This window comes from Micromonospora violae, from assembly GCF_004217135.1.
Classification (GTDB): domain Bacteria; phylum Actinomycetota; class Actinomycetes; order Mycobacteriales; family Micromonosporaceae; genus Micromonospora; species Micromonospora violae.
The window spans coordinates 1,604,609-1,829,745 of the sequence record NZ_SHKK01000001.1 but is presented as its reverse complement, the minus strand read 5'-3'; the positions used below and the strand labels follow the sequence as shown (position 1 = coordinate 1,829,745).

The 225,137-nt window shown below is 72.0% G+C and carries 223 protein-coding genes, 1 pseudogene and 1 riboswitch (2 of these 225 running past the window's edge); of the genes and pseudogenes, 89 read left to right on the top strand and 135 right to left on the bottom strand.

Translation table 11 applies throughout. The features are described from left to right. Positions 1-1,345, top strand: partial view of a DEAD/DEAH box helicase gene (locus EV382_RS08215; protein WP_130400983.1) — the 3' portion only. It extends 389 nt beyond the left edge of the window; 1,345 of the gene's 1,734 nt are visible here — the last part of the coding sequence; the start codon falls outside the window, past its left edge; it ends in the stop codon at positions 1,343-1,345. Between the two features lie 66 nt (positions 1,346-1,411). Here EV382_RS08215 and EV382_RS08210 read toward each other — a convergent pair whose 3' ends face one another. The 4 genes from EV382_RS08210 to EV382_RS08195 all read right to left on the bottom strand — a co-directional run bounded on the left by EV382_RS08210 (position 1,412) and on the right by EV382_RS08195 (position 6,100). Further along, a complete protein-coding gene (locus tag EV382_RS08210) occupies positions 1,412-1,810 on the bottom strand; it encodes a DoxX family protein (RefSeq protein WP_341870185.1) in 399 nt (132 codons plus the stop codon). Positions 1,811-1,952: 142 nt separating this feature from the next. Continuing rightward, on the bottom strand, positions 1,953-4,283 hold the full coding sequence (gene lon / locus EV382_RS08205) for an endopeptidase La (protein ID WP_130400981.1): 2,331 nt from the start codon (positions 4,281-4,283) through the stop codon (positions 1,953-1,955). 136 nt (positions 4,284-4,419) lie between these two features. Continuing rightward, complete coding sequence (locus EV382_RS08200) at positions 4,420-5,289, bottom strand: manganese catalase (RefSeq protein ID WP_130400980.1); 870 nt, start codon at positions 5,287-5,289, stop codon at positions 4,420-4,422. Positions 5,290-5,371: 82 nt separating this feature from the next. Further along, a complete protein-coding gene (locus EV382_RS08195) occupies positions 5,372-6,100 on the bottom strand; it encodes a sensor histidine kinase (RefSeq protein ID WP_130400979.1) in 729 nt (242 codons plus the stop codon). A 98-nt stretch (positions 6,101-6,198) separates the two neighbouring features. Between EV382_RS08195 and EV382_RS08190 the strand changes: the two genes are divergently transcribed. Together EV382_RS08190 and EV382_RS08185 are read left to right on the top strand one after the other, a co-directional pair. Continuing rightward, entirely contained in the window at positions 6,199-6,804 is a 606-nt protein-coding gene (locus EV382_RS08190) for a response regulator (RefSeq protein ID WP_244236592.1), read from the top strand. 144 nt (positions 6,805-6,948) lie between these two features. Beyond that, complete coding sequence (locus EV382_RS08185) at positions 6,949-7,296, top strand: histone-like nucleoid-structuring protein Lsr2 (protein WP_088989485.1); 348 nt, start codon at positions 6,949-6,951, stop codon at positions 7,294-7,296. Between the two features lie 118 nt (positions 7,297-7,414). Here EV382_RS08185 and EV382_RS08180 read toward each other — a convergent pair whose 3' ends face one another. Both EV382_RS08180 and EV382_RS08175 read right to left on the bottom strand, forming a co-directional pair. Next, a complete protein-coding gene (locus EV382_RS08180; RefSeq protein ID WP_130400977.1) occupies positions 7,415-8,689 on the bottom strand; it encodes a hypothetical protein in 1,275 nt (424 codons plus the stop codon). Between the two features lie 294 nt (positions 8,690-8,983). Beyond that, on the bottom strand, positions 8,984-9,859 hold the full coding sequence (locus EV382_RS08175; protein ID WP_130400976.1) for a hypothetical protein: 876 nt from the start codon (positions 9,857-9,859) through the stop codon (positions 8,984-8,986). A 164-nt stretch (positions 9,860-10,023) separates the two neighbouring features. Here EV382_RS08175 and EV382_RS08170 point away from each other — a divergent pair, with 164 nt between their 5' ends. Genes EV382_RS08170 through EV382_RS08155 form a run of 4 tightly spaced genes read left to right on the top strand, consistent with a single transcriptional unit; the run spans position 10,024 to position 11,744 of the window. Next, positions 10,024-10,215 carry a hypothetical protein gene (locus tag EV382_RS08170; protein ID WP_130400975.1) on the top strand — a complete coding sequence of 64 codons (192 nt, stop codon included), beginning with the start codon at positions 10,024-10,026 and terminating at the stop codon, positions 10,213-10,215. Further along, positions 10,212-10,664 carry an Asp23/Gls24 family envelope stress response protein gene (locus tag EV382_RS08165; protein WP_130400974.1) on the top strand — a complete coding sequence of 151 codons (453 nt, stop codon included), beginning with the start codon at positions 10,212-10,214 and terminating at the stop codon, positions 10,662-10,664. Before EV382_RS08170 ends, EV382_RS08165 begins: the two co-directional genes overlap by 4 nt. A 1-nt stretch (position 10,665) precedes the next feature. Continuing rightward, positions 10,666-11,187, top strand: a complete 522-nt coding sequence (locus EV382_RS08160; RefSeq protein WP_130400973.1) for a DUF6286 domain-containing protein — start codon at positions 10,666-10,668, stop codon at positions 11,185-11,187. Next, on the top strand, positions 11,184-11,744 hold the full coding sequence (locus EV382_RS08155) for a hypothetical protein (protein ID WP_130400972.1): 561 nt from the start codon (positions 11,184-11,186) through the stop codon (positions 11,742-11,744). Before EV382_RS08160 ends, EV382_RS08155 begins: the two co-directional genes overlap by 4 nt. A gap of 40 nt (positions 11,745-11,784) precedes the next feature. Here the strand turns inward: EV382_RS08155 and EV382_RS08150 are convergent, their stop codons facing one another. Further along, positions 11,785-12,735 carry a TerC/Alx family metal homeostasis membrane protein gene (locus EV382_RS08150; RefSeq protein ID WP_130400971.1) on the bottom strand — a complete coding sequence of 317 codons (951 nt, stop codon included), beginning with the start codon at positions 12,733-12,735 and terminating at the stop codon, positions 11,785-11,787. Between the two features lie 273 nt (positions 12,736-13,008). On the opposite strand from EV382_RS08150, the gene EV382_RS08145 reads away from it, so the two are divergent. Both EV382_RS08145 and EV382_RS08140 read left to right on the top strand, forming a co-directional pair. Then, complete coding sequence (locus EV382_RS08145) at positions 13,009-13,560, top strand: hypothetical protein (RefSeq protein WP_425271876.1); 552 nt, start codon at positions 13,009-13,011, stop codon at positions 13,558-13,560. A gap of 210 nt (positions 13,561-13,770) precedes the next feature. Then, positions 13,771-14,163: an FKBP-type peptidyl-prolyl cis-trans isomerase gene (locus EV382_RS08140; protein ID WP_130400969.1), complete on the top strand. Its 393-nt coding sequence runs from the start codon at positions 13,771-13,773 to the stop codon at positions 14,161-14,163. A 78-nt stretch (positions 14,164-14,241) separates the two neighbouring features. Here the strand turns inward: EV382_RS08140 and EV382_RS08135 are convergent, their stop codons facing one another. Beyond that, entirely contained in the window at positions 14,242-14,625 is a 384-nt protein-coding gene (locus tag EV382_RS08135; RefSeq protein ID WP_130400968.1) for an STAS domain-containing protein, read from the bottom strand. Between the two features lie 181 nt (positions 14,626-14,806). Here EV382_RS08135 and EV382_RS08130 point away from each other — a divergent pair, with 181 nt between their 5' ends. Beyond that, complete coding sequence (locus tag EV382_RS08130; RefSeq protein ID WP_130400967.1) at positions 14,807-15,823, top strand: SMP-30/gluconolactonase/LRE family protein; 1,017 nt, start codon at positions 14,807-14,809, stop codon at positions 15,821-15,823. 93 nt (positions 15,824-15,916) lie between these two features. On the opposite strand, the gene EV382_RS08125 is transcribed toward EV382_RS08130, so the two are convergent. Further along, a complete protein-coding gene (locus EV382_RS08125) occupies positions 15,917-17,185 on the bottom strand; it encodes a L,D-transpeptidase (RefSeq protein WP_130400966.1) in 1,269 nt (422 codons plus the stop codon). A gap of 976 nt (positions 17,186-18,161) precedes the next feature. Here EV382_RS08125 and EV382_RS08120 point away from each other — a divergent pair. Further along, positions 18,162-19,127, top strand: a complete 966-nt coding sequence (locus EV382_RS08120) for a sugar phosphate isomerase/epimerase family protein (RefSeq protein ID WP_130400965.1) — start codon at positions 18,162-18,164, stop codon at positions 19,125-19,127. A gap of 23 nt (positions 19,128-19,150) precedes the next feature. Beyond that, entirely contained in the window at positions 19,151-21,250 is a 2,100-nt protein-coding gene (locus EV382_RS08115; RefSeq protein ID WP_130400964.1) for a PQQ-dependent sugar dehydrogenase, read from the top strand. Positions 21,251-21,333: 83 nt separating this feature from the next. Here the strand turns inward: EV382_RS08115 and EV382_RS08110 are convergent, their stop codons facing one another. From EV382_RS08110 to pdhA, 4 genes are all read right to left on the bottom strand, one after another. Further along, positions 21,334-23,025 (bottom strand): right-handed parallel beta-helix repeat-containing protein, encoded by a 1,692-nt coding sequence (locus EV382_RS08110; RefSeq protein ID WP_208758338.1) that lies wholly within the window; start codon positions 23,023-23,025, stop codon positions 21,334-21,336. Between the two features lie 155 nt (positions 23,026-23,180). Next, positions 23,181-24,560, bottom strand: a complete 1,380-nt coding sequence (locus tag EV382_RS08105) for a dihydrolipoamide acetyltransferase family protein (RefSeq protein ID WP_130408585.1) — start codon at positions 24,558-24,560, stop codon at positions 23,181-23,183. Then, the gene (locus tag EV382_RS08100; protein ID WP_208758578.1) at positions 24,545-25,549 is read right to left on the bottom strand and encodes an alpha-ketoacid dehydrogenase subunit beta; all 1,005 of its coding nucleotides are present in this window, start codon (positions 25,547-25,549) and stop codon (positions 24,545-24,547) included. Before EV382_RS08100 ends, EV382_RS08105 begins: the two co-directional genes overlap by 16 nt. Next, on the bottom strand, positions 25,546-26,745 hold the full coding sequence (gene pdhA / locus EV382_RS08095; RefSeq protein ID WP_425271979.1) for a pyruvate dehydrogenase (acetyl-transferring) E1 component subunit alpha: 1,200 nt from the start codon (positions 26,743-26,745) through the stop codon (positions 25,546-25,548). Before pdhA ends, EV382_RS08100 begins: the two co-directional genes overlap by 4 nt. Positions 26,746-26,818: 73 nt before the next feature. Here pdhA and EV382_RS08090 point away from each other — a divergent pair, with 73 nt between their 5' ends. Continuing rightward, complete coding sequence (locus tag EV382_RS08090) at positions 26,819-27,325, top strand: Lrp/AsnC family transcriptional regulator (protein ID WP_425271875.1); 507 nt, start codon at positions 26,819-26,821, stop codon at positions 27,323-27,325. 10 nt (positions 27,326-27,335) lie between these two features. On the opposite strand, the gene EV382_RS08085 is transcribed toward EV382_RS08090, so the two are convergent. After that, a complete protein-coding gene (locus EV382_RS08085; protein WP_208758577.1) occupies positions 27,336-28,358 on the bottom strand; it encodes a DNA polymerase domain-containing protein in 1,023 nt (340 codons plus the stop codon). 57 nt (positions 28,359-28,415) lie between these two features. Here EV382_RS08085 and EV382_RS08080 point away from each other — a divergent pair, with 57 nt between their 5' ends. From EV382_RS08080 to EV382_RS08070, 3 genes are all read left to right on the top strand, one after another. Further along, complete coding sequence (locus EV382_RS08080) at positions 28,416-29,147, top strand: histidine phosphatase family protein (protein WP_130400960.1); 732 nt, start codon at positions 28,416-28,418, stop codon at positions 29,145-29,147. Beyond that, positions 29,131-30,000 (top strand): NAD(P)H-hydrate dehydratase, encoded by an 870-nt coding sequence (locus EV382_RS08075; RefSeq protein ID WP_130400959.1) that lies wholly within the window; start codon positions 29,131-29,133, stop codon positions 29,998-30,000. The genes EV382_RS08080 and EV382_RS08075 overlap by 17 nt, the downstream gene beginning before the upstream one ends. Before the next feature lie 124 nt (positions 30,001-30,124). Next, positions 30,125-30,214: riboswitch (ZMP/ZTP riboswitch) on the top strand. 19 nt (positions 30,215-30,233) lie between these two features. Then, on the top strand, positions 30,234-31,670 hold the full coding sequence (locus tag EV382_RS08070) for a glycine hydroxymethyltransferase (RefSeq protein WP_130400958.1): 1,437 nt from the start codon (positions 30,234-30,236) through the stop codon (positions 31,668-31,670). A 163-nt stretch (positions 31,671-31,833) separates the two neighbouring features. On the opposite strand, the gene EV382_RS08065 is transcribed toward EV382_RS08070, so the two are convergent. From EV382_RS08065 to EV382_RS08040, 6 genes are all read right to left on the bottom strand, one after another. Beyond that, on the bottom strand, positions 31,834-32,094 hold the full coding sequence (locus EV382_RS08065) for a hypothetical protein (protein WP_130408581.1): 261 nt from the start codon (positions 32,092-32,094) through the stop codon (positions 31,834-31,836). A gap of 67 nt (positions 32,095-32,161) precedes the next feature. Next, positions 32,162-33,490 carry an aminotransferase-like domain-containing protein gene (locus EV382_RS08060; protein ID WP_130400957.1) on the bottom strand — a complete coding sequence of 443 codons (1,329 nt, stop codon included), beginning with the start codon at positions 33,488-33,490 and terminating at the stop codon, positions 32,162-32,164. Continuing rightward, positions 33,487-34,596, bottom strand: coding sequence for an alpha-hydroxy acid oxidase (locus tag EV382_RS08055; protein ID WP_130400956.1), 1,110 nt, complete (start codon positions 34,594-34,596; stop codon positions 33,487-33,489). The genes EV382_RS08060 and EV382_RS08055 overlap by 4 nt, the downstream gene beginning before the upstream one ends. Further along, the gene (locus EV382_RS08050; RefSeq protein ID WP_130400955.1) at positions 34,589-35,575 is read right to left on the bottom strand and encodes an alpha/beta hydrolase; all 987 of its coding nucleotides are present in this window, start codon (positions 35,573-35,575) and stop codon (positions 34,589-34,591) included. Before EV382_RS08050 ends, EV382_RS08055 begins: the two co-directional genes overlap by 8 nt. Positions 35,576-35,582: 7 nt before the next feature. Continuing rightward, positions 35,583-36,794, bottom strand: coding sequence for a cytochrome P450 (locus tag EV382_RS08045; protein WP_130400954.1), 1,212 nt, complete (start codon positions 36,792-36,794; stop codon positions 35,583-35,585). 67 nt (positions 36,795-36,861) lie between these two features. Then, positions 36,862-38,145 carry an SGNH/GDSL hydrolase family protein gene (locus EV382_RS08040; RefSeq protein WP_165435914.1) on the bottom strand — a complete coding sequence of 428 codons (1,284 nt, stop codon included), beginning with the start codon at positions 38,143-38,145 and terminating at the stop codon, positions 36,862-36,864. Positions 38,146-38,457: 312 nt separating this feature from the next. Here EV382_RS08040 and EV382_RS08035 point away from each other — a divergent pair, with 312 nt between their 5' ends. The 4 genes from EV382_RS08035 (at position 38,458) to EV382_RS08020 (ending at position 42,465) form a co-directional block, all read left to right on the top strand. Continuing rightward, positions 38,458-40,017: an AMP-binding protein gene (locus EV382_RS08035; protein WP_130400952.1), complete on the top strand. Its 1,560-nt coding sequence runs from the start codon at positions 38,458-38,460 to the stop codon at positions 40,015-40,017. Next, positions 40,014-41,237: an MFS transporter gene (locus EV382_RS08030; protein WP_130400951.1), complete on the top strand. Its 1,224-nt coding sequence runs from the start codon at positions 40,014-40,016 to the stop codon at positions 41,235-41,237. The genes EV382_RS08035 and EV382_RS08030 overlap by 4 nt, the downstream gene beginning before the upstream one ends. A gap of 17 nt (positions 41,238-41,254) precedes the next feature. Next, on the top strand, positions 41,255-41,653 hold the full coding sequence (locus tag EV382_RS08025) for an MmcQ/YjbR family DNA-binding protein (RefSeq protein ID WP_130400950.1): 399 nt from the start codon (positions 41,255-41,257) through the stop codon (positions 41,651-41,653). Between the two features lie 89 nt (positions 41,654-41,742). Further along, a complete protein-coding gene (locus tag EV382_RS08020; protein WP_130400949.1) occupies positions 41,743-42,465 on the top strand; it encodes an SGNH/GDSL hydrolase family protein in 723 nt (240 codons plus the stop codon). A gap of 44 nt (positions 42,466-42,509) precedes the next feature. Here EV382_RS08020 and EV382_RS08015 read toward each other — a convergent pair whose 3' ends face one another. The 12 genes from EV382_RS08015 to EV382_RS07960 form a co-directional block, all read right to left on the bottom strand. Beyond that, positions 42,510-43,868 carry a hypothetical protein gene (locus EV382_RS08015; protein WP_165435747.1) on the bottom strand — a complete coding sequence of 453 codons (1,359 nt, stop codon included), beginning with the start codon at positions 43,866-43,868 and terminating at the stop codon, positions 42,510-42,512. Beyond that, positions 43,865-44,833 (bottom strand): alpha-ketoacid dehydrogenase subunit beta, encoded by a 969-nt coding sequence (locus tag EV382_RS08010; protein ID WP_130400948.1) that lies wholly within the window; start codon positions 44,831-44,833, stop codon positions 43,865-43,867. The genes EV382_RS08015 and EV382_RS08010 overlap by 4 nt, the downstream gene beginning before the upstream one ends. Before the next feature lie 28 nt (positions 44,834-44,861). After that, the gene (locus tag EV382_RS08005; protein WP_130400947.1) at positions 44,862-45,833 is read right to left on the bottom strand and encodes a thiamine pyrophosphate-dependent dehydrogenase E1 component subunit alpha; all 972 of its coding nucleotides are present in this window, start codon (positions 45,831-45,833) and stop codon (positions 44,862-44,864) included. After that, positions 45,830-46,621 carry a DUF3050 domain-containing protein gene (locus tag EV382_RS08000; RefSeq protein ID WP_130400946.1) on the bottom strand — a complete coding sequence of 264 codons (792 nt, stop codon included), beginning with the start codon at positions 46,619-46,621 and terminating at the stop codon, positions 45,830-45,832. Before EV382_RS08000 ends, EV382_RS08005 begins: the two co-directional genes overlap by 4 nt. Position 46,622: 1 nt before the next feature. Further along, the gene (locus tag EV382_RS07995) at positions 46,623-47,552 is read right to left on the bottom strand and encodes a phytanoyl-CoA dioxygenase family protein (protein WP_130400945.1); all 930 of its coding nucleotides are present in this window, start codon (positions 47,550-47,552) and stop codon (positions 46,623-46,625) included. Beyond that, complete coding sequence (gene hppD, locus EV382_RS07990; RefSeq protein WP_130400944.1) at positions 47,549-48,634, bottom strand: 4-hydroxyphenylpyruvate dioxygenase; 1,086 nt, start codon at positions 48,632-48,634, stop codon at positions 47,549-47,551. The genes EV382_RS07995 and hppD overlap by 4 nt, the downstream gene beginning before the upstream one ends. 74 nt (positions 48,635-48,708) lie before the next feature. Continuing rightward, entirely contained in the window at positions 48,709-49,947 is a 1,239-nt protein-coding gene (locus tag EV382_RS07985; protein ID WP_130400943.1) for a beta-ketoacyl-[acyl-carrier-protein] synthase family protein, read from the bottom strand. Then, entirely contained in the window at positions 49,944-51,560 is a 1,617-nt protein-coding gene (locus tag EV382_RS07980) for a class I adenylate-forming enzyme family protein (RefSeq protein WP_130400942.1), read from the bottom strand. The genes EV382_RS07985 and EV382_RS07980 overlap by 4 nt, the downstream gene beginning before the upstream one ends. Next, the gene (locus EV382_RS07975) at positions 51,557-51,994 is read right to left on the bottom strand and encodes a beta-ketoacyl synthase chain length factor (RefSeq protein ID WP_244236591.1); all 438 of its coding nucleotides are present in this window, start codon (positions 51,992-51,994) and stop codon (positions 51,557-51,559) included. Before EV382_RS07975 ends, EV382_RS07980 begins: the two co-directional genes overlap by 4 nt. 137 nt (positions 51,995-52,131) lie before the next feature. Then, positions 52,132-53,241 carry a beta-ketoacyl-[acyl-carrier-protein] synthase family protein gene (locus EV382_RS07970; RefSeq protein ID WP_130400940.1) on the bottom strand — a complete coding sequence of 370 codons (1,110 nt, stop codon included), beginning with the start codon at positions 53,239-53,241 and terminating at the stop codon, positions 52,132-52,134. After that, a complete protein-coding gene (locus tag EV382_RS07965) occupies positions 53,234-53,479 on the bottom strand; it encodes an acyl carrier protein (protein WP_130400939.1) in 246 nt (81 codons plus the stop codon). The genes EV382_RS07970 and EV382_RS07965 overlap by 8 nt, the downstream gene beginning before the upstream one ends. Continuing rightward, complete coding sequence (locus EV382_RS07960; RefSeq protein ID WP_130400938.1) at positions 53,479-53,745, bottom strand: acyl carrier protein; 267 nt, start codon at positions 53,743-53,745, stop codon at positions 53,479-53,481. The genes EV382_RS07965 and EV382_RS07960 overlap by 1 nt, the downstream gene beginning before the upstream one ends. 15 nt (positions 53,746-53,760) lie before the next feature. On the opposite strand from EV382_RS07960, the gene EV382_RS07955 reads away from it, so the two are divergent. Continuing rightward, a complete protein-coding gene (locus tag EV382_RS07955; RefSeq protein WP_244236590.1) occupies positions 53,761-54,441 on the top strand; it encodes a 4'-phosphopantetheinyl transferase family protein in 681 nt (226 codons plus the stop codon). On the opposite strand, the gene EV382_RS07950 is transcribed toward EV382_RS07955, so the two are convergent. From EV382_RS07950 to EV382_RS07905, 10 genes are all read right to left on the bottom strand, one after another. Further along, positions 54,369-55,736 (bottom strand): class I adenylate-forming enzyme family protein, encoded by a 1,368-nt coding sequence (locus EV382_RS07950; protein WP_130400937.1) that lies wholly within the window; start codon positions 55,734-55,736, stop codon positions 54,369-54,371. The genes EV382_RS07955 and EV382_RS07950 overlap by 73 nt on opposite strands. Positions 55,737-56,444: 708 nt before the next feature. After that, a complete protein-coding gene (locus tag EV382_RS07945) occupies positions 56,445-56,762 on the bottom strand; it encodes an antibiotic biosynthesis monooxygenase family protein (RefSeq protein ID WP_130400936.1) in 318 nt (105 codons plus the stop codon). Continuing rightward, positions 56,759-58,006, bottom strand: a complete 1,248-nt coding sequence (locus EV382_RS07940; protein WP_130400935.1) for a beta-ketoacyl synthase N-terminal-like domain-containing protein — start codon at positions 58,004-58,006, stop codon at positions 56,759-56,761. The genes EV382_RS07945 and EV382_RS07940 overlap by 4 nt, the downstream gene beginning before the upstream one ends. Next, a complete protein-coding gene (locus EV382_RS07935; protein ID WP_130400934.1) occupies positions 58,003-59,277 on the bottom strand; it encodes a beta-ketoacyl-[acyl-carrier-protein] synthase family protein in 1,275 nt (424 codons plus the stop codon). The genes EV382_RS07940 and EV382_RS07935 overlap by 4 nt, the downstream gene beginning before the upstream one ends. Positions 59,278-59,332: 55 nt before the next feature. Then, positions 59,333-59,737, bottom strand: a complete 405-nt coding sequence (locus tag EV382_RS07930) for a cupin domain-containing protein (RefSeq protein ID WP_130400933.1) — start codon at positions 59,735-59,737, stop codon at positions 59,333-59,335. Next, positions 59,730-60,485: an SRPBCC family protein gene (locus EV382_RS07925; RefSeq protein WP_130400932.1), complete on the bottom strand. Its 756-nt coding sequence runs from the start codon at positions 60,483-60,485 to the stop codon at positions 59,730-59,732. Before EV382_RS07925 ends, EV382_RS07930 begins: the two co-directional genes overlap by 8 nt. Next, positions 60,482-61,912 (bottom strand): acetyl-CoA carboxylase biotin carboxylase subunit, encoded by a 1,431-nt coding sequence (locus EV382_RS07920; protein ID WP_130400931.1) that lies wholly within the window; start codon positions 61,910-61,912, stop codon positions 60,482-60,484. Before EV382_RS07920 ends, EV382_RS07925 begins: the two co-directional genes overlap by 4 nt. A gap of 19 nt (positions 61,913-61,931) precedes the next feature. Further along, entirely contained in the window at positions 61,932-62,510 is a 579-nt protein-coding gene (locus EV382_RS07915; RefSeq protein WP_130400930.1) for an acetyl-CoA carboxylase biotin carboxyl carrier protein, read from the bottom strand. After that, positions 62,507-64,291, bottom strand: coding sequence for an acetyl-CoA carboxylase carboxyltransferase subunit alpha (locus EV382_RS07910; protein WP_130400929.1), 1,785 nt, complete (start codon positions 64,289-64,291; stop codon positions 62,507-62,509). The genes EV382_RS07915 and EV382_RS07910 overlap by 4 nt, the downstream gene beginning before the upstream one ends. Beyond that, on the bottom strand, positions 64,288-64,626 hold the full coding sequence (locus EV382_RS07905; RefSeq protein WP_130400928.1) for a TcmI family type II polyketide cyclase: 339 nt from the start codon (positions 64,624-64,626) through the stop codon (positions 64,288-64,290). Before EV382_RS07905 ends, EV382_RS07910 begins: the two co-directional genes overlap by 4 nt. 424 nt (positions 64,627-65,050) lie before the next feature. On the opposite strand from EV382_RS07905, the gene EV382_RS07900 reads away from it, so the two are divergent. The 4 genes and pseudogenes from EV382_RS07900 to EV382_RS33950 all read left to right on the top strand — a co-directional run bounded on the left by EV382_RS07900 (position 65,051) and on the right by EV382_RS33950 (position 69,135). Then, a complete protein-coding gene (locus tag EV382_RS07900; protein WP_130400927.1) occupies positions 65,051-65,848 on the top strand; it encodes an AfsR/SARP family transcriptional regulator in 798 nt (265 codons plus the stop codon). 130 nt (positions 65,849-65,978) lie between these two features. Continuing rightward, positions 65,979-66,305: pseudogene (locus tag EV382_RS07895) on the top strand (TcmI family type II polyketide cyclase); the annotation flags it as partial. Positions 66,306-66,420: 115 nt separating this feature from the next. After that, complete coding sequence (locus tag EV382_RS07890) at positions 66,421-67,770, top strand: FAD-dependent oxidoreductase (RefSeq protein ID WP_130400926.1); 1,350 nt, start codon at positions 66,421-66,423, stop codon at positions 67,768-67,770. 309 nt (positions 67,771-68,079) lie between these two features. After that, on the top strand, positions 68,080-69,135 hold the full coding sequence (locus tag EV382_RS33950; protein ID WP_244236589.1) for a hypothetical protein: 1,056 nt from the start codon (positions 68,080-68,082) through the stop codon (positions 69,133-69,135). Between the two features lie 210 nt (positions 69,136-69,345). Here EV382_RS33950 and EV382_RS07880 read toward each other — a convergent pair whose 3' ends face one another. After that, positions 69,346-70,062: an isocitrate lyase/PEP mutase family protein gene (locus EV382_RS07880; protein ID WP_130400924.1), complete on the bottom strand. Its 717-nt coding sequence runs from the start codon at positions 70,060-70,062 to the stop codon at positions 69,346-69,348. Between the two features lie 83 nt (positions 70,063-70,145). After that, entirely contained in the window at positions 70,146-70,448 is a 303-nt protein-coding gene (locus tag EV382_RS07875) for a GNAT family N-acetyltransferase (RefSeq protein ID WP_208758337.1), read from the bottom strand. Between the two features lie 162 nt (positions 70,449-70,610). On the opposite strand from EV382_RS07875, the gene EV382_RS07870 reads away from it, so the two are divergent. From EV382_RS07870 to EV382_RS07860, 3 genes are all read left to right on the top strand, one after another. Then, complete coding sequence (locus EV382_RS07870; RefSeq protein WP_130400922.1) at positions 70,611-71,306, top strand: DUF1223 domain-containing protein; 696 nt, start codon at positions 70,611-70,613, stop codon at positions 71,304-71,306. Positions 71,307-71,346: 40 nt separating this feature from the next. Further along, the gene (locus EV382_RS07865) at positions 71,347-71,721 is read left to right on the top strand and encodes an MmcQ/YjbR family DNA-binding protein (protein WP_130400921.1); all 375 of its coding nucleotides are present in this window, start codon (positions 71,347-71,349) and stop codon (positions 71,719-71,721) included. Positions 71,722-71,877: 156 nt separating this feature from the next. Next, a complete protein-coding gene (locus EV382_RS07860) occupies positions 71,878-74,754 on the top strand; it encodes a glycosyl hydrolase (RefSeq protein WP_130400920.1) in 2,877 nt (958 codons plus the stop codon). Between the two features lie 92 nt (positions 74,755-74,846). Here EV382_RS07860 and EV382_RS07855 read toward each other — a convergent pair whose 3' ends face one another. Together EV382_RS07855 and EV382_RS07850 are read right to left on the bottom strand one after the other, a co-directional pair. Further along, complete coding sequence (locus EV382_RS07855; RefSeq protein ID WP_208758336.1) at positions 74,847-76,217, bottom strand: glycoside hydrolase family 10 protein; 1,371 nt, start codon at positions 76,215-76,217, stop codon at positions 74,847-74,849. Between the two features lie 342 nt (positions 76,218-76,559). Beyond that, a complete protein-coding gene (locus EV382_RS07850) occupies positions 76,560-78,404 on the bottom strand; it encodes a family 43 glycosylhydrolase (protein ID WP_425271874.1) in 1,845 nt (614 codons plus the stop codon). A gap of 631 nt (positions 78,405-79,035) precedes the next feature. Here EV382_RS07850 and EV382_RS07845 point away from each other — a divergent pair. From EV382_RS07845 to EV382_RS07835, 3 genes are all read left to right on the top strand, one after another. Continuing rightward, positions 79,036-81,369, top strand: coding sequence for a beta-L-arabinofuranosidase domain-containing protein (locus EV382_RS07845; RefSeq protein WP_130400919.1), 2,334 nt, complete (start codon positions 79,036-79,038; stop codon positions 81,367-81,369). A gap of 161 nt (positions 81,370-81,530) precedes the next feature. Continuing rightward, positions 81,531-82,469 (top strand): NHL repeat-containing protein, encoded by a 939-nt coding sequence (locus tag EV382_RS07840; protein WP_130400918.1) that lies wholly within the window; start codon positions 81,531-81,533, stop codon positions 82,467-82,469. A 133-nt stretch (positions 82,470-82,602) separates the two neighbouring features. Continuing rightward, the gene (locus EV382_RS07835) at positions 82,603-83,472 is read left to right on the top strand and encodes an endonuclease/exonuclease/phosphatase family protein (RefSeq protein WP_244236588.1); all 870 of its coding nucleotides are present in this window, start codon (positions 82,603-82,605) and stop codon (positions 83,470-83,472) included. A gap of 41 nt (positions 83,473-83,513) precedes the next feature. On the opposite strand, the gene EV382_RS07830 is transcribed toward EV382_RS07835, so the two are convergent. Next, entirely contained in the window at positions 83,514-84,398 is an 885-nt protein-coding gene (locus EV382_RS07830; RefSeq protein WP_130400917.1) for an MHYT domain-containing protein, read from the bottom strand. A gap of 166 nt (positions 84,399-84,564) precedes the next feature. Then, positions 84,565-87,402 (bottom strand): DEAD/DEAH box helicase, encoded by a 2,838-nt coding sequence (locus EV382_RS07825; protein ID WP_130400916.1) that lies wholly within the window; start codon positions 87,400-87,402, stop codon positions 84,565-84,567. An 86-nt stretch (positions 87,403-87,488) separates the two neighbouring features. On the opposite strand from EV382_RS07825, the gene EV382_RS07820 reads away from it, so the two are divergent. Next, on the top strand, positions 87,489-88,247 hold the full coding sequence (locus tag EV382_RS07820; protein ID WP_130400915.1) for an HAD family hydrolase: 759 nt from the start codon (positions 87,489-87,491) through the stop codon (positions 88,245-88,247). A 12-nt stretch (positions 88,248-88,259) separates the two neighbouring features. Here the strand turns inward: EV382_RS07820 and EV382_RS07815 are convergent, their stop codons facing one another. Continuing rightward, positions 88,260-88,658 carry a PIN domain-containing protein gene (locus EV382_RS07815; protein WP_130400914.1) on the bottom strand — a complete coding sequence of 133 codons (399 nt, stop codon included), beginning with the start codon at positions 88,656-88,658 and terminating at the stop codon, positions 88,260-88,262. After that, positions 88,655-88,963 (bottom strand): hypothetical protein, encoded by a 309-nt coding sequence (locus EV382_RS07810; RefSeq protein ID WP_130400913.1) that lies wholly within the window; start codon positions 88,961-88,963, stop codon positions 88,655-88,657. Before EV382_RS07810 ends, EV382_RS07815 begins: the two co-directional genes overlap by 4 nt. 101 nt (positions 88,964-89,064) lie before the next feature. Here EV382_RS07810 and EV382_RS07805 point away from each other — a divergent pair, with 101 nt between their 5' ends. Beyond that, positions 89,065-89,982 (top strand): EamA family transporter, encoded by a 918-nt coding sequence (locus tag EV382_RS07805; RefSeq protein WP_130400912.1) that lies wholly within the window; start codon positions 89,065-89,067, stop codon positions 89,980-89,982. Here the strand turns inward: EV382_RS07805 and EV382_RS07800 are convergent. The 6 genes from EV382_RS07800 to EV382_RS07775 form a co-directional block, all read right to left on the bottom strand. Then, positions 89,945-90,868 carry a diacylglycerol kinase gene (locus EV382_RS07800; RefSeq protein ID WP_130408569.1) on the bottom strand — a complete coding sequence of 308 codons (924 nt, stop codon included), beginning with the start codon at positions 90,866-90,868 and terminating at the stop codon, positions 89,945-89,947. The genes EV382_RS07805 and EV382_RS07800 overlap by 38 nt on opposite strands. 136 nt (positions 90,869-91,004) lie before the next feature. Further along, on the bottom strand, positions 91,005-91,958 hold the full coding sequence (gene tatC, locus EV382_RS07795; RefSeq protein WP_130400911.1) for a twin-arginine translocase subunit TatC: 954 nt from the start codon (positions 91,956-91,958) through the stop codon (positions 91,005-91,007). Positions 91,959-91,976: 18 nt separating this feature from the next. Further along, the gene (tatA, locus tag EV382_RS07790) at positions 91,977-92,291 is read right to left on the bottom strand and encodes a Sec-independent protein translocase subunit TatA (protein ID WP_124855346.1); all 315 of its coding nucleotides are present in this window, start codon (positions 92,289-92,291) and stop codon (positions 91,977-91,979) included. A gap of 159 nt (positions 92,292-92,450) precedes the next feature. Next, the gene (locus EV382_RS07785) at positions 92,451-92,696 is read right to left on the bottom strand and encodes a hypothetical protein (protein ID WP_130400910.1); all 246 of its coding nucleotides are present in this window, start codon (positions 92,694-92,696) and stop codon (positions 92,451-92,453) included. Between the two features lie 10 nt (positions 92,697-92,706). Then, positions 92,707-93,777, bottom strand: coding sequence for a helix-turn-helix transcriptional regulator (locus EV382_RS07780; RefSeq protein ID WP_130400909.1), 1,071 nt, complete (start codon positions 93,775-93,777; stop codon positions 92,707-92,709). After that, positions 93,774-94,772: a helix-turn-helix transcriptional regulator gene (locus EV382_RS07775; RefSeq protein ID WP_130400908.1), complete on the bottom strand. Its 999-nt coding sequence runs from the start codon at positions 94,770-94,772 to the stop codon at positions 93,774-93,776. The genes EV382_RS07780 and EV382_RS07775 overlap by 4 nt, the downstream gene beginning before the upstream one ends. A gap of 117 nt (positions 94,773-94,889) precedes the next feature. Here EV382_RS07775 and EV382_RS07770 point away from each other — a divergent pair, with 117 nt between their 5' ends. Together EV382_RS07770 and EV382_RS07765 are read left to right on the top strand one after the other, a co-directional pair. Beyond that, positions 94,890-95,897, top strand: a complete 1,008-nt coding sequence (locus tag EV382_RS07770; RefSeq protein WP_130400907.1) for a cation diffusion facilitator family transporter — start codon at positions 94,890-94,892, stop codon at positions 95,895-95,897. Positions 95,898-96,020: 123 nt separating this feature from the next. Continuing rightward, entirely contained in the window at positions 96,021-97,106 is a 1,086-nt protein-coding gene (locus EV382_RS07765; RefSeq protein WP_130400906.1) for a DUF3866 family protein, read from the top strand. A 317-nt stretch (positions 97,107-97,423) separates the two neighbouring features. Here the strand turns inward: EV382_RS07765 and EV382_RS07755 are convergent, their stop codons facing one another. The 4 genes from EV382_RS07755 to rfbA all read right to left on the bottom strand — a co-directional run bounded on the left by EV382_RS07755 (position 97,424) and on the right by rfbA (position 100,663). After that, on the bottom strand, positions 97,424-97,645 hold the full coding sequence (locus EV382_RS07755) for a hypothetical protein (protein WP_130400905.1): 222 nt from the start codon (positions 97,643-97,645) through the stop codon (positions 97,424-97,426). An 80-nt stretch (positions 97,646-97,725) separates the two neighbouring features. Next, the gene (gene pafA / locus EV382_RS07750; protein ID WP_030332925.1) at positions 97,726-99,084 is read right to left on the bottom strand and encodes a Pup--protein ligase; all 1,359 of its coding nucleotides are present in this window, start codon (positions 99,082-99,084) and stop codon (positions 97,726-97,728) included. A gap of 68 nt (positions 99,085-99,152) precedes the next feature. Further along, on the bottom strand, positions 99,153-99,776 hold the full coding sequence (gene rfbC / locus EV382_RS07745; protein WP_130400904.1) for a dTDP-4-dehydrorhamnose 3,5-epimerase: 624 nt from the start codon (positions 99,774-99,776) through the stop codon (positions 99,153-99,155). Further along, on the bottom strand, positions 99,773-100,663 hold the full coding sequence (gene rfbA / locus EV382_RS07740) for a glucose-1-phosphate thymidylyltransferase RfbA (protein WP_130400903.1): 891 nt from the start codon (positions 100,661-100,663) through the stop codon (positions 99,773-99,775). The genes rfbC and rfbA overlap by 4 nt, the downstream gene beginning before the upstream one ends. Positions 100,664-100,748: 85 nt before the next feature. Between rfbA and rfbB the strand changes: the two genes are divergently transcribed. Genes rfbB through EV382_RS07710 form a run of 6 tightly spaced genes read left to right on the top strand, consistent with a single transcriptional unit; the run spans position 100,749 to position 106,031 of the window. Next, complete coding sequence (gene rfbB, locus EV382_RS07735) at positions 100,749-101,750, top strand: dTDP-glucose 4,6-dehydratase (RefSeq protein ID WP_130400902.1); 1,002 nt, start codon at positions 100,749-100,751, stop codon at positions 101,748-101,750. Further along, entirely contained in the window at positions 101,747-102,634 is an 888-nt protein-coding gene (gene rfbD / locus EV382_RS07730; protein WP_130400901.1) for a dTDP-4-dehydrorhamnose reductase, read from the top strand. Before rfbB ends, rfbD begins: the two co-directional genes overlap by 4 nt. Continuing rightward, positions 102,631-103,002: a DUF2304 domain-containing protein gene (locus tag EV382_RS07725; protein ID WP_130400900.1), complete on the top strand. Its 372-nt coding sequence runs from the start codon at positions 102,631-102,633 to the stop codon at positions 103,000-103,002. Before rfbD ends, EV382_RS07725 begins: the two co-directional genes overlap by 4 nt. Continuing rightward, entirely contained in the window at positions 102,995-103,696 is a 702-nt protein-coding gene (locus EV382_RS07720; protein ID WP_130400899.1) for a glycosyltransferase family 2 protein, read from the top strand. The genes EV382_RS07725 and EV382_RS07720 overlap by 8 nt, the downstream gene beginning before the upstream one ends. Beyond that, positions 103,693-105,006 carry a lipopolysaccharide biosynthesis protein gene (locus EV382_RS07715; protein ID WP_244236587.1) on the top strand — a complete coding sequence of 438 codons (1,314 nt, stop codon included), beginning with the start codon at positions 103,693-103,695 and terminating at the stop codon, positions 105,004-105,006. Before EV382_RS07720 ends, EV382_RS07715 begins: the two co-directional genes overlap by 4 nt. Then, positions 105,003-106,031, top strand: coding sequence for a glycosyltransferase family 2 protein (locus EV382_RS07710; protein WP_130400898.1), 1,029 nt, complete (start codon positions 105,003-105,005; stop codon positions 106,029-106,031). The genes EV382_RS07715 and EV382_RS07710 overlap by 4 nt, the downstream gene beginning before the upstream one ends. Positions 106,032-106,116: 85 nt before the next feature. On the opposite strand, the gene prcA is transcribed toward EV382_RS07710, so the two are convergent. The 6 genes from prcA to arc all read right to left on the bottom strand — a co-directional run bounded on the left by prcA (position 106,117) and on the right by arc (position 112,282). Beyond that, positions 106,117-106,938 carry a proteasome subunit alpha gene (gene prcA, locus EV382_RS07705; protein WP_130400897.1) on the bottom strand — a complete coding sequence of 274 codons (822 nt, stop codon included), beginning with the start codon at positions 106,936-106,938 and terminating at the stop codon, positions 106,117-106,119. A gap of 63 nt (positions 106,939-107,001) precedes the next feature. Continuing rightward, entirely contained in the window at positions 107,002-107,841 is an 840-nt protein-coding gene (prcB, locus tag EV382_RS07700) for a proteasome subunit beta (protein WP_208758335.1), read from the bottom strand. Then, a complete protein-coding gene (locus tag EV382_RS07695) occupies positions 107,760-108,446 on the bottom strand; it encodes an endonuclease VII domain-containing protein (RefSeq protein WP_130400895.1) in 687 nt (228 codons plus the stop codon). The genes prcB and EV382_RS07695 overlap by 82 nt, the downstream gene beginning before the upstream one ends. A gap of 20 nt (positions 108,447-108,466) precedes the next feature. Next, positions 108,467-108,682, bottom strand: coding sequence for a ubiquitin-like protein Pup (locus EV382_RS07690; RefSeq protein ID WP_030332902.1), 216 nt, complete (start codon positions 108,680-108,682; stop codon positions 108,467-108,469). 105 nt (positions 108,683-108,787) lie between these two features. Next, complete coding sequence (dop, locus tag EV382_RS07685; protein ID WP_130400894.1) at positions 108,788-110,305, bottom strand: depupylase/deamidase Dop; 1,518 nt, start codon at positions 110,303-110,305, stop codon at positions 108,788-108,790. Between the two features lie 192 nt (positions 110,306-110,497). After that, on the bottom strand, positions 110,498-112,282 hold the full coding sequence (arc, locus tag EV382_RS07680; RefSeq protein ID WP_030491080.1) for a proteasome ATPase: 1,785 nt from the start codon (positions 112,280-112,282) through the stop codon (positions 110,498-110,500). 178 nt (positions 112,283-112,460) lie between these two features. Here arc and EV382_RS07675 point away from each other — a divergent pair, with 178 nt between their 5' ends. Then, positions 112,461-112,754, top strand: coding sequence for a ferredoxin (locus EV382_RS07675; protein ID WP_030332886.1), 294 nt, complete (start codon positions 112,461-112,463; stop codon positions 112,752-112,754). Between the two features lie 49 nt (positions 112,755-112,803). Here the strand turns inward: EV382_RS07675 and EV382_RS07670 are convergent, their stop codons facing one another. From EV382_RS07670 to EV382_RS07660, 3 genes are read right to left on the bottom strand one after another with little or no spacing between them, the layout of a single operon-like run. After that, positions 112,804-113,376: a hypothetical protein gene (locus tag EV382_RS07670; protein WP_030491082.1), complete on the bottom strand. Its 573-nt coding sequence runs from the start codon at positions 113,374-113,376 to the stop codon at positions 112,804-112,806. A gap of 46 nt (positions 113,377-113,422) precedes the next feature. Beyond that, the gene (locus EV382_RS07665; protein ID WP_425271873.1) at positions 113,423-114,424 is read right to left on the bottom strand and encodes a tRNA (adenine-N1)-methyltransferase; all 1,002 of its coding nucleotides are present in this window, start codon (positions 114,422-114,424) and stop codon (positions 113,423-113,425) included. Beyond that, complete coding sequence (locus EV382_RS07660) at positions 114,421-115,512, bottom strand: site-2 protease family protein (protein ID WP_425271978.1); 1,092 nt, start codon at positions 115,510-115,512, stop codon at positions 114,421-114,423. Before EV382_RS07660 ends, EV382_RS07665 begins: the two co-directional genes overlap by 4 nt. 140 nt (positions 115,513-115,652) lie before the next feature. Here EV382_RS07660 and EV382_RS07655 point away from each other — a divergent pair, with 140 nt between their 5' ends. The 4 genes from EV382_RS07655 to EV382_RS07640 all read left to right on the top strand — a co-directional run bounded on the left by EV382_RS07655 (position 115,653) and on the right by EV382_RS07640 (position 121,014). Then, positions 115,653-116,567: a RecB family exonuclease gene (locus EV382_RS07655; protein WP_130400892.1), complete on the top strand. Its 915-nt coding sequence runs from the start codon at positions 115,653-115,655 to the stop codon at positions 116,565-116,567. A gap of 80 nt (positions 116,568-116,647) precedes the next feature. Next, the gene (locus EV382_RS07650) at positions 116,648-117,334 is read left to right on the top strand and encodes a response regulator (RefSeq protein WP_130400891.1); all 687 of its coding nucleotides are present in this window, start codon (positions 116,648-116,650) and stop codon (positions 117,332-117,334) included. A gap of 357 nt (positions 117,335-117,691) precedes the next feature. After that, positions 117,692-118,459, top strand: coding sequence for an ABC transporter ATP-binding protein (locus tag EV382_RS07645; RefSeq protein WP_130400890.1), 768 nt, complete (start codon positions 117,692-117,694; stop codon positions 118,457-118,459). Beyond that, entirely contained in the window at positions 118,459-121,014 is a 2,556-nt protein-coding gene (locus EV382_RS07640) for an ABC transporter permease (protein WP_130400889.1), read from the top strand. Before EV382_RS07645 ends, EV382_RS07640 begins: the two co-directional genes overlap by 1 nt. 57 nt (positions 121,015-121,071) lie before the next feature. Here the strand turns inward: EV382_RS07640 and EV382_RS07635 are convergent, their stop codons facing one another. After that, positions 121,072-121,722, bottom strand: a complete 651-nt coding sequence (locus tag EV382_RS07635) for an HAD family hydrolase (RefSeq protein ID WP_130408565.1) — start codon at positions 121,720-121,722, stop codon at positions 121,072-121,074. 121 nt (positions 121,723-121,843) lie between these two features. Next, positions 121,844-122,635, bottom strand: a complete 792-nt coding sequence (locus tag EV382_RS07630; RefSeq protein WP_130400888.1) for a neutral zinc metallopeptidase — start codon at positions 122,633-122,635, stop codon at positions 121,844-121,846. A 205-nt stretch (positions 122,636-122,840) separates the two neighbouring features. On the opposite strand from EV382_RS07630, the gene EV382_RS07625 reads away from it, so the two are divergent. Beyond that, on the top strand, positions 122,841-123,233 hold the full coding sequence (locus tag EV382_RS07625; RefSeq protein WP_244236912.1) for a YciI family protein: 393 nt from the start codon (positions 122,841-122,843) through the stop codon (positions 123,231-123,233). A 4-nt stretch (positions 123,234-123,237) separates the two neighbouring features. Next, positions 123,238-124,494 (top strand): RNA polymerase sigma factor, encoded by a 1,257-nt coding sequence (locus EV382_RS07620; protein ID WP_130400886.1) that lies wholly within the window; start codon positions 123,238-123,240, stop codon positions 124,492-124,494. A 73-nt stretch (positions 124,495-124,567) separates the two neighbouring features. Here EV382_RS07620 and EV382_RS07615 read toward each other — a convergent pair whose 3' ends face one another. Continuing rightward, entirely contained in the window at positions 124,568-125,668 is a 1,101-nt protein-coding gene (locus EV382_RS07615) for a calcium:cation antiporter (protein WP_130400885.1), read from the bottom strand. A 98-nt stretch (positions 125,669-125,766) separates the two neighbouring features. On the opposite strand from EV382_RS07615, the gene EV382_RS07610 reads away from it, so the two are divergent. Both EV382_RS07610 and EV382_RS07605 read left to right on the top strand, forming a co-directional pair. Then, a complete protein-coding gene (locus EV382_RS07610) occupies positions 125,767-126,129 on the top strand; it encodes a metalloregulator ArsR/SmtB family transcription factor (protein WP_244236585.1) in 363 nt (120 codons plus the stop codon). Beyond that, positions 126,126-126,632, top strand: coding sequence for an SRPBCC family protein (locus EV382_RS07605; protein WP_130400883.1), 507 nt, complete (start codon positions 126,126-126,128; stop codon positions 126,630-126,632). Before EV382_RS07610 ends, EV382_RS07605 begins: the two co-directional genes overlap by 4 nt. On the opposite strand, the gene mug is transcribed toward EV382_RS07605, so the two are convergent. Further along, on the bottom strand, positions 126,629-127,192 hold the full coding sequence (gene mug / locus EV382_RS07600; RefSeq protein WP_130400882.1) for a G/U mismatch-specific DNA glycosylase: 564 nt from the start codon (positions 127,190-127,192) through the stop codon (positions 126,629-126,631). The genes EV382_RS07605 and mug overlap by 4 nt on opposite strands. A 186-nt stretch (positions 127,193-127,378) precedes the next feature. Here mug and EV382_RS32660 point away from each other — a divergent pair, with 186 nt between their 5' ends. The 4 genes from EV382_RS32660 (at position 127,379) to EV382_RS07580 (ending at position 133,634) form a co-directional block, all read left to right on the top strand. Next, positions 127,379-128,188: a CPBP family intramembrane glutamic endopeptidase gene (locus EV382_RS32660; protein WP_165435746.1), complete on the top strand. Its 810-nt coding sequence runs from the start codon at positions 127,379-127,381 to the stop codon at positions 128,186-128,188. Between the two features lie 94 nt (positions 128,189-128,282). Further along, complete coding sequence (locus EV382_RS07590) at positions 128,283-128,996, top strand: alpha/beta fold hydrolase (protein ID WP_130400881.1); 714 nt, start codon at positions 128,283-128,285, stop codon at positions 128,994-128,996. A gap of 530 nt (positions 128,997-129,526) precedes the next feature. Continuing rightward, the gene (locus tag EV382_RS07585; protein WP_130400880.1) at positions 129,527-130,714 is read left to right on the top strand and encodes a ThuA domain-containing protein; all 1,188 of its coding nucleotides are present in this window, start codon (positions 129,527-129,529) and stop codon (positions 130,712-130,714) included. Positions 130,715-130,802: 88 nt separating this feature from the next. Next, complete coding sequence (locus EV382_RS07580) at positions 130,803-133,634, top strand: PQQ-dependent sugar dehydrogenase (protein ID WP_130400879.1); 2,832 nt, start codon at positions 130,803-130,805, stop codon at positions 133,632-133,634. A 48-nt stretch (positions 133,635-133,682) separates the two neighbouring features. On the opposite strand, the gene EV382_RS07575 is transcribed toward EV382_RS07580, so the two are convergent. Beyond that, complete coding sequence (locus EV382_RS07575) at positions 133,683-134,462, bottom strand: helix-turn-helix domain-containing protein (protein ID WP_244236584.1); 780 nt, start codon at positions 134,460-134,462, stop codon at positions 133,683-133,685. Between the two features lie 68 nt (positions 134,463-134,530). Between EV382_RS07575 and EV382_RS07570 the strand changes: the two genes are divergently transcribed. Beyond that, positions 134,531-134,917 (top strand): nuclear transport factor 2 family protein, encoded by a 387-nt coding sequence (locus EV382_RS07570; RefSeq protein ID WP_130400878.1) that lies wholly within the window; start codon positions 134,531-134,533, stop codon positions 134,915-134,917. Here the strand turns inward: EV382_RS07570 and EV382_RS07565 are convergent. Both EV382_RS07565 and EV382_RS07560 read right to left on the bottom strand, forming a co-directional pair. Beyond that, positions 134,914-135,858, bottom strand: a complete 945-nt coding sequence (locus EV382_RS07565) for an acyltransferase domain-containing protein (RefSeq protein WP_130400877.1) — start codon at positions 135,856-135,858, stop codon at positions 134,914-134,916. The genes EV382_RS07570 and EV382_RS07565 overlap by 4 nt on opposite strands. A gap of 29 nt (positions 135,859-135,887) precedes the next feature. Beyond that, positions 135,888-136,472 carry a hypothetical protein gene (locus tag EV382_RS07560; RefSeq protein ID WP_244236583.1) on the bottom strand — a complete coding sequence of 195 codons (585 nt, stop codon included), beginning with the start codon at positions 136,470-136,472 and terminating at the stop codon, positions 135,888-135,890. 156 nt (positions 136,473-136,628) lie between these two features. Between EV382_RS07560 and EV382_RS07555 the strand changes: the two genes are divergently transcribed. Next, positions 136,629-137,546, top strand: a complete 918-nt coding sequence (locus tag EV382_RS07555) for an NAD-dependent epimerase/dehydratase family protein (protein ID WP_130400875.1) — start codon at positions 136,629-136,631, stop codon at positions 137,544-137,546. 19 nt (positions 137,547-137,565) lie between these two features. On the opposite strand, the gene EV382_RS33765 is transcribed toward EV382_RS07555, so the two are convergent. Then, the gene (locus EV382_RS33765) at positions 137,566-137,937 is read right to left on the bottom strand and encodes a LysR family transcriptional regulator (protein ID WP_130400874.1); all 372 of its coding nucleotides are present in this window, start codon (positions 137,935-137,937) and stop codon (positions 137,566-137,568) included. 168 nt (positions 137,938-138,105) lie between these two features. On the opposite strand from EV382_RS33765, the gene EV382_RS07545 reads away from it, so the two are divergent. Then, positions 138,106-138,426 (top strand): SDR family NAD(P)-dependent oxidoreductase, encoded by a 321-nt coding sequence (locus EV382_RS07545; RefSeq protein ID WP_130400873.1) that lies wholly within the window; start codon positions 138,106-138,108, stop codon positions 138,424-138,426. Between the two features lie 43 nt (positions 138,427-138,469). On the opposite strand, the gene EV382_RS07540 is transcribed toward EV382_RS07545, so the two are convergent. After that, positions 138,470-138,910, bottom strand: a complete 441-nt coding sequence (locus EV382_RS07540) for a VOC family protein (protein ID WP_130400872.1) — start codon at positions 138,908-138,910, stop codon at positions 138,470-138,472. A 15-nt stretch (positions 138,911-138,925) separates the two neighbouring features. Then, positions 138,926-139,711 (bottom strand): hypothetical protein, encoded by a 786-nt coding sequence (locus EV382_RS07535; RefSeq protein ID WP_130400871.1) that lies wholly within the window; start codon positions 139,709-139,711, stop codon positions 138,926-138,928. A gap of 56 nt (positions 139,712-139,767) precedes the next feature. On the opposite strand from EV382_RS07535, the gene EV382_RS07530 reads away from it, so the two are divergent. Beyond that, complete coding sequence (locus EV382_RS07530; protein WP_130400870.1) at positions 139,768-140,559, top strand: MBL fold metallo-hydrolase; 792 nt, start codon at positions 139,768-139,770, stop codon at positions 140,557-140,559. Between the two features lie 218 nt (positions 140,560-140,777). On the opposite strand, the gene EV382_RS07525 is transcribed toward EV382_RS07530, so the two are convergent. The 6 genes from EV382_RS07525 to EV382_RS07510 form a co-directional block, all read right to left on the bottom strand. Beyond that, positions 140,778-141,305: a PspC domain-containing protein gene (locus EV382_RS07525; RefSeq protein ID WP_130400869.1), complete on the bottom strand. Its 528-nt coding sequence runs from the start codon at positions 141,303-141,305 to the stop codon at positions 140,778-140,780. Between the two features lie 3 nt (positions 141,306-141,308). Then, positions 141,309-141,632, bottom strand: a complete 324-nt coding sequence (locus EV382_RS07520; RefSeq protein WP_130400868.1) for a PadR family transcriptional regulator — start codon at positions 141,630-141,632, stop codon at positions 141,309-141,311. Positions 141,633-141,763: 131 nt separating this feature from the next. Then, positions 141,764-141,937: a hypothetical protein gene (locus EV382_RS32655; protein WP_165435744.1), complete on the bottom strand. Its 174-nt coding sequence runs from the start codon at positions 141,935-141,937 to the stop codon at positions 141,764-141,766. A gap of 378 nt (positions 141,938-142,315) precedes the next feature. Continuing rightward, entirely contained in the window at positions 142,316-142,456 is a 141-nt protein-coding gene (locus EV382_RS32650) for a hypothetical protein (RefSeq protein WP_165435743.1), read from the bottom strand. A 134-nt stretch (positions 142,457-142,590) separates the two neighbouring features. Further along, entirely contained in the window at positions 142,591-143,787 is a 1,197-nt protein-coding gene (locus EV382_RS07515; protein ID WP_130400867.1) for a helix-turn-helix domain-containing protein, read from the bottom strand. Between the two features lie 452 nt (positions 143,788-144,239). Next, positions 144,240-144,566, bottom strand: a complete 327-nt coding sequence (locus EV382_RS07510) for a zinc finger domain-containing protein (RefSeq protein WP_130400866.1) — start codon at positions 144,564-144,566, stop codon at positions 144,240-144,242. A 340-nt stretch (positions 144,567-144,906) separates the two neighbouring features. Between EV382_RS07510 and EV382_RS07505 the strand changes: the two genes are divergently transcribed. Both EV382_RS07505 and EV382_RS07500 read left to right on the top strand, forming a co-directional pair. Next, a complete protein-coding gene (locus EV382_RS07505; protein ID WP_130400865.1) occupies positions 144,907-145,323 on the top strand; it encodes a DUF6896 domain-containing protein in 417 nt (138 codons plus the stop codon). 115 nt (positions 145,324-145,438) lie between these two features. Next, positions 145,439-146,287: a hypothetical protein gene (locus EV382_RS07500; protein ID WP_130400864.1), complete on the top strand. Its 849-nt coding sequence runs from the start codon at positions 145,439-145,441 to the stop codon at positions 146,285-146,287. Between the two features lie 511 nt (positions 146,288-146,798). Here the strand turns inward: EV382_RS07500 and metH are convergent. Continuing rightward, the gene (gene metH, locus EV382_RS07495) at positions 146,799-150,299 is read right to left on the bottom strand and encodes a methionine synthase (RefSeq protein WP_425271977.1); all 3,501 of its coding nucleotides are present in this window, start codon (positions 150,297-150,299) and stop codon (positions 146,799-146,801) included. A gap of 276 nt (positions 150,300-150,575) precedes the next feature. Here metH and EV382_RS07490 point away from each other — a divergent pair, with 276 nt between their 5' ends. Both EV382_RS07490 and EV382_RS07485 read left to right on the top strand, forming a co-directional pair. Next, the gene (locus EV382_RS07490) at positions 150,576-151,445 is read left to right on the top strand and encodes a PAC2 family protein (RefSeq protein ID WP_030332815.1); all 870 of its coding nucleotides are present in this window, start codon (positions 150,576-150,578) and stop codon (positions 151,443-151,445) included. A 124-nt stretch (positions 151,446-151,569) separates the two neighbouring features. Beyond that, positions 151,570-152,361, top strand: coding sequence for a GntR family transcriptional regulator (locus EV382_RS07485; RefSeq protein WP_130408559.1), 792 nt, complete (start codon positions 151,570-151,572; stop codon positions 152,359-152,361). A gap of 370 nt (positions 152,362-152,731) precedes the next feature. Here the strand turns inward: EV382_RS07485 and mshC are convergent, their stop codons facing one another. The 6 genes from mshC to EV382_RS07455 form a co-directional block, all read right to left on the bottom strand. Then, positions 152,732-153,970, bottom strand: a complete 1,239-nt coding sequence (gene mshC / locus EV382_RS07480) for a cysteine--1-D-myo-inosityl 2-amino-2-deoxy-alpha-D-glucopyranoside ligase (RefSeq protein ID WP_130400863.1) — start codon at positions 153,968-153,970, stop codon at positions 152,732-152,734. 66 nt (positions 153,971-154,036) lie between these two features. Then, complete coding sequence (locus EV382_RS07475; RefSeq protein ID WP_130400862.1) at positions 154,037-154,855, bottom strand: SCO1664 family protein; 819 nt, start codon at positions 154,853-154,855, stop codon at positions 154,037-154,039. Next, positions 154,852-155,433, bottom strand: a complete 582-nt coding sequence (locus tag EV382_RS07470) for a DUF3090 domain-containing protein (protein ID WP_130400861.1) — start codon at positions 155,431-155,433, stop codon at positions 154,852-154,854. The genes EV382_RS07475 and EV382_RS07470 overlap by 4 nt, the downstream gene beginning before the upstream one ends. A 153-nt stretch (positions 155,434-155,586) precedes the next feature. Next, positions 155,587-156,300 (bottom strand): MSMEG_4193 family putative phosphomutase, encoded by a 714-nt coding sequence (locus EV382_RS07465; RefSeq protein ID WP_130400860.1) that lies wholly within the window; start codon positions 156,298-156,300, stop codon positions 155,587-155,589. Between the two features lie 92 nt (positions 156,301-156,392). After that, positions 156,393-157,229, bottom strand: a complete 837-nt coding sequence (locus tag EV382_RS07460; protein ID WP_130400859.1) for an undecaprenyl-diphosphate phosphatase — start codon at positions 157,227-157,229, stop codon at positions 156,393-156,395. Next, positions 157,226-158,278, bottom strand: a complete 1,053-nt coding sequence (locus EV382_RS07455) for an LLM class F420-dependent oxidoreductase (protein WP_130400858.1) — start codon at positions 158,276-158,278, stop codon at positions 157,226-157,228. Before EV382_RS07455 ends, EV382_RS07460 begins: the two co-directional genes overlap by 4 nt. A gap of 186 nt (positions 158,279-158,464) precedes the next feature. Here EV382_RS07455 and EV382_RS07450 point away from each other — a divergent pair, with 186 nt between their 5' ends. Then, a complete protein-coding gene (locus EV382_RS07450; RefSeq protein WP_130400857.1) occupies positions 158,465-159,436 on the top strand; it encodes an aldo/keto reductase in 972 nt (323 codons plus the stop codon). 66 nt (positions 159,437-159,502) lie between these two features. On the opposite strand, the gene EV382_RS07445 is transcribed toward EV382_RS07450, so the two are convergent. From EV382_RS07445 to EV382_RS07435, 3 genes are read right to left on the bottom strand one after another with little or no spacing between them, the layout of a single operon-like run. Then, positions 159,503-160,411, bottom strand: a complete 909-nt coding sequence (locus EV382_RS07445) for a hypothetical protein (protein WP_130400856.1) — start codon at positions 160,409-160,411, stop codon at positions 159,503-159,505. A gap of 10 nt (positions 160,412-160,421) precedes the next feature. Continuing rightward, positions 160,422-161,483, bottom strand: coding sequence for a WXG100 family type VII secretion target (locus EV382_RS07440; RefSeq protein ID WP_130400855.1), 1,062 nt, complete (start codon positions 161,481-161,483; stop codon positions 160,422-160,424). Then, positions 161,480-161,812 carry a hypothetical protein gene (locus EV382_RS07435; protein ID WP_130400854.1) on the bottom strand — a complete coding sequence of 111 codons (333 nt, stop codon included), beginning with the start codon at positions 161,810-161,812 and terminating at the stop codon, positions 161,480-161,482. The genes EV382_RS07440 and EV382_RS07435 overlap by 4 nt, the downstream gene beginning before the upstream one ends. A 91-nt stretch (positions 161,813-161,903) precedes the next feature. Here EV382_RS07435 and EV382_RS07430 point away from each other — a divergent pair, with 91 nt between their 5' ends. From EV382_RS07430 to EV382_RS07415, 3 genes are all read left to right on the top strand, one after another. Next, a complete protein-coding gene (locus EV382_RS07430) occupies positions 161,904-162,323 on the top strand; it encodes a YbaB/EbfC family nucleoid-associated protein (protein WP_165435742.1) in 420 nt (139 codons plus the stop codon). Beyond that, entirely contained in the window at positions 162,320-163,240 is a 921-nt protein-coding gene (locus EV382_RS33760; protein WP_165435741.1) for an SseB family protein, read from the top strand. The genes EV382_RS07430 and EV382_RS33760 overlap by 4 nt, the downstream gene beginning before the upstream one ends. A 468-nt stretch (positions 163,241-163,708) precedes the next feature. Beyond that, positions 163,709-163,900 (top strand): DUF5703 family protein, encoded by a 192-nt coding sequence (locus EV382_RS07415; protein WP_130400850.1) that lies wholly within the window; start codon positions 163,709-163,711, stop codon positions 163,898-163,900. A gap of 218 nt (positions 163,901-164,118) precedes the next feature. Here EV382_RS07415 and EV382_RS07410 read toward each other — a convergent pair whose 3' ends face one another. Together EV382_RS07410 and EV382_RS07405 are read right to left on the bottom strand one after the other, a co-directional pair. After that, a complete protein-coding gene (locus EV382_RS07410; RefSeq protein ID WP_130400849.1) occupies positions 164,119-164,781 on the bottom strand; it encodes a hypothetical protein in 663 nt (220 codons plus the stop codon). A gap of 57 nt (positions 164,782-164,838) precedes the next feature. Then, positions 164,839-166,167: a M20/M25/M40 family metallo-hydrolase gene (locus EV382_RS07405; protein WP_130400848.1), complete on the bottom strand. Its 1,329-nt coding sequence runs from the start codon at positions 166,165-166,167 to the stop codon at positions 164,839-164,841. A 148-nt stretch (positions 166,168-166,315) separates the two neighbouring features. On the opposite strand from EV382_RS07405, the gene EV382_RS07400 reads away from it, so the two are divergent. From EV382_RS07400 to EV382_RS07390, 3 genes are all read left to right on the top strand, one after another. Further along, the gene (locus EV382_RS07400) at positions 166,316-166,921 is read left to right on the top strand and encodes a hemerythrin domain-containing protein (protein ID WP_130400847.1); all 606 of its coding nucleotides are present in this window, start codon (positions 166,316-166,318) and stop codon (positions 166,919-166,921) included. Positions 166,922-167,004: 83 nt separating this feature from the next. After that, positions 167,005-167,985: a LysR family transcriptional regulator gene (locus tag EV382_RS07395; RefSeq protein ID WP_130400846.1), complete on the top strand. Its 981-nt coding sequence runs from the start codon at positions 167,005-167,007 to the stop codon at positions 167,983-167,985. A 60-nt stretch (positions 167,986-168,045) separates the two neighbouring features. Beyond that, positions 168,046-168,291, top strand: a complete 246-nt coding sequence (locus EV382_RS07390; RefSeq protein WP_130400845.1) for a hypothetical protein — start codon at positions 168,046-168,048, stop codon at positions 168,289-168,291. Positions 168,292-168,347: 56 nt separating this feature from the next. On the opposite strand, the gene EV382_RS07385 is transcribed toward EV382_RS07390, so the two are convergent. From EV382_RS07385 to EV382_RS07375, 3 genes are read right to left on the bottom strand one after another with little or no spacing between them, the layout of a single operon-like run. Then, entirely contained in the window at positions 168,348-168,698 is a 351-nt protein-coding gene (locus tag EV382_RS07385; RefSeq protein ID WP_130400844.1) for a DUF3140 domain-containing protein, read from the bottom strand. Then, complete coding sequence (locus EV382_RS07380; RefSeq protein ID WP_130400843.1) at positions 168,698-168,910, bottom strand: hypothetical protein; 213 nt, start codon at positions 168,908-168,910, stop codon at positions 168,698-168,700. Before EV382_RS07380 ends, EV382_RS07385 begins: the two co-directional genes overlap by 1 nt. Next, the gene (locus EV382_RS07375) at positions 168,907-171,465 is read right to left on the bottom strand and encodes an ATP-dependent Clp protease ATP-binding subunit (RefSeq protein WP_130400842.1); all 2,559 of its coding nucleotides are present in this window, start codon (positions 171,463-171,465) and stop codon (positions 168,907-168,909) included. Before EV382_RS07375 ends, EV382_RS07380 begins: the two co-directional genes overlap by 4 nt. A 140-nt stretch (positions 171,466-171,605) precedes the next feature. Here EV382_RS07375 and EV382_RS07370 point away from each other — a divergent pair, with 140 nt between their 5' ends. The 5 genes from EV382_RS07370 to EV382_RS07350 all read left to right on the top strand — a co-directional run bounded on the left by EV382_RS07370 (position 171,606) and on the right by EV382_RS07350 (position 176,713). Further along, positions 171,606-171,998 (top strand): PIN domain-containing protein, encoded by a 393-nt coding sequence (locus EV382_RS07370; protein WP_130400841.1) that lies wholly within the window; start codon positions 171,606-171,608, stop codon positions 171,996-171,998. A 152-nt stretch (positions 171,999-172,150) separates the two neighbouring features. Then, positions 172,151-172,411 carry a hypothetical protein gene (locus EV382_RS07365; RefSeq protein WP_130400840.1) on the top strand — a complete coding sequence of 87 codons (261 nt, stop codon included), beginning with the start codon at positions 172,151-172,153 and terminating at the stop codon, positions 172,409-172,411. Between the two features lie 6 nt (positions 172,412-172,417). Continuing rightward, positions 172,418-173,380, top strand: coding sequence for a hypothetical protein (locus tag EV382_RS07360; RefSeq protein ID WP_130400839.1), 963 nt, complete (start codon positions 172,418-172,420; stop codon positions 173,378-173,380). Continuing rightward, complete coding sequence (locus EV382_RS07355; protein WP_130400838.1) at positions 173,373-176,054, top strand: FtsK/SpoIIIE domain-containing protein; 2,682 nt, start codon at positions 173,373-173,375, stop codon at positions 176,052-176,054. The genes EV382_RS07360 and EV382_RS07355 overlap by 8 nt, the downstream gene beginning before the upstream one ends. Further along, positions 176,051-176,713 carry a hypothetical protein gene (locus tag EV382_RS07350; RefSeq protein ID WP_130400837.1) on the top strand — a complete coding sequence of 221 codons (663 nt, stop codon included), beginning with the start codon at positions 176,051-176,053 and terminating at the stop codon, positions 176,711-176,713. Before EV382_RS07355 ends, EV382_RS07350 begins: the two co-directional genes overlap by 4 nt. 301 nt (positions 176,714-177,014) lie before the next feature. On the opposite strand, the gene EV382_RS07345 is transcribed toward EV382_RS07350, so the two are convergent. The 12 genes from EV382_RS07345 to EV382_RS07290 form a co-directional block, all read right to left on the bottom strand. Further along, the gene (locus tag EV382_RS07345) at positions 177,015-178,289 is read right to left on the bottom strand and encodes a cupin domain-containing protein (RefSeq protein ID WP_130400836.1); all 1,275 of its coding nucleotides are present in this window, start codon (positions 178,287-178,289) and stop codon (positions 177,015-177,017) included. A 9-nt stretch (positions 178,290-178,298) separates the two neighbouring features. Continuing rightward, complete coding sequence (locus EV382_RS07340) at positions 178,299-178,604, bottom strand: hypothetical protein (RefSeq protein WP_030490939.1); 306 nt, start codon at positions 178,602-178,604, stop codon at positions 178,299-178,301. A 234-nt stretch (positions 178,605-178,838) separates the two neighbouring features. Continuing rightward, positions 178,839-179,267 carry a DUF2267 domain-containing protein gene (locus EV382_RS07335; RefSeq protein WP_130400835.1) on the bottom strand — a complete coding sequence of 143 codons (429 nt, stop codon included), beginning with the start codon at positions 179,265-179,267 and terminating at the stop codon, positions 178,839-178,841. After that, entirely contained in the window at positions 179,260-179,445 is a 186-nt protein-coding gene (locus tag EV382_RS07330; protein WP_130400834.1) for a hypothetical protein, read from the bottom strand. The genes EV382_RS07335 and EV382_RS07330 overlap by 8 nt, the downstream gene beginning before the upstream one ends. Before the next feature lie 111 nt (positions 179,446-179,556). Beyond that, positions 179,557-180,426, bottom strand: a complete 870-nt coding sequence (locus EV382_RS07325; protein WP_130400833.1) for a DUF72 domain-containing protein — start codon at positions 180,424-180,426, stop codon at positions 179,557-179,559. Between the two features lie 48 nt (positions 180,427-180,474). Then, the gene (locus tag EV382_RS07320; RefSeq protein WP_130400832.1) at positions 180,475-180,873 is read right to left on the bottom strand and encodes a TraR/DksA family transcriptional regulator; all 399 of its coding nucleotides are present in this window, start codon (positions 180,871-180,873) and stop codon (positions 180,475-180,477) included. Between the two features lie 165 nt (positions 180,874-181,038). Further along, positions 181,039-181,701, bottom strand: a complete 663-nt coding sequence (locus tag EV382_RS07315; protein ID WP_130400831.1) for a nucleoside/nucleotide kinase family protein — start codon at positions 181,699-181,701, stop codon at positions 181,039-181,041. A gap of 41 nt (positions 181,702-181,742) precedes the next feature. Continuing rightward, a complete protein-coding gene (locus EV382_RS07310; RefSeq protein WP_130400830.1) occupies positions 181,743-182,348 on the bottom strand; it encodes a winged helix-turn-helix domain-containing protein in 606 nt (201 codons plus the stop codon). A gap of 248 nt (positions 182,349-182,596) precedes the next feature. Continuing rightward, positions 182,597-183,172 (bottom strand): winged helix-turn-helix domain-containing protein, encoded by a 576-nt coding sequence (locus EV382_RS07305; protein ID WP_130400829.1) that lies wholly within the window; start codon positions 183,170-183,172, stop codon positions 182,597-182,599. 50 nt (positions 183,173-183,222) lie between these two features. After that, positions 183,223-183,711 (bottom strand): rhodanese-like domain-containing protein, encoded by a 489-nt coding sequence (locus EV382_RS07300; protein WP_130400828.1) that lies wholly within the window; start codon positions 183,709-183,711, stop codon positions 183,223-183,225. A 39-nt stretch (positions 183,712-183,750) separates the two neighbouring features. Beyond that, positions 183,751-184,206 (bottom strand): cysteine dioxygenase, encoded by a 456-nt coding sequence (locus EV382_RS07295; RefSeq protein ID WP_130400827.1) that lies wholly within the window; start codon positions 184,204-184,206, stop codon positions 183,751-183,753. A gap of 111 nt (positions 184,207-184,317) precedes the next feature. Next, positions 184,318-184,695, bottom strand: a complete 378-nt coding sequence (locus tag EV382_RS07290; RefSeq protein ID WP_130400826.1) for a signal peptidase I — start codon at positions 184,693-184,695, stop codon at positions 184,318-184,320. 139 nt (positions 184,696-184,834) lie between these two features. Between EV382_RS07290 and EV382_RS07285 the strand changes: the two genes are divergently transcribed. After that, the gene (locus EV382_RS07285) at positions 184,835-185,182 is read left to right on the top strand and encodes an ankyrin repeat domain-containing protein (RefSeq protein ID WP_425271976.1); all 348 of its coding nucleotides are present in this window, start codon (positions 184,835-184,837) and stop codon (positions 185,180-185,182) included. A 31-nt stretch (positions 185,183-185,213) separates the two neighbouring features. Then, positions 185,214-186,164, top strand: coding sequence for a DUF3500 domain-containing protein (locus EV382_RS07280; protein ID WP_208758333.1), 951 nt, complete (start codon positions 185,214-185,216; stop codon positions 186,162-186,164). 160 nt (positions 186,165-186,324) lie between these two features. Here the strand turns inward: EV382_RS07280 and EV382_RS07275 are convergent, their stop codons facing one another. From EV382_RS07275 to EV382_RS07240, 8 genes are all read right to left on the bottom strand, one after another. Further along, positions 186,325-187,083: a class I SAM-dependent methyltransferase gene (locus tag EV382_RS07275; protein ID WP_130400824.1), complete on the bottom strand. Its 759-nt coding sequence runs from the start codon at positions 187,081-187,083 to the stop codon at positions 186,325-186,327. Between the two features lie 183 nt (positions 187,084-187,266). Then, complete coding sequence (locus EV382_RS07270) at positions 187,267-187,461, bottom strand: helix-hairpin-helix domain-containing protein (protein ID WP_130400823.1); 195 nt, start codon at positions 187,459-187,461, stop codon at positions 187,267-187,269. A 224-nt stretch (positions 187,462-187,685) separates the two neighbouring features. Continuing rightward, positions 187,686-188,171 carry a DUF2231 domain-containing protein gene (locus tag EV382_RS07265; protein ID WP_130400822.1) on the bottom strand — a complete coding sequence of 162 codons (486 nt, stop codon included), beginning with the start codon at positions 188,169-188,171 and terminating at the stop codon, positions 187,686-187,688. Between the two features lie 262 nt (positions 188,172-188,433). Then, on the bottom strand, positions 188,434-189,174 hold the full coding sequence (locus EV382_RS07260; RefSeq protein WP_130400821.1) for a GAF and ANTAR domain-containing protein: 741 nt from the start codon (positions 189,172-189,174) through the stop codon (positions 188,434-188,436). A gap of 178 nt (positions 189,175-189,352) precedes the next feature. Further along, complete coding sequence (gene secA2, locus EV382_RS07255) at positions 189,353-191,644, bottom strand: accessory Sec system translocase SecA2 (RefSeq protein WP_130400820.1); 2,292 nt, start codon at positions 191,642-191,644, stop codon at positions 189,353-189,355. 75 nt (positions 191,645-191,719) lie between these two features. After that, positions 191,720-193,528: an ABC transporter ATP-binding protein gene (locus EV382_RS07250; protein WP_130400819.1), complete on the bottom strand. Its 1,809-nt coding sequence runs from the start codon at positions 193,526-193,528 to the stop codon at positions 191,720-191,722. A 41-nt stretch (positions 193,529-193,569) separates the two neighbouring features. After that, positions 193,570-194,658 carry a zinc-dependent alcohol dehydrogenase gene (locus EV382_RS07245; RefSeq protein WP_130400818.1) on the bottom strand — a complete coding sequence of 363 codons (1,089 nt, stop codon included), beginning with the start codon at positions 194,656-194,658 and terminating at the stop codon, positions 193,570-193,572. Beyond that, the gene (locus EV382_RS07240; RefSeq protein ID WP_130400817.1) at positions 194,651-195,661 is read right to left on the bottom strand and encodes a Gfo/Idh/MocA family protein; all 1,011 of its coding nucleotides are present in this window, start codon (positions 195,659-195,661) and stop codon (positions 194,651-194,653) included. Before EV382_RS07240 ends, EV382_RS07245 begins: the two co-directional genes overlap by 8 nt. Before the next feature lie 227 nt (positions 195,662-195,888). Between EV382_RS07240 and EV382_RS07235 the strand changes: the two genes are divergently transcribed. From EV382_RS07235 to ctaD, 5 genes are all read left to right on the top strand, one after another. After that, positions 195,889-196,872 carry a glucosyl-3-phosphoglycerate synthase gene (locus EV382_RS07235; protein WP_244236911.1) on the top strand — a complete coding sequence of 328 codons (984 nt, stop codon included), beginning with the start codon at positions 195,889-195,891 and terminating at the stop codon, positions 196,870-196,872. A 76-nt stretch (positions 196,873-196,948) separates the two neighbouring features. After that, complete coding sequence (locus tag EV382_RS07230; RefSeq protein WP_130400815.1) at positions 196,949-198,106, top strand: glycosyltransferase; 1,158 nt, start codon at positions 196,949-196,951, stop codon at positions 198,104-198,106. Between the two features lie 72 nt (positions 198,107-198,178). Further along, on the top strand, positions 198,179-198,637 hold the full coding sequence (locus EV382_RS07225; RefSeq protein ID WP_130400814.1) for a DUF4383 domain-containing protein: 459 nt from the start codon (positions 198,179-198,181) through the stop codon (positions 198,635-198,637). A gap of 109 nt (positions 198,638-198,746) precedes the next feature. Continuing rightward, positions 198,747-199,475, top strand: a complete 729-nt coding sequence (locus tag EV382_RS07220; RefSeq protein ID WP_130400813.1) for an ATP-binding protein — start codon at positions 198,747-198,749, stop codon at positions 199,473-199,475. 124 nt (positions 199,476-199,599) lie between these two features. Further along, complete coding sequence (gene ctaD / locus EV382_RS07215) at positions 199,600-201,591, top strand: aa3-type cytochrome oxidase subunit I (RefSeq protein WP_130400812.1); 1,992 nt, start codon at positions 199,600-199,602, stop codon at positions 201,589-201,591. 120 nt (positions 201,592-201,711) lie between these two features. On the opposite strand, the gene EV382_RS07210 is transcribed toward ctaD, so the two are convergent. Both EV382_RS07210 and EV382_RS07205 read right to left on the bottom strand, forming a co-directional pair. Further along, the gene (locus EV382_RS07210; RefSeq protein ID WP_130400811.1) at positions 201,712-202,857 is read right to left on the bottom strand and encodes a SigB/SigF/SigG family RNA polymerase sigma factor; all 1,146 of its coding nucleotides are present in this window, start codon (positions 202,855-202,857) and stop codon (positions 201,712-201,714) included. A gap of 222 nt (positions 202,858-203,079) precedes the next feature. Beyond that, on the bottom strand, positions 203,080-204,522 hold the full coding sequence (locus EV382_RS07205; protein ID WP_244236582.1) for a hypothetical protein: 1,443 nt from the start codon (positions 204,520-204,522) through the stop codon (positions 203,080-203,082). A 145-nt stretch (positions 204,523-204,667) separates the two neighbouring features. On the opposite strand from EV382_RS07205, the gene EV382_RS07200 reads away from it, so the two are divergent. Beyond that, positions 204,668-204,898, top strand: a complete 231-nt coding sequence (locus EV382_RS07200) for a CDGSH iron-sulfur domain-containing protein (protein ID WP_130400809.1) — start codon at positions 204,668-204,670, stop codon at positions 204,896-204,898. Between the two features lie 445 nt (positions 204,899-205,343). Here EV382_RS07200 and EV382_RS07195 read toward each other — a convergent pair whose 3' ends face one another. Genes EV382_RS07195 through EV382_RS07185 form a run of 3 tightly spaced genes read right to left on the bottom strand, consistent with a single transcriptional unit; the run spans position 205,344 to position 209,362 of the window. Then, positions 205,344-206,441 (bottom strand): iron-containing redox enzyme family protein, encoded by a 1,098-nt coding sequence (locus EV382_RS07195; protein WP_130400808.1) that lies wholly within the window; start codon positions 206,439-206,441, stop codon positions 205,344-205,346. Between the two features lie 49 nt (positions 206,442-206,490). Continuing rightward, positions 206,491-208,245 carry a thiamine pyrophosphate-binding protein gene (locus EV382_RS07190; protein WP_130400807.1) on the bottom strand — a complete coding sequence of 585 codons (1,755 nt, stop codon included), beginning with the start codon at positions 208,243-208,245 and terminating at the stop codon, positions 206,491-206,493. Continuing rightward, a complete protein-coding gene (locus EV382_RS07185) occupies positions 208,238-209,362 on the bottom strand; it encodes a baeRF2 domain-containing protein (RefSeq protein ID WP_130400806.1) in 1,125 nt (374 codons plus the stop codon). The genes EV382_RS07190 and EV382_RS07185 overlap by 8 nt, the downstream gene beginning before the upstream one ends. 142 nt (positions 209,363-209,504) lie before the next feature. Between EV382_RS07185 and EV382_RS07180 the strand changes: the two genes are divergently transcribed. Beyond that, positions 209,505-210,053 carry a hypothetical protein gene (locus EV382_RS07180; RefSeq protein ID WP_208758571.1) on the top strand — a complete coding sequence of 183 codons (549 nt, stop codon included), beginning with the start codon at positions 209,505-209,507 and terminating at the stop codon, positions 210,051-210,053. Positions 210,054-210,105: 52 nt separating this feature from the next. Here the strand turns inward: EV382_RS07180 and EV382_RS07175 are convergent, their stop codons facing one another. Next, a complete protein-coding gene (locus tag EV382_RS07175; RefSeq protein ID WP_130408553.1) occupies positions 210,106-210,444 on the bottom strand; it encodes a DUF3817 domain-containing protein in 339 nt (112 codons plus the stop codon). Positions 210,445-210,597: 153 nt separating this feature from the next. Between EV382_RS07175 and EV382_RS07170 the strand changes: the two genes are divergently transcribed. Beyond that, on the top strand, positions 210,598-212,076 hold the full coding sequence (locus tag EV382_RS07170) for a glutamate-cysteine ligase family protein (protein WP_130400805.1): 1,479 nt from the start codon (positions 210,598-210,600) through the stop codon (positions 212,074-212,076). 30 nt (positions 212,077-212,106) lie between these two features. Here EV382_RS07170 and EV382_RS07165 read toward each other — a convergent pair whose 3' ends face one another. Beyond that, complete coding sequence (locus EV382_RS07165) at positions 212,107-212,493, bottom strand: DUF2267 domain-containing protein (RefSeq protein ID WP_051708528.1); 387 nt, start codon at positions 212,491-212,493, stop codon at positions 212,107-212,109. Positions 212,494-212,887: 394 nt separating this feature from the next. Here EV382_RS07165 and EV382_RS07160 point away from each other — a divergent pair, with 394 nt between their 5' ends. Continuing rightward, the gene (locus EV382_RS07160) at positions 212,888-213,907 is read left to right on the top strand and encodes a S66 peptidase family protein (RefSeq protein ID WP_244236581.1); all 1,020 of its coding nucleotides are present in this window, start codon (positions 212,888-212,890) and stop codon (positions 213,905-213,907) included. On the opposite strand, the gene EV382_RS07155 is transcribed toward EV382_RS07160, so the two are convergent. The 3 genes from EV382_RS07155 to EV382_RS07145 form a co-directional block, all read right to left on the bottom strand. After that, complete coding sequence (locus tag EV382_RS07155; protein ID WP_130400804.1) at positions 213,904-214,479, bottom strand: GNAT family N-acetyltransferase; 576 nt, start codon at positions 214,477-214,479, stop codon at positions 213,904-213,906. The genes EV382_RS07160 and EV382_RS07155 overlap by 4 nt on opposite strands. 275 nt (positions 214,480-214,754) lie before the next feature. Then, positions 214,755-215,927, bottom strand: a complete 1,173-nt coding sequence (locus EV382_RS07150) for a zinc-dependent alcohol dehydrogenase (RefSeq protein WP_130400803.1) — start codon at positions 215,925-215,927, stop codon at positions 214,755-214,757. 29 nt (positions 215,928-215,956) lie between these two features. Beyond that, positions 215,957-216,907: an SRPBCC family protein gene (locus tag EV382_RS07145; RefSeq protein WP_130400802.1), complete on the bottom strand. Its 951-nt coding sequence runs from the start codon at positions 216,905-216,907 to the stop codon at positions 215,957-215,959. A 242-nt stretch (positions 216,908-217,149) separates the two neighbouring features. On the opposite strand from EV382_RS07145, the gene EV382_RS07140 reads away from it, so the two are divergent. The 3 genes from EV382_RS07140 to EV382_RS07130 all read left to right on the top strand — a co-directional run bounded on the left by EV382_RS07140 (position 217,150) and on the right by EV382_RS07130 (position 220,667). Next, positions 217,150-218,166 carry a carboxypeptidase-like regulatory domain-containing protein gene (locus tag EV382_RS07140; RefSeq protein WP_130400801.1) on the top strand — a complete coding sequence of 339 codons (1,017 nt, stop codon included), beginning with the start codon at positions 217,150-217,152 and terminating at the stop codon, positions 218,164-218,166. An 83-nt stretch (positions 218,167-218,249) separates the two neighbouring features. Continuing rightward, positions 218,250-218,612 (top strand): SCP2 sterol-binding domain-containing protein, encoded by a 363-nt coding sequence (locus tag EV382_RS07135; RefSeq protein ID WP_130400800.1) that lies wholly within the window; start codon positions 218,250-218,252, stop codon positions 218,610-218,612. 3 nt (positions 218,613-218,615) lie between these two features. Further along, complete coding sequence (locus EV382_RS07130) at positions 218,616-220,667, top strand: amylo-alpha-1,6-glucosidase (RefSeq protein WP_425271871.1); 2,052 nt, start codon at positions 218,616-218,618, stop codon at positions 220,665-220,667. Positions 220,668-220,670: 3 nt separating this feature from the next. Here EV382_RS07130 and EV382_RS07125 read toward each other — a convergent pair whose 3' ends face one another. Beyond that, positions 220,671-221,612 (bottom strand): helix-turn-helix domain-containing protein, encoded by a 942-nt coding sequence (locus EV382_RS07125; protein WP_130400799.1) that lies wholly within the window; start codon positions 221,610-221,612, stop codon positions 220,671-220,673. A gap of 94 nt (positions 221,613-221,706) precedes the next feature. On the opposite strand from EV382_RS07125, the gene EV382_RS07120 reads away from it, so the two are divergent. Beyond that, a complete protein-coding gene (locus tag EV382_RS07120) occupies positions 221,707-222,720 on the top strand; it encodes a saccharopine dehydrogenase family protein (protein WP_130400798.1) in 1,014 nt (337 codons plus the stop codon). Between the two features lie 48 nt (positions 222,721-222,768). Here EV382_RS07120 and EV382_RS07115 read toward each other — a convergent pair whose 3' ends face one another. The 4 genes from EV382_RS07115 to EV382_RS07100 form a co-directional block, all read right to left on the bottom strand. Further along, positions 222,769-223,275 carry a hypothetical protein gene (locus EV382_RS07115; RefSeq protein ID WP_130400797.1) on the bottom strand — a complete coding sequence of 169 codons (507 nt, stop codon included), beginning with the start codon at positions 223,273-223,275 and terminating at the stop codon, positions 222,769-222,771. Between the two features lie 69 nt (positions 223,276-223,344). Continuing rightward, positions 223,345-223,992, bottom strand: coding sequence for a hypothetical protein (locus tag EV382_RS07110; RefSeq protein ID WP_130400796.1), 648 nt, complete (start codon positions 223,990-223,992; stop codon positions 223,345-223,347). A 134-nt stretch (positions 223,993-224,126) separates the two neighbouring features. Then, the gene (locus EV382_RS07105; RefSeq protein ID WP_244236580.1) at positions 224,127-224,726 is read right to left on the bottom strand and encodes a TMEM175 family protein; all 600 of its coding nucleotides are present in this window, start codon (positions 224,724-224,726) and stop codon (positions 224,127-224,129) included. A 66-nt stretch (positions 224,727-224,792) separates the two neighbouring features. Continuing rightward, positions 224,793-225,137 carry the 3' end of an MBL fold metallo-hydrolase gene (locus tag EV382_RS07100; protein ID WP_130400795.1) on the bottom strand. It continues 426 nt past the right edge of the window, so the window shows 345 of its 771 coding nt (coding positions 427-771); its start codon lies beyond the right edge, outside the window; its stop codon occupies positions 224,793-224,795.

The window sequence follows — 225,137 nt, the reverse complement described above, 5'->3', positions numbered from 1 at the left end:
GCAGCCGATCGGGCGGCAGCTGCGGGCACTGGACAACGGTGTCGACGTGGTGGTGGCCACCCCGGGGCGGGCCCTCGACCACATCGCCCGGGGCACCCTGCGCCTCGGTGGTCTGGCCACGGTGGTGCTCGACGAGGCCGACGAGATGCTCGACATGGGTTTCGCCGAGGACATCGAGGCGATCCTGGAGCACGCTCCGGCGCAGCGTCAGACGGTGCTCTTCTCGGCCACCATGCCGTCGCGCATCGACGGGATGGCCCGCCAGCACCTGCGGGAGCCGGTGCGGATCGAGATCGGCCGCGAGCAGCCGGTCGCGGGTGAGGCGCCCCGGGTGCGGCAGAGCGCGTACATCGTGACCCGGGCGCACAAGCCGGCCGCGCTGGGTCGGGTGTTGGACGTGGAGTCCCCGACCGCCGCGATCGTGTTCTGCCGCAGCCGCGAAGAGGTCGACCGGTTGACCGAGACGATGAACGGTCGCGGTTACCGCTCCGAGGCGCTGCACGGTGGCATGAGCCAGGAACAGCGCGACCGGGTCATGGGCCGGCTGCGGGCGGGCACGGCCGATCTGCTGGTGGCCACCGACGTGGCAGCCCGTGGGCTGGACGTCGAGCAGCTGACCCACGTCGTCAACTACGACGTGCCGTCGGCCCCCGAGTCGTACGTGCACCGCATCGGTCGGGTGGGTCGGGCCGGCCGCGAGGGGGTGGCGATCACCCTCGCCGAGCCGCGCGAGCACCGGATGCTCAAGACCATCGAGCGGGTGACCGGCCAGCGGATCACCATCGACAAGATCCCGACCGTCGCCGACATGCGGACCCGGCGGCTGGAGCTGACCCAGGCGGCCCTGCGGGAGAGCCTGCTGGAGGACGACCTCGACCCGTTCCGGGTGATCGTGGAGACGTTGACCGACGAGTTCGACCTGATGGAGGTCGCCCTCGCCGCCGTGAAGCTGGCCCACGAGGTGACGTCGCCGGGCTCCGACGACGAGGAGGAGATCCCGCAGGTTCCGGTGCGCGGGCCACGCGAGGGTCGACCGGACACCGGTGGCCGGGGCGGCGATCGCCGGGGCGGGGGCCGGCCACGCTCCGGCGGTGGCAACACCGTCCAGGTCTTCGTCGGCCTGGGTCGCCGCGCCGGGGTGCGCCCGCAGGATCTGGTCGGCGCGATCACCGGGGAGACCGGCATCCGTGGCCGGGACATCGGCTCGATCGAGATCGCCGACCGGTTCTCGCTGGTGGAGGTGCCGCAGGGGGTGGCCAACGAGGTCATCGCCGGGTTGCGCGCCAGCACGATCAAGGGCCGCAAGGCCACCGTGCGCCGCGACCGCGGGGGCGACGAGCGCTGAGCACGGCCGTCGGCGACCGCCGGAGTACGACGGTCGCCGACGACGCCACTCAGGTACGAGCGCGAATCAGAGGGCGTACGGCCCGAAGCGACCCCACGCCACCAGTGCGGCGAGGACGAGCAGCACCGCGCACGTCACGATGCCCTGGATCTCCACCTTGCGTCGCTCCGCCAGGGTCTCCGTCCGCACGCCGTGCAGGTGCACCACGATGCCGCCGATCATGATGATGATCAGCCCGAGCGCGGCCAGCGGGGTGAGCACGGTGGCGATGCCGGTGAGGGCGGGCAGGAAGAGCCCGATGCCGGCCAGCAGTTCGAGGGCGCCGATGGCCTTGACCTGAAGGGGCGTGGCCGCGTTCGTCCAGCCCATCGTCTCGTGCAGTTTCTCCTTGGGCTGGGTCAGCTTGACCACGCCAATGCCGCCGAAGATGGCGGCGAGCAGGATCTGAACGATCCACAGCACCATGTTCACAGGGGTTCCTCCGGGGGTACCGCCGCACGGCGGAGAGGTAGTTCAGTTTTCAAACACCACAGTACGGTCCGCCAGCGGCGAGCACGGCGACAGGCCCCCGTCGTCCGAAGACGGCGGGGGCCTGTCGGGTCGTCCGTCAGACCGCGAAGAGCGCCGGACCGTCCAGCGTCTTCACGTCGGCCGGGCGCAGCGCCAGGGCGAGCACGTCGGCGACGTCGGCCAGGGTGTGCACGGTCAACGCCTCACGCACCTCGGTCGGCAGGTCGTCCAGGTCGGGCTCGTTGCGGGCCGGGATGATCACCTCGGTGAGGCCGGCCCGGTGCGCGGCGAGCAGCTTCTGCTTCACCCCGCCGATCGGCAGCACCCGACCGGAGAGCGTCACCTCACCGGTCATCCCGAACTCGGGGCGGACCGGGCGACCGGTGACCAGCGACGCCAGGGCCGTGACCATGGTGATGCCCGCGCTCGGGCCGTCCTTGGGCACCGCGCCCGCCGGGAAGTGGACGTGGATCCGGCGTCCCGCGAGGGCATTCGGGTCGATACCGAAGCGCCGCCCGTTGGAGCGCAGGTAGGAGAGCGCGATGTGCGCCGACTCCTTCATCACGTCACCGAGCTGGCCGGTCAGGGTCAGCCCCGGCTCGCCCTCCATGCTGGTCGCCTCGATGAAGAGCACGTCCCCACCGGCGCCGGTGACGGCCAGGCCGGTGGCCACGCCGGGCACGGCGGTCCGCTCGGCCGACTCCGGGGTGAACTTCGGCCGGCCCAGGTAACCGCTGAGGTTGTCGGTGCCGACGCGGACCGGAGTCGGGTCCGTCGCCAGCGTCACCGCCACCTTGCGCAGGATCTTGGCCAGGGCGCGTTCGAGCTGCCGGACGCCGGCCTCCCGGGTGTACTCCCCCGCGATCAGCGCGAGCGCCTCGTCGGCGACGCTGACCTCGTCGGCGGTCAGCCCGGCCCGCTCCCGCTGCCGGGGCAGCAGGTGGTCCCGGGCGATGGCGACCTTCTCGTCCTCGGTGTACCCGTCCAGCATGACCAGTTCCATCCGGTCCAGCAGCGGGCCGGGGATGGACTCCACCACGTTGGCGGTGGCCAGGAAGAGCACGTCGGACAGGTCGAGGTCGACCTCCAGGTAGTGGTCCCGGAAGGTGTGGTTCTGGGCCGGGTCGAGCACCTCCAGCAGGGCGGCGGCCGGGTCGCCGGCGTACCCGGCGGCCAGCTTGTCCACCTCGTCGAGGAGCACGACCGGGTTCATCGAACCGGCCTCGCGCAGCGCGCGGACGATACGACCGGGCAGCGCCCCGACGTAGGTGCGCCGGTGCCCGCGGATCTCCGCCTCGTCGCGGACACCGCCGAGCGAGACCCGAACGAAGTTGCGTCCGAGCGCCCGCGCCACGGACTCGCCGAGGCTGGTCTTGCCCACCCCGGGGGGACCGGCGAGGGCGAGCACCGCGCCGGAGCCGCGACCGCCGACCACGCCGAGGTTGCGCTCGGCCCGCCGGTTGCGCACCGCCAGGTACTCCAGGATGCGGTCCTTCACATCGGCCAGGCCGGCGTGGTCGGCGTCGAGCACCGCCCGGGCCGCGGCCAGGTCGGTGTTGTCCTCGGTACGGCTGCCCCACGGCATCTCGAGAACGGTGTCCAGCCAGGTACGGATCCAGCCCGCCTCCGGGGAGGCGTCGCTGGCCCGCTCCAGCTTGCCGACCTCGCGCAGGGCCGCCTCGCGGACCTTCTCCGGCAGCTCGGCGGACTCGACGCGGGACCGGTAGTCGGCGGAGCCGTCCGGCTCGTCCTCGCCCAGCTCCTTGCGGATCGCGGCCAGCTGCTGACGCAGCAGGAACTCGCGCTGGGACTTCTCCAGCCCTTCGCGGACGTCACTGTTGATCTGCTCGGTGACCTCCTGCTCGGCCAGGTAGTCCTTCACCCAGCCGACCAGCAGCTCCAGCCGGGCGGTGACGTCCGGCGCGGCGAGCAGCTCGTTCTTCTGCTCCAGCGTCAGCCAGGGCGCGTAGCCGGCCGAGTCGGCCAGCTCGGAGAGGTCGGTCATCCGCTCCACCGCGTCGATGACCTGCCAGGCGCCCCGCTGCTGGAGCACGGAGGTCACCAGGGCGCGGTACTCGCGGGCGAGTTCCCGGGCCTTGCCGGCGTAGGCGGGTTCGTCGAGTTCGGACGCCTCGACCCAGAGGGCGGCGCCGGGGCCGGGCACGCCGGAGCCGATCCGGGCCCGGGACAGGCCACGGATGACGGCGGCGGGCTCACCCTCGGGCAGCCGGCCGACCTTCTCGATGGTGGCGACCACGCCCACCGGGCCGTACTCGCCGTCGATGCGCGGCACGGCCAGCAGCTTGCGGTCGCCGGTCGCGCGCGCCGCGTCGATAGCGGCCTGGGTGGTGGGGTCGAGGGTCACCGGGATGACCATGCCGGGCAGCAGTACGGCGTCGGTCAGGGGAAGTACCGGAAGAGTTGCCATCGAACACCTCGCGTTGAGTTGAGCGTGTCTCACTCAAGTAACAAAGCGTTCCCCTTGTTCCGATCTGTGACCCAGACCACTCCTGCGGCCGGTCCGTCGGGTCGCCCGGGACCGGCGGGCGACCCGACGAGGCACCTCAGGTGAGCTTGCTCTTCACCGTGTTCACCACCGAACCGGCCACCCCCGGGTTGGTGCCGTACAGGCGGGGATCACCCGGAGGCAGCACCGGCTCCGGCGCGTTCGCCCGTGGGGTGTCGTCGTACCGGAACTCGCCCTTGCCGTCCGGCGCGGGCCCGGACGCCCAGCGACCCTCGGCCGCGTCGGTGCCCGAGGAGAAGCCCAGATAGGTGTAGCTGTACTCCGCGGTGAACTCCTCCGAGTCCGGGAACGCCTCCGGCACCGGCATCTCCTCCAACCCGTCCTCCTTGAGCTGCTCGATCGCCGCCAGCCACATGTTCTGGTGCATGGTGTCGCGGGCCAGCAGGAAGCGCAGCATCTGCTTGACGCCCGGGTCGTCGGTCATGTGGAACAACCGGGCGACCTGGAGCCGACCCTGCGCCTCCGCGGTGACGTTGAGCTGGAAATCGGCCAACAGGTTGCCGCTGGCGGTGACGAACGCGCCGCTCCAGGGCACCCCGTTGGAGTCGGCGGGCAGGGCGCCACCACCACCGTGGATGAAGTGCGCCGGGTTCTCGCCGGCGTAGGTCGCGGCACCGCCGGGGTCCTCCGCGATCCCCTCGGTCAGCGACAGCGGCGCGTTGTCCAACAGCCGGGTGATCATCGTGACGATCATCTCGACGTGACCCATCTCCTCCGTGCCGACGTCGAGCAGCAGGTCCTTGTACTTGCCGGGCAGCCGGCAGTTCCACCCCTGGAAGAGGTACTGGTTGGCGACGGTCATCTCGCCCCACTTGCCGCCCAGCACCTCCTGCAACCGGCGGGCGAACGCCGCGTCCGGGCCGTCCGGCTTGGCCTCGAACTGCAGATCCTTGACGTGGCTGAACATCCAACCTCCTCGATACCGCAAACAGATAGCGAGGCGTTCCCGCCCCGGTGACCCGAGCGGGCCAACCGACGTCCCGGCGGGGTCAGCCCAGCGGGCGAGCCATCGGCAGCAGCACCTCCAGCGCCACTCCGCGCGGCCGCAGCCGGTGCGCCCGCAACGCTCCCCCGTCCGTCGCGACGAGCTGCCGCGCGATCCACAGGCCCAGGCCGGACATCCCGACGGCCGGCGCCGGACGCCGCAGCGCGACCAGCAGCGCATCGTCGACCCGGCCCTCGTCGGTGACCAGAATGCTCAGGCCCGGGCCGCGCAGGCTGGCATACAGCCCGACCTGGCCGTCCGGCGGCCCGTGCCGCAACGCGTTCTCCACCAGGTTGACCAGCACCTGTCGACTGCGTCCGGCCGGCACCGGACAGGAGGCCGCCCGCCGGGTGACCCGCGCCCGCCGACGGTCGGCCGGCACCAGCGCGGCGGCCTCCCGCAGGATGCCCGCCAGGGGCACGGCCGGCTCCGGCTGCGGGGGCAGCGTCAACACGCCGGTGCCGGCGGTCGCGTCGCGCAGCAGGCTCTGCAGGTGGGCGGCCTGGTCGCGGGCCAGCTCGCTGATCGCCCGCCGGTCGTCAGCGGTCAACTCACGACGCTCGTCAGCCAGCAGGCGGGTCAGTGCGCCCAGGGTGCTGACCGGCGTCCGGAACTCGTGACACAACACCCGCAGCAGCAGCTCCGAATCGGCCGCCGCCGGCCGCCCCTGCGGTGTCGACTCACGGTGGCGCAACCCTCGCAGCAGGTCCCGCAGACCGTGGCGTACGCGCATCCACCCGACTCCTCTCGTTCGGTGCGAACCCGCATGATCGGTACCCGCTGGGGAACGGCGCAGACATGCCGGGAGCCTCCACCTTGCGACTCGTTGTCGTGGACGATCACCCCCTCTTCGTCCGCGGCCTGGAGTTGCTGCTCCCGATCACCACCAGCGGTCGCGCCGAGGTGGTCGCCTCGACCGGCGACGCCGCCGCCGCGGCGGCGCTGGTCAGCACCTGCCGCCCCGACCTGGCCCTGGTCGACCTGCACATGCCGCCACCCGGCGGCATCCGGGCGGTGGCCGCCATCCGACGGACCACCCCACGGGTACGGGTGGTCGCGATGTCCGGTTCCGCCGAGCCCGGGCCGGCGGTCGAGGCGCTGCGGGCCGGCGCCGAGGGCTTTCTGCCCAAGACCAGCGAGCCGGAGGAGTTGCTGCCCCCGCTGCTGGCCATCCTCGACGGCTGGGCGGTGCTGCCGGCCGAACTGCTGCGCACCATGCTGCGGCCCACGCGGGCCACACCCGACCTGGACGGCGAGGAACGGCGGCTGTTGCGGGCCATCGCCACCGGCCGCAGCACCGTCGACATCGCCGAAGAACTGCACGTCTCCGAACGTACGGTGAAACGCATGACCGCCGCGTTGCTGCGCACGTTGCGGGTCTCCAACCGGGCCGAGGCGGCCGCCGTCGCCGGTCACAGCGGCATCCTCGACGAATGACACCTCGCCTCCGAACCGATTCCTGGTTTTGCTCGGTAACGGAATCGCGACGCGCCGAATGAATGGGAGGCATATTGTTGCGGATTACCGGGGTGATAGGTCAGACTTTGGACACATCCCGCCGCACACAGGGAGTAATCGGCAATGGCGAGAAAAGTAATCACGGTCCTGACCGACGACCTCGACGGTGGGAAGGCCGACCGGACGGTCGAGTTCAGTCTCGACGGCGTGGCCTACACGATCGATGTCTCCGACGAGAATGCCGGCGTCCTGCGCAAGGCGCTGGATCCGTACATCAATGCGGGTCGGCGGATCGGGCGCGGCCCGGTGGAGAGCGCGCGTTCGGTCCGGCGGCCGGGGCGACCCGCTGGCGCGGGAATGGATCGGGAGCAGAACCGGGCCATCCGGGAATGGGCCGTCAAGAACGGCTACAAGATTTCCGAGCGGGGCCGGATCCCGGTTGAGGTCGTCGAGGCGTACAAGAGCCGCTGACCGGGCTCGACGACGGGGCCCCGCCGGAAACGGCCGGGGCCCCGTCGTTTGTCCGGGCACCCGAAGCGACGCGGCGGCCGGCCACCCGAGGGTGGCCGGCCGCCGCGGCCACGTCAGCTCAGTTGACGTCGATGCGCACCGAGTCGAAGGCGGGGGTCTGGTTCGCCCGCTCCATCATCGGCAGGCGGTGCGAGCCGTCACCGGCCCAGACCGAGCACTGGGCGGTACCCGACTGCGGCAGGCCCGGAACCTGGATCGTCACCTCGTCCGGCTGGGCGCCACCACCGCCGTCCTCGGTCGCGACGAAGAACGCGGGCACCTCCTGCGGCTCCGGCGGAGCGGTCAGGCTGTTCAGCATCCGGCAGGCCGTATGGAAGTGGCCACGGACCAGGCCCTGGTCGTTGAGCAGCGAGCTCTCCACGTAGTAGCCACCCTGACCGGCGGCCAGGAAGCGGTCCCGGACCAGGTTGCGGGTGCTGACCCGCAGGGTGAAGGGCTGGTTCTGGCCGACCTGCTCGGGGAACTGGGTGATCAGCAGCGACGGGTTGTTGGCCGCCGCACCGACCTCACCGAACTCGGTGCTCACGCAGCGGTTGCCGGTCTGGAAACCGTCGTGCGGCTGGAGCCGGCTCTCGTCGCAGTCGTTGGCGAGCACGCCGAGGCCGGCGCCGGGCTCGGTGCCACCGCCGTTGTTACCGCCACCGTTGTTGCCACCGCCGTTGTTGCCGCCGCCGTTGTTGCCGCCACCGGGGCTGCTGGTGGGAGTGCTGCCGCCGCCGTTGTTGCCGGTCGGCCGCACCTGGCACTGGGCGAGCTGCGCGAGGCCCTGCGGCCGGGGTCCCACCCGGTCGATGGCGGTGGTGATCCGGTCCAGCACGGCGCGGCGCTTGCCGGCCAGCGGCTGGAGGATCGCGTTGCGGATGAACGCCTCACCCTTGTTGCCCTCGGCGGCCAGCCGGCGGTCCGCCTCGGCGATCTGGGTCTGCAACTGGGCGAGGTTGCGGTCCACCTCGGCCCGCGCCCGGTCCGGCACCTGCGGCAGCTTGGCCGCCACATCCGGACAGGCGATGGCCGTGCCGGTGCCGACCGTGCCGTCCTTGCCGTCCTCGCACTCGGGGACCGACTGCTGTCCGTCACCCCAGTGATTGCGCACCCACCGACCGTTCTGCCAGGTCCGGCTGGTCGAGCCGCCACTGGGCGCGGTCGCGCCCGGGCTCGGCTCCACGCACTGCCCAGCGGCCGGGCGTGGCTTATTTGTCCGCCGGTCCTGGGCCGACGAAATCTGAGTCACGGCGACAACTCCGCCGAAGACCGCGAGCGTGCCGACAACTGCCAGCAGACGCTTGCTCCGCGCGTTGCCGGAAGGCCGGCGCGCCCGAGTGGACCTGCGCATCGAATTGCTCTCCTTCTCGATCCGGTAGTGGATTTCTGCCCTCGGCGGACCGACGGATGTGTGTGGCACGCCGCGGCAGCGACCCACCGTGACCTACCCGGTAATGCGTCGATGGCCGACGATGCCCTTTCCGCACCGTCTCCCGCGCCCGGTGGACGCGGATGGGGAGATCCTGTTCATTCGCGCAGGAGTACGGGGCCACGGCCGGGAAGGTTCAACAGACGCACAGGAAATTGCCGCGACCCGACCCGGAGGCGGCGCGGAGCAGAGATCAGCAGGTGAAACGGACGACGATCAGTCGGCGCAGAGGTGGTCGAAGGCGAACCCGCCGACCAGTTCGTGGCGGCGCTGACTCAGCGCGGCGATCTGCGCGGTCCACTCGGCGCGCGGCAGCAGGTCCGCGATCGCGTTGTCCCGCAGTCGTTCCCCGACGGCGACGGTGGCGAGATCCTCGGCCAGCCGCGCCGCGTCAACGCCGCAGGAGAAGCGGTGTTCGGTGACCGAGACCCGCTCGATGAGGCACGAGTTGGGGCGTACCTGCACCCAACTCCAGCCCTGGGCGGGCCCGTCCACCCAGCGGACGTGCAGCCCTCGCACGATCGGGTCGGCCACCTGCCCGGCCACGTACGCCTCGACCGCCGCCGCCCGGGTCAGCGCGCCGAGGTCGTTGACCGGCCCGGTACGCCCGTCCGGCAGCCGGCCCAGGATGTCCCGGAAGCCCACCGGGGCCGGTTCGGTCCCGGTGACGGTGGCCTCGCCGGCCGTGTAGGTGCGCGCGTCGATGAGGTACTCGACCAGGCGGCGGCCGTGCTCGGCGGCGCGCAACGTCGGTGAACCGATCCGCAGCACGGGGAGGTCGACGGCGGCGCTGACCGCGTCCGTGAGTCGCTCCAGGCGCTGCTCGGCCGAGCCGGCGGAGGGCTCCGGGCCAATCTTCACGGCGACGATCGGGCGGCCGGTGTCGACGGCGTAGACCACGAAGTCGAAGCTGACTCGGCTCGCCGAGGTCCACTGGCTGCCGGTGACACCGGGTGGACGGCCCTGGACCAGGTCGCTGAGCCGGCGCGCCGTGAGGACCCGGTGCCCGGCGCGGCTGAGCAGCGCGTCGCGCCCCGCCTCGGCGGGCATCGCCCGCAGCCAGCCGCGGTCGTCGCTCCCGATGCTCGTCATCTGCCTGATCCATCCGCCGGTCGGTCGAGCCGGGCCGAGTCTAGGTGGTCGATCATGGGCCACCGACTTCTGATGTGACCGGGATCACAGTAGCGCCGACGTTCCAGGGATGGCCGCCGGGTGTATCCAGCGACCGCCAGCACCGGACCGGCCCGGAGGTGACCATGTCGCGACAGCAGTTCGGCTTCCTCGCCGGGTTCCTCGCCGTGGCGCTCTGGGCGCTCGGCGGCGTCGGCGTGGCGGCCCTGGCCGTCCTCGCCGGCCTGCTCGGGTGGCTGGTCGTGCGGGTACTCGACGGTGACCTCGCGGTGACCGGTCTCGGCGACCGCCGCGCCAATGCTCGGCGACGCCGATGACCACCCGCCCAACCCCGGGGACGGCCCCCGGCACCGGACTCGCCGCCGCGACGACCGTTCCGGCACGTCGCCCGGACGACGCGGCGGACGTCGCGCGGATCGCGGTGCGGACGGCCAGCCTCGTGCCGGGCGTGTCCGTCGTCCGCCCGGCGGCGGTCCGCCTGGACGACCGGTCCGTCGGTCTCGACCTGCACCTGATCACCTGGTACGGACACAGCGTGCCGACGATCGCCGAGGCGGTCCGGACCGTGGTCGCCGACCAGGTGGCCGCCCAGACCGGGCTCACCGTGACGGTGCTGACCGTGACCGTCGACGACCTGCTCGTCCCCGGTGTCGACGGGCCCGGAGGCGGCGCTGTCGACGGGCCCGGAGCCGGCGCTGTCGACGGGTCCGAAGGCGGCGCTGTCGACGGGTCCGGAACCGGCGTCCTCGCGGCGGAGGACGGCTGAGATGCGCACCGCCAACCGGGTCGCCTCGGTGCTGTTGGCCAGCGCCCTGCTGGTCGGCGGTCTGGCGGTGGCCGTCCAGGCGCTGCTGCTCAGCCTGGACCGCCCCACACCGGTCGACATCACCGGCTGGGTCAACGCGCTCAGCGGCATCCGGTGGCACGACCCCACGGTCCGGACCGTGGCCGGCGGGGCCCTGCTGGTGGGCCTGGCCATCCTCGTCGCCCAGTTGCGCCGCTGGGCGCCGGTCCGCCTGCGCACCGACGAACGCGACGGGTGGTACCTGCACCGCCGCGGTGTGGAGCGGCGGCTCGCGAACGCTGTGGGCGCGGTGCCGGGCGTCCGCCGCGCCCGCGTGCGGGTCCGACGGCGCGGCGACCAGTGGCGTCCCCGGGTCCGCGCGACCGGCGACCCGGCAGCCCGGGCGGAGATTGAGTTCGCCGTGCACCAGGAGTTGCACCGCCTCACCGCACCCCGTCCCACCCGGGTCGACGTCCGGCTGCTGCCTCGACGGCGGCCGGCGTGACCAACGCCGGGCACCGACTGTTGTGGACCATCATCGCGCTGCTGATGGTGGCGGGCGCGGCGGCGGCGCTGGCTGCCAGCCTCGGCGCGCTGCCCGGCGTCGACCCGACGGCGGCGCTGCTCAGCGCCGACCTGGTCAGCCGATGGCGGATGGCCGCGCCGTGGAGCACCCTGGCCGCGGCGGTCGCCGGGCTGCTGGTCGCCCTGGCCGGGCAGCGCCTGCTGGCCCGGGAACTCGGCGGTCCCGGCGGTGCGCTGCGCGGCACCCTGAGCCAGCCCGGACGCCGGTCGGGCCGGACCCGGCTGGCCGCCGACGTGCTGGCCGACGCGCTGGTCCGTGACCTGACCGACAACCCCGGGGTACGCCGGGCCCGGGTGGTGCTCACCGGCACGCCACCGCACCCCGACCTGTGGATCCGGGTGGACCTCACCGCCGACGCACCGGCCGCTGGCGTACGCGAGCACGTACGCGCCGCGGTCCGCCGATTCGCGGCCACGGCCGACTGCCAACCGGCGCACCTCGACGTGACCGCCCGCGTCGAGCCCGGTCCCTCCTGACCCGCCCGAGGTTCTGGTGCTTCCGACGAGCCGTACCGGTTCACCGCCGACGGCGGGCGGCCACCGTGCTGGCGCCGATGGAGACCGCCAGGGTCAGCAGCACCACGGCCAGGGTCAACCAGACCGGAAGCTTGCCCACCGGTGTCTCGGCGAGAATCAGCTTCAGCCCGGCGAAGGCCAGCAGCAGCGCGAGCCCGTACCGCAGGTAGCCGAAGTGTCGCAGCAGCCCGGCGAGGCAGAAGTAGAGGCTGCGCAGCCCCAGCACGGCGAACGCGGTGGCCGTCCAGACCAGGAAGGTGTTGGTGGTGATGGCGAGGATCGCCGCCACCGAGTCGATGGCGAAGACCACGTCGGTGGCCTCGATGGCGACGAGCGCCACCAGCAGCAACGTCGCCACGCGCCGGCCGGCCACGCGGGCGGTGAACCGATCCCCGTGGTAGCGGGCGTCGGTGGGCACCAGCCGCCGGAAGAGCCGGACCACGACGTTGCGGTCCGGGTCGACGTCCGGCTTTCCGCGTACGGCCAGCCGCCAGCCGGTCCAGATCAGGAACGCGCCCAGCACGAACCCGGCCCAGGTGAGCCGGTCCAGCAACTCGGCACCGGCGAAGATGAACAGCAGCCGGAAGACGAGCGCCCCCACCACACCCCAGAACAGCACCTTGTGCTGGTAGCCCGACGGCACCTGGAAGTAGCCGAAGAGCAGCGCGAAGACGAACACGTTGTCCACCGAGAGCGCCTTCTCCAGCAGGTAACCGGAGTAGTACGCGATGGCCGGATCACCGCCGATGCCCCACCAGACGACCAACCCGAACAGCAGACCCGCGCCGATCCAGACGGCGCTCCACAGCAGCGCCTCACGGAGCTCGATGACGTGGTTGTCCCGGTGCAGGAGCACATCCACGGCGAGCATCACCGCGATCACCGCGCCGACCGCAGCCCAGGCCCAGAGTGGGACCGCGACCGTCGCCTCCGCCACCGACGCCCTCCGCATCGCCCCCGTGCCGTGCCCGTCACCAGGCCGGCCGGCCCTTCCCGAGCCTAGGTGACCGCCCGAGCAGGCAACGGACGGTCCGACGAAGTCGGGTCGCCCGCTGCCTGCGGTACGACTCGGACACCCGACCGGGCGCGGACCGTCGGCAGGGCCGCCGGGCCGGAGGGGGTCGAACGTCCCGGGCCGTTGCGGTCTGTCGGCCCTGCCGTGGAGAACGCCGCGGGCGTCCACTGGAGATGCCACCGGGAAGCGCGGTGCGAAGCTAGAAGGGACGTGGAGACCATGACCGCGACGATCGAGCGGGCCACCGCCGGGAACACCGCTCCGAAGGCCACCCACGACCGGGCCGTCCGGTACCTCCTGGCCGGCACCCGGCTGGCGCTCGGCTGGATCTTCCTCTGGGCCTTCCTCGACAAGATGTTCGGCTTCGGTCTGGCCACCGAGTCGAAGAACGCCTGGATCAACGGGGGCAGCCCCACCAAGGGGTTCCTGACCTTCGGTGTGACCGGGCCGTTCACGGACGTCTACACCGCGATCGCCGGTGCCGCCTGGGCGGACTGGCTCTTCATGGTCGGTCTGGCCGGCATCGGTGTCGCTCTGCTGCTCGGCATCGGCATGCGGGTCGCCGCCGTGGCCGGTGGGCTGCTGCTGGTGCTGATGTGGACCGCCGTACTGCCTCCGGAGAACAACCCCTTCATGGACGACCACCTGATCTACGCCGCGGTGCTGGCGGTCCTGGCCCTGGTCAACGCCGGCGACACCGCGGGCCTCGGCCGGGTGTGGGCGGCCCTGCCGATCGTCCGGCGGATGCCCTGGCTCCGCTGAACCAGCGCACACCCCGAGGCGGGCGTCACCGGTGCCGGTGACGCCCGCCGAGTCGTCGACCCGGCTCGGCAGCGCCACGGGGACCCTTGGGTGCCCGATCGGGTGACGGGTCGCGGAGCAGCTGGCGGGTCCGCCGCACATCGGTGAGGTGTGATCCGGCAGGATCGACGGTGACCGGACACATCACCCAGAACGGCAGGAGATCCCCGCATGAACCAGGCAGCAGGCGCCCGATCGGGTAAGCCCGAGGTTGGTCCGATCGAGGGTGCGCCGCCGGCCGACCTCGTGATCGAGGACATCACCGTGGGCGACGGCCCGCAGGCCGAGCCGGGCCAGCTGGTCAGCGTGCACTACGTCGGCGTGTCGCACTCCACCGGCGGCGAGTTCGACTCGTCCTGGAACCGGGGCGAGGCGTTCGAGTTTCCGCTCGGCGGCGGTCAGGTCATCGCCGGGTGGGACCAGGGCGTCGCCGGCATGCGGGTCGGCGGTCGCCGCCGGCTGACCATCCCGCCGCACCTGGGGTACGGCGACCGGGGCGCCGCCGGCGTCATCAAGCCGGGCGAGACCCTGATCTTCGTCGTCGACCTGCTCGGCGTGCGCTGACCGATGGTCGGGGTCGTCGGCCACCGCCGGCGGCCCCGCACCCGGCCACGACCCGGCGGGGCGCCCCCTCGGCCGAGCTCAGGCGGCCAACTGCAGATCGGTCGCGGCCACCGGCCGACGTGCGGCGTCGATTGCCGAGGGCCGCTCCAGAATCGGCATCACCCGGTGCAGCCCGCTGACGCGCAGCACACGCGCCACTACCGGGCTCGGGTCGACCAGGACCAGCTCGCCCCCACGGGCCCGCACACGCAGGTGCGCGGCGAGCAACGCGCGGACGCCAGCGGCGGAGAGCAGCCGCAGCCCGGCCACATCCAGTTGGAGCACCGGGCGCGCCGGCGCGGACCACAGCGCGGACCGGAGCGCGGCCACCGTGGCGATGTCGACCTCGCCGGCCACCCGCATGAGGACGCTCTGCTCCCCCACGCTGACCTGCACGTCGAGCCGATCGCTGTGCTCTTCCATGCCCAGAAATCTAGCCGCCACCACCGACACTTTCGTCCCTCCGGCGAGTGATTCCGGGTACGTCCAGGGGCATACCCCGAGACTCCCCCGCTCCCTCTCGGGGTGGAGTCGGGGGCCCGGACGGCACGCCGCGCGGGCGAGGAGGCCCGGAACCGGCCGAGAGCGGGTGGAGAATAGGTCGATGCTGATCCCCCAGCCCCGGCCGCCCCGGCTGATCCGACCCGTCCGCGAGCCGGCGACGACCCCTCCGGCGCTGGTCGCAGCGTGGGCCCCCACCGACTGCCGGCTCGACCAGGCCGAGGTGCTCCCCCTCCCGGCAGGCGCGGTGGGCCCGGAGGACGTGCTCGTCGACGGCTCCGGACGGGTGATCAGTGGCGACGAGGACGGTCGGCTCTGGTGGTGGCCGGTCGACGCGGTGGCCGGCACCCGAGGACGCCTGCTCGCCGAGACCGGCGGCCGGCCGCTCGGCATCGAGCTGGACCCGTCCGGCGAGGCCCTGGTGGTCTGCGACGCGTACCGGGGGTTGCTGCGGGTCACGCCGGACGGCGCGGTACGCGAGCTGACCGGAACGGCACCCCCGGTGCACCTGGCCAACAACGCCACCGTGGGCCGCGACGGCACCATCTACTTCACCGACAGCTCCGACCGGTTTCCGGTCTCGCAGTGGAAGCGCGACCTGCTGGAGCACCGCCCCAACGGTCGGGTGCTGGCCCACCATCCGGGCAGCGGTCGCACGGAGGTGGTGACCGACGGACTGTACTTCCCCAACGGGATCGCGCTGACCCCGGACGAGTCGGCGCTGATGCTCGTGGAGACCAGCACCCACCGCCTGCTGCGCGTCGAGCTGAGCGGGGGCGTGCGGGTCCTCGCCGACCTGCCCGCGTACCCGGACAATCTCGCCTCGGTGGGTGACGGGACGTACTGGGTCGCGCTGCCCAGCCCCCGGGTGCCGATCGCCGAGCGGCTGCTGCCCCATCCACGGCTGCGTCAGATCGCCGCTCTGCTGCCCGACGCGATGCAGCCGCAGCCACGCCGCTACGGGCTCGTCGCGCTGGTCGACGGCGCGGGCGTGGTCCGCCGGACGCTGCACGGCCCGAGCGGGCACTATCCGATGGTCACCGGGGTACGCCAGCACGACGACCAACTCTGGCTGGGCAGCCTGACCGGGTCCGGGGTGGCCCGCGTACCCCTGGGGTGAGGCCCGCAGAGCACGGTGCCGGCGACCGTCAGCTGGCGACGGGGCCGGTCAGCCGTCGTGGCGGGCCGGCCCCGTCGTGGCGCAGGTGGTGGCTCAGCGGCCGCTGACCGAGGGCGCCGGGGCCGGTGATCCGCCGGCCACCGCTCCCGGGTGCGCGGGGGCGACCGGTGCGGGCTTGAGCCCGGGCGGCACCGGCAGGGCGCTGCCCCGGGCGAACTCGTCCCAGCTCACGTTCCAGGCGGTCCAGCCGTTGCCCGGTTGCAGCTCCACCTCGGTGCCCTTGACGGTGACCAGGTCACCGACCTGCGTCACCCCCATCAACCAGTCGGCAGCGGTGGCGGAGACGTTCGCGCAGCCGTGCGAGACGTTGGTGTTGCCCTGGTCCCCCTCGGACCAGGGGGCGGAGTGGATGAACTCGCCGCCCCAGGTGTAGCGCTGGGCGTCGTCGACGTCGACCACGTAGCCACCGTTCGGCTCACCCCGGGTGTCGAAGGTGGTCCGCTCGTGCTTCTCCATGATCACCATCTTGCCGCTGGAACTCGGCGTGCTGGGCTTACCCAGGCTGACCGGGATCTGGCGGACCGGCTTGCCGTCGCGCAGCACGGTCATCTGCTTGGTAGCGTTGTCGATCTCCAGCGAGACCTGTCGTCCGATCTTCGAGGTCGCGGTCCGCTCGGCGTCACCGACCTTGTCCTTGCCGATCGGCAGACCCTCCAGGCCGGCCCGGACACTGATGGTGGTGCCGGGCTTCCAGAAGTCGGGGGCTCGGTAATAGACCTGACTTCCATCCTCCAACCACGACCAGGTGCCCGGCTGCGGTGGATTGGTCTTGACGAACAACCGGCGTTGAACATCCGCTCTGGCCTCTTTTGGAATTCCCGGGTCGAACGCCACCGTTACCGGCATCGCCGTGCCGTACGTCCGATTGCCGACGAAATAGAGAGTGCTGGTGATTTGTGGTTTGGTCGATTTGGCCATCGTCGTGAACGTGGTGGTGCGGGTGGTGGTGGCACCGGAGTCACCGGTCGCGGTCACCTCGGCGGTGTAGGTACGCCGCGGTTGCAGCGGCGCGGCCGGCACCCAGCCGGAGCCGTCCTCGCGCGGCTCGGCCTTGACCTGCTTGCCCTTGTCGTCGGTGAGGCGTACGGCGGTGACCCGCCCACCCTTGACCACGGTGCCCACCTCAGCGCTGACCGGAACGTCCCGGGCCTTGTCCCCCGGTGTCACGGCGAGTTCCGGCGGGGCGGCGTGCTTCTTGGCCGAGTCGGTCGCCGACCCCCGGTCGACCGTGCACGCACCCAGGGCGAGTGGTGCAGCTGCGATGGTTACCGCCAACAGCGTCAATCGCCGCCTAGACGTCATGTTCAGTCCCCCCGTTTTCGGCTTCCCTTCGCCACATTCTGACCCGCCCAACAGGAGTATCCGCCGTATTCCGAAATAATCGTCAGCGCATTTACCGGCGCATTTTCCGACAATGTTCCAATTGGCGGAACAGGGGTTCAACCGACCCGTGTCATGCGCTTTGCTCCGCTTGAGCGACGCAACGTCGACTGTCCGAATGGTGGGCCTGGCGCGCGGTCGAGCCGCCGCGCCGCCGCTGCCGCGCTGCCGTGCTGCCGTGCCGCCGTGCCGCCGTGCCGCCGTGCCGCCTCATGATCGACTCGGGTTCACGGAAGGCGCGGCATCCCGGTCGCCCGGATACCGCGACTTTCATGAACCCGAGTCGATCACGCACCGGGGCCAGGCTGGTCCGGCCCGGCGAGGCGGCCAGGTCCGACGGGTCACCCCACGCGGCCGAGCCCGGCAGGTCACCCACGCGGCCGGGCCCGACGGGTCACCCCACGCGGCCGAGCCCGGCAGGTCACCCACGCGGCCGGGCCCGACGGGTCACCCCACGCGGCCGAGCCCGGCAGGTCACCCACGCGGCCGGGCCCGACGGGTCACCCCACGCGGCCGGGCCCGGCGGGTCACCCACGCGGCCGGGCGGAACGAATCGCCCCGGAGGCGGCGGGGCGTAGAAGGCCGCGGCGGGTGGCGCACCTCGCGGGTGGACTTTTGTCAGCTGAAGAGAACCTTCTGCCGAACGCGACAAAGCTTTGCCTTCGTCCGGGGGCAAGGGTAGGGTCACGATCATATAGAGGGTTGCCCATTCGTCGATCAACTTGCCGCCACCTCTGCCGGGTCGCCACGTTCGGTTCCCGATGGGTCCGGGCCGCACCCGCGCCGTCCCTCACCGTCCCGCCGGAGCCCGCCTCCGGCCGGTTCGGCGCGTCCGGCAGACGGCAGTCAGGTCGACCGCCGCCGACGGCGCACCAGCCGTCAGGAAGGGACCACCACCATGGATCAACAACTCAACCGCCCGGAGCTGACACCTGCATCCGAGCCGGTCAGCCGGCGTGGAGTGCTGCGGGCCGCGACCGTCTCCGCGGCCGCCGTCGGCACCGTCGGTCTCCTCGGCGCCCCGGCCGCCGCCACGCCCGGGGCATCCACCGGGCACGCCCAGGGCCGCCGCCGGGTGCCGGTGGACCGGATCAGCATCCAGCTCTACACGCTGCGCGACCAGCTCGCCGCCGACCTGCCCGGGAGCCTGGACGCGCTACGCCGGATCGGCTACCGGCGAGTCGAGCACGCCGGTTTCGTCGGACGCACCGCCGCCCAGTTCCGCGCCGCGCTCGACGAGGCCGGGCTGCGCTCCACCTCCGGGCACGTCGGCATCCCGCAGCCGTTCGACGACGCCGCCTGGGAGCAGGCCCTGCACGACGCCAACGTGGTGGGCTCCAAGAAGATCGTCCACCCGTACTTCGGTCGGGACGCGAGCGGTCAGCCGATCCGGGACCCGGCCGTCTACCGGGCCCTGGCCCGGGACCTGAACCGCGCCGGACGACTCGCCGAACGCGCGGGGCTCGACTTCGGCTACCACAACCACCAGCTCGAGTTCGTACCGCTGACCAACGGGTCGACCGGGTTCGACATCCTCACCGCGCAGACCGATCCGCGGCTGGTCCACTTCGAGCTCGATCTCTACTGGACCTGGCGGGGCGCCCACGACCCGGTCGACGTGATCAAGGCCAACCGTGGCCGGATCCGCCAGGTGCACGTCAAGGACCTCGACGTCGAGGGCGGTTTCGCCGACCTCGGCGGCGGCGTCATCGACTTCGGCCGCATCTTCGCCCACGAGCGGGAGGCCGGCATCGAGGAGTACATCGTGGAGCGCGACGACGCGGGCACCGCGCCGCGCTCCCCCGCCGACGCCCTGGACACCGCTCGCGTCGGTTTCGACTATCTCGCTTCACTTCGGTACTGAAACCACCTCGGGGGACACACCTGATGAACAGGACCGCATTCGCGTCCGCCCTGCTGTTGGTGACCGCCGGCTTGGCCGTACCACCGGCGGCAGCGGCCGCCGCGCCGGCCGCGCCGCCGGACAGCAGCTTCCAGAAAGTGACACTGAACGACTTCCCGGGCGAGCCGATGAGCCTCGCCGTCCTGCCCGATTTGCGGGTGCTGCACACCTCCCGCACCGGTGAGGTCCGCATCCACGACCCGCGCACCGGGCTGAACACCCTCGCCGCCGACATCCCGGTGTACGAGCACGACGAGGAAGGGTTGCAGGGGGTCGCCATCGACCCGAACTTCGCCAAGAACAAGTGGGTGTACCTCTACTACTCGCCGCCGATGGACACGCCGGTGGACGACCCGGCGACCCCCGACGTCAACGAGGGGGACGCGCCGGAGGTCGGCACCCCGGCGGACTGGCAACGGTTCAAGGGCGCGCTGCGACTGTCCCGGTTCAAGCTGGACGGGATGCGGCTGAATCTCGCCAGCGAGCAGCAGATCATCGACGTGCCCACCGACCGGGGCATCTGCTGTCACGTCGGCGGTCAGATCGACTTCGACAGCAAGGGCAACCTGTACCTGTCGACCGGCGACGACACCAACCCGTTCGCCTCCGACGGTTACATCCCGATCGACGAGCGGGCCGACCGTAACCCCGCGTTCGACGCCCAGCGCACCTCGGCCAACACCAACGACCTGCGCGGCAAGCTGCTGCGCATCAAGGTGAAGGCCGGTGGTGGTTACACGGTTCCGGCCGGCAACCTGTTCAAGCCCGGCACGGCGCAGACCCGCCCGGAGATCTACGCGATGGGGTTGCGCAACGCGTTCCGGTTCGCCGTCGACCGGCGTACCGACAACGTGTACCTGGCCGACTACTCCCCGGACGCCTCCAACGCCAACCCGGAGCGCGGGCCGGCCGGGCACGGTCGGTGGATGCTCATCGACAAGCCGGCGAACTACGGCTGGCCGTACTGCGTGACGCCGACGATCGCCTACCGCGACTACGACTTCGCCACCGGCGAGTCCGGCAAGAAGTTCAACTGCAAGCGCCCGGTCAACGAGTCGCCGCACAACACCGGCAAGCGGCAGCTGCCGCCGGTCGAGCAGCCGGAGGTCTGGTACCCCTCGGCCGCGTCGGGTGAGTTCCCGCAGTTGGGCACCGGCGGCATCGGCCCGATGGGTGGCCCGGCGTACGACTACAACGGGGCCAGCACGTCGCGTACCCGCTGGCCGGCCTACTACGACGGGGTGCCGCTGTTCTACGAGTGGACCCGCGACTACATCAAGGAGTTCCGCCTCGACTCCGACGGCGACGTCACGGACATCCGCCCGGTGGTGCCGTCCCTGGTCGTGGACAACCCGATGGACATGGAGTTCGGCCCGGACGGCGCGCTCTACGTGCTGGAGTACGGCGACGGCTACTTCGCCGAGAACCCGGACGCGCAGCTGTCCCGGATCGACTTCGTGCGGGGCAACCGGACGCCGATCCCGAAGATCAGCGCCGACCCGACCGTGGGGCAGGCCCCGCTGACCGTCGCGTTCTCCAGCGCCGGCACGACCGACCCGGACGGTGACAAGCTGAGCTACGCGTGGGACTTCAACGCGGACGGTTCGGTGGACAGCACCGCTGCGAACGCGACCTGGACGTTCCCGGAGAACGGCTCGTACACGCCGACGTTGAAGGTGACCGACCGCACCGGACGGTCCGCCGCGGCGTCCCTGCCGCTGGTGGTCGGGCCGACCGCGCCGGTCGTCGAGTTCGTCGCCCCGGTGGCCGGGCAGCCGTTCGAGTTCGGGCAGACGGTGGCGTACGAGGTGAAGGTCACCGACGACCTGCCGGTGGACTGCTCCCGGGTGAAGGTCACCTACGTGCTCGGGCACGATGAGCACGGGCACCCGCTCTCCACCTCGACGGGTTGCTCCGGGACCATTCCCACCTTCCTCGACGGTGGGCACAGCGGTGCGGACAACCTGACCGCGGTGTTCGTCGCGGAGTACACCGACGCCCCGACCGACCCGGGCGTACCGCCGCAGTCGGGCTCGGCGACGGTGGTGCTGGACCCGACCCCGGTGGCCGGTCTGGCCGGCTGAGACAACGAACCAGGACAGCGGCGGCGGCCGGATCACTCCGGTCGCCGCCGCACGTCGTCGCGGGTCGAGCCCGCCCCGGCCGGTCAGGTCCAGTCGCTGTCCAGGTGGTTGTCGCGCCACCGTCCACCCACCGGCGGGGTGTCCAGGCGCATCCCTGCCTCGGCGTTGCCGGCCAGGTCGTTGTCCTCGACCCGGCAGTCCACACAGCTGCCACGCCCGGTGATCCACAGCCCGTGCGTCTGGGTCTGGGGGTGGTCGTCGTGGTTGTCCCAGATCCGGTTGCCCCGAATCGTGGCCGAGTCGAACGGCGCGTTGATGGTGATACCGGCTCGCAGGTGGGGTGCGGCGGCCAGTTCGTACGCGCTTCCCGGCGCTGGCACGTCCCCGCTCCACGCGGTGAACGCGTCGGGGCGGACCTGGGCGAGGGTCAGTTCGTCGCCGGTGTTGGCGGCCACCATGGCAACGGTCTTCCCGACCCGCAGGAGCTTGCCCCGGTGCCCGTCGTGCGGCCAGTTGGCCGACCGGTCCACCAGGCACCGTTTGCTGTAGCGGACGGCGTCGCCCGCACCCGTGGTGCCCTCGCCGTACTGCCGCCCGTTGTTGCGGATCCGGTTGTTGAGCAGCACCGCGTCGGTCATCTGGTGGTCGATCCGAATCGCGTCCAGCCCGTTGCCCCGCAACTCGTTGCTCTCGATCACCACGTCCCGGATCGAGCCCCGGTAGCCGCGGCCGAAGTCGTGCGCGTGGTAGCCGTGCCGCCCGTTGCCGCTGATCCGGTTGCCCCGGATGGTGTACGGGCCGGGGCTGTTGCCGATGCGGACCCCGTCGCGCAGGTTGCCGTCGATGACACAGTCGGTGAGCAGTCCGCCGCGACCGGCCACGGACGAGGTGCCCTGCGCCGACACGTCGAACCCGGTCTCCAGGTTGCCGGTCATCGTGCAGGCGGAGACGATGAGGCCGTCGGCGCCCCAGTCGGAGATGCCGAAGCGGTTGCCCTGACTGTGGCAGCCGATGATGCGGTAGCCGCTCGGCGGTGTCCAGTAGTCCTTCTGCAACTCCAGGAAGATGCCGTTGGTGCCATTGGCCAGGGCGGTGCAGTTGGCGATGGTCAGCCGCTCGATCGCTCCCCAGCCGCCGATGCCGATGCCGATGCCCGCGCCGCCCATCTGCTCGCCGTTGTCCAGTCGACCGCAGCCGACGACCACCACGCCGTCGATCAGTGAGTCCTGGAGGAAGTCGCAGCCGAGCCCGGTGGCGGCGGTGTGGTGGATGTAGAGGTTGCGGAAGACGCCCCGCACCACGTACTGGAGGCCGAGGCCCTTGGCCAGGTAGTTGTACTCGGCCATGGCGACGCCGGAGCCGTCGATCTGGAAGTCGGAGAAGGTGCAGTCGGCGATGTGCCGGTCCCGGTCGGCGCCGTGCTGCACGGTGGTCCAGAAGGCCAACGGGGTCGGGTCGGCCCGGTTGCCCTCGTTGCTGAGCATGAACCGGGTGGCCGCCGGGCCGGCCCCGATCAGCGACACGCCGCTGCGCCACACCGTGCCCGCGTCCCGAATCGAGTAGATGCCCGGTGGGCAGTAGATGACCCGGGCTCGCCCGTCCGAGGCGTACCCGGCGCCGAGGCGGTCCACGAGGTCGGCCAGCGCCGGTTGGTCGTTGGTCGAGCCGTCACCGGTCAGCCCGTACTCCAGCGCGTCGCAGTACAGCGGCGCGCCGGCCGACGCGGGTTGTCGTACCCGGATCGAGTTCAGTAGCTGCTCGTTCGCGACGGCCACCGGCCGGCTCCCTTCGACGCGTTTCGGTGCGCTCCGGCGGGGCCGACTTCCCGGTCTGGCCGCCGGGAAACCCCGGCCGATCACACCGCGGGGGAACCCCGGGCGTGCGCGGGCCCCGGCGCCGCACGGGGCAGCGCCGGGGCCGGGGGTACGCGTCAGACGGCGGCGATCAGCAGAGCGGGGCGCTCCACGCAGTCGGCGACGTGCCGCAGGAAGCCACCGGCCACCCCGCCGTCGCAGACCCGGTGGTCGAAGGTGAGGCTGAGCTGCGTCACCTTGCGGACGGCGAGTTGCCCGTCGACCACCCACGGCTTGTCCACGATCCGACCGATGCCGAGCAGCGCCGCCTCGGGGTGGTTGATGATCGGCGTGGAGCCGTCGACGCCGAACACCCCGTAGTTGTTCAGCGTGAAGGTGCCGCCGGTCAGCCGGGCCGGGGGCAGGCTGCCGGCTCGCGCGGCGGCGGTGGTCGCCGCCAGTTCGGCGGCCAGCTCGGCGGTGGTGAGCCGGTGCGCGTCGCGCAGCACCGGCACCAGCAGACCCCGGTCGGTCTGCGCGGCGATGCCGAGGTGCACCCCCGCGGACTGGACGATGCGCTGCGCCTCGGTGTCGACCCGGGCGTTGAGCTGCGGGAACCGGCGCAGCCCGCTGAGGCAGATCCGGGCCAGCAGGGCCAGGATGCTCACCGGCGCGTCGGGTGTCGCCGCGTTGATCGCGGCACGGGTCTCCAGCAGCCCGGTGGCGTCCACGTCGACCCAGATGGTCACCTCCGGGATCTCCCGCCGGCTGCGGGAGAGCTTGTCGGCGATCACCTTGCGCACGCCGGTGAGCGGGACGACGACGTCGCCGTCCCCGGCGGGGGCCGACGCGACCTGCGGGTCCGGCACGGCGGTGAGCCGGACGGCCGGCACGGTCAGCGCGGCCTCGACGTCGGCGCGGCGGATCACGCCACCGGGACCGGTGCCGCTCAGCGTGGTGAGGTCCACGCCGTGGTCACGGGCCAGCCGCCGGACGATCGGCGAGATGACCAGGGCGGCCGGTGACCGCGCCGGATCAGCGGCCACGGTGCCCACGCCCGGGGCGGTGTGGCCGGCCGGGGCCGTGTCGGCCCGGGCGGCGTCCACCGGTTCCGGGGCGAGCGCCAGCCGGGGTCGACGCCGACGGCGGGTGGTGCTGCCGTGGCCGGTGCCGTACCCGATCAGCACGTTGCCGGAGCCGGCCCGCTCCTCCTCGCGGTAGGTGGCGTGCCCGGCGGGCTCGTCACCCCCGTCCAGCGGCGCGATGGTGATCAACGGCTGGCCGACCGGGCGTACCTCGCCGGCCGCGCCGTGCAGGGCGACCACCCGGCCGGCGTACGGGCAGGGCACGTCGACGACGGCCTTGGCGGTCTCCACCTCGACCACACTCTGGTCGACCGTGACCACGTCACCCACCGCGACCCGCCACTCGACGATCTCGGCTTCGCTCAGCCCTTCGCCCAGGTCGGGCAGGAGGAAGACCTGCGTCCGGTCGACGGTGGTCATGCCGCCGCCCAACGCGCGTCCGGCTGGTCGTCCCACTGCAGGCGGGCCACCGCGTCGAGCACCCGGTCCACGCCGGGCAGGTGGGTGTGCTCCAGCATCGGCGCCGGGTACGGGATGTCCAGCCCGGCGACCCGCAGCACCGGGGCGTGCAGCGCGTGGAAGCAGCGCTCCTGCACCCGGGCGGCGATCTCCGCGCCGACGCCCGCGAAACCGGGCGCTTCCTGGATCACCACGCACCGGCCGGTCCGGCGGACCGAGGCGGCGATGGTGGCGTCGTCGAACGGCACGATCGTGCGTACGTCGACGACCTCCAGGTCCCACCCTTCCTCCCGGGCTGCCTCGGCGGCCTCCAGCGCGACCGGCACCGCCGGCCCGTACGCCACCAGGGTGGCGTCGCGTCCGGGGCGGCGCACGACGGCCCGGCCGAACGGCTCGGTGCGGGCCGGCAGGTCCGCGTCGGCGCTGGCGAAGTAGAGCTTCTTGGGCTCCATGAAGACCACCGGGTCGGGATCGTCGATCGCCTCGCGCAGCAGCGAGTACGCGTCGTCGACGGTCGCCGGGGTGACCACCTTGAGCCCGGGGGTGTGCGCGTAGTACGCCTCGGACGAGTCGCAGTGGTGCTCGACCCCGCCGATCCCGCCCGCGTACGGAACCCGGATGACGATCGGCACGCTCAGCGCGCCCCGGGTGCGGTTGCGCAGCTTCGCCACGTGCGAGGCGATCTGCTCGAACGCCGGGTACGCGAACGCGTCGAACTGCATCTCGACCACCGGGCGCAGGCCGGACATGGCCAGGCCGACGGCGAAACCGACGATGCCGGCCTCGGCGAGGGGGGTGTCGAAGCAGCGGTTCTCGCCGAAGCGGGCCTGGAGGCCGTCGGTGATCCGGAAGACGCCGCCGAGCGCGCCGACGTCCTCACCGAAGACGACGACCCGGTCGTCGGCGGCGAGCGCGTCGGCGAGCGCGGTGTTGAGCGCCTTCGCCATGGTGGTGGCCATCAGGCGTCACCTTCCTCGGCGCGGGCGGCGGCCAGTTCGGCGCGGACCTGCTCACGCTGTTCGATCAACTGCGGGGTGGGTTCGGCGTAGACGTGGTCGAAGAGGCTCAACGGGTCGACCGTGGGCTGCTCGTTCATCCGGGTCCGCAGGTCCGCCGCGTACGTCTCGGCCTGCTCGGCGATCTCGGCGACCGACGCGTCGTCGAGCACACCGCGGGCGCGCAGGTAGGTCTCCAGCCGGGTGATCGGGTCCCGGTCCCGCCAGGCGTCGACCTCGGCGCCGTCGCGGTAGCGACTGGCGTCGTCGGCGTTGGTGTGCGGTTCCATCCGGTAGGTGTGCGCCTCGACCAGGAACGGGCCCTTGCCGGCCCGGGCGTGGGCGACCGCGCGGGTGAGCACGGCGAGCACCGCGACCGGGTCGTTGCCGTCGACCTGCTCGCTGGGTACGCCGTAGCCGACGCCCTTGTAGGCCAGCGACGGCGCGGCGGTCTGGCGCGACAGCGGGACGCTGATCGCGTACCGGTTGTTCTGCACGAAGTAGACCACCGGCGCCTTGAACACGGCGGCGAAGTTGATCCCCTCGTGGAAGTCGCCCTCGCTGGTGGCGCCGTCACCGATGAAGGCCAGCGCCACGGTGTCGCGCCCCTGGTACGCCTCGCCGTGGGCCAGCCCGGCGGCGTGCACGCACTGGGTCGCGAGGGGGGTGCACTGGGGTGCGGTGCGTACCTCGGCCGGGTCGTAGCCGCAGTGCCAGTCACCGCGCAGCAGGGTGAGCACCTCGACCGGGTCGATGCCCCGGGCAACCAGCGCCACCGACTCGCGGTAGGTGGGGAAGACCCAGTCGGTGTCACGGACCGCGAGGACGGCGCCGACCTGGCACGCCTCCTGCCCACGCGAGGACGGGTAGACGGCGAGGCGGCCCTGCTTGGTCAGGGCGGTCGCCTGGGTGTCGAAGCGGCGGCCGAGCACCATCCGGCGGTACATCTCGCGCAGCGTCTCGGCGGGCGGTTCGGGGTAGTCGGCGCGGACCGGCAGCGGCGTGCCGTTCTCGGCGAGCAGGCGGACCGGGTCGGCGTCCGGCAGCAACGAACGCGCCGGGTCGGGCGGGGTGGCCGCTCGACGGGTGCGCGGGGATGCCCTGCGGACCGCCTGGGGAGTGGTCGTCACGGCGGAACCTCCTGGGACGTGTGGTGGGCCTATGCTTCCGCCTGATGGATGATTGACTCAAGATCGACACGGAAGGCGGGACGATTGGCATGCGGAGGACCCGTCAGTGAGCCAGGAGACCGCCGACGAGGCAGGCCGGGGCGCGGGATCGGGACGATCGGCCCGAGCGCTGGACGAGGTGGACCGGCGGATCCTCGACGAGCTGGTCCGCGACGGTCGGACGTCGGTGCGCACCCTCGCCGAGCGGATCCACATCTCCCGCACCAACGCGTACGCCCGGGTGGAGCGCTTGCTGCGCAACGGGGTGATCACCGGGTTCCGGGCCCAGGTGGCGCCCGAGGCGGCCGGGCTGGGCACGTCGGCGTACATCGCCCTGACCATCGAGCAGAACACCTGGCGGGAGGTGTCGGCCGAGCTGGCCCGGGTGCGCTACATCGAACACGCGGCCCTGCTCGGCGGTGACCACGACGTGCTCGCGCTGGTGCGCGCGCCGGACAACGCCGCGCTGCGCGACGTGGTGCTGGGCCGGGTGCAGAGCATTCCCGGGGTGCTGTCCACCCGCACCTGGCTGGTCTTCGAGGAGTTCGACGGGGCCGGCAGCCCCTGGGCGTGACCGCCGGGGCTCAGCGCTCCGGCGGGGCCTCCAGCCCGTCGCGGTCGGCCAACTCCAGCAGGGGTTGCAGCGAGTGCCGGTCGCCGTCCAGGCCGGCGTGCGGGTCACCGCGCTCGGCGAACCGGGCCGGCATGCTGAGCACGTCGAAGTCCTCCGGCCGGACCTGGTCCAACTCCGACCAGTCCAGCGGCGCGGAGACCAGCGCCGCCGGTGTCGGCCGGATCGAGTACGCCGAGGTCACCGTGTGGTCCCGGGCCATCTGGTTGTAGTCGACGAAGACCGGCCGGTCCCGCTGTTCGCGCCACCAGGTGGTGGTGACCAGGTCCGGTAGCCGACGCTGCATCTCCCGGCCCAGCGCGAGCACCGCCCGACGGCACTCCCCGAAGCTCCACCGCGGCTCGATCGACAGGTAGACGTGCAGACCCCGGCCGCCGGTGGTCTTCGGGTAGCCGGTCATGCCCAGCTCGGCGAGGAACGCCCGCACCTCGTGCGCCACCGGCACCACCTGCTCGAAACCGACCCCGGGCATCGGATCCAGGTCGATGCGCAGCTGGTCGGGGCGTTCCACGTCGGCGGCCGTGACCGGCCACGGGTGGAACCGCAGGGTGCCCAGGTTCGCCGCCCAGATCACCACGGCCAACTCGCTCGGCGCGACCTCGTCGGCGGTACGGCCACTGGGGAAGGTGATGTGCGCGGTCCGCACCCAGTCGGGCGCGCCCGCCGGCAGCCGCTTCTGGTAGAACGCGTCGCCCCGGTTGGTCTGCCGGGTGGCGATCGTCGCGCCCTCGAAGACACCGCGGGGCCAGCGTTCCAGCATGGTCGGCCGATCCCGCAGCGCGCGCAGGATGCCGTCACCCACCGCCAGGAAGTAGCGGACCACATCCAGCTTGGTCAGCCCACGCTCGGGGAAGTACGGCTTGTCGGGGCTGGAGACGCGGACCAGCCGCTCCCCCACCTGGATCTCCTCCACCGCCGTGGCCACGCCACCGAGGGTACGACGCCAGGGCGGGCGGGACGCCGACCGAGCGGACATCGGCATGGCGACCACCGGACACGGTTACCGACGGCGGCGCCCGGGTAGGGGGGCCGCATGGCGGAACTGGCAACCCTCTGGATCGTCCGGCACGGTGAGAGCACGGCGAACGTCGCGGCGACGCACGCCGAGGCGTCGGGGGCGGAGCTGATCGATCTGACGCACCGTGACGCCGACGTGCCGCTCTCCGCCACCGGCGAGGGTCAGGCTCGGGCGACCGGCCGGTGGCTGGCTGAGCTGCCGGACGCCACGCGCCCCGAGGTGGCGGTGGTGTCGCCGTACCTGCGGGCGGTGCAGACCGCGCGGCTGGCGCTGGCCGGCACCGACATCCCCGTGCACCGCGATGAGCGGCTGCGCGACCGGGAGCTGGGCATCCTCGACGGGTTGACCGGGCACGGGGTGCGGCGGCGCTACCCGGATGAAGCCGAGCGTCGGGCCCGGTTGGGCAAGTTCTACTACCGGCCGCCGGGCGGGGAGTCGTGGACGGACGTGGCGTTGCGGCTGCGGACGCTGCTCGGTGACCTGCGCCGTGACCACGAAGGCTGCCGGGTGCTGCTCTTCGGCCACGACGCGCTGGTCTTCCTCCTGCGCTACCTGGTCGAGGGGTTGACCGAGGATGAGCTGATGGCGCTCACCCGCCACGACGTGATCGCCAACTGCTCGATCACCCAGTGGTCGGCGGACGCCGAGAACCGACTGGCGCTCACCGCCTTCAACGACGTCGAGCACCTCCATCAGCAGGGTGCCCAGCCGACCAGGGAGGACGAGATCCATGCCGAGCCGGTCTGAGGTGAAGGTGATCACGCCCGGGTTGCTGCGGGACTGGGCGCTGCCGGTGCCGGTCGGTGGGAAGGAGAGCCGGGGCACCGTACTGGTGGTCGGTGGTTCCCGCTTCACGCCGGGCGCGGTGCTGCTCGCCGGGGTGGCCGCGTTGCGCGCCGGCGCCGGGGTGCTCCAACTCGCCGCCGCCGAGTCCACCGCCGCGACGCTGAGCATCCAGGTGCCCGAGGCGCTGGTGGTCGGTCTGCCCGAGACCGCCGACGGCGCGGTGGCCGCCGACCGCGACGGACAGCTCGGCGACCTGGTCGCGCAGGCCGATGTGGTGGCGCTCGGCCCCGGCCTGAAGGCGATCGACGAGACCAACCACCTGCTGGGCCTGGTCCTGGAGGCGGCCCGCCCGGACACCTCGCTGGTGCTCGACGCGTACGCCCTCGGTGCGCTCAGCCACGCACCGGACCTGCTGGTCGGCTCGGGTCGGCCCGTGGTGCTCACCCCCAACGTCACCGAGGCCGGCCACCTGCTCGGACGGGACCCGGGCGACGACCTGGACGCCGAGGCGGCCGAGGTGGCCGCCCGGTACGAGGCGGTCGTGTCGCTGTACGGGCACGTGGCCGCCCCGGACGGGCGGGGTTGGCGGGAGGAGAGCGGCGACGCCGGTCTGGGCACCTCCGGCAGCGGGGACGTGCTCGCCGGACTGCTGGCCGGGCTGCTGTCGCGGGGTGCCGACCCGGCACAGGCGGCCTGCTGGGGCTCGTTCGCGCACGCGGTGAGCGGTCAACGGCTGATCCCCCGCTACGGCCGGATCGGGTTCCTCGCTCGGGAGTTGCTCGACGAGATCCCCCGCACACTCGCCATGGTCTGAGGCGGACGGCCTGAGGCGCCCGCGTACACCGAAGGGCCCGGCACCCACGCCGGGCCTTTCGTCGAACCTCGGCGGAGCTCCGCTGGAGGGCGACCCGAACGGCCGGGCCCGGCCCGGTAGGATCGGCGCGGGCCGTTACTGGCGCGTGGGGATGGAGAACCATCGGGGAGCGGCCTCGTCACGTGGACGTTTGCCGAGCGCCTGGGCCTTCCCGCACGTCTGTTGGAGGTCGCATGTCCCGCAACGCCGAGTCCACCGCATTCCGGAGCGCCCTTGAGGTGATCCGGGCTGTCGAGCCGCGGGTCGCCGACGCCATCGGCGCCGAGCTGACCGACCAGCGAGAGTCGCTCAAGCTGATCGCCAGCGAGAACTACGCCTCCCCGGCGACCCTGCTGGCCATGGGCAACTGGTTCAGCGACAAGTACGCCGAGGGCACCGTCGGTCGCCGCTTCTACGCCGGCTGCCAGAACGTCGACACCGTCGAGGCGCTCGCCGCCGAGCACGCCCGGGAGCTGTTCGGGGCCGCACACGCGTACGTCCAGCCCCACTCCGGCATCGACGCCAACCTGGTCGCCTTCTGGGCGGTGCTGGCCGACCGGGTGGAGTCCCCCGCCCTGAAGAAGGCCCAGGTCCGCCAGGTCAACGACCTCACCGAGGCCGACTGGTTCGCGCTGCGCCGCGAGCTGGGCAACCAGCGGATGCTCGGCATGTCGCTGGACGCCGGCGGTCACCTCACCCACGGCTTCCGGCCGAACATCTCCGGCAAGATGTTCGACCAGCGCAGCTACGGCACCGACCCGGCGACCGGCCTGATCGACTACGACCGGGTGGCCGAGGTCGCCCGCGAGTTCAAGCCGCTGATCCTGGTGGGCGGCTACTCGGCGTACCCCCGGAAGGTGAACTTCCGGATCCTGCGCGAGATCGCCGACTCGGTCGGCGCCACCTTCATGGTCGACATGGCCCACTTCGCGGGCCTGGTGGCCGGCAAGGTGTTCACCGGCGACTTCGACCCGGTGCCGCACGCGCACATCGTCACGACCACCACGCACAAGTCGTTGCGCGGCCCGCGCGGCGGCATGGTGCTCTGCCAGCCGGAGCTGGCCGACCAGGTGGACCGGGGCTGCCCGATGGTGCTCGGCGGGCCGCTGCCGCACGTGATGGCCGCCAAGGCGGTCGCGCTCGCCGAGGCCCGCCGGCCCGACTTCGCCGACTACGCCCAGCGGATCGTGGACAACGCGCAGGCGCTCGCCGAGGGGCTGCTGCGCCGGGGGGCGAAGCTGGTCACCGGCGGCACCGACAACCACCTGGTGCTCATCGACGTGTCCGGTTACGGGCTCACCGGCCGGCAGGCCGAGCAGGCCCTGCTCGACTCGGGCATCGTCACCAACCGCAACTCGGTCCCACAGGACCCGAACGGCGCCTGGTACACCTCGGGCATCCGCATCGGCACCCCGGCGCTGACCACCCGGGGCCTCGGCACCGCCGAGATGGACCAGACCGCCGAGCTGATCCACACCGTGCTGACCCAGACCACCGCGGGCGTCAACGCCGACGGCACCCCGTCGAAGGCGAAGTACACCCTGGACGCGGGCCTGGCCGACAAGGTCGCCCGGCAGGCCACCGACCTGCTCGCCACGCACCCGCTCTACCCCTCGGTCGACCTGGGCTAGCCCTCGCCCCCGCCCCCGCGCGCCCCCGCCCCCGCTCCCGTCGATCATGGAGTTGTGGTGCCCGATCCGGGCTGGTGTGCGACTTTCGTCCACCACCACAACTCCATGATCGACGCGGGCACGGGGCGGGCAGGGGGCGGGCTAGGGGGGCGGGGCGGGGGGCTCAGGCCAGGGGGCGCTTGAGGTGGTAGCGGTGGACTTCGGTGCTGCCTTGGACGTTGTTGACGTCCTCGGCGGCGGAGACCAGCTCCCACCCCTCCCGGCCCACGCGGTTGAGATGCGCGATGGCGGTATCGCCGTAGGCGGTGATGTCCTTGCGCGACCCGTCCGGCGCGTACCAGACGAACGAGACATGGAAATTGCGGCCCTGTCCCTGATAGCGACGGACGAGCAGGGCGTACTCCCAGGCAACCATGCGGCCTATTATGACCGTCCACCCAGGACGGCGGCACGCGGGTCGTCGCGCATTGCCATCCGATGAACGCGGTGTGTCAACCTGCCCGGCGGGCCGTCTCATCGGTGATCAGCGCCGCGAGGCGATTCAGCCCGACGTCGATCTGGTCCGGGGTCACCGCGCTGACCGACAACCGCAACGCGTGGACCGGGGCGGTGTCGTCGTAGAAGTGTGCCATCGGCGTCCACAGCACCCCGTGGTCGCGCGCCGAACGGTCCAGCAACGCGTCGTCGACCGGGAACGGCACGGTCACCACCACGAAGAACCCGCCCGCCGGCACCGTCCAGCGCACCGCCGCCGCGCCGTCCGCCCCGGGCGGGAAACGCCGGGCCAGGCCGGCCACCAGGTGGCGCAGATTCCGGGTGTACGCGGACCGCTCCCGGGTGTTCGCGGCCACCAGGCTGCATCCGTGCTCCAGCAGCCGGCCACCGATCACCGCCTGGGCGATCGGTGACGTGTTCACCGTGACCATGCTCTTGATCATGGCGAGCTGGTCGGCGAGCGGGGCGACCCGCCCGCCCGGCCCGGCCACCCGCTGGTCGGCGACGACATACCCGACCCGCGCGCCGGGGAGCACCGTCTTGGCGAACGAGCCGAGATAGACGACCCGCCGCCCGGTGTCCAACGCCTTCAGGGTGGGCGGGCGCGGCCCGTCGTCGCTGTGGAACAGGCCGTACGGGTTGTCCTCCAGCAGCAGCAGGTCCTCCTGGGCGGCCAGCTCCAGCAGCCGCTGTCGATGGTCGGTGTCGATGCTGACCCCGGAGGGGTTGGCGAAGTCCGGCATCAGGTAGCAGGCACGTGGCCGCAGCCCCGCCGCCCGCGCCCGGCGCACCTGAGCGGTCAGGTCGGCCAGATCGACCCCGGACGACCCACCGGCGACCGGCCACACCGGCAGGTCCACCAGCCGGGCCGCCCCGGTCAGCCCGACGTACGTCGGGGCGACCGCGAGCAGCACATCCGTCGGCCCGGCCCGCAAGGCCCGCAGCACCAGGAACATCGCCTCCTGACAGCCGACGGTCACCACGACGTCCTCCGGGTCGACGGTGATCCCCTCGTCGACCGCGAGGTTGCGGGCGATCAGGTGGTGCACGATGCCCTTGGTCCGGCCGTACTGCAACAGCAGCCGTCGGGCCTGCTCCGGTCGGTGCCCCAGGTCGTCGACGAGGTGCCGGTGGAAGGTGTCCAGGTGCCGGTGCACCGCCGCGAGGTCGAAGAACTCCTCGTACGGCCGGCCGGCCGCCAGCGATACCGCCGTCGGGTAGCGCTCGGACACCTCGTTGAGGAAGTTCATCGAGGTCAGCGCCGGGTCGCCCAGCGCGGGGTGCAGGTCGGCGACGGTCAGGTCGACCGGTTCGGTGGCGGTCACTTGTCACCCACCCCGAGCGTGCGCAGTTCGCCGGCCGCCGCCAGATCGGCGCAGCCGGCCAGGGTGAGCGCGTCGGTCAGCTCGGCGACGAGCACCGTCAACGCGTCCCGGGCGGCCGACTCGCCGCCGACAGCGAGGGCCCAGAGCAGCGGCCGGCCGACCAGCACCGCGGCCGCGCCCAACGCCAGCGCCCGCAGCACGTCCGTGCCGCTGCGGACACCGCTGTCCAGCAGCACCTGGCAGCCGTCCCCGACCGCGTCGACGACCTCCGGCAGCATGGTGACGCTCGGCGGGGCGCCGTCCAGTTGCCGGCCGCCGTGGTTGGAGACGACCACCGCGTCCGCGCCGACGCGTACCGCCTCGATCGCGTCGCGCGGGTCGAGCAGCCCCTTGACCACCAGCGGAAGGTCGACCTGCTGGCGCAACCAGGCCAGGTCCGCCCAGCGCAGTGCCGGCGCGAACGACGCGGCGGTGTGCGCGGCGATCGCGGACTCCCCGGGCGAACCGGAGTGTGCCAGCGCGTCGCGGCCCTCGGGGAGGTTCGCGGCGACCACCTCGGGCGGCAGCCGGAACGCGTTGCGCAGGTCCCGGGGACGTCGGCCGAGCACCGGAACGTCGACGGTGACCACCAGCGCCCGAGCGCCGGCGGCCACGACCCGGTCCAGCAGGTCGCGGACGAGAGCCCGGTCGCGTAGCCAGTACAGCTGGAACCAGACGTCCGCGCCCGCCTCGGTGACCTCTTCGATGGGTGTGCTGCTCAGCGTGCTCGCCAGGTACGGGATCCCGGCCGCACCGGCCGCCGCCGCCAGCCCCACCTCCCCGTCCGGGTGCACCAGTCGCTGGTACGCCATCGGCGCCACCCCGACCGGCATGGCGTACCGGCGGCCGAGCAGGTCGGCGCTGAGGTCGACCGTGTCCACCCCCCGCAGCACCCGGGGCAGCACCGCGACCCGGTCCAGCGCGTGGCGGTTCGCGGCGAGGGTCACCTCGGATGCGCTGCCGCCGGCCAGGTAGTCCCACACGTCCGGCGGCAGCACGGCCCGGGCCCGCGCGGCGTAGTCGCCGAGCGACACGGCCGGCAGTTCGGCCGGCACCCGGTCACCCATCGTCGCGCCCCACGCCCGTCGCGACGGCTGGGTCGTCCGCCTCGGTCGGCCGGGGCGGCAGCCCGAAGCGCTCGCGGAGGAACGCCGCTGCGCTCGCCTGCGCCCGCCGCCCGTCGGTGAAGGTTCCCGGCATGGCGAAGAACCCGTGGATCATGCCCGGATAGTGCGCCAGCCGGGTGGCGACCCCAGCGTCGCGCAGCCGCTCGGCGTACCGCTGCCCCTCGGCGCAGAGGGGGTCCAGTTCGGCGGTGATCACCAGCGCCGGCGGCAGCCCGGACAGGTCGTCGGCGAGCAGCGGCGAGGCCAGTGGGTCCCGGGCGTGCGCCGGGTCGGCCAGGTAGTGCGTCCGGTACCAGGCGACCGAACGGCGGTTGAACAACGCCGGGTCGTCGTCGCCGGCCGGTTCGCCGCTCTGGTCGGTGTTCGGGTAGACCAGCAGCTGCGCGGCGAGCGGCGGCCCGCCCGTACGGCTGAGCAGGGTGACCGCGGCGGCCAGGTTCCCGCCGGCGCTGTCCCCACCCACCGCCAGCCGGGTCGCGTCCACGCTCAGCCGATCGGCGTTCCGGGCGATCCACGAGGTGGCGGCGTGGCAGTCGTGCACCGCAGCCGGAAAGGGGTGCTCCGGGGCGAGGCGGTAGCCGACGGTGATCACCTGGCAGGGCACGGCGTTCGCCAGGCGTCGGCAGATGCCGTCGGCGGTGTCGATGCTGCCGAGCGTCCAACCGCCGCCGAAGAAGTACAGCAGGGTGGGCAGTGGACCCGACCCGGCCGGCCGGTACACCCGCAGCGGCAGCTCCCCGCCGGGGCCGGGGATCCGCTCGTCGCGTACCTCGGTGACCGGCTCGACCACGCCGCTGCCGGCGCGGATCGCGGCCAGGTCCGCGGCGCGCGCCTCGACGAGGGTCTGCGTGTACAGCGGCGGGGTGCCGGCCGCGGCCCGGGCCGCCCGGTACGCCGCCACCTCCGGATGCAGGGCCATGTCGCTCCTATCCACCGGCGCTGACCAGCAGTTTGTCGATGCCGCGCAGGAACAGGCTGCCGCTGTACGTCGGTGTCTCGGTGACCGTCAGCGCGGGGAACCGGGCGAACAGTCGGGGCAGCGCGAGCCGACCCTCCAACCGCGACACCGCCGCGCCGAGGCAGAAGTGCAGGCCCACCCCGAAGGCCAGCGACGGTGGGCCGGGACGGGTCGGGTCGAAGGTGTCCGGGGCGGGGAAGCGGGCCGGGTCCCGGTTCGCCGCCCCGATCATGATCAGCACGTTGTCGTCCTTGGCGACCGGCACGCCGTCCAGCACGGTGTCGGTCGGCGCGGCGCGGGCCAGGAAGTGCACCGGGCTCGCCAATCGCAGCACCTCGTCGACGCAGCCCTGCGCCAGCGTGGCGTCGGTGGGCAGCGCGGCGACGGTCTCCGGGTGGGCCAGCAGCAGCGGCAGCCCGTTGCTGAACATGTAGACGGTGGTGACGAAGCTGGCGTTGAACAGCACGATCAGGTTGCTGATCAGCTCCTCCTCAGTCAGCTCCACCTCCCCCGAGTCGAGCGCCTCGACCAACCCGCTGAGCAGGTCGTCCCCGGGCACCCGGCGACGGTGCCCGATCAGCTCACGGTAGAAGACCCGCAGATCCTGCGCGGCGGTGTTCGCCGCGGCCAGCCGCTGCGGGGTCTTCCCCGCCACGTCCAGGAACTCGTCGATCCACTCCACCCGCTCGCGGTACCACGGCAGCTCGGCGGCGGGGATTCCGATGAACTCGGCCATCACCAGGGCCGGGATCGGGTACGCGAAGTCGGCCACGAAATCGACCACGCCCTGCCCGGCGTCCGCCATCCGGTCCAGCAGCTCGTCGACCACCCGCAGGATCACCGGTTCCAGCGCGCCGAGCCGGCGCGGCGTGAAGGTGCGGGAGAAGACGTGCCGCATCCGGGTGTGATCGGGCGGGTTGATGAACATCATCGAGGTCTGGAAGGTCCGCAGGATCTCCTGCTCCTCCCAGCCCGGTGGCGGCTGCTTCGTCCACTCTGGATCGCGCAGCAACCCGTCGATCAGGTCGTAGCCGACCGCGACCGCGGCCACCGTACGGTGCTCGGCGCGCGCCGGCACCGCGCTGATCGGCCCGAGCCGGTGCAGCGCGGCGTACCACGGGTACGGATCCTGTCTGCCCTCTTCGCTGTACAGACCGGTGAGTAACTCCCCTACCTCCACGACGAAACTCCTCCCCAGGATGTCGATGGTCGGGGCGGCGGGGATCACCCGCCGCCCCCGACCGGTGTCACAGATCGAGCAGCCGCAGCGGTACGGCGTTGGCCAGTGCCTGGTTACCGGCGTCGTTCGGGTGGATGTGGTCCCCCGAGTCGTACGCGGGCAGCAGTTGGCTGGGTCGGGCCGGGTCGCGCAGCACCCGGTCGAAGTCGAGCAGCCCGTCGAACTCCCGACTGGCGCGCAGGTACGCGTTCACCGCCTGGCGGGTGGCCTCCTTCTGCGGCGTCCAGACGCCCGGCGCACCGTGCCCCTCGTACGGCGTCAGTGTGGCCACCAGGCTGGTCAGCCCGCGCTGCTGGAGCTGCTGGTTGATCTGCCGCAGGGTGGCGATGATCGCCTCGGGTGTGTCGTTCGACATCCAGATGTCGTTGATGCCCAGGTGGGTGACGACGGTACGCACCCCTGTCTGACCGAAGACGTCCTCGTTGAGCCGGGCCGCCGCGTTCGGGCCGAGCTGGTAGTAGCCCGGGTAGTCGCCGTCGCCCGGCTCGGTGCCCTCGTGGTTGAGCCGGTTGCCGGCCAGGCTCAGGTTGAGCACACCTGGGGTGTGCTTGTCCGGCCGGTCGGCGAGCAGCCGGTCGGAGAGCAGGTCGGGCCAGCGCCGGTTGGCGTTGACGGTGCTGCCGTTGCCGTCACCCATGGAGTCGCTGAGCACGACCAGCGCGCCCGGGCTGCCCTTGCGCTGCACGTCGACGCCGGAGAGGAAGAACCAGCAGCAGGTGGGACGGGTGGTGAACCCGGTGCCCTCGGCCGCCCCGGTCAGATCCCCCGCGCCGATGAAGTTGGCCTGCTGGGACTGCCCGTGGAACGTGGTCGGGCCGGTCGGCGTCGGGAAGTGCAGGGTGAGCACCAGGTCGCTGTCGTCCGCGACCGGGAACGCCAACGGGTCGCTGAGCAGTTCGGCACCCTGGTTCATGGTCGCCGTGGTGGCGCCGGTGAAGGTCAGCGGGCGTACCGACGACGCGTCGATGTCGGAGAGGTCGTCGGGGGTCGCGGTGTTCGGCCGGGCGACGGTGGCCCGACCGACCGTGACCGCCTGCTCGCCGTACAGGTTGCTCAGGCGGACCCGCAGCGCCGGACCGCCCACCGAGACGTGCACGATCATCCGGACGCTCTGGTTGTTGAGGCCGGTGTTGGTCAGTCCGACCGAGTTGCCCCGGGTGACCGCGGTGGCCCAGGTGCCCGCCCATTCGGCGCGATCGGGTCGGCCGGCGGCGGGGCCGGCGCCGGACGGGCCGGCGCTGGCGACGACGGCGGGTGTGCCGGCGACCAACAGCGCGGCCGTGGCGGCGATGACAGGCCATCTCTTCGGGGTTGCCGTTGCCATGGAACCTCCATCGTGTGCAGCCCAGGGCCGTCCGCTGACGGCGCCCGCCTGGACGATGGTCCAGAAACCTAGCCGTCGCCACAGACGGGCGTCAATCGACCTGATCGACGTGATCAAATGTCCGGCGGGCCGTTCGGACCGCCCGTCGGCACGGTTCCGACCAGTCGTTTCCGGCCTAGGCTTCCAGGCGGCGGCGGTGCGGTCGCCCAAGCGCGCCACCGTCGCGTCGTCACCGGGAGCTGCCCGGGGACCGCCGCTTGCTCAGATGGGGGCTGCCGGATGACTGACGGACCCGGGTACACCACGACCTACGTGGACAGGGTGTTGGATCTCTTCGCCGAGTTCGGCGACCGGGAGGCGTTGGTCGGCGGCGGTCGGCGACTCACCTACACCGAGGCCGCCGCTCGCATCCGGGCGATGGCCGCGACACTGATCCGGCACGGCGTACGGCCCGGGTCGGCGGTGCTGGTGACCGTCGCGAACGCGGTGGAGGGTCCACTGCTCCAACTCGCCCTGCATCTGCTGGGCTGCCGGACGATGTGGGTCGCCCCGGTGACCGCCCGCCGGGAGGTCGACGAGTTCATCCGGTTGGCCCGCCCGGACGCCCTGGTCTACGACGCCCGCGACCCGGCCAGCCTCGGCCCGGAGCTGGCCGCCGCGCTGCCCGGCACACCGGTGTGCTGTCTGGGCGCGGGCGGCGCCGGCCCCGACCTCACCGCCGACGCCGACGTGACGGACCTGCCGGCGTCCGTGCCGGCGCCCGAGTCGTTCCTGCAGACCAGCGGCACCACCGGAGCCCCCAAGCTGGTGCACCACCGGGAGAGCTTCTACGCCCAGATCCTCACCCTGGCCGCCGACTTCCGCGCCGCCGGGTTCCCGCTGCTGCGGCACCTGTCGCACTCACCGATGTGGTTGGCCAGCGGGCAGATCACCACGCTGTTCAACCTGCTCACCGGTGGGGTGTTGTTCCTGCGCGACGACTGGGACCCGGTGGCCTTCGTGGACACCGTGCAGCGGGAGCGGATCAACTCGACCTTCGTCACCCCGCCGATGCTCTACGAGGTGTTGGATCACCCGGCGCTGGTCGGCGCGGACTTCTCCGCCATGTTCATGTTCAACGTGGGCGCCGGGCCCGCCGCGCCCGCCCGGCTGCGCCAGGCCATCGCGCGCTTCGGCCCGGTGCTGCGCATCGTGTACGGCCTCAGCGAGGCGGTCGTGATCACGGCGCTGCCCGGGCTGACCGACGATCCGGAGCACCCGGAGCGGCTGCGCTCCTGCGGGCGGCCCTACGGCGACGTGCGCATCGAGATCCGCGACGACGACGGCGGCGTGCTGCCGACGGGCCGCGACGGCGAGGTGTGGGTGCAGACCAGGCTGAGCTTCGCCGGCTACCACGGTCAGCCGGAGCTGACCGCGCAGACGCTCGTCGACGGTTGGGTACGGACCCGCGACATCGGCCACCTCGACGAGGACGGCTACCTCTACCTGGTCGACCGGGCGCACGACATGATCGTCACGCATCGGCGGAACTGGGCCATCTTCTGCCGTCCCATCGAGGACGTGCTGACCGGGCACCCGCAGGTACGCGCCGCCGCCGTGATCGGCGTGCCGGACGACACGGTCGGCGAGGTGCCGTACGCGTACGTGGTGCTCGGGCCGGACGCGACGGTCACCGCGCCGGAGCTGATCGACCTGGTGACCACCGAACTCAACGAGATGTGGGCGCCGGCCGCTGTGGAGTTCGTCGACCGGCTGCCGGTGAACCGGTCGATGAAGGTGGACAAGCGGGCGTTACGCGCGCAGCACGCGGCCCACCGGGCGGCGGCGGTCGGGGCGTGACCCCCCGCCGGCAACTGGTCGTCCTGGTCAGCGCCGACCTGATCTCCAACCTGGGCACCCGCATCTCGGTGGTGACCATCCCGTGGCTGGTGCTGGTCACCACCGGCAGCCCCACCAAGATGGGCCTGGTCGCGTTCGCCGAGACCCTGCCCTACCTGCTGTCCAGCGCGTTGGGCACACCATGGGCGGACCGGATCGGTCTGCGCCGTACCTCGATCCTCTGCGACGCGGGCAGTGCCGTGGCCATGGTCGTCGTCGCGCTGACCCCGTGGTTGGGCTTCGCCCCGCTGGTGGCGTTGGTCGCGGTGGCCGGCGCGCTGCGCGGCATCGGGGACCGGGTGAAGCACGTGATGTTCCGCCCGGTCGCCGAGGCGGCCGGGGTGCCGCTGATCCGGCTGACCTCCGCGTACGACGGGTTGAGCCGGGTGGTCACCCTGTTCGGCGCCGCCGTGGGCGGTCTGCTGATCGCCGTGTTCGGGGTGACCGAGGCGATCCTCATCGACGCGGCCAGCTTCGGTGTCTGCGCGCTGCTCATCGGCGTCCTGGTCCGCCCGCCGGCCGCCCCGGCGCAACCCGCCCCGCAAGAGAGTTACCTGCGCGCCCTGCGAGGTGGCTTCAGCTACCTGTTCAGCGACCGGCCGCTGCTCGGCATGCTCGCCGTCATCTCGGCACTGAACATGGTGGCCAACGCCAGCGTGGCCGTCTACATCCCGGTCTGGGTCGCCCGGGAACTGCACGGGCCGAGCGGCCTCGGCCTGGTGCTGGCGGCGTTCTCGGCGGGCGCGCTGCTGGGCAACCTGGTGTTCACCGCGCTCGGGCCCCGGCTGCCCCGCCGGTTGACGTTCCTGGTCGGCGCGCTGGTCGCCGGGACGCCCCGACTGGTGGCGCTGGCGATCAGCGACGATCTGCCGGTGGTGCTCGTGGTGACGTTCCTGTCCGGAATCGGTATCGCGGCGGTCAACCCGCTGCTCGGGGTGGCGCTCTACGAACGGGTGCCGCCGGAGTTGCAGACCCGGGTGCTCGGCATCGCCGGCTCGGTGGCCTTCGTCGGGTTGCCGGTCGGCGCGCTGCTCGGCGGCTGGTCGGTGGACGCGCTAGGGCTCACCCCGGCCCTGCTGACCATGGCGGCCGCGTGCCTGGTGGTCACCGCGTACCCGCTGCTGAACCGGGCCTCCGGCCCGGAAACCCCGGCGCGGCCCACCCCCGCCGCCACCCGGTGAACCCGTACGGTGTCGGCATGGCCAGTTGGGACGACGTCCGTCGGATCGCGCTCGCGCTGCCCGAGGCCACCGAGCGGGCCTCGTACGATGGGCTGCCGGCCTGGCGGGTGCGCGACAAACCATTCGTCTGGGAGCGACCGCTGCGGCGGCCCGATCTCGACGCGCTCGGGGCCGCCGCACCTGACGGCCCGCTGCTCGGCGTACGAGTGGCCGACCTCGGCGTCAAGGAGGCCCTGCTCGCCGACGACCCGTCGATCTACCTCACCACCCCGCACTTCGACGGCTACCCGGCGGTGCTGGTCAGACTCGACCGGATCGGCCCGTCCGAGCTGATCGAGGTCATCACCGACGCGTGGTACGCGCGGGCCCCGAAGCGGCTCGCCGCCGCCCACCGCGAGTCGGCCGGGCCCGGGTGAGCTGCTGCTCCTCCCCTGGGAGCGGGCCGGCCGGCACCGGATCGGGGTCAGGCTGGTCGGACCGCCCGACGGTCGGCTAGCGTGCCGGCATGCCATCGACGCTCACCGAATCGACGGACCCGTACTGTCTGCGCCCCGGGGAGGCCGCCGAACTGCTGCACGGGCACCCGTGGCGGCGGTTCGTGGCGCTCGGCGACAGCGTGGTGGAGGGGATGTGTGAGCCGACACCGGGCTACCCGGACGTGCAGTGGGTCGACCGGGTCGCCGCCGAGCTGAGCGCCGTACGCCCCGGGCTGGCGTACCGGAACCTGGGCCGACGCGGGCTGCGCGCGCACCAGGTGCGGGCCACCCAGCTCGCCCCGGCCCTCGACTTCGCACCCGACCTGGCGCTGGTCGTCTGCGGGGGCAACGACGCTTTCCACCCGGCGTACGACGCGGCGGCGGTGGACGCCGAACTGACCGCGATGATCACCGCGCTGCGCGACGGGGGCGCTGACGTGATCACGGTCGGCATGTTCGACGTCTCGCACAGCCCGGCGGTGCCCGCGCACCTGCGGGCCGGCCTGGGGGAACGAATGCGCCGCCTGTCCGCCCACACGGCCGTCCTGGCCGAACGCCTCGGCACGGTCCACGTGCACCTGACCGACCACCCGCTGACGGCCGACCCCACCCTCTACAGCACCGACGGCCGCCACGGCAGCGCCCGCAGCGACGCCATAGCAACAGCCCAAACCCTGCGCACCCTCTCCCCCCGCCGCCCCCCGGGTGATCATGGGGTTGGCGGGGCCGGGAGCGGCCCAGAGCCCCGCTAACCTCATGATCACCCGGGGGTGCAGGGGCCGGGAGGGGGCGGGGGTCAGGTTTTTAGGAGGATTCCGGTTAGGAGGACGCCGTGGGCCAGGTTGAGGACTCCGTCGCAGCCGGGGTAGCCGACCCGCGCCAGGCCGCCGGAGGCGTGGCGGCCGAACAGGTACGGGGCCAGGGAGTACGGGACGTCGGCGGTGTGCGTCTCGCCGGTCTCGATCTGGACGAAGTCCATCGACACCCGGTCGGTCGGTAGGTACTCCTGGAGGATGGCACCGCCCTGGTCGACGGCGGCCCGCACACCCTCGGCCCAGTCCGCCGCGCTCAGCTCCGGGCCGAGCAGCACGCCGTGCCCGGCCGACCCGTCGGCTGGCTTCGCCACCAGTGTGGCCTGCTCGGTGATGGCCCGGTCGAGCACCGCGGCGGTCAACGGCACCGTGTACGGCACGTGTCGGCGGATCAGCGCCTGGTCGACGGCGGGCAACCCGTCCACGTCCTCCCACAGCCAGGCGAAGGTGGTCTTGTTGCCGAGCAGCCAGGCTGCCGCCGACACGTACATCGGCAGGGTGCCGGCCGCGAGGGCCCGGGCCACCGCGTCCAGGCCGGCGGTCGGGGTGACCCGGTTGGGCACGAAGAGCCGGAACAGCGCGTCGACCGGTGCACCGTCGACGACCAGGCGGTTGTCGGCGTCCACGGTGGCGGTGGAGACCGGGGCGATGACCAGGTCGATGCCGAAGTCCCGGGCCCGTACGGCGAGCGGGTCGAGGATCCGGATGAACGTCTGCGGGTCGTCCAGGCCCGGGTAGTCGGCGTCGAAGTCCATCAGCAGCGCCACCCGGGCGCCCTCGGGCAGCCGCAGTTCCTCGCGGATCGCCACGAACCGCTGGTCGAGCAGGGACGGGGCGGCCCGCACCGGCAGGTCGTCGAGGATGCCCTGCTCCTGGTAGAGGTGAGCGAACCGGTAGATGACGGTGTCGGCGTCGAATCCGCCGCCGAGGCTGCTGTCGATGTTGTACTCGACGAACTTCGGCACCCCGGCGGAGAAGATCACGTCCGGCCGGTACGCGGCCAGCAGCGCCTCGGTCAGCGGCTCGGACTCGTCCAGCAGCCGGGTCTCCCCCGCCGGTACGCCGAGCAGGTGGCGCAGCTCGCCGGCGGTGCCGGCCCGACGACGGCAGGCGTCGAGGATGAGCTGCGCGAGCCGGTCACAGACCTCGTTGAGTTCCCGCCAGGCGTCGGCGGTGAGCACCGGGGGGCGGGCCAACCGCCACTGCTTGTTGTAGGTGGCCCGGCCGTGGAAGACCTGTTCCCAGGCCGCCGCCCCACTGGCCACCATGGCCCGACGGGCCGGCTCCGGCAGCTCGGTCCAGGCCCGGTCGGCCGGCGGCCACGGGTAATTCGGGTCGATCATGAGGTGTCCTTCATGGTCAGGTGGATGGCGGTGACGAGCTGTTCCCGACCGGGCTGCACGGCCCGGTCCAGTGCCGGGGCGAACGGCAGCACCGCCCCGTCCGGTCGAGTGACCCGGCGCGGCGGGGCGAGCAGCCGGACCCGCTCCACCACCGAGGCGATGATCTCGGCGGCCATGCCGCAGGACCGGTTGGCGTCGTCGAGCACCACGAGCCGCCCGGTGCGGGCCACCGACTCGGTGAGACCGCCGATGTCGAACGGGTACAGCGTGCGCGGGTCGAACACCTCCACCGAGATCTGGTCGGCCAGCTCCTCGGCCACCGCGAGCGCGTCGTGCACCAGGTGCCCGATCGCGACCACTGTGACGTCGCAGCCGTTGCGGTGGATCCGGCCCCGGCCCAACGGCACCGGGGCCAGCTCGTCGACGTCGTCGCGCACGTCCATCGCCCCGGCCGGCGCGAACACCACCACCGGGTCGTCGTGGCGGACCGCGGTGACCAGCAGGCCGTACGCGTCGGCCGGGGTGGCCGGCACGACGGTGACCACACCGGCGTGGGCGAAGAGGCTGTACGGGTGGTCGGAGTGCTGCCCGGCCCACCCGGTACGCGAGCCGGAGCCGGGCACCAGGTAGGTGACGGGGACAGCACACTGCCCGCCGGTCATCAGCGGGAACTTGTGCGCGTGGTTGACGATCTGCTCGAAGACCAGGAACAGCAGCGACGGAATCTGGAACTCGATCACCGGCCGCAGCCCGGCCAGCGCCGCCCCGGTGGCGAAGCTGGTGAACGCCTGTTCCGACAGCGGGGTGTCGCGGATCCGTTCGGTGCCGAACCGTTTGGCCAGCCCCGTGGTCACCAACGACGCGCCGACCTGGATGTCCTCGCCGAGCAGGAACACCGCCTCGTCGCGGGCCAGTTCGTCGGCGAGGGCCCGGGTCAACGCCCGCCGGTACGACAGTCGGGGCACCTCAAACACCTCCGGTGCGAGCGGTCATTCAGCCACCTCCGGTGCGGGCGGTCAGGCCGCTGGCGTACAGGTGGCGCAACGCGTCGGCCGGGTCAGGCTCCGGGCTGTTCAGGGCGAACCGCACCGCCGCGTCGAGGGTCTGCTCGACCTCGGCGTCCACCGCCGCGCGGTCGGTGTCGGTGAGGCGTTCACCCTGGATGCGGACCGGGTCGCGGGCCCGGGCACGGGTCACCTCGTCGGGCGGCCGGTAGTCGAGGCGTACCGCGTGTTCGAAGGTGTGGTGGGCGTCGAAGCGGTGGGTCCGGGCCTCGATCAGCTCGGGGCCGCCGCCGGCGCGCATCCGGTCGACGGCGGCGGACGCGGCGACGCGTACCGCCTCGGGGTCCTGGCCGTCGACGTCGACGGCCGGGATGTCGAACGCGGCGGCCCGGCCGGCGATGCTGCCGGCCACCGCGCCGGCGACCGGCATGGTGGTGGCGTAGCCGTTGTTCTCGCAGACGAACAGCACCGGCACCCGCCAGAGCGCGGCCAGGTTGAACGCCTCCAGCAGCATCCCCTCGTTGACCGCGCCGTCGCCGAAGAAGCTCACCCCGACGGTGTCGCGGCCCCGGCGGCGGTACGCCCACACCGCGCCGGTGATGATCGCCCCGGAGGCGCCGACGATCGCGTTGGCACCGAGCACACCGATGCTCAGGTCGGCGGCGTGCATCGAACCGCCCCGGCCGGCGTTGAGGCCGGTGACCCGGCCGCACAGCTCGGCGAGCATCCGCGCCGGGTCGGCCCCGCGGGCCAGGACGTGCCCGTGGCCACGGTGGGTGCCGGCGAGCACGTCGTCGGCGCCCAGCGCGGCGCAGACGCCGGCGGCGATCCCCTCCTGACCGAGGTACGGGTGGATGCCGCCGACGATCTGCCCGCCGTGGACCAGCTCCACCGCCCGTTCCTCGAACCGGCGGATCAGCCGGACCGTGCGGTAGAGCCGGACCGGGTCGGTGTCGGTCACGCGGGTCCCTTGATGGCGGCGAGGATGTCGTCCCAGAGCCGGGCCCGGGCAGCGAGGGCGGTGTTGACCGTGTCGGCGCACTCCTGCCACTTGGTGTCGTCGTCGCCGCACAGGTCGGCGAGCATCTGCATGGCCATCGGGGTGTGCTGTTCACCGTCGACCTCGATGTGCCGCTCCAGGTAGTCGACGAACGTGTGCAGCCGGTTGCTGACCTCGTTGACCGAGACGACCTGGGTGAACATGTCCGGGATCAGGTCCTCCCGGCCGAACGCGAACGCCGCCGCCTGACAGTGCACCGGGGTCGACTCGATGATCTGCCAGGTGGTCGCGGCGAACCTCGCCGACGCGGCGGGCACCCCCGCCTCGGTGAGCGCCTCGGTGACCGGACGGCCGGCGCGCAGCAGCTCGACGAGGGCGTTCACCGCCGTGGTGTCCGCGCCCGCCTCGGCCATGCCCCGCACGTACAGCTCGAAGTGGCTGATGTAGCCGCCGCCCAGCTCGTCGCTCTCCTCGACCATGACGATGTCGTTGATGAGGCGGCGGCTGCCGGTCGGGCCGGTCGGAATCCACGGCACGGTGACGCAGGTCAGCTGCCGTTGCAGCGACTTCAGCAGGGACATGAAGTCCCACACCGCGAAGACGTGGTGCTCCATGAAGGTAACCAGCGCCTCGTGGGTGTTCAGGTTGGCGTAGAGCGGGTGCTTGACCACGACGTCGCGCCGGTCGGTCACCGCCCGCTCCAACCGCTCGATGCCCGGGTGCGTCCTACCCCAGTCGTACCGTGACATGTCAACCTCCCTGTTGGGCGCGGTGGCGCCAGATGACCGGGCAGTAGTCGGGATCCGCGTAGTCCGGCCGCCCGTCGTGGGTGCGGCGGACCAGCACATCGTGGTTGTACGCGGCGAGCGTGCCGTCGGAGAGCGGGTACTCCCGCCAGGCGTTGTCGCCGTCCTGCAGATGCAGCGAGATCGCCTGTCGGGGGCGACCGCTGACGTTGGGGCCACTGCCGTGATAGGTGCGGCAGTGGTGGAAGCTCACGTGTCCCTTGGGGATCACCATCGGGACCTTGCGGATCTCCGCGCCGTTGTACGCGGCGTTCTCGGCCAGCATCTCCTCCAGCTGGCTGCGGTCGCGGTCCGCGAAGTGCCGCACCACGGTGTCGTCCGCGCCGATCTCCTTCCACCGGTGCGAACCGTCGACCATCGTGATGGTGCCCATCTCCTCCCCGCAGTCATGGAACGGGATGAAGGCGGTGAGCATCTTCTCCGACGACGAGGACGCCCAGTAGTGCTTGTCGAAGTGCCAGGGCACGATGTTGCTCGGCTCGCCGGAGATCGGCGGCTTGAAGATCAGCGTGGACTGGAAGACCCGGATCTCGTCGGCCTGGGCCAACCGGGCGGCGACCGCGCCGATCAGCGGCTTGCGCAGGATCGCGCCCAGCCCATCGTGCTCGTGATGGACGTAGTCGTTGTGCCGCTGCACCGGGCCCAAGGACTGCTCCCAGTAGGCCAGCTTCGGCGGGCGCACCGGCAGCCGACGGTCCCGTTCCCCGTCGTAGTAGCGCTGCGCAGCGGCGGCGAGAGCGTCCACCTCGTCGTCGGTGAACACCTTCTTCGACAGGTACCAGCCGTGCTCGGCGTAGTGCCGCACGTCGTCGTCGGACGGCAGCAACGCCTGCTCCTCGGCGGTCAGCGTCGGCTCGTAACCGGTCACGCTCATGCCCCCACCCCCTGTGGTGCGGCCGCCACCGCGGCCAACTCCCGTTCCTTGGCCTCGTAGAGCGCCTTGATGTTGCCGCTGCCGAAGCCCCGCGCGCCGCGCCGCTCGATCAGCTCCAGGAAGAGCGTGCGGCGCACGTGCATCGACTCGGCGAAGATCTGCAACAGCTGGCCGTCGTGGTCGGAGTCGACCAGCACCCCCAGCTCACGCAGCCGGTCCAGCGGGGCGTCCACCCGGCCGACCCGCTCCTGGAGGGCGTCGTAGTAAGTGGCCGGGGTGCCGGCGAAGCGCACCCCGCGCCGGCGCAGCGCCTCCACGGCGGCGACGATGTCGTCGGTGCGCAACCCCAGATGCTGCACTCCCCCACCGGCGTGCTGGTCGAGGAACGCGTCGATCTGCCCCGGCCGCCGGGTGCGGTCCGGCTCCAGCAGGACCACGGTGACCCGCCCGGACGGGCTCTGCACCACCTTCGAGTTCATCCCCTGCCCGTCGACCTCGACGTGCTCCTCGAAGATCTGCGCGAAGTCGAACAACGCCTCGAAGTGCCGGACCGTCTCGTCGAGCTGGTCGGGCGGCACGCAGACCGCCAGGTGGTCGATCTCGGCGAGCACCGGCGGGTGGTCGTCCGTCGTGGACGCCGACGCCGCGATGATGCCGGGCAGGAACCCGCCCCGGTCGCCCCGGCGCTGCACCAGCCGGTGCCGCACGTCCGCGAAGCCGTCCACCTCGGCGATCACCACCTCGGCGTCCGCACCGGTGATCGGCGGCGTCACCCCGGTCGCGCCCCGCACCACCAACTCGGCGTACGCGGTTGGCACGTCGTCGACCTCGACGGCGACCACCGCGATGCCGTCACCGTGGCGCTGCACGTACCGCGCCGCCGGGTGCTCGGCGTCCAACCCGGAGGTGAGCAGCAACCGGATGTCGCCGTGGCGAAGCAGCAGCGAACGCTGCCCCACCAGCCCGGTCTCCGGACCGCCCTGACCGCAGATCTCGAAGCCGACGGCGGTGCTGAAATAGAAGGCCGCCTGTCGGGCGTCCCCCACGTAGAGCTCAATATGGTCGATACCACGGATGTCCATGTCCTTTGAAACCCTTCCCACCCGATTCCCCCGTGTTGCCGTCCGGGCACGCCCCGCCCGGGATGCCGCCTCGATCACCCCCTCGGCTCGGCGACCCGCGCCAGCAGCAGGCTCACGTTCTGGCCGCCGAACCCGAACGAGTTGGTCACCGCGTACTCCAGGTCGGCCTTGCGGGGTACGCCGCGGATGTGGTCCGCCGGGCAGGCCGGGTCCGGATCGTCGAGGTGGTACGTCGGCGGCAGGAGCCCCCGATCGAGCGCCAACGCGGTCGCCGCCGCCTCCAGCACCCCGGAGGCGCCCAGCAGGTGACCGGTGAGCGCCTTGGTGGAGCTGACCGGCACACCGCCCACGCCGAAGACGTCGGTGAGCGCGGTGGTCTCCGCGATGTCACCGAGCTTCGTGCCGGTGCCGTGCGCGTTGACGTAACCGACCGCCGCCGCCGGCACACCGGCGCTGCGCAGCGCCCGACGGATGCACGCCGCCGCCCCCGCGCCGTCCGGGCGGGGCGCGGTCGGGTGGTACGCGTCCGTCGTCGCACCGTGGCCGGCCACCTCGGCGTACCCGGCGACGCCGCGCGCCGCGGCGTGCTCGGCGCGTTCGAGCACCAGCAGCGCGGCGCCCTCGGAGAGGACGAACCCGCTGCGGGAGGTGTCGAACGGCCGGCTCGCCCGGCCCGGGTCGGTGCCGGCGCGCGCCAACGCCCGCGCGTTGCCGAAGGTGTCGGCGAAGGTCGGGAAGAGCGGTGCCTCGCTGGCCCCGCAGAGCACCACGTCGGCTTCCCCGGTCGCGATGAGCCGGACGCCGTCGGCGACCGCCTGCGCGCCGGAGGCGCAGGCGGTGCCGACCGACGAGCTGTAGCCCCGGATGCCGTGCGCGATGGCGATCCGCGCCGCCGGCATGTTCGGCAGGATCCCGGTGAGCAGGTACGGGCTGACCGCCGCACGGCCCCGGGCCGCCCGGGCCAGCACCTGCGACTCCAGGGTGGCCATTCCCCCGACCCCACCGACGATCACACCGATCCGGTCGGGGTCGACGTCGCGGCCCACCTCGATACCGGCGTCAGCGAGGGCGTCGGCGGCGGCGAGCAGGGCGAGGACCACGATCCGGTCCAGCACCCGGGTCTCCGGCCCGGACGCCACGGTGCGCGGGTCGATGTCGGGCAGCAGGCCGGCGACGTCCAGCGACTCCCGCGCGGGGTGCCCCTGCGGTGGTCGGCCGAGCCCGGACCGGCCGGTGGTCAGCGCGTCGAAGGTCTCCTCCACGCCCCGCCCGACCGGGGTGAACAGACCCATCCCGGTGATCAGGGCGGTCATGAGCGCGCCTCGGTGAGGTAGCGCTCACGCAGGACCACCTTGCGGACCTTGCCGGTCACGGTGACCGGGATGTCGGCGGAGCGCACCGGCACGACCCGGCGCAGCGTGTCGCCGACGTCCGGGCCGAGGGCGGCGCGGACCCGTTCGGTACGGTCCTCGGCCTCGTCGGCACCGGCGGCCAACTCCAGCAGCACGTCGGTGACCACCGTGCCGGCCTCGGCGACGATCGCCACCGTGCAGTCGGTGACGTCCGGGCAGGCGGCGAGAATCCGCTCCTCGGACAGCGCGGTGTAGAAGCGCCGCCCCGCGCCGGCGTCGACCGAGTCCACCGCCCGGTCCAGGTGGTAGTAGCGGCCGTCGGCGTCGGCGCGGACCAGGTCACCGGTGAGGTACCAGCCACGCTGGCGGAACCGGTAGGTGGTGACCGAGTCGTTCCAGTAGCCCCGGAACAGCGACGGCGAGTCGATGCCCAGGAAGCCCACCTCACCGACGGGCACCGGCTCACCGGCGGCGTCGAGCACCGCGACCGTGGCGAACTGGTACGGGCGGCCGATGCAGCGGCCGTACCGGTCGGTGTCGACGCGGTGGGTGATGTGGAACATCGAGTGCCCCATCTCGCTGGAGCCCAACCCGTCGATGAAGACCGAGCCGGGCACCGTGACCACCCCGTCCCGGGTGACGGTGTCACGCCGACCGACCGCGACGAGACGGCGGATGTGCGGCTCGTGCGAGGCGTCACCGGTGTTGAACCAGAGCCGCACCGAGTCCAGGTCGTACCCGGACAGGTCGAAGCGGGCCAGCTCCGCCCAGGTGACCGAGAAGCCGAACACCCCGTCGGGGCGCCAGCGTTGGATCGCGTCCAGCACCCGCTCACCGTCCTGCTCGGACAGGAGGAACATCTGCGCGCGGTTGCCCAGCGCCTGGTTGACCATCAGCACCGTGGCGGTGTGTGGTGCGGGCAGCGCGTTGAGGATCCGGCTGGTGCCCTGCGCCTGCGGCATGGTGAGCAGGTGCCGGGTGGCCGCGAAGAGGCTGGCGTGCGAGTGCAGCACCGCCTTGGGCACCCCGGTCGTCCCGGAGGTGTGGGTGATCACGATCGGGTCGTCCGGGTGGTGCCGGTAGTGCGCCGGGGCGACGGTCGGGTCGCCGGTGCCCGCCTGCGCGGGGGTCCCCAGCAGCGGTACGCCCAGCTCGTGCCCGGCCAGGAGCGCGGTGTGCGCGTCGTCGGCCAGCACCCCGACGCCCCGCAGGCGGCGGATGTACTCGGCGGCGATCTCCGGGCGGAGTTTGCCGTTCATCAGCGCCGGGATCGCTCCGAGCCGGGTCAGCGCCAGGAAGCTGAGCACCATGTCGGCGGCGGCGGTGGCCCAGACGGCGATCGGGTCGCGGGGGCGTACCCCTCGCTCGTGCAGCCAGGCGGCGCGGGCGGCGACCCGCTCGTCGAGCCGCCCCAGCGTCAGTGGCGTCTCGGCGGGGTGCCCGTCGACGGCCGTGTCGAAGGTCAGGCCGGGCCCGTCCGGGTCGGCGCCGTGCGCCAGTACCCGGGCCAGGACGTTACCCGCGCCCAGGTCGGTGTCGGCGGCCAGCGCGCCGCGCAGTCCGGGTGTCCTCATGGTCGTGCTCCTCCCCCCAGCAGCACCGCGACCGCCTCGGTCGGCCCGTCGGGTGCCTGTTCGATCAGGATCAGCAACACCTCGTCGGCGTCACCGTCGTCGCGCAGCAGGTCGGCCTCGGCGACGCCGTCGGTGTACGGGTCGCCGGTCGGGCTGAGGCAGACCACCGGGCCGCGCAGGTTCCAGCGGGCCGCGACGTGCCCGGCGACGCTGTTGGGCACGGACTGGAAGAAGAACAGCGGGCCGATCCGCCCGCCGGCCTCGACGGTCGTCCGGACGTGCTCGGCGCTGGCGAGATCGCCGCTGGCGCTGACCAGCACGATTCCCGTCCGCACCCCGGCGGGCACCCCCGCCGGCCCGTACGCCCGGCGTAGACACTCTTGCGCCACGGCCACCACCACCGGCGCGAAGTCCGAGTGCACAAACCCGGGCACCCCCGGGGCGGCTGTCCCGTCCCCACCCTCCGGCCACCGGGCCCGAGCCCGCTCCCCCGGCCGGCCCGCACTGTCGGTGCGCGTCTCGGAGGCGCGGTCGGTGCCGAGCGTGCACGTCCGCGGGGACTGGGCGGCGGTCACGCGACGCCGACCAGGAGAGCGGTGTTGGCACCGCCGAAGGCGGCGTTGAGGGTCAGCGCATGGGTGGCGTCCGTCCGGTGCGGACGGTCCGTCACCACGTTCAGCGGGCAGTCCTCGTCGGGGGCCAGCCAGCCGGCGTTGACCGGCAGGTGGCCGTGTCGCAGCGCGAGGGCGGTGATCACGAACTCGAGCAGCCCGGACGCCTCCAACGCGTGCCCGTGCACCGACTTCGTGGAGCTGACCGGAACATGGGTGGCCTGTTCGCCGAGGGCCCGGCGCAGCGCCGCCGCCTCGGCGGCGTCGCTCTGCGCGGTGCCGGTGGCGTTCGCGTTGACGTAGCCGACGGCCTGTGGTGGCAGCCCGGCCCGACGCAGCGCGCCGTCGACCGCGCGGGCCAGCCCGCTGCCGCCGGGCTCCGGCTGACAGGGGTGGAACGCGTCACCGGCCCGTCCCCAACCGGCCACGGTGGCCAACGGCTCGGCCCCGCGTCGACGCGCGGCGCTGGATTCGAGGACCACGGCGGCCACCCCGTCGCCCAGCAGCAATCCCCGGCGGCCGACGCTGAACGGCCGCACCGCCCCGTCGACGGCGAGGGCGCGACCGGCGTCGAAGAGCGCGAACTGGTCCGGTTCCACCAGGTAGCCGGCCGCGACCACCACCCGCTCCACAGCACCGTGGGTGATCTGGGCGGCGGCGTCGGCCACCGCCGTGCTCGCCGAGACGCAGGCGCTGGTGTAGACCCGGTTGCGGCCGGAGAGTCCACACCGGGTGGCGAGGTGGTCGGCGAGCACAGCCGGGGACGGGCCCGTCCCAGGAGCCGGGCCGCCGTGCACGGCGAGCAGCAGGACGCACCCGGCGCGCTCGGCGCGGTCCAGGCCGGCCGCCCGGCAGGCCGCGTCGATCCCGGCGGCCAGTTCGTCGGCGAGCGTACCGACCTCGGGCAGGGTGGCCGCCACGGTGACCCGGCGGGCGGCGGTGTCGAACCGGTGCACCGGGCCGAACGCCGGCACACCGGCCAGCACGCCAGCGAGCTGCGCGTCGGCGCCCCGCCCGAGGGCGCTGACCGCGTGCACACCGGTGAGCTGGGCGACGCGCGCCTCAACCATCTGCGGAGGTGCTCAGCGACGCCCGGAACACGGTCAGGGCGTCGTCGACGGTGCGGATGCCGGCCAACTCGTCGTCGGCGAGGTCGAGCCGGCGGTCGTAGCGCTGCTCGACGAGGTGCACCAGCCAGGCGAGCTCCATCGAGCCGATCCGGTCGGACACCTCGGCAGCCGGTTTCGCGGTGAGTTCGGCGAGCATGGTCAGCAGGTCAGCTCGCCCCAGGTCGGGCTGACCGCTCATCAGGCTTTGTCGCTCGTCGCCTCGGCGACACGGTTGGCGACCATGGTGGTGAATTCGCCGACCGTCATCAGGGCCAGCTGCTCCGACTCGTCGTCGGCGAACGTCAGGCCGTACCGGTCCTCGACCCGGACGGACAGGTCGGCCAGGGCGAGGGACTCCAGGTCGACGCCGGAGGGGCCGAGCGTGGTGTCGTCGTCGAGCCCTTCGACGTCGTAGTTCATATCGGCGAGCTGTTCAACGACGAAGGCGCGGACCTCGGCTCTCATGGATACCCTTTCTGCGTGGCTCAGTTGACGGTGTCCGGTCGGGACACCGTCCACGTGTGGGTCGGCCGGGACGCCGGCGGTCAGCCGGATCCGGCCGCTGTGCTGGTGCGGCGGGCGGGCGCTCTGCTGCTCGGTCGCGTGGCGACCGAGGTGGTGCTGACGCACGACCGCGACGGACGCCCGATCGTCCGGGTCGACGACGCCACCGGGTCGGTCGAGCTGGCGGTCAGCGTCAGCCGGACCGCCGGGCTGGTGGTGGTCGCCGCCCGTCGGGCGGGCACGGTCGGGGTGGACGTGGAACGCGTCCGCCCGCTGCCGGCGCTGGCGCTGGCCCGCCGCTGGTTCCCACCGGCCGAGCGGGCCTGGTTGGGCGATCGGCCCGAGGCCAGCCGGACGGCGGACTTCCTGCGGCTGTGGACCGCCAAGGAGGCGGTCGGTAAGGCGCTCGGACGCGGGCTGCGCGACGGCGGGCTGCGTCGGTTGATGCCGCCGCCAGGGCTGCCGATGCGACCGGTGCCCGGCGTCGAGCCCCTGCGGGTCGGTCACCCACGGCTGGACGAGGGACTCGTCCTGGCGGTCGCCGCACCCGCGCCGGTCGACGTCGAGGTGGTGCAGTGGGCCGGTCACGGGGCGACCGCCGAGCGCAGCGCGTCGGTCGAGCGGACCAGCTTGCCGGTGGTGGTGCGGGGCAACTGATCGAGCAGGTGCAACGTCCGGGGCCGTTTGTAGCCGGCCAACCGCGCGGCGAGGAGCTTGTCCAGCGTCTCCTCCGACAGCGGCCCGTCCGGCTGGACGTAGGCGGTGATGCCGCCGTCCCAGACCACCACCGCGGCGGCCACCTCGGGCAGTTCGGCGACGGTGGCCTCCACCTCGGTCAGATCGACCTTCATCCCGCCGACGGAGACCTGCGAGTCGAGTCGGCCGCGCACCGTGACCAGGCCGGTGTCCGCGTCGACGGTGCCGGCGTCACGGGTGTGCAGCCACCCGTCGGACCAGCGGGTCGGGTCGCTCAGGCCGACGTACGGCGACGCCGGGCAGGACACCCACAGCTCACCGCCGGATTCGCGGACCTCGATGCCGGGCGCGGGGGCGATCGACGGTCGGTGCGTCCCGTACAGGTCGGTGCCGATCACCCCGACCTCGGTCATCCCGTACATGTTGCCCAGCGGCACCCCGTACCGGTCGGTGAACGCCCGGGCGACGGCGGTCGGCACCAGCTCGCCTCCGGTGGTCATCCGCCGCAGCTGGGGCAGCGGACCGGCCGGACGGGTGGAGGCGAGCAGCCCGATGTGGAACGGGACACCGAGGACGGTGGCCGGTGTGGCGTCGGCGCTGATCGCGGCCAGCACGGCATCGCCGCTGAGCCGCTGCGGCGGCACCAGCTCGACGCCTGCGTGCAGCCCGTAGAGCAGCCCGCCGACCAGGCCGAGAACGTGCACCATCGACGGCAGCAGGATGATCCGCTCGCCGGGCAGCGCCACCCCGTCGATCCGGGTGTAGCGGTGCACCTCGGCGACCAGGTCGGCTGCGGTGCGGCCGATCACCTTCGACGGTCCGGTGGAGCCGGAGCTGAGCTGGATCACGGCGTGGTCGCTGACCGCCGGACGGTCGGCGTACCGGGTGACGCCCTCGGTGACGTCCACGAAGATCTTCAACGCGCTGCTCCCGGTGCGCACCGGCGCGACCACCACCTGCGGGGTCAGCCGGTGCAGCGCGCGGTCCACCTCGTGGTCGGTGAGCCGGTGGTCGAGCAGGATCGCCTGCCCGCCGGCGCGCCAGGTGGCCAGCAGGTTCACCACATACGCCAGGGACGGCGGCAGCCGCAGCGCCGCGGCACCCCCGGGGCGCAATCCGGCGGTGGTGAGCCGATCCTGCGCGGCGGTGACCAGTCGGTGCAGGGCGGCCCGGTCGATGGGCTCGGGCAGACGGAGACAAACGTCGCTCGGGTGGCCGGCGAAGAGGACTTCGTCCACCCATCCGGGGTCTGTCACGGTAGGATCTTCTGCCGTCACTGCCGTTCACCGCCCAGCATCAAAGAGGGCGAATCCGCCCATCACGTACGCCTGTCGGGGTGTTGCGGGGAACCATACGACGCCGACATGGTCATTGCTAGATGCAAATGGATGGATCAAAAGCAGCGGGCCGCCGGATTGCCGACAGCCCGTTCGGCAGGCAGGATCGGGCGGGCGATTCGGCAGATCGTCACCGAGGGATGACCCCTCGTACAACCGTCGCGCGCCCTCAGCCGGACGGCCGATGGTGACGCGGTCACCGGGTGAGCCCGACGAGCGCGGCGAGTCGCGCCACGCTGGCGGCTGCCCGGCCGCTGTGCGCATCTCGGCGATGAGGGTACGAGCGACAGGCCGGCAGCGGACCTCGTCGGGCGCGACGATGTCGGCGCCAACCGGGGCGCGCACAGCGGCCGTGACGTCACCGACGTCGAGGTAAGCGCGGCCAGCATCGACGAGATGGGCCGCTCGAGGCTCCGCGAGCAACCGGGGCCAGCCGTCGCCACGAACGGCTCCCATGTCGCGCCACTACGCACAAGACCGCGAGCAGAGCCCCGTCGATCATGGAGTCATGGTGCCAGAATTCGTCCCGTTAAAATACGTTTCGTCACCCACCACAACTCCATGATCGACGGGGGCGAGGGTGGGGGCGGGGTGGGGGCGGGGGTGGGGTGGAGGCCGCGGGGGGGGTCAGGTTAGGGCTGGGGTTTGGGCGTGGATGTGGAAGCGTAGGGAACGGGCGTCGGTGAAGCACTCCCGCATTGGGCGGACGAGGTCCCGGTGCTCGGGACTGCGTTCCCAGGTCTCGAAATCGGCCAGGCTCGCCCACTCACTGGTGATCAACCACTGCTCCGGGTCGGTCGACGAGCGGCACACCTGGTCCACCAGGTGCCCCGGCACGCCGCCGGCGACCAGGTGCCGCACCTGCTCGTACGCGGCGAGGAACGCCTCGGTGCGCGGCACCGGCACCCGTACCAGGAAGACCACCCGGGCCCGTTGGTCGCTCATGACGCCTCTCCCCTCATCGGCGCGGCCCCGCGCAGGACCAGCGCGCTGTTGAACCCGTCGAAGCCCCGCGCGCAGACCAGGGCGAGCCGGCTGCGCGGCCGGCGGTGCTCCCGCAGGAAGTCCAGCTCGCAGCCGTCGGCCACCTCGTCCGGCCCCGCCGACGCGGGCAGCGTGTCGTGGGCGAAGGCGAGCAGCGCGGTGGCCACGTCCAACGCCGCACCACCCTGGCACGCCCGGCCGGTCAGCGGTTTCTGCGTGGTCACCGGCGGGGGCCGGTCGGCGAACACGGCGCGCAACGCGTCGGCCTCGCTGCGGTCGTAGCGGGGCACACCGAGCGCGTCGGGCAGCACCACGTCGATCCCGGCCGCCGCGACGCCGGCCCGGTCCAGGGCCAGCCGCATCGCCCGCGCGTACTGGGTCGGATCACCGGCGCTGACCGCCGTGGTGTGCGCGGCGTCGTGGGTGGAGCCCCACCCGCTCACCTCGCCGTAGACCCGGGCGCCCCGGGCCAGGGCGTGCCCCAGCTCCTCCACCACGAACACCGCTCCCCCCTCGGCCGGCAGGTAGCCGCTGGCCGAGGCGTCGAACGGCCGGTACGCCCGCTCCGGGTCGGCGACGTCGCTGAGCAGCCCCGAGCGCAGCTGGCAGGCGAGCGCGTACGGGCTCAACGGGCACTCGGTGGCCCCGGCGATCACCACCGGGGTGCCGCGGCGTACCGCCCGGGCCGCGTGCGCCAGGCTGTCCAGCCCACCGGCCGACTCGGCGACGAGCACCCCACTCGGCCCCTTGAACTGGTGGTGGATGGAGAGCTGCCCGACGCTGGCCGCGTAGAACCAGGCGATCGACTGGTACGCCCCGACCGTCCGCGACGAACCGCCCCACAGGCGTTGCAACTCCCGCTGACCGAACAGGTTGCCCCCGGACGAGCTGGCCAGGGTCACCGCGTAGCCGTACGGATCGGGGGCCCGCTCGGGCAGGCCGGCGTCGGCCAGCGCCAGCCGGGTCGCGGCGAAGCCGAGGTGCGTCCACCGGTCGGTCTGCACCAACTGCCGACTGTCCGCGTAGGACTCGGGGATGAAGCCGGCCACCTCCCCACCGAAGCGGGTCGGATAACCGGACGGGTCGAACAACGTGATCGGCCCGGTCCGGCGGGTGCCGGCGAGGACCGTGCGCCAGTGCGCGTCCGCGCCGATACCGCTCGGTGCGACCACCCCGATGCCGGTCACCACCGCGCGGGCCATCACGCCGCCACCGCGCCGAGCATCCGACGGAAGACCATCGCCGACTGGAAACCGCCGAATCCGCTGCCCACCGAGAGGGCCACGTCCACCGGGACCTCCCGCGCCTCGTTGGGTACGTAGTCCAGGTCGCACTCCGGGTCCCGGGTGCTCCAGTTCGCCGTCGGCGGCACCACACCGAATTCGATGGCGAGGGCGCACGCGGCCATCTCGATCGATCCGATCGCGCCGAGCGAGTGCCCGACCATCGACTTGATGGAGCTGATCGGCACCCGGTACGCGGCCTGGCCCAGCGCCCGTTTGAGCGCGGCCGTCTCGTGTCGGTCGTTCTGCCGGGTGCCCGAACCGTGCGCGCTGATGTAGGAGACCTGCTCGGGCAGGATCTTCCCCTGCCGGAGCGCGTCGGTGACGGCGAGGCTCATCTCCAAGCCGTCCGGGCGCAGCCCGGTCATGTGGTAGCCGTTGCTGCGGCTGGCGTAGCCGGCCACCTCGCAGTAGATGTGCGCCCCCCGACGCCGGGCGTGCCCGGCCTCCTCCAACACCAGCACCGCCGCACCCTCGGCCAGCACGAACCCGTGCCGGTCGGCGTCGAACGGTCGGGAGGCGTGGGCCGGGTCGTCGTTGTCCGGGCTGGTCGCCTTGATCGCGTCGAACGAGGCGACCGTGACCGGCGAGATCGGCGAGTCGGACGCACCGGCCAACATCACGTCCGCCTCACCGTCCACGATCATCTGATGGGCGTACCCGATGGCGTCGATGCCCGAGGTGCAGCCGGTGGAGACCACCTGCGCCGGGCCGTGCCACCCGTGCCGGCAGGCCACGTCCGCCGCGAGGCTGCTGGGCACCAACGCCTGATAGAGGTACGGGCCACCGCGCGCCCCATCCACCAGCCAACGCCGGCCGTGCTCGCTCACGGTGACGTACTCCTGCTCCAACGCCATGGTGCCGCCCACCGCCGTGCCCAGCACCACCCCGGCCCGGTCCCGCTCCGCGTCGGTGAGCACCAGCTGGGCGTCGGCGACCGCCTCGGCGGAGCAGGCCAGCGCGAACTGCACGTACCGGTCGGCCCGGAGCCGCTCGGCCTCGCTGAGCCCCGCCGCGACCGGGTCGAAATCACACTCCGCCGCGATCTGCGACCGGAACGCCGACGGGTCGAAGAAGCTGATCCGCCGGGTGGCGGTCCGCCCCTCGGTGATGGTCTTCCAGAAGCGGTCCCGGCTGGCGCCGCCCGGGGCGACCACCCCAACCCCGGTCACCACCGTGCGGCGCCCGGTCATCGCGCCACCTCTGTTCGCGACTGCGGGGCTCGCAAACCCGGCTCACTCCTCGCGCTCACGATGCGCCCCGCTGTTCGACCAACTCGGTGTCGACGTGTCCCAACTCGGGTCGGGGGGCGAGCGGGCCCAGGTGGAAGACCACCTCGGCCGGTTCGACGCCGGTGTTGCGCAGTCGGTGCCGCACGTTCACCGGTACGAACAGCCCCTCGCCGGCGGCCAGCAGCGTCGGCTGGTCGTCCAGGTCCACGGTGATCGCGCCCCGCACCAGGTACAGGAACTCCTCGCTGTACGGGTGGTAGTGCTCGGCGATCCGCTCCCCCAGGGCGAGCGTGGCCACCCCGAGGAAACCCGAGGTGCTGCCGACGGTGCGCGGGCCGAGCAGCACCCGCAGTTCACCGCCGCGACGGCGGTCGGCGGGTACGTCCCGGGCGGCGATCGGGCGGGTGCTCAGGTCACTCATCGTCGGCCTCCGTCGGCTCGCCGCCGGCGATCGGGCTGCCCTGGTCGGCGCGCTGCCGGGCGATCCGCTCCACCCGGTCCTTGATCACCGCAAGTTGGATCACGCTGTTGGTGTTGATCCGCTCGGTCATCGCGGCGTTGTCGACCGGCGCGGTCGGCTTCATCGCGAAGTCCTGCGTCCAGGTCATCCGGGTGCCACCGGCCTCCTCGGTGTAGCGCCAGTGGATGCGCATGTACTCGAACGGCCCGGTCTCCACCCGATACGCCCGGACCTGCCTGCTGACCGGGTCGGCGGTGCGCTCGCTGACCCAGCTCCAGGTCACCCCGTTCTCGTCGGGGTACATGGTGAGCCGGAACCGCACCGTGAGCCCCTCGCGGTGCAGGATGTCCACCACGGCGTACTCGGTGAACAGCTCGGTCCAGTTCGCCACGTCGTTGGTGACCTCCCAGACCAGCCCCAGCGGCGCGTCGATGACCACGCTGTTCTCGGTGTGCCCGGGCGGGTCGGCGCGGCGGGCGACCAGCTCGGCCACCGCCGGGATGCTCAACTGCCCGGCCTGCTCGGGGATGCTCACCTGCCAGCGGTCGGAGACGACCGCGGAGAGTTCCAGCAGGGCGAGCGAGTCCATGCCCAGCTCCTCCAGTGACGCGGCGGGCGCCCGGGCCGCGGCGTCGGCGTCGAGCCCGCAGTGCGCCACCAGGATGTCGGTGATCTCGGCGGTCATCGGGCGACCATGGGTGACGGTCATCGGGTCCTCCTGTGGGTTGCGTCGGGATCTGCGGCGGGCGCGGTGCGGGGTGCGGGGGTGGCCGCCGGCCCGTGGGCGGGCGCGGCGAGCAGACGGTCGACCAGGCCGGTGGTGTAGCGGCCCTTGCGGAATGCGGCGTCGTCGAGCACCCGTCGGACGAACGGGATGGTGGTGTGCACACCCGGGCCGGCGATGTCGAACTCGTCCAGGGCCCGTTCCAGCCGGTTGAGGGCCAGCTCCCGGTCGGGCGCCCAGACGATGACCTTGGCCAGCAGGGAGTCGTACCAGGGGCCGATCAGGTAGCCGGCGCTGGCGTGGCTGTCCACCCGGGTGAACGGGCCGCCGGGCGGGGTGAACCGCGCCAACCTCCCGGGGGTGGGGGTGAACCCGCGCCCGGGGTCCTCGCTGTTGACCCGGCACTCCACGGCGACGCCGTGCAACCGGATCTCCTCCTGCCGCCAGCGCAGCGGCACCCCGGCGGCGATGTGCAGTTGCTCGTGCACCAGGTCGATCCCGGTGACCATCTCGGTGACCGGATGCTCCACCTGGATCCGGCAGTTGATCTCCAGGAAGTGGAACTTCTCCTCGGCGTCGACCAGGAACTCCAGCGTCCCGGCACCGACGAAACCGACCTGGAGCGCACCCCGCAGGGCGGTCTCGGCGATGGTGTCGAGGACGGCGGCGGGCAGCGCCGGGGCGGGCGCCTCCTCGACCAGTTTCTGGTGCCGGCGTTGCACCGAGCAGTCCCGGGTGCCCAGGTGCACCCCGTTGCCGTGGGCGTCGCAGAGCACCTGCACCTCGACGTGTCGCGCCTCGGTGAGGTAACGCTCGACGTACACCCGGTCGTCGCCGAAGGCGGCCTGGGCGGCGGCCCGGGTGCGGGTGTACGCCCGGCGCAGCTCGCCCGGGGTGTGCACCACGGTCATTCCCCGGCCCCCACCCCCGGCGGCGGCCTTCACGATCACCGGGTACCCGACGGCCTCGGCCACCTCGGCCGCCGCGGCGGCGGTCGGCACCGGCGCGACACTGCCCGGCGACAGCGGCAGGCCGGCGCGACTCATCAGCGCCCGGGCCGAGGACTTGTCGGCCAACGCGGCCATCACCGTCGGCGGCGGACCGATGAACGTCAACCCGTTGTCGACGCAGATCTCGGCGAAGTCGGCGTCCTCGGACAGGAAGCCGTAGCCGGGGTGCACCGCCTGCGCGCCCACCTGCCGGGCCGCCTCCACGATGGCGGCGGCGTTGAGGTAGCTGCGCCGACTCGACGCGGGCCCGATGCGGACGGCCTGGTCGGCGAGGCGCACCACCGCCGAGTCGGCGTCGGCGGCGGAGTACACCACCGCCGTGCGGACACCGAGCTCCTTGCAGGCGCGCAGCACCCGCAGCGCGATCTCGCCCCGGTTGGCGATCAGCACGGTCTCGAACATCGTCATCCACCCCGCGCCGTCACGCCGGGTCCAGTTCGACGAGCGGCTGGTCGTACTCGACCGGCTGGCCGTCCTCGACGAGGATCGCGGCAACCCGACCGGCCCGGTCGGCGGTCACCTCGTTCATCAGCTTCATCGCCTCGACGATCGCGACCGGCTGGCCCGGGCGGACCAGGTCACCCACCGCCACGAACGGCCGCGCGCCCGGCTCTGACGCCCGGTAGAAGGTGCCGACGATCGGTGCCCGCACCGCGGCGCGCCCGGGCACCGGTGGCCGGATCACCGCCGGTGCGGCGCTTGGCGCCGGCACGAGCGCCGACGTCGGCGCGCCGGGACCGTCGGGTCGGGGCGCGTCGTCGGGGTGCCACTCGACCTCCAGCACCGCCGGACCGCTGCGCAGCCGGATCCGGCGCACCGGCCCGGCCAGCTCGGCGATCAGGTGCTGCGCCTGCCGACGCAGACCCGCCAGCGCCGCCTCACCACCCACGCCGACCTCGTCGGATGCCTCAGCGCCGACGCCCACATCGGACGAGTCGCCACCGACGCTGACGTCGTCGGGTGCCTCGACGGTCGAGACCGCCCCGTCGCCGGCGGTCATCGCCGGACCATCCGGGTGCCGGCGCGGTTCGCGCCGAACCGTCGGAAACGTTGCCGGCGAAGGCGGACCAGCGTGGCGGGGGGCACGTCCAGCAACGGCAGGAGGTTGGCCAGCAGCGCGGCGCGCAGCCGGTGCGCGGCCTCCGCCGGGTCGTCGTGCGCGGCGCTCGACGGCTCCGCCACGACCTCGTCGACCACGCCGAGCCGGCACAGGTCGGGCGCGGTCAGTCGCAACGCCCGGGCGGCCTGCGGTGCCGCCGACCGGTCCGGCCAGAGGATCGCCGCACACCCCTCGGGGCTGATCACCGAGTAGACGGCGTTCTCCAGCATCAGCACCCGGTCGGCGACCGCCAGGGCCAGCGCACCGCCGCTGCCGCCCTCCCCGGTGATCACCGCGAGCACGGGGGTGGGCAGCACGGTGAGGGTGAGGATGTTCTCGGCGATCGCCGCCGCCTGGCCCTGTTCCTCGGCGCTGACCCCGGGGTCGGCGCCGGGGGTGTCCACCAGGGTGATCACCGGCAGGCCGAGCCGGGCCGCGAGGCGCATCAACCGCAGCGCCTTGCGGTGCCCGGCCGGGCTGGCCATGCCGAAGTTGCGGGCCACCAGCTCGGCGGTGCTGTGCCCCTTCTGGTGCCCGATGACCATCACGTGCCGGCCGGCCAGCCGCGCCACGCCACCGACGATGGCCGGGCAGTCCGCACCGAGCCGATCGCCGTGCAACTCCACGAACCCGTCGAAGACGGATTCCAGGTAGTCCAGTGTGGTGGGTCGTCCGAGGTGCCGAGCGACCCGGACGGTGTCCCACGCGTCACGTACCGCCGGGGTGTCCTCCGTGACCGGGGCGTCGACGTCCGCGCCCACCGCCGGGCCGGCCGGCAGCACACCCCCCGGGCCCGCCGGCAGCGCCGCGACGTCGTCGGCGCGACGCTCGCGGCGCGACGCCGGCTCCTGCCGGGGTACGGGCGAACGCCCCGGACGGCCGGCGCGGGTCGCGGCGAGCAGCGCCATGAGCCGTCCGCGCAGCGACCGGCGCTGCACCACCATGTCGACCTGCCCGTGTCGGAGCAGGAAGTCGGCGGTCTGGAAGCCCTCCGGCAACGCCCGCCCGGTGATCTGGCGGATCACCCGGGGGCCGGCGAAGCCCATCCGCGCGCCGCTCTCGGCGAGCACCAGATCGGTGTTGGTGGCGAACGAGGCGGCCACCCCACCGTAGGTCGGGTCGGTCAGGACACTCACCGTGAGCAGCCCCGCCTCGCGCAGCGCGGCGATGGCCTGGCTGACGGTCGCCATCTGCATCAACGACAGCGCGCCCTCCTGCATCCGCGCCCCGCCGGAGGCGGTGATGAGGACCAGCGGGATGCGGTCGTCCAGCGCCCGTTCGGCCGCCCGGGTGATCAGCTCGCCCACCGCGCAGCCCAGGCTGCCGCCGAGAAAGCGGAAATCCATCACCGCCAGGGCCACCGGGTGCCCACCGATGGTGGCCGTGGCACACACGACCGCCTCGGCCAGGCCGGTGCTGGCCCGGGCGCCGGTGAGCCGGTGCGGGTACGGCAGCACGTCCACGAAGTCGATCGGGTCCGCCTCCGGCAGCCGGTCGGGCAGCGGGCGCAGCGAACCCGGGTCGACCAGTTGTCGCAGGCGCTCCGGCGCACCGAGTCGGGCGTGCTCACCACACTCCGGACAGACGTCGAGGTTGCGGCGCAGCCGTTTGCGGTAGAGCAGGCTGGCGCAGCCGGCGCAGCGGGACCAGAGCTGCTCCTCGCGCGGCGCGGTGGTCGTCACGACCGCCGCCCGAGATCCGGGGCGTCGAACCGGTAGAAGCACCGCGCCATCGCGTCCCGCGGCGAGCGCCAGGTCGGCAGGTACGGCGACACGTACGGACGCAGGCGCTCACTGACCCGGATGAACTCCGGGTGGCCACGAGCGGCCTCCACCGCGCCCTCCGTCGGCTGCGCGGTCTCCAGCAGGTGCACATAGAGATCGTGCAGTCGGTACAGCGAGCGGTGCTGGACACCGACCAGGCGCGGCAGCTCCGTCGCGTCCGACTCGGCGAAGATCTCGGCGACCCGCTCCTCGGCGGTCGGATCCACCTTCGCGACGATCAGCGATCGGTCCATCCCTGGGCCTCCCCCCACAGCGTCCGGCCGGCGACGGGTGGCCCCCGGACGCGCTGGACGACTGCCGCCACGATGCGCCGATCCTCGTCACGGCGGCGTCACCGCGCAGGGTCGACCAGCGACGCATGATGGTGACGCTGCGTTGACGCAACCTGTGTATCGGCTATGCAACCGCTGCGCTCCCGGTGCAAGCGTTTATGCAGTTCAGAAGCGATCTCGGGTTGACTGTCGCGAATAGGAGACTCCGGCCACATTGACTCAACGTGACCATTATTGATAATCTTCAGCGTGGTCAGCCCGGCGGCCTCCGCGGGTGGGGCCGCGCCCGACCACGCCACCATCGGCGGGTCGACAGTGGCGTCGCGGGCAACCGATCCGGGACACAGCAGACAGTCGGGACGAGCGTTCCGCAGGGGGTGCCGCCGTGGCCGCTGATCCGTCCGTGCCGACCGCCGGAGACCCGCCCGAGGAGGGCGTCTCACTCCACCTGCTCGGGGGCTTCCGACTCCTGCGCGACGCGGTGCCGGTCGTGGTGCCGCGTGGGCTGCAACGGGTGATCGCGCTGATCGGCCTGCGCCCCGGCGCCACCCGCAGCCAGCTCGCCGGCCTGCTCTGGCCCGACGCGTCGGAGGAGCGGGCGCTGTCCTCCCTGCGCACCGCCCTGTGGCGGCTCCGACAGGACCCGTGCTGCCCGATGACCGTGGCCAGCGACACCGTACGGCTCGGTCCGGCGGTCCGGCTCGACGTGGACGACCTGGTCGGCACCGCGGCCCGGGTCCGAGACGGCGACGACCCCCGTACCGCGGCCGGGGCGCTCGCCGCCGGACGCCACGACCTCCTCCCCGGCTGGTACGACGACTGGGTGCTACTGGACCGGGAGCGCCTACGCCAGCTGCGCCTGCACATGCTGGAACAGGTGGCCGGGCACCACCTGGCCGCGGGGCGGCACGGTGAGGCCCTCGAAGCGGCGCTGGAGGCGATGGCCGCCGAGCCGTTACGGGAGACACCACACCGGCTGGTGGTCCGCATCCACCTGGCCGAGGGCAACGCCTTCGAAGCCGTGCACGCCTTCTACGTCTACCGGGACCTGCTGCGCCGGGAGTTGCGGCTGGAGCCGAGCCCCGCCATGAGCGCCCTGCTCGACGACACGCTCGCGCCGATCCGCCAGGCCAGCCGCGACGCCATCACCGGCCGCCCGTCAGCGGCCGGTCGGCGTACCTGACGCCGTCGTCCGTCACCGGCTGCCCGGCGTACGTGACGGTGACGTGACAGACGCTGCGGCACGGTGGAGCGCACAGAGCACGTGGCACCGATCCCCGAGGGTCGGGCACGCCACCGGCGGAAGGGGTCCCATGAGTCGTCTACTGATCGTCAGCCGGATCATCCCGGGAGCGGAGGGGCGGGTCGCGCAGATCTTCGCCGAGTCCGACGCCACCGAACTCCCCAGCCTGACCGGCGTCACGCACCGATCCCTGTACTGCCTGCACGACCTGTGCGTACACCTGCTGGAGACCTCGGACGACATCGATCCGGACGCACTCGCGGCGGCCCGCAACCACCCGCTCTTCCAGCAGGTCAACGAGCGGCTCTCCGCGCACACGTCGCCGTACCTGCCGACCTGGCGCTCCCCCCGCGACGCGATCGCCGGGTGCTTCTACCGGTGGGACGCCGCCACCGCGCCCGTGACCCGCCCAGCCAGCACCACCGCGCCCGTGGCCCGACCTGCCAGCACCGACGCGCCGGTGGCGCACCCAGCCAGTACCGACGCGCCCGCCGCGCACTCGGCCGGTTGACATGTCCGCCGCGCCACCGCACGTCCTGATCATCGGCGCGGGCACGGGTGGGCTGTGCCTGGCGCACGGCCTGCGCCGCGCGGGGATCAGCGTCGCCGTCTACGAACGGCACCGCGACCGCGCCGACGGGCTGCTCGGCTACCGGGTCGGCATCGGCCCCACCGGTAGCCGGGCGCTGCGGGAGTGTCTGCCCCCGGAGTTGTTCGCCACCTTCCTGGCCACCTGTGCCCGGCCGCCGCACTACTTCAACGTCGTCACCCAGGGGCTCCGCCAGACCGCGTCGTTCGCGCTCCGGCCGAACGACGACCCGGTGCGCACCGAACACTCGGTGGCCCGGATGGTGCTGCGCCAGGTGCTGCTGACCGGCCTGGAGGACGTGGTGCACTTCGACAAGACCTTCACCCGGTACGAGCAGCGCGACGACGGCACGGTCACCGCGCACTTCGCCGACGGCACCAGCGCCACCGGCAACCTGCTGGTGGCGGCCGACGGCACCCACTCCGCCGTACGCCGCCAGTACCTGCCGCACGCTGTCACCCGCGACGCCGGGACGATCAACATCGCCACCCGGATCCCGCTGACCCCGCACACCCGCGGTCTCATCCCGGAGCGGGTCCAGCAGGGCATCTCGCTGATCTTCGGCGTCGGCGGGATGATGGGCGTGCTGCACGTCATGGAGTTCAAGTGGGACGCCGAACGGGCGATCAAGCCCGGCGTGGCCGAGGCCGACGCCGCCCTGCTGCGAGACTGGCCCGGCCTGGCCCACGACACCACCAGCGACAACATCAACCTGATCATCTGGAGTGCGGCCCGCCGGTTCCCGGCCGACGTGATGGAACGCCGCGGCGATGACCTGCTCAACGTCGCCCTGGGCCTCACCTCGAACTGGCATCCGCACCTTCGGGAACTGCTGACCCGCGCGGACCCGGCCAGCGCCCTACCGATCAAGGTGTCCACGTCCGAGCCGGTGCCGCCCTGGAAGAGCAGCACCGTCACGATGCTCGGCGACGCCATCCACACCATGACCCCGGGTCGCGGGGTGGGCGCGAACACCGCGCTACGCGACGCCCGCCTACTCTGCGAACAGCTCAGCCTCGCCACCGCCGGGGACAAGACCCTGCTCCAGGCGGTCGCCGACTACGAGGCCGTGATGGCCCCGTACGGCTTCGCTCGGGTCGCCGAATCACTGAACCGCAGCGGCACCAACGGCGACGACCGGATGTACCGGCCGGTGGTGGGTCGACTCGCGCTGCTCGGCGCGCGCGGCTACTTCGGAGTGACCAGCCGGGTGCCACCGCTGCGTCGCCGGTTCGTCGACGACTTCCACACCTACGAGGGCGACCGGGACTGAACCCCGCTCCGACCCGGGCTCGGCGTTTACGCGCCGGGCCCGGGTCTCGTCGTGTCCGACGCGCTGCCCTGCCGGGCCAATCTCTCGGGGCGGGCCGGTCTCGCGGGTCAGGTCTGCCCTGATCGGGCAACGCTGTGTCACCCGCTCGGCACCGGCTGAGGTGGCTGGCCCACCCACACCGCTGTCGACCGATCCTGCCTGTCGTCGGCAATACGCGTGTGCGAAGCTGCGGCGAGTTTTTCTCGCGACTTTTCCAACGAGCTGAGAGGGAGGTTCGCCGTGGCGTGGTCTTTCGGACACTCGCTGATAGTGGTACTGGCACTGGTGCTCGGCCTGGCCGCCGGGTGGCTGCTGCGCGGCCGGCGGGACGTACAGGGCAATTCGATTGTGGATGGTGACCCCGTCGCCGGCCTGGCCGTGATTGCCACGCCCACGCCGGCCGCCACCACCGACGAGGCCCAGCCCGCGGCCGCTGTCGACCCGGCACCCACCGCGGTCGCCGACGAGCCGGTGCCGGTCGACACGGTCAGCGCGCCCGCCGCGGTGACCGAACCCGACGACCCCACCCCGGTGGCCGTGCCGGCGGACGCCCCGAGCGCCGCCGACCCGGCGGACATGGCCCTGACCGAGGACCCGCCGCCGGTACCGGTCACCGCGCCGTCCGACGCTGCTGAGCTGCGGCCGGAGCCGGCCGTGGAGTCGACCCCGGAGCCGGTCACGGTGGACGAGCAGCCCGCCCCGGCGGCCGTGGTCGCGCCCCGGCAGCCCGCGGACGACCTGCCGCCCACCGACGCGGCCCCGCTCGACGCGGCCCCGCTCGACGCCGCGCCGATCGACGCCGCGCCCGTCAACGCCACTCCGATCGACACCTCGGCGGCCGCAGAAGCGCCGGTCTCCGTCGGCGCGGCCGGCGACGCGGAGAGCACGGCCACGGCGGTCGACCCGACGCCGGCGGAGCCGCTGGCAACGGCCGGCCCATCGGACGCCGAGGCTGCGGCCGACGACACGGGGAGCGAGCGGTCGGCGGCGGCCACGCCGCCGGTCCGGCCGACCACCGCCGCGACCCCTGCGGTCGGTTCGGCCGCCGACGCGGCGATCAGCGTCGACGCCGATCCGACCGGCCCGGCCGACGACTTCCGCCGGATTCAGGGAATCGGGCCGAAGATGGCGGCCGCGTTGCAGGACGCCGGCGTACGCACGTACGGCCAGCTCGGCGAGTTGGACGAGCCGGCCCTGCGCGACCTGATCCGGGCCGCCGGCCTGCGCGCCGCACCGGGGCTGGCCAGCTGGCCGCAGCAGGCACGCGTGCTCGCCGGTGCCGGTGACGAGATGGCCGCGGTACTGCCCAACGGCAACCAGGTCTGACCACCCGCATTCGAGCCCCCGGCAACCGTCCATCGCGGCGGGCGCCGGGGGCTCGGTCGTAGCTGCCGGAACCCCGCCGACGCCCACCGACCCGGTGATCGACTCGGCATTCAGGAAACCGCGCCAACCACCCGGCTCGGACACCCCGACTTTCAGAAACCCGAGTCGATCACACGCGTCAGGCGCGCAGCGCGGGGGTGACGTCGCGCCTCAGGCGCGCAGCGCGGCCGCGAGGTCGCCGATCGCGCTCATCGCGTACCGCTGCATGTCCGGGCCGAAGGTGATGCGGGTGGCGCCCTGCCGGCCCAGCTCGGCCACGGACTCCCGGTCCGGTCCGGCGACCATGTTGATCGGCCCGGAGATGCCGGCCCGCAGCTGCGGAAGCACCTGCGGCGGGGCCAGGATCGGGTAGATACAGTCGGCGCCGGCCGCCACGTAGCGGCGGGCGCGATCCACCGCGTCGGCCAGGTCGCCCGTGCCGGCCAGGAACGTGTCGACGCGGGCGTTGATGAAGAGCGCGTCACCCGCCTCCGCGCGTACCTCGGCCAGCCAGTCCGCATGCCGCTGCGGGTCCGTGAGGGTGGCGTGCCCCTGGGAGTCCTCCAGGTTGCAGCCGACGGCGCCGGCCTCCAGCAGCCGCCCGACCAACTCGGCCGGGGCGAGGCCGTAACCGCCCTCGACGTCGGCGGACACCGGAACGGACACGGCGCGGACGATGCGCGCGATCGCCGCGAACATCTCGTCCGGCGGGGTCGCGCCGTCCTCGTAGCCGAGCGAGGCGGCGACGCCCGCGCTCGGGATCGCGAGCGCCGGGTAACCGGCGTCGGCCAGCACCTGGGCGCTGGCCGCGTCCCAGGGCCCCGGCAGCACGAGCGGATCGCCGATGGCACGGTCGTGGTGCAGGGCGCGGAACGCGGCGGCGGTCATCGTGGGGTCTCCTGACAGGGCTGCGGAGGGCGGGGTTCAGATCTCAGCGTGGACAGCACGCACGGTACGCACGGCCGCTTCGCTTATTTGATCTTACGGGTGGAGCGGACCACGATGCCCTCGTACTCCGGGTGTTTGACCAGCCAGTCGGCGAGGAACGGGCAGATCGGCACGACGATCCGGCCCTTGCTCCGGGCGTCGTCCATCACGGCCCGCGCCAGCGTCGACCCGACACCCCTGCCCTCGTACGCCGGATCCACCTCGGTGTGGGTGTAGGCGATGATCGAGCCGGTCAGCTGGTAGGTGACGAACCCGGCGACCGCGCTGGCCTCGTCGCGCGCCTCGAAACGCTCCCGCGCCGGCGCGTCTGTCACGGTGAACTGCACACGATCATCCAACCACCCGACCCGGCGGGGCTCACCGCGAGGCCGGCGGCGGCCCCGGCGCCACGCGCATTGTCCGCGCCGAAACGGGAAACGCAACGCCGCCGGGCACCTTCGGTGGCCGCCCGGCTCGGCCAGGCGCAGCAGCTGAGGAGACATGCCACCATGACCAGCGCGTCCACCGACGGCGGCTTCGCCGTCGTCGAAATGTTCACCTCCCAGGGCTGCAACAGTTGCCCTCCGGCGGAGGAGTTGCTCAGCGAGCTCGAACGCGACGCGCGGGACCGGGGCCAGAACGTCTTCGCCCTCGGCTTCCACGTCGACTACTGGGACGACCTCGGGTGGCCGGACCAGTTTGCAGCGCCGGCGTACACCGCACGGCAGGGGGCGTACGCCCGCGCGTTCGGTTCCGGACGTCTGTACACCCCGCAGATGGTCGTCAACGGGACCGTCGAGTTCGTCGGCTCCGATCGTCGACGGGCGGCCAGCGCGATCATGTCCGCCATGGCCTCGACCGCCACCACACCACTGACGCTCTCCGTGGGCACCCTCGGCGACGGTCGGGTGCTGCTGGACTACCGGACCGAACGGCCGCCGCAGCGGGCCGTCCTGCACGCCGCGGTCGTGGAGCGGGGCCTGGACAGCGAGATCGCCCGGGGCGAGAACGCCGGGCGGACGCTGCGGCAGGACAACGTCGTGCGCGCCTTTCGGTCGGTGGCTCTGGACGCCGAGCGGGGGCAGGTGGAGCTGACGACACCCCCGGGTTTCGATCCGCAGCGCGCCAGCGTGATCGGTTTTGTCCAGGAGAACGGCGATCGGGCGATCGTCGGCGCCACCGCCATCGAGCTGTCCACCGCGTAATCTCGGCGCATGCGGACGGTGGGCGGCGCGAGGGGGTTCGGTGGTTGACGCGGACGACGTACGCCGGGTGGCGCTGGCCCTGCCGCACACGGTGGAGATCGCCAGTGACGGTTTCGATTTCCGGGTGGCCGACAAGGGCTTCGTCTGGTCCTACCCGGAGCGGATCCCGGGCAGGCCGCGGGTGATCCGGCGCGACATCGCGGTGCTGTTCGTGGGCGACGAGGCCGAGAAGCAGGCCCTCCTGCTCGGGGAGCCCGACATTTTCTTCACCGCGCCCGGCTACGACGGCCTGCCTCTGGTGCTGCTGCGCCTGCCGATGGTCGACCTCGACCGGTTGACCGAGCTGGTGACCGACGCGTGGCAGATGCGCGTGCCGGACGCGTTGCGGGGCGACCCCGCAGCCGCGGGCAAATAGCGACATCAGCACGCAACCGGCTGGACACATTGACGGGGATCTCGGTGCTCCACTACCGTGGCCGAGAGAGCGCTCTCTCGCCTGACCTTCCCCCACATTCCAGACGCATCGCGCCGGACCGGCAAAGGGCCGCACCCGGCGCGCGATGGAGGCACGATGAAACCTCCCGTCCCCCACCGCCGATGGGCCCTGGCCGCCGCCAGCGCGCTGGCCCTGGTCGTCGGCGGCCTCGCCATCCCGGTCACCCGCGCGGCCGAAGCCGCACCCGTCGGCGCCGGCAGCTACACCACCACCCCGGTCGGCCCGCTCCCCAGCGGCTGCGGCGCGATGTCCAGCAACCCCCGGCAGTTCGCCACCGCCAACGCGCCCGCCGGGCCGATACCCACCAACGACTGGTGGTCCTCACTGCTGTGGAAGCGCACGGACTGCTCCTTCAGCGAGCCACTGCACGCCCACCCGATCTCGTACGACACCTTCGGCGACGGGCTCGGCTTCTCCGCCAACTCCACGCCCGCCATCAGCGGCACCGCCACCGGTGTCGGCGAGTTCCACTACCCGTACGTGCAGGACATCCGGGTCGGTGTGGCCGGGCTCGGCGCGCCCCTGGTGAAGGTCGACGGCTGGACGGACTGGACGGTCAGCCCGCACTGGAGCGACGGCACGCGCACCATGCGCGCGACCATCGGCCACGGTCTGCCGTTCGCGTACTTCCAGACCAGCGGCGGGAACGCGCAGATCAGCACCGCCGGCACCCCGGACGTCTGGTCCAACAGCGGCGCGACCATCGGCTTCCGGGTCAACGGCCACGACTACGTCGGGTACGCGCCCAGCGGCGCCACCTGGACCGTGGCCTCCGGCCGGATCTCGTCCAGCCTGGCCGGTCGGGGCTACTTCTCCGTCGCCCTCCTACCGCCGACGTCGAGCGCGAACGAGCGGGCCAGCCTGGCCGCGACCTACGGCCAGTACGCCCACGCCCACGTCACCGGCACCCAGGTGTCGTACGCCTACAACCCCGCCACCAGCGCCCTGACCACCACGTACGCGTTCACCACGACGGCCCGGGAGGGCACCGCCACGCAGACCGTGGTCAGCCTCTACCCGCACCAGTGGAAGTCGCTGAGCGGCTCCACCGCGATCACACCGACCTACCCGTCGGCGCGCGGCCGGATGAAGGTGCTCACCGGCGTCAACCAGTTCCGCACCGCCATGAAGTTCCAGGGCATCCTGCCGGAGCTGCCGGCCGTGGGCGACGGCAGCGGAAGCGACCTGGCGACGCTCACCAGCCAGCTGGCCGCCGTCCGCGGCAACCCCATGGACCAACGCGGCAACGACACCTACTGGACCGGCAAGGGGCTCGGTCGGGCGGCGCGGATCGCCGAGATCGCCGACCAGGTCAACGACATCACAACGCGCGACAGCGCGCTGAACGCGATCCGCAGCACGCTCACCGACTGGTTCACCGCGTCCAGCGGCAAGACCAGCAGGGTCTTCTACTACGACAACAACTGGGGCACTCTGATCGGCTACCCGGCGTCGTACGGGTCCGACCAGGAACTCAACGACCACCACTTCCACTACGGCTACTACATCGCCGCCGCCGCGACCCTGGCGAAGTTCGACCCGACCTGGGCCAGCGCCAGCCGCTACGGCGGCATGGTCGACCTGCTGATCCGGGACGCCAACAACTACCGTCGCGACGACACCCGCTTCCCGTACCTGCGTGACTTCGACATCTACGCCGGCCACGACTGGGCGTCCGGGCACGGCTCCTTCGGCTCGGGCAACAACCAGGAGTCCTCCTCGGAGGGGATGAACTTCGCGAGCGCCCTGATCCAGTGGGGGCAGACGACCGGCAACACCGCCGTCCGCGACGCGGGCGTCTTCCTCTACACCACGCAGGCCGCGGCCATCCAGGAATACTGGTTCGACGTCAGCGACCAGAACTTCCCCAGCGCCTTCGGGCACTCGACGGTCGGCATGGTCTGGGGCGACGGCGGCGCGTACGCCACCTGGTTCAGCGCCGAGCCGGAGATGATCCAGGGCATCAACCTGCTCCCGGTCACCGGCGGCCACCTCTACCTGGGCAACAACCCGGCGTACGTGCGGACCAACTACGCCGAACTCGTCCGCAACAACGGCGGGCAACCGACCGTGTGGCAGGACATCCTCTGGCAGTTCCAGGCCCTCGGGGACGCTGACTCGGCGCTGGCGAACCTGCGCGCGAACCCCGGCTACACCCCGGAGGAGGGCGAGAGTCGCGCGCACACGTTCCACTGGGTCCGCAACCTCGCCGCCCTCGGCACTGTCGACACCACGGTGACCGGGAGCCATCCGCTCTCCGCGGTCTTCTCCCGCAACGGGGCCCGCACCTACGTGGCGTCGAACCCGACGGCATCACCGATCACTGTGACGTTCTCCAACGGCACCACCCTCGCCGTGGGGGCCGGGAAGACGGCCACCACCGGGGCGTACACCTGGAGCGGTGGCAACGCGGCCGGCGGCGTCCCACCAACGACGACGCCGCCGCCGACCGATCCCCCGCCGACGACCACCCCGCCGCCGTCCACCGGCGGGCCGACCCGTTACCTGCTGCCCGGGGGTGGGTTGGGCGCCGCCGGTAGCGCTGCCACGACGACGGTCGTGGCAGCGAACGGCAACCACGACGGTACGCCCACCAACGCCCAGGTCTTCACGGCGACCGGCCTCACCTTCGCCTACTCCGGTGGACAGACCACGTTCGACCTGTTCGTGGACGCCGGGACGGCGGTCGGCAACGGCATACAGGTGCGGATCTCCTACGACCTCACCGGCAACGGCAGTTGGGAGCGGGTGGAGACGCTGCGCTACTTCGCCACCGACCCGATCCCCGGCTACGAGCACTACACCCAGAACGCCGGCCTGGCCTCGGCCACCGGCACGTTGGGCGCGATGAGCAACGGCACCGTCCGGGTGGAGGTCTGGTCGGCGATCGGCAACAACCCGAGCACGGTGGGCATCGGCAACCAGTCGGTGCTGCGGCTTCCATACTCCTGATCGATCCGCTCGTCACGACACGGCGTCGGCCGGTGTGCGGGACCGGGATCGGTCCCGCACACCGGCCGACGTGTGCGCTCAGTCGGTCGTTGTCAGGAGGCGGTGCAGGTGGGCGTCATGCCAGCCCCGTTACCGGTGCCCTGGAAACCGAACTCGGCGACCTGACCGCCGCCGAGCCGGCCGTTGTAGTCCACGTTGGCGAACCGCACGGTGCCGGTGGACCCGCTGGCCGTCGCACTCCAGGTGTTGGTCACAGCGGCGCCGCTGGCGAGGGTGAGGGTGACGGTCCACCCGCTCGTGCCGGCGGAACCGGCGGTCACCTTCACATTGGCCACGAACCCGCCGGTCCACGAGTTCAGGGACACCGACGCCGAGCAACCACCCGTGGTCGGCGGCGGCGTGGTGGGCGGCGGGTCGGTGGGCGGGGGCGTCGTCGTCGGCGGGGTGGTCGGGATACCCGGGCCGGCGTTGAGGGCGTTCAGGACGTTGGTGTACGCGGCCTTCTTGTTGCCGTTGCAGTCGAACAGCAGCGCGTTGTCGGAGCCACGCCACGAGTCACAGTCCCGCACCCCCCACACCGTGATGCCGGTGCAGCGCGAGACGTTCATGCAGGCGCGGGTGACGGCGCCGAAGATGTTGGCCTGGTTGCCGCCGGTCATCACGTCCAGCTCGGTGATCTGCACATCCACACCGAGATCAGCGAACCGCTGCAGGTTCGCCTGGTAGTCACCGGCCAGCGAGGTGCCCAGGTGCGACTGGAACCCCACACAGTCGATCGGCACACCACGGGACCTGAAGTCCCGCACCATGTTGTAGATCCCCGTCGACTTCGCGTTGATCCCGTCGGTGTTGTAGTCGTTGTAACACAACTTCGCACCCGGATCCGCCGCCCGCGCCGCCCGGAACGCCGCCTCGATCCAGTCATTACCGGTGCGCTGCAGGTTCGAGTCCCGCCGCCCACCAGAACCACCATCGGCGAACGCCTCGTTCACCACATCCCACGAGTGAATCTTGCCCCGGAAATGCGTCGCCACCTGCGTCACGTGGTTGATCGCCGCGTTGCGCAAGGCGCTGCCCGACATGCCCTGCGCCCAACCCGGCTGCTGCTGGTGCCACAGCAACGCGTGACCTCGCACGCTCATGCCGTTGGCCTGCGCGTGACTGACCAGACGATCACCACCGGTGTAGCTGAACCGACCCTGCTGCGGCTCGGTGGCATCCCACTTCATCTCATTCTCAGCCACCACGCTGTTGAACTCACGATTCAAAATCGTCGTGTAGACGCTGGTGGACAACTTGCCCGTGGCGACCGCCGCACCGAAGTAGCGGCCCTTCTCGGCCGCCGAGGCACCCAGGGTCGTGCCGGCGCTGGCCGAAGTGGTCAGCGCCATCGTCATGCCGGCGGCGAGAGCGCCGGTGACCGCTATGGTCACCGCCGCTCGCAGGGTTCTCTTGTGATTCATGCGGATTCCTTCTCTGTGGTGGTGCGGCGATAACGGCGCAGCGCACCGTGGCTGCCCGCGCGGGATCGGCACGTCAGCGGCGGTCGCCGTCGCGGTAGCGGTGCGGGGAGTCCTGAGCCGACGTCCGGCATGCCCTGGGCGGACGTCGCGCTCTGAGGGGCCACAGCAGGTTCGCCCGGTGAACCACAGGTGCGGCCGCCCTCAACCATCGACTGTGAGCGATAACATGCCGTTCGTCAAGTCGTCACCAGTCGGTGTCGAACCCGGGTCGGTCCGGTCGCGCCGGTGCGCGCGCACCACCGGGCTGTCGGGGCCGTACGCGGACGGCCCCGACAGCACCCGTCACTGGAACGAGACGTCGTCGACGAGGAGGCTGTCGGTGCCCTCCGCCGTCTCCACGTAGAAGGCGGCACCGGACAGCGTGCCGCTCCACGACACGGATGTCGTGCCGGTGAGCAGGGTCCAGCCGTTGACGTTCACCCCCACCGCAGGGGTCAGCTGGAGGTAGTTCGTCGTGCCGTTCGCGGTCAGCGACAGCGTCGCCTTCGCCGACGGGGTGCCGCTCTGTGCGCGTACCCAGACGTTGGTGGTGTAGCTCCTGCCGTTGGTGAGCTTCGCGGTGACGTCCTGGCTGGGGCCGTTCCACGCGCTGGTCCGGCCGGTGATCGACAGCGATCCGCTGCCGCCGTGCGCGACGGTGGTGGTGCGGGCGAGCGTTCCGCTGCCGTGCACACCCCAGCCCGTCGTGCCGTTCTCCACGTCGCCGTTGGTGAGCAGGTTGCCGCTGCCACCGGTGCCGCTGAACTGCCACCAGTTGACGTTGAACAGGTTGCCGCTACCGCCGGCGAAGCGCAGGTAGAGGTCGTGCGTGCCGGTCGCACCGCTCACCGCGCAGGTGGTGGTGGTCCAGGTCTGCCAACCGCCGGTGCCACCCACCGTGCAGGTGCCCACGGTCGGACCGCTGGCGCTGTCGAGGCGTACCTCGATCCGGCCGCCGCTGGTGGCCGACGCGACCCGGGCGCTGAACGAGGTGGCGCCCGCGCCGAACGCGACGCCCTTGACCTTGATGTAGTCGCCGTTCTCGATCCAACCGACGTTCATGCCGCCCTCGCTGGACGCCTCGGTCTCGATGCCCGAGCCCCACGCGATGGTCTCGGCCTCCTGCCGCACGTACGGATTCAGCGTGCCCACCTGCGGCGCACCCGTGGTGGTCATGTTCATCGTCGGAATCGTGCCGTTGCTGTTGTAGCTGAACTTCTCCACCGCGACCGAACGGGTGTAACCACTACCACCGGGCAACGCCCCGTTGTGGTAGAAGAAGTACGAGCCACCCTGGAAGTCGATGACGCCAGCGTGATTGGTGAAGCTGGCGCCCTGCCGCGGCATGATCGTTCCCCGGTACGTCCACGGCCCCGTCGGGCCCGTCGCCGTGGAGTACGCGATGAACTCCGAGCAGCACTCCGCCGCGAAGACGTTGTAGTACAACCCGTTGCGCTTGAACACCCACGGCCCCTCCTCATAGAGGGTCGGCCGACTCGCGTTGCCGTTTCGGGTACCGAACCCCGCCGTCGTGAGCGGGATGCGCGTCGCGCTGCCGGAGTACGAAATCATGTCCTGGTTCAGCTTCACGTACCACAGACCCGGGTTACCCCAGTACAGGTACGCCTGCCCGTCGTCGTCGATGAAGACGGACGGATCGATCTCGTTGTTGCCGACCAGTGGTCGACCGAGCGCGTCGCGGAACGGCCCGGTCGGGCTGTCCGCCACACCGACGCCGATGACCATCTGTCCGTTGGAGCGCTGGCGCACCGGCACGTACCAGTAGAACTTCCCGTTTCGCGCGATGACCTGCCCGGCCCACGCGTTGGCGTCCGCCCACGAGAACGTCGCCAGGCTCATCGGTGAACCGTGATCGGTCCAGTTCACCATGTCGGCGGACGAGAACACCCGCCAGTCACGCATGGTGAAATAGGTGGAACCGTCCTCGTCGTGCCCGGTGTAGAGGTACACCCGCCCGTTGTGCACCAACGGTGCCGGATCGGCGGTGTAGATGTGCTGGACGATGGGGTTGTCGGCCTTGGCCGTGCCCGGGACCAGGGCGAGGACGCAGGCCACGCTCGCCAGCCAGGCGATGGCGCGCCTGGCCCGGCCGGTGGCCCGGGGTGTGGTTCGATCTTTCACTGTCACGATTGCTCCCACTGAGAGTGCGCCGTGCGCGATGTCTGACGGGGCGAGCCACCGCTGTCCTGGTCGCCGCTCGAACGGGGTGTGCCGTTCGCACGCCGAGCAGCACGACCGATGGTCGTGTTAGCGTTAACAGATCTTCCCGAGTTCCCCCCTCCCTCAATTGACCTGGATTTTTATGAGGTGCGGGATGACCGTCGTAACCACATCGCAGCATTGATGTATCGACGCTGACATCCAAGATTTACGATGCACCGTACTGAGCGGCAGGTCGGGCGTCAACGGGCCCGCAGGACCTCGTCACCCACCGCCATCCGTCACACACAGTGACATTTTGCGGATCGCAGGCCCGGCGAGTGTCCTTCTCGGACGTCTGTCGCCCCGGATCCGCCACCCCGGTGGAGAAGCGCGGCGGAATGGGGTCAGACCGGCACCCCTGGGGGTTGCGAGCGTGTTAACGACCAACTATGTTAGCGATCACATCGATGTGTCGCGATAAGCGCCAGGGTTGGGCACCCGGCGTCCACGGCGACCGTCCCACCATCCACACCGCACCCGTCGTCGGCCGTTCGCCGCCGACCACCCGCCGCATCGACGGCGGCCCCCGACGTACCCGGCCCCCTGGAGGTTCCCCATGCCACCCCCGCCCCTCAGCCGCCGCCACCTGCTCCAGGCCGCCGGAGCCACCGTGGTGCTCTCCGCGACCGGCGCCGCCGTCTCCCCCGGGAGCGCGTCCGCCGCCATCGTGCCGCCAGCCCGGTCCGACATCGGCGTCTCGGCCTACCCGTTCGACCCCGGTCAGGTACGCCTCAACGCCGGGCGTTGGATGGACAACCAGACCCGGACACTCAACTACCTGCGGTTCGTCGACGTCGACCGGATGCTCTACAACTTCCGCGCCAACCACCGGCTGTCCACCAACGGTGCCGCCACCAACGGCGGCTGGGACGCGCCGAACTTCCCGTTCCGAACCCACATGCAGGGGCACTTCCTGACCGCCTGGGCGTACGCGTACGCGGTGCTGGGCGACACCACCTGCCGGGACAAGGCCAACTACATGGTGGCCGAGTTGGCCAAGTGCCAGGCCAACAACGGAGCCGCCGGCTTCGGCGCGGGTTACCTCTCCGGTTTCCCGGAGTCCGACTTCAACGCGCTCGAGGCACGGACGCTGTCCAACGGCAACGTGCCCTACTACTGCATCCACAAGACCCTCGCCGGGCTGCTCGACGTCTGGCGCTACACCGGCAACACCCAGGCCCGTACGGTGTTGCTATCCCTCGCCGGCTGGGTCGACAACCGGACCAGCCGCCTGAGCTCCAGCCAGATGCAGTCGATGCTGGGCACCGAGTTCGGTGGCATGAACGACGTGCTCACCGACATCTACCAGCAGACCGGCGACTCGCGGTGGCTCACCACAGCCCAACGGTTCGACCACGCCGCCGTGTTCAACCCGCTCGCCGCCAACCAGGACCAACTCAACGGGCTGCACGCCAACACCCAGGTGCCCAAGTGGATCGGCGCGGCCCGGGAGTACAAGGCAACCGGGACCACGCGCTACCGGGACATCGCCAGCAACGCGTGGAACATCACCGTCGGGGCGCACTCCTACGCCATCGGCGGCAACAGCCAGGCGGAGCACTTCCGGGCACCGAACGCGATCGCCGGGTACCTCAGCAACGACACCTGCGAGCAGTGCAACACGTACAACATGCTCAAGTTGACCCGCGAGCTGTGGCTGCTCGACCCGAACCGGACCGACTACTTCGACTTCTACGAGCGCGCCCTGATCAACCACCTGATCGGCGGGCAGAACCCGGCCGACAGCCACGGCCACATCACCTACTTCACCCCGCTGCGGCCGGGCGGACGTCGTGGTGTGGGCCCAGCGTGGGGCGGCGGCACGTGGAGCACCGACTACAACTCGTTCTGGTGCTGCCAGGGCACCGGCCTGGAGATCAACACGAGGTTGATGGACTCCATCTACTTCTACAACGGCACGACACTGAGCGTGAACCTGTTCACGCCGTCGGTGCTGAACTGGACACAGCGCGGCATCACGGTCACCCAGAGCACCAGCTACCCGGTCAGCGACACCAGCACCCTGACCCTGTCCGGGTCGATGAGCGGCTCGTGGAGCATCCGGGTGCGCATCCCGTCCTGGACCAACGGCGCGACGATCGCCGTCAACGGCACGGTGCAGAACGTCGCCACCACACCTGGCAGCTACGCCACGGTCACCCGCACCTGGGCCGCCGGGGACACCATCACGGTGCGGCTGCCGATGCAGGTTGCCATGCGGGCCGCCAACGACAACCCCTCGGTCGCCGCCGCCACGTACGGCCCGACGGTGCTGGCCGGCAACTACGGCAACACCGCGTTGAGCGCCCTGCCGTCACTCACCGTCTCCTCGATCACGCGAACCAGCACCAGTTCGCTCGCGTTCACCGCCAGCGCCAACGGGTCCACGGTGAACCTCGCACCCTTCTACGACGCCCACGGCTACAACTACACGGTCTACTGGAACACCAGCGGAGGCGGCAACACCGGCGGCAGCTACCGCCTGGTCAACGTCGGCACCGGCCTGGTCCTCGGGATCCAGAACATGTCCACCGCCGACGGGGGCCTCGCCCTGCAGTGGGGTGACACCGGCACCGCCGACCACAACTGGGTGATGGTGACCGACGGAAACGCGGTCCGCTTCCGCAACGTCCACAGCGGCAAGGTCCTGGGCGTCGAGAACATGTCCACCGCGGACAACGCCCGGGTCCTGCAGTGGGCCGACAACGGCACCGCCGACCACCGGTGGATCCTGGTCGACAACGGCGACGGCACCTACAAGATCCGCAACGGCAACAGCAACAAACTGCTCGGAATCCTGAACGGCTCGACCGCCTGGGGAGCGCAGGCCGTCCAGGACTCGGACAACGGCAGCGCGGACAACCGGTGGAGGCTGGTCCGCAACGCCTGACATCCGCCCCGCACCACGGGCTCACCGGCGCGGTCACCCGAAGGCCGCGCCGGTGACGCCGGGCGCTCCCCCGGCAGCGGTCGTACAGTGGGCAGGGTCCTGGCCCCAGTGAACGTGGCGGACGTGTCGGCTCGTGCCGCTTTCCGCCCGGAAGGAGCACAGTGAACCGCCCCTTGCGCATCACGCTCGGCTGCGCGTTGACCGCCGCCATGCTGACCACCGTCGCCGTCGCGCCGGCACAGGCGCACCCCGCGGGGCGTCCACCGGCCGTCCTCGCCCTCCCCGACGGATTCCAGCCCGAGGGCATCGCCACCGCCGGCCGGTACGCCTACTTCGGTTCCCGGGCCACCGGTGCCATCCAGCGCGTCGACCTGGTCACCGGCCGGGGCACGACGATCGGCGCGGCCACCGGCACCCCCTCACTCGGTCTCAAGGTCGACCCACGTGGCCGGCTCTTCGTCTCCGGCGGCACGGCCGGCGACGCTCGGATCCTCGACACCCGCACCGGCGAGGTGCTGGCCCGCTACCAGTTCGCCACCGCCCCGACGTTCGTCAACGACGTCGTGCTGACCCGCGACGCCGCGTACTTCACCGACTCGAACCGGCCGGTGCTCTACCGGCTGCCGCTCGGTCGCGGTGGGGCGCTGCCGCCCGCCGACGCTTTCACCACGATCACGCTGACCGGCGCGTACGAGCAGGTCGGCACCGGCGTGAACCTCAACGGCATCGCCACCACACCGGACGGTCGGGCGCTGTTGGTCGTCCAGTCCACCACCGGCACGCTGTACCGGGTCGATCCGACAACCGGCGCGAGCACAGTCGTGGACGTGCCGGGGCACACCTTCACCAACGGCGACGGGCTGCTCCTGCTCGGCCGCACCCTCCACGTCGTGCAGAACCGCCTCAACCAGATCGCGGTGGTCCGGCTGAACCACGCCGGCACCGCCGGAACGCTCACCAGCACCATCACCGACCCGAACTTCGACGTACCCACCACCGTCGCCACGGCGTTGGGCCGCCTCTACCTGCCCAACGCGCGGTTCACCACACCGCCGACCCCCACCACGCCGTACACCGCCGTCGCGGTCCGCGCCCACTGAACATCCGAGGGGGTACCCGCCGCGCGGGTGCCCCCTCGCCCGGGCACTCCTCTGGACCTCGATCGCCGACCGGCCGCCGGTAGGATCACTCGCACTCGGCGATGACTGTCGCCTCGTGCACCCCGGAGTCCGTGTGGTCGCCCGTCCGTCCCGGTTCCTGCGCCGAAGCCTTGCCGTGAGCTGCCTCCTCGCCGCCGCCGTGCTGCCGGCCGCACCGCCGGCCACCCCCATCGCCGCCCGGGACGCCCCGCAACCCACGATCCTGCGGATGCTCCAGATGAACCTCTGCAACAGTGGCCGCGCCGGCTGCTACACCGGCCGCGCGATGGCCAGGGCCGTCGAGGTGATCACCGTCGAGGCACCCGATCTGGTCACCTTCAACGAGATCTGCGCGGACGACCTGCCCGCCCTGCACGGCGCGTTCCAGGGCATCCACCCCGGCCGGAGGGTCGTGGCCGCGTTCCAGGCCGCCGGCGACCGGCCGAGCGGCGACGACACCCGCTGCCGCAACGGCCAACGGTTCGGCATCGGGCTGCTGACCCACGTGCCGACGCCGACGACCCCGCACACGGTGTACGCCGGCACCCACCCGATCCAGGATCTCGCGGACCCCGAGGAACGCGCCTGGCTCTGCGTCGACATCGACGGCACCCTGCTCGCCTGCACCACGCACCTGTCCGCCACCGGCTACCGCGTCGCGCTCACCCAGTGCGACCACCTGCTCGACACCATCCTGCCGACGATCAGCCGTACCGCCGGGTCCCGACCCACCGTGCTGGGCGGCGACCTCAACCTGCGCGCCGGTCACGACCCCGACGTACGGTCCTGCACCCCGCCGGGCCACCAGCGCATCGGCGACGACCGGCTGCAACACATCACGGCGACCCCGGACATCACGCTGTGCTGTCGCGCCCTGGTGCCCATGCACGGGGCGACCGACCACCCCGGGCTGCTGGCCACCCTCATCATCGACCGCAGCCGGCCCGGTCGACGGCCGGCCTGATCCGCCGTCCCGCCGACGGAGGTTGGGCCGGCCGGACCGCCTCAGCGCGGCGACGAGTCCCGGCGGGACGGGAACGGGGTGCCCGGCTGGCCGAGGGTGGAGCGGGCCCGCAACCCGACCGGGTCGGGAGCGGCGGTGGGCGTCGGGGCCGCGGGTTCCGACAGTCGCCGTCCGTCCAGGTACGCGCTGGCCGCCCGGTCGTCGTCGGTCGGGGCGGCGAGCAGGGCGTAGAGCAGACCGACCACCCCGAAGATCACCGCCAGCACGATCGGCACCAGCAGGGTGCTCACCGAAGCGCCGCTGACCTCAGTCGCCTGCTCGTGCCGGTGCACCGACAGGGCGCTCATGCCGGTGAAGTGCATCCCGTTGACGGCGACCCCCATGACCAGCGCGGAGACGAAGATCGCCAACGTCCGCCGGACGGTCATCGCGAGCCACAGCGCGACGGTGGCCGCCACCACGGCGATGACCACCGAGAGCACCACCCGGACGGTGTCGTAGCCGAGACTGCCGTTGAGGCGCATGGCGGCCATTCCGGTGTAGTGCATGGACGCCACGCCGACACCGGTGAAGATGCCGCCGGCGATCAGTCGTACCGGATTCAGCCGGCCGGTGCCCACGATGGCCAGGCCGACACCGACCGCCACCACGGCGATGACCGTGCTGGCCACGGTCAGCGGCACGTCGTAGCGGATCCGGGTGTTCTCGACGGCGAAGCCCAGCATGGCCATGAAGTGCATGGCCCAGATGGCGGTGCCGCCCAGCGCCCACGCCGACAGCAGACCCCACCACGCCCGTTGACCGTGTGTCCGGGCGGTGCGAATGCGCCCGGCGCAGACCAGACCGAGGATCGAACCGAGCACGGACAGCGCGTAACTCAGCGTGGGCGTGATCCACCCGTATTCAAAGTGATTGATCTCCGCCACGGCGGCTTCCCCCCAGTCGTTACCGACGCGTCAACAAGACGTCCCGGCAATGATCAGGGGTGCCGTGATCAGGCGCAACAGCGCCCCCGGGGTTTGCCGAGCGACCACCGTCGCGGTGACCGCCCGCTGCGTCGATTTCGACGGAGAGAACGACTGAGCGTAATGGTCAGGCTGACGTGTGGTACGCGAGAACGCCTCGATTGACGGCCGCTATAGCCTGTCGCGCGGTCGACCGCAGCTCCGTTGTGGCGCCACCGGAGTCGGCAATCTGACCAAGCAGGTCGACGACCTGTCGAGCCCAGCGGACGAAGTCACCGGCCGGCATCTCACCATCGATCTCGTGACCGCTGCCGAGCACCTTGGCCAGCGCCTCGCCCCGGGCCCACCGGTAGACGGGCCAGGCGAAACCCAGATCCGGCTCGCGGGTCGCGGTCAACCCACGAGCCGCTTCGTCGGCCTCGATCTCGCCCCACAGCTTCAGCGTCTCGTCCACCGCGTCGGCCACCGGCCCGCGCGGCAGCGACGCCCGCTCGTCGACATCACGGCGCGCCTCGAACACCACCACGGACACCGCGGCGGCCAACTCGGCTGGGGACAGCCCGTTCCACACCCCCCGACGCAGGCACTCGGCGACCAGCAGGTCCGCCTCGGTCCAGATCCGGCCCAGCATCCGACCGGCGTCGGTGACCGCGCCGTCGCGAGCGAGGTAACCCCGCTCGGTCAGCAACGCCACGATCCGGTCGAACGTCCGGGCGAGGGACCCCGTACGACCACTGACGCGCTGGCGCAACTCGTCGGTGTCGCGCTCCAACCGCCGACGCCGCTCCGCCCAACGGGCGTGCTCCTCCCGCTCCGGGCAGGCGTGGCAGGGGTGGTGGCGCAGCTCGGTGCGCAGCTGGGTGATCCGGTGGTCCTCGCCGGTCACCTGCCGGGACCGGCCCCCGCGGCGACCGCCGTGCCGGTCCAGGCCGGTGCCGCTCACCTCGGCGGCGAGATCCCGCCGGGCGGCCGGGGACCGGTGGTTGAAGTGCTTGGGCACCCGGATCCGGGCCAGCACCTCCGCCGGAGTGGTGAAGTCGCCGGGGCTGACCCGCCCGGCCCAGCGGTCCTGGGTGAGCACCAACGGTCGAGGCTCACCGAAGCCACCGGTCGCCGGGTCCAGTACCACGGCCAGCCCGGCCCGCCGGCCCGACGGCACCCGGATCACGTCGCCGACCCGCAGCCGCTCCAGCGACGCCACCGCGGCAGCCTTACGCTGGGTCTGCCCCTGCCGGGCGATCGCCTTCTCCCGGTCGGCGATCGCCACCCGCAGCGCGAAGTACTCGTCGAAGTCGCCGTGGTGGCAGGCGGCCTCCGCGCCGTACGCCTCGATCGTCTCGGTGTTGCGCTGCACCTGCCGGGCCAGACCGACCACCGACCGGTCCGCCTGGAATTGCGCGAACGAGGACTCCAGCAGGGCCCGGGCCGGCCCCGCGCCGACCGTGCCGACCAGGTTCACGGCCATGTTGTACGACGGCCGGAAGCTGGAGCGCAGCGGATAGGTGCGGGTGGACGCGAGGCCGGCCACGTGCCGCGGGTCGGTCTCCGGGGACCACACCACCACGGCGTGCCCCTCCACGTCGATGCCACGGCGGCCGGCGCGCCCGGTGAGCTGCGTGTACTCCCCCGGGGTCAGGTCGACGTGTGCCTCGCCGTTGTACTTGACCAGCCGTTCCAGGACCACGCAGCGGGCCGGCATGTTGATGCCCAACGCCAGGGTCTCGGTGGCGAAGACCGCCTTGACCAGGCCGCGGACGAACAGCTCCTCGACGACCTCCTTGAACACCGGCAGCATGCCGGCGTGGTGGGCGGCCAGACCGCGCTCCAGGCCGTCCAACCACTCCCAGTAGCCGAGGACCGACAGGTCCTCGCCGGGAATGGCGGTGACCCGGGACTCCACCACCCGGCGGATCTCGGTGCGCTCCTCCGGTGAGGTGAGCCGCAGCCCGGCGGCGAGACACTGCTGCACCGCGGCCGCGCACCCGGCCCGGCTGAAGATGAACAGGATGGCCGGGAGCAGACCCTCCCGGTCCAGGCGGTCGACGATGTCCGGACGCAACGGACCACGCCAGCGCGGGCCACGCCGGCCGGCGCCGGGGCCCGCGCTGCGACCCTCGCCCAACTCCAGCCGCCGCACGGTCTCCCGGGTGTAGCGCAGCAACTCCGGGTGCACGTCGTGCTTGCGGGCGGCGTCGGCGTCGTGGAACAGGTCGAACATCCGCTTGCCGACAAGCATGTGCTGCCACAACGGCACCGGCCGGTGCTCACTGACCACCACGGCGGTCTCGCCCCGCACGGTGACCAGCCAGTCGGCGAACTCCTCGGCGTTGGAGACGGTCGCCGACAACGACACCAGGGTGACCGAGGCCGGCAGGTGAATGATCACCTCTTCCCACACCCCGCCGCGGAACCGGTCGGCGAGGTAGTGCACCTCGTCCATCACCACGTACGCGAGGCCCTGCAGGGTGCTGGAACCCGCGTAGAGCATGTTGCGCAGCACCTCGGTGGTCATCACCACCACCGGCGCGTCGCCGTTGATCGCGTTGTCGCCGGTCAGCAGGCCGACCTGCTCGGCGCCGTACCGGGCGACCAGGTCGTGGTACTTCTGGTTGGACAGGGCCTTGATCGGCGTGGTGTAGAAGCACTTGCGCCGGGCCGGCGGGGCCGTCACGTCGGCAGCGGGCAGCGGGGCGTCGGCGGGCGTCGCGTCGGTGGCGGGCGTCGCGTCGGCGGGCCGCCCGCGCAACGCCAGGTGCACGGCGAACTCCCCGACCACCGTCTTACCGGCACCGGTCGGAGCGCAGACCAGCACACCGCTGCCCCGCTCCAACGACTGACACGCCTCCCGCTGGAAGTCATCGAGGTCGAACCCCAGCTCAAGGGCGAACTCGTCCAGCGCCGGAAACTGTGCGGCTTGTGCGGCCTTGCGGCGCGCCGCTGCGTACCGCTCGGCGGGGCTCGACATGGCACCAAGATTAGTGCGTGCCGCCACAGGCCACCCCACAAGGCCGTCCGGAGGCGCGGTCGGAGGCGGTCGGTAGGGTGCACGGCGTGCCGGACCATGCCGAACCGCCCCAGACCAGTCCGCCGGGCATCGCCGAGCGCCGGGCCTCCCGACGCCCCGTCAAAGCGGTGCTCTTCGACTTCCACGGCACCCTGGCCCAGGTGGAGGACCCGCAGCAGTGGGTGCTGGAGGCCGCGACGGCGTGCGGCGTCACCCTGGACCGGGTCCGCGCCACCTCGCTGGCCGACCGACTGCTGACCGCCGGACGCGCCGGCGGACCCCTACCGGCGCGGGTGCCACCCCGGCTGGCCGAACTGTGGGCCGACCGGGACCTCTACCAACACGCCCACCGGGGCGCGTACACCGGGCTGGCCGAGACCGTCGACGCCGGCATCGACGGCTTCGCCGACGCGCTCTACGAGCGGCTGTTGATCGCCGAGGGCTGGCAACCGTACGCCGACACCGCCCCCACCCTGACCGCCCTGCGCGACGCCGGAGTGCCGGTGGCGGTCGTCAGCAACATCGGCTTCGACCTGCGGCCACACTTCGACGCCTGGGGGTTGACCGACCTGGTCGACGCGTTCGTCCTCTCCTACGAGGTGGGGCGCTGCAAACCCGACCCGGCGATCTTCTGGCGTGCCTGCGGGATGCTCGGCGTCGACCCGGAGCAGACGCTGATGGTCGGTGACACACCGGCGGACGCGGGCGCGGTGGCCGCCGGCTGCTCGGTGCTGGTGCTCCCCGCCGCCGAGCCGGGCCGGGAGAACGGCCTCGGGGCGGTGCTCGACCTCGCCCTGCCGGGCTGACCTCGGTTGCCGTCAGTCCGGGATGTGAATCACCGGTAGCTCGCCGTCGCCGTAGCGGTCCTCGGCGGTGAGGATCGAGGCGTCGTGTTCGAGGACGGCGAGGGCTGTGCTGGCCAGATCGGCACGTCCGGTCACCGTGCGCCAGAAGCTCAGCTCCTGCCAGGAGTGCCCCTCGGTCGACAGCACCTCGCACGCGTCCAGGTTCAGCAGCCGGTGCAGGGTTGCCCGCTCCTTCGGGTCGCTGACGATCGCCAGGGCCTCCGAGGCGGTCACGGCGGTGACACCGAACCTGTTGCGGTCCTGAATGACCTCGTGCAGCGGCTCCCCGACATGCACAGACCCCGCCAGGTACGCCAGCAGTGCCGACCGGTCCAGCACGAGCCGGACCGGGCGGTCGTCCTCGGGGCTCACGCGGCCGGTTGGTCGAGCACGCCGGCGGCAGAGTCCAGGGCGTGCTGTCGAGCTCGCTCGCGCAGGGCGGTGCGGCGCTCCGGCGACCAGTCGGCCTCCACGGCGGCCCGGCGGGCGCGTGCCTCGGCCACCCCCTGCTCGCTGACCGGGATGCCTTGGTGGGCCAGCTCCGCGTCCAGGGCGTCCAGCCGCATCCGATCACGGACGGCCTGGGTGATGTATGCGCTCGCGTTGGACTCGCGTTCGAGGCGCTCAGCCACGTCGGGTGGTACAGAGATCGACAGTTTCCGCATCGCGTTGGTCATACCATGGACCGTACGCTGGTAGCACCGCGTTGGCGAACACCTCCGGCCGTGTCGAGAGGTGGATACCGCCGCAAGGTGGCCGAAGCGGACGGCCTACCGTCGTGCCCGTGACGGAGATCCTGCTGCCCACGCCAGCGTCGGACGAGACGCGACCGGCCCGGGGCGGTGGCGTCGTCGCCGTCGGGCTGGTGCTCGGCGGGGCACTGTCGGTGCAGTTCGGCGCCGCCGTGGCCGCGTTGCTGTTCCCGCGTACCGGAGTGGCCGGCGCGGTGACCCTGCGGCTGACCATCTCCGCGGTGCTGCTGCTCGTCGTGTGCCGGCCCCGACTGCGCGGGCACGACCGCTCGGCCTGGCTCGCGGCCGGCGCGTTCGGGCTGGCGCTGGCCGGCATGAACTCACTCTTCTACCAGGCCATCGAACGCATCCCGCTGGGCCCGGCGGTGACGCTCGAGGTGCTCGGCCCCCTCGCCCTGTCGGTGTTCTCCGCCCGACGGCTGGCCAGCTGGGGCTGGGCCGGGCTGGCACTGGCCGGGGTGGCGCTGCTCGGGCAGGGCGGCTTCGACCGGCTGAACCCCGTCGGGGTGGCCTTCGCGTTCGGCGCGGGCGCCATGTGGGCCGCGTACATCGTGCTGAGCGCCCGGGTCGGCGGCCACTTTCCCGGCGCGGACGGGCTGGCCCTGGCGCTGGCCGTCGCCGCGCTGGTCACCCTGCCGTTGGGCATCATCGACGGCGGGGCGGTGCTGCTCGAACCGCCGGTGCTGGCGCTCGGCACCGGCCTCGCGGTGCTCGCCTCCGGTCTGCCCTACACCCTGGAACTGGTGGCGCTGCGGCGGATGCCCACCGCCACCTTCGCGGTGTTGATGAGCCTCGGCCCGGCCATCGCCACGCTCGCCGGGTGGCTGGTGCTGCGGCAGGCACTGACCCTGCTGGAGTGCGCCGCCATCGCGCTGGTCATCGCGGCGAGCATCGGCGCGGTACGGGTCAACGCAGCAGCCGCACCGCGCCCGGAACCGCGCTGATCGTCACCGGCAGCCGCAGGGAGCGTTCCCCGTCGGCGTACGAGGTGATGCCCTCGGCGGCCACCTCCACGGTGCGGGCCCGGAAGCTGCGCACCAACGGGTGACTGACATGGGTGCCCTGGTAGATGCGCGGTTTCACCCGGACCAGGGTCCGTCGGTTGACCCGACCCGCCACCACCACGTCGAGCAGCCCGTCGGTCGGGTCCGCGTCGGGGCAGATCCGCATCCCGCCGCCGTACGTGGGGCAGTTGCCCACCGCCACCAGCACCGCGTCCAGGTCGTGCGGCACCCCGTCGAGGCGCAGCGTGTAGCGGCGAGGGCGCAACCGGGCCAGCTCGACCAGGATCGCCAGGTCGTAGCGGCGGGGGCCGCGGGGCCAGCGCATCCGGTTGGCCCGCTCGTTGACGATCGCGTCGAACCCGGCCGCGAGGACCGCCCCGTACCAGCGCTCAGCGCCGTCGGCCCCGACCATCCGGGCCAGGTCGACCGGCTGGCTGCGACCGTCGCGCACCGCCTCGGCGATCACCGCCGCCGCCGCGAGGGGGTCGCCGGGGAAGCCGGTGTCCAGGGCGAAGTCGTTGCCGGTGCCGGCCGGGATGGGGCCGAACGGCACGTCGGTGCCGGCGACCGACTGCAACGCCCGGTGCACGGTGCCGTCCCCACCGACCGCCACCAACGCGCCAGCACCGTCGGCGACGGCGGCCCGGCACGCCGCCTCCGCCTCGGCGGGGCTGGCCGCCGGCAGCAACCGGACCGGACGTCCGGCGGCGGCCAACTCGTCCAGCAGCCGGGGCAGCAGAGCGCGGTGCCGCCCGCGACCGGCGGTCGGGTTGGCGAGCACGGCGACCGGGCCGGGCAGGTGATCGTCTGCGGTCACGGGCAGCACCGTACCGGTCGGACACCCGCCGTTCACCAGGGGCAGGCACCGTCACCATCAGTTCCGCCGCCGGCGCGTCACGTGACGCATCGACGCCGCCCCCGAACAACGGGGACGGCGTCGGTGGACCGGACGGCGCGGGCCGTCAGGTCATGTCGTCGTAGCGGCGTTCGATCGGCGCCGGTGGGGCGATCGGATCGGGTACGCCGATCGGCGCGGCCGAGTCGACCCGCTGCCCGGCCACCACCGGGTCCGTGTCGAACTCCAACGGCGACACCTCGTCGTCGTCGACGCCGGCGTAGATCTCCTTGCCCCGCCCTCGCCGCTTGTCGTTGAGGAACGCGACGCCCACCGCACCGAAGTAGAGCGCGGAGAGGCAGAGGGCCAGGGCCGTCATCCCGAACGGGTCCGGGGTGGGGGTGACCACGGCGGAGAACGCGAAGAACACGAAGATCGCCACACGCCACCAGCCGAGCAGCCGCTTCGCGCTCGCGATGCCCACGAAGTTGAGCATCAGCACGATCAACGGGAACTCGAACGCCACCCCGAACAACAGGATCAGGTTGGTGACGAAGGAGATGTACCGCGTGACTTCCAGCGTGGTCGAGATGTCGTCGCCGGACACGTTCATCAGGAACTCGAGGCCCTTGGCGGTGACGAAGTACGCCAGCACCGCACCGGCGGCGAACAACGGCGCCGCCAACGCCGTGAAGACGTAGGCGTAGCGCCGCTCGTGCCGGTGCAGGCCGGGCGCGATGAACGCCCAGAGCTGGTAGAGCCAGATCGGCGCCGCGATGATCAGGCCCACCCACAGGCCGATCTTCAGGTTCAGCAGGAAGAGGTCGGCCGGGCCGAGTTGAACGAAGTGGCACTTGCCGGTCGCCGGGTCGACCGAGCCCGGCAGGTCACAGTACGGCTTCGACAACAACAACCGGACCCGCTCGGCCAGCCAGATGCCGAAGCCGAAGCCGATCATGATTGCCAGCGACGCGCGGAAGAGACGGTTGCGCAACTCGCGGACGTGCTCGATGAGCGTCATCGAGCCGTCAGCGGCCCGCTCGAACGTGCTCGGGCCGCGTTTACGCAGGGCGAAGGCCACGGGAGTGGTGCCCTTCGGTCAGTTGTCGCGGACGCGGTGCACCGGGTCGACGACCGGCTGCTGCGGCGGGGCCTGCTGGTACGGGGCCTGCTGCGGCTGGCCAGCGTACGGTGCCTGCTGCCCGGCGTGCGGCGGCAGCGGCTGGTAGCCGGCCTGCGCGTCGGCCTTCTCGGCGAGGTCGCGGTCGTCGTCCTGCAGGCTCTTGGTCTCGGCCTTGATGATCCGCAGCGACCGACCCAGCGAACGGGCAGCGTCGGGGAGCCGCTTCGCACCGAAGAGCAGGATCAGCACAACCACGAGAACAGCGATGTGCCACGGCTTGAGGGCACCCATGAGAAGCTCCAGTCGGTCTGTGTCCGAGGGGTGGTACGCAGCCCATCGTACGTGCGGATCGGCTGCCCGCCACCCGTTGGGTGGTGGTGGTTTGGCCGGGAGGGTGAAGTCTTGACCAACCCGCGATGATCCGTCAACCACCGCCCGGTGTCGGCGCGATCAGCCGCGCTTGGCCTTGATCACCGCAAGCCGCCCGGACGCGGTGTCAAGCCGACGCTGAACCTCCTCGGCGCGGCGTTGCAACGCCTCGGCGCTCTCGCGCAGCGCCTGCGCCTCGGTGGCGCGCCGCTGCAACACCGCGACGGCGCGGCGCAGTCGGGGCAGCCGGGCCAGCACCGGGCGCACGGCCAGCGCGAGCACCACGAGAGGCAGCAGCACCACCGCGAGCACGATCCAGATCAGCACGGCGGTCAGCCTACTGGGTACGGCCGGCCACCGCCGGATCACCCGGCGGCACGCGCTCCGCGTCGACCTCGGGCGACCGGGGCACAGTCGTGGGCGCGGGCACAGTGGTGGGCGCGGGCACGGCGTACGCGTCGAGCGCGGCGGCTGCCGTCGCGCGCACCTGCTCGGCCAACTCGACCGGGGCGACCACTGTCACCTCCGGGCCCAGGCCCAGCACGAACCGGCGGGCCCACCCCAGGTCGGTCACCCGAAGGGAGACGAGCCACTGGTCGCCGTCGGCCTCCACCCGCTCACACGGGTAGTACTCGGTGATCCACCGCTCGCCCCGGCCGATGCGTACGGTGATCAGCGGCAGGTCCGCCGAGGGGCGGAACACCCCCTCGGTGAGGTCGTGCGGGACGGCCTGCGGCGGCACCGTGGCCGGCTCGTCCAACTCGGTGATCGCGTCGATCCGGTCGGCGCGGAACAGCCGGACCGCCTCCGCGCGCCGACACCACGCCTCCACGTACGCCCGGCCGCCGACCATGAGCATCCGCAGTGGGTCGATGACGCGCTCGGTGGTCTCGTCCCGGGCGGCCGTGTAGTAGGTGATCCCGAGGGCCTTCCCGCCCTCCACGGCGGCGCGCAGCGCCTCGACGCGCGGGGTGTCCCCGGGCAACCGGACGGCCACCGGGGCGCCCACCAGGTCGCCCGCGTCCTCGATCTTGGCGAGGGCGCGTTCGACGGCCTCCCGGTTGGCCACCCCGGGGGTCTCGGCCAGCATCCGCAGCGCCACCACGAGCGCGAGCGCCTCGTCGGGGGTGAGCCGCAACGGCCGGTCGATGCCAGCGTCGTAGGTGATGGTCACCCGATCACCGTCGAACGCCATGTCGATCAGGTCGCCGGGGCCGTACCCGGGCAGCCCGCACACCCAGAGCAGCTCCAGGTCCTCCCGGAGCTGGCGCTCGGTGACGCCCAGGTCACCGGCCGCCTCGGCGATCTCGATGCCGGGCCGGGCCAGCAGGTAGGGCACCAGGTTGAGCAGTCGGGCCAGCCGGTCGGCGGACGCGCGGGACCCGTTACGGGCGGCCGGGCGGGTCACCGGGCACCCCCGCCGACGGCCAGCTCGTCGTGGCGCACGGCGATCTCCTTGAGTCGTTGGATGACCGCCTCCCGGACCTCCGGTGGGTCGAGGACCCGCACGTCCGGGCCGTAGCCGACGAGATGACCGGCCAGCCCGTCCGGCTCCGCGTACGGCAGGACCAGCCGGTCGCCGTCCGGCCCGGCGGTCACCTCCACCGCCCAGCGGCGCAGCCCGGCGGCCCGCCCCGGTGCGGTCAGCACCGTGGCCCGACCGGTGCGCTCCACCGGGCCCGACCAGCGGGCCACGTGGCTGATCAGGTCGACGTTGGCGGGAGGCTCGTACGCACCGGGAGCCCCGGTCACCCGGACCGCGCCGACGACCCGGGACAGCCGGAAGCAGCGGGTCGCCTCCCGGTCCTGGTCGTGGCCGACCACATACCACCGGCCGCGCCAGCAGACCACGCCCCACGGTTGCAGCCGCCGCCGGCTGGGCGCATCCCGGTCGGGCACCCGGTAGTCGAACCCCACCTCGCGACGGTCCCGGGCGGCGGCGGTCAGCGGCGCGAACGCCGGGTCGACAGTGACCATCGGCTCCAGGCCGAGGGTCGCCTGCGGGTCCACGTCCACTCCGGCGGCGCGCAGCTTGGCCAGCCCGGACGACGCGGCGGCGGCCAGCCCGGCGTGCTGCCACAGCCGGGCGGCGATGCCGACCGCGGCGGCCTCGTCCGGTTCGAGGAGGATGTCGGGCAGCGCGTATTCGCGGTGGGCGATCCGGTAACCGGGCTCGGCGTCGAACGCGCTCGCCGTGCCGGTCTCCAGCGGCACACCCAGCTCGCGCAGCTCGGCCTTGTCCCGCTCGAACTTGCGCTGGAACGCCTCGTGGTCACGCGCGTCGTCCGGATCGTGCTCGTAACCGGGCACGGTCGCGGCGATCTGCGCGGCGGTCAGGAACCGTCGCGTGGACAGTAGGCAGATCACCAGGTTGACCAGGCGTTCGGTGCGGGTCCGCGACACGCGGTAGACGCTAGCAGCCGACCCGCCCACACCGTGCACCCACGCGGGCGTGCCGCACACTTGTTCGGATCGGGCCTCCCCCGGCGCGCCGCCGTCCGCGGCCATAGGGTGATCCTCATGTCGCAAGCGGACGCCAGGCCCGAGAGCGAGAGCGTCGGCACCGTCGTCGTCGCCGGCGCCGCGAACCTTGCCATCGCGGTGGCCAAGCTGATCGCCGGGCTGATCTCCGGATCCGCCGCGATGCTCTCCGAGGCGGCGCACTCGGTCGCCGACACCACCACCGAGGTGCTGCTCTTCCAGGCGCTGCGCCGCGGCGCCCGTCCGGCCGACCAGCGACACCCCTTCGGGTACGGCAAGGAAAGCTACGTCTGGGCGTTCTTCGCGGCCATGTTCACGTTCGTCGCCGGCGCCGGTTTCGCCGTCACCCACGGTGTCACGACGATCCTGGTGCACGAGCACAGCGGCGACTACCTGATCTCGTACGTCGTGCTTGCCGTCTCGTTCGTCATCGAGTCGATCTCACTGACCCGGGCGGTGCGGCAGGTCCGCCGCGAGTCGCGCCGCTGGCAGACCACGCCGCGGCGGTTTCTGCGGCTGACCGCCGACACCACCGTCAAGGCGGTCTTCCTCGAGGACAGCGCCGCCCTGATCGGTCTGGTGCTGGCCGGGCTCGGCGTCGGCCTGTCGCACGCCACCGGCGACGAGGTGTGGGACGGCATCGCGTCGATCCTGATCGGGCTGCTGCTGCTGACCGTCGCCGGGATCCTGGCCAGCAACAATTTGTCGCTGCTGGTCGGCCGGGCCGTCCCGGACCGGCTGCGCCGCGAGATCGAGCGGGAGCTGGCCGGGCTGCCCGAGGTGGAACGCATCGACACCCTGTTGACCATGCAGCTCGGCCCGGACGACATCCTGGTCGCCGCGAAGGTCGACTTCCGCGACGCGGCCACCGGCGCGCAGATCGAGGCCACCGCCGACGAGGCCGAGCGGCGGCTCACCCAGCGGTACCCGGAGATCCGGTTCGTCTTCCTCGACCCCACCCGATCGCTGCCGGGTGCCACCGGGAATGCCCGCCACACCCAGGCCCGGCCGAGCGAGGACGCCGGCGGCGAACCCGACCCGACCTGAGCCGAGCCCACCCCGCGACGGGCCCATCTGAGCCCACTGGCCGGGCCGACGGCCTGCCCACCGGGCCGACGGCCTGCCGACCCGGGCGCGGGCCGCCGGGTCCGCGCGGCTAGCGTGCCCGTCATGGTGCGATGGCGTACGGGGACGGTGGCGGCGCTGCGACGGCAGTGGACCGGGGCGGTGGAACTGGACGTCGACCTGCCCGACGGCACCCGGATGCGGGCGCTCGCCTACCCCGAACTGGTCGGCTCGCCGGAGCCCGGCGACCGGGTGCTGCTCAACGCCGGCGCGCTGCTGATGGGGTTGGGCACCGGCGGGTACGCCCTGGTGGTGGCCCTGCCGGACCGACTGCCGCCCGACCCGCCGCAAGCCCTCGACACCCGCGACGCCGGGCACCTGGTGAAGGCCCGCTACACGCCGTTGCAGCCGATCCTCCTCGGCGTCGACGAGGAGGCGTCCCCGCACCGCGACGTGCTGGCCGACGCCGACGACCTGGGCGGCCTGCCGGTGGTCACCGCCGATCTGCACTCGGCGCTCCCGGCGATCCTGGCCGGCATCCGGGCCGATGCCCCGCAGGCGCGGGTGGTGTACCTGCTCACCGACGGTGGGGCGCTACCCGCCTGGTTCTCCCGCACCCTCGCCGGGCTGCGGTCCGAACTGGCCGGCACGATCACCGTCGGGCAGGCGTTCGGCGGCGACCTGGAGGCCACCACCCTGCACGGCGGTCTGCTCGCCGCCCGGCACGTGCTCCACGCGGACCTGGCGATCGTGGCTCAGGGGCCCGGCAACCTGGGCACCGGCACCCGCTGGGGCTTCTCCGGCGTGGCCGTCGGCGAGGCGGTCAACGCGATCGCCACGCTGGGCGGACGACCGGTCGGCTCGCTACGGATCTCCGACGCCGACCCCCGCCCCCGCCACCGGGGCGTGTCCCACCACAGCCTCACCGCGTACGGCCGGGTGGCGCTCGCCCCCGCGGAGCTGGTCGTACCCGAGGGCCTGGCCCCGGAGTTGGCCGCCGAGGTCGACACGGCGCTCGCGCCCCTGGCGGCCCGGCACCGGATCGTGCGCGTGCCCACCGACGGTCTCGACGCCGCGCTGCGGGCGAGCACCGTGCCGCTGTCCACCATGGGCCGCGGCCTCGACGCCGACCACGCCTACTTCCTGGCCGCAGCAGCAGCCGGCCGCCACGCCACCACCCTGCTCCCCTAGCCCCGCCCGGTCTCCGCGCCCCCAGCCCTCAGCCCTCAGCCCTCAGCCCTCAGCCCTCAGCCCTCAGCCCTCAGCCCTCAGCCCTCAGCCCCCAGCCCTCAGCCCTCAGCCCTCAGCCCTCAGCCCTCAGCCCTCAGCTGTCGATCATGGAGTTGTGGTGCCTGAGTTCTGGTGATTTGCGGCCTTCCTCCCCCACCACAACTGCATGATCGACGCGGAGGGGGGCGGGCAGGGCAGGGCAGGGCGGCGGGGTGAGGGCGGGGCGGGGAGTAGGGGGCGGGGAGCAGAGGGGCAGGCGGGGAGAAGGGTGGGGCGGGTTAGGCCAGGAAGATCAGGGCTAGCCAGCCGCCCACGATGAGCGCCAGGGCCAGGGCCAGCACCCAGGTCGGCACCGTGTAGTCACCGCGCCGGTTACGGTCGATCTCGGCGCGGATCTTCTCCCGCCGGCGTTCGACCCAGTTCTGCCGCTCGGCGCCGCGCCCAGAGCGCTCGGAGCGCCCGGAGGGATCGGAGCGGTCGGAAGGTCCAGAAGTCGTCATGGCGCGCCCAGCTTAACCGCACCGCGCGCCGAGCTGGGCGGCCCCGTCGGCACAGCGCACCGACGGGGCCGACACACCTGTCACATGCTGGCGATCAGCCGCTCCACCCGCTCGTCGTACGCGCGGAACGGGTCCTTGCAGAGCACGGTGCGCTGCGCCTGGTCGTTGAGCTTCAGGTGCACCCAGTCGACGGTGAAGTCCCGGCGCTTCTCCTGGGCATGCCGGATGAACTCGCCCCGCAGCCGGGCCCGGGTGGTCTGCGGCGGGGTCTCCTTGGCCTCGAAGATCTCCGGGTCGGTGGCCACCCGGTCGACGTCGCCGCGGCGTTCCAGCAGCCCGTAGAGGCCCCGGCCGCGGCGCACGTCGTGGTAGGCCAGATCCATCTGCGCCACCCGGGGGTGCGACAACGGCAGGTCGTGCTTGCGCTGGTAGCGCTCGATCAGCCGCAGCTTGCTGACCCAGTCGATCTCCCGGGAGACCGGCTCCAGGTCGCCGGTCTCCACCGCGTTGAGCACCCGGCCCCACAGCTCGACGACCCGCTTGGCGGCCTGGTCGCCACCGCGTCGCTCGACGAACTCGGTGGCCTTGGCCAGGTACTCCTGCTGGATGTCCAGGGCGCTGACCTCCTTGCCGTTGGCCAGCCGCACCTTGCGCCGGCCGGTGATGTCGTGCGACACCTCCCGGATGGCCCGGATCGGGTTCTCCAGGGACAGGTCGCGCATCACCACCCCGGCCTCGATCATCCGCAGCACGATGTCGGCCGTGCCGACCTTGAGCAGCGTGGTGACCTCGTTCATGTTGGAGTCCCCGACGATCACGTGCAGCCGCCGGTAGCGCTCGGCGTCGGCGTGCGGCTCGTCGCGGGTGTTGATGATCGGGCGGCTGCGGGTGGTCGCCGAGGAGACGCCCTCCCAGATGTGTTCGGCCCGCTGCGAGAGGCAGTAGACCGCGCCGCGCGGGGTCTGCAGAACCTTGCCGGCCCCGCAGATCAACTGCCGGGTGACCAGGAACGGAATGAGCACGTCGGCGAGCCGACCGAACTCGCCGTGCCGGGAGACCAGGTAGTTCTCGTGGCAGCCGTACGAGTTGCCGGCCGAGTCGGTGTTGTTCTTGAACAGGTAGATCTCACCCGCGATGCCCTCGTCGTGCAGCCGCTTCTCCGCGTCGACGAGCAGGCCCTCCAGGATCCGCTCGCCGGCCCGGTCGTGGGCGACGAGATCGGTCACCGAGTCGCACTCCGGTGTGGCGTACTCCGGATGCGACCCGACGTCCAGGTAGAGCCGGGCCCCGTTGCGCAGGAAGACGTTGCTCGACCGACCCCAGGACACCACGCGACGGAACAGATACCGCGCGACCTCGTCCGGGGACAGCCGCCGCTGCCCGCGATAGGTGCAGGTGACGCCGTACTCGGTCTCGAGGCCGAAGATTCGCCGCTCCATGATGAGACATTAGCCGCCCGGAGGCCCGGTTCGTCACTGTCAGACCACAGGTCGTGCCCCGAGCGCGGTCACATACCGGTTGAGTGCGACATTCCGTCCGGGCCGAGGCTCGCCACGAACCGCCGGCAGTTGTCGTACTCCGGGAGCAGACCACGCTCGCGAGCCTGCGCCAGAGTCGGCGCGGCGTCGTCGCGCGCGGACAGCTGCGGCACCTCGGCGGGCCACTCGATGCCCAACTCCTCGTCCAGCGGGTGCACCGCGTGCTCACCGGTCGGGTTGTAGGTGGCCGAGCAGAGATAGCTCAACGTGGCGTCGTCGGTCAACGCGCAGAACCCGTGCCCCAGCCCCTCGCTGAGGTAGACCGCCCGACGGTCGGTGTCGTCCAGCCGGACGCCCTCCCAACGGCCGAAGGTCGGCGAACCCACCCGCAGGTCCACGATCACGTCGAGGACCGCGCCGCGCACACAGGTGACGTACTTGGCCTGCCCGGGCGGCACGTCGGCGAAGTGGACGCCGCGTACCACGCCACGCGCGGAGACCGACAGGTTGGCCTGGGCCAGCCGCAGCGGATGCCCCACCACCTCGGCCAGCTTGTCGAAGCGGTACCACTCCATGAACATGCCGCGCGGGTCGCCGTGCTGCTGGGGGGTGATCTCCCAGGCGCCCTCGATGCTCAGCTCCCGGATCTTCACCAGGAACCCCCGTCGCCGCCGGCCTGCTCGCTGAGCAGGCCGAGCAGGTAGTCGCCGTAACCGCTCTTGGTCAGCGGCTCGGCGAGCGCGCGCAGCTGCGCGTCGTCGATCAGGCCAGCCCGCCAGGCGACCTCCTCGACGCAACCGATCTTGAGACCCTGACGTTCCTCGACCACCCGGACGAACTCGGCGGCCTGCATCATCGAGGTGAACGTGCCGGTGTCGAGCCAGGCGGTGCCGCGATCCAGCACCGTCACCGACAGCTCCCCGGTCTCCCGGTACGCCTCGTTGACCGCCGTGATCTCCAGCTCGCCGCGGGCGCTCGGGGTCAGCTTGCGGGCGATGTCCACCACCCGGTTGTCGTAGAAGTAGAGGCCGGGCACCGCGTAGCGGGACTTGGGCCGGGCCGGCTTCTCCTCGATCGAGAGCACCCGACCGTCGGCGTCGAAGTCGACCACGCCGTACTCCTGCGGGTTGGCCACCTGATAGGCGAAGACCCGCCCACCGACCGGGTCGCCGTGCGCGGCGAGCTGCCGACCCAGACCCACGCCGTGGAAGATGTTGTCGCCGAGGACCAGCGCCACCGACTCGGTGCCGATGAAGTCCGCGCCGAGGATGAACGCCTGCGCGATGCCCTCCGGGCGGGCCTGGCTGGCGTACTCCAACCGCAGCCCGAACTGGCTGCCGTCGCCGAGCAGCCGACGGAACTGGTCCTGGTCGTCCGGAGTCGTGATCACCAGGATCTCCCGCACCCCGGACATCACCAGGGTGGAGAGCGGGTAGTAGATCATCGGCTTGTCGAAGACCGGCATCAGCTGCTTCGAGACCGCCCGGGTGATCGGCCAGAGCCGGGACCCGGTGCCGCCAGCAAGTAGGATTCCACGCACCGGGGAAGCCTAGCCGCACCCGGCCCGGTTGTGCGGGGGTCACTTACCAGGTGCCGCGCCGACTGTCGCGTATACTTCCGGACCCGTGAGGATCCTCGTCACCGGCGGAGCCGGATTCATCGGGTCGGAGTACGTTCGCCTGCTGCTGGGCAAGCCCCTCGGCGGTGCGGACGGCGTGCCGCCGCTCGAGCCGGCCGTCGTGACCGTGCTGGACAAGCTGACCTACTCGGGCAACCTGGCCAACCTCGAGCCGGTCAGCGACGACCCGCGACTGCGGTTCGTGCAGGGCGACATCTGCGACCCGGACGTGGTCGACCAGGTGGTGGCCGAGCACGACGTGATCGTGCACTTCGCCGCCGAATCCCACGTCGACCGCTCGATCGCCGGTGCCGCGCCGTTCGTCACCACCAACGTGCTGGGCACCCAGACGCTGCTCGACGCGGCGCTGCGCCACGGCACCGGCCGGTTCGTGCACGTCTCCACCGACGAGGTCTACGGCTCGATCGACGAAGGCTCCTGGACCGAGACCTGGCCACTGGCCCCCAACTCGCCGTACTCGGCGTCCAAGGCCGGCTCCGACCTGCTCGCGCTGTCGTACCACCGCACCCACGGCATGGACGTCGTCGTCACCCGCTGCTCCAACAACTACGGGCCGTACCAGTTCCCGGAGAAGGTCATCCCGCTGTTCGTCACCAACCTGCTCGACGGCGGCACCGTCCCCCTCTACGGCGACGGCGGCAACATCCGTGACTGGCTGCACGTGCACGACCACTGCCGCGGCATCGCACTGGTCCAGCAGAAGGGCCGCGCCGGCGAGGTCTACAACATCGGCGGCGGCACCGAACTGACCAACAAGGAACTCACCGGGCTGCTCCTGGACGCCTGCGACGCCGGGTGGGACCGGGTCGTCCCGGTCACCGACCGCAAGGGCCACGACCGCCGGTACTCCCTCGACATCAGCAAGATCAGCGCGGAGCTCGGCTACCAACCCAGCATCACCCTGGACCAGGGCCTCGCCGACACCGTCCGCTGGTACCGGGACAACCGCAGCTGGTGGGAACCCCTCAAGTCCGCGCCGACCGCATGACCCGACTCCTCGTCACCGGCGCGGGCGGGATGCTCGGCCGGGACCTGGTCACCGTGCTGGAGGCCCGGCCCGACCTCAAGGTGACCGCCGCCACCCGCGCCGACCTGGACATCACCGACCGGGCGGCGGTTCAGGCCGCCGTCGCCGGGCACGACGTGGTGATCAACGCGGCCGCCTGGACCAACGTCGACGCCGCCGAGACCGACGAGGCTGCGGCGACCGCAATCAACGGCGACGCCGTCGCCAACCTGGCCGCGGCGTGCGCCACCGGCGGAACCCGGCTGATCCAGGTCTCCACCGACTACGTCCTCGCCGGCGACGCGGACACCCCCTACCCGGAGGACGCGCCCACCGCGCCGGTCAACGCCTACGGGCGCGGCAAGCTGGTCGGCGAGCAGGCCGTCGCGCGGCTGCTCCCCGACACCGGGTACGTCGTGCGCACCGCCTGGCTGTACGGCGCGCACGGCCCGAACTTCGTGGCCACCATGCTCCGACTCGCCACCCAGCGCGAACACCTCGACGTGGTCGACGACCAGCACGGCCAGCCCACCTGGTCCCACGCGCTCGCCGAGCGGCTCGTCGCGCTCGCCGACGCGGCGCTGGCCGGCGACGCGCCACCCGGCGTCTACCACGGCACCTGCGCCGGCCAGACAACCTGGTACGGGCTGGCCCGCGCCACGTTCACGCTGGCCGGGCTGGACCCGGAACGGATCCGGCCCACCACCAGCGACCGGTATCCGCGTCCCGCCCCCCGGCCTGCGTACAGTGTGCTAAGGCACGACCGTTGGGCCGCGGTGGGTCTACCCCCGCTTCCGGACTGGCACAGCGCCCTGGTCGACGCGTTCCGCTCCCCCACTCCACCCGCCCCGTGGAAGGTCGCATGAAGCTCACCCTCGTCACCGGCCTGACCGGCCTGCTGCTCCTCGGCACCATCGTCGAGCTGCTGCGCCGCCGTCAGCTGCGCGAGAAGTACGGCATGCTCTGGCTCGCCGTGCTGGTCATCGTGATTCCGCTGTCCCTGTTCCCCCGGCTGCTCGACAACGTCGCCGGACTCCTCGGTGTCGCCTCCGGTGTGAGCCTGGTGCTCTTCCTCGGCATCGTCTTCCTGCTGCTGGTGTGCGTACACCTCAGCTGGGAGGTCAGCGCCCTGGAGGAGGAGACCCGCACCCTGGCCGAGGACTTCGCCCTACTCCGCGCGGAGATCGCCGAGGAGCGGGCAGCCCGAGACGAACTGGTGTCGACCGATGGTTAACGGCAAGCGCACACTGATCATCATTCCGGCTCTCAACGAGTCCGGCTCGATCGCCGACGTCGTCGGCGAGGTCCGCGGCGAACTGCCCGGCGTCGACGTGCTCGTTGTCGACGACGGCTCCACCGACCGCACCGCCGCCGTCGCCGCCGCCGCCGGCGCGAAGGTCGCCCAACTGCCGTACAACCTCGGCGTCGGCGGGGCCATGCGCCTCGGCTACCGCTACGCCCGCGACCACGACTACGACGTCGCCATCCAGATCGACGCCGACGGCCAGCACGACCCCCGGTACGTGCCGAAGCTCGTCGACCTGCTCGACGACAACGACCTCGTCATCGGCGCCCGCTTCGCCGGTGAGGGCGACTACAACGTCCGCGGCCCCCGCCGCTGGGCGATGGTGATGCTCTCCGCCGTGCTGTCCCGGGTCGCGCGCACCAAGCTCACCGACACCACCTCCGGCTTCCGGGCCGCCAACCGGCGGGTCATCGAGATGTTCGCCGGCTGGTACCCGGCCGAGTACCTCGGCGACACCGTGGAGACCCTGGTGCACACCGCCCGTCGGGGCTACCGCATCCGCCAGGTGCCGGTCGCCATGCGCAAGCGGATGGCCGGCACGCCCAGCCACTCCCCCGCCAAGGCGATGGTCTACCTCGGCCGCGCGTTCGCCGTCCTCACGCTGGCCCTCATTCGCCGGTGATCCAACGCCTGCTGCGCCTGATCCCGCCCGGCACCATCGCTGTTGGTGCCGGGCTGGGTCTTCTCGGGCTCGCCTCATACGTTCACCTCGCGGTCGCCGGGCACAGCCTCAGCAAGGCCGACTACTCGGCCCTGTCGGTGCTCTGGTCGATCGTGTTCACCCTCGGCATCGGCGTGTTCATGCCCATCGAGCAGGAGGTCGCCCGGGTCGTCGCCGCCCGGCGCAGCCAGGGGCTTCCCCCCGGGCCGGTGCTGACCCGCGGTGTCACCGTCGCCGCCGTACTGCTCGCCGTGCTGGTGCTGGCCGTCACCGCCGGCCGTCAGCCGCTCGCCGACAAGCTCTTCGCCGGCGACGACACCCTGGTCACCGTGCTGATCGGCGCACTCGCCGCGATGGCCGTCGCCTACGCCACCCGCGGCGTCCTCTCCGGCCTGCAACTGTTCCCCTGGTACGGCACGCAACTAGGCATCGACGGCGGCCTGCGCATCATCATGGTCGCCCTGCTCGGGTTGGCCGGGGTGACCTCCCCCATCTGGTACGGGCTCGTGCTCGTCGCCGCCCCGCTGCTCAGCGTCCTGCTCACCCTGCCACCCGTGCTCCGCGCCATCGGCGCGGGCCCGCCGGTGGCCTGGGCCACCCTGCTGCGCGGCCTCGGCCTGCTCACCGCCTCCAGTCTGCTCTCCCAGGTCGTGGTGAACATCGGCGTCATCAACGTGCAGCTGCTCGCCCCGTCCGACGCGGCCGCCGCCGGCGCACTGCTCTCCGCCCTCGTGCTGGTCCGCATCCCCCTGTTCGTCTTCGGCTCCCTGCAGGCGTCACTGCTGCCCGGCCTGGCCACCACCGCCACCACCGGCGACCAGGCCGGCTTCCACAGCCTGCTGCGCCGGGCGCTCGGCATCGTCACCGCGCTCGGCCTCACCGGTGCCGTCGGCGCCGTGCTGCTCGGCCCCTGGCTGGTCGGCACCCTCTTCGACGCACCCGGCGTACTCGGCCACGGCGACTTCGCCTGGTTGGCGGCGGCCACGCTCGCCTACCTGTGGGCGATGGTGCTCGGCCAGGCCCTCCTCGCCCTCGACCGGCACCGCGCCCAGGCCCTCGCCTGGACCGTCGGCGTAGCCGCCCTGATCGCCGTGACGCTGCTCCCGGCTCCGGTCACCCTGCGCGTCGAGTTGGCGTACACGATCGGCTCTGTCATCGTGGCCGCCACCATGGCGATCCTGCTGCGCCACGGCGGCGTCCGTCGACCCACCACCCTCACCCGGCCGCTCGCCGAGGCCGTCGCCCCTGCCGCATCCGGAGGCATCCGATGACCCGCCCACAGGTGACCGCGGTCATGCTCGCCTACGGCGCCGAGCCGTACCTGGTCGACGCCGCCCGAGCCGTCCTGGCCAGCACCGACATCGACATCGACCTGGTCGTCGTCGACAACGGTTGCACCGGCGACGGCATCGACATCGTCAAGGGCTTCCCGCAGGTCCGGGTGGTCCGCCCCGAGCAGAACACCGGCTACTCCGGCGGCTGCCGGGTCGGTGCCACCGAAGCCACCGGCGACTGGCTCGCCTTCGTCAACTCCGACGCCATCGTCGCCCCCGACGCCCTCGCCAAGACGGTCGCGGTCGCCGCCGAACCGGCCGTCGGCGCCGCGATGGCGTCCATCCGCCTCGCCGACAACCCGGAGCTAATCAACACCTCCGGCAACCCGCTGCACTTCACCGGGCTGTCCTGGGCCGGCGGCAACGGCGAACCGGCCACCGCCCACGCCGTACGCACCAGAGTGCCGTCGCTCAGCGGCTGCTGCTTCGTGATCAGCCGCCAACGCTGGCAGGAACTCGACGGCTTCGCCGCCGAATACTTCGCCTACCACGAGGACACCGAACTCAGCCTGCGGCTCTGGCAACGCGGCCTACGACTGGAGTACGTTCCCGACGCCGTCGTCCGCCACCACTACGAGTTCTCCCGCAACGACCTCAAGCTCTACCTGGTGGAACGCAACCGGCTGGTCACCCTGCTCACCGCGTACCAGACCCGCACGCTGGTGGTGCTCGCACCGATGCTGCTGCTCACCGAGGCCGCCATGCTCGCCGCCGCGCTCGCCGGCGGTTGGACCCGGCAGAAGACCCGCGGCTGGGGATGGCTGTGGCGCAACCGGTCCTGGGTCGGTGCCCGCCGCCGCCAACTCCAAGCCGAACGAACCGTGCCCGACGGGGTGATCGCCGAGCTGATGACCGCCCGGGTCGCCCCGTCGAACGTCGACTCGCCCCCCGGCATGGGCGTGTTCAACGCGGTCGCCGCCGGCTACTGGGCCCTCGCCCGCCCCCTGCTGCAGCGCCGCTGACCCATTACGCGAAAGCGCCGCTGACCCACCACACGAAAGCGCCGGGGCCCGCTCACGCGGACCCCGGCGCTTTTTCGCCTCACGATCAGCTGTCGGCCTGCCCCGGCCGATCCTCCAGGTCGGCGGAGCCCGCCGAACTGGTCGGCTTACCCGCTTCACCGGTCGGCACGCTCGGCGTGTCCGGCAGGTCGCTCGCCGCCGGTGCCGCGTCCCCATCCAGCAACGCGGTCAGCGCGGCCCCGGTGATCCGCCGGAACGTCCGACCGACCCGCTGACGGTCCAGCACCGCCACCTCAAGCTGGTTCGCGGCGATCGTCCGGGAGGCACCGCCCTCCCCGCCGACACTGCTCAGGGCCTGCACGGCGACCTGGACCGCCTCCCCGAGCGACATGTCCGGCCGGTGGTTGGACTTCAACACGCCGGTGATCGCCTCAGCCTGACCACCCATCGCCATCCGACCAGGCTCGTCGTTGACCGAACCGTCGTAGGTGAGCCGGTACAACTCGTCGTCAGCGGCCGTGGCCCCGACCTCGGCCACACAGATCTCCACCTCGAACGGCTTCGACTGCTCGGTGAAGATCGCGCCAAGGGTCTGCGCGAACGCGTTGGCCAGCGCCCGCCCGGTGACGTCCCGGCGGTCGTAGCTCAGCCCGTTCAGGTCGGCCATCCGCACGCCGGCCCGCCGGAGGTTCTCGAACTCGTTGTAACGGCCGACCGCGGCGAAGCCGATCCGGTCGTAGATCTCACTGACCTTGTGCAGGGCGCTGGAAAGGTTCTCCGCAACGAAGAGCACCCCGCCGGAGTAGCTCAGGACCACGGCGCTGCGCCCGCGAGCGATGCCCTTACGGGCCAACTCGGAGCGGTCACGCATGATCTGTTCGGGCGAGGCGTAGAACTGCATGGCCACGGCGGCGGTTCTCCTAACGGCGCTGTGCTGACGACTGCTGGCTGTGGGGGTGGGCGGGCAGGACTAGCCGCCCGGGTTTTCCATCCGGCCGGCGACCACGCCCTCGGCGATCGCCGCCGTCTCGGCGTCGGTGAGCCGGTAGGTGCCCTCGGCAGTCGCGGTCATCACCACGGGGTAGATCCGCCGGGTCAGGTCCGGCCCGCCGGTCGCGGTGTCGTCGTCGGCCGCGTCATAGAGCGCCTCGACCGCCAGCCGCGTCGCGTCCTGAACGGAGAGCCCGACGCGGAACCGCTTCTTCAACGCGGACTTGGCGAACAACGACCCCGACCCGATCGCGTCGTAGCCGGTCTCCTCGTACGGGCCACCCGTCACGTCGAAGCTGAAGATCCGACCGGCCCGCGCCGGGTCGGCGGCGGCCAGGTCGAACCCGGCGAAGAGCGGCACCACGGCCAACCCCTGCATGGCCGCGCCCAGGTTGCCCCGGATCATCGAGGCCAACCGGTTGGCCTTACCGTCCAACGAGAGCATCGCGCCCTCGATCTTCTCGTAGTGCTCCAGCTCCACCTGGAACAGTCGCATCAGCTCGATGCCGATACCGGCGGTGCCCGCGATGCCGACCAGCGAGTACGCGTCGGCCGGGTGCACCTTCTCGATGTCGCGCTGGGCGATCAGGTTGCCCATGGTGGCCCGTCGGTCGCCCGCCATCACCACACCCTCGGCGGCCGCGATGGCCACGATGGTGGTCGCGTGCGGCGCCAGGTCGGCGGCCATGCCCGGCGGCAGCGGTCGCCGACCGGGCAGCATCTCGGGGGCCACCCGACTCAGAAACGTCGTGAAGGAGGACGTCCCCGCGTTGGTGAACACATCTGGTAGACGCCCGGATGGATCAAAGCCCGCTGCCACGTGGTTCCTCTCAGGTACGTGATCGCCCTGGCCAGCCTCATGGGACTGTCACGGAACTGGCCAAGACCACCGTTGCAGTTGAAGCAGAGTATCCCGCGCACCCATCCGGTGCGATGATCGTGGTCCAGATGTTGCGGGTTGGCCCCGCCACAGATGGCGCACACGCCGCCCTGCTCGGCCAGGAGCTCCTGAAACTCCTTCTCCCCCACGCCGTAGCGCTGCCGCAGGTGGTACTCGCGGTTGCCCCCGTAGAGCCGGTCCTTCGTGTCTCTGGTCTTGGCGTTGTGGCAGGGCTTGCAATAGGTCGCGTAACCGGAGGCATCCGCACGGTTGCGCGGGAAGGCTTCGAACGGCTTGACCGCATCGCAAGCCGGACAGAACCTGTGTCCGTCCGGCACGACTCGGCCAAGGCGCACCTCACGGTCGAACTTCGCCTTCACTCGACGCGCGTAGCTTGCCTTGGACCGCTCGTTGAAGCAGGGCTTGCAATAGCTGCCCCGCCCATCCGGCCGCTTCGAACTCGCACAGAACTGGTCGAGCGGCTTCCACTCGCTGCAGTCTCGGCAGCGGCGGAGGCCATCACGATCGTCATTGATCGGAGCCATGTCCGAATTACCCTATATGCTCACTGACCTCCTTTTTGTACGTAACCTCTCACGAACTCCTCTGCGTTTTCTTCGAGGACGGAGTCGATCTCGTCGAGGAGGTCGTCGACGTCCTCGGTGATCTCGGCGTGCCGCTCGGCCACCTCGGGGTTGGCCTCGGTGGTGACGTCCTCGATCTCCTCGCCCTGACGGGACTTGCCGGACTGCGACTGGCCGCCGCTGTCATGAGTGGCCACTGCTGCCTCCTCCACGATCGTCTGCGATGAACTTACCTCGCGCAGGCGACGAAAAGCCCGCCGCGCGCCGGCTTGCGGCACACGACGGGCAGACGAATTCGGCAATCAGCCCCCGGTCAACGTCTCCAGCAGATCCTTGGCGCTGGCGCAGCGGTCGAACAGGGCGCCGACGTGGGCGCGGGTGCCCCGCTCCGGCTCCATCATCGGGACCCGGACCAGCGACTCCCGGCCCACGTCGAAGATCACCGAGTCCCAGCTCGCGGCGACCACCTCGGAGGCGTACTGGGCCAGGCAGCGACCACGGAAGTAGGCCCGGGTGTCCTCCGGGGGCTCGGTCATCGCGCTGCGCGTCTCGTCGTCGGTGAGCAGCGTCTTCATCGCCCCCCGGCTGACCAGCCGGTGGTAGAGGCCCTTCTCCGGGCGGACGTCGGAGTACTGAAGGTCGACGAGCTGCAACTTGTGCGAGCCCCAACCGAGCTTCTCCCGCTCCCGGTAGCCCTCCAGCAGCCGCAGCTTGGCCACCCAGTCCAACTCGTCGGCGCAGAGCATCGGGTCCCGGCCCAACCGGTCGAGCACGCTCTCCCAGCGGTCCAGCACGTCGACGGTCTGCTCGTCGGCGTCGGCGCCGTACCGGTCGTCGACAAAGGAGCGGACCCGCTCCAGGTAGGCCCACTGCAGGTCCAGCGCGGTGAGCCGGCGACCGTCGCGCAGTCGCATGCGGTGCGTCAGGGACGGGTCGTGGCTGACGGCGCGCAGCTCGCTGACCGGGTCGGCGATGCCGAGGTCAGCCCCGAGCGCCTTCTCCTCGATCATGGTGAGGATCAGGGCGGTGGTGCCGACCTTGAGGTAGGTGGAGATCTCGGAGAGGTTGGCGTCGCCGATGATGACGTGCAGTCGGCGGTACTTGTCGGCGTCGGCGTGCGGCTCGTCGCGGGTGTTGATGATCGGCCGCTTGAGGGTGGTCTCCAGGCCCACCTCGACCTCGAAGAAGTCGGCGCGTTGGGAGATCTGGAAGCCGCTCTGGCTGCCGTCCTGGCCGATGCCGACCCGGCCGGCACCGCAGACGATCTGGCGGGTGACGAAGAACGGCGTCAGGTACGCCACGATGTCGGCGAACGGCGTCTGCCGGCGCATCAGGTAGTTCTCGTGGGCGCCGTAGCTGGCGCCCTTGTTGTCGGTGTTGTTCTTGTAGAGGTGGATCGGCTGGGTGCCGGGGATGGTGGCGGCACGGCGGGACGCCTCGGCCATCACCCGCTCGCCGGCTTTGTCCCAGCGCACGATGTCCCGGGGGGTGGTGACCTCCGGGGTGGAGTATTCGGGGTGGGCGTGGTCGACGTAGAGCCGTGCGCCGTTGGTGAGTATCACGTTGGCCAGGCCGAGGTCTTCGTCGGCGAGGGCCTCGGCGGGGTCGTACGCGGCGCCGGAGTAGGTGAAGCCGCGAGCGTCGCGCAGCGGCGACTCTTCCTCGTAGTCCCAGCGGGCCCGGCCGCCCCGGTTGAGTTCGGGACGCGCGCCGTAGGCGTTGACCACCTGCGATGAGGTCACCATCGGGTTGGCCCCGGCCTGCCCGGGCACGGAGATGCCGTACTCGACCTCGGTGCCCATGATCCGTCTTACGCTCATCGACCTACCCGCTTCGCTCGCCCGACCCGGTCCACCGTCAGGTCGAGCGTAGTCCGCCCTGGGCACCTGCACTCTGTAGGTCGGTGCCGGCGGGCCGCAACGGATCGGTGGATCCGGTGTCGGACCGCCCCGACGCTCGACATACCCGCAGCGAGGGTGCCCGCTGTTGCGCGGACACCCTCGCTGTGCGGGTTAGAGGTATTGACCGGTGTTGCTGGCGGTCTCGATCGACCGGCCGGCTTCGGCGCCCTTGCCGCCGGAGACGAGCGTGCGGATGTAGACGATCCGCTCGCCCTTCTTGCCGGAGATGCGCGCCCAGTCGTCGGGGTTGGTGGTGTTGGGGAGGTCCTCGTTCTCGCGGAACTCGTCGACGCAGGCGTCGAGCAGGTGCTGCAGGCGCAGCCCCTTGCGACCGGAGGTGAGGAACTCCTTGATGGCCATCTTCTTGCTCCGGTCCACGATGTTCTGGATCATCGCGCCGGAGTTGAAGTCCTTGAAGTAGAGGACTTCCTTGTCACCGTTGGCGTAGGTGACCTCGAGGAACCGGTTCTCCTCGGTCTCGGAGTACATCCGCAGCACCACGGCGTCGATCATCGCCGCGACGGTGGCCTGGGGGTCGGTGCCGTGCTCGGCCAGGTCGTCCGGGTGCAGGGGCAGCCCGGAGAGGATGTACTTGGAGAAGATGTCCTTGGCCGCTTCGGCGTCCGGTCGCTCGATCTTGATCTTCACGTCGAGTCGACCGGGGCGCAGGATCGCCGGGTCGATCATGTCTTCCCGGTTGGAGGCGCCGATGACGATGACGTTCTCCAGCCCCTCCACGCCGTCGATCTCGCTGAGCAGCTGCGGGACGATGGTGTTCTCCACGTCGGAGGAGACACCGGAGCCGCGGGTCCGGAAGATCGAGTCCATCTCGTCGAAGAACACGATCACCGGGGTGCCCTCACCGGCCTTCTCCCGGGCGCGCTGGAAGATCAGCCGGATGTGCCGCTCGGTCTCACCGACGTACTTGTTGAGCAGCTCGGGGCCCTTGATGTTGAGGAAGAAGCTGGTGTGCTTCTCCTTGCCCTGACGCTCGGCGATCTTCTTGGCCAGCGAGTTGGCCACCGCCTTGGCGATCAGCGTCTTGCCGCAGCCGGGCGGGCCGTAGAGCAGGATGCCCTTGGGCGGGCGGAGCTGGTGCTCACGGAACAGGTCCGCGTGCAGGAACGGCAACTCCACCGCGTCGCGGATCTGTTCGATCTGCGACTGGAGGCCACCGATGTCGCCGTAGTCGACGTCGGGCACCTCCTCCAGGACCAGCTCCTCGACCTCGCTCTTCGGGATCCGCTCGTACGCGTACGCCGAGCGGGGCTCGATCATGAGCGAGTCGCCGGCCCGGATCGCCGAGCCGATGAGCGTCTCAGCGAGGTGCACGATGCGCTCCTCGTCGGAGTGGGAGACCACCAGCGCCCGGTCGCCCGGACCGCCGTTCGGCCCCTCCAGGATCTCCTTGAGCATCACCACTTCACCGACCCGCTCATAGCCGAACGCGTCGACGATGTTGAGCGCGTCGTTGAGCAGGACCTCCTGGCCACGGCGCAGGTCACCCACGTCGAGCGAGGGCGAGACCGCGACCCGTAGTTTGCGGCCGCCGGTGAAGACGTCCACCGTGCCATCGTCGTGCTTGGCCAGGAAGACGCCGTACCCACTCGGCGGTTGCGCGAGCCGGTCGATCTCCTCCTTGAGCGTCACGATCTGCGTGCGAGCTTCCTTGAGGGTGCTCACCAGCCGGTCGTTGTTCTCGGTCAGCCGCGCCAACTGGGCCTGGGTGGCCGCCAGCCGCTCTTCGAGCTGCCGGACGTGTCGGGGGCTTTCGGTCAACTTGCGCCGCACCAGGGCGAGTTCCTCTTGCAGGAACGCGACCTGCGTGGAGAGATCGTGGGCTTCCTTCTCCCACCGTGCGGCGCGCGAGTCCGCGTCGTCGCTACGTGCTGCCACGTCCCACCTCCCCGGGGGGCTTGAACGTTCTGCCCTAACACTAGCCGCTATGAGGCCGATTCGGTCCCACGCAACACCCTCGTCACTGAACCTTGATCGCCAAGGGTGGCCTGACGGGCCGTTACGGGCGTTCGGGTACCGTCGGAGCGTGGGACGCGAGAACATGGGGGGTGCACCGGTGGCCGAGGTCGCGACCGACGAGTTGCAGGTCTGGGTCGACCAGGATCTGTGCACGGGCGACGGGCTCTGTGTGCAGTACGCGCCGGAGGTGTTCGAGTTCGACATCGACGGCCTGGCCTACGTCAAGGGCGTCGATGGTGAGCTGCGGATGGCGCCGGGCAGCCGGGTCGACGTCCCGGCGCACCTGCGACTCGAGGTGATCGACTCCGCGAAGGAGTGCCCGGGCGACTGCATCCACGTGGTGCGCGGCGACGGTGTCGAGGTCGCCGGCCCGGAGGCCGAGGACGACTGACCCACCGGCCGGGCCGCACGGCCCGGCCGGGTCCAAGAAGGGGTACGCCTCAGAGCATCGGACGGCCGACCACCGAGGCGACCAACCGCGCGAACTCCTCCAACCGGGCGATCTGCCCGGCCCCGCCGTCGTCCAGGGTCTTGCCGAAGCGCAGCGCGTCGTGCCGGGGCGTACCGGCCATCTCCTCGCTCGGTGGGGCCTCGTCCAACGAGGTGAGCAGCAGGTAGACGTCGATGCTGTCGACCCGGATCTCGCCGCTCTCGGAACGGTTGAGCCGCCGGCGGCAGCCCACCTCGGTGACGGTGGAGACCGGCACCACGCGCAGCGACGAGGTCATCGAGCCCGGCGGGCCCTCCTCCGGCGGTACGTCCTCGCCGTGCCAGAGGATGAGTCGGCTGCCGTCGCAGACGACGACCTCCTGCCACACCCCGTTGACCTCGTTGACGAAACGTTCCAGGGTGAAGCCGAGCACCGACGCGCCGCGCAGCACACCGCCGAGGGCCTCCAGGGCGACGTCCGGGTCGCGCAGGTAGGCCCGCGCCGCCGACTCCAGGTCCTGGTAGGGCGACCAGTCGGGGAAGACCGCCGGAAGGTCTCCACCGCCGTAGCCCGGTCGGCTCATGCCAGCGCCTCCCCCTGCTCGGCGGCGCCGACACCCAGCTCGATGGTCACGGCCTGTCCATCTCCCCCGTACCGTTGGGCTGCACGCCTGCCGCCTGGGCGGCAGCGGCCTGGCGGGCCGCCTCCGCCTCGCGCAGGTCCTGGCGGCGCTGCGCGTACGCCTCGGTGCCCTTGCTGGGCTTGCGCCGGCGCGGCGGCGCGGTGACCCCGGGGGCCAGCTTGCGCGCGGACACCAGGAAGGCGGTGTGCGCGATCATCCGGTGGTCCGGGCGGACGGCGAGGCCCTCGGCGTGCCAGTCGCGCACCAGGGACTCCCAGGCCCGTGGCTCGGTCCAACCGCCGCGCTCGCGCAGCGCCTCCACCAGCTCGGAGAGCTGCGGGGTGGTGGCGACGTAGCCGATGAACACCCCGCCGGGCACCAGCGCCCGCTCGACCATGTCGAGGGTCTCCCAGGGGGTCAGCATGTCCAGGATGATCCGGTCGAAGCCGGTCTCCTGGCACTGCGCGACGTCACCGACGTGCAGCTTCCAGGAGGGGTGCGGCCCGTTGAAGAACGCCTCGACGTTGCGCTTGGCGATCTGGGCGAAGTCGTCGCGCAGCTCGAACGAGTGCAGCTCACCCTCGGTGCCGACGGCGCGCAGCAGGGAGCAGCTCAGCGCGCCGGAGCCGGCGCCGGCCTCGAGGACCTTCGCGCCGGGGAAGATGTCGCCCATGGCGACGATCTGCGCCGAGTCCTTCGGGTAGATCACCTGGGCGCCGCGCGGCATGGACAGCACGTAGTCCGACAGCAGCGGCCGCAGGGCCAGGAACGCGGTGCCACCGCCGGAGGTGGTCACCACGCTGCCGTCGGGGAGCCCGATCAGCGCGTCGTGCGCCAGGATGCCGCGGTGGGTGTGGAACTCCTTGCCGGGCTCCAGCGTCACGGTGTGCATCCGCCCCTTGGGGTCGGTCAGCTGAACCCGGTCGCCGGGCCGGAACGGCCCCCGGTGCACGGGTGTCAGCGCCGGGCGGGCGGAGTCGGCGGCGACGGTGGAGGGAGTTGCGGTCACGGTGTCATCTTCCGGTTGGGTTCAAGGAGCTGTGCCAGGTCCGCGATGTGCAGGATGCCGACGACATCTTCGCCTGAGGTCACCACGTACTGCGCGCCCGGGTGGGTCTGTACGGCCTCCATCACCCGCTCGCCGTCCCAGCCGAGCGGCAACGTGGGAAGTGTGCCCAGTGATCGGGCGACGGCGTCGACCGCCAGCCACGGTCGGCGCTCGACCGGCACCGCGTCGGCGGCGGCCGGGTCGACCAGCGCCACCGGCCGACCGGTGGAGTCGGTGACCAGCAGCGGGGCGTCGGGCCGCCCGCTCTCGGCGCGTCGGCGCTGGGCCTCGGCCAGCGGCGTGCCGGTGGGCACGGGCCACGTCGGGCGGGCCAGCCGGGCGAGGTCGATCAGCGGGAACCGACGGCTGACCCGGGCGGCCCGGATCGACTGGCCGGCGCCGCGCCAGAGGGTGACGGCGACCAGCAACATCAGCGGCAGCGCCAGCGGCGCCAGCCGCCGCTCGACGGTGAGCAGCAGAACCAGGGCCGCGGTGCCGACGGCGACCACCCGGCCGGCCCAGCCGGCGACCTCGGTGCCGAGGTGCCGGTCACGGGTCAGCCCCCAGACGGCGGCGCGTAGCGCCCGGCCGCCGTCGAGCGGCAGCCCGGGCAGGCTGTTGAACAGCGCCACGATGACGTTGCTGACGGCGAGCTGGAAGGCGAGCTGGTGGACCACGGTCCCCTCGGGCAGGGCGAGGGTGGCGGCGACCGCCAGGACGCCGAGCACCGCGGAGACCGCCGGGCCGGCCAGCGACACCAGCAGGTCGACACGGGGCGACGGGGCGTCGCGGTCCATCTCGGTGTAGCCGCCGAGCAGCTCCAGGGTGATTCCGCGCACACCGATGCCGTACCGCCGGGCGGTGAGGGCGTGGCCCAGCTCGTGCAACAGCACCGAGCCGAGCAGCGACACGACGAACCCGAAGCCGATCAGGTAGCCGCTGAGCTGCGGCAGGGCCAGTTGTCGGCGGGCGAACTCGCCGTACAGCACCGCGATGAGCACCGCGAGCAGGACCATCGAGCCGTTGAGGTGCAGCGGCACCCCGAACACCCGGCCGACGTTCAGGCCGAGGCGTCGGTCTGGTCGGCGCGGCGGCCGGGTTCTCTGCTCCATCGCCACGATGCTACGGACCGTCGCTGTGCGGGGCGGGCGGCGGTCGGTGTCACACCGGTGCCCTAATCTTTGCCGACATGACGGCGGAACCGGTCACCACCTCCCAGCCCTCCACTGCGGCGCAGGCGCCACCGACGGTGCGGGCGTCGCTGTCGCCGTCCCGGGCGGCGGATTTCAAGACCTGCCCGTTGCTCTACCGGTTCCGCAGCATCGACCGGTTGCCCGAGCGCACCACGATTGAGCAGGCCCGGGGCACGTTGGTGCACGCGGTGTTGGAGCGTCTGTTCGACCTGCCGGCCACCGACCGCACGCCGGAGGCGGCCGGTGACCTGGTGGCCCCCCAGTGGGACCGGATGGTCACCGAGCAGCCGGAGCTGGCCGCGATCTTCGACGGTGCGGAGCCGGCCGGCCCGGTGGAGTTCCTGCGCTCCGCCGCCGGGCTGTTGCAGGGTTACTTCGCGGTGGAGGACCCGACCCGGCTGGAGCCGGCCGAGCGCGAGAGCCTGATCTCCGCGGTCGTCGACGAGGAGTTGCTGATCCGGGGTTACCTCGACCGGCTCGACGTCGCCCCGGACGGCGCGCTGCGGGTGGTCGACTACAAGACCGGTGGTGCGCCCCGGGAGGCGTTCGAGGCGCGGGCGTTGTTCCAGTTGAAGTTCTACGCTCTGGTGCTGTGGCGTACCCGGGGGGTGGTGCCCCGGGTGTTGCGGCTGCTCTACCTGCGCGACGCCGAGGTGTTGGATTACACGCCGGACGCCGACGAACTGGTCCGTTTCGAGCGCACCGTGGTGGCGCTGTGGCGGGCGATCGAGCAGGCCACCGCCCGGCAGGATTTCCGGCCCCGGCCGAGCCGGCTCTGCGACTGGTGCAGCCATCAGGCGTTGTGTCCCAGCTTCGGCGGCACCCCGCCGCCGTTCCCGGTGGCGGCGGCGAACGCCGACCCGCTGCGCGATTCGCGGTCCACCCCGGTGGCGCCGGGCGCCGACGAGTGACGGTCTCCTGACCGACGCACTCGCTCCGGTACGCGAGGATGACCGGGGCGCGTCACGACGTCTGCGGGACGGGAGACCAGATGAGCGATCAGGCACCTTCGGCGCGGCCGGTGCGGATCCTGCTCGCCGACGACCAGCCGCTGCTGCGGACCGGGTTTCGGATGGTGCTGGGCGCCGAGAGCGACCTGGACGTGGTGGCGGAGGCCGGTGACGGTGTGGTGGCCGTGGAGCTGGCCCGGCGGCTGCTGCCCGACGTCGTTCTGATGGACATCCGGATGCCCCGGATGGACGGGGTCGCGGCGACCCGGGCGATCGTCGACGCCCGACTGCCGGTACGGGTGCTGGTGCTCACCACCTTCGACCTGGACGAGTACGTGGTGGGCGCGTTGCGCGCCGGCGCCAGCGGGTTCCTGGCCAAGGACGTGCCGGCCGAGGACCTGATCGCGGCGATCCGCACCGTCGCCGGTGGGGACGCGGTGGTGACCCCTCGGATCCTGCGGCGGCTGCTGGACCGCTTCGCCGAGGTGCTGCCCGACCCGGCGGCGACGCCGTCGGCGGCGCTCAACGCGCTCACCGACCGGGAGCGCGAGGTGCTCGTGCAGGTCGCCCGTGGGCTGTCCAACGCCGAGATCGCGGCGGTCCTGTCGGTGAGCGAGACGACCATCAAGACCCACGTCGGGCACGTGCTCACCAAGCTGCGGCTCCGCGACCGGGTGCAGGCGGTGGTGCTGGCGTACGAGTCGGGGCTGGTCCGCCCCCGGGCGTAGTCGCACCGCCCCGGGTACCTCACCCGGCGTACTCGAAGATCCCTCCGTGGGGGGACGGCCACCGTTGCCTCCGTCACCTACCGTGACCGCAGATGGTCCGGTTCGGTTGACCCTCCTGTGGCGTCAGGTGGAAGCGTCGGTGCTGCCGCCCGCGCCGAGTGGGGAAAAACGGTCGACCGGCCCGGACGTCAGGGGCAACCCTGATCCGACATAGGGGTGCACCCGCAGCGGGAAATCCGCGCCAGGTCCCCCCAGGGTCGGACGGGGCGGGCGCAAACAGCACCGATGATTGAACAGTCGCGCCGGACCATTCGGGGGGCGGCGTGCATTTTCGGACAGACGGAAGAGGTAGATGACGTGACCGCGACGGTAGGCCAGCAGGCGCAGGCCGCGGCTCGGGCGAACGACGTGTGGAAGGTGTACGGCAGCGGCGAGGCTCAGGTCATCGCGCTGCGGGGGGTCAGCGCCGAGTTCGAACGTGGCCAGTTCACCGCGATCATGGGCCCCTCGGGTTCCGGTAAGTCGACGCTGATGCACTGCCTGGCCGGGCTGGACGCGGTGACCCGGGGGACGGTGGAGATCGGTGAGACGACCGTCACCGGGCTCGGCGACTCGGGGTTGACGAAGCTGCGGCGCGACAAGGTGGGCTTCATCTTCCAGCAGTTCAACCTGCTGCCGACGCTGACCGCCAAGGAGAACATCCTGCTGCCGCTGTCGATCGCCGGGCGTAAGCCGGACCAGGCCTGGTACGACACGGTGATCGAGACGGTGGGTCTGCGGGACCGGCTGGACCATCGGCCGGCGCAGCTCTCCGGTGGGCAGCAGCAGCGGGTGGCGTGCGCGCGGGCGCTGGTCTCCCGCCCTGAAGTGATCTTCGCGGACGAGCCGACCGGCAACCTGGACTCGCGCTCCGGCGCGGAGGTGCTCAACTTCCTGCGCAATTCGGTGCGGGAGCACGGCCAGACCATCGTGATGGTCACCCACGACCCGACGGCCGCCGCGTACGCCGACCGGGTGGTCTTCCTCGCCGACGGTGAGATCGTCTCGGAGCTGATCGAGCCGACCGCCGAGACGGTGCTGGACACCATGAAGAAGCTGGACACTCCGGCCGAGGTGGGCAACTGATGTTCCGCGCGACGCTGAAGAGTCTGCTGGCCCGCAAGGTCCGGCTGATCCTGTCCGGCCTGGCGGTGGTGCTCGGGGTGATGTTCGTCTCCGGCGCGTTCGTGCTCACCGACACGCTGGGTCGCTCCTTCGACTCGATCTTCGCCGACGCCTACTCGGACGTCGACGTGAACGTCGCGGCGAAGCCGAGGGTGCAGGTCAACGAGATGGAGGGTGAGCAGACCGCCAACCCGCTGCCGGCCGCCGTGGTGGAGCGGGTCACGCAGGTGCCGGGGGTGGCGTCGGCTACCGGTGTCGTCGCCGCCGACGGCGCCCGGATCATCGGCAGCAACGGCAAGGTGGTGACCTCGTTCGGTCCGCCGCAGTTGGGTGAGAACTGGACCGGCGAGGGCGAGCTGCTGCGGCTGCGCGAGGGGCGTGCGCCGCAGGCCGAGGACGAGATCGTCATCAACAAGGCGTTGGCCACGGCCGCGAAGGTGCAGGTTGGCCAGAAGGTCGGCGTGCTCACCGCGTTCGAGTCGAAGAAGCGGGACTTCACCCTGGTCGGTGTCGTCGGTTACAGCGGTGACCGGGACTCGATCGGCGGTGCCAACGAGGTCTTCTTCACCACGCCGGTGGCGCAGCGGCTGATGCTCGGCGAGCCGGACGTGTTCAGCAACATCACCGTGCGCGCTGCCGGCGGGGTCTCCGACGAGACGCTGCGCGACGACGTGAGCCGTGCCCTCGGGGCGGACTTCGAGGTAAAGACCGGCGAGCAGTTGGCCGCGGACGCCGCGGGTGGCCTGAAGGAGGGCCTGTCCTTCTTCAACAAGATCCTGCTCGGTTTCGCCGCGGTGGCGCTGCTGGTGGGCACCTTCCTGATCCTCAACACGTTCTCGATCATCGTGGCGCAGCGGACCCGGGAGTTGGCGCTGATGCGCGCCATCGGGGCCAGCGGGCGGCAGATCATCGGTTCGGTGGTGCTGGAGGCCATCGCGGTGGGGTTGATCGCATCGGTGCTCGGCCTGGCGGCCGGTATCGGGGTGGGCGCGCTGCTGGCGTTCCTGTTCGGCAAGTTCGCCGGTGGGCTGACCCTGGCCGGGATCGGCGTGCCGGCGGCGGCGGTGATCGGTGCGTTCGCCGTCGGTCTGGTGATCACCGTGGTGGCAGCGCTGCTGCCGGCGCTGCGGGCGTCGCGGATCCCGCCGATCGCAGCCATGCAGGAGGTGGCCACCCCGGACCGGCCGTTGACCAAGGTCACCGTGGCCGGATCGCTGGTCACCGGCGTCGGCGCGGTGCTGCTGTTCCTCGGGCTCAGTGGCAACGCCGGCGGTCAGACGCTGTCCACCATCCTCGGTGGGGTGCTGTTCGCCTTCATCGGGGTGGCGCTGCTGACCCCGCTGATCAGCCGGCCGGTGGTGAGCCTGCTGGGTGCGATCTTCTCGTGGTCGGTGCCGGGCAAGCTGGGCCGGCTCAACTCCGGGCGCAACCCGCGCCGCACGGCGATCACCGCCGCCGCGCTGATGGTCGGCATCGCGCTGGTCACCGGCGTCACGGTGATCCTCGACTCGGCCAAGGGCAGCATCAGCGCGCTCGCCCAGGACACCATCAAGGCCGAGCTGGTGATCGCCGGCGTGCAGGGTGGTCCGCGTCCGCCGTCGTTCGACCCGGGGGTGCTGGACCGGGCCAAGGCCCTGCCCGGTGTGCAGTTGGTCGACGGCGAGTACGGCGACATGGCGAAGATCGACGGCGAGAGCACCTGGGTGGCGGCGAGCAGCGACCCGGCGTCGCTGCGCCAGATCTTCGGGGCGAAGCCCACCGCCGGTGACATCGACCGGATCGGGCCGACGCAGATGTTGGCCAGCTCGGACACGGCCACCTCCCGTGGCTGGTCGGTCGGCTCGACGGTGACGGTGCAGCTGACCCGGGGCGAGGCCCGCACCTACACGGTCAGCGGCATCTACGAGTCGTCGCAGTTGACCAACCCGGTGACGCTGCCGCCAGCGGCGGCGAAGAACTTCGCCATCCCGCAGCCCATCCAGGGCTTCATCCAGTTGGCCCCGGGCACCCGGGTCTCCGATGTTCAGCCCCAGGTGGAGGCGTTGCTCGCGGACAGCCCCGAGGTGTCGGTGGCCGACCGGGACGCGTTCATCAAGCAGCAGACGAGTTCGCTCGACGGGTTGCTCACGATGATCCAGATCCTGCTCGCGCTGGCCATCGTGATCGCCGTCCTCGGCATCATCAACACCCTGGCCCTGTCGGTGCTGGAGCGGACCCGCGAGTTGGGTCTGCTGCGGGCGATCGGCCTGCGCCGGTCCCAGACCATGGGGATGATCACCGTGGAGGCGGTGGTGATCTCGGTGTTCGGCGCGCTGCTCGGCGTGGTGGTGGGCACCGGTCTCGGCGCCGCGGTGGTCGAGGCGCTCAAGGACGAGGGCATCACCGACCTGATCCTGCCCTGGGGGCAGATGGGGGTGTTCCTCGGTCTCGCCGCCGTCATCGGCGTGGTGGCCGCCGTGCTCCCGGCCATCCGGGCGGCTCGGATCAACGTCCTGGGCGCCATCGCCCACGACTGATCGGGGGAAAAGGGGGCCCTGCTGACGCGAGCGCGTCAGCAGGGCCCCCTTTTTCGTTCAGGCAGCGGCCCGGTCCGTCACCAGCTCGGCGAGCAGCTCCAGGTCCACGCCGGTCAGGCTCTCCACTTGGTGTACGCCGACAGTGCGCGGCAACGCCACCTCCGCCGGTACGGCCAGCACCGCCGCGCCTGAGGCGAGCGCGCTGGCCACCCCGGTCGGCGAGTCCTCGATCGCCACGCAGTGCGCGATCGGCACCTCCAGCAGCCGGGCCGCGGTCAGGTAGGGCTCGGGGTGCGGCTTGGCCGCCACCACCTCGTCGCCGGCGACCACCGTGTCGAAGTTGTCCCGGCCGAGGGTGTCCAGGGCGATCTCGACCAGCGCGCGTGGGCTGGAGGTGACCAGCGCGGTGGGGATTCCCGCCGCGCGGACCGCGCGCAGTAGGGCGAACGCCCCCGGCCGCCAGGGCAGACCGGTGCGGAACAGCTCCAGGATCCGGGTGTTGATCCACGCCGCGCTGATTTCCGGATCCCGTTCCGGCTGCCCCAGGTCGTCGTGCAGGATGCGCATCGACTCGGCCATCGCGGTGCCGATGATCGCCTGGCGGGCGGCGACGGAGAGTTTCCCGCCGTACTCCGCCGCGAGTTCCTGCAACGCGACGTCCCACAGCTTCTCGCTGTCGACCAGCGTGCCGTCCATGTCGAAGAGCACAGCGGCGGGGTGATGGCTGCTCAGCGGAACCTCCAGGGTCGTGACCGACACCGGCGATCCTGCCAGCACCCCCCGTGGCCGGTGGTGGCAGCGGGCGGCAGGGTGATCCGGGCAACCCCGCTCAGCCCAGGTCGCACTCCTTCAGGGAGCCCTCGTAGCCCCGGAAGAACATGTCGGTGCGCTGCTCGGCGGTGCCGTGCGCCCCTTCCGCGAACCACGGCTGGTTCGGGTCGTCGCCGACCGCCGCCACGCCCTCCCGGAACTCCTCCAGGTCGCCTTCGGCGAGGGTCAGGGCACCGGAGCGCACCGAGTCGCCGAGGTACGCCCCGGCCATGCAGTCGGCCTGCAACTCCTGCTGGATGGTGAAGCTGTAGTTGATGCCGAGCCGCACCTGGATGGCGTGCGCGTACTCGTGCCCGAGCAGGTAGAACACGAACGCGTCGCCGACCTGGCGGAACGCCGCCACTGACCAGGCGACGTCGTAGGCGATGAAGTCGCCGCGCGAGCAGTAGACGGCGTTGTTGCGGGGCAACGGCTGGCCGCCGCAGGACACCTCGCCGTCGCGCTGGTACGGGATGATGCGCCGGATCGGTTGGAACCGCTGCCCGGACGCCTTGAACTGGGCCGCCCAGTACCGCTCGGCGACCGCCTGCGCGTCGGCGACGTCCTGCTCGAACTCGGCGACGCTGGTGGTGCTGTCGGCCCGGGTGGTGTTCGGCCCCGGCGAGGCGGCCGGCGGGTTCGCCCCGGGGCGCTCGGCTTCCGGCTCGACCAGTCCGCCGCCGGCGCAGGCGAGTGAGACCAGGGCGGCGATCAGCAGACCCGCCAACGGGCCCCGGGCGTCGCGTCCCAACCGTGCCCCCACTGTGCCTCCCCAGACATCGGTGCTCGCGCTGCGCTGTACCCCGACGATACGACCGTCACGCCCCCGCCCGCGCTGCCGCCTCGCCCACTGGTGATCAAGAGGTTGGCGTCAACCCGCCCGGCGTGTCGTGACGCAAACTTCTTGATCACCAGATCGGGTGGGGTGGGAGTGTCCGGGAGCGGGGGTTGGGTTCGACGTTTCTGGTGGGCGGTGCCGGGGCGGCACCGGAGACAGGAGGGCCACTGTGAAGTACATGATTCTGCTCTACGGGTCGCAGCAGGACTATGACGTGCTGTCGGGGCGGGCCACCGACCGGCCGGCGATGTCGGCCGAGCAGATCGCGGCGATGCACCAGCACATGGAGACGTTCCACCAGGCGCTGGCCGAGTCCGGCGAGTTGGTCGACGCCCGGGGCCTGAGCGAGCCGGTACACGCCCGCCGGGTGCAGGTACGCCAGGGAGCGCCCGTGATCACCGACGGCCCGTACCCGGAGACGCAGGAGGTCCTCGCCGGTTACACCATCGTGGAGTGCGCCAGCTTCGATCGGGCCACCGAGATCGCCGCCGGCCTCGTCGACCCGGACGCCCCCGGCGGGTACGTGGACGTGCGGCCGGTGCTCGACGGCGTCGAGGACCTGGCCGGCTGACCTGGTGCCGGAGACTCCCGTCGAGGACCTGCTGCGCGAGCTGGCGCCGCAGGCCCTCGGCGCGCTGGTCCGCCGCTTCGGGCACTTCGACACCGCCGAGGACGCGGTCCAGGAGGCGTTGATCGCGGCGGCCGACGGGTGGCCGCGCGACGGCGTACCGGACAACCCCCGGGGATGGCTGATCACCGTGGCGTCCCGTCGGCTGACCGACCTGCTGCGGCGCGAGCAGGCCCGGATGCGGCGTGAGGACACGGTGGCGCGGTGGACGCTGCCCGAGCAGTGGCACGCGCCCGCCGCCGACCGTGCGGCGGCGGACGCCGACGACACGCTCATCCTGCTGTTCCTGTGCTGCCATCCGGCGCTCTCGCCGGCCTCGCAGATCGCACTCACGCTGCGCGCGGTGGGCGGGTTGAGCACCGCCGAGGTGGCGCGGGCGTTCCTGGTGCCGGAGGCCACGATGACCCGGCGGATCAGCCGGGGCAAGCAGCGCATCCGCGACAGTGGACTGCGGTTCGCGCCGCCCAGCGGCCCGGAGCGCGCCGACCGGCTCGCCGCCGTGCTGCACGTGCTCTACCTGATTTTCACGGAGGGGTACGCGCGCACGGCCGGGCCGGGGTTGCTGCGCGCCGACCTGACCGCCGAGGCGATCCGGCTGGCCCGCCTGGTGCACCGGTTGGTGCCCGAGGACCCCGAGGTCACCGGACTGCTCGCGTTGATGCTGCTCACCGACGCCCGGGCTCCGGCGCGGATCGGCCCGCACGGCGAGTTGGTGCCGATGGCCGAGCAGGACCGTGGCCGGTGGCGGGCCGACCAGATCGCCGAGGGCGTCGAGCTGATCACCGGGGCGTTGCCGCGCGGGGTCGTCGGGGCGTACCAGCTCCAGGCGGCCATCGCGGCCCTGCACGACGAGGCGCCCACCGCGGCGGCCACCGACTGGGCGCAGATCACCGCCCTGTACGAGGTGCTGCTGGGGATGTCCGACAACCCGGTGGTGGCGCTCAACCACGCGGTGGCGGTGGCGATGAGCCGGGGCGCGCCGGCCGGGTTGGCGCTGCTCGCCGGGTTGGCCGATGACCCCCGTCTCGCTGACGACCCTCGACTGCCGGCCGCCCGCGCCCACCTGTGGGAGCTCAACGGCGAGCGGGTCGCGGCGCGGGAGGCGTACCGGATGGCGGCGGCGCGCTCGACGAACCTGGCACAGCAGCGCTACCTGAACGCCCGCGCGGAACGTCTCGCGGGCGACCCGCCACCCACCGACTGAGCCGGCCGGCCGCGCCGCGGCACGAGCTGGGTCGCCAGCCCGTGTCGCGGCACGGGCTGGCGGCCGGGAAGCGTCACGGGCTGGCGGCCAGGAAGACGAAGGCGGCCAGCAGCACCAGGTGTACGCCGCCCTGAAGCACGTTGGCCCGGCCGGGCACCACGGTGAGCACGGCGGTCACGGCGGTGAGCGCGAGCAGGGCGAGCTGGGTGCCGCCGAGGCCGAGCAGCAACGGGCCGTCCAGCCAGATCGAGGCGATCGCGATGGCCGGGATGGTCAGGCCGATGCTGGCCATCGCCGAGCCGAGCGAGAGGTTCAGGCTGATCTGCACCCGGTCGCGGCGCGCGGCGCGGGCGGCGGCCAGGGTCTCCGGCAGCAGCACCAACAGCGCGATGATCACGCCGACGAACGCGTGCGGCAGGTTCACCGCGGCGACGCCGGCCTCGATGGTCGGGGAGACCGTCTTGGCGTCGCCGACCACCGCGACCAGCGCCACCAGCAGCAGCGCCAGGCTGACCAACGCCGCGCGGGTGGTCGGCGGTTTGGCGTGCTCCTCCGCGTCGATGACCTGGCCGTGGCTGTCGATCGGCAGGAAGTAGTCGCGGTGCCGGCCGGTCTGGACGAGCACGAAGAGCCCGTAGAGCGCCAGTGAGGCGACGGCGGCGAAGGTGAGCTGGGCCGGGCTGAACTCCGGGCCGGGGCGGGCCGTGGTGAACGTCGGAATGACCAGGCTCAGGGTGGCCAGGGTGATCACGGTGGCCAGGGCCCCGCCGGTGCCCTCCGGGTTGAACACCGCGACGCGACGGCGCAGCGCCCCGAGCAGCAGGGACAGGCCGAGGATCCCGTTGCAGGTGATCATGATGGCGGCGAAGACGGTGTCGCGGGCGAGTGACTGGGTCTTCTCCGGCCCGCTGATCATCAGTGTGACGATGAGGGCCACCTCGATCACGGTGACCGCGACGGCGAGCACCAGTGACCCGAACGGTTCCCCCACCCGGTGGGCGACCACCTCCGCGTGGTGCACGGCCGCGAGCACCGCACCGCCCAGCAGCACCGCGACCACCGCGATGATCGGGCCGGGCAGGTTCCGTCCCCAGGTGGCGATCAATACCAGGACGGCGAGCACGGGGACGGCGAAGGTCCAGTCGGTCAGGCGGGAGCGAAGCTGGGCGGCCATGCCGTACAGAGTGCCAGCTCAGGTGATCATGCGCCCACTATCGACGCACGCCCCGGTTCCGACACGCAAACCCGTAACCCATGGGTTACGCTTCTGGGGTGGATGAGGTGGCCGTCGCGATCGCGGACCCGGTACGACGACACATCCTGACCATGTTGCGCGACGAACCCCTCTCCGCCGGCGACATCGCCCAGCGGTTCACGATCAGCCGACCCGCCGTCAGCCGCCACCTGCGGGTGCTGCGCGAGAGCGGGCTGGTCCGTGACGAGTTGGTCGGACGGCAGCGGATCTACCGGCTCGACCCGGGCCCGCTCGCCCCGCTGCGCGACTGGCTCACCGGGCTCAGCACGGTCGACCGGTGGGAGCGGCACCTCGACGCGTTGGAGACCGAGGTCTATCGCACCCGCCGAGAGCGCCGCAGCCGCGGCCCGGCGGAGCACCGAAGGGAGCACACGGCATGACCCGCACACCCGCCGGACGCCTGTTTCGCACCGCCACCGGGCATGATCTCGTCCTCACCCGGACCTTCCGCGCCCCGGCGGCGGACGTCTGGGCCAGCCTGACCGAGTCGGAGCGTACGGCCCGCTGGTTCGGCCCGTGGGAGGGCGACGCCGGGCCCGGACGGACCATCCGGGTCCAGATGGCGTACGAGGAGCAGCAGCCCTGGTGCGACGTCCAGATCGACGCCTGCGAACCGCAGCGGCATCTCGCCGTGTCGATGATCGACAGCTACGGCACCTGGCTGTTGGAGCTGACGCTGACCGAGGCCGACGGCAGCACCGCGCTGCGGTTCGTGCAGCACCTCACGAGCGTGGAGGGCATCGCCGAGACGGGCGCCGGCTGGGAGTACTACCTGGACATGCTCGTCGCCTCCCGAGACGGCTCCCCCCGCCCCGACTTCGACGACTACCACCCGGCCATGCAGCCGTACTACCAGAACCTCGTCGCCACCGACCGCACCTAGGTCTCCTGGCGCAGCTTGGCGAACTCGGCTGTCAAGGCCGGCAACGGGAAGTGCGCGTTCAGGCCGCTCGGGTTCGGCAGCACCCACACCCGGGCGCGGCCCAGCGGCTGCGACTGCGGCCCCAGGCCGGCCCGGGGTCGGGCGAAGGCGATCCGGTACGCGGTCACTCCGAGGATGGCCACCCACCCCGGCCGGTACCGCTCGACCTTCACCGCCAACCCGGTCACCCCGGCCACCAGTTCCGCCGAGGTCAGCTCGTCGGCGCGGGCGGTGGCCCGGTTACTCAGGCTGGTGATGCCCAGGCCGCGGCGCAGCAACTCGTCGTGCTCCCACGGGTGCAGTCGCCGGTCGGTGAAGCCCGCACCGTGCAGGGCCGGCCAGAACCGGCTGCCCCTACGGGCAAAGGGCAGCCCCACGGCGGCGGAGTAGAGGCCCGGGTTGAAGCCGCAGAACAGCACCCGCAGGCCGGGCCCGATCACGTCCGGCAGGCCCCGACCGGCGGCCGCCGCCACCTCCTGCGGTGTCGGTCGCCGAAACGGCTCCGACTGCTGCGCCCCCACCTGACCGATCCTGCCGTACGATCCGGCACCGAAACCGCGATGCGCCGCGGGCGGCCGACGTCCGCGCGGAGCTCGACGACCGGTTGCGCCAGTACGTCGGTGGTTACCGAGGTGTGCTCGGCCTCGCCTACCTCGTCCTCGGCCGCTGACGGTCCGCCTTTGACGCCGCTGGCTACGCTGCGCGGGGTGAGTCCTGGACCGCGTCTCGCCCTGCCCTGGCGGATCGTCGTCGTGGCCACCGCCGCCGTGCTGGTCTGGCTGTTCCTGCGGGCTCTGCTCGACGGTGACTACGACCGGCCCACCCACGCGGTCGGGGCGGTGCTCACCACCGCTGTCGTCGTACCCCTGGTGGTTGTCGCCCGTCGCGTCCTGGACCGACGCCCGTGGGCCGGTCTCGGGCTGCCGTCGCTGCGCGCCGGCTGGCGGCACCTGCTGCTCGGTATGGCCTGCTGGCTCGTCCCTGCGGCGGCGGGGTTCGCGCTCTGCCTCGGCTTCGGCTGGGTCGAGATCAGCGTCCGGACGTCCGTCGGGGACGTGCTGCGGGTGGCAGCGCTGCTGGTGGTGCTGGTTTTCCTGAAGGAGGCGCTGCCGGAGGAGCTGATCTTCCGTGGGTACCTACAGCACAACCTCGCCACCCGACTGCCGGCCTGGCAGGCCCTCGTCGGGCAGGCCGTGCTGTTCACCTCCTTCGGGTTCCTCGTCGGGGCGGCCCGATCCGTCGACCGACTGGCACTCTTCTTCGTCTTCGCGCTGCAACTGGGCGCCTTCCGCGCTGCCACCGGTGACATCTGGGCCGGCATCGGCCTGCACGTCGCCTTCCAGACGGTCGCTCAGCTGTTCGGTGACGTCGGGGCGGTCTTCGACGTGGTCGGTGGGGACGTCCTGGGAGTGGTGGCCATGGGGGCCATTCCGTTCTCGGTCAGCTGGTTGGTCCTGCGACACCGCTACCGGGACCGGCTGAACTGGCACGCCCCGACACCGGACCCGGTGCACTGAGCGGCTGAAGGCTGGGCGTTTGGCCCACCGGCCCGACCGGCGTGGGGAAGAGTGGCGGTCGAGAGCTGTCGTCGCGAGCGTGTGGAGGATTCGGATGAGCGACACGTCTTCGGGCGAGCCCGCCCGCAACGTCGTTCTGGTCCACGGCGCGTACGCCGACGGTTCCTCCTGGTCCGACGTCATCCCGCTCCTGCAACGGGCCGGGCTCACGGTCACCGCGGTGCAGAACCCGCTGACCTCCCTGGCCGACGATGTCGCCGCCACCAACCGCGCCCTCAACCGTCAGGACGGGCCGACGGTGCTGGCGGGCCACTCGTGGGCCGGCACGGTCATCAGCGAGGCCGGTAACCATCCGATGGTCACCGCCCTGGTGTACGTCGCGGCCCGCGCGCCGGATGCCGGGGAGGACTACGCCGCGCTCGCCGCGAAGTTCCCCACGCCACCGGCGAACGCGGGTCTCGTGCACCACGACGGGTACGCGCAGCTGAGCGAGAGCGCCTTCCTGAGCGACTTCGCCGGTGGCGTCGACGACGCCCGCGCCCGCGCCCTGTACGCGGTGCAGGGCCCCATCGCGGACGACCTCTTCAAAGGCCGCACGACGACGGCCGCGTGGCGGGACAAGCCCTGCTACTACTCGATCTCCACGCAGGACCGCACGACCGCGCCGGAGCTGGAGCGGTTCCTGGCTGATCGGATGAATGCGACGACCATTGAGGTCGAGTCATCGCATCTGGCCATGGTCACCCACCCGGAGACGATCGCCGACCTCATCCTCATGGCGGCCAGGGGCACCCCCGCTTCCGCGTAGAGCGACCACGGCGGGCTGCGTGAGGTAGGACGTCGTAGCAGGTCAGGTCAGGGCGCAGGCGGATCCGCAGTACGGGCAGAACGCGCGCTTGGCGTTCGACGTGATCTCGACGTCGCACCGTACGCAGTGGCCGTTCTCCCACAGGCCCTGGTCGATTCCGAGGTCCCCGTCGTAGTAGTCACGATCCGGCCAGGCGACCAATTCGACGCTGAGGCCCGGATCGACGTCGTCGGCGTAGTAGGTGACGCCGGCCGCGCGCGGGCCTACGCCCGGGGCCGGAGCACGTGGGCTTGACGAGGCGCATACATCGGAGGTTTACTGCGTCAGCGATAACAATCGATGAATTCTGATCGTCCACTGTGGCGGCGGAGGTCATCGATTGATCGTCCGCACCACCCCCTCCATCACCCCACCACCGAGCAGCACCTCAGCCGAGCATCGGCGGCCCGGCTTCCGCACCACCGCCACCCTGGCTCCTGGCCTGCCCGCGTGCACGGCCCGGGGTCGACGCTCAGCAGAGGAGCACGACCATGCGTTCCCGTCCCCGCCTGTTGGCACTCGTCACCGGCCTGGCAGTCATGCTGGCCAGTCTGGTCGCCCTGCCGACACCCGCCTCGGCGGCACCACTGACCAAGGTCCTGGTGTTCAGCAAGACCGCCGGCTTCCGGCACTCGTCGATTCCGAACGGCATCGCCGCGATCCAACAGCTCGGCTCGGCAAACGGCTTCACCGTGACGTCCACCGAGGACTCGGGTCAGTTCACCACCTCCAACCTGGCCCAGTACCAGGCGGTGGTCTTCCTGTCGACGACCGGCGACGTTCTCAACGCCAGCCAGCAGACGGCCTTCGAGTCGTACATCGCCGCAGGTGGCGGCTACGTCGGCGTGCACGCCGCCGCCGACACCGAGTACAGCTGGCCGTGGTACGGCCAGCTGGTCGGTGCGTACTTCGACTCGCACCCGGCGATCCAGAACGCGACCGTGCGGATCGAGGACAACACCAACCCGTCGACGGCGCACCTCCCGGCGAACTGGGTCCGCTCCGACGAGTGGTACAACTACCGCACCAACCCCCGCTCCAGCGCGCGCATCCTCGCCAACCTCGACGAGTCGTCCTACAGCGGCGGCAACATGAGCGGCGACCACCCGATCACCTGGTGCAAGGCGTACGGCGGCGGACGGGCCTGGTACACCGGCCTCGGGCACACCGAGGCGTCGTACACCGACCCGAACTTCACCCGGATGCTGCTCGGCGGCCTCCAGGTCGCTGCCGGCTCGGTAACGGCCGACTGCTCCCCGCGGACGACCACCCCGCCGCCCACCGCCACCGGCTCCACCCTGCGGGCCCGCGCCAACAACCAGTACGTCAGCGCGCTCAACTCCACCACCCCGCTGATCGCCAACCGCAGCAGCGTCGGCACCACCGAGCGGTTCGACCTGGTCAACCTCGCCAACGGCAACGTGGCGCTGCGCGCCAAGGGCAACGGGCAGTACGTCGCGGCGGAGAACGCCGGGGCCGGCTCGCTGATCGCCAACCGGGCCACCGCCGGTGCCTGGGAGACGTTCCAGTTGGTGCGCAACTCCGACGGCACGGTGAGCCTGCGGGCCACGGTGAACAACCGGTACGTCGCCGCCGAGAACGCGGGCGCCTCCGCGCTGATCGCCAACCGGACCTCCATCGGCCAGTGGGAGAAGTTCGACCTGGTCACCACCAACTGACCGCGCCTCGGCGCGCTCTCCACCACCCCTTTCCGGCCGTGGTGCGCCCCCGCACGCCTCGGCCCCGATCGTCGAGGAAGGACGATCAATGCTCTCGTACCCCCGGCGCTGGCCCCGGGCGCTCTTCGCGGCGGTTCTCACCGTCGCGAGCGCGGCCCTCGCTGTGGCTGCTCCGTCCACCGCCCAGGCGGCGGTGATTCCCGCCTCCGACTATCAACAGGTCAAGCTCGCCACCGGCTCCGCCGAGCTGGGTGAGGCCATGTCCCTGGCCGTGCTGCCCAACCGCTCGGTCCTGCACACCGCCCGCAACGGCGTGCTGCGGGTGACCGACGTGGCCGGCAACACCAAGGTCTCCGGCACCCTGTCCGTCTACACGCACGACGAGGAAGGGTTGCAGGGCGTCGCCGTCGACCCCAACTTCGCCACCAACCGGTGGGTCTACCTGTACTACTCGCCCACGCTGAACACCCCGGGCGGGGACGCCCCGACCACCGGTTCGCAGTCGGACTGGGACCGGTGGAAGGGGCACCTGCGGTTGTCCCGGTTCACCCTCAACAGCGACGACACGCTCAACCTGGGCAGCGAGAAGATCGTGCTCCAGGTCGCCAATGACCGTGGCCAGTGCTGCCACGTCGGCGGTGACCTGGACTTCGACGCCGCCGGCAACCTGTACCTGACCACCGGCGACGACACCAACCCGTTCGAGTCGTCCGGCTACGCACCGCTGGACGAACGGACCAACCGCAACCCGCAGTTCGACGCCCAGCGCACAGCCGCCAACACCAACGACCTGCGCGGCAAGCTGCTGCGGATCAAGCCGCAGGCGGACGGCACGTACACGATCCCGTCGGGCAACCTGTTCGCCCCCGGCACGGCGAACACCCGCCCGGAGATCTACGCGATGGGTCTGCGTAACCCGTTCCGGATGAGCGTCGACAAGGCCACCGGCGTCGTCTACCTCGGCGACTACGGCCCGGACGCCGGGTCCACGAACTCCAGCCGGGGCCCCCAGGGTCAGGTGGAGTTCAACCGCATCACCGCGCCCGGCAACTTCGGCTGGCCGTACTGCACGGGCACCAACACCAGCAGCGAAACATACAATGAATACACCTTCCCGTCCGGGCCGTCGCAGTCCAAGTACAACTGCACGGGCGGGCCGACCAACAACTCGTTCCGCAACACGGGCCTCGGCACGCTGCCCGCGGCGAAGCCGGCCTGGATCAAGTACGCCGGCGACTCCGGCTCACCGTCAGAGTTCGGCAGCGGCTCCGAGTCGCCGATGGGCGGGCCGGTCTACCGCTACGACGCGTCGCTCAACTCCAGCATCAAGTTCCCCCAGTCGCTCAACGGCCAGTTCTTCGCCGGCGAGTACGGCCGCCGCTGGATCAAGGCCATCGCCATCAACTCCGACGGCTCCCGTGGGGAGATCTCCAACTTCCCGTGGAGCGGCACGCAGGTCATGGACATGGCCTTCGGCCCGGACGGCGCGCTGTACGTGCTGGACTACGGCACCGGCTCGAACAACCAGGCGCTGTTCCGCATCGAGTACATCGGCGGCGGCAACCGCAACCCCATCGCGGTCGCCTCGGCGAACCCCACGTCGGGGGCCAACCCGTTGACGGTGAACTTCTCGTCGGCGGGCAGCTCCGACCCCGAGGGTGGGGCGCTGAGCTACCTGTGGACGTTCGGCGACGGCACCACGTCGACGGCGGCGAACCCCACCAAGACGTACACCACGAACGGCACGTACTCCCCCACGTTGAGGGTCACCGACCCGAATGGGTTGACCGGCACGGCGAGCCTGGTCATCACCGTGGGGAACACCGCTCCGACGGTGACGCTCACGTCGCCCGCCGACGGGCAACTGTTCAGCTTCGGTGACACGGTGTCGTACCAGATCAGCGTCAGCGACCCGCAGGACGGCACGATCGACTGTTCCAAGGTCAGCCTGACCTACGCGCTGGGCCACGACAGCCACGCCCACCAGATCACCTCGAAGAACGGGTGCAGCGGCTCGATCACCGTACCGACCGACGGGGAGCACGACTCGGCGGCCAACATCTACGGGGTCTTCGACGCCGCCTACACCGACAACGGTGGGCTCACCACGCACAGCATCAGGACGCTGCAACCGAGGCACCGCCAGGGTGAGCACTTCGGCGCCACGTCGGGCGTGCAGGCGACCGACCACACCAACGCCGAGGGTGGCCGCACGGCCGGGTTCATCGAGAACAACGACTGGATCTCGTACCAGCCGTACAACCTGTCCAACGCGAACCGCATCACCGTGCGGGCGTCGTCGGCCGGGGCCGGCGGCACCATCGAGGTACGGGCCGGGTCAGCCACCGGCACACTGCTGGGCACCGTCTCGGTACCGGTGACCGGTAACTGGGAGACCTTCACCGAGGTGTCCGGCACGATCAGCAACCCGCCCAGCGCGTCGACCACGCTGTACCTGGTATTCAAGGGCGGGTCGGGCTACCTGTTCGACGTGGACGCGTTCACCTTTACCACCGGCACCGGTGGCAGCACGCCGGTGACCACGCTGCGGGCGCAGGTCAACAACCAGTACGTGTCGGCGGTCGGCAGCACCGCGCTGATCGCCAACAAGGCCAGCGTCGGCAGCACCGAGCAGTTCGACCGGGTGGACGCCGGCAACGGCAACATCGCGCTGCGGTCGCGCGCCAACGGGCTCTACGTCTCGGCCACGAACGCCGGTGCCGGAGCGTTGGTCGCCAACGCCACGGCGGTCGGGTCGTGGGAGACCTTCCAGCTCATCACCAACTCGGATGGGACGGTGGGTCTGCGCGCCACGGTCAACAACCAGATCGTGTGCGCCGAGAACGCCGGGGCGGGCTCGCTGATCGCCAACCGGACGTCGGTCGGCTCCTGGGAGAGGTTCATCCTCACCACCGGCTGACAGGCCGGGGGTGGCGGGGCCCGGCCTGGGCGGTGACCAGGCCGGGCCCTACCGCGTGAAGTAGGCGGCGCTCTGCGAATCTGCCGGGTAGTAGGACTCGACCGCGATCTCCTCGATCGTGATGTCCATCGGGGTGCCGAACGTGGTGATGGTCGAGAAGAGCCGCAGCTCGCGCCCACCGACCCGGACGACCATCGGGAGCACCACGTCGGCGTCGAGCCGCTCGTTCGTCGACTCGTCGGGCACAGGGCTCAGCAGTTCCTCGTAGAGGGCGGCGAGCTCCGGGTCGGGGGCGGCGGCGAGCTGGCGCGAGATCCGGCTACGGAACACCGCCCGCACGTCCGCCAGGTTGACGACCAGCGAAGCGAGCCCGCGCGGGTCCAGGCCCAACCGAACCAGGTTCACCGGTGGTCGCAACAGATCGGGGGCCACGTACGCGAAGAACGGCTCGACCGCCCGGTTGGTCATCAGAATGTTCCACCGGCGGTCGAAGACCAGCGCCGGATATGGTTCGTGCGCCTGGAGCACCCTGCGGACCGCGTCGAGCGCACCGGCCAGGGCGGTGTCGTCGAGCGGACGCTGCGCGTACCGGGGCGCGAAGCCGGCGGCGAGCAACAGCTGGTTGCGATCACGCAGCGGCACGTGGAGCTGGTCGGCGAGCCGGATGATCATCGCGGCGCTCGGCGTGGACTTACCGGTCTCGACCAGGCTGACGTGCCGAGCCGATACGTCCGCGGCGATCGCCAGGTCGAGCTGGCTGAGCCCGCGGCGCTTGCGCCACTGCCGTAGGAGTTGCCCGACCGTGTGCACGATCATGAGCCTACTCATCGTCGCTCCCGACGCTATGAAGTGCGATGTCATCGACAACCACCCGGGCCGCGGAAACACTTGTGCCCATGACCACCGAGAACAAGACCATCGTCGGACGTGCGTTGGCCGGGTTGATCGATACCGGGGACGTCGACACGCTCGCCTCGTCCCTGAGCGAGGACTTCATCCATCACCGCTCGGATTCGACGACCTCGACCAAAGCGCAGTGGCTCGCCGCGGTCCGCACCGCGCTGGGCCCGACCGCTGGCATGCGGGTCGACATCCTGCACCTGCTGGCCGACGGTGACCACGTCGTGGTGCACTCGCGACGCCGACTACCCGATACCGGGACGGAGATCGTGGTGGTCGACGTCCTACGCATCGCCGAGAGGTTCATCGCGGAGGCGTGGGAAGTCATCGAGCCGGCGGCCGACGCGGCCGCCAACGGGACGTGGTGGGAGCCGACTGTCTAGATCGGGAAGCGGCCGTGGCGCCAGTGCCAGTGGCCGCCGGCGCGCAGGTGGTCGATGATCGCGCGCTGGAGAACGGTGCGGCGCGGCAGTTCGTCGAGCGGTGTGCTCAGGGTGCGGAACCCGAAGCGCAGCACCTCGATGTCGGCGTCCGGCCCCTCCGACGCCTGGTAGGGCTCCAGCGCGAACCGGCGCTGGAACCGCACGATGTTGGAGTCCTCGGGAAGGTACTCGCGCAGCTGCGGGTCGAGCAGCCACGAGCCGCAGGAGAACGCGGTGTAACGCTCGTCGGGGAAGTGCCGCGGAAAGAACGCGCGGGCCTCGTCGAGCGACGCGTCGACCGCCGCCGGGGTCAACGGCCCCGAATCGGGGATGTGCAGGCCGATCGCGCCGTCGCCGCGCTGGTGCTGGAGCCGGCCCAACTCGTAGACGCTGCCGCGCGAATGCAGCGTCAGCCAGCTCTGCATGACCGGCCAGCCCTCGCCGCGCATCCGTCGGTCGATGGCGAGGTTGCGGCCCAGGTCGGCGAGGGTCACCCAGGACACGGCGTCGGGGATTCCGTGGTCGCGGTGGTATCCGCGCGCGACGTCCACCAGGGCCAGGTACGCGTACACGTAGAGGTGCCGCCAGGCGGGCCCTCGGTCGCGCGGCAGCTCCGGGCCGGGCGGCAGCCAGTCGTAGCCGGCGAGGTCGGCGCGGACCAGGGCGATCGAGCGGTCGAGCAGCCAGCGCAGCTCGGGTGTCCACAGCGCAGAGTCGGGGTCGGGCCAGCCCGCGATGATCTCGGCGGCGTCGTCCGGCGGCACGGCGAGCCGGTCGAGGATGGCGGGCGCGTCGCCCTTGGCTGGCAGCGGGGCTGACGGCTTGTCACCGGCGAGTCGGTACACGCGGTCGATGTCCTCGACGGGCACCCCGAGTCGGGCGGCGATGTCGTCCAGATCCACGCCGACGACCCTACCGCTCGGCGGGCAGCTCAGGAGCCCGCCGGAACTCCGGCGTCGAGCTGCCCGACCATCGGGGCGAGGAGGTCGTTGAGCTCCCGGGCCAGCACCGCCACAGCCCGGCGTGCCGCTGCGGCGACGTCGTCGTCCGGACCTCCGGGCGCCGGCGGCAGATCGTCGAGCGGGACCGGCGCCTCCACCTGAAGCAGCGCGCGCAGGTACGGGCGGCGCGTCTGGTCCTGCTCGGTGGGGGTCGTGAACTGGCCGAACAGTTGGGGCCAGTTCTGCCAACCACGGTCGCGCTGCCACTGCTTGGTCCAGGTCAGCTCGGCCGGCCAACGCGACGCCACGGTCACCGCGCAGACCAGGCTGCCGTCCCACGGGCTGCGCGCGCAGGTCGCCGAGATGATCCGCCGGTGCCAGCGGACGAAGCCCGGCGACAGCTCGGTGGCCAGCCGCCAGGAGGTCACCGCGAACGCGACGGGCGCGAAGTCACCCCAGGTGTCGGCGAACTCGTCGATGCGACGAAGCACCTCGGCCTCGTACCGGCCGCGACCGTGGACGCCGTGCTCGCGGTCGAACTGCTCGTCCAGCCAGAAGGCCCGCGGATCCGGCATCCTCAACCCCCGTATGTCAGACGTCCGTGGACACCCGGCACGCCATGCCCACTGTCGATCCTCTACCCGAGCCTAACCTCTGCGGGAGGACGTCGGAGCGTATCGGCGGTGCTCGTGGGGTTGACAACGCACCGGCTCCAGAGTGGACGATGCACCGTGCGAATTCTTGTGGTGGGTGGCAGCGGCCTGATCGGCGCGCACGTCGTGGATGTCCTCCGGGAGCGGGGTCACGCCGCGACGACGGTGGCGCGTACCGCCCAGCCGGGCGTCGACCACCTGCTCGATGTCGGGTCCGCCTCGGTCGACGACCTGCGGTCGGTGCTCGCCGGTCACGACGGTGTCGTGTACGCCACCCGCACCGACGAGCAGCGGGCGCTACCCAAGCCGATCTATCCCGAGTTCCGTCGTGACAACGTCGACCCGGTCGTACGCCTGTTCACCGCCGCCCGTCTCGAAGGTCTCACCCGGGGCGTCGTGATGGGCTCGTACTACACCTACTTCGACCGGCTCCACCCGCAGTGGCGCCTCGCCGAACGGCACACGTACATCCGGTGTCGCCTGGAGCAGGCCCGGGAGGGCCGGGCCGCCGCCGGTGACGGCCTGCCGGTCGCCGTCCTCGAACTGCCCTTCGTCTTCGGTCGGGCCGGCGACCGGCTGCCCAACTGGGCCGGGCCGCTGGACCGGTGGGCCCGCTCGCGTACCCCGCTGGTCGCCCCGACCGGCGGAAGCGCCGCGACCTCCGCCCACAGCGTGGCGGTCGTCGCGGTCGACGCCCTGGAGCAGGCCAGCGGCGCGGACCTTCCGGTCGCCGACGAGAACCTCAGCTGGCACGACATGCTCGCGCGCATCGCCGCGGCGGTTGGCCGGCCCCGCCGGGTCCGCCGCCTGCCGGCCGGGGTGGCACGGGCCGCGCTGCGACTCGGCGGAGCGGCCCAGGCGGCCGGCGGCAAGGAGTCCGGCATGAACCCCAGCCACCTCGCCAATCTGCTGCTCGCCGACCTGTTCGTCGAACCGGCGACCGGCCGTCCGCTGGGCCCGGCCCTGGCCGAGACCTTCCCCGCCGGCGACGCCTGACCCCCCGGGGCGGGGGTCGTCAGGTGGCGGGGGCCTGCCGCACCGCGAGGTCCACGAACTCGTGCACCAGCGGTGACCGGTTGCCCTCGGCCCACGCCAGGCACACCTGGTTGTGGCCAAGGTCGACGACGGGCACGTGGATGACGTCCGGTCGCGTGTAGAACGTCGCCGTCGACAGCGGCAGGATCACCATCCCCGCGTACGCGGCGACGTGCTCCAGCTTCTCCTCGACGGAGTTCAGCTCGGGCCGCGGGCGCAGTTCGTGCTCGAAGGCCCGGATCTGACGCGACAGGACCGGTTGAGCGATGTGCAGCCGCGCGGCGGCCCGGCCGAAGTGCAGCTCCTCCGCGACCGCCACGAAGTAGCGCAGCTTCCGCAGATCGACGTCCACCCTGCCCCCGTCCGGTTGCCGCGCCGGGCGGTTCCACGATACCCGCCGGGTATGACTGGGGTGATGCTCAACGGGCATCACAGGAGGTGAAAGAGGTCTTGGACGGGGGCGTTCCCGGCGGAGCACGGTGGTAACCGTCTGCACCAGACGATCCGGAAGGACACGATCATGACCCTCATCGACCAGCGCGTCGTCGTACTCGGCGGAACCTCGGGAATCGGCCTCGCCACCGCCGCCCGGGCCGCCCGCGAGGGCGCCCAGGTCGTGGTCGCCTCCCGCAACCAGCGCAGCGTGGACCGCGCCCTGACCACCCTGCCGACCACCGCCCAGGGGTACGTCGCCAACCTCACCGACCCCGACGCCGTGTCCCGGCTGTTCCACGATCTCGGCTCGTTCGACCACCTCGTCTACACCGCCGGTGAACCCCTCGCGCTGATGTCCGTCGACGCCCTCGACTGCAGGCGACCTACGCCACCGGCACGGTGGTGACCGTGGACGGCGGCACCTTGATCGCCTGAGCCCGCCGCGGCTGTCAGCGGAGCTGTTCGGCCAGGCCGACGACGATGCCCTCGGGGCCGCGGACGTAGCAGAGCCGGAAGATGTCCTCGTACCTCTGCACCTCGCCGACGAGTTCGGCGCCGCGGCCCCGCAGCCGGGTGATCACATCATCGATGTCGTCGACGGCGAACATGATGCGCCGAATGCCCAACGTGTTCGCCGGCGCGTCCTTCGGTTCCGTGCGGATCGCCGCCGGACGGTGGAACATCGCCAGCTCGACCTTGCCGTGGCCGTCCGGGGTCCGCAGCATCGCCACCTCCTGCCGCACGTCGTCGATCCCGATGACCCGCTCCACCCACCGCCCCTCGACCGGCCCTCGCCCCTCCACCTCCATGCCGAGTTCGACGAAGAACGCGATGACCGCGTCAAGATCCTCGACAACGATGAGGACGTTGTCCATCCGCTGGATCGCCATGCTGGGTCTCCCTGCTCACGGGTACGAGTTGCGTCCGGCCACGGATGCCTGTGCGACGGGATGCACGTACTCGATCTGACAATGCGAACACTGCTGACCGGTGAACGTCGCCGACACCACGATCACCAAGCCATCGCCTCGGCCCAGTGACCTGCGCACATCTCTACCCTGCCTGCGGCCAAGCAAGGTGTGGAACAGGATTTCCGCCGCCGCCGCAGTGCCGTACGTCGACAGGCCCGCACACAGAAACCCGCGCCCCATCTTCGGCGCGAAGGGGTTTCTGCCGACCAGGATCACGGCCAGGTCCCGGGTGGGTACGCCGGTCACCCGGCGCAGATCGTAGTCGTCCACGCGGAACTCGGTGCCGACGGCGATCGCGCCGTTGGCCGCGTCGATGCGCACGTCGCTACCGGCGTACATCTCATTGAACCCCCGCAGGAAGTCCGCAGCGCACGAGTTGAACAACGGACCACCGAGGACAACCAGATCGCCGTGCAGAGTGTGGGCGACGCGTTCGCTCATATGGATCGACAGCGGCTTCTGCCGGTAGTAACGCCCCAGCGCCTTCGCCACCCAGGCGATCGCCATGACCTCACCGTAGTTGGTTTTGTATGACCGCGCGGTTCCCCCCGGGCTCTTCGAAAACCCTGACGTCGACACGACGACGTCCACAGCGCCACTGCGCGAGAAGGACAGGAAACGTCGTGCGTGCGTGACCGAACTGACCAGGTGGCGGGCGGCGATAAGGACCGGCACGGTCCCCAGGGCGCCAAAGAGGTTCAGCAGGTCACCGAGCGACATCCCCGACCTCCGGACCGCAAAACGGGTAGCTGCGTCGTCGCCATATCGTAGTTGGGGTGAGCGACACAGACGCAGGCCGAAGCGACCGCTCGGGCCACGTGCTGCACCTGCTCGGCACTGGCGGCTGGATGCCCAGCGGTCAGCGGGAAACATCCTGCTTCATGATCCGGCGTGGGACCACCGTGCTGATTCTCGACGCCGGCACCGGGATCAGGAGGCTCGCGACCCAGCCGTCACTGCTGGAGGGTGTCGAGCGCATCGACATCGCCCTCAGCCACTTCCACCTGGACCACCTGGTCGGCCTGAGCTACCTCGACGCGATCGGCACCGGCATCGAGAAAGTCGTCTGGGGCCCCGGGCGCGCGGCGTACGGGGTTTCGACCATCGACATCCTGAACCGCATCCTCGCCCCGCCGTTCTCCTCAGCCGCCCGGCAGGAGTTGTTCACCGCCGTAAAGGACATCGACATGGCTGGCGAACAGATCGGCCCGCACCCGGTCACCGTGCGGGTACAGGATCGGCACACCCACCCCTCCGTCTCCTTCCGCTACGCGGACCTCGTCGCCTACTGCACCGACACCGCGTTCGACGCGGACAATGGCGGGCTCGCGCGAGGCGTCCGGTTGCTGCTGCACGAAGCGTGGCTGACCGGCCCCACCGGCTCGGCGTCGCACTCGACAGCGAGCGAGGCGGCGCGCGTCGCGCTGATGGCCGAGGCGCAGGCGCTCATCCTGGTGCACCTCGACCCTCGCGCCGAGCACGACCTGCTGCTGGCCGAATCCCGAAGCCTCTTCACCGCAACTGATCTGGGCCGCGACGGGCTCGCCATCCCGCTCGGCGCGTCGTGAGGTGCGGTCGTGATCGACTGCTCCGCGATGATGCCAGCCCTTGGCCGAGCTGGGGTCGTGCGGATGACCAGTCCCGGTCCCACTCGGTCGAGGCGCTGAGCGCATACGGGATCGTGTCGACCAACTCCTGCGGTGCCTCTATCTGCCACGCACGTACACAGCAGCCGCAGCCGGTCTGCACGATCGAGGCTGGCCTTGGCCGTCTGTGCGCTTTCGGTTCAGGGGTATCGCGGTGCGTCGCGTCGACGCTCATAGTCGCTGACCGTCGGGACGACGGGCAGCACGAGCAGCAGGACCAGGTACACCACGGCGAGTAGTCCACCGGTGACCAGGGTCAACAGCAGCACGACGGTGCGTACCCAGTCGACGCGGAACTCCCCGTATGCCGCGACGCCGAGGCAGATGCCGCCGAACCAACTACCCTCCTTGATCCGGCACCAGAATCGGCCACGCGAACTCCCCTCGGCGGACGGCGGCACGGGGCGTGCCGGGCTCACCGGCCCCAACTCAGCCAGGATCGCTGCCATCTGAGCACCGGTCACCGAGTCATCGACCGAGCCTGTGCTGGTGCTCAACCGATCGCCGATCGCCGATTCGAGGTCTCGGACGATCTCGTCAGCGCCCGGGTCGATGCGCAGCGCACGTCGCGCATCGTCCAGGTACTGTCGCAGGGCGTCGCGCGCTTCACGAGTGGCCGGGAAGGCCGCGACATGCCCGGTGAGGCGGATGGATACCGGCTCGTTCATGGATCATCGTCCAATCGTGTTGATCATGAGAGTCAGCTCGTTCCAGTGGATGCGGAACGCGGCGAGCTGCCCTCTGCCGGCATCCGTGAGGGAGAAGTACTTCCGGGGCGGCCCCGACGGCGACTCACGCCACTCGTGGTGCACGAGCCCGTCCCGCCGGAGCTTGCTCAGCAGCGGATACAACGTGCCCTCCTGGGCCGGGAAGCCAGCTGCCTGTAGAGCGGCGAGGATCTCGGCTGCATACCGCTGCTGGGATTCGACGGCAGCCAGTACGAGTGGTTCGAGCAGGCCGCGCCGCAACGCTACGAGCTTCGGATCGGTCTGCATACGACTACCTTTACACAGCAAGGTACCTGTCCGCAATGCCAGCGCGCCTGCCCGGCCTGGTTGGCCGTTCAGTCCCGAACGCGTAGACATAGTCCCCACGAGCGCCTGACGTGCTGCTGTACTGCTGGCCGTCAGACGAGGCGTTGGATGCGTACCTTCGGGCGCTCGTTCCTGAGGTGGCCATGCTTGTGCTGGCGGACCTGCTCGTCCCAGACCTCCTGGTCATAATCCGGGTCTGGCGGGATCCACCGGTGGGACCCGTCGCTGTAGTGGAACTTCTCGTCGCCCGGCCGCAGGATGCTCATCGGCTCCAGCCGAGGAATCGGTTGTGCAGGTGGCCGGCAGGAACGTGGGCAAGGTCTTGAGCGCAAGGCCAGTCGGTGCCGCAGCCGCCACACATCCAGGCTGGCGTGACCGGGAGGTGGGTCGTCATCTCGCTGCCGACGCGACCAGGACCTCCACCCTGACCAGTAGCTCCCAGCAGAACGGCGCCGTACAGTCCGCGGACTCCCACGCGCACTCCAGCCCATGGCCGTACACCCAGGCATACGCGGGGTCGTGAGAGTCATGGACAGACACGACCCGGATGTCGTGGTAAGTGTGGCCGAGCTGCCCGGGCCGGATCTGCCACTCGCCGGGTCGGATGGACACTCGGGTGCCCTGGGCGGGCATCGCCCGGGCGGTCACCGGGTCGACCCGTCGTAGAGGTGCTCGGCGGCCCGCCGGTGAGCCTGCGCGACCAGCCGATCCTTGGCGGCCGCCTGTTCGCGGGCCTGGATTGGCGGGTTGGCCTCCAACAGCCACAACCTGAGGAAAATGTGCACAGTGCCGCCTCCGCCGGTCCGGGGGCGCGACGGTCCTCGCGATAGCGCTGCGGTCGATCCGCGCCCGGTTCAGTGACCAGGACGTTACGTACGCACACGGACCGCAATGGGGACGGTCTGTCCCCCTGAGACAACTACCCCTCCACGCCGATGGCAAGCGCGAGCTCGCGCGCGTCCTCGCCCACCGTCCCCGACCGGGACGACAACTCCAGCGCGGCCGTCCGTGAGTAGGGGTTGTGCCGGACGGTGTCCACGCTCTCCCGCAACGCCCGACCGAGCAGGTGCACAGCGGCGACTTCCTCACGACGCAGCAGGTGCGCCCGAGCGGCGTCGATCAAGTGCCCAGCACGTCGGGTACGCGACGGTATCGCGCCGTAGTTCGTCGAGTCAGCGCGGCGCACTGCCTCCCCGGCATGGCACAGATCCGTCTCCAACGTCACCGCGTACCCGGCGCAGGCCGCCGTGCCGAACATCAGCCACGGGTGGGCATAGTGAGCGCCCAGCCGGTCAGCCGCAGCGTCAGCGGCGTCCCAGGCCCGCCACGCCTGCCCGTCCCGACCCGCTTTCGCGTGGCCAAGCGCGCGACCCAGTTGAAGCTGCGCCCACCGGGCGTACTGCTCTACACCCGCTTCCTTGTCGACGAGCTGTTCGGCGTCGGCGAGCACGAGATCGGCCGCGTCGACCTGGTTCGCTGACCGGTAGACGTGCGCGTAGTACCACGCCGCGGCTGCGATCGCGTCTGGGTCATCGGCCTCCTGCGCGGCGTTCATGGCCCGGTCGGCCGCCAACCACACAAGCTCCGGGTATGGCTGGTAGGCGACGTACAGCTGCGCCAAGTGGTAAACGCGTGCCAGCTCGGCCAGCGCAACCCGCCTATCCGCGCCGTCGAGCCGCCGCGTTGAGCGTCGGGCGTCGTCGAGAAGTCCTGGTAGTACTGCGGCCACGGCGGTTCGTTCGGCGCTGGATCGGTGCCACAGCGACCACGCCTGGTCAACGAGTCCGCGCAACACGGCGACGGGTATCGGGTCGCCGGCCGGCACGGTGGAGCGTTGCATCGCCGCAGCGACGCTGTCGACGGCAGGGTGCCCAGCGCGCGTCACGGATGCGACCGGCAGAGACTGGTCGCCGGTCAGCTCAGCCAGGTCGGTGATGTCGAGGACCTCCGCCAAGCGCAGTAGCATCGGCAGCCGCGGCGTGAGTAAGCGCCCAGTTTCGAGGGCTTTGACCCAGTCGGCGCTGCGGCCGACGAGTCCGCCGAGGACGGCGCGGGTCTTCCCGACGTGTTCACGATGCGCGCGAAGGCGGGCGCCAAAGGTACTCGGCTCAGTCATAGCCATGGCCTTCCCCAGGTAGCGGTCTGGGCGGCGGCCCGCCGACCGCTACAACCGGCGGGCCTGCTATCACCGACGGTACCGCGATGAGTTACCCGAGTTGCGAACGCCGCGTGCGGAATCTGGAGCCGGCGGCCGGTGGGCAAGCACCGGCCGCCTTCCTGCGGCACATAACTCACCGTCGACCGGCAGATCCAATCCGGCGCGGGCGGGATGGTCGAGGCGTGCCCACTGAGGAACCGCGTGACCACCTGTCGCACATCACTTGTCGGACCACCGACGCGGCTGTCAACGCTGGCTGAGTTTTTCAGGCGGAGCCGACAGACTCACCATGCTGGGACGCCACTGCCTCCCCACCTATCGTCGCCGCTGTGCAATCTCCGCAGTGGGGTCCGGGTAGGGCATGACCCCGACCCGCCCCCTCCGTCCGTGCCAGTGGAGACTCGCGCGAGTCAGGCGAGCGGCTCGGGAAGGGGCACCTCTCCCCTGATCGCCTGTGCACTCAACGCGATGCGTTCAGGGTGGAGTTTGCCCTCGTTCAGCGGATGGCCAGGCGCGTTGACACAGGTCTGGCCTGACTGAGCACTACAGACCGGGCACTGAAGAAAATAGCCGCTGGACGGCACCAGCTCGACGCCCTGAGCCAGGGCCGATTTACCGATCTTGACGATGGCCCGGTACAGGTTGGGGTCCTGGTGCCGGGCAGCCGCGGCGGCCGCTTCCCGCATACCGTTCCAGAACTCCTCGACCGCTTGTGGTTCGTCGACATCAACCCGCATCCGTCGGGCTCCCCGCTGACGAACCGCCTAAACCTGACCACTCTGCACGCCTCGCCGCGTGCTCCTGCAAGGTGATCTCAAGGCGTTCAGCCGAGGGTGGGCCGACCTTCAGCGATCTGTTCTTCCACCGGCTGCCCCGACCAGGCTAGCCATGGCTCCGCGCCGGACTTCGGCATTAGACGCACCGGTTCAGGAAGCGTCGATGCGAGCAAACGCGTCCTGCTCATGGCCTGGCTTAACCTGCCGAACACCCCTACTGCCGTCCGACGAACCGAACGCGCCGTCCCATCGGGGCCGCGACGGGCACGACCGCGGACTGTCACACGAGCATACTGATCATGTGGACGAGAACGCCGAGTTGGCGATCGAGGCAGTACGACGCTACGCCGCCGCTCTGGAGCGCATACGGTCGCACTTGCTCGACGCGTACCCGGCTCTTGATTGTGTCTCGGACCTGATGGTGGCAGTGAGGCATACGCGGACGCTGCCTCGCGAGGGCAAGTCGAGTACAGGTATCGAGTACTCGGTTCACGGCGCTGGCTGCCGAATGACCGATCAGCAAGGCCGGGCGGTCGACGTTGACCTGGTCGACGGTATCGAGGCATTCGACGCCTGGCGAATCAAATGGTTCCTCGACGAACAGTCGGACGCCTGCCCCACGGTCGAGGAGCTGCGCGTGGCGTGCTCCTACCTCTCGAGCCTGAACGAACTGCGGGAGGTGCGGGCCGGCCACTGGTACGCCCTGCCGGGACGCTGACACGGCGACCGCACTGCACTGCACTGCACTGCATGGGAACCTGCCAACGCCGTACAACGCGATGAAAATCTGGAACGGACGCGCGATGTGAGCCCTACTCGGCGTTGCTAACGTCGTGGCGACGTCTGGAGGGGCGAACGGGGAGGACGACGCGCTGGCCAGCAGCGGAAGTACAGCCACCTTGGCGAACCGGCGTGCTCGCGCGCCGATCGTCGTGATCGGCAGCGTCGTGGCGTTGGCCGCCCTCATCGCGCCGGGGTACCGGCTGGGTACCGACCCGCGGATCGAGCACGGAGAGGTCGTCATCCTCGTGGCGCTGGCTCCGGGAGTCCTTCTGGTGCTGTCCTGGCTCATCCGCCTGACGCAGTGGTGGGGTGCCGCTCGTGCTCCCGCGAGGCACGTCATGGTGACCGCGCATCTGGCGCAGTCGGGAAGCGCGGGGCGGGCCACCGCTGCGGCGCACGCCGTAAGCGCCGCCGGCGGGATCGACACCAGCCCCAAGGGATACGCCGTGTGGTTGACGGTGAGCGGCCGGACCGGCGGTGTCCTGCACCAACGCGTCGTCTGGGAACCGTGGTTGCGCGAGCTGACCAGGTCGCGTCAGGCCACGGTCCGGCACGGGTCCGGCGTCAGCGTGGTCGACGTGGCCGGGTACGGGCGGCTCTGGCCGGCGAGTCTCACGCTGCGCCGTCGTCCCTACGGGGTCAGACTCATTCCGTTCCGCAAGGCCTGGGGGCTGCCGAAAGAGAACAGCCTCTCGCACGGCCGGCTGGCCTACCTTTTTCTCCTGCTCCTCATGCCCTGTGTGGCCGGCGCCGTCACCCAGGGTGTGTGGGCGCTGCTCGGGTGGTGGGTGGCGTACGTCGTCGCCTCGATAGCCGCCACCGGAGCCTGGTTCGGCATCATCCCGCCCGGCGTGTTTTCGAAAGCAGCCCGTCGGGGCCGCGCCCCGACGACGTCGTGACCACGGACGCGATCGCCGTTCCGGTGCTACAGGCGGCTGGCCTCACTCGCCTCCGCCGCCTCCGCCGTCGTCGCTCCCGCCGGCACTGCCACCGTCACTCCTGTGACCGTGCCCGGCAACCCACCATCCGTCGGCGTAAGGGCTGACCCCCGACCCTTCCAATCGCTTGACCCGCGTTCTGCGCACCACCACTATTCCGAGCACGGTAGCGACCAGAGCGCCCAGCACGAACAGAACCTCGAACATACGGTCAGAGTACGGTGGCGAATCGAACCCAACGGTTCGGGCAGCGGTGACGAGGCTGCGGCCGGCGATCCCGAATCCTCCACCCAAGGCGACCTCGGCCACGATTTCGCCGGTGTACATCATGGATTCGGGGCACTTTGCTACGCCGTCGGTGAGGGCCAGGCCGCCGAGGACGTTTGGAAGCCCTCGACGGCCTGGACACGCATGATCATGGTTCAGCGACCCTCGGAACGGTCGTCATTGCAGGTCAGCGACCCCGCGACCGTTACTTGGCGTTGAAGTAGTTGGCCTCCGGGTGGTGGACCACGATCGCGTCGGTGGCCTGCTCGGGCATGAGCTGGAACTCCTCGGACAGTTCGACCCCGATCCGGTCCGCGCCGAGCAGATCCATGATCTTCGCCCGGTCCTCCAGGTCGGGGCAGGCCGGGTAGCCGAACGCGTACCGGCAGCCCCGGTAGTCGTTGTGCAGGATGCCGGCCAGGTCCGCCGGATCGTCGTGCCCGAGCGGGCGACCGTCGGGCAGGGTCATCTCGGCGCGGATGCGCTGGTGCCAGTATTCGGCGAGGGCTTCGGTGAGCTGCACGGAGAGCCCGTGCACCTCCAGGTAGTCGCGGTACTCGTTGCGGGCGAACAGCTTCGCCGCGTACTCGCTGACCGGCTGACCGACGGTGACCAGTTGCAACGCGACCACATCGAGCTGGTCGCCCTGGGGCTTGAAGAAGTCCGCCAGGCAGAGCCGCCGCTCCTGCCGCTGCCGGGGGAACGAGAACCGGGCGCGCTCCGCGTGCCCGTTCTCGTCGAGCACCACCAGGTCATTGCCTTCGGAGTACGCGGGGAAGTAGCCGTACACCACGGCTGCCTCAAGGACCTGGTCGGCGATCAGCCGGTCCAGCCAGTACCGCAGGCGCGGCCGGCCCTCGGTCTCGACCAGTTCCTCGTAGGAGGGTCCGTTGCCGCCCCGGGCACCCCGCAGGCCCCACTGCCCGGAGAAGGTGGCCCGCTCGTCGAGCAGCGCCGCGTAGTCGGCCATCGGCACGCCCTTGACCACCCGGGTGCCGAAGAACGGCGGGGTGGGCACCGCCACGTCCGTGGCCACGTCGGAGCGGACCGAGGAGTCGTGCAACTCCGGCAGCGAGGTGGTGACCAGCGAGCGCTGCCGTTCCCGACGCGCCCGCCGGGCCGCGAGAGCCGCTTCCCGCTCCGGGTCGATCACCGGGGCACCGCCACGCTTGGCGGTCATCACCCGGTCCATCAGGGACAGACCCTCGAAGGCGTCGCGCGCGTAGTGCACCTGCCCGGGGAACGTCGAGCGCAGGTCGTCCTCGACGTACGCGCGGGTCAACGCCGCCCCACCCAGCAGGACGGGCCACCGCTCCGCCACCCCACGGGTGGCCATCTCGGCCAGGTTCTCCTTCATGATGACCGTGCTCTTCACCAGCAGCCCGGACATACCGATCGCGTCGGCGCGGTGCTGCTCGGCGGCGTCCAGGATGGCGCTGATCGGCTGCTTGATGCCGATGTTCACCACCTCGTAGCCGTTGTTGGACAGGATGATGTCGACCAGGTTCTTGCCGATGTCGTGCACATCGCCGCGCACGGTGGCGAGCACGATGCGGCCCTTGCCGCCGTCCTCCGCGGTCTCCATGTGCGGTTCCAGGTAGGCCACCGCGCTCTTCATCACCTCGGCGGACTGGAGCACGAACGGCAACTGCATCTGGCCGGAGCCGAACAGCTCACCGACCACCTTCATGCCGTCCAGCAGGATGTCGTTGATGATCGACAACGGGGACCGGCCGCCGGCCATCGCCTCGTCCAGGTCGGCCTCCAGGCCGTTGCGCTCACCGTCGATGATCCGCCGCTTGAGCCGCTCGTCCAGCGGCAGCGCCGCCAACTCCTGGGCCCGGCTGGCCCGGGCACTGGTCACGTCGACGCCCTCGAACAGCTCCAGGAAACGCTGCACCGGGTCGTACCCCTCGCGGCGCCGGTCGTACACCAGGTCCAGGGCGACCTCGCGCTGCTCGTCGGGGATCTTCGACATCGGCAGGATCTTGCTGGCGTGCACGATCGCCGACGTCAGGCCGGCCTGCACGCACTCGTGCAGGAACACGGAGTTGAGCACCTGCCGGGCCGCCGGGTTGAGCCCGAAGGAGATGTTCGAGATGCCCAGGGTGAAGTTGACACCCGGGTAGCGGCGGGCGATCTCCCGGATCGCCTCGATCGTCTCGACGCCGTCGCGGCGGGTCTCCTCCTGCCCGGTGGCGATCGGGAAGGTCAACGCGTCGATCAGGATGTCGGCGCGGTCCATGCCCCACCGGCCGGTCAGGTCGTCGATCAGCCGCGCCGCGACCCGGACCTTCCACTCCTGGGTACGGGCCTGCCCCTCCTCGTCGATGAGCAGCGCCACCACCGCCGCGCCGTGCTCACGGACAACGGGCATCACCCGCGCGTAGCGGGATTCGGGGCCGTCGCCGTCCTCGAAGTTCACCGAGTTGACCACGCAGCGGCCGCCGAGCATCTCCAACCCGGCCTCCACCACGTTCGGCTCGGTGGAGTCCAGCATGATGGGCAGCGTGGACGCGGTGGCGAACCGGCCGGCCAGCTCGCGCATGTCCTGCGTGCCGTCGCGGCCGACGTAGTCCACGCAGAGGTCGAGCAGGTGCGAGCCGTCGCGCGCCTGACTGCGGGCGATCTCCACGCAGGCCCGCCAGTCGCCGGCGAGCATCGCCTCGCGGAACGCTTTGGAGCCGTTGGCGTTGGTCCGCTCCCCCACCATCAGCACCGACGCGTCCTGGGCGAACGGCACCGGGTGGTAGACCGAGGAGACGCCCGCCTCGTGTCGGGGCTCGCGGGCCGGGGCGACCGTGCCGTGCAGCCGCTCGGCCAGCACCTGGATGTGCTCCGGGGTGGTGCCGCAGCAGCCGCCGATCAGCCCCACGCCGTACTCGGTGATGAACCGCTCCAGGGCCTCGGCCAGTTCCACGGGAGTCAGCGGGAAGTACGCCCCGTCGGCGGTCAGCACCGGCAGGCCGGCGTTCGGCATCACCGACAGCGGGATGCGGGAGTGCTGCGACAGGTAGCGCAGGTGCTCGCTCATCTCGGCCGGGCCGGTCGAGCAGTTGAGCCCGATGAGGTCCACGCCGAGCGGCTCGATCGCGGCGAGGGCCGCGCCGATCTCGCTGCCGACCAGCATCGTGCCGGTGGTCTCCACGGCGACGTGACAGATGATCGGCACCGACTGGCCCAGCTCGGCCATCGCCCGCTTCGACCCGACCACGGCCGCCTTGACCTGGAGCAGGTCCTGGCAGGTCTCGATGATCAGCGCGTCCGCGCCACCGGCGATGAGACCCGCCGCGTTCTCCTGGTAGGCGTCGCGCAGGGTCGAGTAGTCGGCGTGCCCGAGGGTGGGCAGCTTGGTGCCCGGCCCGATCGAGCCGAGCACGAACCGGGGTCGCTGCGGGGTGCTGGCCGCGTCGGCGGCCTCCCGGGCGATCCGGGCGCCCGCCTCGGACAGCTCGCGGATGCGGTGTGGGATGTCGTACTCGGCCAGGTTGGCGAGGTTGGCGCCGAAGGTGTTGGTCTCGACGCAGTCGGCGCCGACGGCCAGGTAGGCGTCGTGCACCCCGCGCACCACGTCCGGGCGTGTGACGTTGAGGATCTCGTTGCACCCCTCCAGCCCGTCGAAGTCGTCGAGCGTGAGGTCCGCAGCCTGCAACATCGTGCCCATCGCGCCGTCGGCGATAAGAATCCGCTCGGCCAGCACATCCATCAATGAAGTCCGCACCCGCTTAGGTTAGTGCGATTCCGCCAGACTCCACGACCATCCTCGAGCGATCCCCTATTGTGTCACGGGGATCACCCTGTCTGGTTCGTTCGGGTATGACCTGCTGCCAGAGCGGCTGACCGGCGCGGCCGACGGGCCGCACCCTTGCCCTGCACGTAGGCTGGCGGACGTGAAGGACAACAGGGACGCCGCCGTGCCACACGGTATGACGACCGGGCGCGGTCCCGGCGTCAGCCGCGACGAGCAGGGTGAGGTGACGGCGTGACCGAGTTCGACGGACTGCCGGTGCTGCGGTCCCCGGTGGCGATCGCCGCGTTCGAGGGCTGGAATGACGCCGCCGACGCGTCCACCGCCGCGGTCGAGCACCTGGAACAGGTCTGGAACGCCCGGCAGATCGCCGAGCTGGATCCGGAGGACTTCTACGACTTCCAGGTCAGCCGGCCCACCATCACCATGGCCGACGGGGAGACCCGGCGGGTGGAGTGGCCGACGACCCGGTTCATGGTGGCCAGTCCGGAGGGCACCGACCGCGACGTGGTGCTGATCCGCGGCATCGAGCCGAGCATGCGGTGGCGGACGTTCTGCGAGCAGGTGTTGGAGATCTGCCACAGCCTGGAGGTGGAACGGGTCGTGCTGCTCGGCGCGCTGCTGGCCGACGTGCCGTACACCCGGCCGCTGCCGATCAGCGGCAGCGCCTCCGACGCGCAGGCCGCCGAGCGCTACCAGCTCACCCCCACCCGGTACGACGGGCCGACCGGCATCGTCGGGGTGCTGCACGACGCCTGCACCCGCGCCGAGGTGGACGCCGTCTCGTTCTGGGTGCACGTGCCGCACTACGCCAACAACCCGCCCTGCCCGAAGGCCACCCTCGCCCTGCTGCACCGGGTCGAGGAGGTCGTCGACCTGCCGGTGCCGATGGCCGACCTCGCCGAGGAGTCCGCCGAGTGGGAGCAGCGCGTCCGCAGCGCCGCCGAGCAGGACGCGGAGTTGGGCGAGTACGTCCGCGAGTTGGAAGAACGGGTCGGCGACGAGGGCATCACCCCGTTGACCGGTGACGAGATCGCCCAGGAGTTCGAGAAGTACCTGCGCCGCCGGGGTGGTTCGGCCGGCCCCACCGCCGGCTCCTGGTAGCTGTCTTTTTCGTACGGGCCCTCGGACCTTCTCTGGTTCGAGGGCCCGTTTTCGCGTGTCCGGGGTAGCGCCGCCACACCCTCTAGGGCATCCTAGGAACCTAGATGTGATCAAGGAGGCGGGTGTGCAGATCAACCCCGGGGCCGCCGAGTTCCCGCACCGACAGATCGCCGCGCAGCTCAAAGCCCAGGTCCGTCGCGGCGACTGGGGACCGGGCGAGCGGCTGCCGTCCATCCCGGCCATCGCCGAAATGTTCGGCGTCGCCAAGCAGACCGTGCAACGCGCCGTCGACCAGCTGCGGGTCGAGGGCATCCTGATCACCAAACCCGGCTCCGGTACGTACGTCCGGGGCACCCGCCGCCGCCTCAACCGCCTCTCCCGAGGCCGCTACGGCGGCTTCCGCGGCTACCACACCGACCTCGCCGCCCGATACCGGCAGCAACTCGTCTCCGTCGGGCCCGCCCCCGCCCCCGCCGAGGTGGCCGACGCCTTCGGCGTGTCAGACGGCACCAGCCTGCTCTGCCGCCGGCACCTCGTCCGCACCGACGACTCCCCCGTCGAGGTGGGCGCCTCCTGGTTCCTGCCCCGCGACACCGACGGCACCTCGCTGGAGCGCACCGAGGCGTTCGGCCGGCCCCTCTACCAGGAGGCCGAGGAAGCCACCGGACGGCGGTACGTCTCGGCCACCGACACGATCAGCGCCCGCCAGCCGAGCCGGGAGGAGGCGGAAATCCTTCAGATCCGACCCGACACCCCCGTGCTGCACCTGCTGCACGTCGCCTACGACGCGCACCGCAAGCCCATCGAGGTGGCCCAGGCGACCTGGCCCGGCCCGATGACCACCCTCACCGAGGAGTACAAGATTCCCGCCCCGACACCCGACCCAGAACCCGACCCCGGCCTGGTCCTCGGCTAGCGGCCCAGCCCCGCCGCCCCACCCCACCCAGCCCCAGCCCCAGCCCCAGCCCCAGCCCCAGCGATCTTGCGCTGACTGCTGCGCTTTTGCCCCTTTACGCGACTTTCGCGGCGCTAGAAAGTGCAAGATCCGCAGCGAGACGCGGGGCGCGCGACGTGTAGCTACACGCCCCGATCGAGCGACCGGTCGATCATGGAGTTGTGGTGCCCCGCATAAAGGACGAAGCACCACCTTCCGCCCACCACAACTCCATGATCGGCGCGAGCGACGCACCGCGCGAGCGACGCACGGGAGCGCACGAGCCACCGCACGCGCGCGCGAGCGCGGCGCACGCGCACACGAACGCGGCGCGCGGCTCTGGGCCGGGCGACTACAGGCGGATGCCGAGGAGGGCGTCGACGGTCTTCGCGAAGAGGGCCGGAGCCTCGGGGTCGTCGGTCGCGCCGGCGAGGGCCGCGTCGGCCCAGCGGTCGGCTGCGGCCAGGGCTCCGGGGGTGTCCAAATCGTCGGCCAGGCGTGCGCGTACCTGCGCGAGCAGCTCGGCCCCGGACGGCCCGGCGGGCGCGGCGGCGGCCCGCCGCCAACGGTCCAGGCGCTCCTGCGCGGCGGTGAGCAGGGCGTCGGTCCAGGTGCGGTCGCTGCGGTAGTGCCCGGAGATCAGCGCCAGGCGGATCGCCATCGGGTCGACCTTGTCAGCGCGCAGCCGGGACACGAAGACCAGGTTGCCGCGGGACTTGGACATCTTCTCGCCGTCCAGGCCGATCATCCCGGCGTGCACGTAGTGCTCGGCGAACGGTGCCTGGCCGGTGAGCCGCTCGGCGTGCGCGGCGGAGGCCTCGTGGTGCGGGAAGAGCAGGTCGTTGCCGCCGCCCTGCACGTCGACCCGATCGCCGAGCAGGTTGAGCGCGATCACCGCGCACTCGATGTGCCAGCCGGGGCGGCCCGCGCCCAGCTCACCGCCGGGCCAGGACGGCTCGCCTTCGCGGGCGCCGCGCCACAGCAGCGGGTCCAGGGGGTCACGCTTGCCGGGCCGGTCGGGGTCACCGCCGCGCTCCGGGAAGATCTCCAGCATCTGCTCACGGGTCAGGTTCGACTCGTAGCCGAAGCGGGGCGTGGCGGAGATGTCGAAGTAGACGTCGCCGGTGCCGTCGTCGAGCCGGTACGCGGCGCCGTCCTTGAGCAGCACCTCGACCTTGTCGGCGATGTCCGGGATCGACTCGACCGCGCCCACGTAGTGCTCCGGCGGGATGATCCGCAGGGCCTCCATGTCCTCGCGGAACAGCGCCGTCTCGCGCATCGCCAGGACCACCCAGTCCTCGCCGTCGCGGGCGGCCCGCTCCAGCAGCGGGTCGTCGATGTCGGTGACGTTCTGCACGTAGCGCACCGGGCGGCCGGCGTCGCGCCACATTCGCTGCACCAGGTCGAACGTGATCATGGTGGCGGCGTGGCCGAGGTGGGTGGCGTCGTACGGGGTGATGCCACAGACGTACATGCTGCCCGCGTCGGCCGGCTCACTCGGGTGGACACCCTGCCGTGCCGAGTCGTACAACGCCAGCGGCTCGCCCTTACCCGGCAGCCGTGGCACCTCGTGTCCCGCCCAAGACTCCATGGGATCAGCCTAGCCAGCCCGGCCCCGACGCCGGAGCGCCCCACGGGTGATCAAGATGACAGCTGGTCACATGGGTGGCCAGGGCATGGCCGGCCAGTCCTCCGGAGGCTGGGGGAAGCGGCCGGTCTCGCGCAGCCGGTCGACCCGGGCGGCGACCTCGCCCACCTCGCTGATCGTGAGGTGGTCGGCCAGCTCCGCGCCGAGCGCCCCGCTGACCTGCCCGGCCAGCGCGTCGAGCATCTCCACGGCGTCGGGGGGCAACTGCTTACCGGCCCAACCCCAGAGCACCGTCCGCAGCTTGTCCTCCACGTGGAAGCTCACCCCGTGGTCCACGCCGTAGATCCGGTCATCGGGCCCGACCAGCACGTGACCGCCCTTGCGGTCGGCGTTGTTGAGCACCGCGTCGAGCACCGCGAGCCGGGCCAGCCGCGGGTCGTCGGCGTGCGCCAGCGTGTACGCGGCCCCGTCGTCGTCGCGGGCCGCGGCGATCGGGATCCAGCGCGGCGGCAACTCCCCGGCCGGCAGGAAGCCGACAAGCGGTTCGGCGTCCTCCGGCTCGTCGATCCACAGTTGGCAGGACCCGGGGCCGAACGGGCCGTCGCGCAGCACGGTGGGTGGCACCAGGTCCCATCCGGTGGCCCGGGAGACCAGGTACGCCGAGACCTCCCGGCCGGCCAGGGTGCCGTCGGGGAAGTCCCAGAGGGGGCGCTCGCCGCGGACCGGCTTGTAGACGCAGCGGGCGGTCACCTCGCCCAGGGTCAGGATGCCGCGCAGCGTCGTGTTCGACGCGTCGACCAGCCGACCCTCCAGGTCGAGCACGCCGTCACGTAGCAGCCGCAGCGCGGCGTCGCCGTCCTGGCGGGGCTGGAGGCCGGACGACGTCACCGGTGATAACCGTTGTGCCGCGGGCAGAGGTGCCCGGCGGGGTCCAACGGTTGGCCGCAGAGCGGGCACGGTGGCCGGCCCGCGTTGACCACTCGCCGGGCCCGCTCGATGAACTGGCGGGTCGCCTGCGGGGTGAGCCGGACCCGGAGCCGATCGAGGTCCTCGTCCGGCTCGTCGTCCTCGTCGTCGTCCTCGTCGTCGTCCTCATCGCCGAGCTCGACCTCGGGCTCCACCTCGCCCGCCGCGATCGCCTCGATCACCACGGTCGCGGTGTCCACGTCGAAGGCCAGCCCGAGGGTCCCGACCCGGAACTCCTCGTCGACCGGAGTGTCCAGCGGCTCGTTGTCGCCGATCACCGACGCCAGCTCGGGCAGGTCCACCCCGAAGCGACGCTGCGCCTCGGTGAGCAGCTCCTCCAGCTTCTCGGCGAGCAGGGACACCTGGACCTTCTCCAGCGCGACGCTGACCAGCCTGCCGCCGCCGCGGGCCTGGAGGAAGAACGTGCGCTCTCCCGGCGGCCCGACAGTCCCGGCGACGAACCGCTCCGGCGGTTCGAAGGCGTGCACCTGGTGGGTCATACCCACGACCCTATCCGGCCCGCCTGAGCATCGCGCACCCCACCGACGCGAATCGCCGCAGCGGCGGCGCGCCCGGTGTAGCGGGGCCACACCCGGGCGTGGCGGCCTCTGTGGCGTTCGCTGGCGCCCCGGTCGGGGTTGCCGTGACGCGCTTCACCGCGCCGCACCCGCCCCGCCGCCGACGGCCGCGTCCGAGTCGGCCACCCGGCTCGTGCGCCGACGTCGCTTGGCTGGCGGCGGCACCAACGCGGCCAGGTCGCCGCCGGTGTCGTTGAGCCGCACCAGAAACGGACGCAGCGGCGTGAACCGGATCGCCGTCACCGACGCCGGGTCGGCCACGATCCGCTGAAAAGCATCCAGGTGTACGCCGAGCGCGTCCGCCACGATGGCCTTGATCACGTCACCGTGGCTGCACGCCAGCCAGACCGCCTCGGGCCCGTGTTCGGCGTTCACCCGGGCGTCCCAGGAGCGCACCGCCGCCACGGCGCGGGCCGCCATCGCCGCCATCGCCTCCCCGTTCGGGAAGATCGCCGCGCTGGGGTGCTGCTGGACGACCGGCCAGAGCGGCTCCTTGGCGAGCTTCTTCAGCGGCTGCCCCTCCCAACTGCCGTAGTCACACTCGATGAGCCCGTCCTCGACCACCGGGGTGGCCTGCGGAAGCGCCAACTCCAGGGTCTGCCGGCAGCGGATGAGAGGGCTGGTCACCACGGCGGCCAGCGGCACCGCCCGCAGCCGCTCGCCGACCGCGGTGGCCTGGGCGCGCCCGGTGTCGTCCAGCTCGACCGGCTGGCGGCCGGCCAGACCGCCGTCCGCGTTCGCGGTCGTCCGGCCGTGTCGCAAGAGCAGAAGGGTCGCCACGGGAACCACCCTATGCCGGGCCGCAGCGGACGGCGGGCGGGCGGGCAGCAGACGGCCCCCGGGTCCGCAGGTGGGCGGGGCCGGGGGCCGTCGACAGTCGGTCAGGTGGCGCTGATCGTGCCGGTCAGCAGCAGAGCCAGGACCAGGGTGCCCAGCGCGACCCGGTACAGCACGAAGACGTACAGGGTGTGGTGGGCGACGTAGCGCAACAACCAGGCGATGGCCGCGTAGCCGACGCCGAAGGCGATGGCGGTGGCCACGATCGTCTGGGCCACGGTGGGCACCGACGTGCCCGGGGCGGACGGTTCGAAGACGTCCCCGAGGCTGAACACGCCGGACATCACCACCGCCGGAATGGCCAGCAGGAACGAGTACCGTGCCGCCGCCTCCCGGGTCAGGTTGAGCAGCAGGCCGGCGGTGAGCGTGCCGCCCGAGCGGGACACCCCGGGGACCAGCGCCATGGCCTGGGCGAAGCCCATCACGATGCCGTCCTTCATCCGGAAGTTCTCCAGGGTGCGGGTCTGCCGCCCCCAGTACTCGGCGAACGCCAACACGAACGCGAACACGATCAGCGTGGTCGCCACCACCCACAGGTTGCGCCCGGCGGTCTTGATCTGGTCCTTGAACAGGAACCCGAACAGCCCGATGGGGATCGAGCCGACGATCACGTACCAGCCCATCCGGTAGTCGAGGCTGGAGCGCACCGACGTGTCCCGGATGCCCACCAGCCAGGTCCGGGTGATGCGCCAGATGTCCTTCGCGAAGTAGATCAGCACGGCGGCTTCCGTGCCGAGCTGGGTGACCGCGGTGAACGACGCGCCGGCGTCGCGGTCGAAGAAGATCGCCGAGGTGATCCGCAGATGCCCCGACGAGCTGACCGGAAGGAACTCGGTCAGTCCCTGGACGACGCCCAGGACGATGGCCTCGATCCAGGTCACTCGCCGACTCCCGAGAGGTCCAGAGCCTCGGCGACGGTACGCAGGGTCTGCACGCCGCTGTCCCGGTCCGCGACGAAGAGGGTCACCGACAGCGTGGTGACGCCGGCTGCGGCGTACTCCCGCATCCGCTCGGCGATGCGCTCCTTCGGGCCCAGCAGCGAGGTGCGGTCGATGAACTCGGTGGGTACGGCGGCGGCGGCGTCGCGCTGCCGCTTGGCGAGGTACAGGTCCTGCACCTCGCGGGCGGCGTCCCCGTAGCCCATCCGGGTGGCGAGCTGGTTGTAGAAGTTCTGCTGGCGGCTGCCCATCCCGCCCACGTAGAGCGCGGCGTACCAGCGGACGAGTTCGGCGCAGGAGGCCACGTCGTCGCCGATCACCACGGGCACCGACGGCACCACGTCGAACCCGGCCAGCTCCTTGCCGACCTTGGCCCGTCCGGCGCGGACCGAGGCGAGCTGCTCCTCGGCGAACTCCGGGGCGTAGAACACGGCCAGCCAGCCGTCGGCGATCTCGCCGGCCAGCTCCAGGTTCTTCGGGCCGACCGCGGCCAGGTAGATCGGTATGTGCTCGCGGGGTGGGTGGAAGCCCAGGCGCAGGGCCTTGCCCGGGCCGTCCGGCAGCGGCAGCGTGTAGTGCTCGCCGTCGTACGCCACCTCCTTGCGGGCGATGGCCAGCTTGACGATGTCGACGAACTCGCGGGTGCGCGCGAGCGGCTTGGCGAAGCGGACACCGTGCCAGCCCTCGGACACCTGCGGGCCGGAGACGCCCAGGCCGAGCCGGAACCGGCCGCCGGAAAGCGTGTCGATGGTGGCGGCGGTCATCGCGGTGGCCGCCGGCGTACGGGCGGGGATCTGCATCACCGCGGCGCCGACGTCGATCCGTTCGGTCTGCCCGGCCATCCAGGCGAGCATGCTGGGCGAGTCGGAGCCGTACGCCTCCGCCGCCCACACCACCGAATAGCCCAGCCGGTCCGCCTCCTGGGCCAGCGCCAGGTGGTCGGCCGGTGTGCTCCACGCCGTCTGGTATCCGAGACTGAGCCCGAGTCGCACTGGTCCTCCCCCATCTGTGGCACAGGTCGCCCCAGGTTACGCAATGCCGATAACGGACTCGATCACCGGCTCGACCCCTTTGATCCCCCCTCCATCGGGGCAGCTCTGGGCGGCGGAACCGGCAGAACCGGCAGAGATACGGGAGCGAGGATATCCGTAACGGCAGGTTCGAAATAAGGTTCACCCATGCAACAGCGACCGCTCGGCCGAAGCGGGCTGGCGGTTTCCCGGCTCGCGCTCGGCACCATGACCTGGGGCCGGGACACCGACGCCGACGATGCGGCCGCTCAGCTGAAGAGTTATCTGGACGCGGGCGGCAATCTGATCGACACCGCCGACGTGTACGGCGACGGTGACGCCGAGTCGGTGATCGGCTCCCTGCTGGGCTCCCTCGTCCCCCGCGACGAGCTGCTGATCGCCACCAAGGCCGGGTTGCGTCCCGGCAGTGGCCGACGCCGCGACGGCTCCCGGGGGCACCTGCTGCGCACCTTGGACGCGTCGCTGCGCCGGCTCGGCACCGACCACGTCGACCTGTTCCAGGTGCACGGGTACGACCCGGACACCCCCCTTGAGGAGACCCTGGCCGCCCTGGACCACGCGGTGGCCAGTGGCAAGGTCCGCTACGTGGGGGTGTCGAACTTCTCCGGTTGGCAGACCGCGCGGGCCGCCGCCTGGCAGACCGCCTGGCCGGGGCGGGCGCCGGTGGTCGCGTCCCAGGTGGAGTATTCGCTGCTGGAGCGGGGTGTGGAGCGGGAGGTGCTGCCCGCGTGCGACGCCCTCGGCCTCGGCGTGCTGCCCTGGTCGCCGCTGGGCCGTGGCGTGCTGACCGGCAAGTACCGGCACGGCCGCCCGGCCGACTCCCGGGCCGCGTCGCCGCACTTCGAACGGTTCGTCGCCACGTACCTGGAGCCGCGCTGCTCCAGCATCGTGGAGGCGGTGGCGACCGCGGCCGGTGGGCTGGGGGTGTCGCCGCTGGAGGTGGCGTTGGCGTGGATCCGGGACCGGCCCGGCGTGACCGCGCCGATCCTCGGCGCCCGCACGGTGGGGCAGCTGCTCGGCGCACTCCAGGTGGAACGGATCACCCTGCCCGAGGAGATCACCACCGCGCTGGACGACGTCTCCGCGGTGCCGGTCGGCTACCCCGAACGCGACGGCTGACCAGTCCGCCGCGCCACCCCTCGGGCGGCGTCACGGCCTCGGGCGGCGTCACGGCGTCGGGCGGCGTCACGGCGTCGGGCGCTGGCCGGGGAGGTCCTGGATCGCGGTCAGGAAACGCGACTGGTCGTCGCGGAGCGCGGGCTGGGTGAGCCGGATCCACGAGCCGTCGTCGAAGACGACGGTGGAGGCGAGCTGCACGAGCCCGCTCGCGCCCCGCTCGGAGTCGACCCGGGCCACCCGGTCGCGGCCCACACTCCACAGCACCCGCGGTTGCCGCCGGTCGGGCCGGTCGGCGTCCGGGCGGGGACCCATCCGCAGCAGGTGCAGGTGCGTGTCGGTGACCGCCAGCGGGGTGCCGGTGTAACGCTCCAGGAACAGCAGCAGGCTGCCGGCGATGGTGGCGAGGTCGCCGCTGAAGACGTACCGGCGTCGGTACGCGATCTCGGCGAGCTGCTCGGCCAGCGGACGGTACTGGCTCAGCCGGAACAGCGCGCGGAACGCCTCCTGCTCGTCGCTGAGCGGGATCGGCTCCCGCTGGGTGGGTTGCTGCGGCAGACCCCGCTCCGGCGCGGCCAGCTCCGGCACACCGGCGGCGATCGCGCCGGCCTTGCCCGGCAGCAGCAGCACCCCGGCGGCCATCCGCACGGGCGTCAGCACGGCGTCGACCCAGACCACCGGGTTGACGATGTTGAGCAGCCCGAACAGCACCTTCGGGTCGAGCGCCTCGGCCAGTTCCGCGCCGACCTCGTCGGCGAGCTGGCGACCGGCCTGGTGGGTCTGCGACAGGCGGACCGGCCCCAGCCCCACGTAGCGGACGTCCTGCCCGACCAGCAGCGGCGCCACCAGGGCACGCTCCGGTTCGTCGCTGGTGCGGAACTCGTCCCGCAGCTCGCGGGCCTTGTCCCGGGCGGCCCGCGCGCCGCCGAGCACCGCATCGGTGAACCGGCCCAGCCGCCCCCGCTCCCCTGACATCACCCGTCGCCTCCTAGCGGCCCGCCGGCTGGCCCGCCGGCGGCTGCCCGAAGACATTCTGGTCGATCCAGTCCGCGCCGTCCTGCACCGCCTGGTCGATCTGGTCGCCGACCTGGTCGCTGCCGGGAATGGAGAGCCCACTGGTCAACGCGACCGTCCCCCAGGTGACACCGTGCACGACCGAGTTCGGCACGTTCCACGGCAGGTTGGTCGCCCAGTCCCGGGCGATCACCCGGGCACCGTCGGCGAACCCGTGTGCCCGCAGCGCGCGGGCCCGGTCGAGGGCACCCATGTCGAACGGGGAACCGGACTTGCCCAACTTGTAGGTGCCCTTGGTCGGGTCGAGGAACTTGTGGTGCCACTTGTCGAGCTTGCCGGCGGCGCGCCGCTTGTCGGCGTACTTCTTGCCGGTGCGCAACGCCTTCTGCATGTCGACCAGCTTGTCCAGGTGCGCGCGCAGCTTGCGCAGGTACAGCATCACCCGTTGGAGCAGGCGGATGACCTTCTGCAGGTGCACCGCGAGCGGTCGGATGACCTTCAACATGCGGGTGACCACGATCAGGCCCCGGGTGACGGCCACGCCCACGCCGGCCGCCCAGGACGCACCCATGGTGATCGGCGCCATCAGCAACGCCGTCACCAGCGTCACCAGGAGGAAGTTCACGAACTCCACGCAGAGGTCCACGAGCACGTCGTGCACGGTCTGCAGGCCGTCGGCGACACTGCGCAGGTACTCCGCGGTCGCGGCGAACTGCTCCGCCACGTCGAGGAGCTGCTGCTCCACGTCGGCCAACCGCTGGCCGTACGCCACACCGGACGGCGAGCGCCACCCGGCCTGCGCGGACTCCCGGGTCCCGCGGTGGCCCTGCACCAGGTCACGCACCTGCCCGGCCAGCGCGTCCCACTCGGCGGCCTTCGCGCGCAGCACGGCGGGCTCGCCGTCGACCAGGTCGACGAGTTGGATCAGCGGCCACGCCAATGTCCGGCAGACGCTGTCCACGGCGTCCTGCACACCGGAGAGCGCGCTGTCGAGGCCGTTCCACAGCTGGACGGCGCTGCCGGCCGGCCCGCTCATGCGGGCAGCCCCGACTGGATGGCCTTGAACCCGGCGTCGAGCTCCCGTTCGTTGTTTTCGTACGCTTCGGCCGTGTCGGCCAGCGCCTTGGCGACCCGGCCGAACGCGGAGTTCGCGGCGGCGAACAGCTCCTTACCGCCGGTGACCTGCTCGGCGTACTTGTCGCGGAGCATGTCGCTGGCGAACGGCAGGTGACCGAAGGCGCCCGACGGCACATCGCCGGCCGAGACGATCTGAGTCTCCAGCGCGGCGAGCGAGCTGGCAACGTGCTTGGCGGCTGTCTCCAGTCGACGGACCGCCTGCACGTCGACATCGATATCCGGCGGCATGCCGTTCCTCCCCCATGTGTCGAGCGCACCGACGATACGATCTCCCGGCCACCGGCACCACCCGGTCGCACGATCTACGGGGAGGAATCTCATGACGGACCCGTCGTCCGCGTTCGACACGCTCGCCGGGCGCATCGCCGACATCGAGCGCCGGTTCGCGGGCCTCCGCGACGACCTGGCCGAACTGTCCGGCACGGCGGCCGACGAGAGCGGACTGGTCTCGGCGACCGTCGACGCCACCGGCGCGCTGACCGGCCTCACCCTCGCGCCGGCCGCGCTGCGTGCCGGCACGGAGGGGGTCGCCGAGCTGGTGCTCGACGCCTACCGGCGGGCTCGTGAGGTCGCCTCCGCGCACGTCGACGAGCACACCGATGGGTTGGACGTCGCACTCGGCGCAGGGCTCAGCGACCTGTTCGGCGCGCCGGGCGACTTCTCCGCGCTGGGCCGTCTGGAAGAGACCGTGGCCCGGCTCGGGCGGCTGGACGACCGTCTGCCGGGCGCACCGGCGTGACGACGCCGTCGCCGACCTGGCCGCAGATCGTCGCTCGGCTGCGGGACACCGTCGCCCGCTGTGACCGGGACACCGACCTGGAGCTGTCCGCCGGTCCGCGCGGGATCCGGCTGCTGGTGCGCCGCCAGGTGGTGCGGGTGATCTGCCCCGGCCACGACGAGGCACGCCTGGCCGCGCTCGGCTGGCACCGCCCGACCGGCGACGAGGGCTGGTGGTACGAGACACCGCGCACCCCGGAGCAGGTGGAGCGGCTCAGCGTGTTCGTGACCCGTACCGCCGCCGAGGTGTTGACCGACGAGCCCGGCGCGCTCTCCTGCCGGGCGGTATCGCCGGCCGCGCACCCGGCCCCGGCGACGCGACCGACCCCTGCGCGGCCAACGCCGGCCAACGCCAAACCAGCCCAGGCCACGCCGGTCCAGGCCGGACCGGCCCAGGCCACGCCGGCCCAGGCCACGCCGGCCCAGGCCACGCCGGCCCAGGCCACGCCGGCCCAGGCCGGACCGGCCGACGCGACACCGGTCGAGGCCGGGCCGGTCGAGGTGGTGGAGCCGGCGGTGGTGGCGGTACTCGCGGCGGCCGTCGAACGGCGTGACCTGCCCGGCTACCTCGGGGCGCTGGCCGGTGCCACGGTGTGCGTCCCGCTGGCCGCAGAGCCGTCGCCGGAAGCCGACTTCCCGTGGACGGTGGTCGGCGACGCGACCGGCGCACCAATGCTGCCGGTCTTCACCTCGCCCCGGGCGCTCGCCGCTTTCACCGGGGACGGGGTGCCGTTCATCGCGCTGCCCTGCGCCGACCTGTTCGAGGACTGGCCGGACCCGTCCTGGGGGCTGACGGTCGACCCGGGCAACCCCCGCTCGCTCACCCTGGCCGCCCCCGCCCTCGCCGCCCTCCTAACGGCAAACCTCCCCACCCCCTAACCCGCCGCCCAGTCGCCCGCCGCCCAGTCGCCCGCCGCCCACTCGCCCGTCGATCATGGACTTGTGGTGCCTGACTTAATGCGGTAACAGACCATTTGTCCCCCACCACAACTCCATGATCGACGCGGGCTGGGGGTTGGCGAGGGCTGGGGGTTGACAAGGGCTGGGGGTTGACAAGGGCTGGGGGTTGACAAGGGCTGGGGGTTGACAAGGGCTGGGGGTTGACGAGGGCTGGGGGTTGCAGGCGCGGCGAGTGGGGCCGGGGGCGTGACGGGCGTCCGCTTGGGGTGTCGATCTTGCGGTTCCGGTTGCCGTTTGACACTCGATGCCCTTTTTGTTGCGACACGATGTGCAAGATCGGCGCGACGGGGCGCGGGGCGGGCACGGGGCAGCGGGCTGTCGGGGCAGCGTTGTTGGTCACCCTGCAGGGGGTGGCGAACGGCCGGTGGGCTGGGCAGCATGGGTGGCATGGACTACGAGTACGCGCCACTGCGGCTACCGCCGAACGTCGACCGGTTGACCGCAGCGGCGCAGTTGGCGATCCAGGCGGAGTTCTCCGGATGGGAGTTGGCCCGGGTTCGGCTGTTCCGGGACGGCACGCGCCAGGTGGTGCTGCGTCGTCGGCGGATCAACCAGCCGCAGCCGGGCCTGTCGTACTGATGCCGGCGGTGCCGCCCAGGGCCGGAGTCGACCCTGAGCGGCACCCGGCCGAACGCTGGTGCCGGGCAGCAGCGCTGGCACCGAGCCGTAGCGCTGGCGCCGGGCAGTAACGCCGGCACCGCGCCGTAGCGCTGGTGCGAGACAGTAGCGCTGGCGCTGTGCCTGAGCGTCAGCGCCCGGCCTGAGCACTAGGCCGGGCGCTGACGCTGGTGAAGGGCTTAGTGCTGGTGCCCGGCGTGGTCGTGATCGTCGTCGAGCTCCAGGAACGGGTGCTCGTCGAGCCGACCGACCAGCCGGTCGTCGGCCGCCGGCTGGAACGGGCCGACCGCGTCGTCGTCGTCGAACGACTCCAGGTCGACCGGCGTGCCGACCTCGCTGACCATGACCACCCCGTCGAGCGGTTCCAACTCGGGGACGTCCAACGCGCCGAGCGAGCCGTCACCACTCTGCAGCAGCTCCAGCACCGCCTCGCCGACGCCCTCCACCGGTGCCGGCTCGTCGTCCTCCGGGGTGCCCTCGCGGCGGGCCGCCTCGGCCGCCCGCAGCAGCGCGGAGATGCTCGGCACCCGGTAGTCCCGACGCTGACGCACCGAGATCACCCGAGGGTGCGGGTCGCTGGCCTCGGCGCCCTCGCCGCCGCCGAAACGCTCGTCGGCCTCGTCCGGGTCGATGGAGTCGACATCCCAGGGCGTCACCTCGCCGAAGGCGTCGAGCAGCCGCTCGTCGTACGCGAAGGAGGCGTTGTTCAACGCCACGTACGCCTGCCAGACGTCGTCGTCGTCGACGCGGCCCTGCGCGGCGCGCACGGCGGCCAGGTGGTGGCGAGCCGCTTCGATCACCCGCTCGAGAGCGGCGTCCAGCTCACCATGCTGGTCGGTCATGTGGGGCAGTCCCTTCACGTTGGGAGGTTGCGCGCCGGCGTCACGGCCGGACACGACTTAGCAGGTGCGGAGGAACCGGTCGAGAACCCGCACGCCGAACTGTAGTCCGTCCACCGGAACGCGCTCGTCGATGCCATGGAACAACGCCGAGAAGTTCAGGTCGGCGGGCAGCCGGAGCGGGGCGAACCCGAAGCAGCGGATGCCGAGCTGGGAGAACGCCTTGGCGTCGGTGCCCCCGGAGAGCATGTACGGAACGGGCCGCGCCCCCGGGTCCTCGGCGCGCAGGGCCGCCGACATCGCCTCGACCAGGTCACCGTCGAAGGTGGTCTCCAACGCCGGCTGCCGCTGGACGTACTCGATCGCGATGTCCGGGCCGACCAGCTCGCGCAGTTGCCGCTCCAGCAGCTCGGACTGGCCGGGCAGGCTGCGGCAGTCGATGGTGGCGGTGGCCCGGCCGGGGATGACGTTGTCCTTGTAGCCGGCGCTCAACCGGGTCGGGTTGGCGGTGTTGCGGATGGTCGCGCCGATGATGTTGGCGATGGGGCCGAGCTTGGCGATGGCCGTCTCCGGGTCGTCCGGGTCCAGTTCGATGCCGAGCAGGTCGGAGACCTCGGTCAGGAAGGCCCGCACGGTGTCGGTGACCACCACCGGGAAGCGGTGCTGGCCGATCCGGGCGACCGCCTCGGCGAGTGCGGTGACGGCGTTGTCGTCGTGCATCATCGAGCCGTGCCCGGGGCGGCCCTTGGCGTGCAGCCGCAGCCAGTCGATGCCCTTCTCGGCGGTCTCGATGAGGTAGAGCCGCTGACTGTCGTTGACCGAGTAGGAGAAGCCGCCGACCTCACCGATCGCCTCGGTGCAGCCGTCGAAGAGCTCCCGGTGGTTGTCCACCAGGAAGCGCGCGCCGTAGTCGCTTCCGGCCTCCTCGTCGGCGGTGTACGCGAGCACGATGTCGCGCGGGGGTCGGACGCCGGTGCGCTGCCAGTGCCGCACCACGGCGAGCACCATCGCGTCGAAGTCCTTCATGTCGATCGCGCCCCGGCCCCAGAGGTAACCGTCGCGCAGCTCGCCGGAGAACGGGTCCACCGACCACTCGTCGGCGTCGGCGGGCACCACGTCCAGGTGCCCGTGCACCAGCAGCGCGCCGCGGCTCGGGTCGGCGCCCGGGATGCGGGCCACCACGTTCGCCCGGCCGGGCGCGGACTCGTGCAGGACGGACTCCACGCCGACCTCGGCGAGCTTCTCCGCCACGTACTCGGCCGCGCGGCGCTCGCCGACGCTGGTGTCGTTGTCACCGGTGTTGGTGGTGTCAATGCGCAGCAGGTCGCGGCAGAGGTCCACGACCTCTGCGGTGGGGTCGGGTCGGGCGGAGGCGGCATCGCTCGTCATCGCCTCTTCATACCAGCCCGTGCTGGTCGACGGCCCGGCGCGGGTGCACGCATCGACGGGTCGGTTTCGCGGTGGCCGCGTTCGGGTACCGCCGCCGACGACCGTACGTCCCTGCCGGAGCTTCCGCCCGCCAGTCGAGGAGGGCACCATGTCCGCCGTTCCCCTGCCGCCGCTGCCGCCCGCACCCGCGGACGGTTACCGGCCCGCCGGTCGCAGCATCGCCGACATCGTCGACCGGGAGCACCGGCAACTGCTGCAGCTGCTGGAGCAGCTCTCCGGTCCGGACAGCACGCCGCAGGAGGGGCTGGCGGTGCTCACGGCCGCGCTGTCGCGGCATCTGTCCGCCGAGGAGCAGTACCTGCTGCCGGCGGTACGCGCGGCGCTGCCCACGGCCGCCGAGCGGGTGGACGCGGAGATCAACGCCGACGCGGCCCTGCTCAACGCCCTGAAGGGGCTGACCGACGAGGCGCTGACCGCTGTCGCCGAGCGGGTTCGCCGGCATGTCGACGGGGTGGGCGGGCTGGTCGCCGAGCTGCGCGCGGTCGCGACCGAGGAGGAGCTGATCCGGCTCGGCAACCGGTTGGAGATCGCCGAGGAGGCCGCCCCGACCCGACCGCACCCGGGCACGCCGGCCACCCCGCCCTGGAACCGGATCGTGGAGCCGGCGGTCGGGGTGGTGGACAAGGTGCTCGACGCGGTGACGGGGCGGCCGACGTACCTGGCGGACCTGCCGGAGCCACCGCGCGACCGGTGACCGGCCACCGCCGACATTGCATTCATTGTCACCGATCCGCTCGGGCTATTCCGCCAGCAGACACGTAGTCCTACCGTCACAATATGAATCTGGAGCTGCGTCACCTGCGGGTGGTCTGCGCGATCGCGGAGACGGGAAGTGTGACGAAGGCGGCCTCGGCGCTCGGCCTGGCCCAGCCGGCGCTCACCGCCCAGCTTCAACGCATCGAGCGGACGCTGGGCGGCCCGCTGTTCGATCGGGATCGGCGCGGGGCCCGACCCACCGCGCTCGGTGAGCTGGTGCTGGCCCGCGCCCGGGTGCTGCTGCCGGCGATGAAGGGTTTGCAGGACGAGGCCGCCCGGCTGGCCGGGGCGGGCGACGCGCCGCCGTGCTACCGGTTCGGTGGGGTGAACAGCCCGATCCTGGGTCGGCTGGTGCACCGGTTGGCGGCCGAGCAACCACCCGCCCAGATCACCACGTACGCGTCCTGGTCGGTGGACGAGTTGGCGCAGCTGGTGGCCGGCGGTCGGCTGGACTTCGTGCTGGCCGGCGTGTGCGGTGACGCCAGCCCGTCGGCCGGGTTCGGGTTGAGCTGGCAGGAGGTGGCCGTCGACCCGGTGCTGGTGCTGCTGCCGGAGAGCCATCCCCTCGCCTCGCTCGACGAGGTACGACTGGCCGACCTGCGCCACGAACAGTGGGTCGCCGCGCCGGGCGACGGCTGTTTCGCCGACTGCTTCGCCGCCGCCTGCGCCCGCGCCGGCTTCACCCCCCGCAAGGTGTACGAGACCGACATCCGCGGCTGCGTCGACCTGGTGGACGCCGGTGTGGCGGTGGCGCTGTGCCAGGCGACGTTCCGTCCGGTGAGCGGGTTGGTCACCCGTCAACTCGCCGGGACGCCGCTGCGCTGGCGGCTGCTGCTCGGCTGGCATCCGGACTCCCCCGCCGCGCAGGGCGCCGAACTGGTGCTGGAGACGGCCAAGGCGGCGTACGTGGACTCGCTGGCGCCGCACCCGGCGTACCTGGCGTGGCTGCCGCGCAACCCGGGGTTCGGCGTCCGGCAGCCCAGTGGGGTCCGACCGGGCTGAGCAGCCGGTATTCCGGGGCGCTGGCGGTGCGAACCGCCGTGGGCCGGGTATCTGGCGGACATGACCGACCTCTACCCGCCCGCCGACGACCGCGAACTGCTGCGCCAGGCGGCTGCCGCGCACACCGCCGCCACCCGTGCGGTGGAGGCGTTCCTGCGCCGCCTGCCGACGGTGCCCGACCCGGCCGATGTGACCGAGTACGCGAACCTGCTCAGCCGGGAGGACCAGACCCGCGGCGAGCGGGACGCCGCCGCCGACGCGGCCGGCCTGACCATCGGCAGCTTGGAGCCCGACCAGGGTCAGTAGTTGACGGCGGCGGTGCCGTCCCGGGTCGGGACGGCACCGCCGTGCGTGAACGTGGCTCAGCGTTCGACGAGCGGGTCGTGACCCAGGTCGAGCAGGGAGTGCCGCCAGGTGTCGTCGGCGTTGCCGCGCGCCGGCTTGGCGTCCATCAGCTCGCGGATCCGCTCGACCGTCTCCCGCATCACCTCGATGTCCTCCGGGGTGAGGTCCACCTTGCGCTTGTTCAGCACCTTGAGGATCTCCCGGCCGGGCTGGGGCAGGTCGAGGTTCGGGTTCGGGCTGAACGACTCCTCCCCCGAACCCCGGGTCAGCAGCCAGGTCCGCAGCTGCTCCGACGGGACGTTGACCTCGGCGTGGAAGTCCTCCCAGAGCACTTCCACCTCGGGGTCGATCCGCGTTTCGCGTACCATCAGGTCTCCTCTCCGGGCGGCGGCCCGGACGTCTCCGGGTCGTCCTGGTCGGTCTTCGGATGCAGGCCCTCCGCGGGCACCCGGGTGCGGCGGGGATTCGCGGTGGGCGGCGCCAGGATCGGGTCGGGATGGTCGTCCTCGTCCCGGGGTTTCCCGGACTCCGCGGGCTCGTGCGGGTCCTCGTGTTCGTCCCTCCGCGCCGACCCGCTCATCGCGGGTGTGTGGTCGTGGCGGCGGTGTAACCCCGCTCGCCCGCGGTCACGTCGAAGGTGAGCGCACCGTCGCGGACGTCCACCGTGACCTTCTGCCCCGGCGAGATCGCCGACTCCAGCAACATCCGGGACAGGTGGTTGTCCACCTCCCGCTGGATCACCCGGCGCAGCGGGCGGGCGCCGAACTCCGGCTGGTAGCCGTGCTCGGCAAGCCAGTCGATGCCAGCGGTGGTGAACTCCACCTGGAGGTCCTGGGCGTGCATCCGGCGGCGGGTCTCCTCGAGCAGCAGCGCGGTGATGTCGCGCAGTTGCTCGGCCTCCAGGCGGCGGAAGATGATGACCTCGTCGATACGGTTGAGGAACTCCGGGCGGAAGTTCTCCTGGAGGCGGCGCATGAGCCGTTCGCGCAGCTCGTTGCTCTCCTGCTCACTGCCCACGTCGCCGGCGCCGAAGCCGACCGAGCGCTGGGCGCCGGTGATCAGCTCGGAGCCGAGGTTGCTCGTCATGATCAGTACGGTGTTCTTGAAGTTCACCGTGCGACCCTGGCTGTCGGTGAGCCGTCCGTCGTCGAGCACCTGGAGCAGGATGTTGAACACGTCCGGGTGGGCCTTCTCGATTTCGTCGAGCAGCACCACCGCGTACGGGCGGCGACGCACCGCCTCGGTGAGCTGCCCGGCCTCCTCGTAGCCGACGTACCCGGGTGGCGCGCCGACCAGTCGGCTGACGGTGTGCCGCTCCTGGAACTCGCTCATGTCCACCCGGACCATCCGGTCGGCCTCGCCGAACAACGCCTCGGCCAGGGCCCGCGCCAACTCGGTCTTGCCGACGCCGGTCGGCCCGAGGAACAGGAAACTGCCCATCGGCCGTTCCGGGTCGGCCAGCCCGGCCCGGGAGCGCCGGACGGCCTCGGCGACCGCGGTGACCGCGTCGTCCTGACCGACCACCTTCTGGTGCAGGTGACCCTCCAGGCGCAGCAGCCGGTCCCGTTCCTCCTCGGTGAGCTGGCTGACCGGGATGCCGGTGGCCCGGGAGACGACCTCGGCGATCTCCTGCGGGCCCACCTCGGGCACCTGTGAGCCGGACGCGCCGTCCTCGCCGTTCGCGCGACGGATGTTCTCCTCCAACTCGGCGATCCGATCGCGCAGCGCGGAGGCGCGCTCGTACTGCTCGTCGGTGACCGCCTGTTCCTTGTCCCGGCGTACCTCGTCGAGCTCCTGCTCCAGCTCCCGCACGTCGGACGCGGGCGTGCGGGTCCGCAACCGCACCCGGGCGCCGGCCTGGTCGATGAGGTCGATCGCCTTGTCCGGCAGGAACCGGTCGGTGACGTACCGGTCGGACAGTTCGGCGGCGGCGACCAGCGCCTCGTCGGTGAAACGCACCTGGTGGTGGGCCTCGTACCGGTCGCGCAGCCCGCGCAGGATGGCGATGGTGTCGTCGATGCTGGGCTCGGGCACCAGCACCGGCTGGAAGCGTCGGGCCAGGGCGGCGTCCTTCTCGATGCTCTTGCGGTACTCGTCCAGCGTCGTCGCGCCGATCACCCGCAGCTCGCCCCGGGCGAGGGCGGGTTTGAGCATGTTGGACGCGTCCATTCCGCCCTCGCTGCCGGCGCCACCGGCGCCGACCAGGGTGTGGATCTCGTCCATGAAGATGATCAGCTCGTCCCGGTGCGCCCGGATCTCGTCGATCACCTTCTTCAGCCGCTCCTCGAAGTCGCCCCGGTAGCGGGTACCGGCGACCAGACCGGCCAGGTCGAGCTGGACGACCCGCTTGCCGAGCAGGGTCTGCGGTACGTCGCCGTCGCAGATCCGTTCGGCCAGCCCCTCGACGATGGCGGTCTTGCCGACGCCGGCCTCGCCGATCAGCACCGGGTTGTTCTTGGTACGGCGCGACAGGATCTCCACGGCCTGCTCGATTTCGTCGGCCCGTCCGATCACCGGGTCGATCTGGTCGTTGCGGGCCAGGTCGGTGAGGTCCTGCCCGTACTGGTCCAGGGTGGGGGTGCCGCGGTCCGGTTTCGGCCCGGTCATCGGCCCGCGCTCGGCGTTGGCGGCCTGCAACGACTCGGGTTGGATCCGGCCGGCGGCCAGCATCCGCCCGGCCGGCGACTCGGGGTTGAGCGGCAGCGCCATCAGGATGTGCTCCGGGCCGATGTAGTTGGCGCCCATCGCCCGGGACAACTGGTGGGCGTCGAGCAGCGCCCGCTTGGCGGCCGGGGTCAACGACAGGTTGGGCGGCACCTCCCCGCGTGGTGCGCCGTCGCCCTTTCCGCCGAGGGCGTTGAGCAGGGTGTCCGGGTCGGCGCCGGCCCGGCGTACCAGATCACGCAGCGGTTCGCGTTGCAGCGCCGCCCAGAGCAGGTGGTCGGTGTCCAGGTCGCTGCTCTGCCGTTGCGCGGCCCGCCGGGCCGCGTCGGCCAGCATCTCCCGCGCGTCGGCCGTCATCAGTCGGGTGATGTCGACCCGGTGCGGCGGTCGGCGCCCTCCCTCACCCCGGCCGAAGTACCTGGCCAGGAATTCGTCCCACGGGTCGGAGCCGATGTCACCGGGTCCCATCATGTCTGTCCTCCGCAGTAGGGCGCGGCACGGTCGGCAGGGGCTACCCGGCGCGCGGCCCGACAAACGCCGCAGGTGGCGGAGCAGCGGCATTTCGGGAGTGGCGTCGGGCCAGGGCCGGCCGATGGTGGCAGGCTGACTGGATGGATGAGACCCCGCTGCTGATCGTGGATGGCGCCAACGTGGTGGGCTCCCGCCCGAACGGGTGGTGGCGGGACCGGGCCGGGGCCGCGGCCCGGTTGCGGGACTCGCTCGCCCCGGTGGCGACCGTCGGGTTGCCGGCCCGGCTGCCCGCCCCGGTGGAGGTGGTCCTGGTGGTCGAGGGGGCCGCGCGGGACGTGCCCGGCACCGAGGGCGTCCGGGTGGTCTCCGCCGCCGGCTCCGGCGACGACACGGTGGTCGAGCTGGTGGAGGGCGCGCCGCAGCGTCGCCGGCTGGTGGTCACCGCCGACCGGGAGTTGCGCGGGCGGGTCACGGCGCTGGGTGCCGAGGTGTACGGCCCGCGCTGGCTCCGCGACGATCCGACCAGCAACTGAGAAATTCTCGCACCGGGACTCCCACAGATCGGACTCCCGGCACTTCCGCTGCTCTTCCGGACAGGCGGGCAGGAACACCGACAGGGCGGATGTTCTTTCCCGACCGCCGATAGGCTCTAATGGAGATCTCCCCGCCCCCAGGAGGTTCCGCCGTGGCGAGCGTCGCCGAGCTGAAGGCTGCCATCGATGTCGCCCTCCAACAGATCGGGGACGGGCAGACAGCCGTGCAGGCGGCCGGCGAGAAACTGTCCGAGGCACAGCAGACCCTGGCCGGGGCGCTGGAGGGCAGTGGGCACGAGACGGTGGAGGCGGCCCAGGCGTCGCTGACGCAGGCCAGCCAGGAGCTGGAGGAGTGCCTCGCCGCGACACTCGTCGCGGTGGAGCAGGCGCAGCTCTACGTCGCCACCCTGTAGGCCGCCGTGTCCATCATCGAGGATGTCGGCGGGCAGGTCCGCGCCGCCACCGAGGAGTTCCCGCATGCCCTGCTCGGGCAGGCGCTGGAGAAGTTCGGCCTGGCCGCGGAGCGCCTGCGCTGGGTACGACAGGAGTCGGCCAACCCGATGGGAGTGCCCGAGCTCTCCGCCGCCACCGAGCACGCCGAGAGCGCCGGCTACGCGCTGCGGGTGGCGCAGGAACAGTTGTCGGCCTATCTGACGGCGATCGGGCTCGGCGCGGACGGCGCCCCGGCGCCCCGCCCCGACCAACGCGCTCCCCGACACGACACGCCACCGGAGCCCGGCCCCGCCACGGTCGCGCCGGAACCGGCCGAACAGGTGCGCATGCGCCGCTGGTGGGCGGTGCGGGTGACCGAGCTGACCGGCGGGCGCGAGGGCACCGACGACGAACCCGACGAGCGGGTGGACGACTCCCAGGAGTTGCTGCGCCGGGTGGTGGGCGGTGTCCGCTCCGGCGACCGGGACCGGCTCCGCAAGGAGCTGCGCCGGGCCCCGGCCGACGTGGGGCTCGGCCTGGCGGCGCTGGCGCCACCGCTGCTGCGCGAACTCGCCGGTGAACTGCTGGGGCACCCGCCCCGCGCCACCGACCTCGGCCGGCTGCGCGGCGAGTTGGACGGGCGCGTCCGCGACCTGCTGCCCGGGCTGCCGCCGCCGGTGCTGGAGACGCTGCTGACCCGGGTCTGCCGGATGCCACCGCCGCGCGGCTCCGGAGAGCCACCCCACGCCGCCGACTCCGCGGTGACCGCCGGGGTGACGACCGGTCTGCTGCTCGCCCGCCTCGGCCGCGACCTGCCCGGCAGTGGCGGGAGGGAACTGGCGGGTGCCAGCCAACGCCCGGACGGCCCGCCGCCGCGCTCCGGTGGGGTGCCGCCGCGCCCGAGCAGCCCCTGGCGGGACGCGCCGACGCGGCGGAGCTCCGATGGCTGACCGGCGCGGCCAACTGGCCAGCCGGGTCCGGGACACCCTCGCCGAGGCGTTGGGCGCCAGCCGTACCCGCCTGTCCGCCGCCCAGGCCGACCTGATCGCCGGACGGGACCGACTGGCCCGGGTCCAGCGGGCGGCGGCCGTCGTACCGGAGCGGGTGGGCGCCCAACGGGACCGCCGCATCGCCGAGATCGACGCCCGCTACGCCACCCGGATCGCGGAACTGGCCGGACGGGCCGCCGACGCGGCCCGCCAGGAGGCGCCCGGCTGCGCGGGGGCCGACTGGGCGCAATGGACGCCGACGCCGACGCCGACCCGCCGCGCCGAGCCGCCCGGCGCGCTGCGAGTCGGCACGGTCCGGATCGAGGGCGTCGACCCGGTGCCCGCGCTGGTGCCGCTGCTCGACGCCGGGCACGTCCACCTCAGCGGGGACGACCGCGCCGGCTGCGACGCGGTGGTGTCCGCGTTGCTGCTGCGGGCCGTGGGCCGCGCCGACCCGGGGGCGGTACGACTGATCGGGTACGACCCGGACCAGCTCGGCGGTGGCCTGGCCGGGTTCGCCCCGTTGGGCACCGCCGGGCTGCTCACCTTCGTGGGTCCGGGCGGCCTGGGCCCGCTGCTGGACGACCTGGTGGAGCAGATCCGTCGGATCAACGAGACGGTCCTCGCCGGGGAGTACGCCTCGCTGCGCGAACTGGCGGCGGCGACCGGCCGACGACCCGAACCGTGGCGGGTGGCGGTGCTGCTCGGAGGTGAGGAGCTGAACCGGCACGAGCGCGGGCAACTGGACCGGGTGGTACGCGCCGGCGCGGCCTGCGGCGTACACCTGGTGGTGCACGGCGCGTCGGTGCCGGAGGATCCGTCGGTGACGCGGGTGGTCGCCGGGGTGTCCGGCGCGCGGATCGGTGGTTCGGCCGGGTTGCCGGTCCGGCTGGACCCTCCGCCGCCGGCGACGCTGGTCACCGAGACCTGCCGGGACATCGCCGCCCGGGTGAACGCGGGGCCACCGCCGACCCCCTTCACCGACCTGCTGCCGCCACCCGAGCTGATGTGGCGGGAGGGCTCCGCCGACGGGCTGACCGCGCCGATCGGTGAGGGTCCGCACGGCCGGCCGGTGCGGGTGACGCTGGGCGACTATCCACCGCACGCGTTGATCGGTGGGCCGTCCGGCACCGGCAAGACCAACCTGATCTTCGCGTGGATCGGCGCCCTGGCGGCCCGCTACTCCCCCACCGAGCTGGAGTTCTACCTGCTGGATTTCAAGGAGGGGGTCTCCTTCGCGCGGTTCGCGCAGGGCCGACGCGACCCGAGCTGGCTGCCGCACATGCGCCTGGTCGGCATCAACGTCAACACCGACCGGGAGTTCGGACTGGCGTTGCTGCGCTTCCTCACCGAGGAGTTGCGCCGACGCGCCGACGCCGCCAAGAAGCACGAGGTGACGAAGCTGGCCGAGTTGCGGGCGGTCGACCCGACCGGGCACTGGCCACGGATCGTCGCGGTGGTGGACGAGTTCCAGATGTTGCTGGCCGGCCGGGACGTGGTCGCCCGGGAGGCGGCCGACCTGCTGGAGGACCTGGCCCGCCGGGGCCGGTCGCAGGGCATCCACCTGGTCCTCGCCTCGCAGGACGTGCGGGGCATCGAGGCGCTGTGGGGCCGCCCCGCGCTGGTCGCCCAGTTCACCCTGCGCATCGCGTTGCCCAAGGCGCTGCGCATCCTCGCCGAGCGCAACGACGCGGCGCAGTCACTGCCGCGCTGGCACGCGGTGGTCAACGCCGAGTCGGGAATGGTGGAGGGCAACGAGGTCGCCCGCATCCCGTCGGCCAGCGACTGGGAGACGTGGAGCGGGTTGCAGCACCGGCTGTGGCGGATGCGGGCCCCCGACGCCGCGCCCGCCCGGCTCTTCGACGGCGACGCGATCCCCCGGCTGGCGGACGCCCCGGACTTCCGGGCGCTCGCCGTACCTCCGGACGGGGCCGCGCCACGCAACCCGGTGGCCCTGCTCGGCGAGATCATCGACGTGCAGTCCCGCTCGGCGGCGCTGCGGCTGCCGCGCGCCCCGGGCCGCAACCTCGCGGTGCTCGGCACCCGCGTCGACGAGGCGTGCGCGGTGCTGGACGCGGCGGCCCGGTCACTGGCCCGTCAACACCCGCCGGGCACCGCCCGGTTCTCCATCGCCTGCCTCGACCCGGACGCCGACCCGATCGCCCGCGCCCTCTACGACGACCTGGCCGACGACGCCTCCTGGTACGACGAGGAGACCGTCGGCGAGTTGATGGCCGAGACGGCCGACGGGCTCAGCGGCCCACCGAGCCCGCACTACCTGCTGCTGTTCGCGGTCGACGCGGCAGCCGGGGCGCTGGCCGTCCGCGCGGGTCGGCGTACCGGCCTGGAGCAGTTGCGCCGGATCCTGCACGACGGGCCGGAACGGCGGACGCACGTGCTGGCCTGGTGGCGGGGCGTCGCCCGGATGCGGGCCGACCTGGGCGGGCCGGCCGCCCGCACGGACCAGATCGGCGCGTGGGTGGCCCTGGACACGCACGGCGGCGAGCTGGGCGCCTCGCTCTACCCGGGCACCGGCGGCCCGGACTGGTACCCCCGCCCCTGGCGGGGGCTCTTCTTCGACCGGGCGGTCCACCGCACCGGACAGGTGATCATCCCCTATGGATCGGCCCGATGAACGAACCGGTGACCAGCGAGACGTACGCGGCACAGCTGCGGCGGCTGGCCGACCTCACCGCGCGGGTACGCGAGCAGCGCGCCGAGGCGCACACCTGGCACGAGCGGCAGTGCGCCGCCGCCCAGCAGGCCGTCGCCGACGCGGCCGAGCAGCTCCAGAGCGCCGAGGAGGAGTTCGTTGCCGCCCGGGAACAGCAGGAACGGGTCGACGCCGAGGTGGCCCACCTGTGGCAACAGGTCCGCTCGCGCCTCGGTGCCCGCCGCCTCGGCGGCCCACCCGCCCCGGCGACCGGCGTCACGGCCACCGACCCTGTGCCGCTGCTCGCCAAGGCCCGCGACCTGCTCGACCGGGCCGGGCAGCCGGGCGAGCTGCCCGGCTCGGTCAACCCACTGTTGGCGCTCTGCGGGGTGGCCGGCGGGGTGCTGGCGTACGCGCTGGGCGCCGGTGCCCGCGCGCTCGGCGTCGGGTACGGCGGCGACCTGGCGGTCGGACTGCCGGTGCTGGCGCTGGTGGTGACGCTGCTCGGGCCGCTGGTGGGTCTGGTGCCGGCGCGGGTGCTGGCCGACCGCCGGCACGCGGTGCTCGGGCCCCGGCCGATCACCGTGGTCCTCGGCGCCGGTCTGCTGACCACCGCCCTGCTCCTGGCGCTCGGCCGCTGACCCCGCCCGCGCCAGCGGGGCGGCCCGCGCGCTGGCGGGGCGGCCCGAAGCCGGCGGGCACGGCCCGAAGCCGGCGGGCACGGCCCGAAGCCGGCGGGCACGGCCCGCGCGCTGGCCGAGACGGCCCGCGCCGGGGCAATGAGGCCCGCGCCGGGGCGCCGGGGCGTGATCGACTCGGCTTTCAGGAAACCGGGCCTTCCGCGACGTCCGGACCCCGCGACTTTCAGAAACCCGAGTGGATCAGCGCCCGCCCGGCCGGCCGCCCGCCCGGCCAAGCCTGGCCCGGCCAAGCCTGGCCCGGTCAGGCCGGGACCAGGACGGCCTCGCGGAGCAGTCGGCGGGCCAGGGTGACCCGGTCGGCGTCGTCGGGCAGGCCGGGCAGGTCACCGACCCGGGTGACGGCACCGGTGAGCAGCGCGCGGGCGGCCGGCTCGCAGCTCGCGGGCAGGGTGATGGTGCGGTCGAAGAGCCGCAGCGCCACCGTGTCCGCGTCGTGCGGCACGAGCTGCCAGCGCAGACCGGGCCGCAGGGTGACCCAGGAATCGGCGTCCAGGGTGGCCAGAGCCTCGGCCTGGGCGAGCGGTCGGATGGGCGCTGGGCGGGCGGCCGGCCAGGCGCGCTGCCGCAGCCGGGCGGCGACCGCGCCCGGGTCGGCGCGCAGCAGCCAGTCCCGCAACGCCTCCACCGTCTCGGTCAGCTCCGGCTCGATGGCGTCCGGGTCGGCGACGTCGGTGCCGAACGGCAGGCTGGCCCGCAGCCGCTGGTCCTCGGCGGCCAGCGTCAGCAACTCCTCGACCAGGGCGTAGCGGGTGAGTGCGCGGATGCCCACGGTCAGGTGCAGTGAGCTGGCGTCCTGCGCCTGCGCGCTGTGCAGCCACCCCCGAGGCAGGTAGAGGGCGTCACCGGGGGCGAGCACGACGTCGAGCGCGGCCGGGCCCTGGGCGGTGGCGCCGACCTCGTCGGCGCGGCCACCCCACTGCTGCTTCTCCAGCGGGTCGGGCAGCACGGGCGGGTGGATGCGCCAGTGTTTGCGGCCGTCGACCTGGAGCACGAACACGTCGTGGGTGTCGTAGTGGGTGGCGAAGCCTTGGCTGCCGGCCGGCGTCAGATAGGCGTTGATCTGCAACGGCTGGTGGAGCGCGAGACCCAGGTCGCGGGCGAAGTCGACCAGCGGCGGCCAGAGCCGGTGCAGTCCCTGCAATACCAGGGTGGCACCGGACGTGTACTGCTCCAGGACCCGCTCGTCGAGCACCTGGTCGCCGATCTCGGCACCCGCGCCGCCGCCGCCGGTCCAGCGCGCCGCCGCGACCAACTGGCCGTCCTTGGCGACCCGCAGGAACGGGGTACGCAGACCGCGCCGGCTCAGCAACTCGTCGGCGTCGGCGGGGCTGAGCAGGTCGGTGAAGCCGGCCGGGTTGGGCAGTTCGGCGGCGCGGGACAGTAATGGGGTGTGCCCCCAGTGCGCGGCGGCGAACTTGGCCGGTTCGACCGAGACGCAGCGAGCCAGGGCGGTGGCCTCGGCGGACGGAACCGCCGGGCGGCCGTGGTGGCCGCCCGGCGGGTCGAGGTCGGTCATGGCGTGCCGCTACCGGGCGCTGCCGTCAGCGCCGCCGTCCTGCTGTCCGGGGGTGGCACCACCATCGGCGGGACCCTCCGCACTGCCATCGGCGCCACCGTCGTGCTGACCCGGGGTGGCACCACCGTCGGCGGGACCCTCCGCACTGCCGTCCGCGCCACCGTCGTGCTGACCCGGGGTGGCACCACCATCGGCGGGACCCTCCGCGCCGCCATCGGCGCCACCGTCGTGCTGACCGGGGGTCGCGCCACCGTCGGCCGGGCCCTCCGCGCCGCCGCCTCCGGTGGTCTGCATGTCGTCATCGTTGAGTGCCATCGGTACTCCCTCGGGTGTGCCGCCCCGCCGTACGCCGGGCTCCGTCGTGCTGCGGGTGGTACCCCACGCGCGATCTTCTCTAACCCTCACCGTAGACGCCGAACCGGGGCGACACGGGCAGTTCGCCAGCGGCGGCGCAGCGTGCCACGCAGGGGTGCCCACCCCCCCGCCGCTGGGGCCGACGACTGAGCCCGCCCGACGGGTGGTCGGGCGGGCTCGGCGGCGGTCAGGCCGTCACGGCATCATCTTGGCGAGATCCTTGGGCATGGTGTCCTTCACGTCCTCCCACTCGCCCTGGGTGACGTGGCGGCGCAGCGTATCCAGCACCACCTGCGTCACCCGCTCCGCGCCGCCCTCCGCGTCGTACGGGAAGCCCTGGCGGACCTCGTAGAGGAAGTCGTCACGGTTGAGCTTGATCGGCACGTCGGAGGGCACCCAGCCGTCGAAGTAGATGCCCCGGACCAGCACGGGCAACTGCTGAGCGAACTCGACGCTCTCGTCCACCGCCAGCCGATCGCGCAGCAGGTGCAGCACCGTGCGCAGGGCCGCGTACGACTGGTTGCGCCGTTCCTTCGGCCAGCCGTAGGCGTCCTCGATGTCCTTGAGGATGAGGTTCGTCTTGTCCAGCGAGGACTCGAATGCGGAGTGCATCGTGTCAGCCATCGGTCGACCCCCGTTCCGTGCTGCCCAACCGTCGGTCGTCGGTGCGGCGCGGCGGCCCCGTCGGGCCACGGCGGGCCCGTACCGGGCTGCCCTGCGGGGCGCGCCGGGCGTTGTCGGCCGTGCCGACCACGTGCAGGACGGCACCACGCCGTCGATCCGTCACCACTCGAACCGTCATACCCGTCACCTCCGTGTCGTCTCCGGCGTCGGCCGTCCATGGGCGGCCGTACCCACCGCGTCCACCCTCGCCGTGACTCGGGTGAGACGGCCCCACCCGGATCGGGTGAGGTCAGTCGTTGAGGAGATCCGCGAGGGTCTTCGCGTTGGTCTGCGCGTAGTCGCGGTAGCAGTTGTTCATGAGAACGTGGGTCTGCCCGGCCTCGTCGGCCAGCTCGCGCAGCTTCGGCGCCCAGTCGGCCAACTCCCGCTTGGAGTAGTGGTAGCCGAACTTCTCGTGAATGTCCTTGCTGGTCCACTTGTCGCTGTGGCCGTGGAAACGCATCACCGCGAGGTCCGCGGTGGCGGCCAGCACCGGGGGCAGCGACGAGCGGTGACCCTGCGGCATGTCCACACAGACGTACGGCAGGTGGTGCTCGCGCAGGAAGGTCAGGGTCTCGTCGGCGTTGTCGCCGTCGAACCAGGAGGCGTGCCGGAACTCGTACACCGGGCGTAGTGGCGCGCAGCGCTTCGCCACCTCCAGCAGGTACTGCTTGTTGGCCCGCTTGATGGTGAACCAGGGCGGGAACTGGAACAGCAGCGCGCCCAGCTTGCCGGCCTCGACCAGCGGGTCCAGCGCGGACAGGAAGCGCGTCCACACCTCCTCGTACGACTGCGCGGGCAGGTCGTCGGGGTAGACGTTTTTCTTGTCGGTCTCCGGGCGCAGGTCCTTGTAGAGCGCGCTGACCCGGGTCGGGTGCCCGGTCAGCAGGCTGAACGCCTTGATGTTGAAGGTGAAACCGGCCGGGGTGCGCTCGGCCCACAGCCGGGCGGTCGCCTCGGCGGGCGGCGAGTAGTAGGTGGCGTCCACTTCGACCAGCGGGAACTGCCGGGCGTAGTAGGCCAGCCGTTTCTCGGAGGTGTCCGCGGTCTGCGGGTACCACCCCGAGTCCAGCAGCGTGCGGTCGGTCCAGGACGCGGTGCCCACGAGGATGTCACCCATGGTGGCAGTCCATCGCGTCGCGGGCCGACCGGCAACCGCTGGCGTCGCTCAGGCCGCCCGCCGTTCGCGAGTCTGCTTGCACGTCACACACGTGGTGGCGGACGGGAAGATTTCCAGCCGCTCCACCGGGATCGCCGCCGCGCAGCCCTCGCACCACCCGTAGGTGCCCTCTTCGAGCCGGCCGAGGGCGTGCTCGTACTGGGCGCGGCGGTCGAGGATCGTGCGCAGCAGGGACTGGGCGGTGTCCCGCTCGGCGGTCTTGGTGCCGCTGTCGGCCTGGTCGTCGCCGGCGGTGTCGCCGACCTCCACCAGCCGCAACACCTGGCTCTGCAGCACCGCCTGGTCGTACTCCGCGGTCAGCTCGTCGTAGCGCGCCTGGAGCGACTGTCGGATCTGATCGATCTCCGTCTGGGACCGGGTCGTACCGACCGTGTCGTGGACGAGCATCGCTGCCTGCCTTTCCTGGGCCTGTGGCTCACGGTGAACCGGGTGCCGGCGGCGCGGGGCCCCGGTCACGGTCGCGTTGGGTACGCGGGCGATCACCCGCGCTCTGTGAGCCGGGCGAGTACCCGCCCGATCAGCCGCGCAAACCGACAAATTCCTCGGTTGTGGTCAGCCGTTCCCGCCGGGTTCGACGAGCGCTGGTCGGCGGGGGTCGTCGGCGCGTACCACCACGTCGGCGAAGCTCGCCGGGACGACCTCCTCGGCGTACCGGTCGAAGGCCGGCAGCGCCCACTGCTGGGGTGGTTCGGTCCGTCGGCGCAGCGCCGCCGGGGACAGCTCCAGGTGGACGGTGACGTCGAAGGGCAGGCCACCGCCGAGCAGGAGCGAGCCGCTGACCAGGACGACGCCGCCGGGCGGCAGATCGACGTAGCGGGCGCGGCTGGCCCGGTCGGCGTCGGCGTCCCAGAGCGACGGGAGAAGCCGGCCGGTGCCCCCCGGACCGGCCGGGTCGAGCACCTCGCGGCGCAGCCCGGCCTCGTCGACCCAGGCCTCGTAGAAGGAGTCCGGGTTGGTGCGGCCCAACTCGAAGCGCAGCGACGCGGGGCGGAGGAAGTCGGTGGCGCGCACGTGCAGCACCGGGCGGCCCTGGGCGCGCAGCGGGTCGACGAGCGCCGCGGCCAGGTCGTCGCCGCCGGCGGCCGGGGCGCCGTCCACGGCCACCCGCAGCCGGGCGGGCCCGGCGGGATCGGTCGCGGCGCGGGTCGCCGCGTCGGCCAGCCGGCCGGTCAGCTCGGCGACGAGCAGGTCGGGCGAGATGGGGCGGATGCGCACCGGACCATCCTGCCCCGTGCCCGCTGCGGCGGTGCCGCCGGTCAGCCGGTGCGGTCGATGGTGACCCGGGCGTCGTCGGCCAGCCGGTAGCCCACGCCATAGACGGTGGTGACCAGCGGGACGTCCACGCCGACCTTGCCGCGCAGCCGCCGCACGTGCACGTCGACGGTGCGTACGCCGGCGTGCTCGTAGCCCCAGACGGCGTTGAGCAGTTGCAGCCGGGTGAACACCCGGCGCGGGTGGGCGACCAGGTGCAGCAGCAGGTCGAACTCGAGCCGGGTCAGCGGCAGCGGCTCGTCGTCACGCAGCACCGAGCGCGACGAGGCGAGGATGTGCAGGGCGGGGATGGTCGAGCTGAGCGGGCGGGCCGGCGTCCGGCTGGCGGGCGGCTGGTCGGGGCGGCGTTCGGCCGGGACCGAACCGATGATCACGCCTTCCCCCCGTTCCAGCATCTCGCGGGCGGCCTCCAGCAGCCGACGGGCCGCCGGGGTCAGCGACTCCTCACAGGCCAGCGGGATGGACAACGTCACGGTGAGCACGGGCGCGGCGGTGTTCGCCGGGCGACGCTGCCCGCCGGGAGGTCGACCGGGCACCGCGGGCTGGGACGTATGCCATCCGGCGCGCGACGAGGCGGGGCTGACCGACATGGTCCTCCTTGGGCTGGTCCGGGTATCTCCCCACGGCCCGGGACGCCGCTTCATCGATGCTTCCCGGCGCCTGGGCGAGGGTCAAGAGGCGGCTGCGTTGCATGAATGTGACAATTGACGAACACATCGGAGCCGAATGCTCGCTCTGCGTACGAGGCCTGATGATTACAGCAGAGTCGTCGAGTTGCCCCGATACGGGGGTCCCCGACCGGTTCACCGGGCCGGTCACATCGCCGCCGGACCAGGGCTCAGCTGCGGTGGTCCACGCTGATCGGGGCCTCGTCGGCGAGTCGGTAGCCGACCCCGTAGACGGTGGTGACGATCTCCGAGCCGGCCAGCTTGGCGCGCAGCCGGCGGACGTGCACGTCCACCGTCCGGGCCACCGCGTGCTCGTAGCCCCAGACGCTGGCGAGCAGTTGTCGGCGGGTGAAGACCCGGCGGGGCCGCTCGGCCAGGAACAGCAGCAGCTCGTACTCGATGCGGGTCAGTGCGATGACCCGGTCGCCCCGGCGGACCATCCGCGAGCCGGCCAGGATGCGGACGTGGTCCGCCGCGACGGACGGCTCGGCGGTGGCGGGGCGCGGCCCCGACGCGGTCGCCTCCAGGGCGCGCAGGTGGCCCTCCCCCGACGCCGCCTCCTCCACGGCGCGCAGGTGGCCCTCGCCCGATTCGGCCAGCTCGCCGAGCAGCTGCACCAGTCGGGCCAACCGAGGGCTCAGCGGCCCGGGGACGAGGTCGAGGGTGATGGTCAGGGTCGGGCTGGTGCGCGGACGGGCCGGACGCACCCCGGGGTGGCGGCGGGTGGGGATCGCGACGACGGACATGGTGCCTCCTGAGTGGCGGTACGCCCGCCACGCCGGGTGTGGCGTGACGGTCAGTGGCGCGCCCGACCGGCGTTGACCGGGGACGCAAGGGGTGAGGGGTGGTGCAGTGGGGTCGGGCCGAGGGCGGGCAGGCCGGCGATCCGCCAGGCGGCGAACCCACCGACCACATCGGTGGCCCGGTGCAGGCCGACGTCCTGCAACGCGGCGGCGGCCAACGACGAGGTGTAGCCCTCCTGGCAGAGGATCATCACCGGCACGTCGTAGTCGACGGCCTGCGGCAGCCGGGCCGGGCAGCGCGGGTCGAAGCGCCACTCCAGCACGTTGCGCTCCACGATGAGCGAGCCCGGCACCAGGCCGTGCGCGGCCCGCTGCGCGGCGGGGCGGATGTCGACCAGCAGCGCTCCGGCCCGGTACGCCAGGTGCGCCCGCTCCGGATCCAGCCGGTGCAGCCGGGCCCGCGCGGCGGCCAGGATCTCGTCGATGCCCCGGGAGCCCGGCGGCGGGACGGGGACGGGACAGTGCTCGGCGGTCATCTGCATTCTCGGTTCCTTCCGGTGACGGGGGATCTCGGTGCGCGACTACCAGGACCGGCCGGCCTCGGCGACCTCGGCGACCCGCAGCCGACCGTCCAGGAGGTGGTAGCGGGTCATCCGCAGCAGCGCCGGCCGGTAGACGTGCACGCTGACCGCCGGCGCGGGACCCCGGTTGGTCACCTGGTGCACGTGCCGGGGGCCGAAGCGGCGGCCGACGCCGGCGGGCAGCAGTCGGGGGCGTAGTCGGCCGGCGCGGACCGTCTCCTCGGTGAGCGCGCCGCTGACCACCCGGAACGCTCCGGACGAGCCGCCGTGATCGTGCAGGTCGGTGCCCTGCCCCGGCAGCCAGGTCAGCGCCCAGACCTCGTGCTCGTCGGTGACGGCGAGGCGGGCGTACCAGCGTGCGGCCGGGTCGAACCGCAGCGTGACCGGCCAGCCGGCCGGGTCGGCCCACCCGGCGGCGATGGTGAGCAGGTCAGGCTCCGGACGGTGGTGCGTCATGGCGGTTCCTCGCGGTCGTTCGGCGGGGTGCCCTCGTACTCTAGACGGTAAAGCCTATAGGTTTAGTAGGTAATTCCGTCTGTTGGGACGCAGGTCAGCCGTTCGGGTCGATCAGCGCAGCACCGGCGGATCCACCCGGTAGCCCGGCAGCGAGGGCCAGCGCACCGTCAACACCACCGACGCCCGCTCGGCGAACCAGGAATGGTCCACACCACGAGCCCACACCACGTAGTCGCCCGGCGCGCCCAGCCGTACCGTCCGGTCCGGCAACTCCACCCGAAAACAGCCCTCGACGAGGACGAGCAACGTGGTACGCACCTCGCCGGTCGCCCACCGCGACCGGGCCTCCCCGGGCGGATGCACGCCCCACTTCACCTCGACGTCGGTGCTGTGCCGGATCTCCCCCGGCGGCGCGAAGTGCCCGAGCAGCCAACCGGCGTTGGTGGCGCCGTCGACACCCGCGTTGCCCACGTACACCGTCTCACCCATCGGAACCTCCCCCAGGTAGCGCGCCGAGGGCGGCGTCAGCCGCGGTCACGCCGGCCGAGCAACCTATCAGGGTCGGCCGCCCTATCCTGGACCGGTGACCGAGGACCTCGACGCGGAGACGCTGGCGTTCGCGCACCGGATGTTCGACCTGGCCCGCGCCGGCTCCACCGAGGAACTGGCGGCACAACTCGACGCCGGCCTGCCGGTCAACTTCACCAACGACAAGGGCGACACGCTGCTCATCCTGGCCGCGTACCACGCCCACCCGGACACGGTGCAAGCCCTGCTCAGCCGGGGTGCCGACCACTCCCGGGCGAACGACCGGGGGCAGACCGCGTTGGCCGCGGCGGTTTTCCGCAGCAGCGCCGACGCGGTCCGCGCGCTGCTCGCCGCCGGGGCGGACCCGGCACACGGCAACCCGTCGGCCATCGAGACCGCGCGCTTCTTCGAGCTGGCGGAGATGACGCGGCTGCTGCGCGTCGGCTGACACCGGCACGACCGGCCGGTATACAGAGGCGGTGGAAGATCCTCTGCCGGAGCAGATGCGGGCCGCCAGCATCGCGCTACTGACCGCGCTCGACCCCGTCGCCCTTGAGAGCGTCCGGTACTCGTTCGACGACGAGGCGGCCCGACGCTGGCTGGAATACCGGCCCCGCCCCCGGCCGGGTGTCTGCCTCGCCGAGCTCGACATCGCCGGCCGCAAGGCCGCGCACCGCCTGCTGGCCACCGCGCTCAGCCCTTCGGCGTACGCGCAGGCGATGGCGATCCTCTCGCTGGAGGAGGTGCTGGACCGGACCGAAGGCTGGCAGCGCGGACGCCACAGCGCCGACTACTGGGTGGCCGTGTTCGGCGACCCGGCGCGCGACGACCGCTGGGCGTGGCGCCTCGAAGGGCACCACCTGTCGGTGAACATGACAGTGGTGGACGGTCAGGTCTCCCCCGCCCCGATCTTCTTCGGCGCCAACCCCGCCGCGGTCCGCTACGCCGGTCGGCCGGTCTCCCGCCCCCTCGGCGTCGAGGAGGACCTGGCCCGAGCCCTGCTCGACGCGCTGGGCCCGGCCGAACGGGCCGCCGCGATCATCGCCGACGAGGCGCCGGCCGACATCATCAGCGCCACCCGGGGGCGGGTCGACGCGCCGCTGGAACCGCTCGGCGTACCGGCGCAGCGGCTGGGACCGACCGGCCGCGCGCTGCTCGACCAGGTGGTCGCCCTCTACCTTGACCGGCTGCCACCCGAGTTGGCCATCCGCGAGGCGAGACGGATCGACGGCGGCGAGCTGCACTTCGCCTGGGCCGGCCCGACCCACCCCGGGCGGCGGCACTACTACCGGGTGCAGGGCGACGACCTACTGATCGAGTACGACAACACCAGCGCGGACGGCAACCACGCGCACACCGTGCTGCGCCGCCCCGCCAGTGACTTCGGCTCCGACGCCCTAGCCACCCACCACCAAACCCACCCCCACTAGAAGCCCCGCCGCCACCCTGCCGCACCCCGCCCTGCCGCACCCTGCCGAGCCCCGCCCCGCCCCGCCCCGCCCCGTCGATCTTGCAGTTGTGGTGGGAAGGTTGTCCAGAATTTTGGCTTTTGCGGGGCATCACAACTGCATGATCGACGCGTGTCGGGGGTCAGGGGCGGGTGGCCTCGATGAGGAAGCGTTGAGCGTGGGCGACGAAGGGGCCTTCGTTGGCGATGCGCTGGTGGAGGTCGCGCAGCGGTCCGCGGTAGCGGTCGACGGTGAACCCGGGCACCGTCCAGATCACCTTGCGCAGAAACCAGACCACCGCCCCGATGTCGGCGAAGGTCGCCCGCAGGGTGGCCCGGCGCAGGTCGACCACCCGCAGTCCGGCGGCTTCGGCGGCGGCGACCGCGTGCTCGGGGTGCCGCTGGGTCGGCGGCGGCAACGGCCCGAGGATCGCCTCACTCAGCTCCCGCATGGTGCCGGCCCCGATCTGCTGCGACAGGAACGTCCCACCCGGCCGCAGCACCCGCGCCGTCTGCACCCAGTCGGTACGCACCGGATGCCGACTCACCACCAGGTCGAACGAGGCGTCACGAAACGGCAGCGGCCCGTCCGGCGCGACCGCCACCACCGACGCGCCGACCCGGCGCAGGGTCCGTCGGGCGACCTCGACATTCGGCGGCCACGCCTCGGTCGCCGTCAGCAGCTTCGGTGGGCGCGGCACCTCGGCCAGCACCTCCCCACCGCCGGTGTCCACGTCCAGCGCCGCGTCGGCGTGCGCCATCCGGTCGGCGACGAGCCGGGCGTACCCCCAGGGTGGACGCTCCTCGGTGGCCCGACCGGCCAGCCACCCGAAGCCCCAACCATCCACGGGCGCGGCCGCGGCCTCCGCGATCAGGTCCTCGGCGTCATGCTCACTGATCATGGCGGTCAGCCTCGCGGCCACCCACCCGGCCGGCAACCCATTTGCCACCAGCCCGCCGGACCGCCGGACCGCGCTTAGTGGACCGCCAGACCGCCCTGGTGGACCGCCGGACCACGCTTGGTGGACCGCCGGACCCCTGGTCGACCGCCGGACCGCCACGGTGGACCGCGCGCCTCGGGGATCTCAGCCGAGGCCGAGCCCGTGCTCTTCGAGGGCGGCCTGGAGGGTTACGAGCGCCTTCGGGCCCATGCCGTGCAGCTTGGCCAGGTCCGCCCGGGGGACGCCCGCGAGCTGGCGCAACGCGGTGTAGCCCGCGTCGTGCAGGGCCCGGGTGGCGGGCGCGCCGATCTTCGGGAGCGTGTCCAGAGAGGAGGTCATCCGCGGATGGTAGACCGATCAGCCGCACGGGCGCTGGCCCCGCACAGGAGGCCGCCGACCGCGCGCCCGGTTCCCGGACGAGCCGGCGCGCCTGGCAGATCGGGCTATGCGCGGCGGATCGGGGCCCGCCAGGCAGATCGCGCCGCCCCACCGCGCGGGTCGGGTCAGGTGCGGGTCAAGGGCGGGCAGTGGGGGTCAAGGGCGGGCGGGGCGGGCGGGTCGGGTCAGGGACGGGCGATCTCGCCGCTGGAGTTGGCGAGCGCGTCCAGGCCGCCGGCCTCGGCGCGACCGCTGTCGAACTGACGCATCAGCCGGGCGCCCAGGTGCACGCCGACCCCGCCGACGGCCAGCGCGACCAGCTCGGTGACCAGGATCGCGACCGACGCGCCGCGCTGCGGGGAGTGTGACCGGACCAGGCAGGTGAGCAGGAACATGGCGGCCATCACCGCGTTCACCAGGTTGAAGGCGACAGCGGTACGGCGGGTGCGGTCACCGGGCACGTCCCACAGGTCGACCATGCCGGCCACGGCGGTCAGCGCGGCGGCGACGAGGGCGGCGATGCCCGTCCAGTATCCGACCTCGCCGAGGAACGCGGGCCCGCCGATCACGTCGGTGAGGTCGAAGACGGTGGCACTGACGAAGAGCCCGAGCGGGAACGTCACCAGCATCGGTTGGATCGGATGTCCCTGCACCCGCAGCCGGCTCTGCATCGGTCCTCCCCCGCGTCGGCGCAGCTCGTCTGACCAGAGTGCTACCCGGGGCCGGTCACGGCGAAACGATGCGGCCCGACTCGCCGGTGACAGGGAGAACGGGCAGCGCGGCCGGCGCCGATCGTGTGATCGACTCGGTTTTCAGGAAGTCGGGGCATCCGCGAGACCGTGACACCGCGATGTCAAGAAACCCGAGTCGATCACGCGGGCCATCGCCCCAACCGCCGTCGACGCAGGGCCGGGGCCGGGGCCGGGGCCGGGGTCAGGTGTCGCGCTGGCGGGAGACCGTGCGGACCAGTCGCTCGGCCACCTCGCGCAGTGGGATGTCCAGCGACGAGGCGGCGGCTCGCAGCACGTCGAGGGCCTCGGCCGGCGGGCAGCCGCGCTGCGTCATGATCACGCCGACGGCCTGGCCCACCACGCCCTCGTGCAGGAGCGAGGCGTCCCGTTCGCCCGCGAGGGTGTGCTGCCGGCCACGGTCGCGGACGGCGGCGAGCAGCAGGCCGGCGTGTTCGGCGAGCAGCATCGCGGTCAACTGATGCTGCGGGGTCAACACGTCCGGCGCGGCGGCGTAGAGGTTGATCGCGCCTATCACCTGGTCGTCGATGTCGACCGGTGCGGAGATCACCCCGCGTACGCCGAGGTCGCGGGCGCGGGCCGTCCAGGCCGGCCAGCGGGGCTCACCGGCCAGGTCGGCGGCGAGGATCATCTCGCGGCGGCGGATCGCGCTCATCGCCGGCGAGTCCGGCCCGTGTCGCAGGTCGTCCAGCCCGGCCAGCCCGTCGTCGGAGGCGGCCACCCCGGCCGGCTCGCCGGCCCGCAGGGCGGTGAACCCGCACCAGCGCACCCCGGCGACGGCGTCCCGGGTGACCCGGACCAGCGCCAGCAGGGCCTCATCAAAGTCGGTCAGGCTGATCAGCCCGGCGGTCAGCTCCCGTAACAGCGCGGCTGCTTCCAGGACGCCGAGGGTCTGCACCACCGGTTCCCGCGTGTCGAGGTTCACCGGTTCGCAGCCCCCGTGGCGTCGCGCGCCTGCCCGGCAAGGATCGTCACCTGTGTCATTGTCTGCTCTCTCCCGACTCGACCGACCCGCCCTACTACCCTGGGAAAGCTGGGTCGAAACGGCGTAAATCGGGGCCCCTGCCGCGCACTCAGGCGCGACCGGGGCCCCGACGGTCACATCAGCGTGAGCCCCCGCCGAGCCGCCGACCGATCGACGCGATCAGACGGTCGAGCTCGGACCCGAACGGGTTGTCGTGCACCAGGTACGTCCACGTGGCGGTGGGCCGGACCAGGGTGCCGTCGTCGGGCTGCCAGTCCTCATCGAATTCGGTCTCCAGGAAGGTGGCGATGGTGCGGGCCTCGATCTCCGGGATCAGGTCGTTGAACGCCGGCACCGCCGCCCGGTGGAACTCGTCCAGCGGGTCGAGCCGGCCCAGCGCGCGCAGGTGCACGCCCTCGCGGACCTCCGACAGCTCGGCCAGGTGCTCGGCCCAGAGCCGGTCCAGGTGGTAGAGCGCGATCGACCGGGCGGCACGGGCGAGCAGATCCTCGTCCATCTCGCCGGCCTTGTCCGGCTCCTTCTCGAGCAGCATCACCGCGGCCACGTCGCTGGTCAGCAGGCGCTCCCGGCGCGCGGCCAGGGCCTTGCGCTGCTGCTCGATCACCACGCTGTAGCGCCAGGTGTTGCGGTGGATCTCGTGGTTGACGCCCTCGGCGACCCGCTGGGCGTGCTCCACCGCGTAGTCGACCTGCTCGTCGGTGACCAGGCCGTCGGCGTTCATCCGCGGCGAGGCGGGCACCGAGTCGGCGGCGTGCCGGACGACGAGGTCGTCCTCCAGACTGACGAAGAAGACCGAGCCGCCCGGGTCACCCTGCCGGCCGGCCCGACCGCGCAGCTGGTCGTCCACGCGGCGACTGTCGTGCCGGCCGCTGCCGATCACGTAGAGCCCGCCCAGCTCGGCGACCCGCTCCCGGTCGGCCTGGTCGCTGCCGCCGAGCCGGATGTCGACGCCCCGACCGGCCATCTGGGTGGAGACGGTCACCGCGCCGTACGCGCCGGCCTCGGCGATGATCGCCGCTTCCTCATCGTCGTTCTTGGCGTTCAGCACCACGCAGGGCACCCCGGCGGCGTTCAGCCCGGCGGCCAAACCTTCGGACTCCTTGACGTCCAGGGTGCCGACCAGCACCGGGCGCCCCTTGGCGTGCGCGCGCTGGATCTCGTCGACGAGCGCCTCGTCCTTCTCCGCCCGGGTGGCGTAGATGCGGTCCGGTTCGTCCTCACGGATGCACGGGGTGTTCGGCGGGATCACCGCGACCTCGAGATTGAAGAACTCCCGCAGCTGGTCGCCGACGTGCACCGCGGTGGCGGTCATCCCGCACACCTTCGGGTAGAGCGCGATGTACGCCTGCATGGCGATGGTGCCGAGCACCTCGCCCTCGGCGGTGGCGTCCAGCCCCTCCTTGGCCTCGACCGCGGCCTGCAGACCGTCCGGCCAGCGGCGACGCTGGGCCACCCGGCCGCGCATCTCGTCGACCAGCTCGACCGTGCCGTCGCGGACGATGTAATCCACGTCACGGTGCAGCAGGGCGTGCGCGTGCAGCGCCACGTTGACCGCGGAGAGCTGCGCGACGTGCTCCTCGTCGTACAGGTCGATGCCGAGCTTGGCCTCGATGGCGGCCAGGCCGGCGGAGGTGAACGCCACGCTGCGCCCGTCCTCGGCGACCGTGTAGTGCTTGCTCTTGCGCAGGCCACGGACGAGCGCGGCGGCGGCGTGCACCGGGTCCTGCTCGCCCGGCACCGCGCCGGCCAGGACCATCGGCACCCGGGCCTCGTCGATCATGATCGAGTCGGCCTCGTCGACGATGGCGGTGGTCAGCGCCGGCTGCACCCGGTCTTCCACCTCGGTGACCAGCTGGTCGCGCAGGTAGTCGAAGCCCGCCTCGCTGACCGAGACGTAGGTGACGTCGCAGGCGTACGCGTCGCGCCGCTCCTGCGGGGTGGACGCCTCGTTGACCCAGCCGACGGTGAGGCCGAGCAGGGTGTAGACCGGCTCCATCCACTGGGCGTCGCGGCGGGCCAGGTAGTCGTTGATGGTGAGCACGTGCACCGGGCCGTTGCCGAGCCGGACGTGCCCGTACGCGGCGATCGTGGCGGTCAGGGTCTTGCCCTCACCGGTGGCCATCTCGGCGACCTTGCCGGAGAGCAGCGACATCGCGCCGAGCAGCTGCACGTCGTACGGCCGCTGGTCGAGGCCACGGCGGGCGGCCTCGCGGCCGACGGCGCAGATCTCCTCGTAACCGGCGGCGGCACCCGCGGCCTCGGTCAGCTCGGCGTCGTCGAGCGCGGCGAGGTCAGCCTCGCGCGCCTCGATCGCCGGCAGCAGCTTCTCCAGCGGAGCAAGATCCACGGTCGAGCCGGGGCGCTGGAGGAACCGCCGGAACTTGCTCTTGAACCGTTGCGACACACCCATGAGCGGCAACGGTACGCGATTCCGGGCCGCGCGCGCGGCCCGGCCGCCCGGTAAGTCGGCCTGCCTGGGGTGGAGTCAGCCGACCAGCAGCTGGTGACTGGCGAGCTCCCGGTACAGCGGGTCGGTGGCGGTCAGTTCGGCGTGGGTGCCCACGGCCACCACCCGGCCGCCGTCGAGGACGACGATCTGGTCGGCGTCGACCACGGTGGCGAGGCGGTGCGCCACGATCAACAGCGTCCGGCGGACGGCCACGGCGTCGATGGCGCGGCGCAGCGCCGCCTCGTTGCGGGAGTCGAGGTTGCTGGTCGGCTCGTCGAGCAGCAGCACCGGCGGGCCGGCGAGCAGCGCACGGGCGATGGCCAGCCGCTGCCGCTCACCCCCGGAGAGCAGGACACCGCCCTCCCCCACCTGCACGTCGAGGCCCTGCGGGGTGCGCTGCGCCAGGTGGCCGAGGTTGGCCTCGTCGAGGACCTCACGCAACCGGTCGTCGGTGGCGTCCGGGGTGGTGATCAGCAGGTTCTCCCGCAGCGTGCCGGCCAGCACCGGGGCTTCCTGCTCGACGTAGCCGAGCCGGGCCCGCAGCGCGTCGCGGGGCAGGTCCCGGACGTCGTGGCCGTCGAGTCGGACCGCGCCGGCGCTCACCTCGTAGAAGCGCTCCACCAGGGCCAGCAGGGTGGACTTGCCGGCACCGGACGGGCCGACCAGGGCGGTCCGGGTGCCGGCGGGCACCGCGAAGCTGACCTCGTGCAGCACCGGCTCGCCGCCCGGGTAGCCGAAGCCCACCCGGTCGAACTCGATCATCGGGGTCGCGCGGCGCGGGGTCGCCGTCGCGACGGTGGGCGCCGGCCGGTCGTCCGCGCCCTCCGCTGGCACCGCGAGGATCTCCTCGATCCGCGCAAGTGCGCCGAGGCCGGACTGCAACTGGGTGTACGCCCGCAGCACCTGGCCCAGCGGCAGCGCCAGGAGGAACAGGTACATGACGAACGCGACCAGGTCGCCGACCGAGATCGCCCCGGCTGCGACCCGCGCCCCGCCGATGCCGAGCACCAGCAGGAACGCGCCCTGCACGGTGACCGAGCCGATCGGGCCGACCAGCGCCTGCACCCGTGCCACCCGCAGCCCCGCCGCGTACGCCTCCCGCGCGCTGCCGGTGACGGTCTCGGTCTCCCGGGTCTCGGCGCGGCTGGCCCGGATGGTCCGGGCCGCCGAGATGGCCCGCTCCACCGCCGAGGTCATCTCGCCGATCCGCTCCTGCGCGGCCCGGGCCAGCGCCCGGACCCGGCGGGCGAAGGTGGCGGCGAAGCCCAGCCCCAGCGCCACCCCGAGCAGGGTGACGCCGAACAGCAGCGGGTCGAGCAGCACCATGGCCGTGCCGGCGCCGACCACCGTCACCGCCCCGGTGACCGTCTCGAAGAGCCCGGAGGTGACGACCGCGCGCAGCAGCGTGGTGTCCGAGCCGACCCGGGAGAGCAGGTCGCCGGTGCGACGGCGGTCGTACTCGGCGATGGGCAGCCGCAGCAGGTGCCCGGCCAGCCGACGTCGGGTGCCCAGCACCAGCCCTTCGGCGGTGCGTTGCAGCAGGTAGTCGCGCAGCCCGCCGATCGCCGCGCTGAGCACCACGAGGGCCACCAGCACCGCCACCAGCCGCGACACCCCCTGCTCCGCGCCGATCCGGTCGAGCACCGACCGGGTGAGCAGCGGCTGCGCCAGCGACGCCGCCGAGCCGGCCAGCGACAGCGCGCCCACCACGATCAGGGTGGCGCGGTGCTCCCGCAGGTACGGCAGCAGCGCGGCCAGGCCGACCGACCGGCCCGTGGGGTTGCCGTCGCCCGGCCGGTCGGTCGGGGTGTCGCCGGGAACCGGCCGGTCCTGCACGGTGCTCATGTCGCGAACGGTAGCCGGCCCGGGCACGCGGCGACGGCGGCTCAGGCGGCGAGGACCACCTGAAGCTCCTGGCGGCGACGCTCAGCCAGGTCGGTGAGCAGGGCGGGTGCCTCGTCGAACGGCACCACGGCCGAGACGAGGTGTTTGCGGATCGGGTCCCCGTACGCCCGGAGCAGGTCGACGGTCTCGGCGGAGAGCCGTTCCCGGTCCCAGGTCGGTGCCAGCCCGCGTGGCACCCGGCCGATCTGGGCGCAGCGCAACGACAGCCCGTTGTGGTGGAACTCCTCACCGAGGCGGACCGCGTCCGCGCCGCCCTGGTAGAAGGCCAGGTCGACGACGGTGCCCTGCGGTCGCAGCAGCCGCAGGGCGAGGTGCAGCGCCCACGCCTGCCCCCGGCACTGGAACACCACGTCGGCGCCCCGGTCGCCGGCGGTGTGCGCCCAGCGGGTCTTGAGCACGACCGCCGGGTCGTCCGCGTCGGGGTCGAGCGTTTGCAGCCCGAGGGTCTCGGCGACCTGGCGGCGGTGCGGGGTGGGGTCGAGCACCACCACCGACGCGGCACCGTGGCGGCGGGCGAACAGCGCCGTGAGCAGCGCCACCACACCGGCGCCGACGACGGCGACCCGCCGGCCGCGTACGCCGTCGCCGAGCGCGCGGACGTCGGCGCCGTGCAGGTCGGCGGCGGCGTGCAGCAGACCGTTGGCGCAGATCGGGCCCATGTGCGCGACGTAGACGCCGAGCAGCGGGTCCAGGTCCTCGGGCAGCGCCACGAACCGTTCGGCGACCGGGTCGGCCAGCCAGCCGGTGCGGTGCCCGTACGTCATCGCGCCGACCGTGCCCACGGTGATGGCCGGGGTAGCGCTCTCCACCACCCGGCCGACCTGCATGTAGCCGAGTCGGGTCACCGGGTAGGGCGTGCTGGCCGGGCCGGGCTGGAACAGCCCCAGGTCGGCGTTCCAGGTGACGTTCAGGTAGGGGTTCGTGCCCTTGACGTAGCTCAGCTCGGTGCCGGCGGAGACACCGCTGAACAGCGTCTCGACCCGGAACGTGCCGGGGCGCAGCGGCGCGGCGTCCTGGTCGACCAGGTCGACGCGGCCGGGGCCGGTGACCACCACCACCCGGTCACGCATCGACTGTCACCCCGGTGGCGAGGACCGTCGGCGCGGTCGCGGTGGCGAGTCGCACGGTCGCGCCGGTGCGGGCGGAGTCGGCCACCGCGAGGGCCAGGCGCTGGGTGGCGAGGGCCTCGGCGTACGGGACGCGGACGTCGTCGCCGATGCCCCGGACGGCGTCGACGAAGGCGCGGTCCACCGCCACCCGGGCGGCTTCCGGGTCGGCGGGGAGGTGTCGTTCGCCGTCGGCGTCGCGGATCGACAGCCCGTCCTCGGTGATCGCGAGGGCCAGCCCGTCGGCGAGGATCTCCAGGCCGGCGCGGTGCTTCCAGCCGAGGACGCAGGCGGCGCTGAGGGTGCCGACCGCACCGTCGGCGAAGCGCAGCGCGGCGGTGGTCACCGAATCGATGTCGGCGCCGTCGACCGGCGGTGGGGTGCCGTTGCCGTACGCGGTGACCTCGGTGACCTCGCCGGCCAGCAGGCGGATCAGGTCGAGCACGTGGGCGGCCTGCTCGACCACCGGGCCGCCGGAGCGGTCCCGCCTCGACCACCACGCCACCGGGGGGACCTTGTCCAGCCAGGTGCCGCTGACCATCCGCACCGGGCGGTCGGCGAGCAGGTCGCGGGCCTGGTCGAGCACGCTCAGGTAGCGCCAGTGGTGGCCGACGGCGGTGCGTAGACCGCGCCGCGCGATGAGATCGGCGATCCGCTCGGCGGTGCTCAGGTCGATCGCGACGGGCTTCTCCACGAACATCGGCACCCCGGCGGCGATCACCGCCTCTTCGGCGGGGCCGTGCGCGAACGGCGGCACGCAGACGTACACCGCGTCCAGGCCGGTGGCCAGCAGCTCGGCGATGTCGGCGCAGGCCCGACCGCCGTGCTGGGCGACCAGCGCGGACGCCGCCTCCGGCGCGACGTCGGTGACGGCGACCAGTTCCACGTCGTCGAACCCGGTCAGCACCCGCGCGTGGCGTTGCGCCACGCCGCCGGCGCCGACCAGACCCACCCGGCAGTTCCGCATCCCGCCACCCCTTCGAAGACTTTTCATCTGCGATGGGAGCAGTCCCCTGGGGTGTGTGCAATCAAACGTTCATCCCCCGGGAACGCCCGGGCGTCACCTCTGTGATCAAGCTGTTGCCGAGAAAGCGGTTAGGGCGTGATGAGGAACGGGAACAACCAATTCTGGTTTTTCCACGCACGAACGGAGGGGTGCCCGTGCGGGATGCGACATCGAGCGTGTCACCGGTGGTGGAGGCGTGGGCCACGTACCGGACGACGTCGGCGGCGGACTGGCCGACCCGTCGGCTGCTGCGCGCCAAGGGTGCGACCCGGGTCAGCGTGGTGCTGCCGGCCCGCAACGAGGAGGCCACCGTCGGCGCGATCGTGTCGACCATCCGGGAGCACCTGATGGATCGGGTCACCCTGGTCGACGAGCTGATCGTGGTGGATTCACGCTCGACCGACCGGACCGCGCAGGTGGCCCGTGCCGCCGGCGCGGAGGTGGTCAGCCAGGACGCGATGACCCGGGGGCTGCCGCGACTCACCGGCAAGGGCGACGCGCTCTGGGCCGGGCTGGCCGCCGCCGAGGGGGACGTGGTGGCGTTCATCGACGCCGACCTGCGGGAGTTCCGGCCGCACTTCGTGAGCGGGCTGCTCGGCCCACTGCTGACCGACCCGTCGGTCGACTTCGTGAAGGGCTTCTACCACCGGCCCCTGATGGGCGCGGCGAGCGTGGAGCAGGACGGCGGTGGCCGGGTGACCGAGTTGATGGCCCGACCGCTGCTCAACCTCTTCTGGCCGGAGCTGGCCGGGTTCGTGCAGCCGCTCGCCGGCGAGTACGCGGGCCGCCGCGACGTGCTGGCCCAGGTGCCGTTCGTCTCCGGGTACGGCGTGGAGACGGCCATGATGATCGATCTGCTGGACCTGGTCGGCCTGGACGCGTTGGCGCAGGTCGACCTCGGCGAGCGCAAGCACCGGCACCAGGACACCGCGGCCCTGGGGCGGATGTCCGCGCAGATCATGTTGACCGCCTGGTCCCGCCTGCAACGGCGCGGCTGGGCCACCCCCGGGTTGGCGCCGCAGGCGTTGCTGACCCAGTTCCGGCGCGGGGGTTCGGACACGCTGCCGAACCTGGACCGCGAGATCGTGGTCAGCGACGTGTCCATCGAGGAGCGTCCGCCGTTGGCCGAGCTGCGCCATCGGCTGCCCCGCCGCCGGGTCGCCGCCGCGTGAGCGCGAGGAGTGCGCCGATGTCGCGAGCCCTCCGGCCGCGGTTCGGAGGCGCCGCCGACCGGAAGGGACGTGCCCGATGAGCCTCACCGTGCTGATGAACGCCGGCCCGTGGCTGTCGGTGCCGCCGCCCGGCTACGGCGGCATCGAGAACGTGATCGCCACGCTGGTGCCGGAGCTGCGGCGACTCGGCGTACGGGTGGTGCTCGCCTCGGTGGGCAGCAGCACCCTGCCGGTGGACGAGCAGGTCTCGGTCTTCGCCGACGGGCAGTTCGCCGCGTTGCAGCGGCCGTACAACCAGGTCTGCGGGATCGCCCAGGCGCACCTGGCCGGGGTGGTCCGTGAGCTGCACTCCCGCGACGACATCGACCTGGTCCACGATCATGTCGAGGCGGTGGGTCTGGCCACCCTCGCCGCGATGGGCCCGGCCGGACCGCCGACCCTGCACACCCTGCACTGGGACCTGGCCAAGCACCCGGCGCTCTACGGCAGCCTGGACGGCGGCGACCGGGTCCGGGTCAACGGTGTCTCCGCGTCGCAGCTGGCCCGCGCCCCGTTGGCGTTGCGCGAGCATTCGGTGGGGCACGTGCACCTGTCCACGCCCCTCGCCGTGGACGCCGACCGGCGACCCCGACCGGAGAAGGGCGAGCACATGCTCATCCTGGGTCGGATCAACCCGGGCAAGGGGCAGGACGTGGGGGCCCGGCTCGCGCACCGGGTCGGTTTTCCGCTGGTGCTGGCCGGCCCGGTCGGCCCGTACCATCGGCCGGCCGACCTGGCGGCGGCCGGCGACGAGGCCCGGCAGAACCCGGACGTGCGGTTCTTCCTCGACGAGGTGGCCCCGCACGTCGACGGTGACCTGGTCCGTTGGGTGGGCACGGTGGCCGGCCAGGAGCGCGACGACCTGCTGGCCAGCGCCCGCGCGTCGCTGTTCCCCCTGCGGTGGGAGGAGCCGGGCGGCACCGCGGTCGTCGAGTCGCTCGCCCTGGGAACGCCGGTGGTGGCCACCGCCCGGGGTTGCCTGCCGGAGCTGATCGAGCCCGGCCGCACCGGGTTGCTCACCACCGACGAGGAGGAGTTGGGTGACCTCGTCCTCGCCGCCGAGCTGCTCGACCCGGACGAGTGCCGGTGGGTGGCCGCGCAGCGCTTCACGCCCGCGGTGATGGCACAGCGGTACGTGCAGCTCTACGAGCGGGTCCGGCAGTCGGCGAGCGCGGCGCGGCTGCTGGCGGCCTGACCGAGGAGTTTGTCGGCGGCGACGACGGGTAGCCCGCAGCGCTCATGCCCGCCGCGCGACGAGGAGCCGGGAATGGTCGGACCGATGGCGCACTCCCGGGCCCGACCCAACCCGGCCGACGGCAAGCCGCCGGTCCGTCGTGCGGCGTCGACGGTGGGCGTGCTGTTCCTGCTGGTCGGCGGGCTCGGCTTCGTGCCGGGGATCACCAGCGGCATGGACGCGTTGCGCTTCGCCGGCCACGGCTCGGGCGCGTACCTGTTCGGCGTCTTTCAGGTGTCGGTGCTGCACAACCTGGTGCACCTGGCGTTCGGGGTGGCCGGGCTGCTGCTGGCCCGCACGGTCACCGGCGCTCGGACGTTCCTGATCGGCGGCGGCGTGATCTTCCTGGTGCTGTGGCTCTACGGTCTGGCGGTGGACCAGGACACCGGGGCGAACGTGTTACCGGTCAACGACGCCGACGACTGGCTGCACCTGGGGTTCGGCGTCGGCATGATCGCACTGGGCGTGCTGACCGGCCGGGCCCGTCGGTGACCTGATGACCGGGGCGTGACCTGCCTCGCTCCGCCGTCGGTCCGGTTTGGTCGCGTACGGCCTCGGGTAGTTGGCAGATCCGACCCCCAGCAGCGAATCGAGGCCGCCGATGTCGAGTCGGATCACCTGCGAGGTGCGCACCACGGCACCGGTGGCGGTCGTCCGGCTCACCGGGTCGTTGCACGTGGGCACGATGCGCTCGGTGCACCACGCGCTGCACGAGGCGCTCGTCGACCAGCCGGAGGCGCTGGTGGTCGACATGACCGAGGTGAGCGTGGAAGATCGACTGGCGTTGTCCGTCTTCGCCGCGACCGCCCGTCAGGCCGAGGAGTGGCCGGCGGTGCCGGTGGTGCTCTGCGCCCCGTCGCCGGTCGCCGCACGGTGGTTGGCCGAGTCGACCACGTGCCGGGTGCTGCCGGTCTCCACGGACTGCGCGGAGGCGACCCGGTTGGCGGGCGCGACGTCGGCGTTGCGGATGCGGGCAAGGCTGGAGCCGGTGGCCGAGGCCTGCCGGCGGGCCCGGGAGCTGGTCACCGAGGCGTGCGCCCGGTGGAACCTGCCCGAGGCGTCCGGTCCGGCCGCGTTGGTCCTCAGTGAGCTGGTCGGCAACGTGGTACGCCACGCCGGCACCCCCATGCAGGTGACGGTGACCCTGCGTCCGCCGTATCTGCACCTGGCGGTGGTGGACGGCAGCAGCGCCCAGGCCCGAGCAGGCGGACGGGACCTGCATGCCGAGGGCGGGCGAGGGCTGATGCTGGTACGGGAGTTGGCCCAGCGGTGGGGCAGCGTGCCGGCGGGTCAGGGCAAGGCCGTCTGGGCGATGCTGCCGGCAACCTGAGCGGTCGAGCGCTTGCGACCGGTACCAGCGTTCTGACCGAAATTTCCGCTCTGGCCTGGTTACATGGTGCAAGGGTCGGGTAGGCACGCCCGTCCTTTCTGCCGTCACGACGGGGTGAGCAACCATGCCCAAGCGGGTAACCACGGAACCCGGTCGAGATCGGGGCCCGGCGATCCTGGCACCGGCCCGCTTCGGGGGCTTCCCGGGAGCGGTACGGGCACCGATCCCCGGCAACTCCCTGATCAAATTCCTCGCCACCACGGACCACAAGCAGATCGGTCTGCTGTATCTGCTGACCTCCTTCGGGTTCTTCCTGGTGGCCGGGTTGCAGGCGATGGTGATGCGCGCCGAGCTGGCCCGACCGGGAATGCAGTTCCTCTCCCCCGAGCAGTACAACCAGCTCTTCACCTCGCACGGCGCGGTGATGCTGCTGCTGTTCGCCACGCCTGCGGCCTTCGGGTTCGCCAACTACATCGTGCCGATCCAGATCGGCGCGCCGGACGTGTCGTTCCCCCGCCTCAACGCGCTCGCCTACTGGCTGTACCTGTTCGGCGGGCTCATGGTGGTCGGCGGGTTCATCACCCCGGGCGGTTCGGCGGACTTCGGTTGGACGGCGTACAGCCCGCTGAGCGACGTGGACCACAGCCCCGGCGTGGGCGCGAACATGTGGGTGCTCGGCCTGGTCGTCTCCGGGCTCGGCACCATCCTCGGCGCGGTCAACCTGATCACCACGATCCTCACCCTGCGCGCGCCCGGCATGACCATGTTCCGGATGCCGCTGTTCACCTGGAACATGCTGTTCACCAGCCTGCTGGTGATCCTCGTCTTCCCGCTGCTGGCCGCCGCGCTGCTGGCGCTCTCCGCCGACCGGCTGCTCAACGCGCACGTGTACGACCCGGCCACCGGCGGCCCGATGCTCTGGCAGCACCTGTTCTGGTTCTTCGGCCACCCCGAGGTCTACATCATCGCGTTGCCGTTCTTCGGCATCATCACCGAGATCATTCCGGTCTTCTCCCGCAAGCCGCTCTTCGGCTACACCGGAATCGTGCTGGCCACCGTCGCCATCACCGTGCTCTCCATGACGGTCTGGGCGCACCACATGTTCGCCACCGGCCAGGTGCTGCTGCCGTTCTTCAGCATCCTGAGTTATCTGATCGCGGTGCCCACCGGAGTGAAGTTCTTCAACTGGATCGGCACCATGTGGAAGGGGCAGCTCACCTTCGAGACGCCGATGCTCTTCGCCATCGGCTTCCTGGTCACCTTCCTGCTCGGCGGCCTCACCGGTGTCCTGCTGGCCAGCCCGCCGGTCGACTGGCACACCCACGACAGCTACTTCGTGGTGGCGCACTTCCACTACGTGGTGTTCGGCACCGTGGTCTTCGCCCTCTTCGCCGGCTACTACTTCTGGTGGCCCAAGATGACCGGGCGGCTGCTCGACGAACGGCTCGGCAAGGCGCACTTCTGGACCATGTTCATCGGCTTCCACGGCACCTTCCTCGTGCACCACTGGCTGGGCAGCGAGGGGATGCCGCGCCGGTACGCCGACTACCTGCCCACCGACGGGTTCACCACCCTGAACACGATCTCCAGCATCTTCGCCTTCATCCTCGGCCTGTCCACCCTCTTCTTCATCTACAACGCCTGGAAGTCCTGGCGGTACGGGGCGATGGTGACGGTGGACGACCCGTGGGGCTTCGGCAACTCCCTCGAATGGGCCACCAGCTGCCCGCCGCCGCTGCGCAACTTCGACCGGATGCCCCGGATCCGGTCCGAGCGCCCCGCCTTCGACCTGAAGTACGGCCCGCTCGTCGCCGATCTTGGCCGGGACCTGCCGCAACGCACCACGAAACCGCCGCAGCAGTTCACCGACGAACTGCGGTTGGAACACCACGTCCCGGAGTCACCGGCCGCCGAGGGCGCGCACGGCGCCCGCGAAGCGGCCGACTACCAGCCGGCGCCGCGCTCCGGCGCGCGGCCGGTGGACGTGCCGGAGCCCGAGGGTGTCCGCCGGCCGAGCTTCGAGCAGAGCGATTCACCGAAGGACGCCGAGGACGCGCCGAAGCCGCACGAACGCTGGCGGCACCCGCACAGCGACGGCAACCCCGAAGAGCAATGACCAGCGGTACGCGCTGAAGGGCCGATACCCACGCGGGGTGTCGGCCCTTCGCCGGTACGTGTGCGGCGGCGACCCGGTCGCGGACCTGCGCGCCGGATGGCGCGCGCACGTGGAGTTCGGTCAGTCCCGGGCCGGTGCCAGGCCGGCGGCGGTGAGCGAGCGGCGTACCGCGGGCTGGACCCGGGTCAGCCGCAGCGGCACCCCGGTCCGCTCCGCCGCGTCCCGCCCGGCCATCAGCGCGGCGATCCCACCTGCGTCGAAGCCCCCCGCGCCGACCAGGTCGACGACCACCTCGCTGGGCTGGCCGGTGACCGCCTCCAGCATGGCCCGACGCAGCTGGTCCGCGCCGTCGCGGTCGATCTCGCCGCCGACCTCGACCACCACCGTGTCGCCGTTCTGCTTGACCGAGATCCGGGTCTTGCCCGGGTCGGGTTCGGCGGCGCCGTTCTGCCAGGGCGGGGGTGCGTCCGCGAGCATCGCCTGACGCAGCCAGGTGAGCGCCCTCGACAACAGTCGGGACACGTGCATCTGTGAGATGCCGAACCGGGCGGCGATCTCCGCCTGGGTCTGGTTGCCGTAGAAGCGCATCGCGAGGATCCGCCGCTCACGCCAGGGCAGGCGGTGCAGCAGACCACTCACCGTCACCCGGTCGTCGACCGACTCCAGGGCGTTGTCCGACTCGCCGACCAGGTCTCCGAACTCGGCGGAGCTCTCCCCACCCACGGGCGCGTTGAGGGAGGCCGGGCTGTAGCCGGCCGCCGACTCCAGCGCGGCGAGGATCTCCTCTTCCGGGGTCTCCAGCCGGGCCGACAACTCGGCCACCGACGGGGCCCGGGACAGCTCGCTGGTCAGCGCGGCGGTGGCCTGCCCCACCTCGAGGATCAGGTCGCGCAGCCGGCGGGGCACGTGCACACCCCAGGTCCGGTCCCGGAAGTGCCGCTTGATCTCGCCCACGATGGTGATCGCGGCGTACGCGGTGAACGAGCCCCGTTCCGGGTCGTAACGGTCGACGGCGTTGACCAGCCCCAGCCGGGCCACCTGCTCCAGGTCCTCCAGCGGTTCCCCCCGCCCCCGGTACCGGCGAGCGAGTCGGCCGGCGAACGGCAGCGCGAAGCGCACCAGGTCTTCCCGGGCCTCCCCGCGCCGCTCGGGTGGCAGACCGGCGATGCGTGCCGCGTACGCCATCGCCGCCGCGTCGAGGTCCTCCAGACCTCGATCGGTGGGTGGTGGTGTGGTGGTCGTGGTCGTGCTCGTCTGTCCGAACATCCGCGCCTCCCTCAGGAAGGTCCCCCGCCCGGATCGGGAAACCGGTCGTGCGCGTGGTCGAGCCACGCACCGGGCCGGAAAGTGGGTCAGTGACTGGGATGCCAGCGGGCGACACCGCCTCTACGCAGCGCAGTTAGGCCGTCGCAGTCAGCGATGTTCCCGCTCCGTAGGTACTCAATCACGGGACCCCGGGTTCGCGAGGATGTTTCGGCGTCCTCCGTCTCAGGAGACCAACAACCCCTGGTGGCCGCCGCTGTCGCGGAGCACTGCGAGGGCCTCGGCGACCCCCAACGGGGGCGGCGCGGGCAGGTCGTACGGCTGGGCGCGCAGGACCTCGGTGGCCCGGCGGGTGGGCACCGAGGTGACCGGGTAGCCCCGGGCGGTGGTGCGGTCCAGGGCCCGACGCCGACGGCCGAACCCGGCGACAGCCAGCCACTGCGGCAGCCCGGCCAGCGCGGGTGACCGCACCCCGGGCGGTTCGGGCAACACGTCCACCGAGCTGAACGTCTCGCTGCCGGCCAGCCACCATTCGGCCTCGTCGACGCTGCGCCGGGTGGCGTTCTCACACCAGTACGGCACCAGCCCCGCCCGCACCACCTGCCACGGGTCGAGCAGTCGGCCGCACTCCACCACCAACCGGTCACCGGTCTTGCCGGCGCGCCGCAACCACCGCCGGTACAGGTCGGCCACGCCCGCGCTCAGGGCCGCCGGCCGGGGCACCAACACCCGGTGCAGCGGGTGCTGGTGGCGGGCGGACCAGTCCCGCGCGGAGAGCTCGAAGCCCGAGTCGACGCCGTGCTCGGCGTCGGCCGACGGCACGGACACCTCCGGCGGCTCCCACCGGGTCGCGTCGCCGCCGACGGAGCGCAGCACCTGCCGCAGCGCGTGGCTGTCCGGGTGGAAGTCGACCGGGTCCAGCCCACTGCCCGGGCACCCGACCTGGAAGCTGTGCCCCGGCCCGCGCTCCAGCACCGGCCAGGTGCGCGCGTCGCGGACCAGCAGCACGGGGGCACCCGGCACCAGCCGGTCGGCGAGGAACTGCGCGTACGCGGCCGGTAGGGCCCTCCACGCGGCGGTCAGCGACACGGTCGCCCCGGTCAACGCGCCCCGGCTGGCCGGGCAGTGCACCTGGCGCAGGTGCAGGTCGGCGTTGCCGGCGAGCAGCCGGGTGGCGAGTGCCGCGCCGTGCTCCACCGCGTCGGCCGGGCGGTCCACCGCACCGTCGGACCAGTGCACGGTCATCTCGAAGCTCGCCGGCAGCCACGGCACGCCGAGGGCCACCGCGAGGTGCGCCGCCGCACCGTGCGCAGAACCGATCAGCACTCCGGGGTAGCGGCGGCGGGGGTACTGGTCGACGAACCACCGGGCCACCCGGGCGGCGTCCACCTCGTCGAGCTGGGCCACGGTGAGCGCAACCCGGCCGGCGGCCCGGGCGACCGCGGCGCGGCGTACCGGCTCGGGGGCGCCGGGGAACCGCGACATCGGCCCGGCGGGCCCGAGGTCCGCGCAGTCCACCCCCCGCAACGCCCGAGCGGTGGCGGCGACCAGCACCCGGGCGGAGCTGCCCGCCGCCACGACCCGGTCGCCGGCGAGACCGGCACCATCGGCCGTGAGCCCCTTGTGCACCTTGTGCACCTGCCCCACCTTGCCTCGTTCGCTCACCACGCGGCCGGGCTTCCCGTCCCGATGGGGTTCAAACGGGGCATCACCCACCCGGCGGCACATTCCGCTGGTCAGCGGGGTGCCCCGGTCATCACCGCCGTTCGGCGGCTCGGGTTTCGTCGGGGCCAGGAGGGGCACTTCCGGGGCCATGCGCACCGACGACACCAGCGAGCCAACCGCCGCCACGATCACCCCGTACGAGGACGGACCGCTGCTGGTCCGCGGCGACTTCGCGCTGGTCACCCCAGACGGCGAGCGCATCGACGCGCGCCGGGGCACGGTGGCGCTGTGCCGGTGCGGCAAGTCGGCGCTCAAGCCGTTCTGCGACGGCACCCACAAGGTGGTCGACTTCCGCGCGGGCACCGCCCGCGAGGGCTGACCCCACGTCGGTCGCCGCCACCCAGCGCGGCCGCACCGGCGGGCCGCACCCGAGACATCCCGCCTTTGCTCTGCACCCGCCGAAGCGCCAGCCACGGACCGTGCGCGGCCGCGCAGGCGGGCCACACCCGCAACACCCTGCCTTTGCTCTGCACCCGCCGAAGCGCCAGCTACGGACCGTACGCGGCCACGCAGGCGGGCCACACCCGCAACACCCCGCCTTTGCTCTGCACCCGCCGAAGCGCCAGCTACGGACCGTGCGTGGTGCACGGGCGGGTGCAGAGCAAAGGACGGATCCCGCGCGGGGACTCCCCCGACCGACAGCCGGCGGCGGCCCGCACGCCCATCCGCCAGCCGACAGCCGCCCGCCCGCCGCACCCGCCAGCCGACAGCCGCCCATCCCACCCGCTCGGGCGTGATCCGCCCGGCTGGGACGAACCCCCGGATCAGACGAGCGCGGGCGGGGCCGGCGGGGCCACCGCGGGCAGCGTGACGAGCGGGACCTCGGGCGGCGGCACCGGCGGGGCCGGCGCGCGCAGCGAGCTGCGGCCGGCGGCCCAACTGTCCAACAGGTGCACGGCGAAGAGCCGGTCCACCGCGAGCCCGGCCGCCGCGCCGAAGAGCACGTCCGAGGCGAGGGCCGGTTCGACGCGGACCAGGCCGCCGCACAGGTCGTGCGCGGCGATCTGCTCATGCACCGCGTCGGCCTCGACGTGTTCGTCGTGGAAACGGGTCGCCACCTCGTCGAAGCCGAGCCGCCGCAGCCCGTTGCCGTAGCGACGGTTCGGCAACGAGGAGGTCATCTCGAACGCCGCCAGGTGCCCGAGCAGCGCGCCGCGCAGCCGGCGGTGCAGCCCGAACAGCGACATCAGGTTGTTCGTCGCCAACGTCACCGCTGGCACCACGTCGACGTACGCGGCGTACCCGGTGTCCAGGCCCAGCCGGTCGAGGGTGCACCGGAACAGCTCGGCGTGCATCCGGTCCAGCCGCCCGTTGCCGTACTCGTCGGTCTGGATCTCCACGAGCGCGGCCTTGGCCGGACCACCGAGGCGGGGCAACACCCAGCTGTGCGGGTCGGCCTCACGCAGGTGGTAGACGGAGCGGTGGGCGGCGAACTCGCGGAACTGGGTGAGGTCGGCGCGCCGTTGCAGCGTCGCCGCCAGCGCCGGCCCGTCGTCGGCCGCGACCAGCTCGCCCAGACCGGCCGCCACCCCGGCGGCGGGCACCGGCGGTGAACCGACCAGCCGGCGCAGCGCCGCCTCGAAGACCCGTTCGCAGCGGGCGCGCAGCGCCAGCAGCGTCGGCTGCCACTCCCAGGACTCGTCCACCCCGAACCAGCCCCGGTAGTGCAGCTCGTAGCAGAGGAACAGCGTCAGCTGGAGGTCCTCGTCCGTGATCGGGTCCGCCGGGTCGAGGTCGACGCCAAGATCGGCCGGCAGGTCGTACGGCGGGCGCCGCAGAGCCTCGATGACCGCCGCGGAGAGCGGGCCGCGCGACCTCGGCAGGGTCGCCGGACCGTAGCGGCGGTCGGTGGGCTCGGACATGGGACCTCCAGCGTCGTCGGGCGGCTACTGATGCCCTGGCCCGGAACGGCTAAACGAGATCTTCGGCGTTGGCCGTGACCTCCACCTGCTCGCGGACCTTCCGGGCCGGGGCGCCCTCGGCGTACAGACCCCGCAGGTCGGCGAACGCGGGCTCCGGCGGCGCCAGCGACACCGCCGGGTCGACGACCGCCTCGAGTACGCAGGGACGGTCCGCGGCGAGGGCCTCGTCCCAGGCCGCGCCGACCAGCTCCGGGCGGTCCACGCGCACCCCGTGCAACCCCAGCAGCCGGGCCCACCCGGCGTACGGCACGTCGGGTCGGCGGTGGGTCGGGTCGGCCGACGGCTCTCGCCCGCCGCCCATCCCGTTCTGGTCCCGGTTGTTGAGCACCAGCACCACCAGTCGAGGGTCCCGCCACTGCTGCCAGAGGTGCGACACGGTGATCAGTTCGGCGAGCCCGTTGAGCTGCATCGCCCCGTCGCCGACCAGCGCGATCACCGGCTGGTCGGGGGCGGCGAGTTTGGCGGCCACCGCGTACGGCAACGCGCAGCCCATCGAGCCGAGGGTGCCGCACAGCTGCGCCTTCACCCCGGGGGGCAGGACGAGGTGCCGGGCGTACCAGTAGAGGACCGAACCGACGTCGACGGTGACCGCGCCGACACCGGGCATCCGGGCGGACAACTCCCCCAGGACGAGCTGCGGGTTCACCGGGTCCGCCGCGGCGGCGACCCGCTCGGCGGCGACCTCCCGCCAGCGATCCACCGCACTCTCCACGGTGGCGCGCCACTGCTGCTCGGGCCGACCGCGCACCCGGCTCAGCAGCGCCCGCAGTGTCTCGGCGGCGTCACCGACCAGCGGCACGTCCGCCGGGTACCGGTTACCGATCCGGCGACCGTCGATGTCGATCTGCACCGTGCGCGCCTGCTCGGGCATCGGGAAGTAGTCGGTCCACGGGTCGTTGGTGCCGACCATCAGCAGCGTGTCGCAGCCACCCATCAGCTCGGCCGCCGCCGGGGTGCCGACCTCGCCGAGCACCCCGGTGTGGAACGGCAGCCGCTCGTCGAGCACCGGCTTGCCCAGCAGCGAGGTGGCCACCCCGGCGCCGAGCCGGTCGGCGATCTCGATGATCTCGGCGGCCGCGTCCCGGCCGCCCTGGCCCACCAGGATCGCGGTCCGTTGGCCGCCGCTGAGCAGCTGCGCGGCGGCGTCGAGGTCCGCCTCGTGCGGCAGGACCCGGGCCAACGGCTCGCCGGGGGTCGCCGTCATCACCCCGGCGGCGTACGTCTGCAGGTCGGGCACCAGGGCCTCCTGCAACTGCCGCGGCAGCACCACGCAGGTCGGGCTGCGGGTCGCCGCCGCCGTCCGGAACGCCTGGTCCAGCAACGCCCCCACGTGCTCGGGGCTGCGGCCGTACCGGACGAACTGGTTGCACACGTCCCCGAAGAGTCGACTCAGCCCGATCTCCTGGTGTGCGCCGCCGAGCGGCCCGGAGATGTCCTCCCCGACGATCGCCACCACCGGCTTGCTGTCCAGCTTGGCGTCGTAGAGGCCGTTGAGCAGTTGGACGGCGCTGGGCCCCTGGGTGGCGAGGCAGACCCCGATGCCTCCGGTGAACTTGGCGTGCCCGGTGGCCATGAACGCGGCGGTCTCCTCGTGTCGGGCCGGTACGAACGCCGGCTCGCCGCCGGTGCGGTCCAGCGCGTCGACCAGTGGAGCGATCGCCTCGCCCGGGTACCCGAAGGCGCGGGGTACCCGCCAGGCCAACAACCGCTCCACGACGACGTCCGCCACGGTACGGTCAGCCATTTTCGCGCCCCGGTGTGCTGGGGTCGACGTAGCGCAGTACCGCGCCGACGCCGTCGGTGAGGTCGGGTGCCTCGTCGGGGCCGAGCACGGTCAACGCCGCGTCGGTGCCGACGAGTGCCCGCACCAGCGCCGCGTCGGCGCGTACCCGTTGCGGGTCGGCCACCGACATGGCGGCCAGTTGCCCCGGGTCGACGGCGATCTCGGTGGGTTCCGGGCCGATCCACAGCTCACCGTTGGCCGACGGGTCGTCCACGATGAGCATCATGTCGACCTGGTTGCGTTGCAGGGCCGAGACGACCGCGTCGAGGCCGCCGCCCACGTCCTCCTGCACGCCGAACTTGTCCAGCGCGGCGGTGATCCGCTGGTCGGCGACCTCCGCGATGGTCTGCACGGTGAGGTCGTCCAGCATCGTCTGGTCGGCCCCGCCGGCCCGCGACCCGGCGTCGGTGCGGACCACCAGGTCCTGCCAGCGCTCCGGCATCTGCGCGGCGATCATTCCGGTGGCCCGGACGTCACCGGCGACCACCACCACGTCCGCGCCGACCCGGTCGGCCAGCTGCACGGTCGCCGCGGTGACGTCGCCCGCGTTCTGGTGCCACGCCTCCATGGCCGCCCGCTGGTACCGCGACTGGGACCAGCCGCCGGGCTTCGCCCGCCGCAGCGGGTACTCGTCGCGGCCGGCGACGTGCGCCCGCCGGGGCACCCCGCCGGCGCTGACCGCCATCGCGTCGGCGCCGACCCGGTCGGCGACCACCCGTACCCAGGCCACCTGTTCGCCGCGTTGGGCGAGCAGCGGCATCACGTGCGGCAGCGGCCCGTAGCTGGCCAGATCGCGCCGTGGCGGCGCGGACAGGTACTCGGAGAGCACCACCCGACCGTGGCTGGCGAAGACCGCCAGGCCGTAGTCGCCGACCATCGGGTCGTGACCACGGATCACCCGGTCCAGCGCGGCGAGGCTCGCCTCGTCCGCCCCCTGTTCGGCCAGGCTGCGTTCCAGGGCACGCCAGCGCAGGTCCAAGGCGGGATGGGCGTCCTCCGTGTCCGCGGAGGCGTCCAGATACACCGAGCACCACGGCCCGGGACGGTCGTAGAGCGGGCGCAGGAAGGACAGCTGCATGCTCGACCCCTTTCCAGCTCGGCCCCCCGCTTACCCGGGTCGCCGGGGATGTCACCTCGCGGCCGTGAGCCCGTGACCAGGTTTCATTCACGTCGTTCAACCGGAGACGTCGATACGATCTGTGAACACAAGCGGACTCTCGGTGGTGGAGATGGACAGCGGACTCGATACCCGACGGATAGTGCACCCGACCGAACGCATCGTCACCGGGCGGCTGGTCCGTCTGCTCGACGGCTACACCCGTGAGGTACGTATCGGTCAGCCGGTGCTGGTGGCGGTGCTCACCGCGGCGGCCTTCGCGCGGCTGCCCGCCCTGCTGCTGCGCTCGATCTTCTCGTTCGGCGGCGGCGGCACCCGGCGGCGCTGGAAGGAGCTGAAGCAGGGCCCGGAATACCTGGTCACCCCGGTACGGCTGCGCAACACGGCCGGTCAGCTCTGCGAGGTGGAGCTGCACGGTCACCTACCGCAGAGCGCCCTGCACCCGGCGGATCAGGTGCAGCTGACCCTGCGCCCGCAACGCGACCCGGAGCTGCCACCCCGGATCGAGCGGATCGTCAATCTCACCACCGGGCAGTTGTTGACCCCGCGTACCGCGACGCTCTGGTCGCACCTCGGCCCGCCGCTGCTGTTGCAGGCGTTCCTGGGCACGCTGCTGCTGGCCGGTGTCGTGGCCTGCTCGGCGCTCACCTGACCCCGTCGCGGCCCGATCAGGGCCGGACGGCCGGCCCCGGCGGGCTCGCGCCTCAGCCGACCGGGGCGGGCTCGCGGGCCGGCTGCTGGTCGACGCCGAGCATTCCCCGGCGACGGGCCCACCGCTCGAAGACCAGGGTGGCGAACGGCGGCACCGCGCTGACCAGGGCCACCGCCGTGGCCAGCAGACTCCACCGGTGCAGCCGGGCCACGGCCAGCACCAGCAGGACGTACGCGACGAACAGGCCGCCGTGGATCGGCCCGAAGATCTTGACGCCCAGCTCGTTGTCCGGCGGGCCGTACTTGACCAGCATGCCGACCAGCAGGGCCAGCCAGGAGCAGGCCTCGGCGATCGCCGCCGCGACGAACAGCCGGGTCACCTTCTCGCGCATCCGCACGCCACCACCTCTCGGGCCGCAATGGTATCGGTGCGTCCTGGCCGGGGTGGCAGGGCGGGCCGGTGGGTAGGAAAGGACCATCGGGTCTTCCCCCACCCGCCGATCACGTGCGAGGTTAGGGGGACCAGCGGTGACGGGGTGGTGACCATGGGCGAGGACGTCGGCGTACGAACCTTCAGTCGGGAGGATCGGGCCCGCTATCGCGACAAGGTTCGCCGCTGCCTGGATGTCTTCGCGGAGATGCTGCGCGAGTCCCGCTTCGACCTGGACCGGCCGATGACCGGCGTGGAGATCGAGTTGAACCTGGTCGACGAGGCGTCGAACCCGGCGATGCGCAACGCCGACGTGCTGGCGGCCATCGCCGATCCGAGCTTCCAGACCGAGCTGGGCCAGTTCAACGTCGAGATCAACGTGCCGCCGCGCCGGCTGACCGGCACCGGCACGGCCGACTTCGAGGAGTACGTGCGGGCCAGCCTCAACGCGGCCGAGGTGAAAGCCCGGGCGGTCGGCGCGCACATGGTCATGATCGGCATCCTGCCGACGTTGCGCCCCGAGCATCTGACCGCCGAGACGCTGTCGGCCAACCCCCGCTACAAGCTGCTCAACGAGCAGATCTTCGCGGCCCGCGGCGAGGATCTGCCGATCGCCATCAGCGGGGTGGAACGTTTGGCGGTCACCGCGGACACGATCACCCCGGAGGCGGCCTGCACCAGCACCCAGTTCCACCTGCAGGTCAGCCCGTCGCAGTTCGCCGACTACTGGAACGCCGCCCAGGCGGTGGCCGGCATCCAGGTCGCGGTGGGCGCGAACTCGCCGCTGTTCTTCGGTCGGGAGTTGTGGCGCGAGACCCGCATTCCGCTGTTCCAGCAGGCCACCGACACCCGGTCGGAGGAGATCAAAGCCCAGGGGGTACGCCCCCGCGTCTGGTTCGGCGAACGCTGGATCACCAGCGTGTTCGACCTGTTTGAGGAGAACGTGCGCTACTTCCCGGCGCTGCTGCCGGTCTGCGACCCGGAGGACCCGGCGCAGGCCCTCGCCGCCGGCGAGGTGCCCAGTCTGGCCGAGTTGCGCCTGCACAACGGCACCGTCTACCGGTGGAACCGCCCGGTGTACGACGTGTCGCGGGGCCGCCCGCACCTGCGGGTGGAGAATCGGGTGCTGCCCGCCGGCCCGACCGTGCTGGACACCATCGCCAACGGCGCCTTCTACTTCGGGTTGGTGCGCGCCCTCGCCGAATCGGACCGGCCACTGTGGTCACAGATGTCGTTCAGCGCCGCCGAGGAGAACTTCACCAGTTGCGCGCGGCACGGCATCGACTCGCAGGTCTTCTGGCCCGGCCTCGGCTACCTGCCGGTCACCGAGTTGGTGCTGCGCCGGTTGCTGCCGATGGCGCATCACGGCCTGGACCGGTGGGGGCTGGACCCGGGTGAGCGTGACCGTCTGCTCGGCATCATCGAGCGCCGCTGCCTGACCGGCCGCAACGGCGCGAGTTGGCAGGTGGAGACGCTGCACCGGCTGGAGACCGCCGACCACCTGGACCGGCCGGCGGCGCTGCGCGAGGTGGTCCGGCACTACGTGGACCTGATGCACAGCAACCGGCCGGTGCACGAGTGGCCGATCCCGTGAACGCCCCGGGTGGCCCGATCGGCGCGGGGCTCAGCCGCGCGGGGTGGGAACACCGAAGAGGTCGGTGATGCCGCCGGGAAGCTGGGCGAACAGGTCGTGTCGCTCGTCGTCATTCAGCGCATCGGCGACGGTCCGCAACACCGCCTGGGCGTGTTGACGCACCTGGTCCGCGTTCGCGACCTGCTCCCGGTCGCCGACGTGCTTGAGAAACTCACCGACGTCCCACCGGCGGCCCTGCGGATTGCGGGTGACGGACGCGTCCAGCCCGTCCGGTAGTTGTGCTGCCAGGTTGTCGGCTTCCTGGCCGGCGAGCCGTTCACCGAGCACCGACAGGACAGCCTGGATGGACCGCACGGCCTCGTTCTCCCCGAGACCCGCGCGCTGTCGTACCGTGGCGATCATCTGCTCGTACTCCATGCCCCGCTCCTTCGGTCTCGTCGGCATGCCGTCAGGCGTGCCTGCGGACGAACGGGGCGAGTTCCCACGCTCTCTGGCCACAAACGGGTCGGGCGCGGACCCGGACTGCCCGCCGTCGACGCGCGAGCCCTCGCAAGCCGGCGCGAACCGGACGCGTCACCCGTCACCGGCTGAGCCACGTCGGGCGGTGCGGGAAACCCTCGACCCGGGGCACGGCGCGCCCGCCGGGGTGAACGCGGTCCCTTGTGGACCCCGCATCGCATTGATGACTGCCGTAGGCTGGGGCGGCTCGCACATCGTCTGATCACGATGAGGGGACGCGCCGGTGACCGCTTCTGGAACAGACCCAGCCACGATCCAGGGGTCCGCGCGGGTGCCCCTGTCCCGTCGACGCATGCTGCGGATGGGAGCGGCGGCGGCCGGTGGCGCGGCGCTCGTCGGTTCGGCGGAGGCCACGTCCGCGCAGGCCGCGCCGGTTGGTGCGAAGCGCGTCCTGCGGGCGCCGGCGCTGTCACCCGGTGACCGGGTCCGGGTCGTGTCGCCCGGCGGCACCCCCAACCCCACCGCCATGGCCCGCGGCATCGAGATCCTGCGCGGCTGGGGCCTGGAGGTCGAGCTTGGCGCGAACGTGTTCGCCAGGTACGGCTATCTCGCCGGCACCGACGCGCAGCGGCTCGCCGACCTGAACGCCGCGCTCAACGACCCGGGGGTTCGTGCTGTCTTCGCCGCCCGTGGCGGGTACGGCACCCAGCGGATCGTCGACCACATCGACGTCTCCGGTCTGCGCCGGGATCCCCGGGTGGTCGTCGGCTTCAGCGACATCACCAGCATCCAGGGCAAGCTCTGGCGCGAGATCGGCCTGGTCACCTTCTACGGCCCCATGGTCAACTGGAACGACGCCCGCACCGGCCCCGAGTCGGCCGAGGCGCTGCGCAGGGCGGTGATGACCACCGAGCCCGTCACGATCACCAGGGATCCTGCCGAGAAGACAGCCCCCGTCCTGGTGCCGGGGCGGGCGTCCGGTCCCCTGCTCGGCGGCTGCCTGACATTGATCTCCACCTCGCTGGGCGCGGAGGACGCTCCGAGGTTCGACGACGCGATCCTGTTCTTCGAGGACGTGGACGAGGCTCCGTACAGCATCGACAGGATGGTGACCGAGCTGCGCCGGGTGGGTGTGCTGTCCCGGGTCGCCGGGGTGGCCATCGGCCAGATCACCAACAGCGTCGGTGGCCCCGGTGAGTGGGACGCGGCGGCGGTGCTGAAGGACCGCCTGTACGACCTCGGCGTGCCGGTCCTGGGCGGGTTACGGCTGGGACACGGCAACGGGCAGCTCACCGTTCCGCTCGGCGCGCGGGCCACCATCGACGCCGAGGCCGGGACCTTGACGGTGCAGCCGGGAGTCCGCCCACGTTAGCCTCCGGTGACCGCGTCCCAGGGGGAAGGGTCGTCGCGCAAACGGCTGTAGAGGTATCCGTCGCGCCACCGGCCGGCCCGGAACTCGCTGGCCCGCACGATTCCCTCCAACTGGAAGCCGGCCTTTTCCAGCGCCCGCTGCTCGGCCACGTTCTCCGGGTGGGTGCCGGCCTGGATGCGCTGCGCCGGGGTGTGCTGGAAGAGGTAGTCGCAGAGCAACGCCTGCGCGCGCCAGCCGATGCCCCGCCCCCGCCACGGTGGCAGCAGGACGATGCCGATCGACCAGTACGACGCCCGACCTGCGTAGCGACCCGCGCTGTAGCTGACGATGCCGGCGGCGGCCCGTTCCTGTTCGACCTCGACGATGAGCCGCCCGTCGTCCTCGCCGAGGTAACCGTCGACGGCGAACCGCCGTGCCGGCGCGCCGGCGTCCGTGAAGCCGGCCCAGTCCAGACCGATCAGGCCCGGCTCGGTGCGTAACCGTCGGAACATCGCCAGGTCGGGCTCGGCAACCGGCCGCAGGCGGATAGTGAGGTCGGCCGAGGCCGGCAGCGACGTGCCACCACTGTCCATGGCGACACGCTAGCTGCCCGACGTGGTTGGGCGCGCCCCGTGTTTGCGCCGTGTGGACCGGGGGGCGACCCGCAGCGGTGGCCGAGGCGGTGGCCGGGTCCTTTGGAGCTGATTCACTGACGGCATCAGGCGCCCGGAGCGTTACGACAGCACGCATCCGCCCGTTCGACTCCCCAGACATGAGGTCCCAGACCAGCCGGGGCTGATTCGTTTGCGACATCAGCTCCAGAGGCGGCGCGGCACTCCCCCGCCCCGCCGGCACCTCTACCGCCTGGTCACACCTTGAGCAGCACCTTCGTACAGTCGTCCTGCTTCTTCTGGAAGATCTTGTAGCCCTTCGGGGCGTCGCGCAGCGGCATCCGGTGGCTGACGATGAAGCTCGGGTCGATCTCGCCGCGCTGGATGCGTTCCAGCAGCGGTCGGGTGTAGCGCTGGACGTGGCACTGACCGGTCCGCATGACCAGTGACCGGTTCATGAACGCGCCCATCGGGAACTTGTCCACGAAGCCGCCGTACGCGCCGACGACCGAGACCACCCCGCCGGAGCGGCAGGCCAGGATCGCCTGCCGCAGCGCGAACGGCCGTTCCGTCTCGACCCGCGCGGCCTGTTTGGCCCGGTCGTAGGCGTACATGGCGGCGTTGCCGTGGTGGCCCTCCAGTCCTACCGCGTCGATGCACGCGTCGGGGCCCCGGCCGGCGGTCATCGCGTTGAGCGCGTCCAGCACGTCGACGTCGTCGTAGTTGATCGTCTCGGCGTCGATGTGCTCCTCGGCCAGCCGCAGCCGGTACGGGAACCGGTCGATGACGATCACCCGCTCGGCGCCGAGTAGGCGGGCGCTGGCCGCGGCGAGCAGCCCGACCGGGCCGGCGCCCCAGACGGCGATCACCTGCCCGGGTTTGATGTCGCACATCTCGGCGCCCATGTAGCCGGTGGGGAACACGTCGGCGAGCATGACCGCCTGGTCGTCGCTGACCTCGTCGGGCACCTTGATCGGGCCGACGTCGGCGAACGGCACCCGGGCGTACTCGGCCTGGCCACCGGCGTAGCCGCCGAGCAGGTGGGAGTAGCCGAAGATGCCGGCCGGCGAGTGCCCCATGATCTTTTCGGCGATGCCGGCGTTGGGGTTGGAGTTCTCGCAGACCGAGTAGAGGCCGCGCTGGCAGGACGAGCAGTGCCCGCAGGCGATCGGGAAGGGCACCACCACCCGGTCGCCGGGGGCGAGGTTGCGGACCTGCGGGCCGACCTCCACCACCTCGCCCATGAACTCGTGGCCGAGGATGTCGCCCTTGCGCATAGCGGGGATGTAGCCGTGGTAAAGGTGCAGGTCAGAGCCGCAGATCGCGGTGGTGCTGATCCGCACGATGGCGTCCCGGGCGTTCATGATCTTCGGATCGGGTACGTCGATCACCTTGACGCTGTCGGTGCCCATCCAGGCGGTGGCCTTCATTCACGGTCCCTTTCGGAGAACTCGGGCGATCAGCGGCGCGACGCCGGCAGCGGCTGGGCGGGGCGCTGCATGGCCTGTTGGCGTACTGAGATGCCGTTGGGGCTGCCCTCTGAGCGGATCACCTCGCCGGTCTCCAGCACCTGCTTGAACCGGCGCAGGTCGTCGCGGACCTGCTGCTCGGGTTCCTCGCCGAGGATTTTCGCCACCGCCCGGCCGAGCGCGCCGGCCGGCGGCGCGTAGCGCAGCTCCACCCGTACCTCGGTCCCCCGGTCGCCGGGCGCGGGCACGAAGCAGACCCGGCCGGCGTTGGGCACCCCGGTTCCCGGCAGCGACCGCCATGTGATCGACTTGTTCGGCTGGTCGTCGATGATCTCGGCGTCCCACTCGACGCGGTGCCCGGCCGGGCCACGGGCGATCCAGTGCGAGCGGCGCAGGTCGTCGGCGCGGACGGACTCCAGGTGCGCCATGAACCGGGGCAGGTTCTCCATGTCCCGCCAGAACCGGTACGCCTCGGCGGGCGACCGGTTCACCGTCACCGCGATCTCCAGCCGGATCACCCGGGCGCGGGCCCGTCGCGCCTGGCCGACGCGCACGGCGGCGAGCACGTCGACGGCGGTGATGCCGGCGACGGCGAGGGTGGTCAGCGCGACCCGGCGGCGGCGTGCACCGCCGCGGTCGGCGAGGGCCCGCCCGAGCAGGGTCAGGTCCATCGCGTCGCCGGCCACCCGGCTCCAGGCCCAGCCGGCCGGGCGACGGCCGCTGAGCAGGCCGGCGGCGCTGCCCAGTTCCCGCAGTCCGATGGCCGGCAGCACGGCCCGCGCGGCCGGGGAGTCGTCCACGCCGGTCAATCGCGCGACGGGTCCGGGGGCGACCAGCGTGCCCACCCCCAGGGCCAGGCTCAGCAGGCCGAGCGCGCTCGGCGGCGTCGCCGGCACGGGTCCGTCCAGCTCCGGCAGGAGCACAGTGTCGACACGACTCATGTCCGGTCCCTTCCGGTGGGCGTCGCCGCCGGTTCGCCGGCGGGGGCGGCGGTGGTCCCGCCCCCGTGACGCTATGTCGTACCCGTGCCGCATGAGCCATGTTCGGGGCAGAACGTCCGATGCGGGCAGCGTGGGTGGGAAGGTCTCGCGGCAACGGTCAACAACGCGACATTGACCGATTTGGATCACCTGCCAGCCGTTACCGTCGGCCCAACCCGTCGCGCCGCCGGAAGGACCTCCCCATGAACCGGGCTCTCCTGCGCCATCTGACCGCCACCATCACCGTCGCCCTGCTGGTCGGGCAGGCCGCCGCGCCGGCCGTCGCGCGTACCCGTGGGTCGGTGCCGCCCGCGCCCGGCAGCGTCCGCACCGTGGTGCGCGACGCGGCGACCGGCGCACCCGCGCCCCGGGCCTGCGCCGCGCTCGTCCCGGTGGACGCCGCGGCGTTGGCGGCGGTCACGCTCGGCGAAGACCAACTCGGGCGGTACGGGGGGTGCGCCGACGAGCAGGGTGTCCTGCTGGCCGAAGGCGTCGCCCCGGGGAGGTACCGGCTGCTGGTGCGCCCCTACGACACGACGACGCACGGCTGGCAGTGGGTCGGTCGGCACGGCGGCACCGGCGAACGCGAGCGGGCGCAGGTCGTCCAGGTCCGGGCCGGCGCGGTGACCAGCGCGCCGACCATCCGGCTCGACCCACCCGGCACCGTCGTCGGGGTGGTGACCGACGCGGCGACCGGCGCCCCGGTCCCCCGCGCCCGGGTCATGGTGGTGCCGTACGTGCCGGATCCGAAGTACGACGATCACGGCCCGATGACCGACGAGGACGGCCGCTACACGATCACCGGTCTCGGCCCGTACCACTGGCCGGTGCAGTTCGCCGCGGGCGGGCTCGCGACCGTGTGGTCCGGTGGGGTGGGCGCTCGACAGCAGGCGCGACCGGTGCGGGTGCGCGCCCATCAGACGGCGACGCTGAACCAGGCGCTGCCCGCCGGGACACCGCTCACCGGGGAGGTACGGGTCGACGAGCTGCTCACCTACGCCCAGGTGATCGCGTTCGACGCGGCCACCGGCGACCTGGCCGGTGTGGCGGACGTGGGCAGCGGTTACGCCCTGCGGCTGCTCCCCGGTCAGCGGGTGAAGCTGCGCTGCGACTGCGCGTACACCCCGCCGGTCTGGCACCGCCACGCCGCCGGCTTCACCACGGCGACCCCGGTGCACGTCCGACGGGCCCCGGTCGTGGTGGACTTCAACCTCAACTGACCACCGAGCCTCGTCGACCGGCGTTAACAGTGGCCGGGAGCGGGTAGGCGGCGGGCGCTTCTGCTGGCGGCCGGGGAGGTGGGATGACGGCGACCGAGGCATTCTTTGAGCGGTTGACCGTCGCCGGCCAGGACCCGCGGTTCAGCAAGGTGCGCGGCAGCGTGCGCTTCGACATCCGGGACGGAGACCGGCTGGAGCAGTGGCTCCTGGCCATCGATCATGGCCAGATGCGGGTGACGCGCAGCGCCGAGCCCGCCACCACGGTGATCAGGGTGTCCGCGCGGGTCGCGGACGCGATGGCGCGCGGTGAGGTGAACGGCGTGGCGGCGATCGCCCGTGGCGAGATCATGGTCGACGGTGACCTCGGCCTGGCGTTGCGCATCGGGCGGCTGTTCTCCCGCGAGCCACGGCTGGCCCAGCGCCGTGGCGTGGACAGCGGGACGTAGCCGATGCAGGACATCCAGGGCACCGTGGCCTGTATCGACGGCAACACCTTCATGGTGTCCGACGCCAGTGGTGACGTGGAGTCGTCGCCCGCCACGCCGGTCGGGCTGTTCGCCGCCGACACCCGTTTCCTGTCCCGCTGGATGCTCTTCGTCAACGGCGAGTGCATGACCGCCCTGTCGGTGGACGACAGCCAGTATTACGAGGTCACGTTCTTCGTGGTGCCGGGCGCGGCGGTCGACTACGTGGAGGCCGACGTGTCCGCCATCCGGCGTCGGCGGATCGGCCCGGACCTCACCGAATCGGTGACGATCTTCAATTACGGCGAGCATGACATGGAGTTGGACATCCGGCTGGAGGTGGCCGCCGACTTCGCCGACATCTTCGAGATCAAGTTCGACAGCCACGACAAGGCCGGCGTGTACTACACCGAGGTCGGCCCGGACGAGCTGCGGTTGGGCTACCGGCGCTCCACGTACCGGCGGGAGGTCGTCGTGTCGGCGAGCGAGCCCGCCGAGTTCGACCCGCAGGGCCTGCGGTTCACGGTGCGACTGGGCATCGGCGAGCAGTGGTCGACGCGCTTGCAGGCGGTCATGCGGGCGGTGCGTCCCGACGGTGTGGACCTGCGCTCGGCCCTGCGGGCGCAACGGCCGGACGAGTCCACCCTGCCCGCGAGCGTGCGGGCCTGGGTCGCGGCGGCCCCGACCCTGGACACCGAGAGCGTCGCCCTGCAGCAGGTCTATCACCGCAGTTTGGTGGACCTGGCGGCGCTGCGCTTCGCGCCACTCTCGCTCGGCGGCGCGAGCGTGCCCGCGGCCGGGTTGCCCTGGTTCATGACCCTGTTCGGCCGCGACAGCCTGTTGACCTGTCTGCAGACCCTGCCCGTCACCCCGTCGCTGACCCCACCGACGCTGCGGATTCTCGCCTCGTTGCAGGGCGCCCGGATCGACGACGTGTTGGAGGAGGACCCGGGCCGGATCCTGCACGAGCTGCGGTACGGGGAGTCGGCCGCGTTCGAGGAGCAGCCGCACTCCCCGTACTACGGCACGGTGGACGCCTCCCCGCTGTTCGTGGTGCTGCTCGACGAGTACGAACGGTGGAGCGGCGACACGGCGCTGGTGATCGAGTTGGAGCAGGAGGCCCGCGCGGCCCTGGCCTGGATCGACCAGTACGCGGACCTGACGTCCACCGGCTACGTCTGGTACCAGCGCCGCAACCGCGCCACCGGCCTGGACAACCAGTGCTGGAAGGACTCCTGGGACAGCATCTCCTACGCCGACGGCCGGCTGCCGGGCTTCCCGAGGGCCACCTGCGAAACCCAGGGGTACGCCTACGACGCGAAGATCCGAGGTGCTCGGCTGGCCCGTACCGTGTGGGGTGACCCTGCTTTCGCTGAACGGCTGGAGAGTGAGGCGGCGGCCCTGTACGACCGGTTCAACCGGGACTTCTGGCTGGAGGACCGCGGCTTCTACGCCCTCGCTCTCGACCACGACGGCACTCCCGTGGACAGCCTGTCGTCCAACATCGGGCACCTGTTGTGGAGCGGCATCGTGCCGCCGGAGCGGGCACCCCGGCTGGTCGAGCATCTGATGGGTCCGGCGCTCTTCTCCGGTTGGGGGGTGCGGACGTTCGCCGAGGGGCAGCGCCGGTACAACCCGCTCGGCTACCACAACGGCACGGTCTGGCCGTTCGACAACTCGTTCATCGCCTGGGGTCTGCGCCGTTACGGGTTCGCCAACGAGGCGGCCCGCATCGCCGAGGGCATCCTGTCGGCCGCCACCTACTTCGAGGGTCGGCTACCCGAGGCGTTCGGCGGGTTCGACCGCGACACCACCCGGTTTCCGATCCGCTACCCGACCGCCGGCAGTCCGCAGGCGTGGTCCAGCGGCGCCACCATGCTGCTGATCCGCACCATGCTCGGGATCAACCCGCACGAGGACCACCTGGCTGTGGACCCGGCGCTGCCCACCGCCTTCGGGCGGATCGCGCTGCTGGACATCCCCGGCCGGTGGGGCAAGCGCGACGCGTTCGCCCGCCAACGCCCCGACCAGCGCTAGGGATCACCGGACGGCGCGGAAGGTGCGCCGGTACGCGTCCGGCGGCACGCCGACGGTGCGGTGGAAGTGTCGGCGCAGCGTCGCGGCGGTGCCCATGCCGGCCGCCTCGGCGATGGCGTCGATGCTGTCGTCGGTGTTCTCCAACAGCTCCTGCGCGCGGCGGATCCGCTGGGTCGACAGCCACAGCAGGGGGGTGGTGCCGGTGGCCGACCGGAAGTGGCGGGCCAGGTTGCGGGAGCTCATGTTCGCCTGCCGGGCCAGGTCCTCGACGGTCAGCGGCTGGTCCAGGCGGGCCAGCGCCCAGGGGAACAGTGCGGCGAGCGGGTGGTCGTCGCGGGCGGGCACCGGGGTGGTGACGTACTGCGCCTGTCCGCCGGCGCGGTGCGGTGGCACGACCAGGCGGCGGGCGACGGCGTTGGCGACTGTCGAGCCGTGGTCACGGCGGATCAGGTGCAGGCACAGGTCGATCGCGGCGGCCTTGCCGGCGGAGGCGAGCACGGTGCCGTTGTCGACGTAGAGCACGTCCGGGTCGACCCGTACCCGGGGGTAGCGGGCGGCCAACACCTCGGTGTGGGCCCAGTGCGTGGTGGCCCGCAACCCGTCGAGCACCCCGGCGGCGGCCAGCACGAACGCCCCGGTGCACAGCGAGACCATCCGGGCGCCCGCCCGGTGGGCGGCGCGGACCGCGTCGAGCAGGTCGGGGGATACGTCCGCGTCGATGTCCTCGATCGACGGGACGATCACGGTGTCGGCGCGGGCGAGGCGGTCCAACCCGTCGTCGGGTTCCAGCAGGAATCGGCCGACCCGGGCCGGGCCGGGACCGCAGACCACCAGCTCGTACCAGGGGTCGGCCAGGCCGGAGGGGTCGCGGGCGAAGACCTCGCAGGTCAGGGCCAGCTCGAAGTGCAGCATGCCGTCGGTGGCGGCGATCGCGACAAGGGCCATGTCCGAAACTGTACGGGGGTTGGCGTTCCCGACACTGGTCGGCCGTCGGCCGCCACGGGAGGCTGGTCCCAGTCGATCTTTCGAGGGGGCAGTGATGGGTCAGAACGTCGCGGTTTTCGGGGCGTACGGGCACACCGGGCGGTTCGTGGTGGCGGAGTTGCGCGAGCGCGGTTTCGGTGTGCTGCCGGTGGGCCGTGACCCGCACAAGCTGGACGCCCTGGCACTCCCCTACCGGGTGGCGTCGGTCGACGATCCGGCCTCGCTCGACGCGGCGCTGATCGGCGCGGACGCGGTCATCAACTGCGCCGGCCCGTTCGCGTCGACAGCGGCCGGCGTGATCGAGGCGGCGCTGCGCGCCCGGATCCCGTACGTCGACGTGGCGGCCGAGATCGAGGCCAACGTGGACACGTTCGCGCACTTCACCGAACGTGCCCGCAGCGCCGGTGTCGCGGTGGTCCCGGCGATGGCCTTCTTCGGTGGGCTCGGTGACCTGCTCGCGACGACGGCGATGGGCGACTGGACGACGGCCGACGAGGCGCACGTCGCGTACGGACTGAGCAGCTGGCACCCGACGGCCGGGACGGTCGCCGCCGGCGTCGTCTCCCGCGAGCGTCGTGATGGTCGCCGGGTCCGTTACACCGGCGGCCGGTTGGAGTACCACTGCGCGGGGGACCTGCCGACTGTGGACTGGGACTTCCCCGCGCCGCTGGGCCGCCGCAGCGTTTTCGGCGAGTTCACCATGGCCGACGTCGTCACCATCCCCCGGCACCTGGCCATCCCCGAGGTGAAGACGTACATGACGGTCGACGCCGCCACCGACCTGGCCGCCGCGGCGGCACCGGTCGCGGTCGACGGGCAGGGCCGGTCAGCGCAGACGTTCACGGTCGACGTCGTCGTGCGTCGCGGTGACGAGCGCCGCCGCGTCGTGGCCAGTGGTCGGGACATCTACGCCGTCAGCGCGCCCCTGGCGGTGGAGGCGGTCCGGCGCATCCTCGATGGTGAGACGAGGACGAGCGGCGTCGCCTCGGCCGGCGAGATGTTCGACGCGCCCGATTTCCTGCGTGCGCTGTCGCCGGCCGTCTCCGTCAGCCGTGGCCCCCTCGCCTGAGCGAGGGGGCCACGGCTGTGGTGCACCCGACTCGGGTGCGTCACGAGGTCAGACGATCACGTTGACGCCGGCCGCCTTGCACGCGGTGGTGATGTCCTTGCCAGCCTTCTCGAAGGCCGGGTTGTCGGCGGCGGTCGCCGGGTCCGCCGCGCCAGCGGCCTTGGCCGCCTCGGCACCGAACGTCCGCAGGGCGGTGGCGACCTTGCCGTCACCGGTCGCGGCGGCGGTGGTCACCCGCTTCTCCATCTCGGTCAGGATCTTCTTGAAGTCCTCGGCCGACGGCTCGCCCGCCGTGGCGACCTTCACCAGCTCCGCCTTCATCTCGTCGCTGGCCTTCTTCACCGCCTCGCAGAGCTCCTTGTCGCTCGCGGCACCCGCCGCGGGTGACGAGGAGGGCGTGGCGGCGGCGGAGGTGACCACCGCGGACGGGGCCGCGGACGTGGGAGCGGGCGTGGCGGACCCGGCGGTCGTGGCCTTGTCGCTGTCGCCACAGGCGGCGAGGGTCGTCGAAACGGCAAGGATCAGGATGGCGGAAGCAAGACGGGAAGATTTCACGGACGCGGACGATAGCCGAACTCCACACGATGATCAATTTGGTTTGGTGACTCGCCCACGGGCGACGCGTCACCCGATCCTGGGCCACATCGACGGCGGCGCCGGCCGGTCGTCGACCGACACCGACCAGCGTCGACGCTCGCGCCATGGCGGACGGGTACGGCGGTAGTAGGACCAACCGGCCAGCGGCAACGCGATCGTCCAGGCCAGCAGCAGCGGGAGGCCGATCAGGACACCGGTTCGGGTGAAGATGTCCTCCGTGCCGGGCTCCGCGAGGTCCGCCGCGAACTGCCAGGGCAGGGTCGCCGAGTAGCCGATCATCAGGGTGGAGCCCAGCACCGTCGGCGTCAGCGGCAGCCATGGCGGCACCCGACGTCCGCGCAGCCACGGCACCCACCGGGGGAAGATCACGCCCCATTGCTGAATGAGCCCCAGCGCCAGGACGCCGCCGAGCCCGGCGAGCACGCACAGCACGCCCAGGTAGAACGCGCCGGCCGGTAGGCCCAGGAAACCGTTGACCGGGTGGTCCCCCACCCCGGGCCCGCGACCGTGGTACCACTCGCGGAACGGACCGGGATTGGCGAACAGCGGGATGCCGAGGATCCACGGCACGTGCAGCGGGATGAACCCCAGCACGGGGGCGATCCACGCCACGTGACCGGCCCACCGCGCCCAGGACGGCGGTGGCGGCGGTGCGGCAGCAACTGTGGTGGACATGGCGGCTCCGTCTCGGTGGGGGTTGGCGCGTACCACCTCACCGTGGTTGAACGACGAGACGGGCGTATCGCCACCGGGAGGGAACCGCCTCCCCCGGTGCGGGGATCACGCCTTCTCGTCACCCGGTCCGGTCCCTAGTTGTCGGCCGGCGGGCGGTCGTCCTCGCCGTACTCGCCACGAATGGGCAGGTAGTAGGCGGGCAGGAAGGCCGCGATGATGACGACGCCGGCGATCGGCACGAACGCGCCGACGAGAACGCCGGAGCCGATCCAGACCAGTGCGAGCGCGAATCGGCGGCCGATGGCCCGAACGCCGAACGGGCCGAGGTCGGGGTCCAGCAGTTCGGTGCGGCGCAGGTGGGCCCAAATGATGTTGAAGAGGGCCGCAGCGGTCCACAGTGTGCCGCCGTAGACGACGACCGACGGGCGTAGCCCCTGCTTAGCGCGCAGCGCCTCGGCGAGCAGTGACGTGGAGAACGGCAGGAACGCGATGACCATCAGGAGGAGCGTGTTGAGGACCAGGACCCCTCGGTCGACGTGCCGGACGCGGTCGAACATGACGTGGTGATTGACCCACACCTGCCCGATGAGCAGGAAGCTGAGCATGTAGGCCAGGTACGAGGGCCACAGCGCACCGAGCCCTCGCAGGAGGTGCCCGAAGTCGTGGGGCGGTTGGATCTCCAGCACGAGAAGCGTCACGGCGATCGCGAAGACACCGTCGCTGAAAGCCGTCAACCGACCCGCACCGCGCGTCAACCGTGGGGTTTCCCTGCTGGGAGGCACCCAGCGAATTATGCTATGTCAGCTTTTGTCATGGGCGGAGTTGGCGGCCGTCCTCCGCAGGTAGGCCTCGGCCAGTTGGCGAAGGCGCGCCCTGTCGAAGCTGCGCCCGTGGCCGGGATGGACAACGGAGACGTCGAGGTCGACGAGGAACGCCATGCTGCGCCGGTAGGCGGCCACGTCGGAGTTCGGCAGATCGTCGATCAGGGCGCCCTCGTAGATGATGTCGCCGGAGTACAGCGTCCCGGTGCGCTCCTCCAGCAGGGCGATGCTCCCCGGTGTGTGGCCGGGGAGGTGCAGCACGGTCAGCACCCGTCCGCCCAGGTCGATCCGGTCGCCGTCGTCGAGCAGGCGGCTCAGGCCCAT

What these genes read in the sequence shown, in the direction of transcription:
- EV382_RS08210 (WP_341870185.1), bottom strand. Translation starts at nt 1,810, where the DNA reads ATGGTGCTGTGGATCGTTCAGATCCTGCTCGCCGCCATCTTCGGCGGC.
- lon (WP_130400981.1), bottom strand. Translation starts at nt 4,283, where the DNA reads ATGGCAACTCTTCCGGTACTTCCCCTGACCGACGCCGTACTGCTGCCC.
- EV382_RS08200 (WP_130400980.1), bottom strand. Translation starts at nt 5,289, where the DNA reads ATGTTCAGCCACGTCAAGGATCTGCAGTTCGAGGCCAAGCCGGACGGC.
- EV382_RS08195 (WP_130400979.1), bottom strand. Translation starts at nt 6,100, where the DNA reads ATGCGCGTACGCCACGGTCTGCGGGACCTGCTGCGAGGGTTGCGCCAC.
- EV382_RS08185 (WP_088989485.1), top strand. Translation starts at nt 6,949, where the DNA reads ATGGCGAGAAAAGTAATCACGGTCCTGACCGACGACCTCGACGGTGGG.
- EV382_RS08180 (WP_130400977.1), bottom strand. Translation starts at nt 8,689, where the DNA reads ATGCGCAGGTCCACTCGGGCGCGCCGGCCTTCCGGCAACGCGCGGAGC.
- EV382_RS08175 (WP_130400976.1), bottom strand. Translation starts at nt 9,859, where the DNA reads ATGACGAGCATCGGGAGCGACGACCGCGGCTGGCTGCGGGCGATGCCC.
- EV382_RS08170 (WP_130400975.1), top strand. Translation starts at nt 10,024, where the DNA reads ATGTCGCGACAGCAGTTCGGCTTCCTCGCCGGGTTCCTCGCCGTGGCG.
- EV382_RS08165 (WP_130400974.1), top strand. Translation starts at nt 10,212, where the DNA reads ATGACCACCCGCCCAACCCCGGGGACGGCCCCCGGCACCGGACTCGCC.
- EV382_RS08160 (WP_130400973.1), top strand. Translation starts at nt 10,666, where the DNA reads ATGCGCACCGCCAACCGGGTCGCCTCGGTGCTGTTGGCCAGCGCCCTG.
- EV382_RS08150 (WP_130400971.1), bottom strand. Translation starts at nt 12,735, where the DNA reads ATGCGGAGGGCGTCGGTGGCGGAGGCGACGGTCGCGGTCCCACTCTGG.
- EV382_RS08140 (WP_130400969.1), top strand. Translation starts at nt 13,771, where the DNA reads ATGAACCAGGCAGCAGGCGCCCGATCGGGTAAGCCCGAGGTTGGTCCG.
- EV382_RS08135 (WP_130400968.1), bottom strand. Translation starts at nt 14,625, where the DNA reads ATGGAAGAGCACAGCGATCGGCTCGACGTGCAGGTCAGCGTGGGGGAG.
- EV382_RS08130 (WP_130400967.1), top strand. Translation starts at nt 14,807, where the DNA reads ATGCTGATCCCCCAGCCCCGGCCGCCCCGGCTGATCCGACCCGTCCGC.
- EV382_RS08125 (WP_130400966.1), bottom strand. Translation starts at nt 17,185, where the DNA reads ATGACGTCTAGGCGGCGATTGACGCTGTTGGCGGTAACCATCGCAGCT.
- EV382_RS08120 (WP_130400965.1), top strand. Translation starts at nt 18,162, where the DNA reads ATGGATCAACAACTCAACCGCCCGGAGCTGACACCTGCATCCGAGCCG.
- EV382_RS08115 (WP_130400964.1), top strand. Translation starts at nt 19,151, where the DNA reads ATGAACAGGACCGCATTCGCGTCCGCCCTGCTGTTGGTGACCGCCGGC.
- EV382_RS08085 (WP_208758577.1), bottom strand. Translation starts at nt 28,358, where the DNA reads ATGTCCGCTCGGTCGGCGTCCCGCCCGCCCTGGCGTCGTACCCTCGGT.
- EV382_RS08080 (WP_130400960.1), top strand. Translation starts at nt 28,416, where the DNA reads ATGGCGGAACTGGCAACCCTCTGGATCGTCCGGCACGGTGAGAGCACG.
- EV382_RS08075 (WP_130400959.1), top strand. Translation starts at nt 29,131, where the DNA reads ATGCCGAGCCGGTCTGAGGTGAAGGTGATCACGCCCGGGTTGCTGCGG.
- EV382_RS08070 (WP_130400958.1), top strand. Translation starts at nt 30,234, where the DNA reads ATGTCCCGCAACGCCGAGTCCACCGCATTCCGGAGCGCCCTTGAGGTG.
- EV382_RS08055 (WP_130400956.1), bottom strand. Translation starts at nt 34,596, where the DNA reads ATGGGTGACCGGGTGCCGGCCGAACTGCCGGCCGTGTCGCTCGGCGAC.
- EV382_RS08050 (WP_130400955.1), bottom strand. Translation starts at nt 35,575, where the DNA reads ATGGCCCTGCATCCGGAGGTGGCGGCGTACCGGGCGGCCCGGGCCGCG.
- EV382_RS08035 (WP_130400952.1), top strand. Translation starts at nt 38,458, where the DNA reads ATGACTGACGGACCCGGGTACACCACGACCTACGTGGACAGGGTGTTG.
- EV382_RS08025 (WP_130400950.1), top strand. Translation starts at nt 41,255, where the DNA reads ATGGCCAGTTGGGACGACGTCCGTCGGATCGCGCTCGCGCTGCCCGAG.
- EV382_RS08020 (WP_130400949.1), top strand. Translation starts at nt 41,743, where the DNA reads ATGCCATCGACGCTCACCGAATCGACGGACCCGTACTGTCTGCGCCCC.
- EV382_RS08015 (WP_165435747.1), bottom strand. Translation starts at nt 43,868, where the DNA reads ATGATCGACCCGAATTACCCGTGGCCGCCGGCCGACCGGGCCTGGACC.
- EV382_RS08000 (WP_130400946.1), bottom strand. Translation starts at nt 46,621, where the DNA reads ATGTCACGGTACGACTGGGGTAGGACGCACCCGGGCATCGAGCGGTTG.
- EV382_RS07995 (WP_130400945.1), bottom strand. Translation starts at nt 47,552, where the DNA reads ATGAGCGTGACCGGTTACGAGCCGACGCTGACCGCCGAGGAGCAGGCG.
- hppD (WP_130400944.1), bottom strand. Translation starts at nt 48,634, where the DNA reads ATGGACATCCGTGGTATCGACCATATTGAGCTCTACGTGGGGGACGCC.
- EV382_RS07985 (WP_130400943.1), bottom strand. Translation starts at nt 49,947, where the DNA reads ATGACCGCCCTGATCACCGGGATGGGTCTGTTCACCCCGGTCGGGCGG.
- EV382_RS07980 (WP_130400942.1), bottom strand. Translation starts at nt 51,560, where the DNA reads ATGAGGACACCCGGACTGCGCGGCGCGCTGGCCGCCGACACCGACCTG.
- EV382_RS07970 (WP_130400940.1), bottom strand. Translation starts at nt 53,241, where the DNA reads ATGGTTGAGGCGCGCGTCGCCCAGCTCACCGGTGTGCACGCGGTCAGC.
- EV382_RS07965 (WP_130400939.1), bottom strand. Translation starts at nt 53,479, where the DNA reads ATGAGCGGTCAGCCCGACCTGGGGCGAGCTGACCTGCTGACCATGCTC.
- EV382_RS07960 (WP_130400938.1), bottom strand. Translation starts at nt 53,745, where the DNA reads ATGAGAGCCGAGGTCCGCGCCTTCGTCGTTGAACAGCTCGCCGATATG.
- EV382_RS07945 (WP_130400936.1), bottom strand. Translation starts at nt 56,762, where the DNA reads ATGAGCGACCAACGGGCCCGGGTGGTCTTCCTGGTACGGGTGCCGGTG.
- EV382_RS07935 (WP_130400934.1), bottom strand. Translation starts at nt 59,277, where the DNA reads ATGACCGGGCGCCGCACGGTGGTGACCGGGGTTGGGGTGGTCGCCCCG.
- EV382_RS07930 (WP_130400933.1), bottom strand. Translation starts at nt 59,737, where the DNA reads ATGAGTGACCTGAGCACCCGCCCGATCGCCGCCCGGGACGTACCCGCC.
- EV382_RS07925 (WP_130400932.1), bottom strand. Translation starts at nt 60,485, where the DNA reads ATGACCGTCACCCATGGTCGCCCGATGACCGCCGAGATCACCGACATC.
- EV382_RS07920 (WP_130400931.1), bottom strand. Translation starts at nt 61,912, where the DNA reads ATGTTCGAGACCGTGCTGATCGCCAACCGGGGCGAGATCGCGCTGCGG.
- EV382_RS07915 (WP_130400930.1), bottom strand. Translation starts at nt 62,510, where the DNA reads ATGACCGCCGGCGACGGGGCGGTCTCGACCGTCGAGGCACCCGACGAC.
- EV382_RS07905 (WP_130400928.1), bottom strand. Translation starts at nt 64,626, where the DNA reads ATGGACCGATCGCTGATCGTCGCGAAGGTGGATCCGACCGCCGAGGAG.
- EV382_RS07890 (WP_130400926.1), top strand. Translation starts at nt 66,421, where the DNA reads ATGTCCGCCGCGCCACCGCACGTCCTGATCATCGGCGCGGGCACGGGT.
- EV382_RS07880 (WP_130400924.1), bottom strand. Translation starts at nt 70,062, where the DNA reads ATGACCGCCGCCGCGTTCCGCGCCCTGCACCACGACCGTGCCATCGGC.
- EV382_RS07870 (WP_130400922.1), top strand. Translation starts at nt 70,611, where the DNA reads ATGACCAGCGCGTCCACCGACGGCGGCTTCGCCGTCGTCGAAATGTTC.
- EV382_RS07860 (WP_130400920.1), top strand. Translation starts at nt 71,878, where the DNA reads ATGAAACCTCCCGTCCCCCACCGCCGATGGGCCCTGGCCGCCGCCAGC.
- EV382_RS07855 (WP_208758336.1), bottom strand. Translation starts at nt 76,217, where the DNA reads ATGAATCACAAGAGAACCCTGCGAGCGGCGGTGACCATAGCGGTCACC.
- EV382_RS07845 (WP_130400919.1), top strand. Translation starts at nt 79,036, where the DNA reads ATGCCACCCCCGCCCCTCAGCCGCCGCCACCTGCTCCAGGCCGCCGGA.
- EV382_RS07825 (WP_130400916.1), bottom strand. Translation starts at nt 87,402, where the DNA reads ATGTCGAGCCCCGCCGAGCGGTACGCAGCGGCGCGCCGCAAGGCCGCA.
- EV382_RS07810 (WP_130400913.1), bottom strand. Translation starts at nt 88,963, where the DNA reads ATGACCAACGCGATGCGGAAACTGTCGATCTCTGTACCACCCGACGTG.
- tatA (WP_124855346.1), bottom strand. Translation starts at nt 92,291, where the DNA reads ATGGGTGCCCTCAAGCCGTGGCACATCGCTGTTCTCGTGGTTGTGCTG.
- EV382_RS07770 (WP_130400907.1), top strand. Translation starts at nt 94,890, where the DNA reads ATGTCGCAAGCGGACGCCAGGCCCGAGAGCGAGAGCGTCGGCACCGTC.
- EV382_RS07765 (WP_130400906.1), top strand. Translation starts at nt 96,021, where the DNA reads ATGGTGCGATGGCGTACGGGGACGGTGGCGGCGCTGCGACGGCAGTGG.
- EV382_RS07755 (WP_130400905.1), bottom strand. Translation starts at nt 97,645, where the DNA reads ATGACGACTTCTGGACCTTCCGACCGCTCCGATCCCTCCGGGCGCTCC.
- pafA (WP_030332925.1), bottom strand. Translation starts at nt 99,084, where the DNA reads ATGGAGCGGCGAATCTTCGGCCTCGAGACCGAGTACGGCGTCACCTGC.
- rfbD (WP_130400901.1), top strand. Translation starts at nt 101,747, where the DNA reads ATGACCCGACTCCTCGTCACCGGCGCGGGCGGGATGCTCGGCCGGGAC.
- EV382_RS07725 (WP_130400900.1), top strand. Translation starts at nt 102,631, where the DNA reads ATGAAGCTCACCCTCGTCACCGGCCTGACCGGCCTGCTGCTCCTCGGC.
- EV382_RS07720 (WP_130400899.1), top strand. Translation starts at nt 102,995, where the DNA reads ATGGTTAACGGCAAGCGCACACTGATCATCATTCCGGCTCTCAACGAG.
- EV382_RS07710 (WP_130400898.1), top strand. Translation starts at nt 105,003, where the DNA reads ATGACCCGCCCACAGGTGACCGCGGTCATGCTCGCCTACGGCGCCGAG.
- EV382_RS07695 (WP_130400895.1), bottom strand. Translation starts at nt 108,446, where the DNA reads ATGGCTCCGATCAATGACGATCGTGATGGCCTCCGCCGCTGCCGAGAC.
- dop (WP_130400894.1), bottom strand. Translation starts at nt 110,305, where the DNA reads ATGAGCGTAAGACGGATCATGGGCACCGAGGTCGAGTACGGCATCTCC.
- EV382_RS07670 (WP_030491082.1), bottom strand. Translation starts at nt 113,376, where the DNA reads ATGAGCCGACCGGGCTACGGCGGTGGAGACCTTCCGGCGGTCTTCCCC.
- EV382_RS07655 (WP_130400892.1), top strand. Translation starts at nt 115,653, where the DNA reads ATGACGGCGGAACCGGTCACCACCTCCCAGCCCTCCACTGCGGCGCAG.
- EV382_RS07650 (WP_130400891.1), top strand. Translation starts at nt 116,648, where the DNA reads ATGAGCGATCAGGCACCTTCGGCGCGGCCGGTGCGGATCCTGCTCGCC.
- EV382_RS07640 (WP_130400889.1), top strand. Translation starts at nt 118,459, where the DNA reads ATGTTCCGCGCGACGCTGAAGAGTCTGCTGGCCCGCAAGGTCCGGCTG.
- EV382_RS07625 (WP_244236912.1), top strand. Translation starts at nt 122,841, where the DNA reads ATGATTCTGCTCTACGGGTCGCAGCAGGACTATGACGTGCTGTCGGGG.
- EV382_RS07615 (WP_130400885.1), bottom strand. Translation starts at nt 125,668, where the DNA reads ATGGCCGCCCAGCTTCGCTCCCGCCTGACCGACTGGACCTTCGCCGTC.
- EV382_RS07605 (WP_130400883.1), top strand. Translation starts at nt 126,126, where the DNA reads ATGACCCGCACACCCGCCGGACGCCTGTTTCGCACCGCCACCGGGCAT.
- EV382_RS07590 (WP_130400881.1), top strand. Translation starts at nt 128,283, where the DNA reads ATGAGCGACACGTCTTCGGGCGAGCCCGCCCGCAACGTCGTTCTGGTC.
- EV382_RS07585 (WP_130400880.1), top strand. Translation starts at nt 129,527, where the DNA reads ATGCGTTCCCGTCCCCGCCTGTTGGCACTCGTCACCGGCCTGGCAGTC.
- EV382_RS07580 (WP_130400879.1), top strand. Translation starts at nt 130,803, where the DNA reads ATGCTCTCGTACCCCCGGCGCTGGCCCCGGGCGCTCTTCGCGGCGGTT.
- EV382_RS07575 (WP_244236584.1), bottom strand. Translation starts at nt 134,462, where the DNA reads ATGAGTAGGCTCATGATCGTGCACACGGTCGGGCAACTCCTACGGCAG.
- EV382_RS07570 (WP_130400878.1), top strand. Translation starts at nt 134,531, where the DNA reads ATGACCACCGAGAACAAGACCATCGTCGGACGTGCGTTGGCCGGGTTG.
- EV382_RS07560 (WP_244236583.1), bottom strand. Translation starts at nt 136,472, where the DNA reads ATGCCGGATCCGCGGGCCTTCTGGCTGGACGAGCAGTTCGACCGCGAG.
- EV382_RS07545 (WP_130400873.1), top strand. Translation starts at nt 138,106, where the DNA reads ATGACCCTCATCGACCAGCGCGTCGTCGTACTCGGCGGAACCTCGGGA.
- EV382_RS07540 (WP_130400872.1), bottom strand. Translation starts at nt 138,910, where the DNA reads ATGGCGATCCAGCGGATGGACAACGTCCTCATCGTTGTCGAGGATCTT.
- EV382_RS07535 (WP_130400871.1), bottom strand. Translation starts at nt 139,711, where the DNA reads ATGTCGCTCGGTGACCTGCTGAACCTCTTTGGCGCCCTGGGGACCGTG.
- EV382_RS07525 (WP_130400869.1), bottom strand. Translation starts at nt 141,305, where the DNA reads ATGAACGAGCCGGTATCCATCCGCCTCACCGGGCATGTCGCGGCCTTC.
- EV382_RS07520 (WP_130400868.1), bottom strand. Translation starts at nt 141,632, where the DNA reads ATGCAGACCGATCCGAAGCTCGTAGCGTTGCGGCGCGGCCTGCTCGAA.
- EV382_RS32655 (WP_165435744.1), bottom strand. Translation starts at nt 141,937, where the DNA reads ATGAGCATCCTGCGGCCGGGCGACGAGAAGTTCCACTACAGCGACGGG.
- EV382_RS07515 (WP_130400867.1), bottom strand. Translation starts at nt 143,787, where the DNA reads ATGACTGAGCCGAGTACCTTTGGCGCCCGCCTTCGCGCGCATCGTGAA.
- EV382_RS07510 (WP_130400866.1), bottom strand. Translation starts at nt 144,566, where the DNA reads ATGCGGGTTGATGTCGACGAACCACAAGCGGTCGAGGAGTTCTGGAAC.
- metH (WP_425271977.1), bottom strand. Translation starts at nt 150,299, where the DNA reads ATGGATGTGCTGGCCGAGCGGATTCTTATCGCCGACGGCGCGATGGGC.
- mshC (WP_130400863.1), bottom strand. Translation starts at nt 153,970, where the DNA reads ATGGAGTCTTGGGCGGGACACGAGGTGCCACGGCTGCCGGGTAAGGGC.
- EV382_RS07470 (WP_130400861.1), bottom strand. Translation starts at nt 155,433, where the DNA reads ATGACCCACCAGGTGCACGCCTTCGAACCGCCGGAGCGGTTCGTCGCC.
- EV382_RS07450 (WP_130400857.1), top strand. Translation starts at nt 158,465, where the DNA reads ATGCAACAGCGACCGCTCGGCCGAAGCGGGCTGGCGGTTTCCCGGCTC.
- EV382_RS07440 (WP_130400855.1), bottom strand. Translation starts at nt 161,483, where the DNA reads ATGAGCGGGCCGGCCGGCAGCGCCGTCCAGCTGTGGAACGGCCTCGAC.
- EV382_RS07435 (WP_130400854.1), bottom strand. Translation starts at nt 161,812, where the DNA reads ATGCCGCCGGATATCGATGTCGACGTGCAGGCGGTCCGTCGACTGGAG.
- EV382_RS07430 (WP_165435742.1), top strand. Translation starts at nt 161,904, where the DNA reads ATGACGGACCCGTCGTCCGCGTTCGACACGCTCGCCGGGCGCATCGCC.
- EV382_RS07415 (WP_130400850.1), top strand. Translation starts at nt 163,709, where the DNA reads ATGGACTACGAGTACGCGCCACTGCGGCTACCGCCGAACGTCGACCGG.
- EV382_RS07410 (WP_130400849.1), bottom strand. Translation starts at nt 164,781, where the DNA reads ATGACCGACCAGCATGGTGAGCTGGACGCCGCTCTCGAGCGGGTGATC.
- EV382_RS07405 (WP_130400848.1), bottom strand. Translation starts at nt 166,167, where the DNA reads ATGACGAGCGATGCCGCCTCCGCCCGACCCGACCCCACCGCAGAGGTC.
- EV382_RS07400 (WP_130400847.1), top strand. Translation starts at nt 166,316, where the DNA reads ATGTCCGCCGTTCCCCTGCCGCCGCTGCCGCCCGCACCCGCGGACGGT.
- EV382_RS07395 (WP_130400846.1), top strand. Translation starts at nt 167,005, where the DNA reads ATGAATCTGGAGCTGCGTCACCTGCGGGTGGTCTGCGCGATCGCGGAG.
- EV382_RS07390 (WP_130400845.1), top strand. Translation starts at nt 168,046, where the DNA reads ATGACCGACCTCTACCCGCCCGCCGACGACCGCGAACTGCTGCGCCAG.
- EV382_RS07385 (WP_130400844.1), bottom strand. Translation starts at nt 168,698, where the DNA reads ATGGTACGCGAAACGCGGATCGACCCCGAGGTGGAAGTGCTCTGGGAG.
- EV382_RS07380 (WP_130400843.1), bottom strand. Translation starts at nt 168,910, where the DNA reads ATGAGCGGGTCGGCGCGGAGGGACGAACACGAGGACCCGCACGAGCCC.
- EV382_RS07375 (WP_130400842.1), bottom strand. Translation starts at nt 171,465, where the DNA reads ATGATGGGACCCGGTGACATCGGCTCCGACCCGTGGGACGAATTCCTG.
- EV382_RS07370 (WP_130400841.1), top strand. Translation starts at nt 171,606, where the DNA reads ATGGATGAGACCCCGCTGCTGATCGTGGATGGCGCCAACGTGGTGGGC.
- EV382_RS07355 (WP_130400838.1), top strand. Translation starts at nt 173,373, where the DNA reads ATGGCTGACCGGCGCGGCCAACTGGCCAGCCGGGTCCGGGACACCCTC.
- EV382_RS07350 (WP_130400837.1), top strand. Translation starts at nt 176,051, where the DNA reads ATGAACGAACCGGTGACCAGCGAGACGTACGCGGCACAGCTGCGGCGG.
- EV382_RS07345 (WP_130400836.1), bottom strand. Translation starts at nt 178,289, where the DNA reads ATGACCGACCTCGACCCGCCGGGCGGCCACCACGGCCGCCCGGCGGTT.
- EV382_RS07340 (WP_030490939.1), bottom strand. Translation starts at nt 178,604, where the DNA reads ATGGCACTCAACGATGACGACATGCAGACCACCGGAGGCGGCGGCGCG.
- EV382_RS07335 (WP_130400835.1), bottom strand. Translation starts at nt 179,267, where the DNA reads ATGGCTGACACGATGCACTCCGCATTCGAGTCCTCGCTGGACAAGACG.
- EV382_RS07330 (WP_130400834.1), bottom strand. Translation starts at nt 179,445, where the DNA reads ATGACGGTTCGAGTGGTGACGGATCGACGGCGTGGTGCCGTCCTGCAC.
- EV382_RS07325 (WP_130400833.1), bottom strand. Translation starts at nt 180,426, where the DNA reads ATGGGTGACATCCTCGTGGGCACCGCGTCCTGGACCGACCGCACGCTG.
- EV382_RS07320 (WP_130400832.1), bottom strand. Translation starts at nt 180,873, where the DNA reads ATGCTCGTCCACGACACGGTCGGTACGACCCGGTCCCAGACGGAGATC.
- EV382_RS07310 (WP_130400830.1), bottom strand. Translation starts at nt 182,348, where the DNA reads ATGTCGGTCAGCCCCGCCTCGTCGCGCGCCGGATGGCATACGTCCCAG.
- EV382_RS07305 (WP_130400829.1), bottom strand. Translation starts at nt 183,172, where the DNA reads ATGTCCGTCGTCGCGATCCCCACCCGCCGCCACCCCGGGGTGCGTCCG.
- EV382_RS07300 (WP_130400828.1), bottom strand. Translation starts at nt 183,711, where the DNA reads ATGCAGATGACCGCCGAGCACTGTCCCGTCCCCGTCCCGCCGCCGGGC.
- EV382_RS07295 (WP_130400827.1), bottom strand. Translation starts at nt 184,206, where the DNA reads ATGACGCACCACCGTCCGGAGCCTGACCTGCTCACCATCGCCGCCGGG.
- EV382_RS07290 (WP_130400826.1), bottom strand. Translation starts at nt 184,695, where the DNA reads ATGGGTGAGACGGTGTACGTGGGCAACGCGGGTGTCGACGGCGCCACC.
- EV382_RS07285 (WP_425271976.1), top strand. Translation starts at nt 184,835, where the DNA reads ATGTTCGACCTGGCCCGCGCCGGCTCCACCGAGGAACTGGCGGCACAA.
- EV382_RS07275 (WP_130400824.1), bottom strand. Translation starts at nt 187,083, where the DNA reads ATGATCAGTGAGCATGACGCCGAGGACCTGATCGCGGAGGCCGCGGCC.
- EV382_RS07270 (WP_130400823.1), bottom strand. Translation starts at nt 187,461, where the DNA reads ATGACCTCCTCTCTGGACACGCTCCCGAAGATCGGCGCGCCCGCCACC.
- EV382_RS07265 (WP_130400822.1), bottom strand. Translation starts at nt 188,171, where the DNA reads ATGCAGAGCCGGCTGCGGGTGCAGGGACATCCGATCCAACCGATGCTG.
- secA2 (WP_130400820.1), bottom strand. Translation starts at nt 191,644, where the DNA reads ATGGGTGTGTCGCAACGGTTCAAGAGCAAGTTCCGGCGGTTCCTCCAG.
- EV382_RS07250 (WP_130400819.1), bottom strand. Translation starts at nt 193,528, where the DNA reads ATGAGCACCGTGCAGGACCGGCCGGTTCCCGGCGACACCCCGACCGAC.
- EV382_RS07245 (WP_130400818.1), bottom strand. Translation starts at nt 194,658, where the DNA reads ATGCGTGACCGGGTGGTGGTGGTCACCGGCCCCGGCCGCGTCGACCTG.
- EV382_RS07240 (WP_130400817.1), bottom strand. Translation starts at nt 195,661, where the DNA reads ATGCGGAACTGCCGGGTGGGTCTGGTCGGCGCCGGCGGCGTGGCGCAA.
- EV382_RS07230 (WP_130400815.1), top strand. Translation starts at nt 196,949, where the DNA reads ATGAGCCTCACCGTGCTGATGAACGCCGGCCCGTGGCTGTCGGTGCCG.
- EV382_RS07225 (WP_130400814.1), top strand. Translation starts at nt 198,179, where the DNA reads ATGGTCGGACCGATGGCGCACTCCCGGGCCCGACCCAACCCGGCCGAC.
- EV382_RS07220 (WP_130400813.1), top strand. Translation starts at nt 198,747, where the DNA reads ATGTCGAGTCGGATCACCTGCGAGGTGCGCACCACGGCACCGGTGGCG.
- ctaD (WP_130400812.1), top strand. Translation starts at nt 199,600, where the DNA reads ATGCCCAAGCGGGTAACCACGGAACCCGGTCGAGATCGGGGCCCGGCG.
- EV382_RS07210 (WP_130400811.1), bottom strand. Translation starts at nt 202,857, where the DNA reads ATGTTCGGACAGACGAGCACGACCACGACCACCACACCACCACCCACC.
- EV382_RS07200 (WP_130400809.1), top strand. Translation starts at nt 204,668, where the DNA reads ATGCGCACCGACGACACCAGCGAGCCAACCGCCGCCACGATCACCCCG.
- EV382_RS07195 (WP_130400808.1), bottom strand. Translation starts at nt 206,441, where the DNA reads ATGTCCGAGCCCACCGACCGCCGCTACGGTCCGGCGACCCTGCCGAGG.
- EV382_RS07190 (WP_130400807.1), bottom strand. Translation starts at nt 208,245, where the DNA reads ATGGCTGACCGTACCGTGGCGGACGTCGTCGTGGAGCGGTTGTTGGCC.
- EV382_RS07185 (WP_130400806.1), bottom strand. Translation starts at nt 209,362, where the DNA reads ATGCAGCTGTCCTTCCTGCGCCCGCTCTACGACCGTCCCGGGCCGTGG.
- EV382_RS07175 (WP_130408553.1), bottom strand. Translation starts at nt 210,444, where the DNA reads ATGCGCGAGAAGGTGACCCGGCTGTTCGTCGCGGCGGCGATCGCCGAG.
- EV382_RS07170 (WP_130400805.1), top strand. Translation starts at nt 210,598, where the DNA reads ATGGGCGAGGACGTCGGCGTACGAACCTTCAGTCGGGAGGATCGGGCC.
- EV382_RS07165 (WP_051708528.1), bottom strand. Translation starts at nt 212,493, where the DNA reads ATGGAGTACGAGCAGATGATCGCCACGGTACGACAGCGCGCGGGTCTC.
- EV382_RS07160 (WP_244236581.1), top strand. Translation starts at nt 212,888, where the DNA reads ATGCTGCGGATGGGAGCGGCGGCGGCCGGTGGCGCGGCGCTCGTCGGT.
- EV382_RS07155 (WP_130400804.1), bottom strand. Translation starts at nt 214,479, where the DNA reads ATGGACAGTGGTGGCACGTCGCTGCCGGCCTCGGCCGACCTCACTATC.
- EV382_RS07150 (WP_130400803.1), bottom strand. Translation starts at nt 215,927, where the DNA reads ATGAAGGCCACCGCCTGGATGGGCACCGACAGCGTCAAGGTGATCGAC.
- EV382_RS07145 (WP_130400802.1), bottom strand. Translation starts at nt 216,907, where the DNA reads ATGAGTCGTGTCGACACTGTGCTCCTGCCGGAGCTGGACGGACCCGTG.
- EV382_RS07140 (WP_130400801.1), top strand. Translation starts at nt 217,150, where the DNA reads ATGAACCGGGCTCTCCTGCGCCATCTGACCGCCACCATCACCGTCGCC.
- EV382_RS07135 (WP_130400800.1), top strand. Translation starts at nt 218,250, where the DNA reads ATGACGGCGACCGAGGCATTCTTTGAGCGGTTGACCGTCGCCGGCCAG.
- EV382_RS07130 (WP_425271871.1), top strand. Translation starts at nt 218,616, where the DNA reads ATGCAGGACATCCAGGGCACCGTGGCCTGTATCGACGGCAACACCTTC.
- EV382_RS07125 (WP_130400799.1), bottom strand. Translation starts at nt 221,612, where the DNA reads ATGGCCCTTGTCGCGATCGCCGCCACCGACGGCATGCTGCACTTCGAG.
- EV382_RS07120 (WP_130400798.1), top strand. Translation starts at nt 221,707, where the DNA reads ATGGGTCAGAACGTCGCGGTTTTCGGGGCGTACGGGCACACCGGGCGG.
- EV382_RS07110 (WP_130400796.1), bottom strand. Translation starts at nt 223,992, where the DNA reads ATGTCCACCACAGTTGCTGCCGCACCGCCGCCACCGCCGTCCTGGGCG.